General features: G+C 61.9%; 207 protein-coding genes, 7 tRNA genes and 5 pseudogenes (2 of these 219 cut by a window edge). 79 read left to right on the plus strand and 140 right to left on the minus strand.

What is annotated here, in order from left to right:
- The 6 genes from flgE to IEC33019_RS16560 form a co-directional block, all read right to left on the minus strand.
- Positions 1 to 473, minus strand: the 5' portion of a protein-coding gene (gene flgE, locus IEC33019_RS16535; RefSeq protein ID WP_070092465.1) for a flagellar hook protein FlgE. It extends 889 nt beyond the left edge of the window; the window shows 473 of its 1362 coding nt (coding positions 1-473); the start codon lies at positions 471 to 473; the stop codon falls past the left edge of the window.
- Positions 474 to 504: 31 nt separating this feature from the next.
- A complete protein-coding gene (gene flgD, locus IEC33019_RS16540; RefSeq protein ID WP_070092466.1) occupies positions 505 to 1209 on the minus strand; it encodes a flagellar hook assembly protein FlgD in 705 nt (234 codons plus the stop codon).
- Between the two features lie 15 nt (positions 1210 to 1224).
- Positions 1225 to 1668 (minus strand): flagellar basal body rod protein FlgC, encoded by a 444-nt coding sequence (gene flgC / locus IEC33019_RS16545; RefSeq protein ID WP_070092467.1) that lies wholly within the window; start codon positions 1666 to 1668, stop codon positions 1225 to 1227.
- A gap of 2 nt (positions 1669 to 1670) precedes the next feature.
- Positions 1671 to 2078 carry a flagellar basal body rod protein FlgB gene (flgB, locus tag IEC33019_RS16550; RefSeq protein ID WP_070092468.1) on the minus strand — a complete coding sequence of 136 codons (408 nt, stop codon included), beginning with the start codon at positions 2076 to 2078 and terminating at the stop codon, positions 1671 to 1673.
- Between the two features lie 213 nt (positions 2079 to 2291).
- Entirely contained in the window at positions 2292 to 3119 is an 828-nt protein-coding gene (gene cheR, locus IEC33019_RS16555) for a protein-glutamate O-methyltransferase CheR (protein WP_043210928.1), read from the minus strand.
- A gap of 51 nt (positions 3120 to 3170) precedes the next feature.
- Positions 3171 to 4100, minus strand: coding sequence for a chemotaxis protein CheV (locus IEC33019_RS16560; RefSeq protein ID WP_070092469.1), 930 nt, complete (start codon positions 4098 to 4100; stop codon positions 3171 to 3173).
- A 63-nt stretch (positions 4101 to 4163) separates the two neighbouring features.
- Here IEC33019_RS16560 and flgA point away from each other — a divergent pair, with 63 nt between their 5' ends.
- From flgA to IEC33019_RS16585, 5 genes are all read left to right on the plus strand, one after another.
- Positions 4164 to 4916, plus strand: coding sequence for a flagellar basal body P-ring formation chaperone FlgA (gene flgA, locus IEC33019_RS16565; protein ID WP_070092470.1), 753 nt, complete (start codon positions 4164 to 4166; stop codon positions 4914 to 4916).
- A 186-nt stretch (positions 4917 to 5102) separates the two neighbouring features.
- On the plus strand, positions 5103 to 5411 hold the full coding sequence (flgM, locus tag IEC33019_RS16570) for a flagellar biosynthesis anti-sigma factor FlgM (protein WP_070092471.1): 309 nt from the start codon (positions 5103 to 5105) through the stop codon (positions 5409 to 5411).
- A 46-nt stretch (positions 5412 to 5457) separates the two neighbouring features.
- A complete protein-coding gene (locus IEC33019_RS16575) occupies positions 5458 to 5925 on the plus strand; it encodes a flagella synthesis protein FlgN (RefSeq protein WP_070092472.1) in 468 nt (155 codons plus the stop codon).
- Positions 5926 to 6005: 80 nt separating this feature from the next.
- A complete protein-coding gene (locus tag IEC33019_RS16580; protein ID WP_070092473.1) occupies positions 6006 to 6749 on the plus strand; it encodes a flagellar brake protein in 744 nt (247 codons plus the stop codon).
- Positions 6750 to 6915: 166 nt separating this feature from the next.
- Entirely contained in the window at positions 6916 to 7473 is a 558-nt protein-coding gene (locus tag IEC33019_RS16585; protein WP_070092474.1) for a hypothetical protein, read from the plus strand.
- 61 nt (positions 7474 to 7534) lie between these two features.
- Here the strand turns inward: IEC33019_RS16585 and IEC33019_RS16590 are convergent, their stop codons facing one another.
- The 3 genes from IEC33019_RS16590 to bkdR all read right to left on the minus strand — a co-directional run bounded on the left by IEC33019_RS16590 (position 7535) and on the right by bkdR (position 11120).
- Positions 7535 to 8875 carry an MFS transporter gene (locus IEC33019_RS16590; protein WP_070092475.1) on the minus strand — a complete coding sequence of 447 codons (1341 nt, stop codon included), beginning with the start codon at positions 8873 to 8875 and terminating at the stop codon, positions 7535 to 7537.
- A gap of 130 nt (positions 8876 to 9005) precedes the next feature.
- Entirely contained in the window at positions 9006 to 10247 is a 1242-nt protein-coding gene (locus tag IEC33019_RS16595) for a glutamine synthetase family protein (protein ID WP_170831773.1), read from the minus strand.
- Positions 10248 to 10634: 387 nt separating this feature from the next.
- A complete protein-coding gene (gene bkdR / locus IEC33019_RS16600) occupies positions 10635 to 11120 on the minus strand; it encodes a Bkd operon transcriptional regulator BkdR (protein WP_043210945.1) in 486 nt (161 codons plus the stop codon).
- Positions 11121 to 11317: 197 nt separating this feature from the next.
- On the opposite strand from bkdR, the gene IEC33019_RS16605 reads away from it, so the two are divergent.
- Genes IEC33019_RS16605 through lpdA form a run of 4 tightly spaced genes read left to right on the plus strand, consistent with a single transcriptional unit; the run spans position 11318 to position 16264 of the window.
- The gene (locus IEC33019_RS16605; protein ID WP_070092477.1) at positions 11318 to 12550 is read left to right on the plus strand and encodes a 3-methyl-2-oxobutanoate dehydrogenase (2-methylpropanoyl-transferring) subunit alpha; all 1233 of its coding nucleotides are present in this window, start codon (positions 11318 to 11320) and stop codon (positions 12548 to 12550) included.
- A gap of 1 nt (position 12551) precedes the next feature.
- A complete protein-coding gene (locus IEC33019_RS16610; RefSeq protein WP_070092478.1) occupies positions 12552 to 13610 on the plus strand; it encodes an alpha-ketoacid dehydrogenase subunit beta in 1059 nt (352 codons plus the stop codon).
- On the plus strand, positions 13611 to 14882 hold the full coding sequence (locus IEC33019_RS16615) for a dihydrolipoamide acetyltransferase family protein (RefSeq protein WP_070092479.1): 1272 nt from the start codon (positions 13611 to 13613) through the stop codon (positions 14880 to 14882).
- Positions 14883 to 14884: 2 nt separating this feature from the next.
- Positions 14885 to 16264 (plus strand): dihydrolipoyl dehydrogenase, encoded by a 1380-nt coding sequence (gene lpdA, locus IEC33019_RS16620; protein ID WP_070092480.1) that lies wholly within the window; start codon positions 14885 to 14887, stop codon positions 16262 to 16264.
- Between the two features lie 137 nt (positions 16265 to 16401).
- Here lpdA and IEC33019_RS16625 read toward each other — a convergent pair whose 3' ends face one another.
- Positions 16402 to 17400, minus strand: a complete 999-nt coding sequence (locus IEC33019_RS16625; RefSeq protein ID WP_070092481.1) for a diguanylate cyclase domain-containing protein — start codon at positions 17398 to 17400, stop codon at positions 16402 to 16404.
- Positions 17401 to 17618: 218 nt separating this feature from the next.
- Here IEC33019_RS16625 and IEC33019_RS27395 point away from each other — a divergent pair, with 218 nt between their 5' ends.
- Positions 17619 to 18104, plus strand: a complete 486-nt coding sequence (locus IEC33019_RS27395; protein WP_157765896.1) for a hypothetical protein — start codon at positions 17619 to 17621, stop codon at positions 18102 to 18104.
- 198 nt (positions 18105 to 18302) lie between these two features.
- Here IEC33019_RS27395 and IEC33019_RS16635 read toward each other — a convergent pair whose 3' ends face one another.
- From IEC33019_RS16635 to phnN, 10 genes are all read right to left on the minus strand, one after another.
- On the minus strand, positions 18303 to 19607 hold the full coding sequence (locus IEC33019_RS16635; protein ID WP_070092482.1) for a cytochrome c: 1305 nt from the start codon (positions 19605 to 19607) through the stop codon (positions 18303 to 18305).
- Between the two features lie 10 nt (positions 19608 to 19617).
- Positions 19618 to 21405 carry a GMC family oxidoreductase gene (locus tag IEC33019_RS16640; protein ID WP_070092483.1) on the minus strand — a complete coding sequence of 596 codons (1788 nt, stop codon included), beginning with the start codon at positions 21403 to 21405 and terminating at the stop codon, positions 19618 to 19620.
- Positions 21406 to 21408: 3 nt separating this feature from the next.
- Positions 21409 to 22167 carry a gluconate 2-dehydrogenase subunit 3 family protein gene (locus IEC33019_RS16645; protein ID WP_070092484.1) on the minus strand — a complete coding sequence of 253 codons (759 nt, stop codon included), beginning with the start codon at positions 22165 to 22167 and terminating at the stop codon, positions 21409 to 21411.
- A 142-nt stretch (positions 22168 to 22309) separates the two neighbouring features.
- Positions 22310 to 23296 carry a 2-hydroxyacid dehydrogenase gene (locus IEC33019_RS16650; RefSeq protein WP_070092485.1) on the minus strand — a complete coding sequence of 329 codons (987 nt, stop codon included), beginning with the start codon at positions 23294 to 23296 and terminating at the stop codon, positions 22310 to 22312.
- Positions 23297 to 23305: 9 nt separating this feature from the next.
- A complete protein-coding gene (locus tag IEC33019_RS16655) occupies positions 23306 to 24583 on the minus strand; it encodes an MFS transporter (RefSeq protein ID WP_070092486.1) in 1278 nt (425 codons plus the stop codon).
- Positions 24584 to 24648: 65 nt separating this feature from the next.
- Positions 24649 to 25602 (minus strand): sugar kinase, encoded by a 954-nt coding sequence (locus IEC33019_RS16660; protein ID WP_070092487.1) that lies wholly within the window; start codon positions 25600 to 25602, stop codon positions 24649 to 24651.
- On the minus strand, positions 25595 to 26365 hold the full coding sequence (locus IEC33019_RS16665) for a sugar phosphate isomerase/epimerase family protein (protein WP_070092488.1): 771 nt from the start codon (positions 26363 to 26365) through the stop codon (positions 25595 to 25597). The genes IEC33019_RS16660 and IEC33019_RS16665 overlap by 8 nt, the downstream gene beginning before the upstream one ends.
- Before the next feature lie 82 nt (positions 26366 to 26447).
- Entirely contained in the window at positions 26448 to 27461 is a 1014-nt protein-coding gene (locus IEC33019_RS16670; RefSeq protein WP_070092511.1) for a LacI family DNA-binding transcriptional regulator, read from the minus strand.
- Positions 27462 to 27634: 173 nt separating this feature from the next.
- Positions 27635 to 27709, minus strand: a tRNA-Arg gene (locus tag IEC33019_RS16675).
- Between the two features lie 194 nt (positions 27710 to 27903).
- A complete protein-coding gene (gene phnN / locus IEC33019_RS16680; RefSeq protein ID WP_070092489.1) occupies positions 27904 to 28515 on the minus strand; it encodes a phosphonate metabolism protein/1,5-bisphosphokinase (PRPP-forming) PhnN in 612 nt (203 codons plus the stop codon).
- Positions 28516 to 28860: 345 nt separating this feature from the next.
- On the opposite strand from phnN, the gene IEC33019_RS16690 reads away from it, so the two are divergent.
- Positions 28861 to 29187, plus strand: a complete 327-nt coding sequence (locus IEC33019_RS16690) for an Arc family DNA-binding protein (protein ID WP_003254499.1) — start codon at positions 28861 to 28863, stop codon at positions 29185 to 29187.
- Between the two features lie 71 nt (positions 29188 to 29258).
- On the opposite strand, the gene mgtE is transcribed toward IEC33019_RS16690, so the two are convergent.
- The 8 genes from mgtE to alaS all read right to left on the minus strand — a co-directional run bounded on the left by mgtE (position 29259) and on the right by alaS (position 36050).
- Positions 29259 to 30701, minus strand: a complete 1443-nt coding sequence (mgtE, locus tag IEC33019_RS16695) for a magnesium transporter (RefSeq protein WP_070092490.1) — start codon at positions 30699 to 30701, stop codon at positions 29259 to 29261.
- Positions 30702 to 31100: 399 nt separating this feature from the next.
- Positions 31101 to 31177, minus strand: a tRNA-Arg gene (locus IEC33019_RS16700).
- Positions 31178 to 31250: 73 nt separating this feature from the next.
- Positions 31251 to 31327, minus strand: a tRNA-Arg gene (locus tag IEC33019_RS16705).
- Positions 31328 to 31399: 72 nt separating this feature from the next.
- Positions 31400 to 31476: transfer RNA gene (locus IEC33019_RS16710), tRNA-Arg, on the minus strand.
- A 107-nt stretch (positions 31477 to 31583) separates the two neighbouring features.
- Positions 31584 to 31674, minus strand: a tRNA-Ser gene (locus IEC33019_RS16715).
- A gap of 72 nt (positions 31675 to 31746) precedes the next feature.
- Positions 31747 to 31935, minus strand: coding sequence for a carbon storage regulator CsrA (csrA, locus tag IEC33019_RS16720; protein ID WP_043209419.1), 189 nt, complete (start codon positions 31933 to 31935; stop codon positions 31747 to 31749).
- Between the two features lie 168 nt (positions 31936 to 32103).
- A complete protein-coding gene (locus tag IEC33019_RS16725; protein WP_043209416.1) occupies positions 32104 to 33339 on the minus strand; it encodes an aspartate kinase in 1236 nt (411 codons plus the stop codon).
- Between the two features lie 86 nt (positions 33340 to 33425).
- Positions 33426 to 36050: an alanine--tRNA ligase gene (gene alaS / locus IEC33019_RS16730; protein ID WP_070092491.1), complete on the minus strand. Its 2625-nt coding sequence runs from the start codon at positions 36048 to 36050 to the stop codon at positions 33426 to 33428.
- 392 nt (positions 36051 to 36442) lie between these two features.
- On the opposite strand from alaS, the gene IEC33019_RS16735 reads away from it, so the two are divergent.
- Positions 36443 to 37279, plus strand: a complete 837-nt coding sequence (locus IEC33019_RS16735) for a hypothetical protein (protein WP_139139874.1) — start codon at positions 36443 to 36445, stop codon at positions 37277 to 37279.
- Positions 37280 to 37437: 158 nt separating this feature from the next.
- Here the strand turns inward: IEC33019_RS16735 and astE are convergent, their stop codons facing one another.
- The 13 genes from astE to acs form a co-directional block, all read right to left on the minus strand.
- Entirely contained in the window at positions 37438 to 38445 is a 1008-nt protein-coding gene (gene astE, locus IEC33019_RS16740) for a succinylglutamate desuccinylase (RefSeq protein ID WP_070092493.1), read from the minus strand.
- 11 nt (positions 38446 to 38456) lie between these two features.
- Positions 38457 to 38744: a topoisomerase II gene (locus IEC33019_RS16745; protein ID WP_099593763.1), complete on the minus strand. Its 288-nt coding sequence runs from the start codon at positions 38742 to 38744 to the stop codon at positions 38457 to 38459.
- A 13-nt stretch (positions 38745 to 38757) separates the two neighbouring features.
- Positions 38758 to 40107 carry an N-succinylarginine dihydrolase gene (gene astB, locus IEC33019_RS16750; RefSeq protein ID WP_070092495.1) on the minus strand — a complete coding sequence of 450 codons (1350 nt, stop codon included), beginning with the start codon at positions 40105 to 40107 and terminating at the stop codon, positions 38758 to 38760.
- 23 nt (positions 40108 to 40130) lie between these two features.
- Positions 40131 to 41594, minus strand: a complete 1464-nt coding sequence (gene astD / locus IEC33019_RS16755; RefSeq protein WP_070092496.1) for a succinylglutamate-semialdehyde dehydrogenase — start codon at positions 41592 to 41594, stop codon at positions 40131 to 40133.
- A complete protein-coding gene (astA, locus tag IEC33019_RS16760; protein ID WP_070092497.1) occupies positions 41595 to 42620 on the minus strand; it encodes an arginine N-succinyltransferase in 1026 nt (341 codons plus the stop codon).
- An 81-nt stretch (positions 42621 to 42701) separates the two neighbouring features.
- Positions 42702 to 43721, minus strand: coding sequence for an arginine/ornithine succinyltransferase subunit alpha (gene aruF, locus IEC33019_RS16765; protein WP_043209401.1), 1020 nt, complete (start codon positions 43719 to 43721; stop codon positions 42702 to 42704).
- Positions 43722 to 43868: 147 nt separating this feature from the next.
- Complete coding sequence (locus IEC33019_RS16770) at positions 43869 to 45089, minus strand: aspartate aminotransferase family protein (RefSeq protein ID WP_070092499.1); 1221 nt, start codon at positions 45087 to 45089, stop codon at positions 43869 to 43871.
- A gap of 341 nt (positions 45090 to 45430) precedes the next feature.
- Entirely contained in the window at positions 45431 to 46411 is a 981-nt protein-coding gene (argR, locus tag IEC33019_RS16775; protein ID WP_070092500.1) for a transcriptional regulator ArgR, read from the minus strand.
- Positions 46412 to 46510: 99 nt separating this feature from the next.
- Positions 46511 to 47275, minus strand: a complete 765-nt coding sequence (locus IEC33019_RS16780; RefSeq protein ID WP_070092501.1) for an ABC transporter ATP-binding protein — start codon at positions 47273 to 47275, stop codon at positions 46511 to 46513.
- A 22-nt stretch (positions 47276 to 47297) separates the two neighbouring features.
- Positions 47298 to 47996: an ABC transporter permease gene (locus IEC33019_RS16785; RefSeq protein WP_070092502.1), complete on the minus strand. Its 699-nt coding sequence runs from the start codon at positions 47994 to 47996 to the stop codon at positions 47298 to 47300.
- Positions 47993 to 48682, minus strand: a complete 690-nt coding sequence (locus tag IEC33019_RS16790) for an ABC transporter permease (RefSeq protein ID WP_070092503.1) — start codon at positions 48680 to 48682, stop codon at positions 47993 to 47995. The genes IEC33019_RS16785 and IEC33019_RS16790 overlap by 4 nt, the downstream gene beginning before the upstream one ends.
- Positions 48683 to 48772: 90 nt before the next feature.
- On the minus strand, positions 48773 to 49558 hold the full coding sequence (locus IEC33019_RS16795) for an ABC transporter substrate-binding protein (RefSeq protein WP_070092504.1): 786 nt from the start codon (positions 49556 to 49558) through the stop codon (positions 48773 to 48775).
- Between the two features lie 544 nt (positions 49559 to 50102).
- Positions 50103 to 52064 (minus strand): acetate--CoA ligase, encoded by a 1962-nt coding sequence (gene acs, locus IEC33019_RS16800; protein ID WP_099593765.1) that lies wholly within the window; start codon positions 52062 to 52064, stop codon positions 50103 to 50105.
- 415 nt (positions 52065 to 52479) lie between these two features.
- Between acs and IEC33019_RS16805 the strand changes: the two genes are divergently transcribed.
- On the plus strand, positions 52480 to 52737 hold the full coding sequence (locus tag IEC33019_RS16805) for a DUF2790 domain-containing protein (RefSeq protein ID WP_043209383.1): 258 nt from the start codon (positions 52480 to 52482) through the stop codon (positions 52735 to 52737).
- A gap of 96 nt (positions 52738 to 52833) precedes the next feature.
- On the opposite strand, the gene IEC33019_RS16810 is transcribed toward IEC33019_RS16805, so the two are convergent.
- The gene (locus tag IEC33019_RS16810) at positions 52834 to 54393 is read right to left on the minus strand and encodes a sigma-54-dependent transcriptional regulator (RefSeq protein WP_070093217.1); all 1560 of its coding nucleotides are present in this window, start codon (positions 54391 to 54393) and stop codon (positions 52834 to 52836) included.
- Between the two features lie 258 nt (positions 54394 to 54651).
- On the opposite strand from IEC33019_RS16810, the gene phhA reads away from it, so the two are divergent.
- From phhA to IEC33019_RS16835, 5 genes are all read left to right on the plus strand, one after another.
- Positions 54652 to 55440 (plus strand): phenylalanine 4-monooxygenase, encoded by a 789-nt coding sequence (gene phhA, locus IEC33019_RS16820; protein ID WP_070093218.1) that lies wholly within the window; start codon positions 54652 to 54654, stop codon positions 55438 to 55440.
- 39 nt (positions 55441 to 55479) lie between these two features.
- Positions 55480 to 55836: a 4a-hydroxytetrahydrobiopterin dehydratase gene (locus tag IEC33019_RS16825; protein WP_028691075.1), complete on the plus strand. Its 357-nt coding sequence runs from the start codon at positions 55480 to 55482 to the stop codon at positions 55834 to 55836.
- Positions 55833 to 57029 carry an amino acid aminotransferase gene (locus IEC33019_RS16830; RefSeq protein WP_170831789.1) on the plus strand — a complete coding sequence of 399 codons (1197 nt, stop codon included), beginning with the start codon at positions 55833 to 55835 and terminating at the stop codon, positions 57027 to 57029. The genes IEC33019_RS16825 and IEC33019_RS16830 overlap by 4 nt, the downstream gene beginning before the upstream one ends.
- Positions 57030 to 57274: 245 nt before the next feature.
- The gene (locus IEC33019_RS28005) at positions 57275 to 57403 is read left to right on the plus strand and encodes a hypothetical protein (protein ID WP_256543836.1); all 129 of its coding nucleotides are present in this window, start codon (positions 57275 to 57277) and stop codon (positions 57401 to 57403) included.
- A 101-nt stretch (positions 57404 to 57504) separates the two neighbouring features.
- Positions 57505 to 58695 (plus strand): MFS transporter, encoded by a 1191-nt coding sequence (locus IEC33019_RS16835; protein ID WP_070093220.1) that lies wholly within the window; start codon positions 57505 to 57507, stop codon positions 58693 to 58695.
- Between the two features lie 125 nt (positions 58696 to 58820).
- Here the strand turns inward: IEC33019_RS16835 and ydiJ are convergent, their stop codons facing one another.
- Positions 58821 to 61841, minus strand: a complete 3021-nt coding sequence (gene ydiJ / locus IEC33019_RS16840; RefSeq protein ID WP_070093221.1) for a D-2-hydroxyglutarate dehydrogenase YdiJ — start codon at positions 61839 to 61841, stop codon at positions 58821 to 58823.
- Positions 61842 to 61991: 150 nt separating this feature from the next.
- Here ydiJ and IEC33019_RS16845 point away from each other — a divergent pair, with 150 nt between their 5' ends.
- Positions 61992 to 62876, plus strand: a complete 885-nt coding sequence (locus tag IEC33019_RS16845; RefSeq protein WP_070093222.1) for a LysR substrate-binding domain-containing protein — start codon at positions 61992 to 61994, stop codon at positions 62874 to 62876.
- Positions 62877 to 62883: 7 nt separating this feature from the next.
- Here the strand turns inward: IEC33019_RS16845 and IEC33019_RS16850 are convergent, their stop codons facing one another.
- The 4 genes and pseudogenes from IEC33019_RS16850 to IEC33019_RS16860 form a co-directional block, all read right to left on the minus strand.
- A complete protein-coding gene (locus IEC33019_RS16850; RefSeq protein ID WP_070093223.1) occupies positions 62884 to 63477 on the minus strand; it encodes a tRNA-uridine aminocarboxypropyltransferase in 594 nt (197 codons plus the stop codon).
- Between the two features lie 75 nt (positions 63478 to 63552).
- The gene (locus IEC33019_RS16855) at positions 63553 to 64581 is read right to left on the minus strand and encodes a methyl-accepting chemotaxis protein (RefSeq protein WP_372340656.1); all 1029 of its coding nucleotides are present in this window, start codon (positions 64579 to 64581) and stop codon (positions 63553 to 63555) included.
- Positions 64582 to 64836: 255 nt separating this feature from the next.
- Positions 64837 to 65118 (minus strand): annotated as a pseudogene (locus IEC33019_RS28220) (PAS domain-containing protein); the annotation flags it as partial.
- A 137-nt stretch (positions 65119 to 65255) separates the two neighbouring features.
- Positions 65256 to 66149, minus strand: a complete 894-nt coding sequence (locus tag IEC33019_RS16860; protein ID WP_070093225.1) for a LysR family transcriptional regulator — start codon at positions 66147 to 66149, stop codon at positions 65256 to 65258.
- A gap of 225 nt (positions 66150 to 66374) precedes the next feature.
- Here IEC33019_RS16860 and speB point away from each other — a divergent pair, with 225 nt between their 5' ends.
- Together speB and IEC33019_RS16870 are read left to right on the plus strand one after the other, a co-directional pair.
- Positions 66375 to 67325: an agmatinase gene (speB, locus tag IEC33019_RS16865; protein ID WP_043209365.1), complete on the plus strand. Its 951-nt coding sequence runs from the start codon at positions 66375 to 66377 to the stop codon at positions 67323 to 67325.
- A 247-nt stretch (positions 67326 to 67572) separates the two neighbouring features.
- On the plus strand, positions 67573 to 68952 hold the full coding sequence (locus IEC33019_RS16870) for a sodium:solute symporter (RefSeq protein ID WP_070093226.1): 1380 nt from the start codon (positions 67573 to 67575) through the stop codon (positions 68950 to 68952).
- A gap of 87 nt (positions 68953 to 69039) precedes the next feature.
- Here the strand turns inward: IEC33019_RS16870 and IEC33019_RS28010 are convergent, their stop codons facing one another.
- Together IEC33019_RS28010 and ptrR are read right to left on the minus strand one after the other, a co-directional pair.
- Complete coding sequence (locus tag IEC33019_RS28010) at positions 69040 to 69168, minus strand: PA1414 family protein (RefSeq protein WP_256815133.1); 129 nt, start codon at positions 69166 to 69168, stop codon at positions 69040 to 69042.
- 124 nt (positions 69169 to 69292) lie between these two features.
- Positions 69293 to 70186 (minus strand): putrescine utilization regulator PtrR, encoded by an 894-nt coding sequence (gene ptrR / locus IEC33019_RS16875; protein WP_070093227.1) that lies wholly within the window; start codon positions 70184 to 70186, stop codon positions 69293 to 69295.
- 105 nt (positions 70187 to 70291) lie between these two features.
- On the opposite strand from ptrR, the gene IEC33019_RS16880 reads away from it, so the two are divergent.
- Positions 70292 to 71464: a YbfB/YjiJ family MFS transporter gene (locus IEC33019_RS16880; protein ID WP_070093228.1), complete on the plus strand. Its 1173-nt coding sequence runs from the start codon at positions 70292 to 70294 to the stop codon at positions 71462 to 71464.
- A 25-nt stretch (positions 71465 to 71489) separates the two neighbouring features.
- Here the strand turns inward: IEC33019_RS16880 and IEC33019_RS16885 are convergent, their stop codons facing one another.
- Positions 71490 to 72416, minus strand: coding sequence for a DMT family transporter (locus IEC33019_RS16885; protein WP_070093229.1), 927 nt, complete (start codon positions 72414 to 72416; stop codon positions 71490 to 71492).
- A gap of 106 nt (positions 72417 to 72522) precedes the next feature.
- Positions 72523 to 72915 carry a transcriptional regulator gene (locus IEC33019_RS16890; RefSeq protein WP_070093230.1) on the minus strand — a complete coding sequence of 131 codons (393 nt, stop codon included), beginning with the start codon at positions 72913 to 72915 and terminating at the stop codon, positions 72523 to 72525.
- A gap of 143 nt (positions 72916 to 73058) precedes the next feature.
- Here IEC33019_RS16890 and IEC33019_RS16895 point away from each other — a divergent pair, with 143 nt between their 5' ends.
- The 3 genes from IEC33019_RS16895 (at position 73059) to IEC33019_RS16905 (ending at position 74034) form a co-directional block, all read left to right on the plus strand.
- On the plus strand, positions 73059 to 73361 hold the full coding sequence (locus IEC33019_RS16895) for a type II toxin-antitoxin system RelE/ParE family toxin (RefSeq protein WP_081337477.1): 303 nt from the start codon (positions 73059 to 73061) through the stop codon (positions 73359 to 73361).
- Positions 73354 to 73647 carry an addiction module antidote protein gene (locus IEC33019_RS16900; protein WP_070093231.1) on the plus strand — a complete coding sequence of 98 codons (294 nt, stop codon included), beginning with the start codon at positions 73354 to 73356 and terminating at the stop codon, positions 73645 to 73647. The genes IEC33019_RS16895 and IEC33019_RS16900 overlap by 8 nt, the downstream gene beginning before the upstream one ends.
- Positions 73648 to 73761: 114 nt before the next feature.
- Positions 73762 to 74034 carry a hypothetical protein gene (locus IEC33019_RS16905; RefSeq protein WP_070093232.1) on the plus strand — a complete coding sequence of 91 codons (273 nt, stop codon included), beginning with the start codon at positions 73762 to 73764 and terminating at the stop codon, positions 74032 to 74034.
- A 130-nt stretch (positions 74035 to 74164) separates the two neighbouring features.
- Here the strand turns inward: IEC33019_RS16905 and IEC33019_RS16910 are convergent, their stop codons facing one another.
- The gene (locus IEC33019_RS16910) at positions 74165 to 75490 is read right to left on the minus strand and encodes a DEAD/DEAH box helicase (protein WP_070093233.1); all 1326 of its coding nucleotides are present in this window, start codon (positions 75488 to 75490) and stop codon (positions 74165 to 74167) included.
- A 144-nt stretch (positions 75491 to 75634) separates the two neighbouring features.
- Here IEC33019_RS16910 and IEC33019_RS16915 point away from each other — a divergent pair, with 144 nt between their 5' ends.
- On the plus strand, positions 75635 to 76927 hold the full coding sequence (locus IEC33019_RS16915) for a mechanosensitive ion channel family protein (protein ID WP_070093234.1): 1293 nt from the start codon (positions 75635 to 75637) through the stop codon (positions 76925 to 76927).
- Between the two features lie 43 nt (positions 76928 to 76970).
- On the opposite strand, the gene IEC33019_RS16920 is transcribed toward IEC33019_RS16915, so the two are convergent.
- The 3 genes from IEC33019_RS16920 to IEC33019_RS16930 form a co-directional block, all read right to left on the minus strand.
- Positions 76971 to 77852 (minus strand): carboxylate/amino acid/amine transporter, encoded by an 882-nt coding sequence (locus IEC33019_RS16920; RefSeq protein WP_070093235.1) that lies wholly within the window; start codon positions 77850 to 77852, stop codon positions 76971 to 76973.
- Between the two features lie 216 nt (positions 77853 to 78068).
- On the minus strand, positions 78069 to 78668 hold the full coding sequence (locus tag IEC33019_RS16925) for an FMN-dependent NADH-azoreductase (protein WP_070093236.1): 600 nt from the start codon (positions 78666 to 78668) through the stop codon (positions 78069 to 78071).
- 101 nt (positions 78669 to 78769) lie between these two features.
- Positions 78770 to 79096 (minus strand): 3-phosphoglycerate kinase, encoded by a 327-nt coding sequence (locus tag IEC33019_RS16930; RefSeq protein ID WP_070093237.1) that lies wholly within the window; start codon positions 79094 to 79096, stop codon positions 78770 to 78772.
- A gap of 48 nt (positions 79097 to 79144) precedes the next feature.
- Between IEC33019_RS16930 and IEC33019_RS16935 the strand changes: the two genes are divergently transcribed.
- From IEC33019_RS16935 to IEC33019_RS16950, 4 genes are all read left to right on the plus strand, one after another.
- Positions 79145 to 80068: a LysR family transcriptional regulator gene (locus IEC33019_RS16935; RefSeq protein ID WP_070093238.1), complete on the plus strand. Its 924-nt coding sequence runs from the start codon at positions 79145 to 79147 to the stop codon at positions 80066 to 80068.
- Between the two features lie 13 nt (positions 80069 to 80081).
- Positions 80082 to 80894: an alpha/beta fold hydrolase gene (locus IEC33019_RS16940; RefSeq protein WP_070093239.1), complete on the plus strand. Its 813-nt coding sequence runs from the start codon at positions 80082 to 80084 to the stop codon at positions 80892 to 80894.
- A complete protein-coding gene (locus tag IEC33019_RS16945; RefSeq protein WP_070093240.1) occupies positions 80888 to 81445 on the plus strand; it encodes a peptidylprolyl isomerase in 558 nt (185 codons plus the stop codon). Before IEC33019_RS16940 ends, IEC33019_RS16945 begins: the two co-directional genes overlap by 7 nt.
- A 62-nt stretch (positions 81446 to 81507) precedes the next feature.
- Positions 81508 to 83340 (plus strand): ABC transporter ATP-binding protein, encoded by a 1833-nt coding sequence (locus IEC33019_RS16950; RefSeq protein WP_070093241.1) that lies wholly within the window; start codon positions 81508 to 81510, stop codon positions 83338 to 83340.
- Positions 83341 to 83402: 62 nt separating this feature from the next.
- On the opposite strand, the gene IEC33019_RS16955 is transcribed toward IEC33019_RS16950, so the two are convergent.
- Positions 83403 to 84530: a GNAT family N-acetyltransferase gene (locus IEC33019_RS16955; protein WP_070093295.1), complete on the minus strand. Its 1128-nt coding sequence runs from the start codon at positions 84528 to 84530 to the stop codon at positions 83403 to 83405.
- A 252-nt stretch (positions 84531 to 84782) separates the two neighbouring features.
- Between IEC33019_RS16955 and IEC33019_RS16960 the strand changes: the two genes are divergently transcribed.
- Positions 84783 to 86027 carry a putative porin gene (locus IEC33019_RS16960; RefSeq protein ID WP_070093242.1) on the plus strand — a complete coding sequence of 415 codons (1245 nt, stop codon included), beginning with the start codon at positions 84783 to 84785 and terminating at the stop codon, positions 86025 to 86027.
- Between the two features lie 200 nt (positions 86028 to 86227).
- Here IEC33019_RS16960 and IEC33019_RS16965 read toward each other — a convergent pair whose 3' ends face one another.
- Positions 86228 to 87349, minus strand: a complete 1122-nt coding sequence (locus IEC33019_RS16965) for a beta-ketoacyl-ACP synthase III (RefSeq protein WP_070093243.1) — start codon at positions 87347 to 87349, stop codon at positions 86228 to 86230.
- A 218-nt stretch (positions 87350 to 87567) separates the two neighbouring features.
- A complete protein-coding gene (gene hrpA / locus IEC33019_RS16970; protein ID WP_070093296.1) occupies positions 87568 to 91473 on the minus strand; it encodes an ATP-dependent RNA helicase HrpA in 3906 nt (1301 codons plus the stop codon).
- A 508-nt stretch (positions 91474 to 91981) separates the two neighbouring features.
- Between hrpA and IEC33019_RS16975 the strand changes: the two genes are divergently transcribed.
- On the plus strand, positions 91982 to 93346 hold the full coding sequence (locus tag IEC33019_RS16975) for a glutamine synthetase family protein (RefSeq protein ID WP_070093244.1): 1365 nt from the start codon (positions 91982 to 91984) through the stop codon (positions 93344 to 93346).
- Positions 93347 to 93372: 26 nt separating this feature from the next.
- Positions 93373 to 94680, plus strand: a complete 1308-nt coding sequence (locus tag IEC33019_RS16980; RefSeq protein WP_070093245.1) for an NAD(P)/FAD-dependent oxidoreductase — start codon at positions 93373 to 93375, stop codon at positions 94678 to 94680.
- Positions 94681 to 94759: 79 nt separating this feature from the next.
- Here the strand turns inward: IEC33019_RS16980 and fadD1 are convergent, their stop codons facing one another.
- Positions 94760 to 96457, minus strand: coding sequence for a long-chain-fatty-acid--CoA ligase FadD1 (gene fadD1, locus IEC33019_RS16985; RefSeq protein ID WP_070093246.1), 1698 nt, complete (start codon positions 96455 to 96457; stop codon positions 94760 to 94762).
- 291 nt (positions 96458 to 96748) lie between these two features.
- Entirely contained in the window at positions 96749 to 98437 is a 1689-nt protein-coding gene (gene fadD2 / locus IEC33019_RS16990) for a long-chain-fatty-acid--CoA ligase FadD2 (RefSeq protein ID WP_099593770.1), read from the minus strand.
- Between the two features lie 213 nt (positions 98438 to 98650).
- Between fadD2 and IEC33019_RS16995 the strand changes: the two genes are divergently transcribed.
- Both IEC33019_RS16995 and IEC33019_RS17000 read left to right on the plus strand, forming a co-directional pair.
- Positions 98651 to 99595: an alpha/beta hydrolase gene (locus IEC33019_RS16995; RefSeq protein WP_070093248.1), complete on the plus strand. Its 945-nt coding sequence runs from the start codon at positions 98651 to 98653 to the stop codon at positions 99593 to 99595.
- A 36-nt stretch (positions 99596 to 99631) separates the two neighbouring features.
- Positions 99632 to 100102 carry a MaoC family dehydratase gene (locus IEC33019_RS17000; RefSeq protein WP_070093249.1) on the plus strand — a complete coding sequence of 157 codons (471 nt, stop codon included), beginning with the start codon at positions 99632 to 99634 and terminating at the stop codon, positions 100100 to 100102.
- Between the two features lie 91 nt (positions 100103 to 100193).
- On the opposite strand, the gene IEC33019_RS17005 is transcribed toward IEC33019_RS17000, so the two are convergent.
- From IEC33019_RS17005 to IEC33019_RS17035, 7 genes are all read right to left on the minus strand, one after another.
- Complete coding sequence (locus IEC33019_RS17005) at positions 100194 to 101435, minus strand: RNA polymerase sigma factor (RefSeq protein WP_070093250.1); 1242 nt, start codon at positions 101433 to 101435, stop codon at positions 100194 to 100196.
- Positions 101435 to 101926, minus strand: a complete 492-nt coding sequence (locus tag IEC33019_RS17010; protein WP_070093251.1) for an SRPBCC family protein — start codon at positions 101924 to 101926, stop codon at positions 101435 to 101437. Before IEC33019_RS17010 ends, IEC33019_RS17005 begins: the two co-directional genes overlap by 1 nt.
- 18 nt (positions 101927 to 101944) lie before the next feature.
- Positions 101945 to 102289: a YciI family protein gene (locus tag IEC33019_RS17015; RefSeq protein WP_043209307.1), complete on the minus strand. Its 345-nt coding sequence runs from the start codon at positions 102287 to 102289 to the stop codon at positions 101945 to 101947.
- A gap of 49 nt (positions 102290 to 102338) precedes the next feature.
- The gene (locus IEC33019_RS17020; protein WP_070093252.1) at positions 102339 to 102761 is read right to left on the minus strand and encodes a YybH family protein; all 423 of its coding nucleotides are present in this window, start codon (positions 102759 to 102761) and stop codon (positions 102339 to 102341) included.
- Between the two features lie 180 nt (positions 102762 to 102941).
- The gene (locus IEC33019_RS17025) at positions 102942 to 103586 is read right to left on the minus strand and encodes a LysE family translocator (RefSeq protein WP_070093253.1); all 645 of its coding nucleotides are present in this window, start codon (positions 103584 to 103586) and stop codon (positions 102942 to 102944) included.
- 98 nt (positions 103587 to 103684) lie between these two features.
- Positions 103685 to 104641 carry a threonine dehydratase gene (locus tag IEC33019_RS17030; protein WP_070093254.1) on the minus strand — a complete coding sequence of 319 codons (957 nt, stop codon included), beginning with the start codon at positions 104639 to 104641 and terminating at the stop codon, positions 103685 to 103687.
- A gap of 87 nt (positions 104642 to 104728) precedes the next feature.
- The gene (locus tag IEC33019_RS17035) at positions 104729 to 104989 is read right to left on the minus strand and encodes a DUF2790 domain-containing protein (protein WP_070093255.1); all 261 of its coding nucleotides are present in this window, start codon (positions 104987 to 104989) and stop codon (positions 104729 to 104731) included.
- Between the two features lie 237 nt (positions 104990 to 105226).
- Here IEC33019_RS17035 and IEC33019_RS17040 point away from each other — a divergent pair, with 237 nt between their 5' ends.
- A complete protein-coding gene (locus IEC33019_RS17040; protein WP_081337478.1) occupies positions 105227 to 105676 on the plus strand; it encodes a GNAT family N-acetyltransferase in 450 nt (149 codons plus the stop codon).
- On the opposite strand, the gene def is transcribed toward IEC33019_RS17040, so the two are convergent.
- Both def and IEC33019_RS17050 read right to left on the minus strand, forming a co-directional pair.
- Positions 105631 to 106167 (minus strand): peptide deformylase, encoded by a 537-nt coding sequence (gene def / locus IEC33019_RS17045; RefSeq protein ID WP_070093256.1) that lies wholly within the window; start codon positions 106165 to 106167, stop codon positions 105631 to 105633. The genes IEC33019_RS17040 and def overlap by 46 nt on opposite strands.
- Positions 106164 to 107117 (minus strand): YihY/virulence factor BrkB family protein, encoded by a 954-nt coding sequence (locus IEC33019_RS17050; RefSeq protein ID WP_070093257.1) that lies wholly within the window; start codon positions 107115 to 107117, stop codon positions 106164 to 106166. The genes def and IEC33019_RS17050 overlap by 4 nt, the downstream gene beginning before the upstream one ends.
- Positions 107118 to 107375: 258 nt before the next feature.
- Between IEC33019_RS17050 and IEC33019_RS17055 the strand changes: the two genes are divergently transcribed.
- Positions 107376 to 107756 carry a hypothetical protein gene (locus IEC33019_RS17055; RefSeq protein ID WP_070093258.1) on the plus strand — a complete coding sequence of 127 codons (381 nt, stop codon included), beginning with the start codon at positions 107376 to 107378 and terminating at the stop codon, positions 107754 to 107756.
- On the opposite strand, the gene IEC33019_RS17060 is transcribed toward IEC33019_RS17055, so the two are convergent.
- Complete coding sequence (locus tag IEC33019_RS17060; RefSeq protein ID WP_070093259.1) at positions 107757 to 108593, minus strand: CvfB family protein; 837 nt, start codon at positions 108591 to 108593, stop codon at positions 107757 to 107759.
- Positions 108594 to 108724: 131 nt separating this feature from the next.
- Here IEC33019_RS17060 and IEC33019_RS17065 point away from each other — a divergent pair, with 131 nt between their 5' ends.
- Positions 108725 to 109585 carry a DUF6279 family lipoprotein gene (locus IEC33019_RS17065; protein WP_070093260.1) on the plus strand — a complete coding sequence of 287 codons (861 nt, stop codon included), beginning with the start codon at positions 108725 to 108727 and terminating at the stop codon, positions 109583 to 109585.
- Positions 109586 to 109668: 83 nt separating this feature from the next.
- Here IEC33019_RS17065 and aceK read toward each other — a convergent pair whose 3' ends face one another.
- Complete coding sequence (aceK, locus tag IEC33019_RS17070; RefSeq protein WP_070093261.1) at positions 109669 to 111384, minus strand: bifunctional isocitrate dehydrogenase kinase/phosphatase; 1716 nt, start codon at positions 111382 to 111384, stop codon at positions 109669 to 109671.
- A 169-nt stretch (positions 111385 to 111553) separates the two neighbouring features.
- On the opposite strand from aceK, the gene IEC33019_RS17075 reads away from it, so the two are divergent.
- Positions 111554 to 112471: a DMT family transporter gene (locus IEC33019_RS17075; protein ID WP_070093262.1), complete on the plus strand. Its 918-nt coding sequence runs from the start codon at positions 111554 to 111556 to the stop codon at positions 112469 to 112471.
- 54 nt (positions 112472 to 112525) lie between these two features.
- Here the strand turns inward: IEC33019_RS17075 and IEC33019_RS17080 are convergent, their stop codons facing one another.
- The 3 genes from IEC33019_RS17080 to cysK all read right to left on the minus strand — a co-directional run bounded on the left by IEC33019_RS17080 (position 112526) and on the right by cysK (position 115974).
- Positions 112526 to 113407 (minus strand): DMT family transporter, encoded by an 882-nt coding sequence (locus tag IEC33019_RS17080; protein ID WP_070093263.1) that lies wholly within the window; start codon positions 113405 to 113407, stop codon positions 112526 to 112528.
- Positions 113408 to 113848: 441 nt separating this feature from the next.
- Positions 113849 to 114784, minus strand: coding sequence for an aspartyl/asparaginyl beta-hydroxylase domain-containing protein (locus IEC33019_RS17085; protein WP_070093264.1), 936 nt, complete (start codon positions 114782 to 114784; stop codon positions 113849 to 113851).
- 215 nt (positions 114785 to 114999) lie between these two features.
- Positions 115000 to 115974, minus strand: a complete 975-nt coding sequence (gene cysK / locus IEC33019_RS17090; RefSeq protein WP_070093265.1) for a cysteine synthase A — start codon at positions 115972 to 115974, stop codon at positions 115000 to 115002.
- A 133-nt stretch (positions 115975 to 116107) separates the two neighbouring features.
- On the opposite strand from cysK, the gene IEC33019_RS17095 reads away from it, so the two are divergent.
- From IEC33019_RS17095 to IEC33019_RS17105, 3 genes are all read left to right on the plus strand, one after another.
- A complete protein-coding gene (locus IEC33019_RS17095; protein ID WP_070093266.1) occupies positions 116108 to 117181 on the plus strand; it encodes a DUF748 domain-containing protein in 1074 nt (357 codons plus the stop codon).
- 160 nt (positions 117182 to 117341) lie between these two features.
- The gene (locus IEC33019_RS17100) at positions 117342 to 118187 is read left to right on the plus strand and encodes an AAA family ATPase (protein WP_070093267.1); all 846 of its coding nucleotides are present in this window, start codon (positions 117342 to 117344) and stop codon (positions 118185 to 118187) included.
- Positions 118188 to 118200: 13 nt separating this feature from the next.
- Positions 118201 to 119379 (plus strand): vWA domain-containing protein, encoded by a 1179-nt coding sequence (locus tag IEC33019_RS17105; protein ID WP_070093268.1) that lies wholly within the window; start codon positions 118201 to 118203, stop codon positions 119377 to 119379.
- Positions 119380 to 119436: 57 nt separating this feature from the next.
- Here IEC33019_RS17105 and IEC33019_RS17110 read toward each other — a convergent pair whose 3' ends face one another.
- The 4 genes and pseudogenes from IEC33019_RS17110 to IEC33019_RS27860 all read right to left on the minus strand — a co-directional run.
- Entirely contained in the window at positions 119437 to 120354 is a 918-nt protein-coding gene (locus tag IEC33019_RS17110; RefSeq protein WP_070093269.1) for a biotin-dependent carboxyltransferase family protein, read from the minus strand.
- Positions 120351 to 121046, minus strand: coding sequence for a 5-oxoprolinase subunit PxpB (gene pxpB, locus IEC33019_RS17115; protein WP_070093270.1), 696 nt, complete (start codon positions 121044 to 121046; stop codon positions 120351 to 120353). Before pxpB ends, IEC33019_RS17110 begins: the two co-directional genes overlap by 4 nt.
- Positions 121043 to 121822, minus strand: coding sequence for a 5-oxoprolinase subunit PxpA (locus IEC33019_RS17120; RefSeq protein WP_070093271.1), 780 nt, complete (start codon positions 121820 to 121822; stop codon positions 121043 to 121045). The genes pxpB and IEC33019_RS17120 overlap by 4 nt, the downstream gene beginning before the upstream one ends.
- 9 nt (positions 121823 to 121831) lie before the next feature.
- Positions 121832 to 121918 (minus strand): annotated as a pseudogene (locus tag IEC33019_RS27860) (hypothetical protein); the annotation flags it as partial.
- A 184-nt stretch (positions 121919 to 122102) separates the two neighbouring features.
- Between IEC33019_RS27860 and IEC33019_RS17125 the strand changes: the two are divergent.
- Positions 122103 to 123014 (plus strand): LysR family transcriptional regulator, encoded by a 912-nt coding sequence (locus tag IEC33019_RS17125; RefSeq protein ID WP_070093272.1) that lies wholly within the window; start codon positions 122103 to 122105, stop codon positions 123012 to 123014.
- A gap of 110 nt (positions 123015 to 123124) precedes the next feature.
- Here IEC33019_RS17125 and IEC33019_RS17130 read toward each other — a convergent pair whose 3' ends face one another.
- From IEC33019_RS17130 to IEC33019_RS17140, 3 genes are read right to left on the minus strand one after another with little or no spacing between them, the layout of a single operon-like run.
- A complete protein-coding gene (locus tag IEC33019_RS17130; RefSeq protein WP_070093273.1) occupies positions 123125 to 123646 on the minus strand; it encodes a DUF2937 family protein in 522 nt (173 codons plus the stop codon).
- Between the two features lie 12 nt (positions 123647 to 123658).
- Positions 123659 to 124432 carry a class II glutamine amidotransferase gene (locus IEC33019_RS17135; protein WP_070093274.1) on the minus strand — a complete coding sequence of 258 codons (774 nt, stop codon included), beginning with the start codon at positions 124430 to 124432 and terminating at the stop codon, positions 123659 to 123661.
- Positions 124433 to 124447: 15 nt separating this feature from the next.
- Positions 124448 to 124951, minus strand: coding sequence for an MFS transporter (locus tag IEC33019_RS17140; protein ID WP_070093275.1), 504 nt, complete (start codon positions 124949 to 124951; stop codon positions 124448 to 124450).
- A 109-nt stretch (positions 124952 to 125060) separates the two neighbouring features.
- On the opposite strand from IEC33019_RS17140, the gene IEC33019_RS17145 reads away from it, so the two are divergent.
- Positions 125061 to 127103 carry a S9 family peptidase gene (locus IEC33019_RS17145; RefSeq protein ID WP_070093276.1) on the plus strand — a complete coding sequence of 681 codons (2043 nt, stop codon included), beginning with the start codon at positions 125061 to 125063 and terminating at the stop codon, positions 127101 to 127103.
- 41 nt (positions 127104 to 127144) lie between these two features.
- On the opposite strand, the gene IEC33019_RS17150 is transcribed toward IEC33019_RS17145, so the two are convergent.
- A complete protein-coding gene (locus IEC33019_RS17150) occupies positions 127145 to 127429 on the minus strand; it encodes a hypothetical protein (protein ID WP_070093277.1) in 285 nt (94 codons plus the stop codon).
- Between the two features lie 133 nt (positions 127430 to 127562).
- Between IEC33019_RS17150 and IEC33019_RS17155 the strand changes: the two genes are divergently transcribed.
- The 3 genes from IEC33019_RS17155 to IEC33019_RS17165 all read left to right on the plus strand — a co-directional run bounded on the left by IEC33019_RS17155 (position 127563) and on the right by IEC33019_RS17165 (position 128886).
- Positions 127563 to 127934: a YajD family HNH nuclease gene (locus tag IEC33019_RS17155; RefSeq protein WP_070093278.1), complete on the plus strand. Its 372-nt coding sequence runs from the start codon at positions 127563 to 127565 to the stop codon at positions 127932 to 127934.
- A 70-nt stretch (positions 127935 to 128004) separates the two neighbouring features.
- Positions 128005 to 128475 (plus strand): RNA methyltransferase, encoded by a 471-nt coding sequence (locus IEC33019_RS17160; protein WP_070093279.1) that lies wholly within the window; start codon positions 128005 to 128007, stop codon positions 128473 to 128475.
- A gap of 129 nt (positions 128476 to 128604) precedes the next feature.
- On the plus strand, positions 128605 to 128886 hold the full coding sequence (locus IEC33019_RS17165) for a YgaP family membrane protein (protein ID WP_070093280.1): 282 nt from the start codon (positions 128605 to 128607) through the stop codon (positions 128884 to 128886).
- Between the two features lie 101 nt (positions 128887 to 128987).
- Here the strand turns inward: IEC33019_RS17165 and IEC33019_RS17170 are convergent, their stop codons facing one another.
- On the minus strand, positions 128988 to 130196 hold the full coding sequence (locus IEC33019_RS17170; protein ID WP_070093281.1) for a hypothetical protein: 1209 nt from the start codon (positions 130194 to 130196) through the stop codon (positions 128988 to 128990).
- Positions 130197 to 130244: 48 nt separating this feature from the next.
- Entirely contained in the window at positions 130245 to 130694 is a 450-nt protein-coding gene (locus tag IEC33019_RS17175) for a YcgN family cysteine cluster protein (protein ID WP_070093282.1), read from the minus strand.
- A gap of 144 nt (positions 130695 to 130838) precedes the next feature.
- On the opposite strand from IEC33019_RS17175, the gene IEC33019_RS17180 reads away from it, so the two are divergent.
- Positions 130839 to 131432 (plus strand): nitroreductase family protein, encoded by a 594-nt coding sequence (locus IEC33019_RS17180; RefSeq protein WP_070093283.1) that lies wholly within the window; start codon positions 130839 to 130841, stop codon positions 131430 to 131432.
- 82 nt (positions 131433 to 131514) lie between these two features.
- Here IEC33019_RS17180 and IEC33019_RS17185 read toward each other — a convergent pair whose 3' ends face one another.
- From IEC33019_RS17185 to IEC33019_RS17205, 5 genes are all read right to left on the minus strand, one after another.
- On the minus strand, positions 131515 to 132447 hold the full coding sequence (locus IEC33019_RS17185) for a D-2-hydroxyacid dehydrogenase (RefSeq protein ID WP_070093284.1): 933 nt from the start codon (positions 132445 to 132447) through the stop codon (positions 131515 to 131517).
- Between the two features lie 77 nt (positions 132448 to 132524).
- Positions 132525 to 132818, minus strand: coding sequence for a YcgL domain-containing protein (locus IEC33019_RS17190; protein WP_070093285.1), 294 nt, complete (start codon positions 132816 to 132818; stop codon positions 132525 to 132527).
- Complete coding sequence (gene rnd, locus IEC33019_RS17195) at positions 132818 to 133948, minus strand: ribonuclease D (RefSeq protein ID WP_070093286.1); 1131 nt, start codon at positions 133946 to 133948, stop codon at positions 132818 to 132820. The genes IEC33019_RS17190 and rnd overlap by 1 nt, the downstream gene beginning before the upstream one ends.
- A gap of 79 nt (positions 133949 to 134027) precedes the next feature.
- Positions 134028 to 135671 carry a phosphoethanolamine transferase gene (locus IEC33019_RS17200; protein ID WP_372340655.1) on the minus strand — a complete coding sequence of 548 codons (1644 nt, stop codon included), beginning with the start codon at positions 135669 to 135671 and terminating at the stop codon, positions 134028 to 134030.
- A 151-nt stretch (positions 135672 to 135822) separates the two neighbouring features.
- Positions 135823 to 136191, minus strand: a complete 369-nt coding sequence (locus IEC33019_RS17205) for a 5-carboxymethyl-2-hydroxymuconate Delta-isomerase (protein WP_070093287.1) — start codon at positions 136189 to 136191, stop codon at positions 135823 to 135825.
- Positions 136192 to 136309: 118 nt separating this feature from the next.
- Here IEC33019_RS17205 and IEC33019_RS17210 point away from each other — a divergent pair, with 118 nt between their 5' ends.
- The gene (locus IEC33019_RS17210) at positions 136310 to 136543 is read left to right on the plus strand and encodes a YdcH family protein (protein WP_070093288.1); all 234 of its coding nucleotides are present in this window, start codon (positions 136310 to 136312) and stop codon (positions 136541 to 136543) included.
- 112 nt (positions 136544 to 136655) lie between these two features.
- Here the strand turns inward: IEC33019_RS17210 and IEC33019_RS17215 are convergent, their stop codons facing one another.
- On the minus strand, positions 136656 to 137840 hold the full coding sequence (locus IEC33019_RS17215; protein WP_070093289.1) for a trans-sulfuration enzyme family protein: 1185 nt from the start codon (positions 137838 to 137840) through the stop codon (positions 136656 to 136658).
- Positions 137841 to 137996: 156 nt separating this feature from the next.
- On the opposite strand from IEC33019_RS17215, the gene IEC33019_RS17220 reads away from it, so the two are divergent.
- Positions 137997 to 138455 (plus strand): Lrp/AsnC family transcriptional regulator, encoded by a 459-nt coding sequence (locus IEC33019_RS17220; protein WP_070093290.1) that lies wholly within the window; start codon positions 137997 to 137999, stop codon positions 138453 to 138455.
- Positions 138456 to 138565: 110 nt separating this feature from the next.
- Here the strand turns inward: IEC33019_RS17220 and IEC33019_RS17225 are convergent, their stop codons facing one another.
- Positions 138566 to 140896, minus strand: a complete 2331-nt coding sequence (locus IEC33019_RS17225; protein ID WP_070093291.1) for an FdhF/YdeP family oxidoreductase — start codon at positions 140894 to 140896, stop codon at positions 138566 to 138568.
- Positions 140897 to 141172: 276 nt separating this feature from the next.
- Between IEC33019_RS17225 and moaA the strand changes: the two genes are divergently transcribed.
- Together moaA and IEC33019_RS17235 are read left to right on the plus strand one after the other, a co-directional pair.
- Positions 141173 to 142177, plus strand: a complete 1005-nt coding sequence (moaA, locus tag IEC33019_RS17230) for a GTP 3',8-cyclase MoaA (RefSeq protein ID WP_081337481.1) — start codon at positions 141173 to 141175, stop codon at positions 142175 to 142177.
- A 20-nt stretch (positions 142178 to 142197) separates the two neighbouring features.
- Complete coding sequence (locus tag IEC33019_RS17235) at positions 142198 to 143097, plus strand: bestrophin family protein (RefSeq protein WP_099593772.1); 900 nt, start codon at positions 142198 to 142200, stop codon at positions 143095 to 143097.
- A 246-nt stretch (positions 143098 to 143343) separates the two neighbouring features.
- Here IEC33019_RS17235 and moaB read toward each other — a convergent pair whose 3' ends face one another.
- The 5 genes from moaB to IEC33019_RS17260 form a co-directional block, all read right to left on the minus strand.
- Positions 143344 to 143883, minus strand: a complete 540-nt coding sequence (gene moaB / locus IEC33019_RS17240) for a molybdenum cofactor biosynthesis protein B (protein WP_070093299.1) — start codon at positions 143881 to 143883, stop codon at positions 143344 to 143346.
- Positions 143884 to 143997: 114 nt separating this feature from the next.
- Positions 143998 to 144273, minus strand: a complete 276-nt coding sequence (locus IEC33019_RS17245; RefSeq protein WP_081337479.1) for a PAAR domain-containing protein — start codon at positions 144271 to 144273, stop codon at positions 143998 to 144000.
- Complete coding sequence (locus IEC33019_RS17250; protein WP_301336631.1) at positions 144270 to 145937, minus strand: type VI lipase adapter Tla3 domain-containing protein; 1668 nt, start codon at positions 145935 to 145937, stop codon at positions 144270 to 144272. The genes IEC33019_RS17245 and IEC33019_RS17250 overlap by 4 nt, the downstream gene beginning before the upstream one ends.
- On the minus strand, positions 145924 to 147960 hold the full coding sequence (locus tag IEC33019_RS17255; RefSeq protein WP_070094615.1) for a T6SS effector phospholipase Tle3 domain-containing protein: 2037 nt from the start codon (positions 147958 to 147960) through the stop codon (positions 145924 to 145926). The genes IEC33019_RS17250 and IEC33019_RS17255 overlap by 14 nt, the downstream gene beginning before the upstream one ends.
- A complete protein-coding gene (locus IEC33019_RS17260; RefSeq protein ID WP_437436738.1) occupies positions 147957 to 150536 on the minus strand; it encodes a type VI secretion system Vgr family protein in 2580 nt (859 codons plus the stop codon). Before IEC33019_RS17260 ends, IEC33019_RS17255 begins: the two co-directional genes overlap by 4 nt.
- Before the next feature lie 289 nt (positions 150537 to 150825).
- Here IEC33019_RS17260 and IEC33019_RS17265 point away from each other — a divergent pair, with 289 nt between their 5' ends.
- A complete protein-coding gene (locus IEC33019_RS17265; RefSeq protein WP_070094617.1) occupies positions 150826 to 151716 on the plus strand; it encodes a LysR family transcriptional regulator in 891 nt (296 codons plus the stop codon).
- Positions 151717 to 151779: 63 nt separating this feature from the next.
- Here the strand turns inward: IEC33019_RS17265 and IEC33019_RS17270 are convergent, their stop codons facing one another.
- Positions 151780 to 152580 (minus strand): helix-turn-helix transcriptional regulator, encoded by an 801-nt coding sequence (locus tag IEC33019_RS17270; RefSeq protein WP_070094618.1) that lies wholly within the window; start codon positions 152578 to 152580, stop codon positions 151780 to 151782.
- Between the two features lie 195 nt (positions 152581 to 152775).
- Between IEC33019_RS17270 and IEC33019_RS17275 the strand changes: the two genes are divergently transcribed.
- Together IEC33019_RS17275 and IEC33019_RS17280 are read left to right on the plus strand one after the other, a co-directional pair.
- Positions 152776 to 154125, plus strand: a complete 1350-nt coding sequence (locus IEC33019_RS17275; protein ID WP_070094619.1) for an APC family permease — start codon at positions 152776 to 152778, stop codon at positions 154123 to 154125.
- A 15-nt stretch (positions 154126 to 154140) separates the two neighbouring features.
- Positions 154141 to 155238 (plus strand): DmpA family aminopeptidase, encoded by a 1098-nt coding sequence (locus IEC33019_RS17280; RefSeq protein WP_070094620.1) that lies wholly within the window; start codon positions 154141 to 154143, stop codon positions 155236 to 155238.
- 47 nt (positions 155239 to 155285) lie between these two features.
- Here the strand turns inward: IEC33019_RS17280 and IEC33019_RS17285 are convergent, their stop codons facing one another.
- Positions 155286 to 156101 (minus strand): LuxR C-terminal-related transcriptional regulator, encoded by an 816-nt coding sequence (locus IEC33019_RS17285; protein ID WP_070094621.1) that lies wholly within the window; start codon positions 156099 to 156101, stop codon positions 155286 to 155288.
- Between the two features lie 122 nt (positions 156102 to 156223).
- Between IEC33019_RS17285 and IEC33019_RS17290 the strand changes: the two genes are divergently transcribed.
- A complete protein-coding gene (locus tag IEC33019_RS17290; protein ID WP_070094622.1) occupies positions 156224 to 157039 on the plus strand; it encodes a carbon-nitrogen hydrolase family protein in 816 nt (271 codons plus the stop codon).
- Between the two features lie 159 nt (positions 157040 to 157198).
- On the opposite strand, the gene IEC33019_RS17295 is transcribed toward IEC33019_RS17290, so the two are convergent.
- The 3 genes from IEC33019_RS17295 to IEC33019_RS17305 all read right to left on the minus strand — a co-directional run bounded on the left by IEC33019_RS17295 (position 157199) and on the right by IEC33019_RS17305 (position 160812).
- Positions 157199 to 158533, minus strand: coding sequence for an MFS transporter (locus tag IEC33019_RS17295; protein WP_070094623.1), 1335 nt, complete (start codon positions 158531 to 158533; stop codon positions 157199 to 157201).
- Positions 158534 to 158589: 56 nt separating this feature from the next.
- Entirely contained in the window at positions 158590 to 159660 is a 1071-nt protein-coding gene (locus IEC33019_RS17300) for a C45 family autoproteolytic acyltransferase/hydolase (RefSeq protein ID WP_070094624.1), read from the minus strand.
- Positions 159661 to 159900: 240 nt separating this feature from the next.
- Complete coding sequence (locus tag IEC33019_RS17305; protein ID WP_070094625.1) at positions 159901 to 160812, minus strand: LysR family transcriptional regulator; 912 nt, start codon at positions 160810 to 160812, stop codon at positions 159901 to 159903.
- Between the two features lie 243 nt (positions 160813 to 161055).
- On the opposite strand from IEC33019_RS17305, the gene IEC33019_RS17310 reads away from it, so the two are divergent.
- Entirely contained in the window at positions 161056 to 162777 is a 1722-nt protein-coding gene (locus tag IEC33019_RS17310; protein ID WP_070094626.1) for an amidohydrolase, read from the plus strand.
- A gap of 119 nt (positions 162778 to 162896) precedes the next feature.
- Positions 162897 to 163622: a TorF family putative porin gene (locus tag IEC33019_RS17315; protein ID WP_070094627.1), complete on the plus strand. Its 726-nt coding sequence runs from the start codon at positions 162897 to 162899 to the stop codon at positions 163620 to 163622.
- Between the two features lie 33 nt (positions 163623 to 163655).
- Here IEC33019_RS17315 and IEC33019_RS17320 read toward each other — a convergent pair whose 3' ends face one another.
- From IEC33019_RS17320 to mcpA, 3 genes are all read right to left on the minus strand, one after another.
- Entirely contained in the window at positions 163656 to 164279 is a 624-nt protein-coding gene (locus IEC33019_RS17320; protein WP_070094628.1) for a helix-turn-helix transcriptional regulator, read from the minus strand.
- Between the two features lie 16 nt (positions 164280 to 164295).
- Positions 164296 to 164928 carry a hypothetical protein gene (locus tag IEC33019_RS17325; RefSeq protein ID WP_070094629.1) on the minus strand — a complete coding sequence of 211 codons (633 nt, stop codon included), beginning with the start codon at positions 164926 to 164928 and terminating at the stop codon, positions 164296 to 164298.
- A 226-nt stretch (positions 164929 to 165154) separates the two neighbouring features.
- Positions 165155 to 167041: a methyl-accepting chemotaxis protein McpA gene (gene mcpA, locus IEC33019_RS17330; protein ID WP_099593774.1), complete on the minus strand. Its 1887-nt coding sequence runs from the start codon at positions 167039 to 167041 to the stop codon at positions 165155 to 165157.
- Between the two features lie 269 nt (positions 167042 to 167310).
- Here mcpA and IEC33019_RS17335 point away from each other — a divergent pair, with 269 nt between their 5' ends.
- Positions 167311 to 167802, plus strand: a complete 492-nt coding sequence (locus IEC33019_RS17335) for a GNAT family N-acetyltransferase (protein WP_070094369.1) — start codon at positions 167311 to 167313, stop codon at positions 167800 to 167802.
- A gap of 149 nt (positions 167803 to 167951) precedes the next feature.
- On the opposite strand, the gene IEC33019_RS17340 is transcribed toward IEC33019_RS17335, so the two are convergent.
- The 3 genes from IEC33019_RS17340 to IEC33019_RS17350 form a co-directional block, all read right to left on the minus strand.
- On the minus strand, positions 167952 to 168143 hold the full coding sequence (locus IEC33019_RS17340; protein WP_043214725.1) for a YhfL family protein: 192 nt from the start codon (positions 168141 to 168143) through the stop codon (positions 167952 to 167954).
- 273 nt (positions 168144 to 168416) lie between these two features.
- The gene (locus tag IEC33019_RS17345) at positions 168417 to 169427 is read right to left on the minus strand and encodes an Ldh family oxidoreductase (RefSeq protein ID WP_070094370.1); all 1011 of its coding nucleotides are present in this window, start codon (positions 169425 to 169427) and stop codon (positions 168417 to 168419) included.
- Between the two features lie 91 nt (positions 169428 to 169518).
- Positions 169519 to 171144, minus strand: coding sequence for an APC family permease (locus tag IEC33019_RS17350; RefSeq protein WP_070094371.1), 1626 nt, complete (start codon positions 171142 to 171144; stop codon positions 169519 to 169521).
- Between the two features lie 475 nt (positions 171145 to 171619).
- Here IEC33019_RS17350 and IEC33019_RS17355 point away from each other — a divergent pair, with 475 nt between their 5' ends.
- The 6 genes from IEC33019_RS17355 (at position 171620) to IEC33019_RS17380 (ending at position 178324) form a co-directional block, all read left to right on the plus strand.
- Positions 171620 to 172333 carry an AraC family transcriptional regulator gene (locus IEC33019_RS17355; RefSeq protein ID WP_372340653.1) on the plus strand — a complete coding sequence of 238 codons (714 nt, stop codon included), beginning with the start codon at positions 171620 to 171622 and terminating at the stop codon, positions 172331 to 172333.
- 235 nt (positions 172334 to 172568) lie between these two features.
- Positions 172569 to 173501: a 4-hydroxyproline epimerase gene (locus IEC33019_RS17360; protein ID WP_070094373.1), complete on the plus strand. Its 933-nt coding sequence runs from the start codon at positions 172569 to 172571 to the stop codon at positions 173499 to 173501.
- 72 nt (positions 173502 to 173573) lie between these two features.
- Positions 173574 to 174521, plus strand: coding sequence for a dihydrodipicolinate synthase family protein (locus tag IEC33019_RS17365; protein ID WP_070094374.1), 948 nt, complete (start codon positions 173574 to 173576; stop codon positions 174519 to 174521).
- A gap of 104 nt (positions 174522 to 174625) precedes the next feature.
- Positions 174626 to 176203 (plus strand): aldehyde dehydrogenase (NADP(+)), encoded by a 1578-nt coding sequence (locus IEC33019_RS17370; RefSeq protein WP_070094375.1) that lies wholly within the window; start codon positions 174626 to 174628, stop codon positions 176201 to 176203.
- A 95-nt stretch (positions 176204 to 176298) separates the two neighbouring features.
- Positions 176299 to 176958 (plus strand): GntR family transcriptional regulator, encoded by a 660-nt coding sequence (locus IEC33019_RS17375; RefSeq protein WP_070094376.1) that lies wholly within the window; start codon positions 176299 to 176301, stop codon positions 176956 to 176958.
- 82 nt (positions 176959 to 177040) lie between these two features.
- On the plus strand, positions 177041 to 178324 hold the full coding sequence (locus IEC33019_RS17380; RefSeq protein ID WP_070094377.1) for an NAD(P)/FAD-dependent oxidoreductase: 1284 nt from the start codon (positions 177041 to 177043) through the stop codon (positions 178322 to 178324).
- 30 nt (positions 178325 to 178354) lie between these two features.
- On the opposite strand, the gene abaF is transcribed toward IEC33019_RS17380, so the two are convergent.
- The 5 genes and pseudogenes from abaF to IEC33019_RS17400 all read right to left on the minus strand — a co-directional run bounded on the left by abaF (position 178355) and on the right by IEC33019_RS17400 (position 185055).
- Entirely contained in the window at positions 178355 to 179716 is a 1362-nt protein-coding gene (abaF, locus tag IEC33019_RS17385) for a fosfomycin efflux MFS transporter AbaF (RefSeq protein ID WP_070094378.1), read from the minus strand.
- A gap of 285 nt (positions 179717 to 180001) precedes the next feature.
- Entirely contained in the window at positions 180002 to 180661 is a 660-nt protein-coding gene (locus IEC33019_RS17390) for a GntR family transcriptional regulator (RefSeq protein WP_070094388.1), read from the minus strand.
- Between the two features lie 169 nt (positions 180662 to 180830).
- Entirely contained in the window at positions 180831 to 181703 is an 873-nt protein-coding gene (locus IEC33019_RS28225; protein WP_434091180.1) for a methyl-accepting chemotaxis protein, read from the minus strand.
- Positions 181686 to 183329 (minus strand): annotated as a pseudogene (locus IEC33019_RS17395) (two-partner secretion domain-containing protein); the annotation flags it as partial. The gene IEC33019_RS28225 and the pseudogene IEC33019_RS17395, both read right to left, overlap by 18 nt.
- 22 nt (positions 183330 to 183351) lie before the next feature.
- A complete protein-coding gene (locus IEC33019_RS17400; protein ID WP_099593778.1) occupies positions 183352 to 185055 on the minus strand; it encodes a ShlB/FhaC/HecB family hemolysin secretion/activation protein in 1704 nt (567 codons plus the stop codon).
- A gap of 365 nt (positions 185056 to 185420) precedes the next feature.
- On the opposite strand from IEC33019_RS17400, the gene IEC33019_RS17405 reads away from it, so the two are divergent.
- On the plus strand, positions 185421 to 186914 hold the full coding sequence (locus IEC33019_RS17405; protein ID WP_099593781.1) for a tyrosine-type recombinase/integrase: 1494 nt from the start codon (positions 185421 to 185423) through the stop codon (positions 186912 to 186914).
- Positions 186915 to 187039: 125 nt separating this feature from the next.
- On the opposite strand, the gene IEC33019_RS17410 is transcribed toward IEC33019_RS17405, so the two are convergent.
- The 13 genes from IEC33019_RS17410 to dapA form a co-directional block, all read right to left on the minus strand.
- Positions 187040 to 187657 (minus strand): recombinase family protein, encoded by a 618-nt coding sequence (locus IEC33019_RS17410; protein ID WP_099593783.1) that lies wholly within the window; start codon positions 187655 to 187657, stop codon positions 187040 to 187042.
- Between the two features lie 197 nt (positions 187658 to 187854).
- On the minus strand, positions 187855 to 188988 hold the full coding sequence (locus tag IEC33019_RS17415) for an XRE family transcriptional regulator (protein ID WP_157765897.1): 1134 nt from the start codon (positions 188986 to 188988) through the stop codon (positions 187855 to 187857).
- Entirely contained in the window at positions 188951 to 189586 is a 636-nt protein-coding gene (locus IEC33019_RS27405) for a hypothetical protein (RefSeq protein ID WP_157765898.1), read from the minus strand. The genes IEC33019_RS17415 and IEC33019_RS27405 overlap by 38 nt, the downstream gene beginning before the upstream one ends.
- Before the next feature lie 180 nt (positions 189587 to 189766).
- Positions 189767 to 190969, minus strand: coding sequence for a YagK/YfjJ domain-containing protein (locus IEC33019_RS17425; protein ID WP_099593787.1), 1203 nt, complete (start codon positions 190967 to 190969; stop codon positions 189767 to 189769).
- Between the two features lie 696 nt (positions 190970 to 191665).
- The gene (locus IEC33019_RS27865; protein WP_099593789.1) at positions 191666 to 192250 is read right to left on the minus strand and encodes a DUF4326 domain-containing protein; all 585 of its coding nucleotides are present in this window, start codon (positions 192248 to 192250) and stop codon (positions 191666 to 191668) included.
- The gene (locus IEC33019_RS17435) at positions 192247 to 192690 is read right to left on the minus strand and encodes a DUF488 domain-containing protein (RefSeq protein WP_099593791.1); all 444 of its coding nucleotides are present in this window, start codon (positions 192688 to 192690) and stop codon (positions 192247 to 192249) included. The genes IEC33019_RS27865 and IEC33019_RS17435 overlap by 4 nt, the downstream gene beginning before the upstream one ends.
- Positions 192691 to 192702: 12 nt before the next feature.
- Positions 192703 to 192978, minus strand: coding sequence for a dual OB domain-containing protein (locus tag IEC33019_RS28230; protein ID WP_437436781.1), 276 nt, complete (start codon positions 192976 to 192978; stop codon positions 192703 to 192705).
- The gene (locus tag IEC33019_RS17440) at positions 192975 to 193370 is read right to left on the minus strand and encodes a dual OB domain-containing protein (RefSeq protein WP_099593793.1); all 396 of its coding nucleotides are present in this window, start codon (positions 193368 to 193370) and stop codon (positions 192975 to 192977) included. Before IEC33019_RS17440 ends, IEC33019_RS28230 begins: the two co-directional genes overlap by 4 nt.
- 238 nt (positions 193371 to 193608) lie before the next feature.
- Positions 193609 to 193698 (minus strand) — tRNA-Ser (locus IEC33019_RS17445).
- Positions 193699 to 193790: 92 nt separating this feature from the next.
- A complete protein-coding gene (purC, locus tag IEC33019_RS17450) occupies positions 193791 to 194501 on the minus strand; it encodes a phosphoribosylaminoimidazolesuccinocarboxamide synthase (protein WP_043213139.1) in 711 nt (236 codons plus the stop codon).
- A gap of 29 nt (positions 194502 to 194530) precedes the next feature.
- Complete coding sequence (locus tag IEC33019_RS17455; RefSeq protein ID WP_070094603.1) at positions 194531 to 195289, minus strand: MBL fold metallo-hydrolase; 759 nt, start codon at positions 195287 to 195289, stop codon at positions 194531 to 194533.
- Positions 195290 to 196405, minus strand: a complete 1116-nt coding sequence (gene bamC / locus IEC33019_RS17460) for an outer membrane protein assembly factor BamC (RefSeq protein ID WP_070094604.1) — start codon at positions 196403 to 196405, stop codon at positions 195290 to 195292.
- A gap of 17 nt (positions 196406 to 196422) precedes the next feature.
- Positions 196423 to 197310, minus strand: a complete 888-nt coding sequence (dapA, locus tag IEC33019_RS17465; protein WP_070094605.1) for a 4-hydroxy-tetrahydrodipicolinate synthase — start codon at positions 197308 to 197310, stop codon at positions 196423 to 196425.
- Positions 197311 to 197569: 259 nt separating this feature from the next.
- On the opposite strand from dapA, the gene IEC33019_RS17470 reads away from it, so the two are divergent.
- Both IEC33019_RS17470 and IEC33019_RS17475 read left to right on the plus strand, forming a co-directional pair.
- On the plus strand, positions 197570 to 198130 hold the full coding sequence (locus tag IEC33019_RS17470) for a glycine cleavage system protein R (RefSeq protein ID WP_043213129.1): 561 nt from the start codon (positions 197570 to 197572) through the stop codon (positions 198128 to 198130).
- Between the two features lie 10 nt (positions 198131 to 198140).
- Positions 198141 to 198614 carry a peroxiredoxin gene (locus tag IEC33019_RS17475; RefSeq protein ID WP_070094606.1) on the plus strand — a complete coding sequence of 158 codons (474 nt, stop codon included), beginning with the start codon at positions 198141 to 198143 and terminating at the stop codon, positions 198612 to 198614.
- A 96-nt stretch (positions 198615 to 198710) separates the two neighbouring features.
- Here IEC33019_RS17475 and IEC33019_RS17480 read toward each other — a convergent pair whose 3' ends face one another.
- A complete protein-coding gene (locus IEC33019_RS17480) occupies positions 198711 to 199781 on the minus strand; it encodes an AI-2E family transporter (RefSeq protein WP_070094607.1) in 1071 nt (356 codons plus the stop codon).
- A gap of 21 nt (positions 199782 to 199802) precedes the next feature.
- A complete protein-coding gene (locus IEC33019_RS17485; protein ID WP_043213126.1) occupies positions 199803 to 200042 on the minus strand; it encodes a sulfurtransferase TusA family protein in 240 nt (79 codons plus the stop codon).
- A 117-nt stretch (positions 200043 to 200159) separates the two neighbouring features.
- On the opposite strand from IEC33019_RS17485, the gene IEC33019_RS17490 reads away from it, so the two are divergent.
- Complete coding sequence (locus tag IEC33019_RS17490) at positions 200160 to 201596, plus strand: M48 family metalloprotease (protein WP_099593795.1); 1437 nt, start codon at positions 200160 to 200162, stop codon at positions 201594 to 201596.
- A gap of 37 nt (positions 201597 to 201633) precedes the next feature.
- Here the strand turns inward: IEC33019_RS17490 and nadA are convergent, their stop codons facing one another.
- Both nadA and IEC33019_RS17500 read right to left on the minus strand, forming a co-directional pair.
- The gene (gene nadA, locus IEC33019_RS17495) at positions 201634 to 202692 is read right to left on the minus strand and encodes a quinolinate synthase NadA (RefSeq protein WP_070094608.1); all 1059 of its coding nucleotides are present in this window, start codon (positions 202690 to 202692) and stop codon (positions 201634 to 201636) included.
- A gap of 226 nt (positions 202693 to 202918) precedes the next feature.
- The gene (locus IEC33019_RS17500) at positions 202919 to 204427 is read right to left on the minus strand and encodes a YdgA family protein (RefSeq protein WP_070094609.1); all 1509 of its coding nucleotides are present in this window, start codon (positions 204425 to 204427) and stop codon (positions 202919 to 202921) included.
- Positions 204428 to 204934: 507 nt separating this feature from the next.
- Here IEC33019_RS17500 and IEC33019_RS17505 point away from each other — a divergent pair.
- The 4 genes and pseudogenes from IEC33019_RS17505 (at position 204935) to IEC33019_RS17515 (ending at position 209634) form a co-directional block, all read left to right on the plus strand.
- On the plus strand, positions 204935 to 206287 hold the full coding sequence (locus tag IEC33019_RS17505) for an APC family permease (RefSeq protein ID WP_070094610.1): 1353 nt from the start codon (positions 204935 to 204937) through the stop codon (positions 206285 to 206287).
- Positions 206288 to 206571: 284 nt separating this feature from the next.
- Positions 206572 to 207621, plus strand: a pseudogene (locus tag IEC33019_RS28235) (PDC sensor domain-containing protein); the annotation flags it as partial.
- Between the two features lie 327 nt (positions 207622 to 207948).
- Positions 207949 to 208479: pseudogene (locus tag IEC33019_RS28240) on the plus strand (methyl-accepting chemotaxis protein); the annotation flags it as partial.
- Between the two features lie 207 nt (positions 208480 to 208686).
- Positions 208687 to 209634: a cation diffusion facilitator family transporter gene (locus tag IEC33019_RS17515; protein ID WP_070094612.1), complete on the plus strand. Its 948-nt coding sequence runs from the start codon at positions 208687 to 208689 to the stop codon at positions 209632 to 209634.
- A gap of 34 nt (positions 209635 to 209668) precedes the next feature.
- Here the strand turns inward: IEC33019_RS17515 and IEC33019_RS17520 are convergent, their stop codons facing one another.
- Positions 209669 to 210469 carry a polysaccharide pyruvyl transferase family protein gene (locus tag IEC33019_RS17520; RefSeq protein WP_070094613.1) on the minus strand — a complete coding sequence of 267 codons (801 nt, stop codon included), beginning with the start codon at positions 210467 to 210469 and terminating at the stop codon, positions 209669 to 209671.
- 269 nt (positions 210470 to 210738) lie between these two features.
- Here IEC33019_RS17520 and IEC33019_RS17525 point away from each other — a divergent pair, with 269 nt between their 5' ends.
- The 3 genes from IEC33019_RS17525 (at position 210739) to IEC33019_RS17535 (ending at position 215927) form a co-directional block, all read left to right on the plus strand.
- Positions 210739 to 212511, plus strand: coding sequence for a phosphoethanolamine transferase CptA (locus IEC33019_RS17525; protein ID WP_081337541.1), 1773 nt, complete (start codon positions 210739 to 210741; stop codon positions 212509 to 212511).
- A gap of 492 nt (positions 212512 to 213003) precedes the next feature.
- Positions 213004 to 214563 carry an amino acid permease gene (locus IEC33019_RS17530; RefSeq protein ID WP_081337509.1) on the plus strand — a complete coding sequence of 520 codons (1560 nt, stop codon included), beginning with the start codon at positions 213004 to 213006 and terminating at the stop codon, positions 214561 to 214563.
- A gap of 74 nt (positions 214564 to 214637) precedes the next feature.
- The gene (locus IEC33019_RS17535) at positions 214638 to 215927 is read left to right on the plus strand and encodes an NAD(P)/FAD-dependent oxidoreductase (protein WP_070094194.1); all 1290 of its coding nucleotides are present in this window, start codon (positions 214638 to 214640) and stop codon (positions 215925 to 215927) included.
- A gap of 24 nt (positions 215928 to 215951) precedes the next feature.
- Here the strand turns inward: IEC33019_RS17535 and IEC33019_RS17540 are convergent, their stop codons facing one another.
- Entirely contained in the window at positions 215952 to 216668 is a 717-nt protein-coding gene (locus tag IEC33019_RS17540) for a glycosyltransferase family 25 protein (RefSeq protein ID WP_081337510.1), read from the minus strand.
- 460 nt (positions 216669 to 217128) lie between these two features.
- Here IEC33019_RS17540 and IEC33019_RS17545 point away from each other — a divergent pair, with 460 nt between their 5' ends.
- Both IEC33019_RS17545 and IEC33019_RS17550 read left to right on the plus strand, forming a co-directional pair.
- A complete protein-coding gene (locus tag IEC33019_RS17545) occupies positions 217129 to 217773 on the plus strand; it encodes a hypothetical protein (protein WP_070094195.1) in 645 nt (214 codons plus the stop codon).
- A 15-nt stretch (positions 217774 to 217788) separates the two neighbouring features.
- On the plus strand, positions 217789 to 218640 hold the full coding sequence (locus IEC33019_RS17550) for a hypothetical protein (RefSeq protein ID WP_139139907.1): 852 nt from the start codon (positions 217789 to 217791) through the stop codon (positions 218638 to 218640).
- A gap of 619 nt (positions 218641 to 219259) precedes the next feature.
- Here the strand turns inward: IEC33019_RS17550 and IEC33019_RS27410 are convergent.
- The 4 genes from IEC33019_RS27410 to queE all read right to left on the minus strand — a co-directional run bounded on the left by IEC33019_RS27410 (position 219260) and on the right by queE (position 221902).
- Positions 219260 to 219886: a hypothetical protein gene (locus IEC33019_RS27410; RefSeq protein ID WP_139139908.1), complete on the minus strand. Its 627-nt coding sequence runs from the start codon at positions 219884 to 219886 to the stop codon at positions 219260 to 219262.
- 540 nt (positions 219887 to 220426) lie between these two features.
- Positions 220427 to 220502, minus strand: a tRNA-Lys gene (locus IEC33019_RS17555).
- A 61-nt stretch (positions 220503 to 220563) separates the two neighbouring features.
- Positions 220564 to 221238 carry a 7-cyano-7-deazaguanine synthase QueC gene (queC, locus tag IEC33019_RS17560; protein ID WP_070094197.1) on the minus strand — a complete coding sequence of 225 codons (675 nt, stop codon included), beginning with the start codon at positions 221236 to 221238 and terminating at the stop codon, positions 220564 to 220566.
- 16 nt (positions 221239 to 221254) lie between these two features.
- The gene (queE, locus tag IEC33019_RS17565) at positions 221255 to 221902 is read right to left on the minus strand and encodes a 7-carboxy-7-deazaguanine synthase QueE (RefSeq protein WP_070094220.1); all 648 of its coding nucleotides are present in this window, start codon (positions 221900 to 221902) and stop codon (positions 221255 to 221257) included.
- Between the two features lie 301 nt (positions 221903 to 222203).
- Between queE and IEC33019_RS17570 the strand changes: the two genes are divergently transcribed.
- The gene (locus IEC33019_RS17570) at positions 222204 to 222458 is read left to right on the plus strand and encodes a hypothetical protein (protein WP_157765899.1); all 255 of its coding nucleotides are present in this window, start codon (positions 222204 to 222206) and stop codon (positions 222456 to 222458) included.
- A gap of 32 nt (positions 222459 to 222490) precedes the next feature.
- Here IEC33019_RS17570 and IEC33019_RS17575 read toward each other — a convergent pair whose 3' ends face one another.
- The 5 genes from IEC33019_RS17575 to IEC33019_RS17595 all read right to left on the minus strand — a co-directional run.
- Complete coding sequence (locus IEC33019_RS17575) at positions 222491 to 223489, minus strand: hypothetical protein (protein ID WP_099593799.1); 999 nt, start codon at positions 223487 to 223489, stop codon at positions 222491 to 222493.
- Between the two features lie 60 nt (positions 223490 to 223549).
- Positions 223550 to 223828: a hypothetical protein gene (locus tag IEC33019_RS17580; RefSeq protein ID WP_099593801.1), complete on the minus strand. Its 279-nt coding sequence runs from the start codon at positions 223826 to 223828 to the stop codon at positions 223550 to 223552.
- A complete protein-coding gene (locus IEC33019_RS17585) occupies positions 223825 to 224133 on the minus strand; it encodes a hypothetical protein (protein ID WP_099593803.1) in 309 nt (102 codons plus the stop codon). Before IEC33019_RS17585 ends, IEC33019_RS17580 begins: the two co-directional genes overlap by 4 nt.
- Positions 224134 to 224357: 224 nt before the next feature.
- Entirely contained in the window at positions 224358 to 225173 is an 816-nt protein-coding gene (locus tag IEC33019_RS17590; RefSeq protein WP_099593805.1) for a hypothetical protein, read from the minus strand.
- A 32-nt stretch (positions 225174 to 225205) separates the two neighbouring features.
- Positions 225206 to 225409: the 3' portion of a hypothetical protein gene (locus IEC33019_RS17595; protein ID WP_099593807.1), read on the minus strand. 129 nt of this gene lie beyond the right edge of the window; the window shows 204 of its 333 coding nt (coding positions 130-333); the start codon falls outside the window, past its right edge; it ends in the stop codon at positions 225206 to 225208.

Raw genomic sequence — 225409 nt, forward strand, 5'->3', positions numbered from 1 at the left:
TCGATCAGGGACGTGGCCTTCGGCGCCAGCGCGGAAGTGTCGATCTTCAGGTCGCTCAGCACGCCCTTCTGGATCTTGCCGGTGGAGTCGGCGGCGTAGCCCTGCAGGCGCAGACCGTCCGAGGTGACCACGTAGTTGTCCTTGTTGGTCTGGAAGGCACCAGCACGGGTGTAGACCATCGAGCCGTTGTCGGACAGCACGAAGAAGCCCTGCCCCTGGATACCCATGTCCAGCACGTTGCCAGTATTGTTGATGTCACCCTGGCTGAACTGCTGGGAAACCGCCGCCAGACGCACACCATTGCCCACCTGGTTCTTGCCCACACCCAGACGGTTGGCGCCTGCATAGACGTCCGCGAACTCGGCGCGCGACGACTTGAAGCCAACGGTGTTGACGTTGGCGATGTTGTTACCGGTGACATCCAGCTGCTTGTTGGCAGCGTACAGACCACTAAGACCGATGTTGAAAGACATGAATTCGCTCCTTGTGCCGCTCTAGCCGGCCTTAGATACCAATGGTTTGCACACTGGACAGAGAAACTTTCCCGAGCCCTGCAAGGTTGAGCATCATCTCGCCATTGGGGTTGATGCTGACGCTGGTGACCTTGGCCGGCAGCAGGGTGTACATCTGCGTCGACTTGCCATCGACCATGGTGGTCGCCGAGAAGCTGTAGGTGCCCGGGTCGACCTTCTCACCCTTGTCGTTGGTGCCATCCCAGATGAAGTCGGCGTAACCGGCTTTCTGCTGACCCAACTCGATGGTCTTGATGGTGTTGCCGTCCTTATCCTTGATGGTGATCTTCGCCTCGCTGATACCCTGCGGGACGATGAACTGACCATTGAAGCTCTGAGTGGTATCGACCACCGCCTTGTCGTTCTGCACGATCACCGAGCGACCCACCAGCGACGAGGCCTGCAGAGCCTGGGACGAGCCCATGGCACCGGCAATCGAATTGACCGTGCTGTTGAGGGTGGTGATGCCTTCCAGGCTGCTGAACTGCGCCAACTGAGCGACGAACTCGCTGTTGTCCTGCGGGTCGAGCGGGTTCTGGTGCTGCATCTGGGTGACCAGCAACTGCAGGAACGCATCCTTGCCCAGGGCGTTCTTGTCAGTGTTCTCGGTCGTAGGCTTCTTGGTGGTGCCGGTGCTGACACCCGACGCCGACAGGACGTCGTTGAGGTTCACACCGCCGGTGCTGTTGACTGCCATGATCCTGACTCCTTATCACTGACCGAGGGTCAGCACCTTCTGCATCATGGTCTTGGCGGTGTTCATCAGCTCGGCGTTGGTCTGGAACGCGCGGCTGGCGGAGATCATGTCGGCCATCTCCTCCACCACATTGACATTGGGGTAGTAGACGTAGCCGTCCTTGTTCGCCGCCGGATGGTTAGGCTCATAGCGCGCCTCGAGGTTGCTCTGGTCCTCGACGATACCCATCACTTGCACGCCCTGCCCCGCCTCACCCTGGTCCTGGAACAGCGACTGTCCGGCGCCGCTCTGGGCTTGCTGGAACGTGGTGGCGAATACCGGATGACGCGCACGATAGGTCTGGTCGATGCTTGAGGAAACGGTCTCGGCGTTGGCGATGTTGGAGGCGACGGTATTGAGGCGAGTGTTCTGCGCGCTCATGCCGCTACCGGCAATATTGAAGACACTGGCAAGGGACATGGTCACTCTCCACGCAGGGCCGAAACCAGCCCTTTGAATTTGCTGTTGAGCAGGGTGAAGCTGGCCTGGAAGCCGATGGCGTTCTCTGCGTAGTTGGACTGCTCGATCTGGGCGTCCACGGTGTTCTGGTCGATCGACGGCTGCATCGGCGTACGATACTTGAGGGTATCGTCGCCCATGGCCAGGCCTTCGGCCTCGATGTGGCGGGTATTGGTGCGGTCCAGGGCAATGCGCCCCTTCTGTTGCTTGTCGGCTTCAGCGGCAAGCACCGCCGAGAAATCCATGTCACGCGCCTTGTAGTTGGGCGTGTCGGCGTTGGCGATGTTGTTGGCCAGCACCTCGGCGCGCTGGGCGCGGAAGCTCAATGCCTGCTCATGGATGCCGAGCGCCTTGTCGAAGCTGATGCTCATGTCTGGGAAACCTTCGAAGGTTGACCGGAAGAATCGTGAGCAAGCTAGAGCAAGGTTTGTGCCAAGCGAGAAAGCCCCAGCAAAACCGGGCATTAAGGCATTGCTTGCCGGCGGCAATGCCAGAAAAGCGGCAATGGTTTACCGCTTGGCGTCAGCAAAGCGGCAATGGGCACCGGCAAAAAAAACGGGGCCGCGAAGCGGCCCCTTTCTGATTTATTTAGCCTGGTAGATGATCCCCGGACTGCACTGGACCATCTGGTAGTGATCCGGCAACCCGTTGAGCGCCTCGGATGCGCCAAGGAACAGATACCCGCCCGGCTTGAGCGTGCTATGGATGCGCATGAGGATGTCCTTCTTGACCTGGGCCGAGAAATAGATCAGCACGTTACGGCAGAACACGATGTCGAACTTGCCCAGGGCGGCATAGCTGTCGAGCAGGTTGAAGGAGCGGAACTCGACCCGACTACGGATCGGCGCCTTCACCGCCCAGCGGCCCGGCCCCTTGGTATCGAAATAGCGCTGCAGGCGCTCCTGGGACAAGCCACGACCAATGGCCAGGCTGTCGTACTCGCCGGTCTTGCAGTTGGTCAGCATCGACCCGGACAGGTCGGTGGCAACGATCTGCGCCCCCATCTTCAACTGCCCCAGGTTGCTGCGCTCGAACTCGTCGATGGCCATGGAGATCGAGTACGGTTCCTGCCCCGAGGAGCACGCAGCCGACCAGATACGCAGGCGCTGGCCTGGGTTGTTCTTGATGAACTCCGGAATCACCTTGTTCTTGAGCACTTCGAACGGATAGGTGTCGCGGAACCACAGGGTTTCGTTGGTCGTCATCGCGTCGACCACCTGCTCGCGCAACCCGCTGCGCGGCTGGCTCTGGATACGCTGCACCAACTCACCGAGCGACTTGATGCCCTGCTGCTCCATCAGCTTGTTGAGACGGCTGGAGACCAGGTATTGCTTATTCTCGCCCAGCAGGATGCCACAGGCTTTCTCCAGGAAGACCCGGAACTGTTCAAAATCCAAATTACCCGTAGACAATGCTGCCGCCTCTTTCAAATCCCTGGTGCCAGGAGTTGCCCCCTGGCCGTTTCAATGCGTCGCCTTGATCCGGTCGACCACCCGCTGGGCCAGGTCGTCCGGCTTGAACTTGGCCAGGAAGTCGTCGGCGCCGACCTTCTTGACCATGGCCTGGTTGAAGACCCCGGACAACGAAGTATGCAGGAGGATGTGCAGGTTTTGCATGCGTGGATCGCTGCGGATCTCCGCGGTCAGGGTGTAGCCATCCATCTCCGGCATCTCGATGTCGGAGATCATCATCAGGAACTCCTCTTCCGGACGTTTGCCCTCATCCACCAGCTTGTTCAGGTAGTCCAGCGCCTGGCGACCATCGTTGAGCGCCACCACCTCCACACCCACCGACTGCAGGCAGCGACTGACCTGTTTGCGCGCCACCGACGAATCGTCGACGGTGAGCACGCGCAGCATCATTGCCTTGTCCTGGACCTCGGCATCGACCACGCCTTGGGACACTTCCTCCGAAGAGGGCGACACTTCGGCGAGGACCTTCTCCACGTCGATGACCTCCACCATCCGACCATCCACACGCGTGACGGCGGTCAGGTAGTGGTCACGACCGGTTCCCTTGGGTGGCGGATGGATCTCTTCCCAGTTCATGTTGACGATGCGCTCGACCGAGTGCACCAGAAAGCCCTGGGTCTTGGTGTTGTACTCAGTGATGATCACGAAGCTGTTGCGCGTTTCTTCCCGCAGCCCCGGCAAGCCAGTGGCCATCGACAGGTCGAGGATGGGGATGGTCGCACCGCGAATGTTGGCCACCCCACGCACCACCGGGTGGGACTTGGGCAACAAGGTCAACTCCGGGCACTGCAGTACTTCCCGAACCTTGAACACGTTGATGCCGTAGAGCTGCTCGCCATTGAGGCGGAACAGCAACAGCTCCAGGCGATTCTGCCCCACCAGTTGCGTGCGCTGGTTGACCGAATCCATGACTCCAGCCATGCCAGACTCCTCTAGTTTTCGCCCATGTACCGAGTCGGCACGGGCTTTGCTTTTTTGAGCGCCATGTACACGAAAACGACATTTTCCCGACGCCTGAAGCGCCTGATGACCGGCTTGATGATGGCGCTATGCCTGCTGGCACCCGGCATACGCGTGCTGGCCGATGCGGTTACCTTGCCTGAACAACTTATCGGCGTCACCCAGGGGTTTCTTGAATTCACCGTGGAGGATTATCTGGCCACCAGCCAGACCACCGGTCGCTACGAGATCCAGGTCAACCCGCTCGACCCGCGCCTGCGCATGCCACTGTGCAGCCAGCAGTTGGACGCCTCGCTGGAAAGCCCGGCGCAGCCATTGGGAAGGGTCACGGTGCGGGTACGCTGCGCCGGCAGTGCGCCTTGGACCGTGTTCGTTCCGGCCCAGGTAAAGCTGTTTCGCGAAGTGGTGGTCATGGCCCGCCCGCTCAGGCGCGAGAGCGTGATCGGCGAAGGCGATGTCAGCCTGCGCGAACGGGACGTGGGCACGCTCAACCAGGGCTTTCTCACCGACCTGGAACAGGCCGTGGGCATGAAGCTGGTGCGTCCGACCGTGCTCGACCAGGTCCTGACGCCCCAGCATCTGGAACAGGCCGAAGTGGTGCGCAAGGGCGATCATGTGGTGATCACAGCCCGCAGCGGCAGCCTGAGCGTGCGCATGCCGGGCGAAGCCTTGAGCAAAGGTGGGCTGTCCGAGCAGATTCGCGTGCGCAACCTGAACTCCAAGCGAGTGGTCAAGGCACGGGTGACCGGGCCTGGGCAGGTCGAAGTGGCCATGTAAGGTATGCGAGGGCTTCGGCCAGGCGGGACAGGATAAAAACTAGCGACAGGGAACGGGTTTTCCTAAACTGTGTCAGAAAACGGGTCATGCGCGCTTGCCGACAGGCGACGATACATTCGTGCCTAAAGTTTTTTTCGGGTTGGCCGAAAACAGGGCAAGCGTCCAAATTCCCAGAGGTTTCTGATCATGGTCATCGACTTCAGTCGTTTGAATAATTCTCCGTCCGTCACGGGCGGCGTTCGCGGCAACACCGCGACCGGTAACGCCCCGAAAGCCGGCGAAACCAGCGAAGCGCCGCAGCCTGCCAGCGGAGAAGCGGTACACCTCAGCCAAGAGGCCCAGCAGTTGCAGAAGATCAGCGACAAGCTGCGCGATCAGCCGGAAGTCAACAGCGCCCGCGTGGCCCAGTTGAAACAGGCGATCGCCGATGGCAGCTATCAGGTCGATGCCGGCCGGGTCGCCAGCAAACTGCTTGATTTCGAAGCCCAGCGCTAACCCTCCGGGGCGCTGACTTCAAGGACGCAAAAACCAAGAGCCAGCCATGCACGACACCACTTTGCTGCAACTGATCGAAGACGACATCGCGCCCACGCAGGAACTGCTCGAACTGCTTCAGAAAGAAGCCGTCGCCCTGCACGGCCGGGACATGCTGGTGCTGGAGAACATCCTGGCACGCAAGCAGTCCCTGATCGTCCTGCTCGAGCAGCAAGGTATGCGGCGCAACCAACTGCTTGTCGGCCTCGGCTTCTCTGCCGACCGAGCCGGCGTGCAGGCGCTGGCGGCGCAATCCTCCCTGGGCGAGGTCATGCTGCAACAGCTCGATGCACTCACCCAATTGATGGATGCCTGTCAGAAGGTCAACGAGACCAACGGCCGGATCATCCAGCTGCAGCAACACGCCACGGCCAACCAGATCAGAATCCTCATGGGTGGCGATTCTCCGTCGCTCTATGACAGCCGCGGCGCCACCTCGCCCATGGCCAAGGCCCGCGCCATCAGCCAAGTGTGATTATTTCTATCAAGGCACGGAACATACTGGCAAAATGCCGTTACTTGCGTGTGTCGTTTTTGCCTGGAGATTGATTACCCGTGTTCAATGCATCCGATGCTCCCCAGCCGCCCAAGGTGCTCACCACGCCCTTGGAGATCGCAGCCAACCTGCGCCAATTGCTGGATAGCCACGATCCGCTGATCATCACCTTCCCTGAGCGCAGCCAGCGATTCCAAAGCTACGTGGTGCATGTGGACCGTGACGCCAACACCGTGGCGCTGGACGAGATGATTCCGCGCGATGGCGAAAAGTTCATCGAGAATGGCGAACCCTTCCGCATCGAAGGCTTCCATGACGGCGTGCGCATCGCCTGGGAATGCAACACCGCGACCACCATCACCGAAATCGATGGCCATCGCTGCTACCGTGCTCCCCTGCCCACCGAGATGACCTACCACCAGCGCCGCAACGCCTTCCGCGCCGCCCTCAAGCTGTCGCAGCTGGTCGATATCGTGCTCGACGGTGAGCGGCTCAAGGGCAAGGGCGCCCTGCGTGGCAAGTTGCTGGACATCTCCGCCACCGGCTGCAAGCTGCGCTTTGAGGGCAACGTCGAAGAGCGCCTGCAATTGGGTGAGGTGTACGAGCGTTTTGCCGCCAGCAATCCGCTGGGCATGCCCCAAGCCATGGTGGAACTGCGTCACCTGCACTTCGAGGAGCGCCTGAACACCACATTCGCAGGTGTGCGCTTCCACAACCTCAACGGCCAGATGCAGCGCAAGATCGAGAGTTTCGTCTACCAGCTTCAACGTGAGGCCCGCCGCTTCGACAAGGACGATTACTGATCCTGCTCCGAGCGCAAGACGCCACCCACCGGGTGGCGTTTTCATTTGGCGACAGTGATAACCGCTACGAGGCAGAAGCATTTCCAGCTCCCGATGAGGTTCAACACAGAACCTAATACGTCCGGTAACGCACCCACACAAGGTGCGACAAGACACCGGAGGTTCCATGATCACTGCCAGCTTCACCGCCGAACTGCATTGCCAATATGGCCGGATAGGCGTCGCCCACACCCAATTAGAGGACCACTTCGTCACGAGCGCAGATATTGACGGTTGGTTATGCACCCAAGAAAGCAAGCACTTCAAGCCGATGAGGTTCTTATTCACCTTCCAGCGACAAACGCAAACCCGCACTTATTACCGGATCACCTGCGCGGACTCCTGGCAATATCGAGGGGCTGAGCTTCGACAGAACAACAACGGCTGGTTGGGGGTATACGGCACCCATGTGGTGGGACGCATGCTCGATGCACTCAACCCCATCAACCTACTGCCGTCTACCACCTGGAAAATCGACATGCTCGATGCGTGGAACGGTGATCCCAATAGCGCCGCCCACAAAGATTTCTATCTGCGCAACAGCGATGGCTTCAGAGTGGCGCGGTCCACCCTCAACCCCCATCGTGAAGCCGTGCTGAATGGAGGATCATTCCTCAATGCCAGTTCGAGGGAGGGCGATGTACTGGTGTGCCGCCTGAGCAATATCGAACTGCTGGACGTTTGAGCACGCGTTTGAAGCCTGGCCACTGACGATCCCGGCATGATCGTCAGCGACCGCGTAGCCCTTACGTTGCCTTGTCTGTTGCGGACGCCGGCTCCACGCCCTGCTCGACTGTCGATGCTTCTTCTTCGGTGTCTTCCGCCGCCACCGGCGCCTGCATCACCTCCTGCACGGTCTGCTCATCGACCCGCGGGTCCAGCGCTGCCGACAATGGCGAGCCTGCCGCCGGCATGGCCACGTGCCCCAGCGGTGCGTCCTGTACCTGATGCAGGCCAGTGACCGCCTTCGGCCGGATCCGCCATACCAGCACCAGGGCGAAGAACAGGAAGAAGGCATAGAGCATCTGCGGCCCCAGGAGCTTCATCAGCACCCCTGCCGCCAGCGGCCCGATACAAGCGCCCACGCCGTAGGTCACCAGCAACATGGCCGTCAGCGAGACACGTCGCTCGCTTTCGACATGGTCGTTGGAGAACGCCACTGCCAGGGGATACAGGCAGAACTGCAGCAACGAAATCAAAAAGCCGATGGCAAACAGCAGCTCTAGCGGCACGCTGGGCAGCAACGCCAGCGGCAAGGCAGCCAGTGCCAGCCCGATCGAGACGCTGCGGATCAATACTGCACGGTCGTAGCGGTCCGACAGCCAGCCCAACGGCCACTGCACCACCAACCCCGCGAAAATGCAGCTACCCATGAACAGACCGATCTGCTCGGTGGTGAGCCCCTGGTTGGCCGCATACAGCGGCGCAAGACCATAGAACGAACCGACGATCAGGCCCGAGCCCAGTACGGTGGACAACGACTGCGGCACCCGCTTGAGGAAGAACTTGGGCTCCATCGGTGCCGGTCGCAGCGGCGCTGGGTGGATACGCCGGGTCATCGCCACCGGCACCAGGCACAGGGCAAAGCACATGGCGACCAGCATCAGCAGTTCAGGGCCGAGTTCCGGGTGCACCACCAGGATCAATTGGCCGAGCACCAGGCCCAGGTAGGAGGCGATCATATAGCCGCTGAACACTGCCCCGCGGTGCTTCACATCGGCCTGCTCGTTGAGCCAGCTCTCGATGACCATGTACTGGCACATCATCCCCAGGCCCACGATCATCCGCAGCCCCACCCATACCGGAAGCCAGCTGGTCATGCCGTGACCGAGCACCGCCGCACAGACGATACCCGCGCACGTGGCATAGGCCCGGATGTGTCCGACCCTGCCGATCAGCCGGTGACCGACCTTGCCGCCCACGGCCAGGCCAAAATAGTTGGCGGCCATCAAGGCGCCGACCCATAGGCTGTCCACATGGTCGGCGGCCAGGCGCAAGGCCAGGTAAGTACTGAGCAGGCCCGAGCCGATCAGCATCATCAAGGCAGCGAAATACAGCGACTGAAACGGCTTCCAGATGTTTCGCATACGTCCCGTCGGGCTCCCTGGTTAGGTGGCGTTGGCTTGCAGGCAAGCATAAAAGCAAATTTGCCACAGCGCAGGCCCCTATCGGCGAAATAGATGAACAGGGGCGCGTCCAGTGTCGGTTGTGTCGCGATCAGGCCTGTGCGGCCAGCACCCGTCGCTCCCAGGGCGTGATTTCATCAAGAAAGTCTGTCAGCTCCAAGGTCTTGGTTGCGAAATAGCCATCGATGAATTCGTTCCCGAACATCTCCCGCGCCAAGGCGCTGCGCGAGAGGCGCTCCAACGCGCCATGCAGGGTACAAGGCAGCCTCAGGTGGTCTGGAACCTCGAATTCACCCTGGATCGCAGCGGTAGGCTGCAGACGCTGCTCAATGCCGTGCAGGCCAGCGGCCAGGCTCGCGGCGATGGCCAGGTAGGGGTTGGCGTCGGCGCCCGGCAAGCGGTTCTCGACCCGCCGCGCCACTGGCGAGCTGGCCGGGATACGCAAGCCGGCTGCGCGGTTGTCATGGGACCAGCAGGCATTGTTGGGCGAGGCGTACGGATGGCAAAGCCGCTGGTAGGAGTTGACGTTCGGCGCGAACAGCGCGGTGAAGTCCGCCATACAGGCCTGCAAACCGCCGATGAAGTGGTGGAAGGTCTCGGTCGGCTGCCCGGCCTCGTCGCTGAACACGTTGCGGCCACTGTCGATGTGCACCAGGCTCTGGTGGATATGCATCGAGCTGCCCGGCGTTCTGGCCAGCGGCTTGGCCATACACACCACGGTCAGGCCATGTTTGAGCGCCACTTCCTTGAGCAGGTGTTTGAACAGGAACGTCTGATCGGCCAGCAGCAGCGGGTCGCCGTGCAGCAAGTTGATCTCGAACTGGCTGACGCCCATCTCATGCATGAAGGTGTCACGAGGCAACCCGAGGGCAGCCATGCACTGATACACCTCATTGAAGAACGGCCGCAAGCCATTGTTGGAACTGACGCTGAATGCCGAGTGGCCAAGCTCGCGACGGCCATCCTTGCCCACCGGCGGCAAGAACGACTGATGTGGATCGGTGTTCGGCGCGAAGACGAAGAACTCCAGCTCCGTCGCCACCACTGGTGCAAGACCAAGCGCGGCGTAGCGCGCGATCACGGCCTTGAGCTGACCCCGGGTGGACAGCCCGGACGGCACGCCGTTGAGCTCGACCGCATCACAGATGGCCAGCGCCCTCGGCTCGTCGCTCCAGGGCAGGTGATGGATCTGGACAGGCTCGGCCACCAGGGCCAGATCGCCGTCATCGCTGCCATAGAAACGGGCCGGCGGATAGCCGCCCATGATGCATTGCAGCAATACACCCCGAGCCATCTGCAAGCGGCGCCCCTCCAGGAAGCCTTCGGCGGTCATCACCTTGCCGCGGGGTACACCATTGAGGTCCGGGGTGACACATTCGATCTCGTCGATACCGGTCAGACGTTCGCAGAGGGAACGCGGGGCTTCGGTCGTCATGACGCTGTCCTTCTTGTTGTTTTTGCGTGCCGAGAATGGCGAAAGACACAACATAGGCGTCCGCTGTTGAAAATATCAAGCGGGTTTGATGCCAGTGTGGAAATTTATTAACACCCTAAATGCGTCGCTGTATTCACCATCGTATTCGCGGGTGACCCCGCTCCCAGAATGGCGCGGCCTTCACCTGCAGCGCTGTGCCTGTAGGAGCGGGTTTACCCGCGAATGCGTCCATGGATTCGCCGCCACTCTGCGGGGTGAACCGCCCCGGTAAGCCCCACGCTGAAGCTATTCGCGCAAGGTCATGCCATTGGCCGGCAACGGCAGCGCGGTCTTGTAGCGCACTTGCTTGAGGGCAAAACTCGAACGGATATTGGCCACCCCCGGCAGGCGCGTCAGATAATCGAGAAAGCGCTCCAGCGCCTGGATGCTGGGCAACAGCACGCGCAGCAGGTAGTCCGGGTCACCCGTCATCAGGTAGCACTCCATCACCTCCGGCCGCTCGGCGATTTCCTCTTCGAAGCGGTGCAGCGCTTGCTCCACCTGCTTCTCCAGGCTCACGTGGATGAACACATTGACGTCCAGCCCCAGCACCTCGGGCGCGAGCAAGGTCACTTGCTGACGGATCACCCCCAGCTCCTCCATGGCCTTGACCCGGTTGAAACAGGGCGTGGGCGACAGGTTCACCGAACGGGCCAGCTCGGCGTTGGTGATGCGGGCATTTTCCTGGAGGCTGTTGAGAATGCCGATATCGGTGCGATCGAGTTTGCGCATGAGACAAATTCACCGGATTTTTGTGTTTATGCGGAATGTTTATCTTCCCCCTCAGGCAAAGGCAATCAACTTGAGAGAAAAATTCTTCAGCCGTCCCCCTATGATGTAGTTAGCGCTGACCTACCAGTCACAAGCCGGTACTCAGCGGCGACCGCTTCAAAGCTCACAAAAACAACATTCGAGCGAGCGTAAAAAGCATGAACGAGTACGCCCCCCTGCGTCTGCATGTGCCCGAGCCTACCGGCCGGCCAGGCTGCCAGACCGATTTTTCCTACCTGCGTCTGAACGATGCCGGTCTTGTCCGTAAACCCCCGATCGATGTAGAACCCGCCGATACTGCGGATCTGTCCTACAGCCTCATCCGAGTGCTGGACGAACAGGGCAATGCTGTCGGCCCGTGGGCCGAGGACATCGACCCGCAGATCCTGCGCCAAGGCATGCGCGCCATGCTCAAGACGCGGATCTTCGACAACCGCATGGTGGTTGCCCAGCGCCAGAAGAAGATGTCCTTCTACATGCAGAGCCTGGGCGAGGAAGCCATCGGCAGCGCCCAAGCGCTGGCCCTGCAATACACTGACATGTGCTTCCCGACCTACCGCCAGCAGAGCATCCTGATGGCCCGGGACGTATCCCTGGTCGAGATGATTTGTCAGTTGCTGTCCAACGAGCGCGATCCGCTCAAAGGTCGCCAACTGCCGATCATGTACTCGGTGCGCGAGGCCGGTTTCTTCACTATCAGTGGCAACCTGGCCACTCAGTTCGTCCAGGCCGTCGGCTGGGCCATGGCCTCGGCCATCAAGGGCGATACCAAGATCGCCTCGGCCTGGATCGGCGACGGCGCAACCGCCGAGTCCGACTTCCACACCGCCCTGACCTTCGCTCACGTCTACCGCGCCCCGGTGATCCTCAACGTGGTCAACAACCAATGGGCGATCTCGACCTTCCAGGCCATCGCCGGCGGTGAATCCACCACCTTCGCAGGCCGTGGCGTAGGGTGCGGCATCGCCTCCCTGCGGGTCGATGGCAACGACTTCATCGCGGTCTACGCCGCCTCGCGCTGGGCCGCCGAACGTGCCCGCCGCGGCATGGGCCCGACCTTGATCGAATGGGTCACCTACCGCGCAGGCCCGCACTCGACCTCGGACGATCCGTCCAAGTATCGCCCGGCCGATGACTGGAGCCACTTCCCGCTGGGCGATCCGATCACCCGTCTGAAGCAGCACCTGATCGCCACCGGTCACTGGTCCGAAGAAGAGCATCAGGCGGTCACCGCCGAGCTTGAAGCCGAGATCATAAAGGCCCAGAAAGACGCCGAGCAGTTCGGCACCCTGGGCAACGGCCACATTCCAAGCGCCGCCTCGATGTTCGAGGACGTGTACAAGGAAATGCCCGACCACCTGCGCCGCCAGCGCCAGGAACTGGGGGTCTGAGATGAACGATCACAACAACAGCATCCATCTGGAATCCGCCATGTCCACCACCACCATGACCATGATCCAGGCCCTGCGCTCGGCCATGGACATCATGCTCGAGCGCGACGACAACGTGGTGATCTACGGTCAGGACGTCGGTTACTTCGGCGGCGTGTTCCGTTGCACCGAAGGCCTGCAGAACAAGTACGGCAAGTCGCGTGTGTTCGACGCCCCGATCTCCGAAAGCGGTATCGTCGGTACTGCCGTGGGCATGGGTGCCTACGGCCTGCGCCCGGTGGTGGAGATCCAGTTCGCCGACTACTTCTACCCTGCCTCCGACCAGATTGTCTCGGAGATGGCCCGCCTGCGTTATCGCTCGGCCGGACAGTTCACCTCCCCGCTGACCCTACGCATGCCGTGCGGCGGAGGCATCTATGGTGGCCAGACCCACAGCCAGAGCCCGGAGGCGATGTTCACCCAGGTGTGCGGCCTACGCACCGTGATGCCATCCAACCCCTATGACGCCAAGGGCCTGCTGATCGCCTCGATCGAATGCGACGACCCGGTGATCTTCCTCGAGCCCAAGCGCCTGTATAACGGCCCGTTCGACGGCCACCACGACCGCCCGGTAACACCGTGGTCCAAGCACCCGCAGAGCGCGGTGCCCGATGGCTATTACCAGGTGCCGCTCGACAAGGCCGCCATTGCCCGCCCAGGCAACGACGTCACCGTACTGACCTACGGCACGACGGTGTATGTCTCCCAAGTGGCCGCCGAGGAGACTGGCGTCGATGCCGAAGTCATCGACCTGCGCAGCCTATGGCCGCTGGACCTGGAAGCCATCGTCGAGTCGGTGAAGAAGACCGGCCGCTGCGTAGTGGTCCACGAGGCGACCCGCACCTGCGGCTTCGGCGCCGAGCTGGTATCGCTGGTGCAGGAACACTGCTTCCATCACCTCGAAGCGCCGATCGAGCGCGTCACCGGCTGGGACACCCCCTACCCCCACGCGCAGGAGTGGGCCTACTTCCCAGGTCCTTCGCGGGTAGGTGCGGCATTGAAACGGGTCATGGAGGTCTGAATGGGCACGCACGTCATCAAGATGCCGGACATCGGCGAAGGCATCGCACAGGTCGAGTTGGTGGAGTGGTTCGTCAAGGTCGGCGATGTGATCGCCGAGGACCAGGTGGTGGCCGATGTCATGACCGACAAGGCCACCGTGGAAATCCCCTCGCCGGTCAGCGGCAAGGTAGTGGCCCTGGGCGGCCAGCCCGGTGAAGTGATGGCGGTCGGCAGCGAGCTGATCCGCATCGAGGTAGAAGGCAGCGGCAACCATGTGGATGAGCCCCACGCCAAGCCGGTCGAAGCCGTTGCCGCGCCAGCACCAGTCGCTGCTGAACCCCGCGTCGAACCGCAGCCGGTCGCCAGCGCCCCAACCAGCGCCAGCGTCGTCGCGCCGATCGTGCCACGTCAGGCCAGCGACAAGCCACTGGCCTCCCCGGCGGTGCGCAAACGGGCCCTGGACGCGGGTATCGAGCTGCGCTACGTGCATGGCAGCGGTCCCGCTGGACGCATCCTCCACGAAGACCTCGACGCCTTCATCAGCAAGCCCCACAGCACAGCCGGACAGGCCCCGAGCGGCTACGGCAAGCGCACCGACAGCGAGCAGATCCCGGTGATCGGCCTGCGTCGCAAGATCGCCCAACGTATGCAGGACGCCAAGCGTCGCGTCGCGCACTTCAGCTACGTCGAGGAAATCGACGTCACCGCCCTCGAAGCCCTGCGCCAGCAACTGAACCTCAAGCACGGCCAGGACCGCGGCAAGCTGACGCTGCTGCCGTTCATCGTGCGCGCCATGGTCGTGGCCCTGCGAGACTTCCCGCAGATCAACGCCACCTATGACGACGAAGCCCAGGTCATCACCCGCCACGGCGCGGTGCATGTGGGGATCGCCACCCAAGGCGACAACGGCCTGATGGTGCCGGTGCTGCGTCATGCCGAAGCCGGCAGCCTGTGGAGCAACGCCAGCGAGATCGCCCGCCTGGCCAATGCCGCGCGCACCAACAAGGCCAGCCGCGACGAGCTCTCTGGCTCGACCATCACCCTGACTAGCCTTGGCGCACTCGGCGGCATCGCCAGCACGCCGGTGGTCAATACTCCGGAAGTGGCCATCGTGGGCGTCAACCGCATGGTCGAACGGCCCGTGGTGATCGACGGCCAGATCGTCGTGCGCAAGATGATGAACCTGTCCAGCTCCTTCGACCACAGGGTGGTCGACGGCATGGATGCTGCCCTGTTCATCCAGGCCGTGCGCGGCCTGCTGGAACAACCCGCCTGCCTGTTCGTGGAGTAAGCATGCAACCGATCCTCAACACGACCCTGCTGATCATCGGTGGCGGCCCTGGCGGTTACATCGCCGCCATCCGCGCCGGCCAACTGGGCATTCCCACCATCCTGGTCGAAGGCCAGGCTCTGGGCGGTACCTGCCTGAACATCGGCTGCATCCCGTCCAAGGCGCTGATCCACGTGGCCGAGCAGTTCCACCAGGCCTGCCACCACGATGAACAATCGGCGCTGGGCATCAGCGTGTCCTCGCCGCGCCTGGACATCACCCGCAGCATCGCCTGGAAGGACGGCATCGTCGATCGCCTGACCTCCGGCGTTGCCGCGTTGCTCAAGAAGAACGGGGTCAAGGTGATCCATGGCTGGGCGAAGATCCTCGACGGCAAGAGCGTCGAGGTCGATGGCCAGAAGATCCAGTGCGAGCACCTGCTGCTGGCCACCGGCTCAACCAGCGTCGAACTGCCGATGCTGCCACTGGGCGGCGCGGTGATTTCCTCCACCGAGGCCCTGGCGCCCAAGGCCCTGCCACGTCACCTGGTGGTGGTCGGCGGTGGCTACATTGGCCTGGAGCTCGGCATTGCCTACCGCAAGCTGGGGGTGCAGGTCAGCGTGGTGGAAGCGCGCGAGCGCATCCTGCCGACCTATGACGCCGAACTGACCCAACCGGTAGCCGACTCGGTGAAGAAACTGGGCATCGCCCTGTACCTGGGCCACAGCGTCGAAGGCTATGAAAACGGCTGCCTGCTGGCCAATGACGGTCAAGGCGGGCAACTGCGCCTGGAGGCCGATCAGGTACTGGTGGCCGTCGGACGTCGCCCACGCACCCAGGGCTTCGGCCTGGAAAGCCTGGACCTGACGATGAACGGCGCGGCCATTGCCATCGACGAGCACTGCCAGACCAGCATGCACAATGTCTGGGCCATTGGCGATGTGGCGGGCGAACCGATGCTGGCCCACCGGGCCATGGCCCAAGGCGAGATGGTCGCGGAAATCATCGCAGGCAAAGCGCGGCGCTTCGAGCCAAGCGCGATCGCCGCGGTGTGCTTCACCGACCCAGAAGTGGTGGTGGTCGGCAAGACACCCGAGCAAGCCAGCCAGCAAGGCCTGGACTGCATCGTCGCGCAGTTCCCCTTCGCCGCCAATGGCCGGGCCATGACCCTGGAATCGAAAAGCGGCTTCGTGCGCGTGGTCGCCCGCCGTGACAACCACCTGATCCTCGGCTGGCAGGCCGTGGGCGCGGCCGTCTCGGAACTGTCCACCGCCTTTGCCCAGTCCCTGGAAATGGGCGCACGCCTGGAAGACATCGCCGGCACCATCCACGCCCACCCGACGCTGGGCGAGACGGTCCAGGAAGCGGCCCTGCGGGCCCTGGGCCACGCACTGCATATCTGACACTGAAGCGGCGACAGCCGATTTGGCCCGCTGCGCCCCAGGCGCCGCGGGCATTTTTTTGTCTTCAATCCCCGAATTTCGCCGATGTCTGTAAACCCGCACACAAGGTGCGCACGACACTCAAGAACAGGGGCCCATCACTCGAAGATGGTGTTCTTGCCCGCCGCCTTGGCCCGATACAGCGCCTGGTCGGCCCGCGCCATCAGATCATGCTGGTCTTCATCGTCCTCCCAGCGCACCACCCCAAAACTCATGGTCAGGCGACAATCGCCGATCGGCTCGACATCCTCCATGGCCTGACGGATCTGCGCCGCCAGCGCCAATGCTTGCTCCACCGAGGTCTGGGGCAGGACGGCGACGAACTCATCACCACCCCACCGCGCCAGCAGGTCCTGCGAACGCAGGCACGGGCGGATGCGCTCCACCGCCTCGACCAGGGCCGCATCGCCTCGGGCATGGCCGTAGCGGTCGTTGATCGGCTTGAAGTCGTCTATATCCATGACGATCAGCGCCAAGGGCTGACGGAAACGCCGGGCACGCTCGCATTCCTGATGCAGGGTCTTTTCCAGTCGATAGCGGTTGGCGGTACGGGTCAGGGCATCACGCTCGGCCAGTTCGAGATTTTCGTCCAGCTGGCGTTGCAGTTGCTGATTGACCCAGGACAGCTCACGGGTGCGCTCGGCCACCAAGGCCTCCAGGGACTGGTTCTTCTGCTGCAGCTCGATCACCAGGCGCTTGCCCGCGTCGATGTTGCGATGGGCACCGAGCATGCGCGCCACCGAGCCATCCCCGTTGCGGGCGATGATATGACCGCTGTCCTCGATCCACAGGTAGCTGCCATCCTGACAGCGGCAACGGTATTCGATCCGGTAACGCTCGTTGCGCTGGTTGATGTACGCCTCGAAGTGGGCCATCACCCGGGGGTAGTCCTCCGGATGGATCACGCTTTCCCAGGTCAGCACGGTGTTGGCCATCGAGTGGGTCTGGTAACCGAGCATGGCGTACCAGCCTGGGTTGCGGTAGACGTAACCGGAATTGGCGTCCCAATCCCAGATACCGTCGCTGATCAGATCGAACAAGGTGTGCAGTTGCTGCTCACTGAAACCGGCAGGCAACGGCCCGGACTGCTGACTCATGGACGCTCTCTCCTGGTGTCCAGCCACTACGCCTTTCTGGGCTGCTGATGGTCATGGTGGTTGCCGCGAAGCGGCAAACTTGTGCCCTTGAGTGGCAAGCTTAGCGCCAAACCCGATTGGATCCAGATAGCCCAAGCGGCCGCTTTCATGCCTTTCCAAGCCGCTGGCACAGGTCTTGCCCCTTCGATGACGTCATTGATTCTCAAGGAGCAGACCTGATGATCACCCTCAATGGCCTGGGCTGGCAGACCGCCGTGCAGCAGTACAACCGCGCAGGGGCCGAGCAGCCGTTGGCTGGCGTGTTGCCAATGCGCCTGCCGGTCGCCCCTGCCACCGCCACGCCACAGCAGAACAACCAGAGCGGCACGTCCGGGCAGAACACCGAGGACGCGCGCAAGGAAGCCTTCGCCAAACTCATGGTGATGCTGCAGAACCCAGACGTTGCCGCGCGCCAGCAGGCCAGCGTCAACGAGCAGGACACCAGCGGTGCCCTGGAGGCGTTCCGCGACTATATGGCCAAGTCACCGGAAGAAAAGATCAAGGAAAAGTACCTCGCCGAGCTGGGCCTGAGCGAGGAGGAATACAACGCCTTGCCGCCTGAGCAGAAGGAGAAGATCGACCAGCAGATCGCCCAGCGGATGCAGGAAGACGTAGCGCTCAAGACCCAGGCGAAAATGGCAGGACGCCAGGACGTGGAGCTGTAAGCGTGCAGGCATCTCCACACGCCTGGCGGCGCACCCTGTAGGAGCGGGTTTACCCGCGAAACAGACACCGCTCTGCTTGGCACCGGCTCTGCCGGTGTTCGCCGGTGACCCGCTCCCACAGGGTTGCGCAAGCCTTGAGAGCGGCGCAATCCCGGGGACCAAAGCCTGCGATGGGCCGCAACGCGGCCCCCTGTCACTTCACGGCTCTTTCACCCCCGTCGTATCACCGACCAGCGACTCGGCCTTCAGTGCAGGCTGTGGCTGGGCGCGCAAATCAGCCACCTGGCTCGCCGTCACCGACGCGGCCTGGTTACCCCAACTGCTGCGAATGAAATTGACCACATCGGCCACTGCCTGGTCCTTCATCCGCCAGGCAAAGCCCGGCATGGTGAAGGTCGATGGCGCCGTTGCCGTGGCCGGCAGGGTCGCGCCTTCGAGCACGATGTGGATCAGCGAGGTGGCATCAGCGCTCTGCAGCACCGGGTTGCCAGCCAACGCCGGGAACACCCGCGCGTACCCCTTGCCGTCGGTGCGGTGGCACGCGGCGCAGTTGTCCACATAGAGCGCCGCGCCTGCCTTGGCATCGTCTCCCTGCCACAGCGCCTCGGCGACCTGACGGTCCTCTTGGAACGGCCTGTCGTCCGGGTTCACCGGCGGTAGGGATTTGAGGTAACGGGCAATGGCGGTGAGGTCGGCGTCCGTCATGTACTGCATGCTGTGCTCGACCACATCGCTCATACCACCGAACACCGCGGTACGCTCGTTTCGCCCGGTTTTGAGGAAGGCGACGATCTGTGCCTCGCTCCAACTGCCCAGGCCGTCCTTGTGATCCCCGCGCAGGTTCTTGGCGATCCAACCTTCCAGCGGTGCACTGCCGGACAAGTAGGCGTCCCCACCGGCGGCATCCAGGGCCTTCTCTTGCATGGTCAGCGCCCGCGGCGTGTGACAGGCGCCGCAATGGCCCAAGCCTTCGACCAGATAGGCCCCTCGGGCCACTGCCGGATCACGCCCGGCAGCCTCGAACGGCTTGACCTCGGGCGCGAACAGCGTGCGCCAGAACGCCAGTGGCCAGCGCATGCTCAGCGGCCATGGGATGTCGCTCTCTTTGTTCACCTGCTCCACCGGCTCCACGCCGTGCATGAAGTAGGCATACAGCGCCTTCATGTCGTCATCGCTGACCCGAGCGTAGGACGGATAGGGCATGGCCGGGTACAGCGTGCTGCCGTTCAGGCCAATACCCTGGCGCACCGCACGCTCGAAATCCTCGAAGCTGTAGTCGCCGATGCCGCTCGGGTCCGGGGTGATGTTGGTCGAGTAGACCGTGCCGATGGGCGTCGGCATGGGCAGCCCACCGGCGAAGGGCTTACCACCCTTGGCGGTGTGGCAGGCCACACAGTCCCCGGCCCGGGCGAGGTATTCGCCCTGCTTGACCAAGGCCGGGTCGGCGGCGTGCAGCAAGGTACTGGCGCCCAGGCTCAGGGCGGCGATCAGAATGCGTTTCATGGTCGGCCTCCTATGCCTGCACCAGCGGGCCTGGGCTTTTGAGGTACTGCTCGCGGATGGCCCGCGCCGACCAGTACGTCAGCGCCGCCACCAGCCCAGTGGGGTTGTAGCCCAGCCCTTGGGGGAAGGCCGAGGCACCCGGCACGAACACGTTATGGACATCCCAGCTTTGCAGGTAGCGATTGATCGCGCTGGTCTTCGGGTCGGTGCCCATGATCGCCCCACCATTGAGGTGGGTGGTCTGATAGACCGTGGCATCGAAATGCTGACCGAACGCCTTCATCGATGCGGTGACCGCCTTGGGCCCCATGGCCTCGGCGATCTTGCGCATGCGTTCGACCATGAAGCGGTTCATCTTCACGTCGTTGTCCTTCCAGTCGAAGGTCATGCGCAACAGCGGCTGACCATAGGCGTCCTTGTACACAGGGTCCAGGTCCAGGTAGTTGTCGCGGTAGGACTGATGCGCACCGTGGGCATCCATCGACAGCATGTGGCTGTAGCTCTCGGCCACCGCAGCTTTCCAGGCGCTACCCCATTTGGGCGTGCCCGGCGGCACCTTGGTACCGGAGATGGGCTTGGTCCCGGCCTGGTTGACCCAGAACGGCGAGCCACCCACGAACCCTTCGGGGCCGTGGTCGAAGTTGTCGGCATTGAAGTCATCCACCGCCACGCCATTGCCGCCCGCGCCGATGAACGGGTTGGTGTGGTGGCTGTTCTTGTCGAAGAACGCCGTCACGGTGGAGAGGTTCTGGAAGGCGAAGTTGCGTCCCACCACCCCTTCGTTGCGGATCGGATCGTAAGGCTTGCCAATGCCCGAGAGCAGCATCAGGCGTACGTTGTTGAACTGGAACGCGCCAAGGATCACCAGGTCCGCGGGCTGTTCCACTTCGCGGCCCTGGGGATCGACGTAGGTCACGCCAGTGGCGAGGTTCTTCTCGGCGTTGAGGTTCACCCGCAGCACGTGGGCGTTGTTGCGCAGCTCGAAGTTCGGCACCTGACGCAGGGCCGGCAGGATGTTCACGTTGGGCGAGGCCTTGGAGTACATGTAGCAGGCGTAGCCACTGCAGAACCCACAGAAGTTGCACGGCCCCATCTGCGCCCCATAGGGGTTGGTGTAGGGCCCTGAGGTGTTGGCCGAGGGCAGGTTGTAAGGATGGTAGCCCACCTCGCGCGCGGCCTTCTCGAACAGTTGCGCCGAGACGGTGTTCTTCTGCGCCGGCAGTGGGAAGTCATCGGAGCGGTCTGCAGAGAACGGGTTGCCGCCTTTGTCACGGCCCACCACCTGGCCCTTGATCGACCAGGCGGTGCCGGAGGTACCGAAGACTTTTTCGGCGAAATCGAAGTACGGCTCGAGCTCTTCGTAGCTGACGCCGAAATCCTGGATGGTCATGCCTTCAGGGATGAAGGCCTTGCCATAGCGTTCCTCATAGTGGCTGCGCATGCGCAGCTCCATCGGGTCCACGCGAAAATGCACGCCAGACCAATGCAGCCCTGCCCCACCGGTGCCCGTGCCCGGCAAGAAAGCCCCGAACTGGCGGTACGGCACGGCAAGATCGTTCACGCTGTGGCGCAGGGTCACGGTCTCGCGGGAGATGTCCATGAACAGCTTTTTGCGCGAGTTGTAGGTCAGCTCGTCCATGGTCTGCGGATAGACACCATCCGGGTAGGTGTCACGGGTCGGGCCACGCTCCAACGCCACCACGTGCAGGCCTGCCTCGGTCAGTTCCTTGGCCATGATCGCGCCGGTCCAGCCGAACCCGACGATGACCGCATCGACTTTCTTCATCACCTGGGCCATCGCTCAACCTCGCTCGCCACTGATGGATACCGGCGGAAACGGATAGCGCTCATCGCGCTCCACCCAATCCATGAAATCGGCGCGCGCGCCTGGGAAGCCAATCAGCTTCCAGCCGGCCAGCCCTTGGTTGCCGCCGTGCAGGGGGTCGCTGAAAAAGCCTTCACGGGTATTGAGCCAGAGCATGGCGAAGAAGGTCACCGCCGGTACCGAAGCAAGCGCTGCCTTGCCGCTGTCCAGCGCTTCCAGTGCCTGCTGCTGTTGCCCAGGGTTCAGCTTCGCGAACGGATTGCCCCATTGCGCATTGCACCAGGCGTCGGCCTCCTGGATACCCAGGCGATAGATTTCCTGGGGGCTGAGCTTGAGCTGGTAGCCCAGCTCAGCCGGGGCATCCGGGCGGAACGGCCCCTGCATGTACCACAGCCCGCCGCTGCCATAGCGGGTATTGAGCTGACGGTCGATGAACTCCGGTACGCCCGCTTCGGCAGCGCCCGGGCCGAGCGCATCGGACGGAATCAGCACAGCCACAGCGGCGTTGACGAAGGCCCATTCCTCGGCGGTGAAGAAGGTCGGCTGGTAGGCACGCGCCCTGCCCTTTTCAGGGGCCACGGCAGGTGAGGGATCGGATGCTGGTTTGGCGGTCTCGGCGAGCACCACGCTGCCCATACCGCTGCTGGCGAGGGTCGCCACCGGGATGAGCGTCAGGGATTTTCGCAAGAACTCGCGCCGCGCCGGATGCGCGAAGGCAGGTTCGTCGTTGGACATGGTTCAGGCCTCTTCAATAGGTCAATCAGGTCGTGCAAGGCATACGCTCCGTTGAGTCGGGGCTGTTGTTATGTTGGGAGAAAGCATAGACATCGGTCGCTGTACCGCCCCTGGCGGGCAAGCCGCGAGGGGCACCACTGGGTTAACCTGCCCGGCGCTCCCAGGCCTGAGGGTTGACCAAGTTCGCCGGCCGCTCACCCGCCAATGCCGCGAGCAAGTTGTCCACCGCACAGCGCGCCATGGCCTCGCGGGTCTCCTCGGTGGCCGAGCCGATGTGTGGGGTCACCACCAGGTTGTCCAGTTGCAACAGCGGCGAATTCGCTGGCAACGGTTCCTGGACAAAGACATCCAGCCCCGCACCGCGAATGCGCCGCTCACGCAAAGCCTGCGCCACAGCAGGCTCGTCCAGCACGCGCCCACGGGAGATGTTCACCAGGATCGCCGAAGGCTTCATCAGCGCCAGTTCAGGTGCGCCGATGAGGTTCTCGGTCTGCGCGCTCAGGGGGACGCACAGGCAGACGAAATCCGACTCGGCCAGCAAGGCCTGAAGGCTGCGGTGACGTGCACCGTAGCGCGCCTCCACCTCGGGGCGCGGCTGACGGGTGTGATACAGTACCTGCATGCCAAAACCCGCATGGGCCCGGCGCGCCAGGGCTTCGCCGATGCGCCCCATGCCAACGATGCCGAGGGTCTTGCCCTGCACGTCGCAGCCAAACTGCGCAGGGCCTATCCCTGCGCGCCAGTGGCCGTCGCGAATCCAGCCGTCCAGCTCGACCACTCGCCGGGCGCAGGCCAGCAGCAGGGCGAAACCGGTGTCGGCGGTGGTCTCGGTGAGCACGTCGGGGGTGTTGGTCAGCAGGACTCCGCGCCGGTTCAGCTCGGCGATGTCATAGTTGTCCACACCCACCGATACGCTGGAGACCACCTCCAGTTCTGGCGCCAAGTCGAGCAGTTCGCCACCCAGGCGCAGGCTCGCGCCAAGCAGGCCGTGGGTGCCTGGCAGCGCCGCCCGCAGACGGGCCAGGCCATCAGCGGCCGGTGCTTCGATCAGGGTCAGCTCGGTGTGGGCCTGCAGACGCTGCATGAGGTCATCGGACAGGCGTTTGTAGAGGACGATGCGTTTCTTCATGGTGGGATCCTATTGACTCGGAGCCAGGCGCGAGCGCTGCACCTGTTGCGAAGGGTTGAGAACGGCGGTCAGGGCCACGGCCACCAGCAGCGCGCCGCACATGAACAGGTAGGAAGCACCGGGGCCGCCGGTGGCGCCGTTGAGATAGCCCACCAGCCAGGAGCCAGAGAAAGATCCCAAGGCCCCCATGCTGTTGATCAGCGCCATGGCACCGCCTGCGACGTTGCTCGGCAGCAACTCCGGGACGATGGCGAAGAACGGGCCATAGGGGGCGTACATGCAGGCGCCGGCAATCACCAGCAGCGCGTAGGACCACCAGAAGTGCTCGGTACCCAGGCTGTAGGAGCCATAGAAGGCCAGCGCGGCGATCAACAGCGGCGGCCAGACGAAGCGTTTGCGCTTTTGTATGCGGTCCGAGGCCCAGGAGACGCCCACCATGGCCAGCACTGCGCCCAAGTACGGCACCGCCGACAGCCAGCCGGCAGTGACAATGTCCAATGCCGCGGCCTGCTTGAGGATCGAGGGCAGCCACAGCACGAAGCCGTAGACCCCGATGCTCCAGCAGAAGTACTGCAACGAGAGGATGATCACCTTGGGCGAGCGGAACGCTTCGCGGTAGTTTTTCACCGGCTTGATGCCCTGCTGTTCGGCGGCCAGGGCCTCGCGCAAGGCGGCCTTGTCTTGCTCGGCCAGCCATTTGGCCTGTTCCGGGCGATCGTCGACCAGGCGCCACCAGATGAACGCCCAGAGCACGGCAGGCAATCCTTCGATAATGAACATCCAGCGCCAGTCGAAGTGCTTGACCAGATAACCGGAGACCACTGACATCCAGAGAATGGTCACCGGGTTGCCGAGGATCAGAAACGTATTGGCCCGCGAGCGCTCGGCCCGGGTGAACCAGTGGCAGAGGTAGATCAGCATGGCCGGCATCACCGCCGCTTCGACCACGCCCAACAAGAAGCGGATGCCGATCAGCAGGTAGACGTCCTGGACCATCCCTGTGAGCGTCGCCAGCCCACCCCAGAGGATCAGGCTGACGAAGATCAGCTTCTTCACACTGCGCTTTTCGGCATAGATGGCGCCGGGAACCTGGAAGAAGAAATAACCGAGAAAGAACAGCGCCCCCAACAGCGACGACAGGGCCGGGGTGATATGCAGGTCATCGGCCATGCCTGAGGCTGCGGCGAAACCATAGTTGGCGCGGTCCAGGTAGGCGAGGCTGTAGGTGATGAAGACGATTGGCATGATGTACCACCAACGCCGCGGAGCAATTCGGTCGATCTGCATGGTGTATCTCCTGAGCTTTTTGTTCTTGTTGCAACAGGTGCCGGCCAGGCCGGCTGGTTCGGTCGTCATGCGCTCGCGCGCGTCTCGAAGGTGTCCAGCTCAAAGCGTTGCGGCAGCCCTTCCATGTCACCGCGCGATTGCACCGCGCGGCTGCCGCACCAGTTGCCTCGCGCCACGGCATGACGCAGGTCGAGGCCTTCGAGCAGGGCGCTGATCACGCCGACGGCAAAGGCGTCACCCGCCCCCACCGTATCCACCACCTGGGCCACCGGCTGCGGCGCCACGATGCCCTCGGCGCCCTCGGCATCGCGGTAATACGCACCTTGCGCCCCAAGTTTGATCGCCACTCGCTGCACGCCGTGCTCCAGGTAGAAGCCTGCGATGGCCTCCGGTGACCGCCGGCCGGTGAGCACACGCCCCTCCTCCAACCCCGGCAGCACCCAGTCGGCCTTGACCGCCAGGGCGTTGATTTCCTGCACCATGGTCCGCACGTTCGGCCACAGCGACGGGCGTAGGTTCGGGTCGAAGGAAATACTCCGCCCACAGGCACGCATGGCATCTAGCAAGCGATGGGAAAGTTCGCGGCAAGACGCCGACAACGCTGGCGGAATCCCCGTGGCATGCAGGTGCCGCGCTTTGAGCAGGCTTGGCCGTAGCACAGCGGGTGACAGGCGACTGGCCGCAGAACCGCGACGGAAGTACTCGACCTGAGGATCCAGCCCATCGTCGCAGCGGGCCTTGAGCTGAAAACCTGTGGGGTGTTCAGGATCGATTTCGACGTCGTCACAGCTCAGGCCCTCGCGGCGCAGGCTGGCGAGCACGAAGGCACCGAGAGAATCAGCGCCTACCCGGCTCAGCCAGTTCACTTGCAACCCCAGGCGCGCCAAGCCGATGGCCACATTGCTGTCGGCCCCCGCGATGCGTTTGCCGAACCCCACGGCCTGGGCCAGCTCGCCGCATTGCTCGGCCACGAACATGGCCATGGTTTCACCGAAGCAGAGCACGTCCAGATCAGCCATGGCACACCTCCACCTCGAGCGCGGCCAGCTGTGCCACCTGTTCGCGGGTGAACGCCAGCAAATCGTCACTGACCAGGGGGTACTCGATGGCGCGCGGCACACCCGGGGCGAAACAGCGCATCAGCTCGCGCCAATGGGCCAGGTCGCTCGCCTGCGGAGGAACCGCCGCCAGTTGACCATCCTTACGGCGCTCGACGGCCTTGCAGTGCACGTAACGGACCCAAGGCCCGAAGGCCCGCGCTGCCTGCAGGGGTGACTCGTCCTGCCAGTGCCAGTTGCCGATGTCGAAGGTCATGCCCAGCGCCAGGCCCTGGTTGGCGGCGCGCTGGAAGAAGTCCAGCAACGGCTGCAGGCGCCCGCCTTGAACGGTCTGGTCGTTCTCCACGAACAGCGCTGTCCCCTGCACCAGCAGTGGGCGCAGTGCCTCGAGGTCGCAGTGGTCGTGATAGTGGCCAAGGGAAACCTTCAGCGCCACAGCGCCAACCTGACAGGCCAATTGCAGCCGCGCGGCCACCTCCGGCTCCAGGCTGCCATCCTCGCGCCACAGTTCCAGCGGCGTGGAGAACAGGCTCTCCAGCCCCAGCGCACCGCTGGCATTGGCGAGTTCAGCGGCATCGGGCCATGCCTCGAACAACTCCTCACGCCACTCCACGCGACGCGCGCCGGCCGCAGCCAGCAGAGGCAGGTAAGCGACCTGGCCTTGGCGCCTTACGGTATCGGCGCCAAAGCTCGACAGGCTGATGGAAACAGGGTTCGCGTACATTGTCGTTGTCCTTGTTCTTGTCGAATGAAACCGGTTTCATTTGCAGGTAAAAAACAGCGCGACACGCTGGCCACGCTGCTTTTCAATCAATCAGGCGACTGGAGCCTCGAACGATGAGTTCAGCCCGCAGGTCCAGGCGACGGGCGGGTAACTGGCTGCCTTGCATGCGTTCCAGCAGGCACTGGAATGCAGCAGCACCAATGCGCTCGGTGGGCTGGGCCAGGGCAGTGATACCGCTCCCGACCAAGGGGTACCAGTCCAGATCATCGAGGGCGACCAGGCCCAGCTTCTGGAACGGATGCTCGCCCCGCCCATGCAGATGCCGCATGACCTCGAGGGTCGCCACGCCGTTGCAACTGAACAGCGCCTGCGGGCCATGGCCAGTACCCGCCAGAAACCCTGCCAACTGTTCTGGCAGGCGGCAGCTCACTTCCAGAACCTGCCCGCGAAGACCAGGGCGCCGAGCGATGGACGCCTGGAACGCAGATACCCTCTCCTGACGCGAACTGGTGCCATCGAGCGGTTCGGTGACCGCCAGAATGTCGCGATACCCCTGCCCCTGCAGGTGCTCCAATGCTTGTTCGACGGCATCGGCGTTGTCCAGGCCCACCAGGTCGGTCTGCAGCTCCGCCAGTTGACGGTCCACCAGCACCATCGGCAGTTCGCGGCCCAGGCTGGCCAATTCGCCCGCGTGGTGGCCGAGGGTGTTCACGATCAGGCCATCGACGTTGTACGACTGAAGCGCCTGCAAATGCAGACACTCCTGTTCGTCATCGCAATCGGTATTGCACACCACCAGGCTATAGCCATGCTGGCGGCACGCCAGTTCGACGCCATGCATCACCGCCACGGAATAAGGGTTGCGGATATCGGCCAGGAGCATGCCGATCAAGCCCGTACGGCCCCGCTTGAGCGCGCTGGCCATGCGGTTGGGGCGATAACCGAGTCGCTCGATCACAGCCTCGATACGCTGGGCGGTGGCCTCGGCGAGCAATTGCCGGTCGCCGCCGATGTAGCGCGAGACCGTGGCTTTGGAAACGCCGGCAGCCTGGGCCACCTCGCTGATGGTGACCCGCCCCCGGGCAGGCGCATGCATCTTGTTCACCCTATGACCTTCTTGTCTGTACTTATGGGCAGGGTTATGAAAACGGTTTCAATAAAACAGGGATACGGAATTTCGTCAATCGAAAATCCCTAGCCCGATGGCTGGATGGAAGATGGGTTATCAGGTTGAAGAGCGAGAACGGTAATGAAAGCATTACCAGAAGATGGCGTCCCCGGCAGGAATCGAACCTGCATCAAGGCCTTAGGAGGGCCCCGTTCTATCCATTAAACTACGAGGACGGATAGGCCGGACTCCCGCGCTAGGGAGTTCCGCTTGTGACGCTTCGCGACAGCCAGGACGGCGCATGAAGCGGCGAGCATCTTAACCAGCACTCGACCGTTTGTCATGCCTGAATCGGCTTTTTGGCCGTAGCCCTTTTCGACAACGACAGCCTGGATAAGACCTGCGGATCGCCGCTCGCAGACCGATGCGCCTAGACAGCCGGGGCCATCCCCCCCTTCTCGATCACCCCCTCCTCGGTCAGCAGATGCAACAAAGCCTCAACGGTGTCAGCCAGGGACGTCGAGTTGTCCAGCACGTGCACGCCCTGGGTATCACCGATCTGCAGCAAGGCGTTGCGCGCCAGGCGCTGCTCGATCTGCTCTGCCGTCTCTCTTCCTCTGGCCAGCAAGCGCTGACGCAGCACCTGTGGCGCCACCTCCAGGCGAATCGCCAGCAGATGCGGGTAGCGCCGCCGCGCCTCCGGCAGATAGCCCCGAGATCCATTGACCAGGACATGACGCCCACTGGACAGCCATTCATTCACCTGCACCGGGATACCGTATTGCAGGCCGTTGGCCTGCCAATGCATGGCAAACGCCCCGCTCTCGCGCATCTGCTCGAACGCTTCGGGGCTGACGCCATGGGCAGCCTCCCCTCTGGATTCGGCCGAACGGGTGATGACGCGCCTGGCGACTTCAACGCCGTTTTCCAGTAATTGCGTACGCGCAGCATCAATCAGGGAATCTTTTCCCGATCCAGACGGTCCTATCAGAAATATCAGGCGACCGCCCAACCGGGACGCACCGCTTGCGTCATGTCGCATAGCCACTATGCTCAAATGAGGGAACCTGCGTATTTTAAGGATTTTCTATGGCCATTGCTGACTTTTGACAGATTTTGACGGCAACAATCTGACAGCCGTGCATCTCGAAAAAAGCAAAACTTTTCAAACCAGTACTCATTTCTGATAATTGGTACTGGCAAAAAGCCTTTATTCGGATCACTATTTGTCACAGAATTGACGCCAATGAAACGGCGGCCATAGGGCAAGATGAGCACCCAGAATGAGAACCCGGTTGAACATTTTGTCGCCGTCACGGTCGTAGCCACCACCGTGCGGCCAATTTGAGAACCGCTTCCCCTGAACCAGAAAAACCGGTCAATGTATATGCGCCCAATGAAACAGGCTATCTATTCAAGCCGCACCGCTGACAAGTTCGTCGTCCGCCTGCCAGACGGAATGCGTGAGCGCATTGCCGAGGTAGCGCGCAACCACCACCGCAGCATGAACTCCGAGATCATCGCCCGCCTGGAGCAAAGCCTCATCCAGGAAGGTGCGCTGGGCGACGAGCTGAGCATGCGCCTGGACAGCCCAGAGCTGAGCCTGCACGAGCGAGAGCTCCTGCAACGCTTCCGCCAACTCTCCCACCGCCAGCAGAACGCGCTGGTCGCCCTGATCGCTCACGATGTGGAAATGGCTGCAGACGCTTCCTGAATTTCTCCATCACCCATGAAAAAGCCAGCTCAACGCTGGCTTTTTTTTGCGCTTGGATTTGGCCCGAATGCTCAGAGCAGGAACAACGTGGCCAACCCCAGGAAGATGAAGAAGCCACCACTGTCGGTCACAGCGGTGATCATGACGCTCGACCCCATCGCAGGATCGCGCCCCAGCCGGGTCAGGGTCATCGGAATCAGCACCCCCATCAATGCAGCGAGCAGCAGGTTCAGCGTCATAGCGCCGGTCATCACCAACCCTAGTGACCAACTGCCATAGAGCCAGAAGGCTACAACACCTATCACCCCACCCCAGATCAGACCATTGAGCAGCGAAACCGCCAGCTCCTTGCGCATCAGGCGACTGGTATTACCCGGCGAGACTTGGTCCAACGCCATGGCACGCACGATCATGGTGATGGTCTGGTTACCCGAGTTACCACCGATACCCGCCACGATCGGCATCAAGGCCGCCAGTGCGACCAGCTTCTCGATAGAGCCTTCGAACAGGCCAATCACCCGCGAGGCCACGAACGCGGTGATCAAGTTGATGGCCAGCCACGCCCAGCGGTTGCGCAACGAACGCCAGACCGAGGCGAAGATGTCTTCCTCTTCGCGCAGACCCGCCATGTTGAGCACTTCGCTCTCACTCTCTTCACGGATCAGGTCGACCATTTCGTCGATGGTCAGACGACCGATCAGACGGTCGCTCTTGTCCACCACCGGCGCGGAAACCAAGTCATAACGCTCGAAAGCCTGAGCAGCGTCGTAGGCATCTTCCTCGGGATGGAAGGACACCGGGTCATTGGCCATGACCTCCGCGACTTTCTTCTCCGGGTCATTGACCAACAGGCGCTTGATCGGCAGCACGCCTTTGAGAATGCCATCGTAGTCGACCACGAACAGTTTGTCGGTATGACCCGGCAGCTCCTTGAGCCGGCGCAGGTAGCGCAACACGACTTCCAGGCTGACGTCTTCGCGGATGGTCACCATCTCGAAGTCCATCAGTGCACCGACCTGCTCCTCGTCGTAGCTCAAGGCCGAGCGGACGCGCTCGCGCTGTTGAGCATCGAGGCTTTCCATCAGTTCATGAACAACATCTCGCGGCAGCTCTGGCGCCAGGTCGGCCAGTTCGTCCGCGTCCATCTCCTTGGCCGCGGCGAGCAGCTCGTGATCGTCCATGTCGGCGATCAAGGTCTGGCGTACAGCATCGGAGACTTCAAGCAGGATGTCGCCGTCACGCTCAGAGCGCACCAACTGCCAGACCGTCAAACGGTCTTCGAGCGGGAGGGCTTCAAGAATGTAGGCGATGTCGGCAGGGTGCAGATCGTCAAGCTTGCGCTGCAGCTCGACCAGGTTTTGACGATGGACAAGGTTTTCCACCAGGTCGTGGTGATGACCTTCCTGACGGTGCGTCAGGTCCTCGACCACCCGCTGGCGCTGCAACAGTTCGATCACCTGGGCCAGGCGATCCTGCAGGCTTTCTTGGGCTTTCTTTACTTCTACTTCGGTCATAGGCGAACTCCACTCCCAGCAGCGGAGCACGCCGGGAGAATCAATCGGTCAGATCTAGCTTGGTAAATCGTGTTATCGAGTAACTACTGGGTAAGTCCATGGTGGTATTCCACTAGCCCCGGCGGGGCTGACGGGCGCAATCATACACTGCATCAGCTGTCAGATCGCTTAAAATTTTGGCCAGAACAATCGTTTGCGCGATAAAGCTACGACAACGCTCGAAACCAACAGTGCGACGGCAGTAAGAAAAGAAAAAGCACATACGACAGAATGTGTCAGAGCTGACGATGCTGCTCTTCAGAGGCGCTACCTTGAAGTGAGCTTAGTTCGAGATTCTTGACAATTCATCGATACGGAAAAACAAAAAGCCCGCTCAAATTGAGCGGGCTTTTTGATATGTGGCGGACTCAGGAGGATTCGAACCTCCGACCGCTCGGTTCGTAGCCGAGTACTCTATCCAGCTGAGCTATGAGTCCGTAGGGTGGTATTTTTTGACCAGATTACCACTGGTTGTCGAAGCTGTATTGACTAGCAAAACCGCCTCAAAAGTGGCGGACTCAGGAGGATTCGAACCTCCGACCGCTCGGTTCGTAGCCGAGTACTCTATCCAGCTGAGCTATGAGTCCGTAGGTGGTATTTTTTAGACCAGATTACCACTGGCAATGAACTGCTTTGACTTAACAAAACCGCCCATTAAATGGCGGACTCAGGAGGATTCGAACCTCCGACCGCTCGGTTCGTAGCCGAGTACTCTATCCAGCTGAGCTATGAGTCCGTATCTTGCCGCGCATTATAGTTCGCTGAATTGTTTTGCCAAGCACTTTTTCGTTTAATTTCAACTACTTAAGTGACTAGGCCAATTACAGCGCCCTACACGAAAAATGGCGGTGAAGGGGGGATTCGAACCCCCGATACCCTTATGAGGTATACTCCCTTAGCAGGGGAGCGCCTTCGGCCACTCGGCCACCTCACCGCAACACGGGGCGTATAATAACCAGACCCTTCCCCGTTTGCAAACCCTTTTTTGAAAAAAAATCGATAAAAATTAAAGGGTTGGTTCTTCGTCCTTCTCTTTCTTGATCCGCAGGTAGATTTCTTCGCGGTGAACGGCCACTTCCTTAGGGGCGCTCACGCCAATGCGCACCTGGTTGCCTTTGACACCCAGGACCGTCACGGTGATCTCACCGTCTCCAATGATCAGGCTCTCGGCGCACCGACGAGTCAGAATCAGCATAACTTTCTCCTCACGCAATTCAATCAGGGACAACAGTCTGTAATGGGCTGGGCCAAGATAGGGAACAGCTCCGGGCCCGGATGAGCCGCAGCGCAAAGCGGGACAGGCGCCTGCGCAACAGCCAGAAACGCGAAGGGCGCGGCAAGCCGCGCCCCTCCAGGCAGCGTCTTACTCGCCCTGTCGGGCAGGAGCGTCAAGTTCGAACGCGGTGTGCAGCGCGCGAACGGCCAGCTCCAGATACTTCTCTTCGATGACGACCGAGACCTTGATCTCGGACGTGGAGATCATCTGGATGTTGATGCTCTCCTTGGCCAAGGCTTCGAACATGCGGCTGGCGACACCCGCGTGGGAGCGCATGCCAACACCGACGATGGAGACCTTGGCGATGTTGGTGTCACCGATCACTTCACGCGCGCCGATTTCACGGGCGGTGTTCTCCAGCACGCTGTGCGCCTTCTCATACTCGTTGCGGTGCACGGTGAAGGTGAAGTCGGTGGTGTTATCGTGCGAGACGTTCTGCACGATCATGTCGACTTCGATGTTCGCCGCACTGATCGGACCGAGGATCTTGAAGGCAACGCCCGGGGTATCCGGCACGCCGCGAATGGTCAGCTTGGCTTCATCACGGTTGAAGGCGATACCGGAAATGATCGGCTGTTCCATGGATTCCTCTTCATCAATGGTAATGAGGGTACCCGGACCCTCCTTGAAGCTGTGCAGCACGCGCAGCGGAACGTTGTACTTGCCTGCGAACTCGACCGAACGGATCTGCAGCACCTTGGAGCCGAGGCTGGCCATTTCCAGCATCTCTTCGAAGGTGATCTTCTCCAGACGCTGTGCCTGCGGCACTACGCGCGGGTCGGTGGTGTAGACACCATCGACATCGGTGTAGATCTGGCACTCGTCGGCCTTGAGCGCTGCCGCCAGGGCCACGCCGGTGGTGTCGGACCCCCCACGACCGAGGGTAGTGATGTTGCCGTGCTCGTCGACACCCTGGAAACCTGCCACCACGACCACGCGACCGGCCTTGAGGTCGGCACGAATCTTCTGGTCGTCGATCTGCAGGATGCGCGCCTTGTTGTGCGCGCTATCGGTGAGGATTCGCACCTGGTTGCCGGTGTAGGACACTGCCGGCACGCCACGCTTGATCAGGGCCATGGTCAACAGGGCAATAGTCACCTGTTCGCCAGTCGATACGATCACATCCAGCTCACGCGGGACGGGGTGATCGGTAATCTGCTTGGCCAGGTCGATCAGGCGATTGGTTTCTCCGCTCATGGCCGACAGCACCACCACCAGGTCGGTGCCTTGGTCGCGGAATTTCTTGACCTTGTCGGCAACCTGCTCGATCCGCTCGATGGAACCGACAGAGGTGCCGCCAAATTTCTGTACGATCAACGCCATTTCAAAGCTGCCTCAGCCCACGATGGGCACCCAATAAACAATCCATCACGCCGAGGCCCACTACTAGACAGTGGGCCTCGGTCATCTCAAAGCCCCTGCTCGGCGAACGGCACGGCCAGGGCCAGGGCATCGTCCAGCGCGGCGACGTCGACGCCACCACCCTGAGCCATGTCCGGACGACCACCGCCCTTGCCACCGACTTTCGCAGCGGCCTGTTTCATCAGGTCACCAGCCTTGAGTTGGCTGGAGAGGTCCTTGGTCACGCCGGCCACCAGCACGACCTTGCCCTCATGCTCGCTGCCCAGCAGGATCACTGCGTGGCCGAGCTTGTTCTTCAGTTGATCGACGAGGGCCAGCAGGGCCTTGCCGTCCTGCCCATCCAGGCGAGCAGCAAGAACCTTGGCGCCCTTGACCTCAACGGCCGCATTGGAGAGATCGTCCCCGGCGGCGCTGGCGGCCTTGGCCTGCAGCTGTTCCAGCTGCTTTTCCAGCTGACGGTTGCGCTCGAGCACAGCCGACAGCTTGTCGATCAGGTTGTCACGATTGCCCTTGACCAGTTGTGCGGCTTCCTTGACCTGCTCTTCGGCAGTGTTCAGGTAGGCCAGCGCAGCGGCGCCGGTGATCGCTTCGATACGGCGTACGCCAGAGGCCACACCGCCTTCGCTGATGATCTTGAACAGGCTGATATCGCCGGTGCGCTTGGCATGGATACCACCGCACAGCTCTACCGAGAAATCCCCGCCCATGGTCAGTACACGCACGGTATCACCATACTTCTCGCCGAACAGGGCCATGGCGCCCTTGCGCTTGGCGGTTTCGATATCGGTGACTTCGGTTTCCACCGGCGTGTTCTTGCGCACTTCGCGGTTGACGATGTCTTCCAGTGCCTTGATCTGCTCGGGCTTCACCGCCTCGAAATGGCTGAAGTCGAAACGCAGACGCTGGCTGTCGACCAGCGAACCCTTCTGCTGGACATGCTCGCCCAGCACCTGACGCAGCGCTTCGTGCAGCAGGTGAGTGGCGGAGTGGTTCAACGAGGTGGCGTGCTGCACGTCGGCATCGACGCAGGCCTCGACCTCGGCACCGACGCTCAGCGCGCCACTGGCGACCACGCCGTGGTGCAGGAAAGCGCCACCGGTCTTGGTGGTGTCACGCACATCGAAGCGCACGCCGCCGGCCTGCAGGTAACCGGTGTCACCCACTTGGCCGCCGGACTCGGCGTAGAACGGGGTGCGATCGAGAATCACGACGCCCTGCTCGCCTTCGCCCAACTGTTCGACAGCCTGGCCGTCCTTGTACAGGGCAATGACCTTGCCCTGGCCTTCAGTGGCGCTGTAGCCGAGGAAGTCAGTGGCGACGTCGACCTTCACCAGGCTGTTGTAGTCCATGCCGAAGGCGCTGGCGGAGCGGGCACGCTCGCGCTGGGCTTCCATCTCGCGCTCGAAGCCGGCCTCGTCGATGGTCAGCTCGCGCTCGCGGGCGATGTCGGCAGTCAGGTCCATGGGGAAGCCGTAGGTGTCATACAGCTTGAACACCACGTCGCCCGGCACCACGTCGCCCTTGAGCTGGGCCAGGTCCTGCTCGAGGATGCGCAGGCCTTGCTCCAGGGTCTTGGCGAACTGCTCTTCCTCGGTCTTGAGGACGCGTTCGATGTGCGCCTGCTGCGCCTTGAGCTCAGGGAAGGCTTCGCCCATCTCAGCCACCAGCGCAGCGACGATCTGATAGAAGAAGCTGCCCTTGGCGCCGAGCTTGTTACCGTGGCGGCATGCGCGACGGATGATGCGGCGCAGCACATAGCCGCGGCCCTCGTTGGACGGCAGTACACCATCGGCGATCAGGAAGCCACAGGAACGGATATGGTCGGCGACGACTTTCAGCGACGGCTGATCGTCGTTGCTGCAACCGATGGCCTTGGCCGCGGCGGCCAACAGGCTGCGGAACAGGTCGATCTCGTAGTTCGAGTGCACGTGCTGCATGACCGCACTGATGCGCTCCAGTCCCATGCCGGTGTCCACCGACGGTGCCGGCAGCGGGTGCAGGACACCATCGGCAGTGCGGTTGAACTGCATGAAGACGTTGTTCCAGATCTCGATGTAGCGGTCGCCGTCTTCTTCAGGTGAGCCGGGTGGGCCGCCCCAGATGTCCGGGCCATGGTCGTAGAAGATCTCGGTGCAAGGGCCGCATGGGCCGGTGTCGCCCATGGTCCAGAAGTTGTCGGAGGCGTACGGCGCTCCTTTGTTGTCACCGATGCGCACCATGCGCTCGGCCGGCACGCCGACTTCCTTGGTCCAGATGTCGTAGGCTTCGTCGTCGCTGGCGTAGACGGTGACCCAGAGCTTTTCCTTCGGCAGGTTCAGCCATTTGTCGGAAGTCAGGAAGGTCCAGGCGAAGGTGATGGCGTCGCGCTTGAAGTAGTCACCGAAGCTGAAGTTGCCCAGCATTTCGAAGAACGTGTGGTGACGAGCGGTATAACCGACGTTTTCCAAGTCGTTGTGCTTGCCGCCGGCGCGTACGCACTTCTGGCTGCTCACGGCACGGGTGTAGGCGCGCTTCTCCGCCCCCAGGAAGCAGTCCTTGAACTGGTTCATGCCTGCGTTGGTGAACAGCAGGGTCGGGTCGTTGTTCGGGATCAGCGAACTGGAGGCGACTCGGGTATGTCCCTGCTCTTCGAAGAAGCGAAGGAAGGCTTCACGGATTTCGGCGCTTTTCATAGGTTCTTCCACGGAAACGGCGGCCCTAGGGGGCAAACACGTCGACGAAACGACGGCAAAGGGCCGCATTATATCGGTCCTGCAAGCAAGGTGCAGTGTGTTTATGCGATAGAAAGCGTCGTTTGGACGGCTTTTAAGGCGCTTGCAAACTAAAAAGGCATGGCCGGATGCTAAATGCAGCCTTTCGCCACTGGCAAGCCCATTACCGCCCAAGGGAAAGGAAAATGGAACAGGCGGTGAATTAAAAGGTTTTTATCCGGGATCCGGAGACGGGATCGCGCTGATCGAGCGCCGCCTAGCACAGTGATCGCCTCCACGGCCCTACATGTGTAACGACGTATCTGCCCGCCACCGGCCTAGTCTGCCCTCCCCATTCAAAGGAGGTCATGCTGATGACAACCCCAGCAGCAAACACGCGAATCATCGATGGCAACGGCAAGCTTCAGGAGGTCGCGATCGGCGAGATGGACGAGGCCATCGCCTATGACAATCCAACCTCGTCACAGCTCAATGCAGCACGCGTCTATTTCAACTACGAGCTGTTCGATCTCTACAAGGCAGCCAATGTCCACATCCAGCGCAGGTTGATCGAGGCGCTGGACGACGGGGCAGTCGTCGCCAGCGTTGACGAAATGCTGGTATGGCTCACCACCACCGACGTGACCCTGCACCAGGACAGCGCTCTCATCCTGCAAGCCGATGGCCAAGCCTTGACGATCCGACAGGCCTCGCCGGAGCAGCGCATTCATTTGCTGTTCATGGGCGCAGAAGCCCCGGCGCAGGTCACCGACGGCCTCACCCTCCCCCTGCGGGTGGACGGCAATGCGGGTGCGCAGGCGCAATTCGAGGTCACCGCGATCGATCACCTGTACCTGTACGGCACACCGCAGTTCCAGGAACGGGTATTCGAGCAGTTGGCGTTACTGCCAGGGTATCCGCAGCTCAACCAGTTACTGGAGGGGGCACGCAAGCAGTACACCACCGTGCCCGATATCGTGCTGATGCAGTGCCATGCCGGCCCTACCCAGCAAGGCCCTGGCTTCGACCTGCACAGGGCGATGCCGGAAAAGTACGCCCACTTGCTGCCCGCAGGTTACATTGCCGTGCTCTACGACCCCTACGACGCAACAGGCCTCGATGGGTTGACCACGCTCCTGCGAATGCTGCAAAACGCCTATGACTCGCTGGCGTCCGGCATGTTGCTCCCAGCTCCCGCGCTGACCGACTGACTGCCTCAGGACCGGTCACCGACACCGATACGATGAGAAGCCCTGCCCCAAGGCCACTATTGGCCTTGGGGCAGGGCTCGTTTCTGGACATGCGTTTTGGCCACGGCCAGCACGGACGCGCCAGGCGTGGAAGATAGCGGCCGGAGATAGACGAGCTGTCAGCCGAGTTCACCGGCTAGGGCAGGCACGATCAGGATGCCGGCACGCAACCCATTCCTGACCTTGGGGTTGGGGAAGATGATGCGCGCCCCCTCCTCCTCCACCACCCAGCGCATTTCGGCCAGGTCTTCAGCCAGCAGGTAGCCCTTGCTGAGCTCGGAGAAGTTCTCGATATCGGCAGGCAGGTGCAGATGGAAGCTGTCGCTGTGCTTGATGATCTCGCGGGCCACGCTGAACAGCTGCAGTCCATCGAGGGTCTCTTCGCCCTCAGGCTCGTTACCCTCGATGATCTGCAGCAGGCGCGCCTGCAGACGGTCGAGGTTGACCTGCTGGTTATGGCCGAACGGCCGCGCCTTGCCCAGCTCCAGGGTGAAAGCCTCGGCTTCCAGCTGCTCGTAGGTGAAAGCACTGAAGGTGATCGACGACTTGTTCTGCAGCAACACCGCTTCCATGCCCGCAGCGTTCAGTCGGGCCAGCTCACGACGGGAATGGCGACGCCCTTCCTTGTACGGATACAACGCGAACTGCTCGATCTTCGAGCCACGGATCGCCGTGTGCAGGTCGTAATGAAGGCGTGTACGCCCCGGCAGGCTGAAGAACACCCGGGCAAACTGCTCCAGCTCCGCCGCGCGCAACGCCTCAGCGCCACTGGACAGCTCATGCCGACCGTTGAACAGGCGGTTGATGTCCTGCTCGACGTAACGCTCACCCTTGCGGATCGCCTCAGGATTGCCGAACAGGAACAGAACACGTGCCCGCGGCTTGATCTCGCCACGAGCCACCCCATGGAGCAACTCGTCGAGCAGCTCGATGGGCGCGGTTTCATTGCCATGGATGCCGGCCGACAGCAGCAAGTCCAGGCCGTTGTCCTTGCCTTCGGGCGGACGCACCTCAAGGGCGCCCTCCCCCAGCCAGCGCAAGCGCACACCCTCGACCGTCACTTGTGTCTTCTCGGCCGGTTCGTGATCGGCCAGGGTCAGGTCAAGCAGTTTTCCGAGGGCGAGCATAAGGCGTTTCCTTAGTGATGGTGACCGCAGTCCGGGCCATGCACGTGGTCGTCGTCACCGACTTCAGCCGGCTCCATTTCCAGCTGCAAGCTGACCAGGTTGGTGGCCATCGGGCGCAGCAGCAGGTTGGCGTACTCGGCGTCGCCCTCCTCAACGTCGACGCCGATCAGCAGTTGGCCCCGGCCGTCCTGCTGAATCCAGACTTCCATACCTTGCCAGACCACGGCAAAGCGCGTGCAGGAGGTTTCCAGCTGGGTACCATCGTTGTCTTCTAGGATCAGCCGCAGGGCATCGGACATTGCAAGTTCTCTCTCAAGGTTGGCGTTGGAACGGATAGACCGAACCCAGCTTCAGGATCTGGGTCAGTTCATCCAGTGCCGTACGGCATTCGTCCAGCAGTTGCGGGTCGGCCAGGTCCGCTTCGCCCAAGCGATCGCGGTAGTGTTTGTCGACCCACTGGACCAAGGTTTCGTACAGCGGCGCGGTCATGATAACGCCTGGATTGACCGCCGCCAGTTCGTTGTCCTTCAAAGCGACCCGCAGACGCAGGCACGCAGGGCCTCCGCCGTTCTGCATGCTCTGCTTGAGGTCGAACACCTTGACCTCCTTCACCGGGCCGCCCTGACTGGTCAATTGCCCCAGGTAGGACCATACCCGCTCGTTGTTACGGCACTCTTCCGGCACCACCAGCAGCATGGAACCATCATCGCGGCTGAGCAGTTGGCTGTTGAACAGGTAGGAGCGCACCGCGTCCTCCACTGTCACTGCAGCCCGCGGCACACGGATCGCCTGAAAGTTGCCGCCCTTGCTGGCCAGTTTAGCCTGCAGCTGGCCAAGCACCGTATCGGTCTCGAGGAAGGCGTCCTCGTGATAGAACAGTACCTCGCCATTGCCGACCGAAATCACGTCGTTGTGGAACACACCCTGGTCGATCACCGCTGGGTTCTGTTGAGCGTAGACCACGCCCTCATCGGCGAGCCCGTGCAGCCGCGCCACGGCCTGGGACGCTTCCAGGGTCTGGCGCGCCGGGTACTTCTGCGGCGCAGGGTAACGGCTGTCGAAGGCACTGCGCCCGTAGACGAAGAACTCCACCCCCGGCTCGCCATAGGCACGACAGAAGCGCGTATGGTTGGCCGCGCCCTCGTCACCGAACTGGGCGACTGCCGGCAGGGCCTCGTGGTGGGCGAAGTGCTTTTCGTCCGCGAACATGGCGCCCAGCACGCGGCTGGTGGTGGGATGCTCGATGCTGCGGTGGTACTTGCAGTTCAGGTTGGCGGCAGTGAAATGCACGCGGCCATCGGCGGTGTCGGCGCTGGGGCTGACGGTGGCGGCGTTGGCCACCCACATGCTCGAGGCCGAGCAGCTGGCCACCAGCAGGGGCATGGCCTCCTGCGCGGCACGACGGATCACCTCGGCGTCGCTGCCGGTGAAGCCTAGGCGACGCAAGGCTGCAACATCAGGACGCTCCTGCGGGGCCAGCACGCCCTGCTTGAAGCCCATGTCGGCCAGCGCCTTCATCTTCGCCAGGCCTTGGCGGGCCGCCTCACGTGGGTTGGACTGCTGCTGGCTGTTGCTCTGCGAAGCCACGTTGCCGTAGGACAGGCCGCCGTAGTTGTGGGTAGGCCCCACCAGGCCATCAAAATTCACTTCGTAGGATTTCATCGGCTAGGCTCCGAGACCTGTTGTTATAGGGTGACGCCCGGCGTCAAGGTCGCCGGCAGAGTGAGGCTCGCGGTCTCCAGCGAAGCCACTGGGTAGGCACAATAATCGGCTGCATAGTAGGCACTGGCGCGGTGGTTGCCGCTGGCCCCGACGCCACCGAACGGCGCGCTGCTCGCGGCGCCGGTCAGCTGTTTGTTCCAGTTGACGATGCCGGCGCGGCTGCGCAGCCAGAAGTACTGATAGCGCGCCCGGGAGTCGGACAGCAGCCCTGCGGCCAGGCCGTACTGGGTATTGTTGGCCTCATCGATCGCGGCATCGAAATCGCTGTAGCGGATCACCTGCAGCAGCGGGCCGAAGAACTCTTCGTCCGGACGCTCGGTCACAGCGGTTACATCGATGATGCCGGGGGTCAGCAAGGCCGCGCCAGCCTGAGGCTGGGTCATTTCCAGCAGCGCCACGGCGCCTTTGCCCACCAATTCGGCCTGGGCGGCCAGCAGTGCATGGGCAGCCTGCAGCGAAATCACAGAGCCCATGAACGGCGCCGGTTGCTGATCGAAGGCGCCAACGCTGATGGCACGGCTGACCGCGACCAGGCGTTTGAGCAGCGCATCACCCCAGTCGCCTTGCGGCACCAGCAGGCGGCGCGCGCAAGTGCAGCGCTGGCCGGCGGAAATGAAGGCCGACTGGATGATGGTGTAGACCGCAGCGTCCAGGTCCTGGACCTCGTCCACCACCAACGGATTGTTGCCGCCCATCTCCAGGGCGAGAATCTTGTCCGGACGACCGGCGAACTGCTGGTGCAACAGATTGCCGGTACGGCTGGAGCCCGTGAAGAACAGGCCATCGATACCGGGGTTGGCGGCCAGCGCGACCCCCGTCTCACGGGCGCCTTGAACCAGGTTGAGCACACCTGCCGGCAGCCCTGCCTCGATCCAGCATTTGACGGTCAGCTCGGCGACCTTGGGCGTCAGCTCGCTGGGTTTGAACACCACGCAGTTGCCCGCCAGCAGGGCCGGGACGATATGGCCGTTGGGCAGATGGCCAGGGAAGTTGTAGGGGCCGAACACCGCTACGACACCATGGGGCTTGTGACGCAACACTGCGGTGGCATCGGCCAGCGGCCCGCTCTTCTCGCCAGTGCGCTCACGGTAGCTTTGCACCGAGATGGCGACTTTATTGACCATGCTGGTGACTTCGGTGGCCGACTCCCACAGGGGCTTGCCGGTTTCCTCGCCAATGCAGCGGGCCAGTGCATCACCCTGGGCTTTGAGCTTCTCGGCAAAGGCTTCCAGCACGCTGATGCGCGCATCCAGGCTCAACTGCGCCCAGGCCGGAAACGCCTCGCGCGCCGCCTTTACGGCAGCCTCCACCTGGGCCGCGTCGGCGCCCTGCCCTTCCCAGACCACCGCCTGGGTAACCGGGTTGAGCGATTGCAGGGCCTGGCCCTGCCCGGCCTGCCATTGGCCGGCGATGTAATGGGTCGTCATTTATTGGGCCTCCCGGCTGGCGGACAGCGTCACGGCGCGCACACTGTCGCCGGCTCCCAGGCGCAGGCGCTTGGCGGTCTGCGGATCGACCACCAGGGTGCCGGCCGCCAGGCGTGCCGGCGCCGCAGTGATGCGGCAATCCTCGCGCTTGCGGTTGTGAATCAGGTAAGGGGTCGCATCGTCGCCCGGCGTACCGACCGCCAGCACCAAGGTCTGGCTTTCGCGCACGGCACGGATCTTCGAGGTTTCGCACTCGATGGCAGGGCCTGCGTCGAAGATATCGACATACCCCTGGTAGCTGAAGCCCTCGCGCTTGAGCATGGCCAGCGCAGGCTCGGTATCCGGGTGCACGCGACCGATGATGTTGCGCGCCGCCTCGGACAGGAAGCAGGTATACAGCGGGAACTTGGGCATCAGTTCGGCGATGAAGGACTTGTTGCCCACGCCAGTGAGGTAGTCGGCCTGACTGAATTCCATCTTGAAGAAGTGCCGACCCAGGCTTTCCCAGAACGGCGAACGGCCATTCTCGTCGGACATGCCGCGCATCTCGGCGATGATCTTGTTGCCGAACAACTCAGGGAACTCGGCGATGAACAGCATGCGCGCCTTGGACAGCAGGCGACCATTGAGGCCGCTGCGGTAGTCGCCCCGCAGGAACAGCGAGCACAGCTCAGAGTTGCCGGTCAGGTCGTTGGCCAGGAACAGCGTCGGGATCTCGCGGTAGATCTTCAGCTCCTGGGAGGCGCTGACGGTCAGGCCGACCCGGTAGTTGTACCAGGGCTCACGCAGGCCGACGGCACCGGCTATGGCGCAGATGCCGACCACCAGGCCTTCGTCGTTCTCCAGTACGAACAGGTAGTCGGTATCAGCGCGCTCGGCCTCGCCACGGAAGCTCTTCTCGGCCCAGCCGACGCGGTGCCCGAGACGGCCTTCGTTGGCCGGCAATGTGGTCAGGCCGGTACCGGTGCTGCGTGCCAATTCGATCAGCGCGGGTAAGTCGCTGCTGCGTACGGGACGAACGATCATGCTATCTCCTTGTGCGGCGGCTCGTGCCTGCCGCGAATCTCTCTGAACCGGCGCCCCGACACGGGCGGCCCGGGTGCAGGCTTAGACGGCGACCAGACGGACGCTGCCGCCCTCACCGACCCCCAGGGCGTCGGCAGCTTCGTGGCTCAGGCTGACCGGCTTGCCCGGCACCCAATCCAGCTCCAGCAACACGGCGCGGTAATCCTGCAACTGGCCGTTGCAAACCAAGTAGGCGCGCCCGCCCTTGATCGGGCTGTCGTCGAGCTTGACCGGCACCACCCGGCTCTGGGCGATCGAGCGAATGCCCGAGGTGCGCGCGTGCAGCGTCGGGCCACCGTCGAAGATGTCGATGTAGTGCTCGGTCTCGAAGCCTTCACGCATGAGGATGTCGAAGGTGATCTGCGCCCGCGGATGGACCTGCCCCATGGCTTCCTGGGCCTCATCGGCCAGCAGCGGCACATAGATCGGGTAGTGGGGCATCAGCTCGGCGAGGAAGGTGCGGCTCTTCAGGCCGCACAGACGCTCGGCGTCGGCGTAGTTGAGGTCGAAGAAGTTGCGACCGATGGCGTCCCAGAACGGCGATTCGCCCTGCTCGTCGCTGTAGCCGACGATCTCGGTGACCACCGAATCGGCGAAGCGCTCCGGGTGCGAGGCCATGAACAGCAGGCGGCCGCGGGAATTGAGCTCGGCGAAGGCGCTGTTCACCAGTTCCGGCAGCACGTAGAAGCTGGTCAGCAAGCTGTTGCCTGTCAGGTCGTGGCACAACGACAGGACGTGGATCTTGTTGTGGATCTTCAGCTCGCGCGAGGCGTGCACGAAGGTCTCGTTACGAAAGCTGTAGAACGGCTCGGAGTAGCCCGCCGAAGCGACGATGGCCGAGCAGCCGACAAGCTTGCCGGTTTCGTTGTCTTCGAGGACAAAGAAGTAGCTCTCTTCGCCGTTGAAGCTCACTTCGGCGGCAAAAGATGTTTCCGAGGCGGCGATCTTGTCGCCCAGGCGACCGGCGTCGTCAGGCAGCGAGGTGACACCAATGGGGCTGTCGGCAGCCATACGCTGCACTTCGTTCAGATCCGCCATTTGCGCGGGGCGCATCACCAGCATGGTGTCACTCCTTTGGGAAAACAGGCCGACGCATCGGCACGGAAAAACAACGGGCGCGCTACTTGATCTAAAAGCGGGCGCCCGCGAAGAAATTCGGGTATCGCCAGCCCGACCGTAGTCAGGGCTGGCGAAGGTGACCGCGAGCGATCAGCCCTGGGTCAGCTTGACCACGGCACGTTCGAAGCGCGCCAGGCCCTCGTCGATGTCAGCATCTTCCACCACCAGGCTCGGCGCGAAGCGCACCACGTCCGGACCGGCCTGCAGGACCATCACGCCTTCTTTCTCGGCGGCATTGAGGATGTCCTTGGCCTTGCCCTTCCAGGCATCGCTGAGCACGCAACCGATCAGCAGACCGACGCCACGCACCTGGGTGAACAGGCCGGACTGCTGGCCGATCTTCTCCAGGCGAGCCTTGAAGCGCTCATGCTTGGCCTTGATGCCAGCCAGCGTCTCTGGGGTGTTGACCACGTCGAGCACGGCGCAGGCCACGGCGCAGGCCAGCGGGTTGCCACCATAGGTGGTGCCGTGGGTGCCGACAGCCAGGTGCTTGGCAAGCTCGGTGGTGGTCAGCATGGCGCCGATCGGGAAACCGCCACCCAGGCTCTTGGCGCTGGTGAGGATGTCCGGGGTCACGCCGTAGTGCTGGTAGGCATACAGCGAGCCGGTACGGCCCACGCCAGTCTGCACTTCGTCGAAGATCAGCAGTGCGTTGTGTTCGTCGCACAGCTTGCGCGCGCCTTCCAGGTAGGCCTTGTCGGCCGGGACCACACCACTTTCGCCCTGGATCGGCTCGATCACCACGGCGCAGGTCTTGTCGGAAATCTGGGCTTTGAGCGCTTCGAGGTCGTTGTACGGCACATGGCTGATACCGGTGATCTTCGGACCGAAGCCATCAGAGTACTTGGGCTGGCCACCGACGCTGACGGTGAACAGGGTGCGACCGTGGAAGCTGTTAACGGTCGCGATGATTTCGTGCTTCTCGGGGCCAAAGCGGTCATGGGCCACTCGACGGGCCAGCTTGAATGCGGCCTCGTTGGCCTCGGCGCCGGAGTTGCAGAAGAAGGCACGCTCGGCGAAGGTCGCGTCCACCAGCTTATGGGCCAGGCGCAGGGCTGGCTCGTTGGTGAAGACGTTGGACACATGCCACAGGGTGTTGGCCTGTTCGGTCAGGGCCTTGACCAGTGCCGGATGGCAGTGGCCCAGGGCATTCACGGCGATGCCGCCGGCGAAATCGATCAGTTCGCGACCCGATTGATCCCAGACTCGGGAGCCCTCGCCTCGCACAGGAATGAAGGCCGCCGGAGAATAGTTGGGAACCATGACCTGGTCGAAATCGGCACGTTGCACCGGGGCTTGCTCAACGGACATCTGAGTCTCCTGAAGAGGAACGCTGGCCTGGAAGTGGCGAGCGATGGGGGGGATTGTAAGGACTGATCGGCGCCTGTCCTTGCTGCCAGGCGACAACTTGTTACAGCGCAAAACCCTGTTTCAGGCAGGTTTTCGGCAATGCGACAAACACTGTCGCAATCGCGCAGTGTACGGGAGAGAAAGGAATGGGTGAACGGGTGTTCACATAAGAGCAGCGGGGAGTTGCGGGGACCTCTTCGCAGGCGAACCCGCGCCCATAGGGGCCAGGCCGAACGTCAACGCCAAGGGGTACTTGTGGGGGCCGGCCCACCCGCGAAAAAGCCGACCCAAATGACCAGGGCTCAGCCCTTTTCAGCAGGCGCCGAACTGAGCTCGAACGGGCTGGCACTGCGCCGCTGATTACGGTCTTCACGCGGCGTGGCGCCGAAGAAGTTGCGGTAGGCACTGGAGAAGTGCGGCCCGGAAGAGAACCCACACGACAGGCCGATCTGGATGATCGACTTGCTGGTCTGCATCAGCATCTGCCGCGCTTTGTTCAGACGCAGTTCCAGGTAGTACTGGCTAGGCACGCGATTGAGGTATTGCTTGAAGATCCGCTCGAGCTGCCGGCGGGACACGCACACATGCTGGGCGATTTCGTCGGTGGTGAGCGGCTCTTCGATGTTGGCTTCCATCAACAGCACCGCCTGGGTGAGCTTCGGATGGCTGGAGCCCAGACGATTCTGCAACGGAATACGCTGGCGCTCGCCCCCTTCACGGATGCGCTCGACCACCAGCTCCTCGGACACCGCACCGGCAAGCTCGGCACCGTGGTCACGCGCCAGCACCGCCAGCAGCAGGTCGGTCACCGCCATGCCGCCGCAGGCGGTCAGGCGATCACGGTCCCAGTCGAACAGATGACTGGTGGCGATGACCTTGGGAAAGCGCTCAGCGAAATCATCTTGCCAGCGCCAGTGCACCGCGGCGCGATAACCATCGAGCAGGCCCAGCGCCGCCAGCGGATACACCCCGGCCGACAGCGCACCAATCATGCAACCGCTACGCGCCAACTGCTTGAGTGCCGACGACAAGGCCGAACCCAGCGCCGCAGGGGGCTCATCCGCGAGGAGAAACAGTTTCTGACAGCCTTCCAGGCGCCCATTCCACGGCTCGCCCGGCAGACGCCAGGCTTCTTCGGGCGCAGCTTCGGCCTGGAGAAAGACGAGGTCATAGGCCACATCCGGATGCACCCGCTGGGCCACCTGCAGCACTTCTTCGGCCAGCGCCAGGGTCAGCGGCCGAGTGCTGGGCCAGATGAGAAATCCGATTCGCTGGGTGGTCATAGGGCGTGGTCCGAAACCTGGGGTCGTTCATGTCTGTGGCGCCGGGTCATGCTGCGCTTCGCTGCGCAGCATGCCCTATTCTGGTGCAAGGCGCAGCCTTTACTTCAGACTGCCGGAAAGGAACTGCTTGAGTCGCTCCGACTGCGGATTGACCAGCACTTCACGCGGGTTGCCGCGCTCTTCCACCAACCCTTTGTGCAAGAACACCAACTGGTTGGAAACCTCACGGGCGAAGCCCATTTCGTGGGTCACCACGACCATGGTGCGCCCCTCCTGGGCCAGCGACTGCATGACCTTGAGCACATCCCCCACCAGCTCAGGGTCCAGCGCCGAGGTCGGCTCGTCGAACAGCATCACCTCAGGCTCCATGGCCAGGGCCCGGGCGATCGCGACCCGCTGCTGCTCGCCACCGGACATGTGCCCAGGGAAAGCCTCCTTGCGATGGGCCACGCCCACCTTGTTCAGGTAGTGCTCGGCCTTTTCCAGCGCTTCCTTACGATTCACACCCAGCACGTGCACCGGCGCTTCGATCACGTTCTCCAGCGCCGTCATGTGCGACCAGAGATTGAAGTGCTGGAACACCATCGACAGGCGCGAACGCATGCGCTGCAACTGCTTGGGATCGGCAGCCTTGAGCGCGCCATCCTTGCCAGGGACCAGCTTGAGCTCTTCGTTGTTGAGCAGAATCTTCCCGGCGTGCGGCTGCTCGAGCAGGTTGATGCAGCGCAGAAAGGTCGACTTGCCCGAACCACTGGAGCCGATGATGCTGATCACGTCGCCCGCCTTGGCTTCGAGCGAAATGCCCTTGAGCACCTCGTGGCTGCCATAGCGCTTGTGCAGGTCTTGAACTTGAAGTTTGTACATGCTGTCGGTTCTCACAGAGCGATCAGTGCTTGCGTGGCGCCAGGTAGCTGAGCCAGCGGCGTTCGGCCATCTTGAACAGGCGCACCAGGATGAAGGTCAGGCACAGGTAGAACACGCCCGCCGTGATGTAAGCCTCGAAAGGCAGGTAGTACTGGGCATTGACGGTACGTGCCGCGCCAGTGATGTCGATCAGGGTGACGATCGAGGCAAGGCTGGTGGTCTGCAGCATCATGATCACCTCGTTGCTGTACTGCGGCAGCGCCCGGCGCAGGGCCGAGGGCAGCAGGATGCGGCGGTACATCTTCATGCGCGACATGCCCATGGCCTTGGCCGCTTCGATTTCACCGTGCGGGGTGGCCCGCAGGCTACCGGCGATGATCTCGGCAGTGTAGGCACTGGTATTGATCGCAAAGGCCAGGCACGCACAGAAGGTTGCGCTCGACAGCCATGGCCAGAGGAAACTCTCGCGCACGGCTTCGAACTGCGCCAGGCCGTAGTAGATCAAAAACAGCTGCACGAGCATCGGCGTGCCGCGGATCACATAGGTATACAGCCAGGCGATGAGGCTCACCAGCGGTTGCTTGGAGACCCGCATCAGGCCCAAGGGAATGGCCGTCAGCAAACCGAAGAACAGCGACAGCGCCAGCAGCTTCAGGGTGGTCAGCAGGCCGCCCAGGTAAAGGGGCATGGCTTCCCAGATGACGTTGTAGTCGAAGATCATAGTTCAGCCACCTTTACGCCCACCGAATAGCGTCGCTCGAGGTACTTCAGGGCCAGCAGCGAGATGCTGGTGAGCACCAGGTACAGGGCCGCCACCGCCAGGAAGAAGGTAAAAGGCTCGCGCGTGGCATCGGCTGCCTGCTTGGCCTTGAACATCATGTCCTGCAAGCCGACCACCGAGATCAGCGCCGTGGCCTTGGTCAGCACCAACCAGTTGTTGGTGAAACCAGGGATCGCCAGACGGATCATCTGCGGCACCATGATGCGGAAGAAGACCTGCACACCGCTCATGCCATAGGCCATGCCCGCCTCGGCCTGCCCCTTGGGAATACCCAGGAACGCGCCACGGAAGGTTTCAGAAAGGTACGCACCGAAAATGAAGCCCAAGGTGCCCACACCCGCCACGAACGGATTGAGGTCGATGTAGTCGTCATAGCCGACCAGCGGCGCGATGCGGTTGATCAGATCCTGACCGCCGTAGAAGATCAGCAGGATCAGCACCAGGTCAGGGATGCCACGGATCACCGTGGAATACATATCGCCCAGCCAGGCCAACCAGCGCACTGGCGACAAACGCAGCGCCACGCCGATCAGGCCAAGCACGATGGCCAGGGCCATCGACGACAGGGCGAGCTGCAGCGTCAGCCATGCCCCATCGAGGATGACTGCCCCGTAGCCTTTCAACATGATTGGGATTCCTCGGGACTTGGAATGAAAAATGGTGCAAACCTCAGAGCCTCTGCTGTTTGCACCATTGCACAGGTGAAACCCGACGTCTTACTGAGCTTCTGGCCCATAGATGTCGAAGTTGAAGTACTTGGCTTCGATGGCCTTGTACTTGCCGTTCTTGCGGATCGCGTCGATCGCGGCGTTGATACGCTCACGATTGGCGTTGTCGCCCTTGCGCACGGCGATGCCGACGCCGTCACCGAAGTACTTCACGTCGGTGAACGACGGCCCGACGAAGGCGAAACCTTTGCCAGCGTCGGTCTTGAGGAAGCCGTCTTCGAGCAGGGTGGCATCGGCCACGGTGCCATCCAGGCGGCCGGCGGCGACGTCGAGATAGATTTCGTTCTGGGTGCCATAAGGCACGACGGTGGCCCCTTTGGGCGCCAGGACTTCCTTGGCGAAGCGGTCATGGATCGAGCCGCGCTGCACGCCGATCTTCTTGCCGCTGAGCTCATGCAGGTCTTCGCTGACCTGAGTGCCGTCCTTCATGACCAGGCGAGCCGGGGTCAGGTAGTAGCGCTTGGTGAAGTCGACCGACTTCTTGCGGTCTTCAGTGATCGACATGGACGAGAGGATGGCGTCGATCTTACGCACCTTCAGTGCAGGGATCAGGCCGTCGAACTCCTGCTCGACCCAGGTGCACTTGGCTTTCATCTCTTCGCACAGGGCGTTGCCGATGTCGTAGTCGAAACCGGCGATGCTGCCGTCAGGTTGCTTGAAGGCGAAGGGTGGGTAGGCGGCCTCGATACCGATCTTCAACGGTTTCTCATCGGCCTGCGATGCCAGGGACAACACGGACAGCGCCAGGGCGCCAAGCAGTGCGAGCTTCTTCATCAGGTAACTCCATCGGTACAGGGCAATACAAGGCAGGTGTAACGACTGCCCGACATGCGAATGGGTACAACGCGAGCCGCGGGGGTATCGACCAAGGTCGCAGACCACGAGCGAGTGAGTGGCATTTTAACGACAGCCCGGTGACCGATATTTCTTCAAAGCGACAACTACTTACAGAAGCGCCTTGAACCGCGGCGGGCGATATTGACAGCTCCCGCACAATATGCAAGAGCAAAAGAAAAATAACCTATAAGCCAAGCAATAAGCGGGCCTATTATTGGCAAAGCCTTGTACGACGGCAAGTCCAGCGTGCCAGCTTGCAAAAAAAGCCCCCGCGCCGCACCACATTAGTATCTAACTGTTTCGACTCGCCCCGCTTTTGTGCGAAATCGGTGACAGGAAAGGTTACCGATGAATGTCGGGTAACATCCCTCCAGTAAAGCAAAAACCCCGCCGGTTGCCCGAGCGGGGTTTCATTATGTTGCCTGCTCTATAGGTGCGGCCTCGCGCCGCGAACAGGGCCGCCAAGCGGCCCCACCCGAGCTCAAGCCGACGCCAACGCCATCGCCTTGTGGGTGTCGATCAGATGCTGCACCACCCCAGGATCGGCCAGCGTCGAGATATCCCCCAACGCATCGTATTCACCCGTGGCGATCTTGCGCAGGATGCGTCGCATGATCTTGCCCGAGCGAGTCTTGGGCAGCCCCGGCGCCCACTGGATCACATCCGGCGAGGCGATCGGACCGATCTCCTTGCGCACCCAGTTCTTCAGCTCCAGGCGCAGCGCCTCGCTCGGCTGCTCGCCGGCATTGAGGGTCACGTACACATAGATGCCCTGCCCCTTGATGTCGTGCGGCACGCCCACCACCGCCGCCTCGGCGACCTTGGCGTGCGCCACCATGGCGCTTTCGATCTCGGCGGTGCCCATGCGGTGGCCGGAGACGTTGAGCACGTCATCGACCCGGCCGGTGATCCAGTAGTAGCCATCCTCGTCGCGGCGCGCGCCGTCGCCGGTGAAGTACATGCCACGGAAGGTCTTGAAGTAGGTGTCGACGAAACGGTCGTGGTCGCCGTACAGCGAACGCGACTGGCCCGGCCAGGAGTCGAGGATCACCAGGTTGCCCTCAGCCGCGCCTTCGATCAGGTTGCCCAGGTTGTCCACCAGCGCCGGCACCACGCCGAAGAACGGACGGGTCGCCGAGCCAGGCTTCAGGCCCGTGGCACCCGGCAGCGGGCTGATCAGGATGCCGCCGGTTTCGGTCTGCCACCAAGTGTCGACGATCGGGCAACGCTCCTTGCCCACGGTCTGGTAGTACCAGTTCCAGGCCTCGGGGTTGATCGGCTCGCCCACCGAGCCCAGCAGGCGCAGGCTCGAGCCATCGGCACCGGCCACTGCGGCCTGCCCTTCGGCCATCATGGCGCGGATGGCGGTCGGTGCGGTGTAGAGGATGTTGACCTGGTGCTTGTCGATGATCTTCGACACGCGGGTGATGTCCGGGTAGTTCGGCACGCCTTCGAACAGCAGCGTGGTCGCGCCGTTGGCCAGCGGCCCGTAGACGATGTAGCTGTGGCCAGTGACCCAGCCCACGTCGGCGGTGCACCAGTAGACCTCACCCGGGCGGTAGTCGAACACCCGCTCGTGGGTCAGCGCGGCGTACACCAGGTAGCCGCCAGTGGTGTGCAGCACACCCTTGGGCTTGCCGGTGGAGCCGGAGGTATAAAGGATGAACAGCGGCTCCTCGGCCCCCATCTCCTTCGGCGCGCAGTGGCTGGAGGCGACCTTCATCAGGTCTTCGTACCAGATGTCGCGGTGCTGGTGCCAGGCGATGTCGCCACCGGTGCGCTTGCACACGATGATCTTCTGCACGCTGCTGGTTTCAGGGTTGGTCAGGGCCAGGTCGACATTGGCCTTGAGCGGGGTACGGCGGCCACCGCGCACGCCTTCGTCGGCGGTGATGACGATCTTCGAGCGGCAGTCGATGATGCGCCCGGCCAGCGCCTCGGGCGAGAAGCCACCGAACACCACCGAGTGGATCGCACCGATGCGCGCACAGGCCAGCATGGCCACCACGGCTTCAGGGATCATCGGCATGTAGATGGTCACCACGTCGCCGCGATGCACGTCCTGGCCACGCAGGGCGTTGGCGAACTTGCAGACTTGCTCGTGCAGCTCGCGGTAAGTGATGTTGCGGCTGTCGGCCGGGTCGTCGCCTTCCCAGATGATGGCGACCTGATCGCCACGCTCGGCCAGATGGCGGTCGAGGCAGTTGTAGGAAACGTTCAGAGTGCCGTCAGCGAACCACTTGATGTCGACATGGTGATCGTCGAAGGAGGTCTGCTTGACCTTGGTGAAGGGCTTGATCCAGTCCAGGCGCTGGGCCTGCTCGCGCCAGAAGCCGTCCGGGTTGATCACCGACTGCTGGTACATGGCCTTGTAGGTGGCCTCGTCGGTCAGGGTAGTGGCCGCAACCTCGGGACGAACGGGATACAGGGGAGCCGCACTCATCTGTTTTACCTCGGTGTAATAGTTGTTTTTGTATGGAATCGTTTGTAACTGTACCAGAGCGCGAAAAGCCATTCGACGTTGGTAGTAGCGAAACGCTGGAATCCCTACAAAAACTTACACAACCGCTCTAACCCAGCACTCACAGGGCTGCGACGAAAAAAACCGATGACGCGACCCTGGGGATTGTTACAGATTCTGTCAAAAGGCAAAAAAACTTTATCAAAACGCCATCTGTTTCAATGCACTGCCCCACCATAAAATTCATCTCGCCAACAACGGCAAGGCGATTAACTCAAGTTGCAGCCCCCACGAAGGCAAGTTGATCCCCTCTAAATACGATAGTTAAAACTTGGCTGTACTCGCGGCGCCAAAAGCGCCGCGTGCCCCCTCACGACCTTAGACAGGTAAATTGAAAATGAAAGCGTTACTGGCATTGGTACTTGGCGGTCTTTGCAGCGCGGCGATGGCCGACGAAGTTGCAAAGGATGTCGAGCAGATTCCGGTTGAGCAGTACAGTTATTCGCAGCATCTGGACATCGCCCGCGTACTCTCCATGAGCGAAGTCCCGAACGTCTGCGAAGTGGTTCCAGCCCGCATGACCTATGAGGACTCCCAAGGTCAGAAGCATATTCTGGAGTACCGCGTGATGGGCAACGGCTGCTCCAACGGCTGATCCAGACCGTAACGCCTGCCGCGCCTCGAACATCCCGAGGCGCGCGGCGCCGAAAGTTTCATCCATGCACGTTCTGAGCACTTAACCTCTTTAACTTCATTCCGCCGATTTGTTGAGCGAATAATCGCGCAACTTGTTGGCTATTGTCGTATGGGAAACGCCTAGACGCTTACCCAACGCTCGACTACTGGAATATTCCGTCATCAAGGATTCCAGCACGGCCTTTTCAAATCGTCCGACAATTTGCGCAAGATCCCCTTCGAGCGAAAATTCGCCCAACGGCTGCCGCGCCCCATAGTCCGGCAGGCGAATATGCTCTCCTTTCACGACTCCGCCCTCGCACAACGATACCGCCTGGAACAGCACGTTCTCCAACTGGCGCACGTTGCCTGGCCAGTGATACTGGCTGAGTTTGTCCATCGCCGCTGGCGCCAGACGCGGCATGGGGCAACCGATCTGCCGGCTGGCCTGGTCGAGAAAATGCTGTACCAGCCCATCCAGGCCATCCATGCATTCGCGCAGCGGCGGGATGTGCAGCGACAGCACATTGAGCCGGTGATACAGGTCCTGGCGGAACTCGCCCCGGGCGCACAATTCGGAGAGATCGACCTGGGTGGCACAGATGACCCGCACATCGAGGTACACCTCTTCGTCACTGCCCACTCGGCGGAAGCAGCCATCCTGCAGGAACCGCAGCAGCTTGACCTGCAGGCGCGGGCTCATCTCCCCCACCCCATCGAGGAACAACGTGCCACCGGCAGTCAGCTCCAACAGCCCGAGCTTGCCTTCGGCTCGTGCTCCCTCGAAAGCACCGGGGCCATAACCGAACAGCTCGGTTTCAGCCATCGACTCCGGCAGGCCTGCGCAATTGAGCGCCATCAGCGGCGCCTGACCGCGCGGGCTGGCCAGGTGGCAGGCACGCGCCAACAGTTCTTTGCCGGTGCCGGTTTCACCTTCGATCAGCAACGGCGCATCCAGAGGCGCCATCCGCCGCGCCTCGCGCACCACAGCGGCCATCACTCGAGAGCTCTGGAAGATACTGTCGAAGCCGCGCAACTCCTGCTTGCGAACGTTGTAGATGCGTTCACCAATACGATCTGCCCGGTGCAAAGTCAGTACCGCGCCGGCCAGCGCCTCGCTGTCGTCGTGCTCTGATTGCAGCGGCGCGATGTCGGCGAGGAACACATCGCCCTTGACCTTGATGCGCAGGCCGTTGATCCGTGATTTGTTGGCCCGTACCAGCTCCGGCAGATCGAAGTCCTCGACATAACGCGCCAGCGGGAGCCCCGGCACCTCATCGACCCGTACGCCCAGCAGTTGGGCGGCGCTGCGGTTGGCCGCGACGATGCTGCCGCCCATGTCGATCGACAGCACCGGGAAGTCCAGCGCACCCAGCAAGGCGTTGAGTTCCATGTGCCGCCGCTCGCTGGGCATCAGGCCAACACGCTTGACCCCGAACACCCCGGCGATCGACTCGAACTTGGGCCGCAGCGCCTGGAACTGCAGATTGATCAGGTTCGGGCAATGCAGGTAGATGGCGTTGCCGTGATCGCCACCGACCTCCCCGCGCAACACGTTGATGCCGTATTCCACCAGCAGGTTGAGGATGTCCCGCAGGATGCCGATGCGGTTCTGGCAATGCACTTTGATACGCATGGAAAAGCCCCGAGGCGCGCCAGATATTTCAGCGTCGCATGGAAAAGTCGTAAAGATAAGCTGACAAAAACCAAGGGTAGGCCAGCTCGATGGCTGTGATTTTCCGGCATCCGGGTAGTTTTGTAAAATTATCGTTACAGAAAGGAGGCCTTCAATCGCTCCTCCAGCATCGGTCACCCCGTGCAAAGGCTCAGGTAAGGGGATATTCCTTAAGGCATGTCCTGCACATAACAAGAAAGCCCTCACCAGGAGAGCCACATGAAACAGACGCAATACGTGGCACGCGAGCCCGATGCGCATGGTTTTATCGACTACCCGCCACAGGAACACGCGGTGTGGAACACCCTGATCACCCGCCAGCTGAAAGTGATCGAAGGTCGCGCCTGCCAGGAATACCTCGACGGCATCGAGCAGCTCAAGCTGCCCCACGACCGCATCCCGCAGTTGGGCGAGATCAACAAGGTCCTGGGCGCCACCACCGGTTGGCAAGTTGCCCGCGTTCCGGCGTTGATCCCCTTCCAAACCTTCTTCGAACTGCTGGCCAGCAAGCGCTTCCCGGTGGCCACGTTCATCCGTACTCCGGAAGAGTTGGACTACCTGCAGGAGCCGGACATCTTCCATGAAATCTTCGGCCACTGCCCGCTGCTGACCAACCCCTGGTTCGCAGAGTTCACCCACACCTACGGCAAATTGGGCCTGGCGGCCACCAAGGAAGAACGCGTCTACCTGGCTCGCCTGTACTGGATGACCATCGAGTTCGGCCTGATGGAGACCCCGCAAGGTCGCAAGATCTACGGCGGCGGCATCCTCTCCTCGCCCAAGGAAACCGTCTACAGCCTGTCCGGTGAGCCGGAGCACCAGGCGTTCGATCCAATCGAGGCCATGCGCACGCCGTATCGCATCGATATCCTGCAGCCTCTGTACTTTGTACTGCCCAACCTCAAGCGTCTGTTCGACCTGGCCCACGAAGACATCATGGGCATGGTCCACCAGGCCATGAAGCTGGGCCTGCACGCACCCAAGTTTCCACCCAAGGCGGCTGCCTGAGCCGCCTTGTCGATAACAACTCAAATCGGAAAAACACCCATGAATGCCTTGAACCAAGCCCATTGCGAAGCCTGCCGCGCCGACGCACCGAAAGTCACCGACGAAGAACTGGCCGAGCTGATCCGTGAGATCCCGGACTGGAACATTGAAGTGCGTGACGGCCACATGGAGCTGGAGCGTGTCTTCCTGTTCAAGAACTTCAAGCACGCCCTGGCCTTCACCAACGCCATCGGTGAAATCGCCGAGGCCGAAGGCCACCACCCTGGCCTGCTGACCGAGTGGGGCAAGGTCACCGTCACGTGGTGGAGCCACTCGATCAAAGGCCTGCACCGCAACGACTTCATCATGTGCGCGCGCACCGACGAAGTCGCAAAGACCGCCGAAGGGCGCAAGTGATGCATTTCGCGGCCATTGGCCGGGTCCCCGGCGACCCGATCCTCGGGCTGATGGAGGCCTACGCCCGCGACACCAACCCAGCCAAGTTCGACCTGGGCGTGGGCGTGTTCAAAGACGCACAGGGCCTGACCCCGATCCCTGCGGCGGTCAAGCAGGCCGAGCAGCGCCTGGTGGAGCGGCAAGCCACCAAAAGCTATGTGGGCGGTCATGGCGATGCCGACTTCGGCCGCCTGGTCAGCGAGCTGGTCCTGGGCAGCGCCTCGCCGCTGCTCGCCAGCCAGCGTGCCGGTGCCACCCAGACCCCGGGCGGCACCGGTGCCCTGCGCCTGGCGGCGGAGTTCATCGCCCATTGCCTGCCGGGCCGTGGCATCTGGCTCAGCGACCCCACCTGGCCGATCCACGAGACTATCTTTGCCGGCGCCAAGCTGAAAGTGTCCCACTATCCCTACGTGGGCGCGGACAACCGCCTGGATGTCGCCGGCATGCTGGCGGCCCTGGAACAGGCCCCGGAAGGCGACGTGGTTCTGCTGCATGCGTGCTGCCACAACCCCACCGGTTTCGACCTGAGCCAGGACGACTGGCGCGCCGTGCTTAAGGTAGTGCGCAAGCGCAACCTGCTGCCGCTGATCGACTTTGCCTACCAAGGTTTCGGTGACGGCCTGGAAGAGGACGCCTGGGCAGTTCGCCTGTTCGCGGCCGAACTGCCGGAGCTGCTGATCACCAGCTCCTGCTCGAAGAACTTCGGCCTGTACCGCGATCGCACCGGCGCCTTGCTGGTCTGCAGCCATGACGCCGAAAAGCTGCTGGATGTGCGCAGTCAACTGGCGCTTTTGGCGCGCAACCTGTGGTCCACACCGCCAGACCATGGCGCGGCGGTGGTCGCGCAGATCCTCGGCGACCCGGACCTCAAGGCCCTCTGGGTCGAAGAGGTGAACGCCATGCGCCAACGCATCGCCGAACTACGCGAGGGTTTGGTCAAGGCCTTGGCGCCGCACGGCCTGGCCGAGCGCTTCGCCCACATCGCCGCGCAACGCGGGATGTTCTCCTACACAGGGCTGAACCCGGAGCAGGTCCGCCTGCTGCGTGAAAAGCACAGCGTGTACATGGTCGGCACAGGCCGGGCAAACGTCGCCGGGGCCGATGCCCTGCGACTGGAGCAACTGGCAGCGGCCATCGCCGACGTCTGCCGGTAAGTGCCTGTTCGAGGTAAGCCCGCTCTCACAGATACGACGCCACGCCCTAGGGCAGCAGCGCATTTGTGGGTCGGGTTTACCCGCGAAGAAGCCTCCCCGATTGTCCGATAGCCGCCCGCATAACCACGCCGCAGGGCGGAAAAAACTCAAACTGTCATTCGGACTCCTGTATCCTGCCCCAGCTTTTCGAAGCCACACACGCGCCTGGCGCAGTCTTTTCACTCACACTTGCGAGGAACGACGAGATGCATGAAATCCCGAATCTTCCCTTCCCAAGCCTGAACCCCGAAGAGCAAACCGTTGCTGCCCACACCGAACCGACGCCTGCCGTCGAACAGGATGGCGACGATCAATCCAGCGCCGACCAGGAATAAATCGCGCATCCCTCCGACTGTGTGAAAACGGCTGACTCGCGGGAACTTGCCCGTCATCGCGTTTTCACACCGTCCAGAACCCCTACCTGCAAAAGGCCTCCATGCCCGACTCACCGCGCCCTCTTGCGGTCACCCTGCAAGTCGTTTCCATCGTCCTTTTCACCTTCATCGGCTACCTGAACATCGGCATTCCCCTGGCCGTGCTGCCAGGCTATGTGCACAACGACCTGGGTTTCAGTGCCATCGTCGCAGGGCTGGTGATCAGCGTGCAGTACCTGGCCACCCTACTCAGTCGCCCTCGGGCCGGGCGCATCATCGACAATCTCGGCAGCAAGAAGGCCGTGATGTACGGCCTGTTCGGCTGCGGCCTTAGCGGCGTGTTTATGTTGGCCAGCAGCTTTTTCACCCACCAGCCCTGGCTGAGCCTGGCGTGCCTGCTCATTGGCCGCCTGGTGCTGGGCAGTGCGGAAAGCCTCGTCGGCGCAGGCGCCATCGGCTGGGGCATCGGCCGAGTCGGTGCTGAGCACACGGCCAAGGTGATTTCCTGGAACGGCATCGCCAGCTATGGCGCCCTGGCCGTCGGTGCGCCGCTCGGGGTGCTGATGGTGAAGAACCTGGGGCTGTGGAGCATGGGTGTGAGCATCATGCTGCTGGGAGGTATTGGCCTGCTGCTGGCCTGGCCCAAGCGTGCCGCGCCGATCGTCGCCGGCGTGCGGCTACCGTTCCTGCGGGTTCTGGGCAAGGTATTCCCGCATGGCTCGGGGCTTGCCCTGGGCTCGATCGGGTTTGGCACCATCGCCACCTTCATCACCCTCTATTACGCCAGTCGCGATTGGAACAACGCCGCGCTGTGCCTGAGCCTGTTCGGCGCCTGCTTCATCGGTGCCCGCTTGCTGTTTGGCAACCTGATCAATCGTATCGGCGGGTTTCGCGTGGCCATTGCCTGCCTGGCGGTGGAAGCCCTTGGCCTGTTGATGCTGTGGCAAGCGCCTAGCGCTGAGCTGGCCCTGGCAGGCGCGGCACTCAGTGGCTTCGGTTTTTCGCTGGTGTTCCCGGCGCTGGGCGTGGAGGCGGTCAACCAAGTGTCAGCCGCCAACCGCGGGGCTGCGGTGGGCGCCTATTCGCTGTTCATCGACTTGTCGCTGGGGATCACCGGGCCGCTGGTGGGCGCCGTGGCAGCGGGGTTCGGATTTGCCTCGATGTTCCTGTTCGCGGCGGCGGCAGCGGGGTGCGGGTTGACGCTGAGCCTGTATCTGTATCGCCAGGCACAGCGCTTGCGGCAAAACCTCTGAAAACCTGAAGCTCGCCACAGGCTTGTTCGCGGGTAAACCCGCTCCCACAGGTACAGCACCGCCATCAAAGGCAGCGACGATCCTGTGGGTTTACCCGCGAAGAGGCCTGCACCGAATGACCCACCTCAGCGCTGCGCGTACTGCAACACCACTTCCAGCGGATGGCGCATCTGACGCTCGGTCATCCGCTTGACCTGGCTGCGGCACGAATACCCCGTGGCCAATGGCTCCCCTTCTTTGTCCAGCTTGGTCGCCCAGGACTGCTCGAAGATGGTCCTTGAGGTCTGCTGGTTGCGCGCCTCGTGACCATAGGTGCCGGACATGCCGCAGCAACCGGTGGCTTCGGTGACCAGTTTCAGGCCCAGCCGCGCGAACACCTGCTCCCACTGTCGGGTACTGGCTGGCACGTTGGTCTTTTCAGTGCAGTGGGCCATCAGGCGGAAGCTGCCAGCATCGACGCCAGCCTGCTCCGGCAGCACGTCCATCAGCCATTCCTGGGGCAGCAGTACGTTCGGGCACCCGTCCAGCCCCTCGACCTTCTGGTACTCCTGGCGATACACCAGGGTCATGGCCGGGTCCAGGCCTACCAGCGGTACGCCGCATTCGGCCAAGGCCTTGAGCTGGGTGGCATTGCGGATCGCCGCCTTGGCGAAGGCGCCCAGGAAGCCCTGCACGTGCAGCGGCTTGCCATTGGCGCTGTAGGGCGCCAGGAACACCCGATGACCCAGACGGTGCGCCAACTCGATGAAGGCTGCCAACAATGGCGTCTCGAAGTAACGGGTGAAGGCATCCTGAACCAGCACAATGGAGCGCTCGCGTTGGGCCGGGGTCAGCTCACGCAGGGCCGGCACGCTGGCCACACCGACGCGGCAGCGGGTCAGGGTCGACTGGAAGTTGAAGCGGCTGATCAACGGGCTGTCGACCATCCCGACTTTGTCGGCCAGCAGCTTGCTCACCCATTTGGACCCCATCACGGCGTTGTACAGCCCAGGGGCGTGAGCCAGATACGGAATGGTGAACTCCAGCGAACCGATCAGGTAATCACGCAGCGGGCGCTGGTAGCGGCCGTGGTACAGCTCTAGGAAGCGCGAACGGAAGTCCGGCACATTGACCTTGATCGGGCACTGCCCCGCGCAGGACTTGCACGCCAGGCAGCCCGCCATGGCGTCATAGACCTCGTGGGAGAAGTCCTCCTGCCCTTGTTGGCGAGCGCGGGCATTGCGCAGGCGCGCCGGCAGGCCCTTGAGCCAGGACACCTTGCCACGAGCGGCGGCGAGCACATCGATATCCGACTCGCCCTGCAAGCGCAGCCACTCACGGATCAGCGAAGCACGGCCCTTGGGCGAATGCTGACGCTCGCGGGTGGCTTTCCACGATGGGCACATGGCGTCGTTGGGGTCGTAGTTGTAACAGGCGCCATTGCCGTTGCAATGCACGGCGCTGCCAAAGCTCTGCCACACACGCTCGTCGATGGTGCGGTCCAGGTCGCCGCGCAGGGTCACGCCATCGACCGGAGTCAGGCCTTCGGGGCTGTCTGGCGGCGTGCAGATCTTGCCCGGGTTGAGCTGGTTGTGCGGGTCGAAAGCGCCCTTGAGGCGTTGCAGCGCCGGGTACAACTCGCCGAAGTACTCCGGCACGTATTCAGAGCGCAGGCCCTTGCCGTGCTCGCCCCATAGCAGGCCGCCGTAACGCTGGGTCAAGGCGGCGACTGCATCGGAGATCGGTTTGACCAGCGCGGCCTGGGCCGGGTCTTTCATGTCCAGGGCCGGGCGCACGTGCAGCACGCCGGCATCGACGTGACCGAACATGCCATAGGCCAGGCCATGGCTGTCGAGCAGCGCACGGAAATCGGCGATGTAGTCAGCCAGTTGCTCCGGTGGTACCGCGGTGTCCTCGACGAACGGCTGTGGGCGAACCTCCCCTTCGACGTTGCCCAGCAGGCCCACCGAGCGCTTGCGCATGGTGTAGACCTTGGTCACGGCCTCGGCGCCCTCGGCCAGGGTGTGGCCCAGACGCTCGACGCTGGTATCGCTTTTAAGGTGGGCGATGAACGCCTCGACCCGAGCGTTGACCTCGGCCGGTTCGTCACCGCAGAACTCGACCAGGTTGATGCCAAGCGTCGGACGCTCGGGGTCGGCCGGGAAGTATTCGGCGACGCTGTGCCAGACGATGTCCTGCATCGCCAGCATCAAGACCTTGGAGTCGACGGTCTCGATCGACAATGGCTTGTGCGCCATCAGCGCGTTGGCATCGCGCAGGGCGTCCATGAAGCTGGTGTAGCGCACGTTGACCAGCACCGCGTACTTCGGAATCGGCAGTACGTTGAGCTTGGCCTCGACCACATAGCCCAGGGAGCCCTCGGCGCCACACAGTACGCTGTTGAGGTTGAAGCGGCCCTGCTCGTCGCGCAGGTGCGCCAGGTCGTAGCCGGTCAGGCAGCGGTTGAGCTTGGGGAAGGTACTTTCGATCAGCTCGCCCTGGGTTTGCTGGATATCCCGGGCCATGCGGTACACCTCACCGATGCGACCAGGCGCCGCACAGGCCTGCTCCAGCGCGGCATCGTCGATCGGCAGGCTGTGCAGGCGCTCCCCACCGAGCAGGACGCTGTGCAGCTCGAGCACGTGGTCGCGGGTCTTGCCGTAGGTGCAACTGCCCTGCCCGCTGGCGTCGGTGTTGATCATGCCGCCGACGGTGGCGCGGTTGGAGGTGGACAGCTCCGGGGCGAAGAACAGCCCGTGGGGCTTGAGCGCAGCGTTGAGCTGATCCTTGACCGTGCCGGCCTGAACCCGTACCCAACGCTCCTCGACGTTGATCTCAAGGATCTTGTTCATGTGCCGCGACAGGTCGACCACGATGCCATCAGTGAGCGACTGGCCATTGGTACCGGTACCGCCGCCGCGTGGCGTCAGCTTGATCTGGCGAAAGCGCGGCTCGGCCATCAGCGTGGCAACCCGCGCCACATCGTCGGCATCCATGGGGAACACGGCCGCCTGGGGCAGGCGCTGGTAGATGGAGTTGTCGGTGGCCAGCACGGTACGGGTGCCGTAGTCGGCGCTGATCTGGCCACGGAAGCCACTGTTGCGCAGGGCTTCGAGGAATTCTGGGTAGTGGGCGGCAGGCGCACGGGTCGACAGCTGGGCGATCATCGAAGGATGGCCTCTTGATAGGGCTAATTCACGGAAATCCTGTCACACCGGCATGAATGGAGCATGCGAGGATGACGAATACGCCAATGTTCCTGTAGTTTCCAGCCAAGGGCAAACGGATATTCCTGCCGCTATCGATGAGTTTTGCGAATGAATTACCGCCACCTGACACCGTCGATGTCGTTGCTGCTGGCCTTCGAGGCCGCCGCGCGGCATGAAAGCTACACCCGCGCCGCCGCAGAACTGTCTCTGACCCAGAGCGCCGTCAGCCGACAGGTGCAGGCGTTGGAGCAACAGCTTGGCCTGACGCTGTTTCGCCGCGAGGGGCGTCAGGTCCAGCTGACCGACGTGGGTCGACTGTACCAACGCGAGCTCAGCGAGGCCTTGGGACGTATCCGCAGCGCCACCTTGCAGGCCCTGGCCTATCAGTCGGGCGTCGGCACCTTGCGCTTGGCCACCTTGCCGACCTTCGGCTCCAAATGGCTGCTGCCGCGCCTGCATGCGTTCTACACCGCGCACCCGGGAATGCTGGTGCACATCCATTCACGGATCGAAGCGATCAACTTCGACACCAGCGAGATCGACGCGGCCATCGGTGTCGCCACCCATGACTTGCCAGGCCTGATCTGCCATCGACTGCATGCCGAGGAACTGGTGGTCATCTTGCCGCCACCGGCTGCAGCCGATGCCCGCGGCTGGGACCCTGCACGCATCAGCGAACAGGTGCTACTCAATGTCGCCAACAACCCCCATGCCTGGGGTGAGTGGTTTTCCCACCACGGCTTGGCGCACCGCAGCATGCGCCTTGGGCCCAGCTTCGAGCTGACGTCGCATTTGATCCAGGCGGTGAGGGCCGGGATCGGGATCGGCCTGGTGCCGAGGATTCTGGTGGAAGACGAACTGGCCAGCGGCGAGCTGTTCAGTCCCGGGGACGCCTTTGCCAGCCAACGCAGCTATTACCTGATCTACCCCCCACGCAACGAGGCACTGCCTTCATTGCGAGCGTTCCGGGGGTGGTTGCTGGAGCAGATCTGATCGCCGTCTAGCCGTGATTGCGCTCGAACGTCTCACGTCCCATGGCCTTGATCTGCCCTTCGATCAAGGCATCGAAGGGCCTGCACAGCGCATCGAAACGCCCTGCCCCCTCCAACGCATTCAAGGCTTCGACCACCGCCTCGATGGTCGACAGGGCACCCGGCTCCGGCGCCTTGCGCAAGCGGTAGCGTGAAGGCGGCACATGGCCCAGGGTCACCCGCGGCAACGCTTCGAGCAGCGGGTTGAGGTAGAGCAGTTTGCGCGCCTTGCGCCAGGTGCCATCGGGGACGATCAACAGCAACGGCGTGTCGTCTCCGGTCGGATAAGCCGACAGCACCTGGGCTTGTTCACCCGGGAACAACAGCACCGGCCGATACCCGGGCGTGGCGAGCAGCGCCTGCAGGTCATCGAACACCTCGCCCACCCGCAGCTCGGCGTTCACCAGGCCCAACGCGGTCAGACGCGCGGTATTCAGGGCATGGGACACTTCACTGGGGTGCTGCAGCAGAACCACGCGGGTCCGGCTGTGGAGGCTGGGAATCAGCGGGCAAAGGCAGTGATCGAGCGGACGCTGACAGCGTTCGCAGCGGGGTCTGGACATCGGCTTCTCCTTACCGGGCGCAGTGTGCCACAGCCACTCGGAAAAGCCCCACATCCATGTGGGAGAAGCGAATCGTCAGCGGTTGAAACGTTCTGCCAGGCTGTGCAGGTACTCGGCCATGCGTTCAAGGTCCTGGCTGATCTGCGCGCCCTGTTTGGCTTGTCCGGCACTCTCGTCGCACAAGTGGGCGATGCGCACGATCTGCTGGTTGATGTCCTCGGCGACATGGCTCTGCTGCTCCGAGGCCGTCGCCATTTGCTGGCTCATGCCCGTGATACGGCTGACCGCCTGGACAATACCGGACAGCGCTTGCTGGACCGCCTCGACGCTGTGCACGCTGTCACGGGAGATCTGCTCGCCGCGATTGGCGGTGGTGACCGCCCGCTCGGCGCCCGAACGCAGCGACGCGATGATGTGATGGATTTCGTCGGTGGAGGCCCGGGTGCGCTGGGCCAGGGAGCGCACTTCATCGGCCACGACCGCGAATCCTCGCCCCTGCTCGCCGGCCCGCGCAGCCTCGATCGCCGCATTGAGTGCCAGCAGGTTGGTCTGCTCGGCGATCGACGTGATCACGTCCACCACGCTGCCGATCGACTGGGTCTGCTCGGCCAGCGCATTGACCGCCTGGCCGATGTCGTTGACCGCATCGCTCATGCTGCCCATGGCCTTGAGGCTCTGTTGCGCCAGCTCGCTGCCTTGCTGGGCCAGATGGTCGGCATCACTGGCTGCGTGAGCGGTGCTCTGCACGTTGTGGGTGACCTGCTGGATGGTCGCGGCCATCTGCGCGATGGCGGTGGCCGACTGGTCGGTCTCGCTGCGCTGGCGATCGAGCATCTGCGCCTGGGCATCGGACAAACCGGCTGACTGCGCGGCCCGCGACTTGACCCCTACACCGGCATCCACCAGTCGGGTCAGGGCTGTATGCAAGCGCGCCTCCTCACTGATGATGGCCAGATCCAGTTGCCCTTGCAGGCCCGGATTGTCGCTGTAGGTCAAAGCCACCAGCGGGCTGGTGAAGGCCTTGGGATGCTCAGCCAGGGTCCGGCGGATGGCCTGGTTCTGGCGATGTTCGATCCAGTACCAGGCCCCCAGCATGCTGGCCATCAGCACGCCCAGCGCCGCGTACTGCGGTAACCAAAGATACGCAGCCGCCGACGCGAGGCCCGCGCCGATCAACGGCAGGCCATGTTGCAGCCCAGAGCCGATGCGTGCCGCCCAAGGCACTGCCGAACGTGCGCCGCGCAAACGCGCATAAAGCGCCTCGGCGCGGCGAATCTGATCACGGGTCGGGACCGAACGCACCGACTCGTAGCCGCTGATCCGGCCATTCTCGTAAATGGCCGTGACGTAGGCACTGACCCAATAGAAGTCACCGTTCTTGGCGCGGTTCTTGACCACCCCCATCCAAGGTTTGCCCTGCTTGATGGTTTCCCACATGTGGCCGAAGACCGAAGGTGGCATGTCGGGGTGGCGCACCAGGTTGTGCGGCTGGCCCACCAGCTCGTCGTAGGTGAAACCGCTGATGGCCACGAATGCGTCATTGCAATAGGTGATGCGGCTGTTCAGATCGGTGGTGGAGATCAGCCGCTGGTCGGACGGGAAGGTTCTTTCTTGCTCTGTGACGGGCAAATTCATGCGCATCTGGCAGTCCTTGCTTTGTGTAGATGATGGGAAATTTCATCAAAGCAAATAGATGTTTAGCAGAACGCCATCACTCCAGTCGCATGCCTAGCGGGAAATTTACACAGTCTGACGCAATGTTCTAAAAACGACGTTTTCTAACTGACATTCAGTTGCGACTTGAGCAAGTCGCGGAAGGTCTGGATCAACGGTTCGCGGCTGCGCCCACGGCGGATGATCAACGAAAACGGCGCCTGATAGCCAAAGGTGGCCGGCGACAGGACGCGCAGGTCGCCCTTGTCGACCCAGGCCTGGGCGTAATGCTCGGGCAGATAACCGATATAGGCCCCGGAGAGAATCAGGATCAACTGCGCCTCCATGCTCTCCACTGTCGCCGCGCTGTGCTTGAAGCCGTGACGCGCCAACTCCGCCTGGCTCCAGTAACCCCGCCCAACCATCCGTTGCTGGGTGATCACTTCTTCCGGTACCCGACGCTCGCCGAACAACGAGTGCCGGCTGCTGCAGTACAGCCAGTGCTGCTCCCGGTACAACGGCTGGTACACCAGGCCGCTCATGCGTGAGGAAAAGGCGCCGATGGCCAGGTCCAGGCGATTGTCCTGCACCCCCAACTGCAGTTCGTAGGGGCTGGAGACCGACAGATGCAGGTGCACCGCCGGATGTTCCTGACTGTACGCGCCGATGGCCTCGGCCAGCGGCAGGGCGCGGTCGCCCACGGTGGAGTCGATCACCCCCAGGTTGAGGGTACCGCGCAGCTCGCCCTTGAGCGCTGCGGCGTATTGCTCGAAACCATCGAGTTCGGCCAGCAGACGCAAGGTCTCCTGATGGAACAGCTCGCCTTTGCTGGTCAGGCTGAAACCGCCACGGCCTCGGTGGCATAGGACAATGCCCAAGGCGCTTTCCAACTGGCTCATGTAGGTGCTGATGGCCGACGTGGAAAGGTTCAGCTCACGCTGGGCATTGGCGAAGCCCTGGTGGCGCACCACGCTGATGAAGATACGCAGCAGTTTCAGGTCGGGCAGTGAAGAAGCCATGGAGCGACGGTTCCGCAGGGTGGAAATCACCAGAGTCTAACCCGCTGCGAAGGGTTAGTTTAGAAAATCCTGAAGTAAGTATTTGTCTGTAGCGATTCCTCCCGCCCACTACCTTGCGCAGACTGAGCCCCAATGTCCCTGCCCGCCGGCGCCTGCTTGCCTGCCTGGCACGCTGCGGCACAGGTTCGAACAAACAGAACAATCGACCGACTGATGAGGCCCACCGTGGAAAAGATTCTCCACCAACCACTGGGCGGCAACGAAATGCCGCGTTTCGGCGGCATCGCCACCATGCTCCGTCTCCCCCACCTGCAAAGCGCCGAAGGCCTGGACGCCGCGTTCATTGGCGTACCGCTGGACATCGGCACCTCGCTGCGTTCGGGCACTCGCTTCGGTCCGCGTCAGATCCGCGCCGAGTCGGTGATGATCCGCCCGTACAACATGGCGACCGGCGCCGCCCCGTTCGACTCGCTGTCGGTCGCCGACATCGGTGACGTGGCGATCAACACCTTCAACCTGCTCGACGCCGTGCGCATCATCGAAGAAGCCTACGACGAAATCCTCGAGCACAACATCATTCCCCTGACCCTCGGTGGCGACCACACCATCACCCTGCCGATCCTGCGCGCGCTGCACAAAAAGCACGGCAAGATCGGCCTGGTGCATATCGACGCCCACGCCGACGTCAACGATCATATGTTCGGTGAGAAGATCGCCCACGGCACCACCTTCCGCCGTGCGGTGGAAGAAGGTCTGCTCGACTGCGACCGCGTCGTCCAGATCGGCCTGCGCGCCCAGGGCTACACCGCCGATGATTTCAACTGGAGCCGCCGCCAGGGCTTCCGCGTCGTGCAGGCCGAAGAGTGCTGGCACAAGTCGCTGGAGCCACTGATGGCCGAAGTGCGCGAGAAGGTCGGTGGCGGCCCAGTCTACCTGTCGTTCGACATCGACGGCATCGACCCGGCCTGGGCCCCAGGCACCGGTACCCCGGAGATCGGTGGCCTGACCACCATCCAGGCGATGGAGATCATCCGTGGCTGCCACGGCCTGGACCTGATCGGCTGCGACCTGGTCGAGGTCTCGCCGCCCTACGACACCACCGGCAACACCTCGCTGCTCGGCGCGAACCTGCTGTTCGAGATGCTCTGCGTGCTGCCGGGCGTGGTACGCCGCTGAGCGAGTAGTCACACACCTGTGTAGGTGCAAGCTTGCCCTGCGATGACGATGGCATGACCGGCCATGCAGTCCACCGGACCGTGATCGCAGGACACGCCGCCCCCACACAGGATGTGAACGCAACACCTGCGGCAGGAGCCATTAGGAAGGGCCATTGAGGCCCGCCAACACAAGACAAGACCGCCGGGCGCCATGAACCGCTCGGACAGTCGATCTCGCCATAATAAAGATAATCGGGAGCCCCCCAATGGCCTTGGACATCATCGTTGTACTGATCTATGCCGCCGGCATGCTCGGCCTCGGCTGGTATGGAATGCGCCGCGCGAAAACCCATGAAGACTACCTGGTGGCAGGGCGCAACCTCGGCCCTACCCTGTACATGGGCACCATGGCCACCACCGTGCTGGGCGGCGCGTCCACCGTCGGCACCGTGCGCCTGGGCTACGTGCACGGCATCTCCGGCTTCTGGCTGTGCGCCGCCCTGGGCCTGGGGATCATCGCCCTCAACCTGTTCCTGGCAAAGCCGCTGCTGCGCCTGAAGATCTTCACCGTCACCCAGGTGCTGGAGCGCCGCTACAACCCGATGGCTCGCCAAGCCAGTGCAGCGATCATGCTCGCCTACGCCCTGATGATCGCGGTCACCTCGACCCTGGCCATGGGCACCGTGCTGCAGGTGCTGCTGGATGTACCGTTCTGGATGGCACTGCTGTTCGGCGGTGGCGTGGTGGTGGTGTACTCGACCATCGGCGGCATGTGGTCGCTGACCCTGACCGACATCGTCCAATTCGTCATCAAGACCGTGGGCCTGATGTTCATCCTGCTGCCGATCTGCCTGTACAAGGCCGGTGGCTGGAACACCCTGGTAGCCAAGCTGCCGGCGGCCAGCTTCAGCTGGACCACCATCGGCTGGGACACCATCATTACCTACTTCCTGATCTACTTCTTCGGCATCCTCATCGGCCAAGATATCTGGCAGCGGGTGTTCACCGCCCGTGACGAGAAGGTCTGCCAGCGCGCCGGTACCGTCGCCGGTGTCTACTGCGTGCTGTACGGCCTGGCGTGCGCCCTGATCGGCATGGCTGCCCACGTGTTGCTGCCTGACCTGGCCAACCCGAACAACGCCTTTGCCGAAATGATCAAAGGTCAATTGCCCGAGGGTATCCGTGGCCTGCTGATGGCCGCGGCCCTGGCGGCGATGATGTCCACCGCCAGCGCAGGCCTGTTGGCCGCCTCGACCACCCTGACCGAAGACCTGCTGCCCAAACTGCGTGGCGGCAAGCAGTCGAGCCTGGGCGTGAACCGCCTGTTCACCCTGATCACCGGTCTGGTGGTACTGGGCATCGCCCTGGCGGTGAACGATGTGATCAGCGCCCTGACCCTGGCCTACAACCTGCTGGTCGGCGGCATGCTGATCCCACTGATCGGTGCGATTTTCTGGAAGCGCGCCACCACCGCCGGCGCCATCACCAGCATGTCGCTGGGCTTCGTCACCGCACTGCTCTTCATGTTCAAGGATGGTCTGGACGCCAACTCGCCGATCTACTACAGCCTGGCGATCGGCCTGGTGAGCTTCGTGGTGGTCAGCCTGCTGTCGCGCCGCTCTGTGGCAACCGTCAACCTGGCGTGATGTAAAGTGAACACTTGGCGCCCCGACGGGCGCCAGGCAGGAAAAAAGAAAGGCCGCGGCATCGTGAGATGCGGCGGCCTTTTCGTTTCAGCGACGACGCGGTTGGCGCTTGCGCTGCTCTTCGTCGGTTGGGATCGGTACCGGCTGCAGCGGAGGTGGGAGCAAGCCCAGGGCGACGGCGAGGTCGTGGAGCCAGTTGTACATTCGCTTGTTCATAATGCCCCCTTCACGGGTCAGCCTCACGGCGATTCAGTCCTTCGATGTTCCATACAGATAATAGCCCGATGTCCTACATCGCGCATGCCTCTGCTCCTACAGATAGGGGCGAGTTTGACGCGGATCAAGCGGAAATGGCACTTGCCGACCGTCGGTCAATTGTTTCCCCTTGTTGCACATCGATCCACGCCTGCAGGTTGGCCCCCAGCATGCCCTGGCGCCACATCAGCCAGGTGACCGCATGATCGAACGGCGCCTGCAAACGGTGCGCCTGCACCTGGTCACGTCCAGGAAGGGTGTCGAGCATGGACTGGGCCATCAATGCCACCCCTGCGCCGGCGATCACACAGGCCAGCATGCTCTGGTACGACTCGATCTCCATCACTCGCCCCATGGGCGTGTGGTCGTGGGCATACCAGGCTTCCAGACGCATCCGGTAGGAGCACCCTTGACGGAAGGTGAACACCGCACGCCCGGCGACGTCCCGCGCGCTGCGCACCGGCGGATGCTCCGGGCGGGTGATCAGCACCAGCACCTCCTCGCACAACGGCACGCCATCGAGCCCGGCCAGGCTCAGCGGGCCGTCCACCAGCGCTGCATCGAGTCGATGGGCCAGCAATCCTTCCAGCAATTCGCCACTGGGTGCGGCCTGCACTTGCAGATTCACCGCAGGGTAGGCCTGGTGATAACGCGCCAGCAGTGGCGGCAGATGCGTCGCCGCGGTGCTGTACATGGTGCCGAGCACGAAGTCGCCGGCCGGTTGGCCACCTTGCACCGCAGCGATCGCCTCATCGCGCAAGGTCGACAGGCGATTGGCGTAGTCCAGCAGGACTTTACCTGCCGGGGACAGTTGCAGGCGCTGGCGCTCACGCACGAACAATTCCACCCCCAGTTGCTCCTCCAACTGACGCAATCGCGTCGACAGGTTCGATGGCACCCGGTGCAAACGCTCGGCGGCACGCGTGACCGACCCCTCCTCGGCCACAGCCTGGAAGATGCGCAGTTGGCTGAACTCCACAATGTTCTCCAAAACAGAATAACTTGATCATCATTATTCAATTTTATTGAAAGTCAATCCTCACTAACCTGCCCCCATCACTTTCGCCTGGCAGGAGAGGCCGCCATGTCACCCTTCGTACAACTGCTGGCCAGCGCCGTGGCCTTGATGATGGCCATGGGCATCGGCCGCTTTGCCCTCACCTCGCAGTTGCCGCGCCTGATTGCCGAAGGTCAGCTCGACCTGACCGCAGGCGGCCTAGTCGCGGCGGCCAATTACCTGGGCTACTTTCTTGGCGCTGTCGATGGCATGTTCGCCCGTCAGCCGAGCCAAGTTCGCCTGCGTCTGCATGCCGGTCTCTGCCTGTGCGTATTGCTGACTCTCGCCTCCTGGGCGGCCGATGGTTTCTGGAGCCATGCGCTGCTGCGCTTTGGCACCGGTGTGGCCAGTGCCTGGGTGCTTGTGATGATCACCAGCCTCAGCCAACAACTGGCCGCCGCACACGGCCGCGCTCGCCTCGGCGCCCTGGTGTTCGCCGGGCCTGGCATGGGTATCGCCGTGACCGGTTTGCTGGCACTGGGAGCACACCTGCTGGGCCTGGACTCCGCGGCCCTGTGGTTGGTCTATGCGGTAGCTGCGTTGGCCATGCTGTTGGCCGTATTGCCCTGGCTGCCGCAGCCAATGGCCACCAGCGTGCCGCCGAGTGCGACCGACAGCGCCGCCGCCCGCGCCACCGGGATCGGGCGGCTGGGCGTGATCTACGCCCTGTACGGCATCGGCTACATCCTGCCCGCCACCTTTCTGTCGCAGATGGCCAGCCATCAGTTTCAGGGGCATTGGGCGGCCGATCTGTTCTGGCCGGCGTTCGGCCTGGCGGCAGCGTTGGGCGTGATGCTGGTCGGTCTGCGCCGTCCCGGCCGGACATCCGCCTGGCTGAGCGCGACCTTGTGGCTGCAAGGCCTGGGTGTGCTGGCGTGCTTGCTGGGCGATGGGCTGGGTCTGGCCTTGGGCGTCGTGCTGTGTGGTGCGCCGTTCCTGGCCTGCATGCAGCTTGTGATGCAACGTTCGCGGGAGCTGGCGCCCCATGCCACCCAACGTAATGCCGGCCTGTTGACCGCCTGTTTCGCCGCAGGCCAGCTCAGCGGCCCCCTTCTGGCAGCCGTGAGCAATCACTACTGGGGCGGGTTGCAGCCTGCCTTGTTACTGGCCGCAGGCGGGCTGGGGCTGGCCGGCCTGTTGGCACTGACCGGCATTGGCGCTGTGCACGCCAGCCCGGCCAATGCCTGCCCCTCATCTTGAGGGCCCTTGAGGGCATGGGGTGCGCTCAGCCCACCAGCCTGCGCAATTGCTTGCGCACCCACCGTTCCGCGCTGACCAGGATGACCCCGCCCAACACCATCAACGCGCCCAATACGAAGTTCAGGCTCAATGGCTCGTCCAGCAACAGCACGCCAAAGGTCACGCCGAACAGCGGTGTGATGAACGAGAACACGGCCAGGTTGGACGCCAGGTACTTTCGCAGCAACCAAAACCAGGTCAGATAACTGACGAAGGACACCACGACGGCCTGGAACAGCACGCTACCCACAGCCAGCGGTGTGAATGAGACCTTGCCGATCTGGCCGCTGACCAGCGCAATCAGCAGCAACCCGACAAAGCCCACCAACAACTGGTAGAACAGCGTGAGATCGACCGGGGCTTCCGACAGCCGTGACCCACGCACCACCACGGTGGTCGCGCCCCAAGCCAAGCCCGCCAGCACGCCCAGCGCGTCTCCGAGCAACATGCGCCCATCGAGTTGGTTCAGCGACATCCCGCCAGCGAATGCCGTGGCGATCCCGGCGAAGGCCAACAGGATGCCCAACCACTGCAACAGCCGCAGGCGCTCGCTTGGCAATGTAAAGTGCAGCCCCAGGGCCGTGAACACTGGCGCGGTGTAGAGAAACACCGACATGTGCGCCGCCGACGTCAGTTTCAGCCCCTCGGCGATGAACAGGAACTCCAGGCCAAACAACCCACCGGCCAGCAAGCCCGCCCGCCAGGTGCTGCCTACCATGGACCACCCGCCCCGCCAGCAGACCAGAAGCCCCACCAGCACCGCGGCGATACCGGAACGCAGCGCAGCCTGCATCACCGGCGCGATCTCGCTGGCAGCCCATTTGATCAATACCTGCTGGCTACCCCAGATCAGGCACAGCCCCAACATGACCTGCAACGCAAAAGCATCGGGGTTCTTGCGAGCCGCGCTCATGGGCGGCCCCCGTGGTCTATCGATGGCATGGGCGAGGTCCGTTCTCTGGTAAATGAGTACCGATTATCGGGTTTGCCGGGGTGCCCATGCCAGTCTCAAAACGACCTCAAGCGATTTGCGCCTTGGTGGCGACCTGTTCGAAGGTCGCCTCGTCGAGCGCATCGTCCTGTTCGTCGAGCACCTGTCGAGGGTGCTCGAACCCCGGAATACTGCTGTCGATCAGGCTGAGCAGGCGCGAACCCCGCTCGGTGAGGACGAAGTTCTCGCCATTGCCGCCGTCCTCTTCCGGACGACTTTCAATGTAGCCGCGCTCGAAGAGGATCTTCTCGTACTCGCAGGCCCGCGTCTTCAGATGATCCAGGTCACCCACCGGCTGACCGGTGGCGGCCAAGGCAGCCGCATGCTGCTCGGCATAGGGGCGTGGTGTGAAGCTGTGACCCGCGCTGTTCTGCACTTCATGCAACAAGCGCTCGATCAGGTCCCAGTCGTAGGTGCTCATGAGGTGGCCTCCCGCTGTGAACGTGTGGGTACACAGCATGGGACCGGTGGGGGTTGGTGGGTGTTCCAAGCGAATCACCCGAGAAATAGACCGAAACCATTCATTGTTTTCATCACCTGTAGTTTATAAACTACATTCAGCCGATGAATAAAATTGAATCAAGCACCTTCAGACATTGGCTGAATAACCTCAAGGATGAAATTGGAAAAGCTCGCATCGTTGCGCGCATCAACCGGCTGATCGAAGGCTTACCCGGCGATATCTCGCCGATAGGACACGGCGTGAGCGAACTCCGTATCCATTACGGACCTGGTTATCGCGTGTACTTTCATCAAATGGGCGATACGTTACTGATTCTGCTGTGCGCAGGCGATAAGGGCAGCCAACGTCGCGATATCAAGACGGCCCATCAAATCTTACGGTCGTGGAGGATGCAAAATGACTGAAACGTTCCATGAATTCGATCCTGCGGACTACCTCACGACCCCCGAGGCCATTGCAGCCTTCATGACAGATGCCCTCGAAACTGGAGATGCCAGCTACGTCGCCAAAGCCGTCGGTGTCGTGGCTCGCGCCAAAGGCATGACTGAACTGGCGAGAGAAACAGGGCTATCTCGTGAGCAGCTGTACCGCTCCTTCAGCGAACACGGCAATCCCACCCTCAAGTCGTTCCTGACCGTCATGAAGGCGCTCGGCATCGACATGAGTGCACGCCCCCATCCGCCGCCTTGACTAGTGCCTCAGGCTTTCCCGAGCCAACTCGCGTATCTTCCGCCGAGCGATTTACCTGAACTTCCCGATATCCCGCCTTTCAACCGCATATACCCCTGCCGGGAGAGGAAACGGATGAAACGCTTACTGCCCATCATGTGCACGAGCACACTGCTCTGCGCCCTGCCCGCCTGGGCCTGCACGCCGGAAGAAGCGACTCAGAAACGCGAGGAACTGGCCGGGCTGGTCACCCAGTTGACGGAGCAGAATCCGCCGAAGGCCAAGGAGATCAACGAAGAGTTGCAAGGGATGGACCTGGGCACGGCCAGCAAGGACCTGCCGGACAAATGCCAACTGATCGACAAGCGAATCCAGGAACTTAAAGCCGCGGAGAAAAAGGCAGACTAACCGCTGTGGGGCGCGGCAAGCCCTGTCGCGGATAATCCCGCGGCCACAAGGATTGCTCCGATCCTGAGAGGATCACCTCAATCCTGTGGTGGCGGGTTCACCCGCGAGGCCCGCACAGGCCCCGATGAGCTTATTCTGCCTTCGGCGCGCGCTTCTTCAGCGGGGCCATGCCATCGGAGCTGGCCAGTGGCGCCTTGGTCTTGGGCTTGGAGGCCGGCTTGCGCTTGGCGGTTGCGCCTTTCTTCTCGCCCGTCTTCTTCTCGACCTTTTTCTTCTTGGTACCGGCGGCCTTGCCCGAAGCTTTGACCTTCTTCGGCCCGCTGTAGGTGCCCTTGACCTCCTTGATGACCCGGCGCTCGAACTGCTGCTTGAGGTAGCGCTCGATGCTCGACATCAGGTTCCAGTCGTTATGGCAGATCAGCGAGATCGCCAGACCTTCGGCACCCGCCCGGCCGGTACGGCCGATGCGGTGCACGTACTCATCGCCACTGCGCGGCATGTCGAAGTTGATCACCAGGTCCAGGCCGTCGATGTCCAGACCACGCGCGGCCACGTCGGTCGCCACCAGCACCTTGGAGCCGCCTTGCTTGAAGCGGTCGATCGCCAGTTTGCGGTCCTTCTGGTCCTTCTCGCCGTGCAACACGAATGCCTTCACGTCCTTGGCCACCAAGTGACCGTAAATACGATCGGCCAGGGCACGGGTGTTGGTGAAGATGATCGCCTTCTGGTAAGTCTCGTTGGCCAGCAGCCACTGGACGATCTGCTCTTTGTGCTGGTCGTGGTCGGCCGTGATGATCTGCTGGCGGGTGCCCTCGGACAGCTGCGAGACACTGTTGAGCATCAGATGCTCAGGGTCCTTGAGCACCTTGCCGATGATGTCGCGCAAGGCCGCGCCACCGGTAGTGGCGGAGAACAGCAGGGTCTGCTCACGGTTTTCGCATTCTTTGCACAGGCGCTCCATGTCCTCGGCAAAACCCATGTCGAGCATGCGGTCGGCCTCGTCCAGCACCAGCACCTGGACGTGGGAAAGGTCCAGGTTGCCGGCATTGAGGTGCTCCAGCAGACGGCCCGGGGTACCGATCAACACGTCCGGGACCTTGCGCAGCAGCGCGGCCTGCTCCTTGAAGTCCTCGCCACCGGTGACCAGGCCCGACTTGACGTAGGTGAACTGGGAGAAACGCTGTACTTCCTTGAGGGTCTGTTGGGCCAGCTCGCGGGTCGGCAGCAGGATCAACGCACGGATCTCGACGCGGCGCTCGCGCAGATCGACGAGGCGATTGAGCAATGGCAGCACGAAGGCGGCGGTCTTGCCGCTGCCGGTCTGCGCGGTCACCCGCAGGTCACGCCCTTGCAGGGCCAGGGGAATGGCCGCTGCCTGCACCGGGGTCGGCTCGACAAAGTTCAGCTCGGCCACAGCTTTGAGCAGGCGTTCGTGCAGGGCGAATTGGGAAAACACGGATGTACCTCGGGCAGTCGCTGGAAATTCAGTTGCATAGGGTAACGTTTTCCGTCGCTGACGCCGAATTTCTTTTGGCACCTTCATGCCGTTCCGCGCTCTAATGGGCCTCGTTTTCGCAACACAGACCCTGCTATTACCCCCATGGATATACAACGACTCTGGAACGACGCCCTGGACCTCTGGGGCACCCTCGATCAACACCCCATGCTGCACGCGGCCCTGGGCCTGACGGTGCTGCTGTTGATTTCCCTGATCATCGGCCGCCTGGCACGCTTTCTGATGCTGCATGCCAGCCGCCTGCTGGCTCGGCAGCAGCCGCTCAAGTGGCTCGACGACCTTCGCCACAACAAGGTTTTCCACCGCCTGGCCCAGACCACTCCATCGCTGGTGATCCAGTTCGGCCTCAAACTGGTGCCGGAGTTGAGCGACACCGCCCAGCACTTCCTCGGCAACGTCGCCCTGGCCTTCACCCTGCTGTTCATGACCATGGCCGTCTCCTGCCTGCTCGATGCCCTGCTGGACATCTACTCCCGCACCGAGCACGCCCGCACCCGCTCGATCAAGGGCTATGTGCAATTGGCCAAGATGATGCTGTGGATCTTCGCCTCCATCGTCATCGTCGCCACCCTCATCGACCGCTCGCCGCTATTGCTGCTCTCCGGCCTGGGCGCCATGTCGGCAGTGCTGCTGTTGGTATACAAGGACACCCTGCTGTCGTTCGTCGCCAGCGTGCAGCTGACGAGCAACGATATGCTGCACGTGGGTGACTGGATCGAGATGCCCCAAGTGGGCGCCGATGGTGACGTGGTGGACATCACGCTGCACACGGTCAAGGTGCAGAACTTCGACAAGACCATCGTCTCCATCCCCACCTGGCGCCTGATGAGCGAGTCATTCCGCAACTGGCGTGGCATGCAGCAATCGGGCGGTCGCCGCATCAAGCGCAGCCTGTTCATCGATGCCGCGGGTGTGCGTTTCCTTACCTCCGAAGAAGAACAGCGCCTGGGCCAGGTCCGTCTGCTGGGCGATTACCTGGCGCAAAAACGCCAAGAGCTGAGCGCCTGGAACGAGTCGCTAGGGCCGGTGGCCGCGCTGTCGGCCAATCGTCGCCAGTTGACCAACCTCGGCACCTTCCGCGCCTTCGCCCTGGCCTACCTGCAGAATCATCCCGACGTGCAGCAAGACATGACCTGCATGGTCCGCCAGATGCAGGCCACCGCCGAGGGCGTGCCCCTGGAGATCTACTGCTTTACCCGCACCACGGCCTGGGGCGAGTACGAGCGGATCCAGGGCGATATCTTCGACTACCTGCTGGCCGTATTGCCGGAGTTCGGGCTGAGCCTTTACCAGCAGCCAAGCGGCAACGATATGCGTGTAGGCCTTGCCGGCCGCGCTCAGCCAGCACAGCGGCTGAGTGAACTCACCGAGGCCTGAGGGTCATGAAATGGGGCCGCATTGCGGCCCCATTCATTCGCTGTCAGCCCGATGCCGCCTGCCCGGGGGTTGCCGGGCGCTGCATGCCCAGCCGGCTCATCCAGACGGACGCCAGGATCACCGCCCCTCCAATGAACAGCCGCCCAAGCGGCTCGTCCTGATTCCAGATCAGCAAGTTGAGCAGCAAGCCCACCGGCACATGCAGGTTATTCATCACCGCCAGCGTGCCGCCACTGACCAGGCACGCCCCCTTGTTCCACCAGTACAGCCCCAAGGCCGTCGGGAACAACCCTAGGAACAGCAACACCCACCACTGCACATCGGTGCTCGGCAGATGCTGGGCGTTGCCGAACAACACGAAGGCGGGCAGCACGACGATCAACGCCCCCAGATAGAAATAGCCAAAGCGCCGGTAGTGCGGCAGGTCGCTGGGATGCCGGGCGACCAGGTGACGATACAGTACCTGGCCTGCGGCATAGGTGAAGTTGGCCAATTGCAGCAGCAAGAAACCCACGAAGAACTCACCACTGATGCTGTCGAAGCGGATCACGGCGGCGCCGGCCACCGCCACCAGGGCGGCCAACAGAGCCCAGGCGTTGAACCGGCGATTCAGGGCATCTTCGATCAAGGTCACGTGCAATGGCGTGAGGATGGTGAACAGCAGCACTTCCGGCACCGTCAGCACACGGAAGCTCAGGTATAGGCAGACATAGGTGATGCCGTACTGCAGCGCCCCGATCAACAACATCGCACGCATGAAACGCGGTTCCACCTGGCGCCAGCGGGTCAGCGGCAGGAACACCAGCAGCGCCAGTACCACCCGCGCCAGCACCGCGAAGTAGCTGTCCACGTTGCCGGCCAGGTACACCCCGATCAGGTTGAAGGAGAACGCCTGGATCAGCGCGACGATTATCAGGTAGCCCATGGTTGCCTCTCATGAATCAAGGCGGCGACCTTAGCCGGTTGGCCTGCAGGAGTTCAACCATGCGGGCTGTAGGGGCAGCGCAAGCACTACAAGACAGTGACTTTCACACGTCCGGTGCCGCCTCGGATGACAAGGCAAAAAAACCCGGCCATCACAAGGCCGGGCGGATACACCCAAAGGAGCGACAGGTGTCAGGGGTTGGGAATGTGTTGCGTGTCAGGCCACCGCGGCCAGCTTGGCCTTGGCCTGGTTCAGGCCCTTCTCGTGGAAATCACCGCTCATGTTCAGGCCTTCAGCGTGAATGAAGTTCACGTCATGGATGCCGATGAAGGCCATGACCTGACGCAGGTACGGTTCCTGGTGGTCGGTGGTGGCGCCGGCATGGATGCCGCCACGGGCGGTGAGCACAATGGCGCGCTTGCCGGTCAGCAGGCCCTGCGGGCCGGTCGGGGTGTACTTGAAGGTGATGCCAGCGCGCAGTACATGGTCCAGCCAGGCCTTGAGGGTACTGGGGATGGTGAAGTTGTACATCGGCGCTGCCATGACCAGCACATCGGCGGCCAGCAGTTCGTCAGTCAGTTCGTTGGAGCGACCCAGGGCATCCAGTTCAGCTGGCGAGCGCTGCTCCTGCGGCTTCATCCAGCCACCGAGCAGATCGGCATCCAGATGCGGGACAGGTGAGACCGCCAGGTCGCGTACGCTGATCTCGTCGTGTGGATGAACGGTCTGCCATTGCTGGATGAAATCCCGGGTCAATTGACGAGAAACGGAATCCTGCTGGCGGGCGCTGCTTTCGATGATCAGTACGCGGGACATGGGAGCCTCCATCGGCAAACAAGGGGATGCGATTCGATGGAGGTGAGATTAAAACTTGACCTATCGATAAAAAAGCGTAAAAAATGGGTGCAATCTATCGATTAATCAGTTTGTTCAGCCTTGCAGCTCAATGCAATGCGCAGCTTGATGATCTCTCGGTTGAAGGTTGCCGTGACATCCCGGCTCTTGCCCGCCGGCACGTTCACCCGTCGAACCCGCGGCGCTTCGGGCCCGTTGCGAAAGGTCACCTTGCAGGCGGCCGGGACCTGCCCATAGTTGTTCAGGGTGATCGCGCCGATACTGCGCGCGGTGTCGTAGGTGGTGTAGTCGAGCTTGACCCCGTCCAGGTCCTTCTCCACATCGATGGGGTAATACGCCATCGCCCCAAGGGGCAGGCACATCAGCAATGCCGCACAACATTTCTTCATAGGGCGCTCTCCTTGACAGAGCGCAGCTTAGGACAACAGGAGCCGAAGATGAAAGCGCCACGCGTAACCCTGGACCAGTGGCGAACTCTGCAGGCAGTGGTCGATCATGGCGGATTCGCCCAGGCCGCCGAGGCCCTGCACCGCTCGCAATCGTCGGTGAGCTACACGGTCGCGCGCATGCAGGAGCAACTGGGCGTGCCCCTACTACGCATCGATGGCCGCAAGGCGGTACTGACCGAGGCCGGCAATGTGCTGCTGCGCCGCTCGCGTCATCTGGTCAAGCAAGCCAGCCAGCTCGAGGACCTCGCCCACCATATGGAGCAAGGCTGGGAAGCAGAGGTGCGCGTAGTGGTCGATGCCGCCTACCCCAGCGCCCGCTTGGTTCGCGCCCTGAGCGCCTTCATGCCGCAGAGTCGAGGTTGCCGCGTGCGCCTGCGCGAGGAGGTCCTGTCGGGCGTCGAGGAAGTGCTGCACGAGGGAATCGCGGACCTGGCCATCAGCAGCTACAGCATTGGCGGTTACCTGGGCGCCGAACTCAGCTCGGTGGAGTTCATCGCCGTCGCTCACCCCGACCACAGCCTGCATCGCCTGGGACGGGAAATCACCTTCCAGGACCTGGAAAGCCAGTTGCAGGTGGTGATCCGCGACTCCGGTCGCGCCCAGCCGCGGGATGTCGGCTGGCTCGGCGCCGAGCAACGCTGGACGGTCGGCAGCCTGGGCACCGCCGCCACCTTCGTCAGCAGCGGCCTGGGCTTTGCCTGGCTGCCGCGGCACATGATCGAGCGCGAGCTTAAAGACGGCGTGCTCAAGCCCTTGCTGCTGGACCAGGGTGGCAGCCGCCATCCACTGTTCTACCTTTATTCGAACAAGGACAAGACCTTGGGTCCGGCCACGCAGATCCTCATCGAGCTGCTGCGCAACTTCGACACAGCGCCATTGGACGTGCCCTTCGCAGCCCCCCCACAAGCCTGAGAGGACCGCGCCCATGGCCTATTTCGAACACGAAGGATGCACGCTGCATTACGAGGAATACGGCCAGGGCGAACCCCTGGTACTGCTGCACGGTCTGGGCTCCAGTTGCCAAGACTGGGAGATGCAGCTCCCCGAGCTGAGTCAGCGCTATCGGGTGATTCTCATGGACATACGTGGCCACGGTCGCTCCGACAAGCCTCGCGATGGTTACCAGATCGCCACTTTCAGTGCCGACCTGTTGGCACTGCTGGAGCATTTGCACACCGGCCCCGTGCACTTCGTCGGCCTGTCCATGGGGGGCATGGTGGGTTTTCAGTTCGCCGTCGACCACCCCACCTGGCTGCGCAGCCTGTGCATCGTCAACAGCGCGCCCGAGGTCAGGCGCAACTCCGTCGCTCACTGGGTCTGGTGGATCAAGCGCTGGAGCCTGGCCCGGATCCTGAGCGTCGAAACCGTCGGCAAAGGCCTGGCCGAGCGCCTGTTTCCCAAGCCAGAACAAACCGAACTGCGCCACAAGATGGCCCAGCGCTGGGCACGCAACGACAAGCGCGCCTACCTCAAGAGCTTCGATGCCATCGTCGACTGGGGCGTGCAGGAACGCATCGGGCAGATCCAGTGTCCCACCCTGGTGATCGCTGCCGACCATGATTACACCCCGATACAACTGAAGGAGCGCTATGTCGCCCTGATGCCCCAGGCAACACTGGCAGTCATCGAGGATTCCCGGCACGCTACGCCCCTGGACCAACCCGAGGTCTTCAACCAGACCCTGCTGCGCTTTCTCGCAGCCGCCTCCACCCCTCAAGGATCTTTGAGCCCATGCTGAAAAAACTTCTGCTCACCGCCTGCTCGGTCGCCTTCGCCACCAGCGTCATGGCCTCCGACAAGACCCCTCATGTCCTGCTGGACACCAGCTTCGGCCAGGTCGAAATCGAGCTCAATGCCGAGAAGGCGCCGATCAGCACGAAGAACTTCCTCGAGTACGTCGACAGCGGCTTCTACAACAACACCATCTTCCACCGCGTGATCCCGGGCTTCATGGCCCAGGGCGGCGGCTTCACCGACCGGATGGTGCAAAAGCCGACCCGTGACCCGATCCGCAACGAAGCCAGCAATGGCCTGGCCAACACCCGCGGCACCCTCGCCATGGCCCGCACCCCGGACCCGAACTCGGCCACCAGCCAGTTCTTCATCAACGTGGCCGACAACGATTTCCTCAATCCAGGCCGTGACCGTGGCTACGCCGTGTTCGGCAAAGTGACCAAAGGCATGGAAGTGGTCGATCAGATCGTCAATTCGCCGACCACCATCAAGCAAGGCATGCGCGACGTGCCGGCGGACCCTGTGTACATCAAGTCCGCCAAACGCATCGACTGACCGAAGGTCTCACAAGGACGTGAAGCCGCCTGAGGGTCGGATGGAACAGGAGTGTGCCCATCATGCTGTACCGCCGTTTCGAGCAACTGATCGACATCTTTCGCGAGGCGCCCAGCGAGGCGCCGCCCGGCAAGGTTTGGCCGTTCTACCTCTATTACCTGCGTCAGGTCTGGCCCAGCTTTCTCGCCCTGCTGGTCGTCGGGCTGGTAGCGGCCCTGATCGAAGTGGCCATGTTCAGTTACCTGAGCCGGATCATCGACCTGGCCCAGGCCACGCCAGGCAATGAGTTCTTCAGCCTGCACGGGGGCGAACTCATCTGGATGCTGGTGGTGGTCCTGGTCCTGCGCCCCGTGTTCTTCGGCCTGCACGACCTGCTGGTGCACCAGACCATCAGTCCAGGCATGACCAGCCTGATCCGTTGGCAGAACCACACCTACGTGCTCAAGCAGAGCCTGAATTTCTTCCAGAGCGACTTCGCCGGGCGGATTGCCCAGCGCATCATGCAGACCGGCAACTCCCTGCGCGACTCCGCCGTCCAGGCCGTCGATGCCCTGTGGCACGTGCTGATCTATGCGATCAGTTCACTGGTGCTGTTCGCCGAAGCCGATTGGCGCCTGATGCTGCCGTTGCTGACCTGGATCATCTGCTACATCGGCGCGCTCTACTACTTCGTCCCCCGGGTCAAGGAGCGTTCGGTGATCTCCTCCGATGCCCGCTCCAAGCTGATGGGGCGGATCGTCGACGGCTACACCAACATCGCTACCCTCAAATTGTTCGCCCACACCGACTACGAGCAACAGTACGCCCGTGAAGCGATCAGCGAACAGACCGAAAAAACCCAGCTGGCCGCACGGGTCGTCACCAGCATGGACGTCGTCATCACTGGCCTGAACGGGCTTCTGGTGGTGGGTACCACGGGCCTCGCCCTGTGGCTGTGGAGCCAGTCGTCGATCACTGTCGGCGCCATTGCCTTGGCCACAGGCCTGGTGATCCGCATCATCAACATGTCCGGCTGGATCATGTGGGTGGTCAACGGCATCTTCGAGAACATCGGCATGGTCCAGGATGGCCTGCAGACCATCGCCCAGCCGGTCAGTGTCACCGACAAGCCCAATGCACCGGCGCTCAAGGTCAGCCGTGGCGCGGTGCATTTCGATGACGTGAGCTTCCACTATGGCAAGGGCAGCAAGGTCATCGAAGGGCTGAGCCTGGACATCCGCCCCGGCGAGAAGATCGGCCTGATCGGCCCGTCCGGGGCCGGGAAATCCACCCTGGTCAATCTGCTGCTGCGCCTGTACGACGTACAGGGCGGGCGTATCACCATCGACGGCCAGGACATCGCAGAGGTCAACCAGGCCAGCCTGCGCGCGCAGATCGGCATGATCACCCAAGACACCTCGCTGCTGCACCGCTCGATCCGCGACAACCTGCTCTATGGCCGTCCGGACGCCAGCGAAGCTCAGGTTTGGGAGGCCGTGCGCCGGGCGCGGGCCGACGAGTTCATCCCCCAGCTCTCCGATGCCCAGGGGCGCACCGGCTTCGATGCCCATGTCGGCGAACGTGGGGTCAAGCTCTCGGGCGGTCAGCGGCAACGGATCGCCATTGCCCGGGTGCTGCTCAAGAACGCACCCATCCTGATCATGGACGAGGCCACCTCGGCACTGGACTCAGAGGTCGAGGCCGCGATCCAGGAGAGCCTGGAAACCCTCATGCAGGGCAAGACGGTGATCGCCATCGCCCACCGCCTGTCCACCATCGCCCGCATGGACCGCCTGGTGGTGCTGGACAAAGGGCATATCGTCGAGAGCGGCACCCATGCCGAATTGCTAGCCCAGCGGGGCTTGTATGCACGGCTCTGGCATCACCAGACCGGCGGGTTCGTTGGCGTGGATTGATCGGAAGGTCTGGGCCTGTTCGCGGGTAAACCCGCGAATGGGCCACGTCAGGCGCCACAGCTTCAATCCTTGCGGTAAGGCAACATCCCCCGCGCCTCTTCGGCATAGGCCTTCACCCCCGTACGCTCCTGCTCGAGAAAATCCTCCACCGCTCGGCGCAACCCTGGATGCAGCAGGTAATGCCAGGAACGGGTCAGCACCGGCTCGAACCCGCGGATCAGTTTGTGCTCCCCCTGGGCTCCGGCATCGAACCGCTGCATCCCTTCACGGATAGCGAAATCCATGCCCTGGTAGAAACAGGTCTCGAAATGCAGACGGTCGAACTCATCCAGGCACCCCCAGTAACGGCCGAAGAGGCTGTCGCCACCGACCAGGCTGAAGGCCATGGCCACATCACGCCCTTGCTGGCGCGCAATGACCACGCGCACGGCTCCAGGCATGCGCTCAGCCAACAGGCTGAAGAAGTCACGGGTCAGGTAGGGCGCGCGCCGACGCACCGCGTAGGTGTTGGCATAGCACAGGTAGACGAAGTCCCACTGCACTTGGCTTAGCTCATCGCCACGGTACCAGTGGAAATCGATTCCCTGCCCCGCCACTTGCTCACGCTCCTTGCGCATCTGCTTGCGCTTGCGGGAACTGAGGGTATCGAGAAAATCCTGGAAGTCCCGATAGCCGCGATTGTGCCAATGAAACTGGCAGCCCAGCCGCTCCAGCCAACCCGGCACATGGGCGATCTGCTCATCCAGCACACGGTCGGTGAAGTTGATATGAGCACCTGACAGCTCGCCCTTGACCAGGTACTCAGGGATCGCCTGAAGCAACAGCAGGCCATCAGCGCAGTCTGCCGCCAGCAAGCGCGGGCCGCTCACGGGGCTGAAAGGCACCGCACCGAGCAATTTGGGGTAATAGGGAATGCGTGCGCGCTCGCAGGCATCCGCCCAACCCTGGTCAAACACGTACTCCCCGAACGAATGCCATTTACGATACGCCGGCAAGACCGCGCGCACCTGTCCTTCACGCTCCAGCACCAAATGTTCGGCGGCCCAACCCGTGGCCGGTGCAACGCTGCCGCTGTCCTCCAGGGCGCTCAAAAAGGCATGGCGCAGGAAGGGCTGGCCGTCAGGCACCAGGGCATCCCAGGTTGCCGATGGCAGATCGTGCAAATGAGCAAGGCTGTACAAGCTGGTCACGATTTCGACTCGCTGCAAAGAGATGGCCAGTATCCCGGAAGTGAGGCCCAGCACTCAAATGAAGGGGCGTTTGGATCCCACTCACTTAACCGCAGTGCCACTAAATAGACATTATTCTGTCATTCCCCCTCGCAATACTTGCGCCTGTTTTTCGGAACCCCGCGACCTGTCTGTTCAGGCCTTTTCCGATGACATGCCAACTTGGGGGTGGGCGCCAAAGCCTCCCCACTTTTTTCCAACAGGGAGAACCTTATGCGTCTTGTTTCTACACTTACCGGAGTCAGCCTCAGCGGCATGATGCTGGCACTGAGTGCTCCGGCCAGTGCTGCAGTCGACGCCAAGCTGCTCGAAATGCTCCGCGCCAACGGCTCGATCAACCAGGCGCAGTACAACGAACTGCAGGCCGATCTGGCCAAGGAAACCAAGGAAAAGGCAGAGCAGAAAGCCCAGTCCGAGCGCCTGAGCTCCTTCGAACAAAAAGTGGCCTGGGCTGCCAAGACCCAAATCAAGGGGGACGTGCGCCTGCGCTACGAAGACGTCAACGTCGACGACCCCAACCGCAAGAGCCCCAACCAGGACCGCGAGCGCGTCCGTGCCCGTGTCGGCTTCTACAGCGAGATCAACCCGCAGGTCGACGCCGGCGTGCGCGTGGCCACCGGCAGCAGCCCCGATGCCCGCTCCACCAACCAGAGCCTGGACAATTACTTCGAGAAGAAATCGCTGTGGGTCGACCTGGCCTACCTCGACTGGCACCCCACCGCCGTGCCGAACCTACATCTGATCGGCGGTAAGATGATGCAGCCTTGGGTGAGCATGGGCGACATCATCTGGGACAGCGACATCAACCCCGAAGGCGTAGCCGTCACCTACAAGACCGACCTGGGCGCAGCCGAGCTGTTCGGCAGCGCCGGTCACTACAACCTCAAGGACAACGTCGACGGCGAAGGCGTGCAGTTCAAGCACGACGCACAGCTCTACCACGGCCAGTTGGGCGCCCGCTTCAATGCCGCCGACACCGTCAAGGTCACCGTGGGCACCAGCATCTACGGTTACGACAACGACAAGGACGCAGCCCCGCTGCAAGCCTTCGGCAATACCACCAACGAGTTCAACCTGGTGGAAGGCTTTGGCCAGGTCGACTTCAGCGGCTTTGCCATTCCCCTGTCCGCCTACGGCCAGTACGTGAAGAACACCGAAAGCACCGACGGCGAAGACAAGGCCTGGCTGGCCGGTCTGAAGACCAAGCTCGGTGCCTGGAGCCTGGATTACAACTACCGCGACGTGCAGCGTAACGCGGTGGTCAGCGCCTTCACCGACTCCGACTTCGGTGCAGGCTACACCGGTTCCCGTGGTCACAAGTTCAAGGTCGGTTACGAAATCGACAAGAACTTCTCGCTGGGCGCGGCCTACCTGATGGCCAAGACCGACTTGTCCCAGCTGCCGAACAGCGATGCCGACGTCGACACCCTGCAGGTCGATCTGGAAGCCAAGTTCTAAGCGCAAGCTCTCTTGCGTTGCTCAGGCGGGAGGTGCCGACCCCATCCGGCACTTCCCGCCTTTTTTTCGCCTGCCAGAAATGCGTCGCCCCCTCGCGGGACATGCCCGCTCCTCCGGGTACAGTGCCCCCCTAGAAGGGCAGCGCCGCGCTGGTGGGAGCGGGTTTACCCGCGAAGAGGCTTACACGGTTGCTGCGAGAATCAACGCTTGCGCAGGATCACACTACCGATCGAATAGCCTGCGCCAAACGAGCTCAGCACACCCAGCGCCCCCTTGGGCAGATCATCCTGGTACAGGTGGAACGCAATCACCGACCCTGCCGAACTGGTATTGGCGTAACGGTCCAGAATCACCGGTGCGTCCTCTTCGGCCACCTCACGGCCGACCAGCTTCTTGACGATCAGGTGGTTCATGCTCAGGTTCGCCTGGTGCAGCCAGAAGCGCTTGACGTCGGTGGGCTGCAAGCCGTTCTCGCCCAGGTGCTGGCCGATCAGCTCGGCGACCATCGGGCACACCTCGCGGAACACCTTCCGGCCTTCCTGGACGAACAGTTTGTCCGGCGCGCCGATACCCTCCTCCGCCGCGCGGTTGAGGAAGCCAAAGTTGTTGCGGATGTTGTTGGAGAACTGCGTCAGCAGCTTGGTACTGACAATGTCGAACTGGTGCGCGGAGGTGGCCTGGTCGGCACGCTCGATGAGCACCGCGGTGGCTGCATCACCGAAGATGAAGTGGCTGTCACGGTCGCGGAAGTTCAGGTGGCCGGTGCAGATCTCCGGGTTGACCATCAACACCGCACGCGCCTGACCCAGTTGCACGCTGTTGGCAGCGGTCTGGATGCCGAAGGTGGCCGAGGAGCAGGCCACGTTCATGTCGAAGGCAAAGCCCTGGATGCCCAGCGCCTGCTGCACTTCGATGGAGATGGCCGGGTATGGGCGCTGCAGGTTGGAGCAGGCGACGATCACGCCGTCGACATCGGCCGCTGTGCGACCTGCCCGTTCCAGGGCCTGGCGGGCAGCTGCCACGGCCATCTCGCAGAGGATCGATGGCTCGTCGTTGGTGCGCTCCGGCAGGCGCGGCTTCATGCGCTGCGGATCGAGGATGCCGGCCTTGTCCATGACGAAGCGGCTCTTGATACCGGAAGCCTTCTCGATGAAGGCCGCATCGGACAGCGGCGCCGCTTCGATCTCGCCGCGCTCGATGGCAGCTGCGTTGTCTTTATTGAACTGCTGGGCCCACGCATTGAAGGAAGCCACCAGTTCTTCGTTGGAAATGCTCTGGGCCGGGGTGTACAGGCCGGTGCCGCTGATCACGACGTTATGCACGGTCGTTCCTCTGGTCAAAGGCCACCACCACGCGGCGCTGGCCGAAAAAGGGCAACATAATGGCACTTTAGTGCCAATTTGTAGGCAAGGGTTGCTCGCTCGATCACAGGCAAACCCTCACCCACGCAGTACAACGCGGAACCCGTGGGAGCGGGCGTGTCCCGCAATGGGCCGCACAACGGCCCAAATTCCCACAAGTTTGCCACATCTGCCGGGGTTTAGGCTTCCACCAGCCCCCACTGTTTGCTCAATCGTTTGTCGGAAACCGGCACTTTGGTCCCCAACTGCTGGGCGAACAACGACACCCGGTATTCCTCCAGCCACCAGCGGTAAACGGTGAGTTGCTCGTCACGCTTGCCCTCTTGGGCATGCTTGTCGGCCCGGGCCTTGTATTGCGCCCACAGATTGGCCAGCTCGCCACTCCAGACACGGTCCTTCTGCACCTGGGCGCCAAGCTTCTCCAGACGAAGCTCGACCGCCTTGAGGTAACGCGGCAACTCCTTGAACCACACTGCCGGCGTTTCACGGACAAAGCCCGGATAGACCAGGTTGGCCAGCTGCTGCTTGATGTCGTTCAGTGCCACCGCCTGGCTCAGGTCGATCTTGCCCTTGAAGCGCTTTTGTAAGCCGTGCCACAGCTTGAGCACTTCCAGGGTCTGACGGGCCAGGCGTTCGGCATGCTCGGCCCAACTGCCACGCTTGCGCTCGGCAAGCCCTGCCAGGGCAGCGCCGTCCCGTGGCAGCGACGCCTCGCCTTCGAGAATGCAACTGTCCAGGCTGGCCAGCAGAATGTCTTCCACCAAAGCCTCGACACGCCCCAACTCGCGGTACAGCAAGCCCAATTCGGTCAGCCCCGGCAACTTGCCCCGCAGGAACTTGGCTGGCTCGGCCAGCTGTTGCAGCAACAGTCGCTGCAAGGCACGGCGATGCTGGAACTCGGCCTCGGCCTGGGTCGAGAAGCGCCCTTCACGCACAGCGCCGGCATCCTCCACCAGCGCCGGGTAGACCGTCAACGACAGGCCGGCGATCTTCTGCTGGGCCGTTTGCGCCACTTGAGAAAACGCCTTGGCCTGCACTGGCTGCTCGGCCTTGTCGTTGCGCGGCATGGCCAATGCCGCCTGGCTCGCGGCGGCGAACCGCGCCGTCAACTCGGCCAGGTCACGGCCTTCGCCGAGGAATTTGCCCTGGCCATCGACCACCTCGATGTTCATGCGCAGGTGACCCTCGACCAGACCGGCAGCCTCCGCCCACGCCTCATCGGACACCCGAGCGCCCGTCATGCGCAGCAACTCCTGGCCCAACGACTGGGGCAAGGCCCCCTCGCCGAAGGTCATGCGTGCCAGGGCGGCCTTCACGAAGTCCGGCACCGGGACGAAGTTCTTGCGCAGGGCCTTGGGCAGGTTGCGCACCAGGGCCACGCACTTGGCCTCCAGCAAACCTGGCACCAGCCACTCCAGGCGCTCGCCCGGCAGGTTCGGCAACAGCGGTGCCGGGACCCGCACAGTGACGCCATCTCGCGGGTGGCCCGGTTCGAAGTGATAGGTCAGCGGCAGGCGCAGCGCGCCGATTTGGAGGCTGTCCGGATATTGTGCGGCGGTGACTTCACTGGCTTCCCGGGCCAGCACATCCTCTTCGCGCATGATCAGCAGGTTCGCATCCTTCTGGCTGTTCATCCGGTACCAGCTGTCGAACGTTGCAGTCTGGTGGATTTCCGCTGGCAACCGCGCCTCATAGAAGGCATAGAGCGTTTCTTCGTCAGCCAGGATGTCGCGCCGACGCGCCTTGGCCTCCAGCTCGTCGAGCTGTTCGAGCAAGCGCTTGTTGGCCGTCAGGCACTTGGCCCGCGACTGGATCTCACCGCCGACCAGGCCTTCACGGATGAACAGCTCGCGGGAGGTGACCGGGTCGATCGGCCCGAAATGCACAGGTCGGCGGCCGACCAGGATCAGCCCGTACAGGGTGATCTGTTCGTAGGCCACCACCTGGCCACGCTTTTTCTCCCAATGCGGTTCGAAGTGGTTCTTCTTGACCAGGTGCGTGGCCAGCGGCTCGATCCAGTCCGGTTCGATCTTGGCCACCATGCGCGCGTAGAGCTTGGTGGTTTCCACAAGCTCTGCGGCCATCACCCATTGTGGGCGCTTGCGACCGATGCCCGAGGACGGGTGAATCCAGAAGCGCCGCTGACGTGCGCCCTGGTAGTCGCCCTCTTCGGTCTTGTGGCCGATCTGGCTGAGCAGGCCGCTGAGAATGGCCTTGTGCATGCGCGGGAAATCCGCCGGCTCCTTGTTGATCGCCAGTTGCAGGTCGCGACAGATCAGCGCCAGCTGGCGATGGGCATCACGCCACTCGCGCAGGCGCAGGTAGTTGAGGAAATGCTTGCGGCACCAGTTGCGCAGCGGGTTGGCGGTGAGCGCCTGGCGCTGCTCCTCGAACCCACGCCACAGGTTGACCAAGGCGGCGAAGTCGGAGTCGGGGTCCTTCCACAGGGCGTGGGCCTGGTCGGCAGCCTGCTGGCGCTCCGGTGGGCGTTCGCGCGGGTCCTGCACCGAGAGGGCGCTGGCGACGATGAGCACTTCCTGCAGGCTGCCTTGGCGAGCCCCCTCGAGCAACATGCGCCCCAGGCGCGGGTCGATCGGCAAGCGCGCCAGCTGGCGGCCCAGAGGCGTCAGCTGGTTTTCGCGGTTGACCGCCGAGAGCTCCTGCAACAGGTTGAAACCATCGCTGATGGCCTTGCCATCCGGCGGCTCGATGAACGGAAACGCATCGATCGCCCCCAGGCGCAGGTGCAGCATCTGCAGGATCACCGCGGCCAGGTTGGTCCGCAGGATCTCCGGATCGGTGAAGGCGGGACGTGCGTTGAAGTCTTCTTCGCTGTACAGACGCACGCAGATGCCCGGCTCGACCCGGCCGCATCGGCCCTTGCGCTGGTTGGCGCTGGCCTGGGACACCGCCTCGATCGGCAGGCGCTGGACCTTGGCGCGGTAGCTGTAGCGGCTGATACGCGCGGTGCCGCTGTCGATCACGTAGCGGATACCCGGCACGGTCAGGGAAGTTTCGGCAACGTTGGTGGCCAGCACCACCCGGCGCCCGGTATGGGGCTGGAAGATCTTCTGCTGCTCGGCCGGTGTCAGGCGCGCATACAACGGCAGGATCTCGGTGTGACGCAACTGAGCCTTGCGCAAAATCTCGGCGGCATCGCGGATCTCCCGCTCGCCCGGCAGGAACACCAGCACATCGCCTGGGCCCTTGCCTTCGCTGCGCTCGTGATGGGCCAGCTCGTCGAGGGTGGCGAGGATCGCCTGGTCGACGGTCAGATCGTCCTCGACCCGGTTGCCCTCCTCGTCTTGTTCGCTGGTCAGCGGGCGATACCAGGTTTCCACCGGGAAGGTACGACCGGACACCTCGATGATCGGGGCGCCATCGAAATGCTGGGAGAACCGCTCCAGGTCGATGGTCGCCGAGGTGATGATCAGTTTCAGGTCCGGGCGTCGGTGCAGCAGAGTCTTGAGGTAGCCGAGCAAAAAGTCGATGTTCAGGCTGCGCTCGTGGGCTTCGTCGACGATGATCGTGTCGTAGCGCTCAAGGAAGCGATCATGCTGGGTCTCGGCCAGCAGGATACCGTCGGTCATCAGCTTGACCAGGGTGCCCGCGTCGCTCTGGTCCTCGAAACGCACCTGGTAGCCCACCAGAGCGCCCAGCGGTGTGCCAATCTCCTCGGCCACCCGCGCCGCGACGCTGCGCGCGGCGATCCGTCGGGGCTGGGTATGGGCGATCAGGCCATGTTGGCCGCGGCCCATTTCAAGGCAGATCTTCGGCAACTGGGTGGTCTTGCCCGAGCCGGTCTCGCCAGCAATCACCAGGACCTGGTGCTCGGCCAGGGCTTTCTTGATCTCTTCACGCTTGGCGGCGATCGGCAGGCTGTCGTCGTAGCGGATGCTCGGCACGCTGTGCTGACGCGCGACAACCTGGGCACAGGATGCCTGGACCCGTTCCACCCATTGGGCAAGCTTGGCCTCGTCGGGGCGCTTGCGCAGCTCGTGAAGTTGCCGCCGCAGCCGATGGCGGTCGGCGATCATGGCGTGGTCGAGGTTCTTCAGCAGTTGATCGATGGCGTGGTCTGTCATGGGGCTTTTTTGATGATGCAGGTGAGCCTGCTTTTTCATGATCGGCATTCGGAAAGTCGGGCGATTGTCGCAGATTTGCCGGTTCTCTGCTGCCTATGCGGGCCTCTTCGCGGGTAATCCCGCACACAAGGGCTAATGCTGCGGGGTACCTGTGGAAGTGGGTTTACCCGAGAAGAGGCCTGCACCAATGTTTAGCCAGTCACGGAATGAAGGTTGCCATTCACTGCTTTAATCAACCTTACGCCCCATGTGAGTATCCACCGATGACCTGCCCACCGAGCAATGCGCGCCCCACCCTTCCCAAGGCCCGGGCCCGCGCCGGCGAAAACCCGCTGGTACACGTCATCCTCGCCTTCTGGGCCCTGTGGCACTGCCGCCACGCTCGCCCACCGGATACTTCGTTCGCGTCCCACTGATCCAGCCTCGGCCCCCCTGGCCGACATCAATCAGCCCGACTCGCCGTCCATCTGCGGCCGGTCCTGTGCGCCTGCGGGCGCGAGCGAACACCATGCACTTTGCCCACCCCGAGCAAGCCCGTCGTTTTTTGGCCGACAATCCCGATATCGAACTGTTCGAGCTGTTCATCCTCGATGCCAACGGCGTGCCTCGCGGCAAGCTGCTTCATCGCGATGAACTGTTGGCCGTCTATGAAAGCGGTCGCCCGCTGCCCAGCACCATCCTGGGCCTGACCTTGAATGGCGACGATGTGGAAAACTCAGGCCTGGTCTGGGATGTCGGTGACATCGACTGCCGCGCCTACCCCCTGGAAGACAGCCTGGTGCGCCTGCCCTGGCGGCGTGTGCCGACCGCAGCCGTGCAGGTCAGCATGCACCCCAGCCAAGGGCTGCCCGCCAGCGTCGCCGATCCGCGCCACGTGCTGATGCGCACCCTCGATGCGCTAAAGGCCGACGGCTACCACCCAGTGATGGCCTGCGAACTGGAGTTCTACCTGCTCGACCAGCAGCGCGATGCTCAGGGCCGTCCGCAACCGGCACTGGACAACGACGGTGGCCGCCCCCGCACCACCCAGGTCTATGGCCTGCGGGAGCTGGAGCAGATCGAGCCGTTTCTCGCCGACCTCTATGCCGCCTGCAAGGCCCAGGGCATTCCGGCGCGCACGGCCATCTCCGAATATGCGCCGGGCCAGGTGGAAATCACGCTGGAACACGGCGATGCGCTGCAGGCCATGGACCAGGCCGTGCGCTACAAGCGCCTGGTCAAGGGCATCGCCCATGCCCATGGCATGCAGGCCTGCTTCATGGCCAAACCCTTCGCCCACCTGGCTGGCACCGGCATGCACATGCACTTGAGCCTGGCGGATGCCGAAGGCCGCAACCTGTTCGCCAGCGATGACCCCGCCGGTACGCCGCTGCTGCGTCAGGCGGTGGGTGGCATGTTGCGCCACCTGCGCGAGTCGCTGTTGCTGTTCTGCCCCAACGCTAACTCTTACCGGCGCTTCCAGGCCAACAGCTATGCGCCGCTGGCGCCCACCTGGGGCGTGGACAACCGCACCGTGAGCCTGCGCGTGCCGGGCGGGCCTGCCAATAGCCGGCATGTGGAGCACCGCATCTGTGGTGCCGACGCCAACCCCTATCTCGCTGCAGCTGCGATTCTCGCCGCCACCCATCGGGGCGTGCGCGAACAGCTCGACCCCGGCGCACCGGTCGAAGGCAATGGCTATGCCCAGGCCAAGGAACATCTGCCCACCGAGTGGCTCACCGCCCTCGACGCCTTGGAACACTCGGCCTGGGCTCGGGAGGCACTCGGCGAGGCGTTCCTCGGCGTCTACCTGAAGGTCAAGCGCGCCGAGTACCGCCAGTTCATGGCCGAAGTCGGCGAACAGGACTGGCGCTGGTACCTGCACCAGGCCTGAGCCCCTATTCACAGTAAGGAACGAACATGAATGCAGCAGTGAACAATGGACCGGCCCAACGCGCGCCGTCCTACTACACCGCCACCCTCAACGACCCGACCCAATACCCGACCCTGACGGGGACCGAGCAGGTCGACGTCGCCATCATTGGCGGTGGCTTCACGGGCGTCGCCACTGCCGTGGAGCTGGCCGAGCGCGGCCTGAAAGTCGCCATCGTCGAAACCAACCGCATCGGTTGGGGCGCCAGCGGACGCAACGGCGGCCAGGTCACCGGCAGCCTGTCGGGCGATGAGGCCATGCGCACGCAGATGCGCAATCGCCTGGGTGAGCAGGTGGATGACTTCATCTGGCACTTGCGTTGGCGGGGTCACGAGATCATCGAGCGCCGGGTGCAGCGCTACGGCATCGACTGCGACCTCAAGCGCGGGCACCTGCACGCGGCAATGAAGCCGTCTCACATGAATGAGCTGCAAGCGAGCTACGATGAAGCCCAGCGCCGTGGCATGGGCGACCTGGTGCAACTGCTCGATCGCCATGCGGTCGGCGAACACCTGCAAAGCCCGCTGTACCTGGGCGCACTCAAGAACCGCCGCAACCTGCACCTGCACCCGCTCAACCTGTGCCTGGGCGAGGCCCGGGCGGCCCATGGCCTGGGCGCGCTGGTGTTCGAGAACTCCGAGGTGCTGGAGATTGTCCATGGGCCGCGTCCGGCGGTGGTCACCGCCCGCGGCCGGATCGAGGCGCGCCAGGTGCTGCTGGCCGGCGATGTCTATCACAAGCTGGAAAAGCGCCAGCTCAAAGGCAAGATCTTCCCGGCCATGGGCGGCATCGTCACCACCGCGCCACTGGGAGAGCTGGCCGACCAGATCAACCCCCAGGACCTGGCGGTGTACGACTGCCGTTTCGTCCTCGACTATTACCGCCTGACTGCCGACAAGCGCCTGCTGTTCGGTGGCGGCGCCAACTATTCGGGCAAGGATTCGCGAGACATCGAAGCCGAACTGCGCCCGTGCATCGAGCGCACCTTCCCGGCGCTCAAAGGCGTACCGATCGAGTTCAAGTGGAGTTGCGCCATGGGCATCGTGGTCAACCGCATTCCGCAGTTGGGCAAACTGTCGGACAACGTCTGGTACTGCCAGGGTTACTCCGGGCACGGCATCGCCACCAGCCACATCATGGGCGAAATCATGGCCGAGGCGCTGACCGGGACACTGGAAAAGTTCGACACTTTCGCGGCGTGCAAGCACATCAAGGTGCCGATGGGGGACTTGCTGGGCAATCCGCTGTTGGCGGCGGGAATGTGGTACTACCAGATGCTCGAGAAACTGCGCTGATCTTCTGGGGCCGCGTGGCGGCCCCAGCATCCGAAGCTGCAGACGCAAAGGGCCGCAAGGCAGCCCTGGCTCGATGACCTCAGGCGATCTTCTTCAGGCCCTGCTTCTTGAGCTCTTCGTCACGTAGTTCGCGGCGCAGGATCTTGCCGACGTTGGTGGTCGGCAGCGCATCGCGGAACTCGATATGGCGAGGGACTTTGTAGCCGGTGACGTTGGCGCGCATGTGCTCCATCACCTGCTCTTTGGTCAGGGTCATGCCCGGCTTGACCACGATGAACATCTTGATCACTTCGCCTGACTTTTCGTCCGGCACACCGATCGCCGCGCACTGCAGCACACCCGGCAAGCTGGCGAGCACGTCTTCGAGCTCGTTCGGATAGACGTTGAAGCCAGAAACCAGAATCATGTCCTTCTTGCGATCGACGATGCGCATGTAGCCATCGGGCTGGATGACCGCGATATCGCCCGTCTTCAGCCAACCGTCCTGGTCGAGGATTTCGGCGGTGGCCTCTTCGCGCTGCCAGTAGCCCTTCATCACTTGCGGGCCCTTGACACACAGCTCACCGACTTCGCCCAGGCCCAACTCGCGGCCGCTGTCATCGATCACCTTGCACAGGGTCGACGGCACCGGAATGCCGATGGTCCCGACCTGATTGGCCTCGGCGGGGTTGACCGCCGCGACCGGGCTGGTCTCGGTCATGCCGTAGCCTTCGCAGATCGCGCAGCCGGTAACGGTCTTCCAGCGCTCGGCCACGCTCAACTGCAAGGCCATGCCACCAGAGAGGGTGATTTTCAGGGCCGAAAAGTCCAAGGCACGGAAGGCGTCGTTGTTGCACAGGGCAACGAACAGGGTATTGAGGCCAACGAAGCCGCTGAACTTCCACTTGCCCAGCTCCTTGACCATGGCCGACAGGTCACGGGGGTTGCTGATCAACACGTTGTGGTTGCCGATCAGCATCATCGCCATGCAATGGAAGGTGAAGGCATAGATGTGGTACAGTGGCAACGGGGTGATGAGGATCTCACAGCCTTCCTGCAGGTTCGCACCCATCAGGGCGCGGCACTGCAGCATGTTGGCCACCAGGTTGCGGTGAGTCAGCATGGCGCCCTTGGCAACCCCGGTGGTACCGCCGGTATACTGCAGCACGGCGACGTCGTTTGGTTGCGGATTGGCCTCGGTCACCGCACCGCCCTTGCCCAGTGCCAGAGCATCATTGAAGCGTACAGCGCCAGGCAGGTTGTAGGCCGGCACCATCTTCTTCACGTACTTGATCACGCTGTTGATCAACAGGCGTTTGAGCGGTGGCAGCAGGTCGGCCACCTCGGTGACGATGACGTGCTTGACCTGGGTCTTGGGCACCACCTTTTCGGCCAAGTGCGCCATGTTGGCCAGGCACACCAGGGCCTTGGCGCCAGAGTCGTTGAACTGGTGTTCCATCTCGCGCGCGGTGTAGAGCGGGTTGGTGTTGACTACGATCAGCCCTGCGCGCATGGCACCGAACACGGCCACGGGGTATTGCAGGACATTGGGCAGTTGCACGGCAATCCGATCACCGGGCTTGAGGTCGGTATGCTGTTGAAGCCAAGCGGCAAAAGCGCCCGACAGGGTGTACAGCTCCCCATAGGTAAGGGTCTTGCCCAGGTTGCTAAAGGCCGGTTTGTCGGCAAAGCGTTGGCAGGATTGCTTGAGCACCGCCTGGATGTTGGGGAACTCGTCAGGATTGATTTCCGCCGTTATCCCGGCTGGGTACTTATCCTTCCAAAAATTTTCGATCATGGAAGCCCGCTCCTTCAGCAACAGCGAATTCGTCACGCATTACGCGTTTATTATTGATATGGGATGACGGCTCATTGCAAACCGGATCATCTGAAAACGCGCCGAGAGTAACAGCTTTGCCAGGGGTCGCCTAGAGCCCAAATTGGCCCACGCGGTCACAAAAATGACTCAAAGAAATGTACCGGTCATTTTTAGAGTATTTAACCAAAGTGTCGCAATTAAAGCCGAAAGCGGCAGGATAGAGCGGTTGCTAACCACCCTAACCTGCCGTTTGAAGAGCCTGCATGAAAACTAGGCGATATCCCGCAGCTCGCGACGCAAAATCTTGCCCACCGGGGTCATGGGCAACGACTCGCGCAACACAATGTGTTTAGGCACCTTGTAGCCCGTGAAGTTTGCCTTGCAGTACACCTTGAGCTCCTCAACGCTCAAACCCGCCTCCCTCGGCACCACGAATAGCTTCACCGCTTCGCCGGAGCGCTCGTCGGGCACGCCAATGGCCGCGCAGTTGGCAACCTTGGGGTGCCCCATGATCACGTCCTCGATCTCGTTGGGATACACGTTGAAACCCGAGACGATGATCATGTCCTTCTTGCGGTCGACGATACGGGTGAAGCCATCGGGGTCTATCACGGCGATATCGCCCGTCTTGAGCCAGCCGTCGGCATCCAGCGTCTGTGCGGTGGCCTCGGGTTGGCGCCAATAGCCTTTCATTACCTGCGGCCCTTTGATGCACAACTCGCCCCGTTCGCCCAAGGGCAATTCGTTGCCCTCGTCATCGATGACCTTGAACGCGATACCCGGCACCGGGATACCCACCGTCCCCAGGCGCGCCAGCGAGCCGTAGGGGTTGGTGCTGGCGACCGGGGAGGTCTCGGTCAGGCCGTAGCCTTCGACGATGCGACAGCCCGTCAGGCTCTCCCAGCGTTCTGCCGTGGCCTTCACCAAGGCCGTGCCTCCGGAATTGGTGACCTTGAGCGCGGAAAAATCCAGGGACTTGAAGCCGGGGTGGTCCATCAGGGCGACGAACAGGGTGTTCAAACCGAGCAAGCCGGTGAAGCGCCACTTACCCAGTTCCTTGATGAAGCCGGAGATATCGCGGGGATTGGTGATCAGTACGTTGTGGTTGCCGGTGACCATCATGCACATGCAGTTCGCGGTGAAGGCATAGATGTGGTACAGCGGCAACGGGGCGATCATCACCTCTTGGCCGTCCTTGATCAGCTTCTGCCCATCCGGGCCATGCTGGGAGAAACACGCCAGTACCTGCAGCATGTTGGCCACCAGGTTTCCATGGGTGAGCATCGCGCCCTTGGCCAGGCCGGTGGTGCCGCCGGTGTACTGCAGGACGGCGACATCATCGAGGCTCAGAGGCACCGGCTCGGGCAGCCCTGCCCGGCCATGGCGCAGTACCTGCTTGAACGATACGGCCTGCGGCAGCCGGTAGGCCGGCACCATCTTCTTCACCTTGTCGACCACGGTATTGACCAGCCAACCCTTGGCGGCCGGCAGCAGGTCGCCCATCTTCGCCTCGATCAGGTATTCGATGCCGGTGTCGCCCAGCACCTGCTGCACCCGCTGGCCGAACATGTTCAGGTAGACCAGTGCGCGGGCACCGGAATCCTTGAACTGATGGCGCATTTCGCGCTCGGTGTAGAGCGGGTTGGTGTTGACCACAATCAGTCCGGCGCGCATCGCGCCGAACACGGCGATGGGATATTGCAGGACGTTGGGCATCTGCACCGCGATGCGATCGCCCGGAACGAGGTCGGTATGCTGTTGCAACCACGTGGCGAAGGCAGCGCTGTAGCGCTCCAGGTCGCGGTAGCTGAGGGTCACGCCCAGGTTGCTGAAGGCCGGCCTATCGGCGAAGCGCTTGCAGGAGCGCTCGAACACGTCGACGACCGATTGATAAGCAGTGATTTCGAGGGAGGAAGGCACGCCCGCAGGGCGTTTGTCATTCCAGAAGTCGGCTTGCATCTTATTGTTGTTCCTCTGCCATGCGCTGTCCCTGACCTGCCTGCCCCAGGCTCGCGAGCGGGCAGGAAGGCGTCGAATCGACGTTAGCAGGTAAGCAAGAGACGGCATATACGCCAAGTGCCGCCATTAACATTGTGAATCTTATTTGTGCCCTTCCTGCAATCGGGTCCATTGGGCATACACTGTCTGCAACCCATGAGCCAAGGACTCGCCATGCCCCATGACGCCTTCTGGCTGCCTGCCAGCGAGCATTGCAGCCTGTATGTCCATCAGTGGCTGCCGACAACGCCGGTCAAGGCCGTGGTGCTGCTGGCCCACGGCATGGCCGAGCACGCCGGCCGCTACCAGCGCCTGGGGCATGCTCTGACCGACGCAGGTTTCGCCCTGCTCGCCCCGGACCTGCGAGGCCATGGCCGTACGGCCGAGCTTGGCAATCTTGGCCTGTTCGCTCGTCATCATGGCTGGCACACCGTGGTCAACGACCTGGGGCTGCTGGCCCAGCACATCGGCCAGCAGTTTCCCGGTACGCCGCTGTTCCTGTTCGGCCACAGCATGGGCAGCTACATCGCACAGGCCTATCTGCTGCACCACAGCGCCAGCCTCCAGGGCGCGGTGCTCAGCGGTTCCAACTTTCAACCGCCGCTGCTCTACCGCACCGCCGCGCTGATCGCACGCCTGGAAACATGGCGCCAGGGGTACCTGGGCAAGAGCGCATTGATCGAATGGCTGTCTTTCGGTTCATTCAATAAAGCCTTCAAGCCCAACCGCACGCGCTTCGACTGGCTCAGCCGCGATACCGACGAAGTCGACAAATACATCGCCGACCCCTTGTGCGGTTTTCGCTGCTGCAACCAGTTGTGGGTCGACCTGCTCCAGGGCCTGGCACAGATCAGCAGACCCAGGAACCTTGAGCAGATCGACCCGAACCTGCCCATTCTGGTGATCGGCGGTGAATGTGATCCGGTCAGTGCCGGCAAGCGTCTGAAGAGTCTGGCCGACGCCCTGCGCGCGACCGGCAATCGCCATGTGCAGTTGCGCCTGTACCCCGCGGCGCGGCACGAAGTGCTCAACGAAACCAACCGTGACGAGGTCACCGCCGATATCCTCGGCTGGCTGGAACAGGCGCTGGCCCTTGGCCGCCCTGCCCGCAGTGAATGATGTACACTTCCTCGTCCGCCCTTTAAGGAAGCCCCGATGTCCCAGGTCACCAACACGCCCTACGAAGCCCTCGAAGTCGGGCAGAAAGCCAGCTATGAAAAGTCCGTGGAAGAGCGCGACATCCAGCTGTTCGCCGCGATGTCCGGTGACCACAACCCGGTACACCTGGACGCCGAATTCGCCGCCAAGAGCATGTTCCGCGAGCGTATCGCCCATGGCATGTTCAGCGGCGCGCTGATCAGTGCCGCCGTTGCCTGCACCCTGCCAGGCCCCGGCACCATCTACCTGGGCCAGCAGATGAGCTTCCAGAAGCCAGTGAAGATCGGCGACACCCTGACCGTGCGCCTGGAGATTCTCGAGAAGCTGCCCAAGTTCAAGGTGCGCATCGCCACCAACGTCTACAACCAGAACGACGAGCTGGTGGTCGAAGGCGTGGCCGAGATCCTGGCTCCGCGCAAGCAGCAGACCGTCGATTTGGTCAGCCCGCCGAACTTCGTTGCCAGCTGATCGAGCCCGTCGACAGTACGTCTTCTCGGGTGAACCCGCTCCTACAGGGCCTGCACAGCCCTGAACGCGGGTTTACCTGCGCCAGCGCCGCCTAGCGATCCAACTCCCGCAAGCACCGCTCGATGTGCCGTCTCTCCGGCCCCTGTCGGGTAAGCGCCAGCGCCTGCTGCCAGGCTTCGCGGGCCTGCTCGTCCTGGCCCAGCTGACGGTGCAGCTCAGCCCGGGCAGCATGAGCCAAGTGATAATCGAGCAGCTCGCCACGCCGCAGAATCGCCTCGATCGCCGACAGCCCCGCCCTCGGCCCGTCACGCCTGGCCAATGCCGCTGCCCGGTTCAGCTCCACTACCGGTGACGGCCAGTGCCGTTGCAACACATCGTACAAGCCTACGATCTCCTGCCAGTCCGTCTGCTCGGCACTTGAGGCCTCGGCATGCACCGCAGCAATGGCGGCCTGTACGCTGTAGGCACCGAACTGCCGGCTGCGCAGTGCCTGCTGTACCAGTTGGCAGCCTTCGGCGATCTGCGAACGGTCCCACAAGCTGCGGTCCTGACGGTCCAGAACCACCAACTCCCCCGACGCATCGCTGCGCGCCCGCAAACGCGAGGCCTGCAGCAGCATCAACGCCAACAGCCCGAGCACCTCGGCATCCGGCAACAGTTGGGCGAGCAGGCGCCCCAGACGGATCGCCTCGTCACACAGCTCGCGCTGCACCACATCATTACCTGTGGACGCTGAATACCCTTCGTTGAACACCAGGTACACCACCCGCAGAACGCTTTCCAAGCGCTCTGGCAACTCAGCCAGCGCCGGGACCTGATAGGGAATGCGCGCATCGCGGATCTTGGCCTTGGCGCGCACAATGCGCTGGGCAATGGTCGCCGGGCTCTGCAGAAAGGCGCGGGCGATCTGCTCGGTGGTCAGGTCGCAGACTTCGCGCAGGGTCAGCGGTACCTGGGCATCGGCCGAGAGGGCTGGGTGGCAACAGGTGAAGATCAACCGCAGGCGGTCATCCACCAGGTCTTCCTCCTCCTCGGGGCCCTGGCCTTCGTCTTCCAACAACATGACCAGGTCCGCCTGGGAACGGTCGAAGCGGGCACGCCTGCGCAAGGCGTCGATGGCCTTGAAGCGGCCCGCAGACACCAGCCAAGCTCGCGGATTGTCCGGGATGCCATCGCGCTGCCAACGCTCGACGGCAATGAAGAAGGCATCGTGCAGCGCCTCTTCGGCAAGATCGAAGTCGCCCAACAGGCGAATCAGGGTCGCCAGGATACGTCGAGAGTCCCGCCGATAGACCGCCTCGACCTCCCGGCGCACCTGCTGGGCATCGAGCATCAGTCCGGCATCCGCTGGGTCACCACCTCTACCAGCCGGTCCAGGCTTTCGCCCCAGCCCTGGTAGAAGCCCATTTCCTCATGGGCCCGGCAGTCGGCGGCGTTCCAGTGCAAGGCACGCGCGGTGTATCGGGTCTTGCCCTGTTCTTCATCGAAGGTCATCACGGCCGTCATGAACGCTTTGTCCGAAGGCACCCAGCCTGGCCCGAATGCATCGGTGAACACCAATCGCCGCGGCGCGACGATCTCCAGGAACACCCCCTGATTGGGGTACTCGGTACCATCGGGGGCCCGCATCAGGGTACGGAACAGCCCCCCTACCCAGAGTTGCAATTCGCATTCAGGGGTGGTCATGCCATGGGGCCCCCACCACTGCGTCAACCACTGTGGCTCGGTCCAGGCGCGAAACACCTTGGCCGCGGGGGCGTCGATCAAGCGCGTGATGGACAACTCGTGTGGCGACTGTGGCGGGCCGGGTTGTGCAAGGCTCATGCTGGTCGTTCTCCGTTGTCAGGGTTGCAGCTCGCGTACAGGTCGCACTTCAACGCTACCGACCCGCGCCGCCGGGATGCCCTTGGCGATGTTCAATGCCTCGTTCAGGTCGCGCGCATCGACCAGGTAAAAGCCTGCCAATTGCTCCTTGGTCTCGGCAAATGGGCCGTCGGTCAGGCTCATGCGCCCACCCCGCACGCGTACCGTCGTGGCGGTCTGCACAGGCTTGAGCGCCTCGGCTGCGAGCATTCGGCCGGCCCCTTGCAGCGACTCGGCGTAAGCCATGCATTCGGCATCTTCGGGGCTGTCGGGCAGGCTGTGCAGCAGCCCCTCGTCACAATAGACCAGGCACAGGTATTTCATGGTCATCTCCAATGCTGCGCAAAGGTGCGGTTGCCGATGAGCGGCAGGTTCAAGGCTGGAGGTTGAACAGGGCTTTCTGGGTTTCCATGTCGAACGGTGCCGACCAGTGCTCGTGTATGACCTGCCATTGTCCATCCCTACGACGATAGCCCACTGTCGCGCGGATGAAGCCACATTGGCGCTCGTCATCGGAAGGACCGCAGCGGTTGAGCCAATGGGCCAATCCCAGGTCGCCGTCGGCATGCACGGTCAGTTGCGCCTGTTCGAAGACCATGGGCCCTGTGCAGAAACTCATGCACATCTCCCAGTGCGCCCGGTAGGCGGCCTTGCCTTTGAATTGCAACGCCTTGATGGCATCGAATGCCACGATGTCGTCGGCATAGGGCGCGCAGATCGCATCCAGGTCGCGATCACGCACGGCCTGCATCCAACGTTCGATCAACTGGCTGATTTCGGTTTGGGCGGTATTCATCGGGTTTCCTCCGATCGGTCATCAGTGGGCAGCGCGGTATGAATCCGGCGCCTTCATGACTGGTCGAACGGTGATCGGGGAAATCGACAGGGGGAGGAGAAAAAATCGAAGCCGCGAACACGCTCCCAGAATCCCACTGCTGCTTGGCAATTCAGCTGCCGGGGCGGGAGCGGTGATAAATCACAATGCCGGGCTTGCAAGGATGAACTCACGATATCCCGAAAGAACCACATACCCGGCAAAGTAGCAGAAGATCGCCGCCGACAGCAGGTACGACCACGTCAGCAATCGGTCCCCCAGCAAGCGCCCGCCATGGCTGGCGATACCGCACAGGCCGAGGCACCAGACCACCCCGGCGGCAAAGAAGCCACCCAGGAACAGTCCGGCCTCCAGCGGCCCACCGGCACCGGAGCGAGAAATCAGCACCCCGCCTACTGCGGCAAACCACAGGATCGCGCTGGGCGAAGACATAGCCAGGAACATCCCGCGCAAAAACTCGCGCCAGGCCGGCTCCACCACCGCCTGCCCACTGGCCTCCAGGTGCCCGCCGCGCCAGGCCGCCAACAACATCTTCAGCGCGAACCACACCAGCAGGGCCGAGCCCCCCAGCCACAAGGTCCAACGCACCGCTTCGAACTGCAGCAGCACGGTCATGCCCGCCAGCGCGGCGATGGCGTAGATCAGATCGCCCACGCACGTCCCCAACCCCAGCCACACGCCCTGCATGAAACCGCGTTGCATGGCCAGGGTGATCATGGCGATGTTGGCGACACCGATGTCCAGGCACAGGGACAGGCTGAGGAGGAATCCATTCGAAAAGGGCATGGGAGACTCGGTCATGCAGGTTCAAGGGAAGGCGATTGTGCCTGAGCGCGTCATGGCTTGTTCAGATCTTTCGCGCTGCCGACCTGCCCTGACTGCCCTCAAGCGCCGAGCAACACCCGCGCATAGCGCTCACGGTCGATGTTCGCCCCACTGAGTACCACCGCCACACGCTTGCCGGGCTGAAGCGCGCGCTCCTGCATCAAGGCCGCCAGGGCGGCCGCGCCGGCGCCTTCGGCGGTGTTGTGAGTGGCTTCATGGTAAAGACGCATGGCGTGGGCGACTTCGTCGTCGGTGACGCGCACGATGCGTGCAGCATGTTCGCGGATCAAGGTCAAAGCATCGGGGTGGGGGACTCGACAGGCCATGCCGTCGGCGAAGGTGTCGGCGGTCTCGGTGGTGACTATCCGCCCCTGCTCGAAGCTCTGGGCATAGGCATCGGCGGCGCTGGAGACCACGCCGACAATCTGTGTCTTCAAGCCCAGCAGGTTGCGCGCCTGGATCAGCCCGCAGATCCCAGACCCCATGCCGATCGGCACGTAGACGCAATCCAGGTCGGCCACCGCATCGAACAGTTCCAATGCATAGGTGGCCACACCGCGCACCAGCTCCGGGTGGAACGAAGGCACCATGGTGTAGCCCAACGACTCGGCAAGCCTGGCCGCTTCTTCTCGGGCCACGTCGAAATCGACACCATGTTCCACCAGCTCGGCCCCCAGGGCGCGCATGGCGGCGTTCTTTTCTCGCGAGTTGCCTTCCGGCACCACGATCACCAGCGGCACACCGGCCTGACGCGCCGCCAGCGCCATGCTCTGGCCATGGTTGCCCCGGGTGGCGGTGACCAGCCCGCGCACAGGCTTGCCGGTGGCCAACAGCGAACGGACATAGACCAGCCCACCACGCACCTTGAAGGCACCGGTCGGCGCGTGGTTCTCGTGCTTGACCCAAACCTTGCAGCCCAACCGCTCGGCCAACAAGGGCCAGGCATGCTGCGCGGTGGCAGGAACGTGCTGACGGACGAAGTCGGCGGCTTCACGCAGGGCGGGCAGGTCGAACATGGACGATCATCCTTAATCAAAGAAAGGTCGATCCGATCCTAAGCCCGACCTGATGCCCAGGTAAACCTTATCTGTCCATCGACAGTCTCAGCCCTGGCTGCAGCCCTCGCCCATGGCGCGATACTGGATGGTGTGCACCTGCCCCTGATGGTCTTCGTAGGTCATGGTGGCAGGCACCACTTCGCAGACGTTGGGGATGGTCGACAGGCTGATCACCCGCTTGATATCCAGGTTGGTGGAATAGTCGTACTGCTCGACCACAGGTTGGGTGGTGGCGGCGGTCTTGACCTCATCGGCGAAGGCGAACGAGGACATACCGACCAGTGCGAGAATCAGTAAAGCTTTCATGAGAGGTTGGCCTTAAAAGCAATCAACTCGATTGACTTCATATGCCGTGAATGGCGCGGAGAAGTTGTCATCAACTGCGAAGATGACACGAAGTACCGATCCCGCTTCGTACTGCCGGGGATGTCTGAAAGTCTACTCCCCGCCTGAAATAGTTGAACCCCGAACTCGGACAATCACTCTTGCGCACACGGTAACAATCTGCGAAAAAGCCCCTCCCGCACGCCTATGCCCACGACCATGAATCCGCTCCACTGCAGTCCCTTGGGCAGCCTTGAACGCAAGCTGCTCGATCACTTCTACCGCCAGCACGGCTCTCGCATGCGCGCCGCGGGGGATGGCCAATGGTGGGTGGCACGGGCGGGAGGCATCGTCGCGGGCATGAGCCTGAGCCCTGTAGCCGAAGGGCGATGGCTCACGGGCCTGTTCGTTGCGCCACAATGGCGTGGCCAGCAGGTCGCATCGCAGTTGATCGAGGCGGCCTTGCAAACCGCCTGTGGGCCGACGTGGTTGTTCTGTCACCCTGAACTGGAGGCTTTCTACCAGCGCCAGGCCTTCACCCCGACAGGCACGCTGCCCGACGCGCTGGCCTCACGACTGGCCCGTTACCAGCGCAGCAAGCGCCTGGTGGCGATGGTACGCGGTCAGTCGTCGGGCGCATCAAGCCCGGGGAACAGCACCTCGGTGTAGCCGAACTTGCTGAAGTCCTGAATGCGCGAGGGGTACAGCCGGCCGATCAGGTGGTCGCATTCATGCTGCACCACTCGGGCATGGAAGCCGTCGGCGAAGCGGTTGATCGGATTGCCCTGGGGGTCGATGCCCTCGTAGCGGATGTGCTTGAAGCGCGGCACGACGCCCCGCAGCCCCGGGACCGACAGGCAGCCCTCCCAGCCGTCCTCGACCTCCTCGGACAAGGGCGTGATCACCGGGTTGAGCAGGATGGTCTGTGGAACGGGTTCGGCGTCCGGGTAGCGCTCGCTGCGCTCGAAACCGAAAATCACCAGTTGCAGGTCGATGCCGATCTGCGGCGCTGCCAGGCCCACACCGCCCACGTGGCGCATGGTCTGGAACATGTCATCGATCAGCGCCTGCAACTGCTCGCTGCCGATCAGGTCCACCGGTACGGGCGGGGCGATGCGCAACAAACGCTCGTCGCCCATCTTGAGGATGTCACGGATCATCGGGGGTTCGGCTCACTCGGCTGGGGCTCGACAGGGTGTTCATGGCCGAGCACGGTCAATGTCTCCTTGGAGGTATGACCTGCGGCTTCCTTCTCGCCAGGGTTCTTGCCTTCGGCCGACATATGTTCGATCACCGCATTCATCTCGGCGCCGAGCAACAGCACGGCGGCGGAAATGTAGAAGTACAACAGCAAGACAATGATTGCCCCGATACTACCGTACATGGCGTTGTAATCGGCGAAGGTCTTCACATAGTAACCGAAGGCCAGCGAGGCGATGATCCACACCACCACCGCCAGCACCGAGCCTGGGGTGATGAAGCGAAACTCCTGCTTAACATCGGGCATGACGTAGTAGATCAGCGCCACCGCCACCATCATCAGAATGATGATCGCCGGCCAGCGCAGGATGGTCCAGACCGTGACGATCACCTCTTCCATGCCCACCTGGGCGGCGATCCACTCCATGACCTGCGGCCCCAGCACCATCAACGCCGCAGCGGCCAAGAGCATGCCGGCGATACCGATGGTGTAGATCACCGACAGTGGCAGGCGCTTCCAGACAGGTCGGCCCTCGGGGACGTCGTAGGCGGCGTTCATCGCGCTCATCATCAGGCGCACGCCGGCCGAGGCCGTCCACAGGGCGATGACGATACCCACCGAAAGCAGCCCCCCTTTGGACTGCTGCAACTGGTCGATCACCGGATTGACCTGCTCCAAGGCCTGGGGCGGCAGCACCAGCTCCGACTGCAGGCGCAGCCAGGAGAAGAAGTCCGGCAGGTGCAGGAAACCGATCAGGGCGATGAGGAACAATAGGAAGGGAAACAGCGAAAACAGCATCTGGTAGGCCAGCGCGGACGCATAGGTGGACATTTCGTCATCGAGAAATTCTCGGACGGTGCGCACCAGCACGCGGTGCAGAGGCAAACCGCGCAGGTTGGGGAAAAACATAGCGTCTCCTTTCGCTGCAGATCGTGTCGGATGACGGCCGGCCAATCGGGCAGGCCCTTTCAATGATGCAAGTCTAATAGACCACACCGGACCCGTTGCAGCTCAACGCCTGGCGAATAAAAGAAAACAGCTACAGCGTGCCGTCCGCCCTTACCGCCCTGCTCTTTCAGCCCTGCGAACCGATCCCCAGGCTTGTTTGCCCGCAGCCGGCCCCGCACAATACCAGGCCTTATCTCGCGTCAACCCGCAGGAACCTGCATGAAACTCGACAAACCCACCGCCATCGCCCGCCGCAACCAAGCGCTGGAGCGGCCGGTGCTCAACCGCGACAACACCCTGCTCGCGATCCTGGACCGCAAACGCAACCTGTGGTGGTTCGATGTGCCGACCGCGCTGTTGCGCAAAGGCCAGCCCGACTGGGTCAACCTGCTGCTGCACACTCCCGAGACCGATGAACTCCAGCATCTGAAGGTGCCGACCAACTTCCTGCGCGCGCATCAGGAGCAGATGGAAGTCCGTCACCCAGGCAAACGGCGCTCGACCATCAGCCTGGCCCTGAGCGCCGACCGCGACTCGCTGCTGCGCGATACCCGCCCAGGTGGCGAGCAACTGGACTTCACGCCCTTCCTGCAGGCCTGATCAGGCCCGTTCGATGCGATCGTCAAGGATGACGATGCGACCCTGCTTGTAGAGGGCGCCGATCGCTTTCTTGAAGTTGCCCTTGCTGACATTGAACAGTCGGCTGATCACTTCAGGGTCGCTCTTGTCGCACACCTCGAGCATCCCACCGGCCGCCTCCAGGCGCGCCATGATCTGCTCAGGCAGGCTGTCGACCAGGACCTTGCCCACCGGCTGCAGGCTCAGGGCGATCTTGCCGTCGTGGCGCACTTCCTTGATGTAGCCCTTCTCGTGCATGCCCGAACGCAGGAACTTGAACACCTCATTCTTGTGGATCAAGCCCCAATGGCGGTTGTTGATGATCGCCTTGAAGCCCATGGGCGTCTGCCCGGCCACGAGCAGCTCCACCGGTTGGCCGGCCTGGTAGTCGACCGGGGTGCGATCCAGGTAGCGGTCAAGGCGCGCGGTGGCGGTGATGCGACGGGTGCGCTTGTCCAGGTAGACGTGCACCACGCAATACTCGCCCACCTTCAGCGGACGCAACTCCTCCGAATAGGGCATCAGCAGATCCTTGGACAGCCCCCAGTCGAGGAAGATGCCCGCGCCGTTGATGTCCTTGACCTTGAGGCTGGCGAATTCACCGACCTGCACCTTGGGCTTTTCGGTGGTGGCGATCAGCTGGTCCTCGCTGTCGAGGTAGATGAACACGTTGAGCCAGTCGTCGATCTCGGCGTCGACGTCTTTGGGGATGTAGCGCTTGGGCAGCAGGATCTCGCCGTCCGCACCGCCATCCAGGTACAGGCCGAAGTCCGTGTATTTCACGATTTGCAAACTGTTGTAACGCCCAAGCAAAGCCATTTACGAAGATCCTCAAGACAAGGCGGCTATTCTACACCTGAACAGCCTTCGCCGCCTGGCCGTCCATACCCAGGAACCGACGGAGCGCCCCTTGCGTCTACTGCCTGGCAAGCTCCAGCAAGGATCCGCCCATGCCCGTCACCCTACGTCCCATGTTCATCTTCGTCCTGTGCCTGACCTTGACCGTGGCCGCCTGCAGCCGCATCGACCTGGCCTATCGCAACCTCGACGTGCTGGTACCCTGGTCCCTGAACGATTACCTGAACATGAACCGCCAGCAGAAAACCTGGCTCGACGAGCGTCTCAAGCAACACTTGGCCTGGCATTGCCGGACGCAACTACCCGGCTACCTGGAGTGGCTCGACCAGATTCGCCAAATGGTCATGACCGACCAGGTCACCGACCAGGCGCTGCGCCAGCGCACCGCTGAGGCCCGCCAGGCCGTCGGCCGGGTCGCCGAGGCGATCACCCCCTCCGCCACGCAATTGCTGCGCGATATGAGCGACGAGCAGGTGTCGCAAATGCGCCAAGCCTTTCGTGATGACATCCGCGAGCGCCAGGCCAACTATGTCGAAACGCCGCTACCCAAGCAGATCAACGATCGCGCCAAACGCATGGAAAAACGCCTCGAACCCTGGCTGGGCGAACTCAACGCGCCTCAACGTCTGCGCGTGTTGACCTGGTCCCAGGCCTTGGGAGACCAGAATCGCCAATGGATTGCCAACCGCGCCCACTGGCAGCACCAATTGGTGCTGGTGCTGACGCAACGTGACACCCCAAGCTTCGAGCCACGCATTGCACAGTTACTGCAACGCAAGGAGAGCTTGTGGAGCCCGGAGTACCGCATCGCCTTCCAGAACGCCGAACAGCAGGCCCGCAGCCTGCTGGTGGACCTGATGAAGCAAAGCACACCAGGACAGCGTCAGTTTCTCCAGGAGCGGCTAACCAAGGTGCGCAATGACTTCAGCGCGCTCAAGTGCATGAAGGGGTAGCCCCTTTGCGCTGTCGCCAGCCTCCCCATCAGGGCCTGGGCTGGCGACAGCCTGCGATGGGCCGCAAAGCCCCCCACAAAAGCTCACCGCACCTTGCGCCGATACGGAAACACATCGATGACCTTCCCCTCACGGATCGTCGCCTGCAGCCCCTTCCAGTAATCGGCGTCATACAGCTCGCCATGCAACCGGCTGAACAGCCGTCGCTGGCCGATATCGGCGAACAGAAACGGCGGGAACTCCTCGGGAAACACATCGTGCGGCCCGATCGAATACCACGGCTCACCGGACATCTCGTCTTCCGGGTATCGCGGCGGCGGGATATGCCTGAAGTTCACCTCGGTCAGAAAGCTGATCTCGTCGTAGTCATAGAAGACCACCCGACCATGGCGGGTGACGCCAAAGTTCTTGAGCAGCATGTCACCGGGAAAGATATTCGCCGCCGCCAGTTGCTTGATGGCCAGGCCATAGTCCTCCAGCGCTTCGAGCACCTGGGCTTCGCTGGCCTGTTCGAGGTAAAGATTGAGCGGGGTCATGCGCCGCTCGGTCCAACAGTGTCGGATCAGCACCGTGTCACCTTCAAGTTTCACGGTCGAGGGCGCCACCTCCAGCAGCTCGGCCAGGCACTGCGGCTCGAACTTGGCCTTGGGGAAGCGGAAATCGGCGAACTCCTGGGTATCGGCCATGCGCCCGACCCGGTCGACACTTTTGACCAGACGGTACTTGTCGATCACCGTCGCTCTGTCCACGGTCTTGGAAGGCGAGAAGCGGTCCTTGATGATCTTGAACACGGTATTGAAGCCGGTCAGGGTGAATACGCTCATCACCATGCCGCGTACCCCTGGCGCCATGACGAAGCGATCCTCGGTGCTGGCCAGGTGGTTGATCAGGGCGCGGTAGAACTCCGATTTGCCGTGCTTGTAGAAGCCAATCGAGGTGTACAGCTCGGCGATGTGCTTACCCGGCAGGATGCGCTTGAGAAAATTGACGAACTCCGCCGGCACCGGCACATCGACCATGAAATACGAGCGGGTGAAGGAGAAGATGATCGACACCTCGGCCTCGTCGGTGATCACCGCATCCGCCTCGATGCCATGGCCCTCACGGTGCAACAGCGGAATCACCAACGGCCACTGCTCGTCCGGTGTATACAGCCGGCCCACCAAGTAGGCGCCCTTGTTGCGGTACAGCACCGGCGAGAACAGCTCGGCGGCCAGCGAAGGATCCTTGCAGACCCAGTCCGGCAAGCATTCGCGCAGTTGCTGCTCCAGACGTGCCACATCCCCGTCCAGATCGCCGTAAGGCACGCTGAACGAGTAATCGGCAAAGATCGCCCGCAACAGGCTGCGGACGCTGCCCTCAGGCTGATAGGTGCGGGTCTGCGCTGCCCGCTCATGCCCGCGCATCGATGGCCGGGTGGTGTGGATGAACATGCAGCCATCGCTGATCAGGTCATGACTGAACAGGCTACAGAAAATCGAGTTGTACCACGTCTCGGACAGCTCATCGTCCAGGCGCGGGTCGATCAGGCGGATATAGGCGCTCTTCACCAGCGGCCATTGCTCCACATCCAGCAGCACCGCCTCGGCAAAGCCATCACGCAGCCAGCCATTGACCTCGACGACCTTTTCTTCATAGAGATTGATGCGTGCCGCCGCAGCCTGCTGGATCTGCTGCCACAGCGCCCGCTCGAAACGCTCGCGTGCGCCCAGGGTGATGCGCCGGAAGTGCTCGCGGTAATCGTCGAAGCCATCGAGGATCATCCGGGCGATCTGGGCCGCCGGCCAGGACTGGGACATGCAAGGGACTCCATGTGGGGTTCAACACGCAAGCTTAGTTGCACCTGCTTGTGTCGTGCCCTTTTCGCGGCAAACCTGTCCCTGAGCACATTCACACAGCAAGAAAGGACAAGAACCACGCTCATTCGATGGCGTACACTCGCGCCCTTGCCGATTGCTGGAGACCGCTGTGAGCCCCATCGCCCTTGCCCGCCTGCTGACCCTTGCCGCCGTCTGGGGAGCGAGCTTCCTGTTCATGCGCATCATTGCGCCGGAACTTGGCACGGTGCCGACAGCGTTCTTTCGCGTCTCGATCGCGTGCTTGGGGCTGATCGTCATTCTTGCCGCAGCGCGGGTACGCTGGGACTTCAACGGCAAGCTTGGCGCCTGCCTGGTACTGGGGATGATCAACTCCGGGATCCCGGCCACCTTCTACTCGGTAGCAGCGCAGGTGCTGCCGGCCGGCTACTCGGCCATCTTCAACGCCACCACACCGCTGATGGGCGTACTGATCGGCGTACTGTTCTTCCGCGAACCCATGACCCTGGCCAAGCTGTGCGGCATTTTCCTGGGGCTGTTGGGCGTCGGCATCCTCAGCGGTGCAGGTCCGGTGGCGCTGGATCTTGCTTTACTGCAAGGTGCCCTGGCCTGCCTGGCCGCGACAACCTGCTATGGCTTTGCCGGGTTCCTTGCACGGCGTTGGGTCAGCGAGCTGGACAGCCGGTTGTCGGCCTTGGGCAGCATGCTTGGCGCAACCTTGCTGCTGACCCCGGTGTTCGCCTGGAGCGCCCTCACCCAGCCACCGGCCAGCTGGGGGGGTTGGCCGGTGTGGCTGTCGCTGCTGGGCCTGGGCCTGCTGTGCACAGCGTTCGCCTACATCCTGTACTTCCGACTGCTGTCCGAGATCGGACCGGTCAAGGCCAGTACCGTGACCTTTCTGATTCCGGTGTTCGGCGTGCTGTGGGGTGCCTGGCTGCTGGATGAACCGCTGTCGATGGCGCACCTGTATGGCGGAATGCTGATCGGCGTGGCCTTGTGGCTGGTGCTACGCCCGGCTAAAAAACAGGACTCTGCCGCCGTCGCGAGCCAAGCCCGCCCGCACAGATGAATGACGTATAGCGCCATCTCCAGAAAAAGGGCCGCAAAGCGGCCCTTCGATGTATCAGGCTTCAGCCGTGCGCAACCCAGGCTTGCGGAACACGAACAACAACCCGACGACGATCAACCCCATCCCCAGCAGGCTCAGCGGCGCCAGCCGATTGCCGAAGATCAGGAAGTCCATCACGGCAGTCACTGCCGGCACCAGGTAGAACAGACTGGTGACATTGACCAGGTTGCCCCGGGCGATCAGACGGTACAGCAGCAAGGTCGCCAACAACGAGACCACCAGCCCCATCCATGCCAGCGCACCGATGAAGCTTGCATCCCACTGCACCTCAAGCGGCTGAAAAGGCGCGAACACCGCGCACAAGGCAAAACCGGCCAGGTACTGCAACGGCAAAGTGCCCATGGGGTTGTCGGTGATGCGCTTTTGCAAGATGGAGCCAAAGGTCATGCTGGCCAGCGCCAGCAGGGCGAACAACATGCCCATCAGAGAGATCCCGCCCAGGTTGAGGCCCTGGTAGACCACCATCACCAGGCCCCCAAGCCCCAGGCCCAGCCCGAACAGCCGGCTCCAGGAGCGCTGGCGCTCCATCAGCACCACGGTAAGGATCGGTTGAACCCCCATGACCGTAGCCATGATACCGGGGGTGACGTGGGTGTTCAGCGCCAACAGATAGAAGATCTGGTAGGCGCCCAGCAACACGCAGCCGGTGCCCAGGGCACGCAGGACCGCACCCCGGCTGCGCGGCCAGCGCAGCCCCAGCAGTGGGCTGACCAGCAGCAGGCCAGCCAGTGCCAAGGCCGAGCGCAGCAGTAGGAAGGCGAAGGGGCTGGCCTGAGCCAGACCAAGCTTGGAGACGATCGCCCCGCTGCTCCACAGCAGGACGAACAGGCTGGTCGTGGCCGCCGAGGCCACGGATGCTTTGGAAAAAACAGACATGTATTGCCACCTGTATAGGGCAAATGAGCCGAACGGCGGGCTGTCGCGCTAGCGAGGGAAGTAGCCGACCGTGTTCAGTAGGTTGCGAGTGCGATGGGGAGCGGCCAGAGGCCGATCAGCCCAGCACCACTGCGCAAGGAGGCGGAGCTACGCCGCCTACCACGCCACTGACAGGTGGTGGGTAATGACTGATCATGGCCGGCTGCTGGCTGCCACGCACAACCACGCCCGCGACAGGCGCGAGGACGACAGCTGTGAGGGAAGGGATGGCAGGCATGATCGGGTCTTCGGAGAAGAGAATGTTTCGGAATATAACGGCGAATCCAGAACCGGGCAATAGCTGTCTTTTGTATTGGCAGGTAAGGCCTCTTCGCGGCCCCACAGGCCCACCGCTACCCTTGAGAGCGGCGCTGTACCTGTGGGAGCGAAATGGCAGGTGAATCAGAACAGCCAGCGGTACAGCAGATACGCCACCACCACCGCCAGGACCGGCCGCAGAATGCGGTAGGCCTTGGGGTTGGCACGCTTGAACTGTTTCACGCGGGTGCTGATCTTGTTGCTGAAGCGCTTGCTCCAGGCATAGGCCTGGTTGATCCCACCCACGCGCTCGTCATCGGTGTTTTGCGGCGCGGTGGCGCGTCCGAGGAAGGCACTGACCTTGCGGTTGATACGGGTCATCAGTGGGTTGCTGAGCGGACGCTCGATGTCGCAGAACAGAATCACGCGTGTCACGTCGGTCTCGTTCTTCACCCAGTGCACGTAGGTCTCGTCGAACATCACGTCCTCACCGTCACGCCAGGCATAGGGCTGGCCATCGACGTAGATGCGGCAATTGTCCGAGTTCGGCGTGGACAGGCCCAGGTGATAACGCAGGGAACCGGCAAACGGGTCGCGGTGAGGGTTCAGGTGGCTGCCGCCGGGCAGCAAGGCGAACATGGCACCTTTGACGTTGGGAATGCGGCTGACCAGCTCGACGGTCTTGGGGCAGAGCATTTCGGCCGAAGGCAGCGGCTTGTCGTACCACTTCAGGTAGAAGCGCTTCCAGCCCTTCTTGAAGAACGAGCCAAAGCCTGCGTCGTTGTCCTTTTCCGCGGCGCGGATGTAGCCCTCATCGAACAGGCGCATGGCCTCTTCACGGATCTCTTGCCAGTTATCCTTGAGCACATCGAGCTCGGGGAAACGCTGGCGGTCCAGGTACGGCTTGGACGGTACACCGGAAAACAGATACATCAAGCTGTTATAGGGTGCGAACAGCGCCGAATGGTTGACGAACTGACGCAGTACAGGCAGGCGCGCCTTGCCGCGCAGGTGCACGAACAGCACGCTGCCAAAGAACACCAGCAGGACACCCGCCTTGGCGGCAAAGGAAAAGGTCATGCAACACTCCTTGGAGAAGAAACCAGGCCGTGACCTGCTCCATTTAAAATCATCCGGCCATCATAAACCCATCTGCCCCAGGTAAAAACATCCAGGGACGCAGTGCAGTTTTCAGGATTGTGCAACAAAGAGTGCGCCGTGGCATTGCGCCGGATCAGCGGTGTGGCAGAAAACCTGGGGCGCAGCGCAGCCCCAGGCATCACCCAGGCAGCGCTTTACTGCTGGTTTTCCTGCTCGGTGAACAGGTCGCTGAAGAGCATGCTCGACAGGTAACGCTCGCCCGAGTCCGGCAGAATCACCACCAGGGTCTTGCCCTGCATCTCCGGCTTCTCGGCCAGGCGCACCGCAGCGGCCATCGCCGCGCCACAGGAGATGCCACAGAGGATGCCCTCCTCCTGCATCAGGCGCAGGGCCATGGCCTTGGCCTCGTCGTCGGTGACGGTCTCGACCTGATCGACGATGGACAGGTCAAGGTTCTTCGGCACGAAACCGGCACCGATGCCCTGGATCTTGTGCGGGCTGGGCTTGAGCTCCTCGCCGGCCAGGGTCTGGCTGATCAAGGGCGAGGCCACTGGTTCTACGGCCACCGAAAGGATCGATTTGCCCTGAGTGTGCTTGATGTAACGCGAAACCCCGGTAATGGTGCCACCGGTGCCGACGCCCGCCACCAGCACGTCCACGGCGCCATCGGTGTCGTTCCAGATTTCGGGGCCGGTGGTCTTTTCGTGGATCGCCGGGTTGGCCGGGTTCTCGAACTGCCCAGGCAGGAAGTAGGTGGCCGGGTCGGAGGCGACGATTTCGTTGGCTTTCTCGATCGCGCCCTTCATGCCCTTGGCCGGGTCAGTGAGCACCAGATCGGCGCCCAACGCTTTGAGCACCTTGCGTCGCTCCAGGCTCATGGAGGCCGGCATGGTCAGCATCAGCTTGTAGCCGCGTGCGGCGGCGACGAAGGCAAGGCCAATACCGGTGTTGCCCGAAGTGGGCTCGACGATGGTCATGCCCGGCTTGAGCTTGCCGCTGCTCTCGGCGTCCCAGACCATGCTCGCGCCGATCCGGCACTTGACCGAATAGCCCGGGTTGCGCCCTTCGATCTTGGCCAGGATGGTCACACCACGTGGAGCGATGCGGTTGATCTGCACCAGCGGCGTGTTGCCGATGGAGTGGGCGTTGTCTGCGTAGATACGGCTCATGGCAGGAGTCCTTGAACTTTGTAGGAGCAGGGAAAGCTTCAAGGGTAAGCCTGCCCCGGGGGGCAGTAAAGCCCGTTCGAACTCCCCAGGGCTCACGGCGGTCAACCGCACAACCCGCCCCGGAGAGCCCTCGATGAAAGCTCGCTATCGTTGGCCGCTGATTGGCCTGGCCAGCCTGGTCGCGCTGTTGCTGGCCCTGCACCTGGCCCTGCCCTACCTGGTCCGCACCTACCTCAACGACCGCCTCGCGGACATGGGCGACTATCGCGGGCAGATCGCCGATGTGGACCTGGCCTGGTGGCGCGGGGCTTACCAGATCAACGACCTGAAGATCGTCAAGACCACCGGCAAGGTGCCAGTGCCGTTTCTCGATGCACCGTTGATCGATCTCTCGGTGAGCTGGCGCTCACTGTGGTACGACCATGCCGTGGTGGCTGAAGTCCTCTTCGTGCATCCCGAGCTCAATTTCGTCGACGGTGGCAACAAGCAGAACTCCCAGACGGGTCAGGGCACCGACTGGCGTCAACAGTTGGAAAAGCTACTGCCCATCACCCTCAATGAGGTGCGCATCGAAAACGGCATCCTGACCTTTCGCAACTTCAACTCGAAACCGCCGGTCGACCTCAAGGCCACCCAGCTGCAGGCCAACATCCGCAACCTGACCAACGTGCGCGACGAAAAAGGCCGCCGCGACGCTAACTTCGACGGCACGGCGCGCCTGCTGGGCGATGCCCGGGTGGAAAGCCGCGCCACCTTCGACCCCTTCAGCGATTTCGATGATTTCGAGTTTCGTCTACGTGCGACCGATATCCAATTGCGCCGACTCAATGACTTCGCCAGTGCCTATGGCAAGTTCGACTTCAATGCAGGCCATGGCGACCTGGTGATCGAGGCGCAGGCCGACAAGGGGCGCCTGCATGGCTATATCAAGCCGCTGTTGCGGGATGTGGATGTGTTCAATTGGCAGCAGGACGTGGAAGACAAGGACAAGGGGCTCTTCCGTTCGATCTGGGAAGCCCTGGTCGGCGCCAGCGAGACGGTACTCAAGAACCAGCCCAAGAACCAGTTCGCCACCCGTGTGGAGCTGCGCGGTAGCGTGCATCAGCGCAACATCAGCGCCTTCGAGGCGTTCCTGCAGATCCTGCGCAACGGCTTTATCCAGGCATTCAATGCACGTTACGAGCAACCACCGCCTGATTCCGACTGACCCAGAAGGTGACGCACCGTTCAGAGACTGAATGACCGGTCTACGTTTCCACCCAGCGGGCCTGGGTTTATAGTCGCGAACAAATGACAATCATGTGTTATCCCTTTCGCGGCTGTACCCGCGAAAAGGCCCTCGATGACACCCCGCAGAGGATCGGTTCATGAAGTTCGAAGGTACCCGCGACTACGTCGCCACAGACGACCTGAAGCTGGCGGTGAACGCAGCCATCACCCTGGAGCGCCCGCTGCTGGTCAAAGGTGAGCCGGGCACCGGCAAGACCATGCTCGCCGAACAGCTCGCCGCCTCCTTCGGCGCCCGCCTGATCACCTGGCACATCAAATCCACCACCAAAGCCCACCAGGGCCTCTACGAATACGACGCGGTCAGCCGCCTGCGCGACTCGCAGTTGGGCGTGGACAAGGTCCACGACGTGCGCAACTACCTGAAAAAGGGCAAGCTCTGGGAAGCCTTCGAGGCTGACGAGCGTGTGATCCTGCTGATCGACGAGATCGACAAGGCCGACATCGAGTTCCCCAACGACCTGCTGCAGGAACTCGACAAGATGGAGTTCTACGTCTACGAGATCGACGAGACCATCAAGGCCAAGCAGCGTCCGATCATCATCATCACCTCCAACAACGAGAAGGAACTGCCGGACGCCTTCCTGCGCCGCTGCTTCTTCCACTACATCGCCTTCCCCGACCGCGACACGCTGCAGCGCATCGTCGACGTGCACTTCCCCAACATCAAGCAGTCGCTGGTCAGTGAAGCGCTGGATGTGTTCTTCGATGTGCGCAAGGTGCCGGGCCTCAAGAAAAAGCCTTCCACCTCCGAACTGGTCGACTGGCTCAAGCTGCTGATGGCCGACAACATCGGCGAAGCCGTGCTGCGCGAACGCGATCCTACCAAGGCCATTCCGCCGCTGGCGGGTGCCCTGGTCAAGAACGAGCAGGACGTGCAATTGCTCGAGCGCCTGGCCTTCATGAGCCGGCGCGGCAACCGCTGACAGGAGCCGCCCCATGCTGCTCAACCTGTTCAATGAAATGCGCGCGGCCAAGGTGCCGGTGTCGGTGCGCGAACTGCTCGACCTGCTCAATGCCCTGCAGCAGCGGGTGGTGTTCGCCGACATGGACGAGTTCTACTACCTGGCCCGGGCTATCCTGGTAAAGGACGAGCGGCATTTCGACAAGTTCGATCGGGCCTTCAGCGCCTACTTCAAGGGCCTGGAGCACCTGGACCGTCACCTGGAGGCGCTGATCCCCGAAGATTGGTTGCGCAAGGAGTTCGAACGCTCGCTCAGCGACGAGGAACGTGCGCAGATCCAATCCCTGGGCGGGCTGGACAAGCTGATCGAGGAATTCAAGAAGCGCCTTGAAGAGCAGAAGGAACGCCACGCCGGCGGCAACAAATGGATCGGCACCGGCGGCACCAGCCCGTTCGGCTCCGGCGGCTACAACCCCGAAGGCATCCGCGTCGGCGAGGCCGGCAAGCGTCAGGGCAAGGCGGTCAAAGTCTGGGACCAACGCGAATACAAGAACCTCGACGACCAAGTCGAACTGGGCACGCGCAACATCAAGCTGGCCCTGCGTCGGCTGCGCAAGTTCGCCCGCGAAGGCGCTGCCGAGGAGCTGGACATCGACGGCACCATCGACCACACCGCACGGGATGCGGGGCTGCTGAACATCCAGATGCGCCCGGAGCGGCGCAACACGGTCAAGCTGTTGTTGCTGTTCGACATCGGCGGCTCCATGGACGCCCACATCAAGGTCTGCGAGGAACTGTTCTCGGCCTGTAAGACCGAGTTCAAGCACATGGAGTACTACTACTTCCACAACTTCGTCTACGAGTCGGTGTGGAAGAACAACCTGCGCCGTACCTCAGAGCGTTTCTCCACCTTCGACCTGCTGCACAAGTATGGCGATGACTACAAAGTGGTGTTCGTCGGCGATGCCGCCATGGCGCCCTACGAGATCACCCAGCCGGGCGGCAGCGTTGAGCACTGGAACGAAGAAGCCGGCTACGTGTGGATGCAGCGCTTCATGGAGAAGTTCAGGAAGATCATCTGGATCAATCCGTACCCCAAGCAGGCGTGGGACTACACCGCGTCCACGCACCTGGTGCGCGAGCTGATCGAAGACAAGATGTATCCGTTGACCTTGCAGGGGTTGGAAGACGGAATGCGGTACCTGTCCAAGTAGCGAGTGCCCGGGGGGCCGCTGTGCGGCCCTTTCGCGGCACAGCAGCCTTCAGAAACCTCAACGCCAACGCCGACCGTAAGCCTGCTGTTCCCGCCAGGCCTCATCCTGCACCACCGCCCTGAAGCGTACCACCGCCCCGGGCAGGCACTGCGCCAATTGCGTCAGCGCCAGTGGCGTCAACGCTCCAAGCCGCGGATACCCACCAATGGTCTGCCGGTCGTTGAGCAGCACGATCGGCTGCCCATCCGGCGGCACCTGCACTGCCCCCAGCGGGATGCCTTCGGAAATCATTGGCGCCCCCTGGTAAACCAACTGCGGCCCCAACAGGCGAATGCCCATGCGATCGCCGCGGCTGTCCAAGGTCCAGTCTCGGTTGAACGCCTCGAACAGGCTGGTGCCACTGAACGCGCCGATCTGCGCGCCCACCACCAAGTCCAGCGTTGGTGTGTGCGAATAGACCGGGCGCAGCGGATCCGGTACCTCGCGCAAGGCCGGCGAGCCCTCGGCGAACTGCAGCACCTGGCCTTTGCCGAGCGCCGAACCTTGGCCATCGACACCCCCCAACCCCTCGCGGGCCACCGTCGCACAACTGCCCAGCACCGCTTCTGCCTGAAAACCGCCAGGCGCAGCGAGGTAGGCCCGAGCACCGTGGCGCGGTTGACGCAGGCTCAAGCGCTGGCCCTTGGCGAGGCGGAAACTGCGCCACGGCTGCACGGGCTGGTCGTCCAGACGCGCGTCCAGATCGGCGCCTGTCAGGGCCAACGTACAGTCCTGGTCGGCCACTACGCTCAAACCGCCCAAGGTCACTTCGACCACCGGCGCATCCAGTGCATTGCCCAGTAACCAGTTGGCCCAATACATCGCCACCCAATCCAACACCCCGCCCTGGGTCACCCCCAGGTGGCGCACGCCGAAGCGCCCGGCATCCTGCAACTGGCACAGCGCGGTGCTGGCCTCGATCGTCAATCGATTCATGCCTGGGCCTCCAACGGGCTGTCGTCGCCGCCCAATGCCATGAATTGCTCGTGAGACACCGCCACGAAGCGCACCCGATCACCCGGCTGCAGCAGGCTGTAGCCCTCACGTGCGTGGTCGAACAAGCGCACCGGGGTGCGCCCAATCAGGTTCCAGCCGCCCGGCGAAACGGCCGGGTAGGCAGCGGTCTGGCGCTCGGCGATGCCTACGCTGCCCGCCGCCACGCGCTTGCGCGGGGTACTCAGGCGCGGGCTGGCCAGGCGTTCGTCCACCAGCCCCATGAAGCCGAACCCCGGCGCGAAGCCGAGGGCGAACACCGGATACTCCCGCTCGCTGTGCAGGCGGATCACCTCGGCTTCGCTCAAGCCGCTGCGGGCCGCCAGCACCGGCAGTTCTGGCCCGACGCTGGCGTGGTACCACACCGGAATCTCGTGCCGACGCCCAGCATTGCCCGCATCCGGCTGCAACCCCGCCAGTGCTTGACCGATCAGCGCCCGCGCCTGCCCTGGCGCCTGTTCGAACTGCACCATCAACGTGGTGTAGGACGGGACCAGGTCCACCAGACCCGAGCCGAAAGCCGTGCGCAAGCGCTGGCTGGCGGCCAGAATCCACGGCATGTTGGCCTCGTCGATGACGTCGAACAGGCGCACCATCAGGCTGTCGATGGCCACCACCTCGATACGTGGATTCATCGCTGCACCAAGGCATCGAGCGCCTGGCGGATCTGCCGCACGGCTGCCACGGAGCTGTCGTTGTCGCCGTGTACACAGAGGGTGCTGGCATCCAGACGCACGGCACTGCCGTCATCGGCGACCAACGCCTCGCCACGGGCCAGGCGCAGGGCCTGCTCGATCACCAAGGTCGGGTCGTGATGCACCGCGCCGGGCAAGCGCCGGGACACCAGGTGACCGCTGGCGGTATAGGCCCTGTCGGCGAAGGCCTCGAACCACAGCGGTACCCCGATCGCCTCGCCCAGGGCGCGCGCAGCGCTGTCGTCGGCGGTGGCCATGAGCATCACCGGCAAGCCCGGGTCATAGGCCGCCACGGCCTCGAGCACCGCGCGCAGTTTGAGCGGGTCGGCCATCATGTCGTTGTACAGCGCGCCGTGGGGCTTGACGTAGGCCACGCGGCTGCCCAGCACTTTGCAGATCCCATCCAGAGCGCCGATCTGGTAGTGCAGCAGGTCGCGGATCTCATCGCTGCTGCAGGCCATGGAGCGGCGCCCGAAACCGACCAGGTCCGGATAGGCCGGATGGGCGCCGATGGTCACCCCGTGCTTCAGTGCCAGGGCCACGGTGCGGCGCATGGTGCACGGGTCCCCTGCGTGGTAGCCACAGGCGATATTGGCGCAATCGATGTAAGGCATCACCTCGGCGTCCAGGCCCATGCGCCAATTGCCGAAACTCTCGCCTATGTCGCAATTGAGTAGCAGGCGTTTCATCGGTCGAGCTCTCTTGTCGTTGTTCATGTGTCCACCTTACCGTGCCTGGAGTTCTTTGCCGCGTGTTTCAGGCAGGCTCAGGGCCGCAAGGATCACCACGCCATAGGACACTGCGGCAAAGGCAAAGGGGCCGCTGGACGGCGGGGGGGATACCTGCGGCATGCCGGTTGGGTTCATGATTGCCTCGGCTTGTTGGTATTGTTCTACGGGCGACGTCTTGCGTCGCGGCCTGGGCATCATTGTCCAGAGGCTGCGCGCCAGGCGTCCAACGATAAAAACCGTCGGTCTGGAACAAGAAAAACTGATCATGAACCTTCGCTTCCTCGAAACCTTCGTCTGGGTCGCCAGGCTCAAGAGCTTTCGTCTCACCGCAGAGAAGCTCTTCACCACCCAGGCCTCGGTGTCCAGCCGCATCGCCGCTCTGGAGGCAGACCTGGGCGTGAAGCTGTTGCTGCGCGATTCGCGCGGGGTCAGCCTGACACCGGAGGGCAGCAAGGTGCTTGAATATGCCGAGCGCATGCTCGATACCGCCAAGGCCATGAAACAGTCGCTGGACAGCGACCGGACCAAGGTCGGGCGGATCCGCATCGGGGTGATGGACACGGTGATCCACACCTGGATGAGCGCCTTGGTGGCCGAACTCACCGAACGCTACCCGCAGGTGGAGATCGAGCTGGTGGCCGACACCGCACTGAACCTGCGCGAGCAGCTGCAAAAGGGCTTTCTCGATGTGATCCTTCAGACCGATCTGCTGCGCCAGGAGTCGATCCGCAGCCTGGACCTGGCACGCTACCCCATGGGCTGGATCGTCGCCGCAGGCTCGGCCCAGCAGCGTGACTACGCCTCGCTCGCCGAGCTTGCCCACGAGCGCATCGTCACCTTCTCGAAAAATTCGCGCCCCCATCAGGAAGTCCTGAGCCTGCTGCAGGCCGCCGGCGCCGAGACACCTCGTCTGAACTGCCTGAATTCGGTGGCAGCCATCACCCGCCTGCTGCGCGATGGCTTTGGCATCGGCGCCCTGCCCCCGGCGCTGGTCGATGCCGAACTTGCCCGGGGCGAGCTGGTGCTGCTCGGTGGGTTGCAGCCGCCGCCGAGCCTCGAACTGGTGGTGGCCTGGCAGACCGGTGTGGCGTTGGTGGAAGAAGTGGTGAGCCTGTGCCGGCAGGTGCTGGAACGCTATGCGCAGGATGCAGGGGAGCAGCGGATCGTGCTGGTCTGAGCCGACTGCAGTGATTTCTTCGCGGGTAAACTCCACAAGGACCGCGTAAGTCTTAAGAGCGACGCGAGCCCGGTGGGAGCCTGCGGGCCGCAAAGCGGCCCTAATGGATCCTAGCGCCAGCTCTCTCTGACCGCCTTGCGCCGCCCGCCAAGCACCACCCAACCCAGCCCGACCAGCAGGCTCTCGACCACCAGCGCCAGCACGAACCCAGCGCCCAGGCCCCAGCCAATGGCCTCGGGCACCAGCAGGATCTGGTAGCTGTAGCCGTTGAGGGTTTCTTCCCGCAGTTGCGGATCGGCCTGCACCAGCACATGCCAGGTTCGGCTCAGCCATGGGCCTTGCAGCGCTTGCCACTCATTCTCCAGCAACTGGTTGCGGATCAGCAGGCTTTCGATGCTGTTGGCATCGCTGTTGAATACCGGATCATCGCTGGTGCGGTAATGGCGGATGAGGGCTTGCAAGTCACCTTTGAAGAAGCGCTGGGCGGTCTCCTCGAAACCCGAGAGCGCCTCGCGCGACTCGAACAGGTGCGCCTCGACCCGCTGGCTGTAGTCCTTGATCAGCCCCGGAACCTGGAGACCGACCAGCAAGCCGACGGTGAACAACAGCAACCGCAGGTAACCTCTGAACATGCAATGGCTTCCCTAGCTCTGCCCGTGAGCAATGCACTCGCCATGCCGCCACAGGGCCCATTGACCCGGCTCGTAGCGGTGCCAGGTCTCGTTTTCGGTCAGGGCCTCGGTGGCGATCACCGTGACCACATCGTTGGGGGTGGTTTCAGCCTGGAAGTCGACGTTCAGGTCGAAGTCCTTAAGCCGCGCCGGCCCGAACGGCGCACGCCGAGTGATGTGCACAAGCTTGGTCGAACAGAAGCAGAACAACCAGTCACCGTCGCTCAGCAGGCAGTTGAACACCCCCAGGCCGCGGTAGCCGGCACAGGCTTCGACCAGCACTGGCAGCAGCTGTTCGATTTCGACCGGTTCCGGGAAGGCCTCACGCACGCGGTTGAGCAAATCGCAAAAAGCCGCCTCGCTGTCGGTGTCGCCCACGGGGCGGTAGAACGTGGTCCGGCCACGGAAATCGCCCAACTGACCGTTGTGTGCAAAGCACCAGTTGCGCCCCCACAGCTCACGTACGAACGGGTGGGTGTTGGACAGGCACACCTTGCCGACGTTGGCCTGGCGAATGTGGCCGATGACCACTTCGCTCTTGATGGGATAGCGCTGCACCAGGTTGGCCACTTCCGACTCGCTGCTCGCGGCCGGGTCCTGGAACACCCGCAGGCCACGCCCTTCGTAGAAACCGATGCCCCAACCGTCGCGGTGCGGGCCGGTACGCCCACCGCGTTGCATCAGGCCGGTGAAACTGAAGACGATGTCGGTGGGGACGTTGGCACTCATGCCTAGCAGTTCGCACATGCTCGATGCCTCTGCCTACAAACGTGGCTCGACCCGGCCACGGCCAGTGCCAGCAGGCGCTGCCGGCAGCGGGTCGTCGCGGTAGCGGTCGCGACGGTCGGCGGCGACCGGCGCATCGACCATCACCTGCTCATCCTCGGCGGCCTGGCGCTTGGCGGCGGCATCGGCGTTGGCCCGACGCTCGCGGGCGCGTTTTTCCAGCGGCCAGCGCACCACCACGAACAAACCGTACAGGACGAAGGCGATCAAACCATACATGGCCAGGTCCGAGACGGCGCGCCAGGCGTTGTTGCCGACCTTGAAGGCCACGTCCAGGGCCGTGATGGCGATGGCCGGCGCGAAGCTTTCCTTGACCGGATCAACGATGGTGGGCGTCAGCAGCAGCACCGCCAGGATCACCCGCAGCGGTTCGCGCAGCCAGCGCCACATCCAGCCAGTGAGCTTGAAACCCACCCACAGGCAGCCCAGGGCGGCAAGGGCGTACAGGCCCCAGGCGAGCGTATAGTCGTTCTCGGTCATGGTGTTCGTGCAAGCCAGGTAAAGAGACGCCTATGATAAACACTTTTGGACCGTGACGCCCTCTTCACGGGCAATCCCGTACGGGCCGCCCCTTGCCATGAGACTGCCAATGCCCAACACGCCCCAGCCGCCCATTGCCCACGCCGACAACGCACCCGATCCGTACGCCTGGCTGCAGCAGCGCGACACCCCCCAGGTGTTGGACTACCTGAACGCGGAAAATGCCTACCAGCAGGCCTGCCTGGCCGACCAGGTTCCGCTGCGCGAGCAGTTGTTCGAGGAAATCAAAGGCCGCATCCTGGAAACCGACCTGTCGCTGCCCTCCCCCTGGGGCCCGTATCTGTATTACACCCGCACCACCGCAGGCGACGAATACCCGCGCCATTACCGTTGCCCGCGCCCGGCGGACGACAGCAATACCGTCGATGAAAGCCACGAAGAACTGCTGCTCGACCCCAACGTGCTGGCCGCTGGCGGCTTCCTGGCCCTGGGCACCTTCAACGTCAGCCCCGATCACCGTCTGCTGGCCTACAGCCTCGATACCAGCGGCGATGAAATCTACACCCTGTACGTCAAGGACTTGACCAGCGGCGCGGTCACCCCCCTGCCCTTCGAGGACTGCGACGGCAGCATGACCTGGGCCAACGACAGCCGTACGCTGTTCTTCGCCGAGCTGGACGACACCCACCGCCCTTGGCGCCTGCGCCGCCACACCCTCGGCGAAGCTACCGCCCAGAGTGTGTTCGAGGAAGCCGACGGGCGGTTCTTCCTGCATTGCTACCGCACCAGCTCCGAGCGCCAGCTGGTGCTGCTGCTCAACAGCAAGACCACCAGCGAAGCCTGGGTGCTGGACGCCGCAACTCCGCAAGCGGCGTTCACCTCCCTGGCGCCAAGGGTCGAGGACCACGAGTACTACCCCGACCACGGCCAACTCGACGGCCAGTGGCGCTGGTTCATCCGCAGCAACCAGGACGGTATCAACTTCGCCCTGTTCCAGGCGCCGGCCGAGCAGGTGCCGACCCGCGAGCAATGGCAAGTGCTGGTCCCGCACCGTGACGATGTGATGCTCGAAGGCCTGAGCCTGAACGCCAGCGCCTTGACCTTGAGCCTGCGCGAAGGCGGCCTGCCGATCATCGAAGTACGTCCACGCGATCTACCGCCCTACCGCGTCGAACTGCCAGATGCCGCCTACAGCCTGTACGTCCAGGACAGTCTCGAATTCATCAGCTCGCGCGTGCGCCTACGCTACGAAGCACTCAACCGACCGGCCCAAGTACGCCAGCTGGACCTGGCCAGCGGCGCCCAGGCCGTGCTCAAGCAGACCCCAGTGCTGGGAGAGTTCGACGCTGACGACTACGTCAGCCAGCGCCTGTGGGCGGTGGCCAAGGACGGCACCCGGGTGCCGATCAGCCTGGTGCGCCGCCGGGAGGATCTGGACAAGTGCGTGCCGCTCTATCTCTATGGCTATGGTGCGTACGGCGAAAGCCTCGACCCTTGGTTCTCCCACGCCCGCCTGAGCCTGCTGCAACGGGGCGTGGCCTTCGCCATCGCCCATGTGCGCGGCGGCGGTGAGCTGGGTGAGGCCTGGTACCGGGCCGGCAAGCAGGAGCACAAGCAGAACAGCTTCGATGACTTCATCGCCTGTGCCGAACACCTCATCGCAGAGGGCGTGACCGACCGCGAACACCTGGCCATCAGTGGCGGCAGCGCTGGCGGCTTGCTGATGGGCGCGGTGCTCAACCAGCGTCCAGAGCTGTTCCGTTGCGCCATCGCCGAGGTGCCGTTCGTCGACGTGCTCAACACCATGCTCGACCCGGATCTGCCGCTGACCGTCACCGAGTACGACGAATGGGGCAACCCGCAGGAGCCGGAGGTGTACCAGCGGATCAAGGCCTACGCCCCCTACGAAAACCTCAAGCCCCAGGCCTACCCGGCCATGCTGGTGGTCGCCGGCTACAACGACAGCCGCGTGCAGTACTGGGAGGCGGCCAAGTGGGTGGCCCGCCTGCGCACCTGCAAGACCGACGACAACCTGCTGCTGCTCAAGACCGAGATGGGTGCAGGGCACGGCGGCATGAGCGGCCGTTACCAGGGGCTGCGCGATGTGGCGCTGGAGTATGCGTTCGTGTTCAACGAGCTGGGGGTGGTGTAACCACGAAGCCCCCTGGATCCACTCGGGGGCGCGCAGCGGCCCTAGTCTTCTTGCGCCTTGGCCGGCGCCTTGGGCGTATCTGGCTGCAGCCCCGGCAAGGGTTGGTCCTTGCGCGGGCCGGGCAGCGGCATCGGCGGCAGCAGCGGCGCGCCTGGCTGGCTGTCGCCGGCTTTGGGTGGCGTGCTCGGGGTGATCTGGGGATAAGGGGTCGGCGTCGGCGTCCCCGGCGCGCCAGGCACCGACGTGGTGATCCGCGGTTGCTGGCCCGCAGCCTCAGCCAAGGGCGCGACAGCAAGGATCAGTGCGGCGAGGATCGCAGGGAACATCAGCAACCTCCTGTCTAAAACCTACCTACAGGCTATGCCCAATCCAGCGTTTTCGCCTGTCCGAGGACAACACAGGCGCGCTAGACTCAACGGTATAACCGTCATCCGCTTGATTACAAGAAAGGTAATACCCATGAGCTCGGCCTCCACCTCCGCCGCCACTGCCCGCCTCGACCGCATCCTCGCCGACGCCAAGCGCGACAAGGAAATGGGCTACCGCGACAAGGCCCTGAAGATGTACCCGCATGTCTGTGGCCGCTGCGCCCGTGAGTTCTCCGGCAAGCGCCTGAGCGAGCTCACCGTCCATCACCGCGACCACAACCACGACAACAACCCCCAGGATGGCTCCAACTGGGAGCTGTTGTGCCTGTACTGCCACGACAACGAACACTCACGCTACACCGACCAGCAATACTTCAGCGAAGGCTCCACCAGCACCCCGAGCGTTGCCAAGGCGACCCACAATCCGTTCGCCGGCCTTGCGAGCCTGCTCAAGAAAGACTGATCGTCGAATCGCCCCCGTTGCCGCCGGTGAGCCCGTATAATCGCGCTTTTTTTGCGAAGGGCCCCGGCACGTGGCAAACAAACGGTACAGCTGCATCGGCCTGTTCAATCCCAAGTCAGCGGAGAACGTAGGTTCGGTGATGCGCGCAGCGGGTTGCTACGGCGTCAATTCGGTGTTCTACACCGGCAAGCGCTATGAGCGCGCCCGCGACTTCGTCACCGACACCAAGCGCGTGCACTACGATATCCCACTGATCGGCATCGACGACCTGCAACGCATCATCCCCCTGGGCTGCACGCCAGTGGCCGTGGAACTGGTCGAAGGCGCCCGCCCCCTGCCCGACTACACCCATCCCGACCGCGCCCTCTATATCTTCGGCCCCGAAGACGGCAGCCTCAGTGACGAGGTGCGGGCGTGGTGCGAAGAGACCATCTACATCCCCACCCAGGGCTGCATGAACCTGGCAGCCACGGTGAATGTGGTGCTGTATGACCGCCTGGCCAAGGGGCTCAATACCCGCTCCGGGCCCAAGTTCAAATGAACGCCGCCCTTGCAGGGGCAGTGTCTGCTCGCAGTTAATCCCTTGCCAACAGGTTCCGCCTGGCAATCGGACTGAACGGCCAGCAGCCGTAGCGGGTCAGTTGCATACACCCCACACGGAGACCAAGCCATGCGTGATACCCCTTTGCTTGTGCATACCCGCAATGTCCACGGCTGGGAGCGCGCCAGCTCCCTGGCGGGCGGCGCGCTGATGATCGGCAAGGGCCTGCGCCACGGTGGCGCGCTCGGGCTGCTGCAGATCGCGGTGGGCGGCATGGCCCTGGCCCGCGGGATCAGCGGGCACTGTTCGACCAAGGCGTGGTGGCAACGTCACAGGGCGGAATATCTGCGCCTGCGCGACGATATCGAACGCAGCGCGGAGCAGTTGAGGGCGCTCAAGGCCAAAGGCTGAGCTGCCAGGGCCGACGCATTCGCGGGTGAACCCGCGCCCACAGGTTTTCCGCTGCTCTGGCTGTCGTCGCTGGACCTGTAGCGGGTTTACCCGCGAAAAAGTCAGCGTAGGACCTTGCTGTCCAGCACGTCGGAGCGCCGCCCCAGCACGCTCTCGCTGAGCTGGATGAACTCTGCGGTGTTGACGCTGGACAGGCGCATCAACGCGCGGGTGACATCATCCAGCGAGCGTTTGTTCTGGGTGTGCAGGCGGATCTCACGGTCCAGGGCCTGGAGCAGCAGTACACCTCGGGCGACCTGGGCAGTGTCGGCCTTTTCCCCCTGCAGACGCGTGACCTTGGCTGCCTGCTTGTGCAGACGCGCCTGCCAGGCCTCATAACGGTCGTCGCTGATACCCCCTGCCCGGCGCAGCAGCTCGGTCGAGTAGTAGTCCGCCAGGCTTTCGCCGAGCCAGTCGCTGCCCTCGCGGTCGTTGATCTGGGCGAACACCTGAACCAACTCCCGCAGCAAAGGGCTGGCGCCACTCTCACCAATCAAGGGCCGGTTGCTGTGCAGATAGATGGAGTTGCGCCCGCCCAGCGCCCCCCGCCACATCTCATCCCGCGCGCCTACCAACAGCAGCTTGGGCGGATTGCGCGGGAACACGGCCTGCACCTGCGGCCAGACGAAGGTCAATAACGTCAGTGTGTCCATCCGGCGCAAGCCCTGGCCTTGCGGCGCGGCCACGGTGACCTCCGTCTCGCCCAGCCGCGCCCGGCGACTGCCGAGGTTGCCGGCGAGCATCCAACCGGTGGGGCGGTCGAACAGGCGCGAGACATCGTCGATGCGAAACTTCTGCTTGCCGATACGCGGCCAGGCGGTCTCTATGCTCTTCCAGCCGGCTGGCAATTCGAACGCCAGGCGGGCCACCAACTCGGTACCGTCCTGCTGGTCCAGGCGCGCGGGCGGCACCAGCTGATCTCCGCGAAACACCGCCCAATGCGGCGTGATGCGGCTTTCATAGGCGCCGCCCCGGGGTTTCTGGTCGAGCTGCACGCGATAACTGAGCTGGGTCTTGCCCGACGCCGGGCGCCAGATCCCCCGTTCGCCCTGCACCTGCCACTGGCCGTCGGCATGAAAATCGCTGTAGGCGCCGTGCCTGCCCAAGTCGAAGTCCAGGCTGCGCACCACACTGCCATCGGCCAGGGTCAGGTGCACCTCGGCCTGCCCGCTCGCGGGCAGCAGACGCACCTGGTAATCCAGGTCGACCTTCTTGGCCCAGGCCGGCGTGCAGGCCACAAGGCCCAGAACCCACAACAGATGGCAACGCATGCAGAAACTCCTTGTTCCCTGAAGCGAAAGATAAAAAGCGCGGCGTGATCAACCGGCGCGGAAGATGAGGTGGTCTTCCCAGTCGTCCTCATCGACGTCATGCTCACTGAGCATGCGCCCGGACTGGGAAATACGCTGCTCATGCACCTGTTTGCGATCCCCGCAGACCAGGTGATGCCAGTCGGGCAAGTCCTTGCCTTCGCTGACCAGGCGATAGCCGCAGGTCGTGGGCAGCCACTTGAACTGGTCGGCTTTGCCCGGTGTGAGCTGAATGCAGTCGGGCACCTGGGCGAAGCGGTTCGGGTAGTCGCTGCATTGGCAGGTGGTCAGGTCCAGCAGTTTGCAGGCGATGCGTGTGTAGTAGACGCTGTTGTCGTCCTCATCCTCAAGCTTCTGCAAGCAGCACAGCCCGCAGCCGTCGCACAGCGACTCCCACTCTTGCGGATCGAGTTGCTCAAGGGTCTTGCGCCGCCAGAAAGGCGCGGTATCGGCGATCATCACACATGTTCCTGCATTGAACTTGAATCCGCGGCGCGCGGCGGCGCCAGTCTAGAGCCTGTCCCGGGGCAAAGCCAGACCGCTTGTCAGTGCCGATCAGACGCAGTAGCGTGCGCGCTTTCCCGTCCATCTGCAGGAGCACGCATGAGCGCCAACCCACGCATCGCCGACTACGCCATCAACGAGCAGTTCATCAACCGCTGGTCGCCAAGGGCGTTCACTGCAGAGCCGATCAGCGAACAGACGCTGTTGAGCTTCCTGGAGGCCGCGCGCTGGGCGCCTTCGGCCTACAACTCACAGCCCTGGCGCTTCCTGTATGCCCGCCGGGACACGCCACACTGGGCGCGCTACCTGGAAATCCTCAACGAGTTCAACCGCAGCTGGGCGCAACAGGCCTCGGCGCTGGTGCTGGTGATGTCCAAGACCACCTTCGCCGCCCCCGGTGCCAGCGAGGAAAAGCCGGCCCTGTGGCACACCTTCGACACCGGTTCCGCCTGGGGCCACCTGGCGCTGCAAGCCAGCATCAGCGGCTGGCACACCCATGGTATGGCCGGTTTCGACCAGGAACTGGCCCGCGAAGCGCTGAAAATTCCCGAGGGCTATGCCCTGCACGCAATGATTGCGATCGGCAAGCTCGGCGACAAGGCCAGCCTGGCCGAAGCCCTACAGGCACGTGAAGAGCCAAGCCCACGTCGGCCGCTGAGCGAGCTGGCGGCCGAGGGTGACTTCAGCCTCTGATCACCACCCGACGGAAAACGGCATCTGTAGGAGCAGCTTTTCGCGGCGTAAGGCCGCTCCTACAGGTCGTGCGTCGGTCGGTTCAATACCCGCGCGCGAAGTCCACTTCCCCGCGCAATCCCTGCCCTGCCTCATACGCCTTCATGTTCTCGACGAACAACCGCACCATCGCCATAGGCGAGGTGGGCGCCGAGCTGTGCCCGGTCAACAGCAACCCCCAGGCCGTCCAGAACGGATGCCGCTGGGGCAACGGTTCCTGTCGGCAGACATCGATCACCGCACCGGCCAGATGGCCTTGCTTCAAGGCCTCGACCAGATCGGCGTCGACCACCGCCACACCGCGCCCGGCATTGATGAACAGCGCGCTGGGCTTGAAGCACTTGAACAACGCAGCGTCGTACAGATCATGGGTCTGAGGGGTATCCGGCAGCAGGTTGAGCACGTAGTCGGCCTGCGCCACCATGCGCGGCAACGCCTCGAGCCCCGCCACTTCGACGAACGGCGCCTGCTCGCGCGCGCTGCTGGCAACGCCATACAAGGTCACGCCGAACGGCACGAGAAACTCGGCCACCCGCTGGCCGATATCGCCCGTACCGACCACCAGCACCCGACGCCCTTCCAAGGAGCGCCCTGGGCGATCGTCCCAACGGCGCTCGACCTGGCTGACCAGGCGCGCCAGCACGTCGCGTTCGTGAATCAGCATGTAGGTGAGCATGTATTCGGCCATTACCTGGCCGAAGATACCGACCGCACGGGCCAGGCGATAATCGCGCGACAGCCCCTTGGCCAGCAGCGGCGTGATACCGGCCCAGGTGGATTGTATCCAGCGAGGCGCGTGGCCTTGACGCAACAGACTGGCCAACAGGTCGGGCTGGCCCAGCCATACCGGGCAGTCAGGCGCCAGACGCGATAGTTCGGCGGAGTCGCCGCTGGTCACGATATCCAGCTCTGGCGCCGCCTCGCCCAGCAGGCGGGCATAGTTGGCATGATCCTGTTCAGCGATCAGAACGCGCATGTAGAAAACAACCTTGGCAAAGACAAAGGCGGCCCGGTAGACGGGCCGCTTGGCGAACGATGGGGACCGGGCCGGGATCAGGCCGGGTCGTTGCGGCGCAGCAGCTCTTCAGGCAGGTGCTCGATGTAGTCATCCTCGGGCGGCGGCATCTGCAAGTGGTAACCCTGATTGTCGAGGTTCTCCAGGACCTTGGCGATGTCCTCACGGGCCAGCTTGCGCTCGGGGGTCAACACCAGGTCGAAGGCATGCACCGGGGTGCCGAAGAAGGGCATCAGGCCCTCGGGCACACGCTCCAGGCCCTCGGCCTTGAGCACGTAGAGGTACATTTCGTTCTTGCGGGGGCTCTTGTAGATCGAGCAAATACGTTTCATCAGGATTCTCCGGCACCTGCCAGGCTGTCCAGCAGGGCCTGGCCCATGCGCTCGCGACGCCAGCCGCGCAGCGAATCGGGCAGTTGATAGGGGCCATTGGGGAAGCCGCTCTTGAGCAAGGCTTCGAGGGTTTTCTTGCGTAGCATCAGTTCCGGGGCGATACCCAGACGCTCACCTTCGGCCTGGCCGACCGCGCGCAGGCGTTTGAGGATGCCGGAGGCCTCGATCGGCAGCGGCTCGGGCAGGGCTTGGGGCCATTGGTCGGCCGGCAGGCTTGCGGCGCGCTTGATCAGGCCCAGCAGGAACTCACCGTCCTGGCGGATGGTGCGCGGGTGCATGTCGTCGATCCGGGCCAGGGCCGACAAGTTGTCCGGCTGGCTCTTGGCCATCGGCCACAGCGAGTGCTCGCGCAGCACGCGGTTGCGCGGCACGTCGCGGCTGCGGGCCTCACGCTCGCGCCAGGCGCACAGCTCGCGCAGCACCGCCAGTTGCTGCGGCGCCAGCTTCCAGGCGAGCTTCACGTCGCGGTAGAGCGCCTGCGGCTCGACTTCGCGGCGCAGTTGGGCAACCAGCTCGGCGCCGTCTTCCAACACCCAGGCGTACTTGTCGTCCGACAGGCGCGGGCGCAAGGCACTGAACAGCTCGGCCAGGTGCACGGCATCCTCGGCGGCATAGCTGACCTGGGTTTCAGACAGTGGCCGCTGCAGCCAGTCCGAACGGGTTTCTCCCTTGGGCAGCTCAATGCCCAGCACTTCTTGCACCAGGCGCGAATAGCCCATGGAGAAGCCGATATTCAAGTAGCCGGCGGCCAACTGGGTGTCGAACAGCGGTTGCGGCAGCTTGCCAGTCAGGCGCAGGAGCACTTCCAAATCTTCGCTGCAGGCATGCAGCACCTTGACCACGCCGCTGTCTTCGAGCAGATCGGCCAACGGCTGCCAATCGCGAATCAACAAGGGGTCGATCAGAAAAGCCCGGTTGCCTTCTCCGACCTGGATCAGGCCGGCCTTGGGATAGAACGTGTCGACCCGCATGAACTCGGTATCGAGGGCCACGAAGGGCAGCTCGCGCCAGCCCCGGCAGTGTTCGGCCAGGGTCTGGTCATCTCGGATCCAGTGTATTTCGATGCCCACAAGGCTCTCCCACAAATAATGGCGCGCAGTATATACGGCGCGGGCATTAGGGGTGAAACCTGCGCCATCCTTGGTTTGATCAACGGTCGGCTGTCATCCAGGGCCGGCAGCTGGCGAACAGATCCATCGATTGCTGATAGACCTCGGTGCGCACCTGCAACAGGCCAAGCATCGAATGGAACAGGTTGTCCTGGCTCAGCGGCGCGTCGCGCAGGCGGCCCAGGCAGTCGGTGTCGAGGGAGAAATCCTGCCGATAGCTGTCGGAGAACCACACCAGCAGCGGCACATGGCGCTGCTGCTCGGGCGCCAGCATGTAGGGTGTGCCGTGCAGGTACAGGTTGTATTCGCCCAGCGACTCGCCATGGTCGGACAGATAGATCATCGCGGTGTCGACCTTGTCCTGGCGGCTGCGCAAAAGATCGATCAGCGAGCCCAGCACCTGATCCGTGTAGGCCAGGGTGTTGTCATAGCTGTTGACGATGGCCTGCTGGTCGCACTGGTTCAGGGCGTTGCTCTCGCACACCGGGGTAAAGCGCTTGGCGCTGGTCGGGTAGCGCTTGTAGTAATCCGGACCATGGCTGCCCATCTGGTGCAGCACCAGCACGGTGTCCTGGCTCAGGTTGTCGATCAGCTCACCCAGACCCTGTAGAAGGATCTCGTCATGGCACTCGCCATCGGCGCACAGCGTGGGATCCTTGAGATTGCTGACATCGACGAACTGCACCCGGTCGCAGGTGCCCTTGCACCCGGACTGGTTGTCGCGCCACTGCACGCTCAGGCCTGCGCGCTGCAGGATGTCCAACAGCCCTTCGCGGTTCTTGGCCACCCGAGCGTCGTAGTCCTTGCGTGGCATGCCAGAGAACATGCACGGCACCGACACGGCGGTTTCGGTGCCGCACGAATGCACATCACTGAAGGCCAGCAGACCCTGTTCTTGGCTCAGGCGTGGCGTGGTATCGCGTCCATAACCCAGCACACCGAAGTTCTCGGCTCGGGCGCTCTCCCCCACCACCAGCACGGTCAGCGACTTGCGTTCGTGGTGCTGCCAGGCGGCAGTGTCGCGCTTGGCGTCTTCACCGTAGGACTGGAACGGCCGCGCGGCACTGCCCAGGCGTTCGCTGACATAGCCGAAGGAAGCGCCGACGATATTGCTCGGGGTGAGCATCAGGCGGATCTCGTGGTGGTTGCGAAACAGCGACGACAAGCCCTGGTAGTTGACCAGCGCCACCGAGCCCAGGGCCGCCACGCAGGCACCACTGACCACCAGCTTGCCCAACAGCTCGCGATGCCAGGGCCGGTAGGCGATCTTTGTTTTCCACAGCAGCACCGACGGCAGGACGCCGAGCAAGCCGATGTAAAGTGCGAATTTGATCGAGAGCAGGTCGCGCACTTCGGCGACATTGGTCTCGGCCATATTGCGGAACATGCCCGTGTCGATCAGTACGCCGTACTGGTTCATGAAATAGGCAACGCCCGCGCCACTCATGAACAACACGATCAACAGCGGTTTGAGCACGTACTTGAACGCCACCAGCGTCAACAGCAGGTTGAACGCGAACAGCATCAGCACAGCGAAGGCCAGCAGCAGCCACACCCCGACCATGCCGGGGGGCACGACGGATTCCAAGTGTGCCCAGAGCGCGGTATTGAACCCGATCAACAGGTAAAGACTGGCTAGCAACGTGACCCATTCGGCCCGCAGTGTTTTGATGTTCAAGGTGATGTTCGCAGTCAAAAATTAAGATCGGCCCACGCACCTGGCGGGGCACCGGGGAAGTTGGCCGAACTCTAGAAAGCGCACCATCAATATTTTGTGAAAAAGACGCCAACAAAGGGTTGGTTGATATCTTTTTAATATTAAATGAATTTCATTTTTACTTGGCGGCCAGGTGGAGCTTGGCGTAAGGCTCACGCTCGATATCCTGGACCTCCACGCACAGCTGGATATCCAGCCCTTCTCGGGTGGCAATCACATCGCGCAGCACCTCCAGCAGGCTCGCGGACAACTGCTTCTTCACCTCTGCCGACCGCCCGCTGAGAATCGCCAGACGTACATGGGCAAACGCCCGCTCGACCGGTGCGGTGCCCACCCGGTACTGGGCGAAGGCCTGGGCACGGCTCTTGATATCCAGCTCGTCGGCAAACTGACCGCTGCCCACCAGGGTGTGGTTCAGGCGCATCAGCAGCAGATCGACGTTCAGGTCGGCCAGGTTGTCGCTGTATTCCAGGTTCAGATGAGGCATGGCGCGGGTTCCAGGTCATGGCAGGTGGGCCACAGCCTACTCCAGTCCCGCAACCGGGCAAAGGCGACTATCCTCAAGGTTCAGGACTTTTTGCCAACCCCTGACCCGAGGTGAAGAAATGCCAGTCCCGCATGATCTGCTCGCTGACCTGCACATTTCCGCTGACGATTTCCAGGCGCTGATCGACAAGGACCAGACGCTCCATCAACTGCACAAGGAGTACAACGCCAAGGACAAGGAAGTGGTGGCCGCCGAAGGCAACGGTACCGCAGACGAAGCGGTCAACCGCCTGCGCAAGGAGCGGCTGCTGATCAAGGACAAGATCGAACGGATCGTTCATCCCGCCAGATGACCTCCCCTTTAAAATCATTCGCGGGTAAACCCGCCCCCACAGGTTCAGCGCAAGCCAGTGGGGGCGGGTTCACCCGCGAAAGTGCCCAGGCAGTTGACCCAAGCGGTTACCGTCAGACCCCGGCCGATGCCTTGAGCCCGGTATCCAGATCCTCGATCAAGTCGCGGTAATCCTCGATACCCACCGACAGGCGCAACAGGTTTTCGCTGATGCCCATCTGCCCCTTCTGCTCGGGGCTCAGGGAGTTGTGCGACATGGTCCAGGAGTGGTTGATCATGCTCTCCACCCCACCCAGCGAATCGGCCAGGACAAAGATCGACAGTGCCTCCACCAGGCGGTTGACTGCGGCCCGGTCGCCCTTGATCTTCATCGCCACCACCGCGCCGCCGCCACGCATCTGGCGCTTGCACAGCTCATGCTGCGGATGGCTTTCGAGCTCCGGGTAGTACACCTGCTCGACCTGCGGATGCCCTTCCAGGAACTGGGCCACGCGCAGGGCATTGGCACACTGGCGCTCCATGCGCACGTCGAGGGTCTTGAGCCCGCGCAAGGCCAGGTAGCAGTCGAACGGCCCCTGGATCGCCCCCACGGCCATACTGATCCGGCGCAGGCGCTTGAGCAGCTCGTCGTTGGCCGCCACCACCACGCCGCCGATCAGGTCGGAGTGGCCGCCGATGTACTTGCTCGCCGAATGCATCACCAGATCGACACCCAAAGTGATCGGCCGCTGGTTCCAGGGCGAGCAGAAGGTGTTGTCGATGCAGGTGAGGATGCCGCGTTCACGGGCCAGCGCGCATACCGCCTGGATGTCCACCAGGTGCAGCAACGGGTTGGTCGGCGATTCGATCCAGATCAGCTGGGTCTCGGGGCGGATGGCAGCGGCCACGGCCTCCAGGTCGTTCAGGTCGACGTAGGTGGTGGTCAGGCCCGAGGTGCGACTACGGTAGTCCTCCAACAGGCGGAAGGTGCCGCCGTACACGCCGTTCATCACCACCACATGGGCGTCCTTGGACAGCAGCTCCAGCACGGTGGCCGTGGCGCCGACACCCGAAGCGGTGGCGACCGCGCCCACACCCTCTTCCAGAGCTGCGACGCAGGTTTCGTAGGCATGGCGAGTCGGGTTGCTGACCCGGCTGTAGGCGTATTCGGGATGATCATCCAGGCCGCGCTTGATGAACGAGCTGGAGGTGACGATGGCCGGGAAGATGGCGTTGTCGGCGACACTGGTCTGCTCGCCGGCGTGGATGGTACGGGTGGCGAAATTGCGCGGCTTGTTGTCGGACATGGTCGGGTCCATTGACGATGATGAGGGAGGAAGGCGCCACTATGGCATATCCGCTGCCCATCGCCGAGCGAGGGATGAATCTATCGTTGGAGCTGCCTGGCTATTCTCGTGGTTCTCCAAGCGCGCTAATCTCGAGAAACTTTTTCTCAACGTGCGCCCAAGACCGCTATGGACAGTTTCGACCAACACATCCTCACCCTGCTCCAGCGCGATGCGTCCATCTCCCTGAAGGACCTGGCCGAAGCGGTCAACCTCTCGACCACGCCCTGCTGGAAGCGGGTCAAGCGCCTGGAGGACGAGGGTTTCATCCGTGGCCGCGTCGCCTTGCTCGACCCCGAGAAGCTGGGCCTGGGGCTGACCGTGTTCGTCCAGCTCAAGACCCAGCGTCATGACAGCGCCTGGCTCGAGCAATTCGCCAAGGTGGTGACGGGGTTCGAGGAAGTGATGGAGGTGTATCGCATGTCCGGCGACTGGGACTACATGTTGCGGGTGGTGGTGGGCGATATCGCCGCGTATGACCGCTTCTACAAGAAGCTGATCACCAGCACCGACGGCTTGTCGAACATCACCTCGAGCTTTGCCATGGAACAGATGAAATACACCACGGCGTATCCCGTGCACCGATGAATGCCAGGGCCGCTGCGCGCCCCAATCGCGGGACGCCGCGGGCACTGGGGCTGGCGGGGTCCCTGTGAGAGCGGGTTTACCCGCGAATGGGCCGCCCAGCCCCTACGCACTCATCCCTGCGCGCAGCTCACCTCGATCCGATTCCCCGGCTTCGCTTTCTCGAACTTGATCGCCACGAACTTCGACGTCGGGGTGTAGGTCCCCTCGCCATAGCTGTCCAGCGGCACCAGCGGATTGGTCTCCGGGTAGTAGGCTGCCGCCTGGCCTTCAGGCAGGTCGTAAGCCACCAGGCGGAAGCCCGATACTCGTCGTTCGCGGCCATCTTCCCAGAGCGACACGATGTCCACGTGCTCGCCAGGCTCGAAGCCCAGGCGGCGGATGTCGGCCTCGTTGACGAACACCACCTCACGCAGGCCGAACACGCCCCGGTAGCGGTCGTCCAGGCCGTACAGGGTGGTGTTGTACTGATCGTGCGAACGCAGGGTCTGTAGGATCAGGTCCGGCTTGTCGCCACGCGCCAGGACCTGGGCGTTGACCAGTTGTTCCGGCAATTCGCTGGGTGTGAACTGGGCCTTGCCGGCGGCGGTGTTCCACTCGCGCCTGGCCGCCGCGTTGCCCAAGTGGAAGCCTCCCGGTTGTGCCAGACGCGCGTTGAAGTCGGCAAAACCTGGAATCACATCGGCGATCAGGTCGCGGATGCGTGCATAGTCGCCAACGGCCCACGCCCAATCGATCGGGTGTTTGCCCAGGGTCGCCTGGGCCATGCCGGCAATGATTGCCGGCTCCGAGCGCAGGTGTGGCGAGCGGGGTTTGAGCTGGCCGTGGGAGATATGCACCATGCTGAAGGTGTCCTCGACCGTGACGCCTTGCGGGCCTTCGGCCTGCAGGTCGATCTCGGTACGGCCCAGGCACGGCAGGATCAGCGCATCGCGGCCGGTCACCAGGTGCGAACGGTTGAGCTTGGTGGAGATCTGCACGGTCAGCGCACAGTTGCGCATCGCCGCGTGGGTGCGCGGGGTATCGGGTGTGGCCTGGGCAAAGTTGCCGCCCAGACCGATGAACACCTTGGCGCGCTGTTCTTCCATGGCCTTGATCGCCAGCACGGCGTTATGGCCATGGGCGCGGGGAACCTTGAACTGGAAGCGTTTTTCCAGGGCATCGAGCAGGCGCGCCGGGGGCTTCTCGTCGATGCCCATGGTGCGGTCGCCCTGCACGTTGCTGTGGCCACGCACCGGTGACAAGCCCGCGCCTGGCTTGCCGACGTTGCCGCGCAGCAACTGCAGGTTGACGATCTCCTGCACGGTCGGCACCGAATGGCGATGTTGGGTCACGCCCATCGCCCAGCACATGATCACCCGCTCGGCCTTGCGGTACATGCGCGCGGCCAGTTCGATCTCGGCCAGGTTCAGGCCGGACTGTTGGACGATGTGCTCCCAGGACGTCCCATCCACCGCCGCCAGGTAGGCGTCCACACCATCGGTGTGCTCGGCGATGAAGGCATGGTCGAAGACAGCCGGTTCGCCCTTGGCCTGGGCCTCGCGCTCCCACAGCAGCAGGAACTTGGCAATGCCACGCATGACCGCCATGTCACCGCCCAAGGCCGGGCGGAAATACGCGGTGTTGGTCGGCTCGGAGCCGTTGCTGAGCATCTCGAACGGGTGCTGAGGGTGTTGGAAACGCTCAAGGCCCCGCTCCTTGAGCGGGTTGAAGCACACCACCTGGGCGCCACGCTTGACCGCCTCGCGCAGCGGTTCGAGCATGCGCGGGTGGTTGGTGCCAGGGTTCTGGCCGATGACGAAGATCGCGTCAGCTTCTTCCAGGTCGTGGAAGACCACGGTGCCCTTGCCCACGCCCAAGGTGCTGGACATGCCCACGCCGCTGGCCTCGTGGCACATGTTCGAGCAGTCGGGGAAGTTGTTGGTGCCGAAGGCGCGCACGAACAGCTGGTACAGGAACGCCGCCTCATTGCTCGCCCGGCCGGAGGTATAGAACTCGGCCTGGTCCGGCGATTCCAGGGCATTGAGGTGCCGCGCAATCAGCGCGAAGGCCTCATCCCAGGTGGTTTCCACGTAATGGTCAGTGGCCGCGTCATAGCGGATGGGGTGGGTCAAACGGCCTTGGTACTCGAGCCAGTAGTCGCTTTGCTCGGCCAAGGCGCTGACGCTGTACTGGGCGAAGAACGCCGGGTCCACCGAACGCCCGGTGGCCTCCCAGTTGACGGCCTTGGCGCCGTTCTCGCAGAACTTGACCATGTCGCTTTCCGGCGACTCGCCCCAGGCGCAACCAGGGCAGTCGAAGCCGCCATTCTGGTTGGTCTTGAGCATCATGCGCAGGTTCTTGAAGGCGTTCTCGCTGCCCAGCCAGGCCTTGGTCACACTCTTGAGCGCACCCCAGCCGGCGGCGGGGCCATTGTAATCCCTGATGTGGTTGTCTTCGCTCATGGGGTCCTCGGGCGCTTGAAAAATGCACCGGCAATGGATGTCCGGCTTTTTTTCAGCCTATGAAGAGTGGCCCCAGCGCGTCCAATCGATATGCCTGACAGTGTGATAAACAGTTTCGATCAAGACTCGCAGGCCTTGTATTTCGAGGCCTGTAGCCATGATAGAGGAGACTGATCGTTTGGTCGGGGAAAGCAATTTGACGGGGGTGCGCACAGGTTATAGCTTGGAATGAGTCTGCGGCGCCGCGCCGCTTCACCCAACCTGCAGAGCACGATCGTGGAAGAAAACACCCGGGCACTGATCGACGGATTCAATCGGCGTATCGACTACCTACGGATGTCGGTGACCGACCGCTGCGACTTCCGTTGCGTCTACTGCATGGCCGAGGACATGCAGTTCCTGCCACGCCAGCAGATTCTCAGCCTCGAGGAGTTGTACCAGGTGGCCGAGCGTTTCGTCGCCCTGGGGACCCGCAAGATCCGCCTGACCGGTGGCGAGCCCCTGGTACGCCAAGGCATCGTCGGGCTGTGCGCACGCATCGCCGCCCTGCCAGGCCTGCGCGAACTGTGCCTGACCAGCAACGGCTCACAACTGGGCCGCCTGGCCCAGCCGCTGTTCGACGCTGGCGTATCGCGCCTGAACATCAGCCTGGACAGCCTCGATGCCGAACGTTTCCGCAGCTTGACCCGCACGGGCGATCTGAATCAGGTGATCGCCGGCATCGACGCCGCGCGCAGCGCCGGTTTCCGCCGCACCAAGCTCAACTGCGTAGTGCTCAAGGGCCGCAATGACCATGAAATCGTCGACCTGGTGCGCTTTGCCGTCGATCGCGAACTGGACATCTCCTTCATCGAGGAAATGCCCCTGGGTGTGATCAGCGAACATGAACGCGGCGAATCCTACTGCTCCAGCGACGACGTGCGTGCACGCATCGCCGAGCATTTCACCCTGGTCGAATCGGCCGAATCGTCCCAAGGTCCGGCCCGCTACTGGCGTTTGGCCGAAGCACCACAAACCCGGGTCGGTTTCATCTCGCCCCACAGCCACAACTTCTGCGCCACCTGCAACCGCGTACGCCTCACCGTCGAGGGCCGCCTGCTGCTCTGCCTGGGCAACGAGCACTCGATGGACCTCAAGCAGACCCTGCGCGCCCACCCAGGCGACGCCGAGCGCCTGGAGCAGGCCATTCGCGACGCCATGCAGCTCAAGCCCTACCGCCACCACTTCGAGGTCGGCGGCGAGGTGCAGATCCTGCGTTTCATGAACATGACCGGCGGCTGACCGGCCGCCTCTGGAACACCATGATCGTCCATCCCCGCCCCGATGTGCTGCGCGTGCTCTTCACCCTCAAAGGGTCGATCGTCAAGCGCATCGCCCTGCGCTGCCTGATGGTGACCGTGCTGGCCGCACTGATCGTGTTGGTCGAGCATCACTTCCCGGCGTTCTTCTACCCGGTCAGTGCCACGCCCTTCACGCTGCTGGGCCTGTCGCTGTCGATCTTCATGAGTTTTCGCAACAACGTCTGTTACGACCGTTGGTGGGAGGGCCGAAAGGCCTGGGGGCAGTTGCTCATCGAGATCCGCTCGTTCATCCGCCAAAGCCAGGCGATCGATGACGAACACCTGCGCGCCCGGCTGCTTCGCGGGCTGTGTGGCTTTGCCCATGCCCTGAACGCGCGCCTGCGCAACGAAGACGAACTGCGGGCCGCCGGCCCCTGGCTGGACGAAGCACCACGCGCAGGCTCCTACAACCCTTGCGATGCCATCCTGCGAGAGATCGGCGAAGCGTGCTCGCGCCTGGCGCACGACAAGCAGATCAGTGAATGGCGCTATACCTTGCTGGAACAGCGCCTGGTGGGGATGTCGCAGGTGCAGGCGAACTGCGAACGGATCAAGACCACGCCGATGCCCTTCCCCTACACCTTGCTGCTGCACCGCACCAGCTACATCTTCTGCCTGTTGTTGCCCTTCGCCCTGGCCGAACCCTTGGGCTGGCTGGCCCCGGCGTTCACCACCATCATCAGCTACACCTTCTTCGGCCTGGACGCCATCGGCAACGAGCTGGAAGACCCCTTCGGGCGCGACGAAAACGACCTGCCGACCGATGCCTTGGTACGCACCGTCGAGCGCGACGTGCTCTCGGCACTGGGCCACGAGCCGCTACCACCGGCGTTGGTGCCAGTCGATCATGTGCTGAGCTGAACCACTGTCGTGAACCACGCCACACACCCTGTGGGAGCGGGTTCACCCGCGAATACGTCAGTGGATTCACCACCGCATTCGCGGGTAAACCCGCTCCCACAAGTGTCAATTGCACATACCCGATACAGCGCATGAAACGCTATCGCTGGTGCTGATGCCGGCCGAGCTGAACACTGTCGTGAACCACACCCGGCACCCTGTAGGAGCGGGTTCACCCGACTCCACAGGCGCCAGCCAGCCGCTTGTCTACCCCCGACTTTCGCAGGCCCCCACCGCCTTGAGGTGTGGGACGAAATTGCACGGCCGGTGCCGCGCGTCCAGTTGCTCCACCAGAATGCCTTCCCAGGCCGTGCGGCAGGCTCCGGTCGAGCCTGGCAAGCAGCAGACCAAGGTGCCGTTGGCCAATCCGGCCAGGGCCCGGCTCTGTACGGTCGAGGTGCCGATATCGAGGATCGACAACGCCCGGAACAATTCACCGAAGCCATCGATGCGCTTGTCCAGCAAACACTCCACCGCCTCCGGCGTGCTGTCGCGCCCGGTGAATCCCGTGCCGCCGGTGATCATCACTACCTGCACCTGATCATCGGCGATCCATTGGGCGACCTGGGCGCGGATCTTGTAGAGATCGTCCTTGAGCAGCGCTCGCGCCACCAGGCGATGCCCGACCTCCACCGCCCGGGTGGCAAGCAGCTCGCCCGAGGTGTCGTTATCAAAGGTGCGGGTATCGCTGACGGTCAGCACGGCGACATTGAGCGGTACGAACACCGCATCCGGTTTCACACTCACCTTGGGTTCCTCTGCGTAGGGCATTGTCCCACCACGCTAGAGCCTAGCCCCGGGCGGCGTCCAATCGATATGGCAAACCGCATTATCGAGGGTGTCTATCAGACCCCAACGCCATCAAGGTGAATGCGTCAACAGTGTCAGCGCGTGGCTCGCCATGCCCTGACAACCACAGGCCAATCGGTGCCCTTGCAATACGACGGGGATGCCGTTCAAGCGTCGGTTCGGGTGCCCTTCGATAAAAGCGAACTCCCCCTTGTGCAAGGGGCACCTGGCCTTGTCACCGACCACGGCCGGCGTCTGACCGTTGAGCGTATGGGAGCCGGCCAGTTGGCAGGCCACTACACGACCACCGCTGCTGATAGGGTCGCCCAGGCAAACAGGCGCGCTCATCCGGGAGAACCGTAGCTGAACGGGTCCTGGCCACGCGTCTTGCGGTTCTTCGCTTTGCGCGCTTCATCCGGTGGGCGGACCATCTGCACCGTCAGGCTGCCATCAGCGCCGGCATACACCACCGCACTCGTGCCACCCTCCAGGTAACTGGCGATGGTCGCCAGGTTGATCTGCACCAGCGCACCGCTGACACCGGTATTTCCCAGGCGTCGGCCGATGTCATAGCCCTCTTCCACGTTGCCGATGTCCAGGCCGTGGCCGTCGGTGTTGAGTGCATGCAGGGCGTTGGTGAGGGCGATTTCCGCTTCGAGGTTATGGGTGGTGTCGTAGAACACCCGCACGGGCTCATGGCCCTTGGGCAAGGTTTCCAGCGCTTGCAACCAACCGGCTTGCAATGCCCTGGCCTGCAACGCGGGCTTCAGGCGCTTGCCGTTTTCATCCTGCATCAGGACTTTGATCGGGCGGTGCAGATAGCCCAGTACTGGCGAGGCGTCGAACTCTTTGACCTGGTGTTGGGCCCAGCGGATGGGCAACCACGGGGACGGCTCGAAATGACCGGGGCCTCGGTTGCTGATGGTTTGCCAGAGTTCGGGGAGTTTGGATTGCCAATAAGCGGTGGACATGGTGCCTGGGCCATAGGGCCGCTCGATCCCCTCCGCACGCTTGGCCTCTTCATATACCTTTCTGAACTGAGGCGAGTACTTCCAGTAAAAGGCCCAGAGCTTGCCCAAGTCCGTGTTTTTGTTTTGGTTGTTCTCGGCTTCATCGACAGCGGAAAAACGAATGTACCGATCCACGCGATCTGACCGGGCAAGCAGTAATCCCGCCGCGTTCTCGTATACGGTCGGCACGACGTGGCCATTTTGCAATCCTAGCGTGCCTGCCACGCGTAAACTGTTGCGTTTAATGTCACCATCCTCACTTACTATCAACGCCTGTGGCACCTTCACGTTGGCATCAAAGAACGTAAACAGCCGCTCAATCATGTGTTGTGCATGGGTGGTGTCCTCAGCCTCTTGCCACAAAAAAAGTGTTACCCCCAAGGTGGCGGCATTTCGTCCACCCAAAATATTAGCCGCAGCGCCTGTATCAGATGGCTGCTTAGGGGGACCTATACTGAAAACGGGGATAGGCCAATAAGCGACTGATTCCCCTGCCGAGTGCTTAAATGCCAAGCGAGACTTTATATTCCGAGAGCTCCGTCTCGATGTTAAGGACGCTTCATACGACTTGGGATCGCGTGAGTATATCGACGCGAAATTATTATTCTTATCCTTGATAAACTTCCAAATTCTAGTCTGAGCATCTCGGTGAATCGCCACCCCTGCACCCCGTATTTCCAATGAAAACGTGTGTGCGGGCGCTGACTCCTGCTCCGCGAGCGCAGCCAAAAGCTCGCGCCTATAGGCAGCTTGCTTGGCCTTTTCGCTCGCCAAGGCATTGAGCCACCAATGGATGCTAAAAACCAATGCTACGATACCGATAGCGGTTGAAACGCCCAAAGCCAGCAGCGGCTTAATATCACGCTGTACCATGTTGAATTCCTGTACCTTTGGGTAAGCGGTCATCAAGAAACCGAACCAAAGCATAAACAGCACGCCGGCCAACCAAAAATAAGGTCCGAGAGAGGGACGCGCACTATCGTTTACCTTATCTCCCTTCACCACGCGTTCCTTCTTTATCGAGTCCAGTCATTAAGGACGGAGGCGTAAGAGACACCAAGTCAGTGGAAGGAAATTCACCTTCCACATAATAGAAATGACACGCTTCTACCAAGGCCTTTGTTTCACCACTGAGTTTTTTCCAACCAGGCAATTTGACAACCTCATCAAATCGCTCACTGTCTAGCTTCCAATCCGCAATCGCCACCAACACCTCCCGCAGCTGCGGATCATTCAGGCAATGTGCCTGCCCCACCGCAATATCCATGGCCGTCACCCAACGGTGGTTCTCCGGGCTGCGCAACACTGCCGAGTGGTAGCTGTTCGTCTCCAGCACATCGCGCGCAACCGCCATGCGCGCCCGAATTTCATTGGGCGTTTCCTCGCGCAGGATGTCGAAATGATCAGGAGTCCCCAGCGTCACATTGCCGTATTGGCGCACTTGTTTCAGGGCTTCAGTCTGGTCACCTGGTTCCTTGCCCTCGTTCCAGGCGGCTCGGGCTTTCTCCAAGTCGATCCGTACCGCCGAGGTGGAGATTTTTCGCCACTGAAAGCGCGCCACCGGGTTACCCAGGGCATTGCTGACGCTCACATCGTCGGGCCTATCGAGCCCCGACTTGGCAGATGACCCAGGTTGCGCCTCGCCCCCAAACATCTGCGGGGCATGGGGCGGAATCAGCGGCTCGGCATTGATCCAACGCTCTTCATCTTCGGCAATGCCCCCTTGGGAAGCGAGCCCCACGATCAGGTTGTTCCCGGGGTAACGGTGTTCTCCCTTGGCACGCAGCTTTTCCGGTTTGGCCGCTTCACCCACCCGTACCGGCTTCCCGTTACGGTGGCGCCTGGTCCATAACCGCTGGTAGAAGCGCAAGGGCTGGAGCGCCAGCATCGCCGGCGTTCCATCCGGCAAGGTATCTGGCACGCCGTAGGTGCCGATGCCCTTGACGTCATCCAGGGCAACGGTGGTGTCCTCCGGGCAAAAATACAGGTACACCTTGCCGCGATTGTCGCGCTCGGGGAACACCGTGAGATTGCCCACTTTGTCCTGGCGCGTGCCTTCGGTCGGCGACCAGAGGGGGCCGGTGCGCCCACGGTAGGTCCACAGGGCCCTGAGCTCAGGCAAGGGCGGCTGGGTGTGGGGCGTCTCGGTCACCGCCGCGACGATGCGCATCAGCGTGGCGAGGGTGTCGTGCCCTGTGGGTGTGACGCTGGGCAGCACGCTGTAGGGTGTATCCACCATGATCAGCGTGTCCGCGCAGCGCTGGCCCTTGTCGATCAACAACGCCTGGGCCAACAAGGTGATCAGGGTGCCCTGGCTATGCCCGATGATGCTGATGGTTTCGTCCGGCGATACCCGGCGGATCTCGCTGACGAGCATGGCCAGCCGGGTGGCGGCCAGCACGAAATAACGCCGATGAGGGCCCTTGCCCATGAACAGGGTATTGGGCAAGGCCAGTTGCGCCCCATGGCGCTTGAAGGCACCGAAGCCCTTGCCGTACATCTCCAGCAGATTGTTGGTGGCGTTGGCGAAGAAACCACCGCCCTTGGCGAAATGCCGGTCCAACCGGTTGTCGAAAACGTCCAGGTACTGATCGCGCAACTTGACCGGGTCATGGTTCTGGTCCCGTTTGATCTCCCCTGGCTCAGCGCGGTATCCCCAGTAGAAAGGAATCATCAGGCTGCGCGTCTTGGGGTCAGACGTGTCGCGCCGGTAGAGGTAGGTGTCAGGATCATCGAGCGCGTTCAGATCGTCACTGCCTCGCGCTTCAGGGGCAAGCTGCTTGGCCTTCTCATAATCCGCTCCGTATCGTCCCGCCTTCAGGTCCGGCCGGTCCAGCCGCTCGTTGACCCCTTGGCACAACCCCTCCTCCACCGCCTCATACGACGCCCCCGGGTCATTCACCCCATGCAGAAAGATCACCACCCCCGGCAGGTCGGCAGGCACCTCAAGGGTGCGGACGCCATCGAAGCCAGGGATAAGCCGGCTCACGCATTGCGCCACGGTGTAGTACTCGGAATCGCTCATTGGCCATCTCCTTTCGCGCCGTTTTCGCGCCTCGCCGCTATCTGGGCCTGGTGCATCTGGTCACGCTCGACACGTTCGGTATGACCACGACCATCGGTGCGGCCTTGCACGGCGCTGCCATCTTCGAGGGCGATCTGGTAGGCATGGTCGACCGCCAGGCGCACACTGTTCTCGATATGCCCTGGGTAGCGGAACATCAAACGTTGGGCCGCGGGATCGCGGCTGAAGCCCGGTGCCTGGATGCTGTCGGTGTCCGGACCGGTCCAGTCGTGCTCGCTGGCCTTTACCGTGACCTTGCCCGAGGTGCCGATTTCGATGCCGGCGCCGATCCTGATGTAGCTGCCGTCGTCGGCCACCAGGCGAATAGTTGGTGCGGTCATGACGGCTTCGCCTTCGGAGGCCGAGAAACGCAGGTGTTTTTGCGCATTGAGAATGATGTCGTCTTCCTGGGCCTGGACCTGGACCTTGCCCCGGTTGGCGATCGCGCTGATACCGCCCTCCTGGACGAAGGCGCTCACGCCCTTGCCGGCCTGCAGGCGCAAGGCAGCACCACTGGTGAGCTGCAGGTGATCCTGGGCAGTGATGTCATGATTTGCTCCGGCGTAATGCACCTGCGAGCCAGGTGTCGCACTGGCGATTCCTGCCTGAGCCGCCATTGCCAGCAGTGGAGCCCCCGAGCTTTCGCTGTCTGGGGCCGGCCACTGCTGCAGCGCCTGACGCAGGGCATCCTCGCCTTGACTGTCCACCGCTTCACCGCCGCGCGCGGCGGCAGTCTGGCCCAGTGCCTTGAACAGTTCGCCGCACTCGGCCAGCAACTGCAGCAACTCATCCCGGTCCAGTTGCGCCTGTGCGGCGTCATGACGTGCGCAGGTGGTCAACAGCAATCCTTGTGCGGCGCGCAGGGCAATCGCGGCATCGGTGCGCAGCTCGGCACCCTGGCCGCGAGGCTGCGCACGGCCATCGCTGCGTGGACCGGTGAGCTTGCCTAGGTTCAGCGCTGTCGCGTGATGAGTGGTACCCAGGCGAGCGCGCAATGCGCCAGTCGTGTCATCGAACAACAATTCATTGAAGCCGCGCCCCTTGTGTTCCTGGCTCTGGATGCCCGACAACGCGCGGTTGCCCGGCAGGCCCGATGCCTTGCTGAAGCGTGGCGGGGTCTGTTCAGCGTTGTACAGCACCGCCGTGACCACGGGTCTGTCGATGTCCCCACCGAGAAAGCTCACCAGCACTTCCTGGCCGATGCGCGGCACGAATTGATGGCCGAAACCACCGCCGGCGCTGGGCATCGCCACACGGACCCAGGTGGTGCCTTCGGGCAGGCTGTTCGCCCGCTGCCAAGGGAATCGGACCTGAATGCGCGCCAGTTCGTCAGTGAACACCTCCTCGCCCTGCGGCCCGACCACGATGGCGCTGAGCGGTCCAGTGAGAGTGGGGCGCGGCACGGTGATGGGGTGTCGATACGGGATCTTCCTGCGGATGCAGACGAAGTCGTTGCTGTAGTCGGCGGGCGTGTCCGAGAGGTAGTTATTGCGCCCCCGGTGAGTGACCGACACCACGAGGAATTCACGGTCCGCCGGCGGATCACGGTCGTGATCGAAATGCTGGGTCAGTTCGAAGGCATAGCCAGGGCGCATCGCCCGGCAATGGCTGGTGCCACTGAAAGTCTTCGCCCACGCCTCGATGACTTCGAGACGGTGGCGGGCGAGCCGGTCGCCATCCTCGGGGTGGCCATGACTGTACGCCCCGAAAAACTCATAGACCTCGTAACCCGGCGCCTCGCCCTGCTCGTTCAAGGTGTCCATCTGAACGGGCAGCCGAGTGCGAGGCTGCTTGTAGTCGAACGTCTGCAAGGCCAGCCTGCCTGACTGCAGTTCGCGGTGGCTGCGCCATTGAGTAATGGCGTCGGTGGGTTCGGTCAGGCTCGCGCCGTGGTAACGGATCTGCGCTTGCTCGGGCAAGCTTTCCAGAGAAGGGGAATGGTCGGTGATAACCAGAACGTGGCTGTTTTCCGTGTGCTCGAAATAGAAGAACAGCCCGTCCTGCTCCATCAGACGCAATACGAAGTCCAGGTCGGTTTCACGGTATTGGGTGATGTAGCTGTAGGACTTTAGCGGTCGTAGCAGACGAAACTCGAACGTGGCCAAGGTACCGTAATGGGCGAAAACCGTGCGCAGGACCGCTTCGATAGTGTGCTCCTGAAAGATGCGTGAATCGACACGCCGCGTCAGCATCCACAACCAGGGGCTCAAGGTCGCTCGATAATGGGCCAGGCCACCATCGCTGCCCTGTAGGCCGAACTGGGTGATATGACCGTGGATGTAACGAGCTCCGCCGTCCGTTAGCTCGATGGCCAACTTCGCGGGCTGGCCGATCAAGGCCTTCAGTTCGAGGCACGCGTCCTCACACAGCACGGACAACTCGAAGCTGAACAGCGTGGACAGACCTTCGCTGCCGCAGAACTGCTCCAGCAACAGGGTATGTTCATCGCAACAGGCAGTGGTCAGCGTGAACAAACGGCGCTGCTGGGAAGCAAATGCCTGTACAAAATCCATTTGCACTTCACTCTCGTCAGTCATGAAAGAGACTAATAAAACGCCCCAATTGTTATCACGACAAACCCAGAGTGTAACTAACTTAAATTGCTTTTCAAAATATTATAAATTCAAAGAAACATCCTACAAAAACATAAAATAATCAACAAGAAAAACACTACCACTCCACACTAAGCATACAAAAACTTACATATAGAGCCTGTCTTTACACAAGTAATAAACACCCCCAAAAACCCGCCCCTACCACCTGAAGATGGCAAACCGCCCAAGACTTGGTTAAGGTCAACTCATTCCGCTTTCACCAGGCCGCGTCATGGACATCAAACAGCTCAAATTCCTCATTGCCCTCGACCAGACCCGCCACTTCGGCCAGGCCGCTGCGTTGTGCCACATCACCCAGCCGACCTTGTCCATGCGCCTGCGCAACCTGGAGGACGAGTTGGACCTGGTGCTGGTCAAGCGTGGCCAGCGCTTCGAGGGCTTCACCGAGGCCGGCGAACGCATTCTGGCCTGGGCTCGCACCCTGCTCGCCGCCCACGACGGCCTGCAGGCCGAGGCCGCCAGTTGCCGGGGCCAAGTGGTCGGTAGCCTGCGCCTGGGCACCGTGCCGCTGGCCAGTTTCAACCCGATGCACTTGCTGCTGCCCTTGCGCGAGAAGTACCCGGAGCTGCATTTTCAAGTCAGTTCGCTGAGCTCCGAGCAGATCATCGATGGCCTGAGCCGCAACCAACTGGACCTGGGGATCTGCTACCTGGATCAGGTCAATGCCAGCTTCTTCGAGGTGATCGAACTGGGCACCACCACCATGGGCCTGCTGCACGACACCCGGCACTTCGCCTTCGACGAACCGCAGCTGCGCTGGGAAGCGCTGGCCAACCTGCCCTTGGGCCTGCTGAGCAAGGGCATGCACTATCGCCAGTCGCTGGATCTGAGCCTGCGCAGCCGGGGCCTGGAACCGGCTGCGGTGCTGGAGAGCGATTCCACGTTCCAACTGATCCAGGCCATCAACACCGGCCTGTGCTGCGCGGTGATGCCGCTTGACTGCGGGCTGGAAGAGCTGTCCGAGCACTTGCGCATCCTGCCCATCGCCGACGCCAGCATCCACAGCCCGGTGGGCCTGTTGTTGCGCCGCAGCGAGCCGCGCTCGGCGATTGCCGAGCAGTGCTTTGCCGAGGCCAAAACGCTATTTGCTGAACAGCCCTGAGGGCGCCTTTGGGATCGCCCGTCCCGCACTGCGATCGCGTTGCCTGCCACGTCCCCGGAGATCTCAAGGATGCTCCGGGTCGTGCCCCAACGACTGCAAGAACAGTGAGAACAACTCCGGCTGCGAGGAGATATCCAGCTTGGCATACAGGTGCCGACGGTGAACCTTGACGGTTTCCGGGGAGATCGCCAGGCGTTCGGCCATGGCCTTGGACGAATAGCCACGCAGGACCAACCGGGCGATCTCAAGCTCACGCTCCGACAACACCCCCGCCCCGAAATGGCTGAGCGCATCACGCACCTGGGCCGCCACCGGCTCGCCCGCCGGCATCAGGCGTTGACTGCGCAACTGCCAGTGCTGCTGCATCAGCGCCAGCACCCAGGGGCAGAACATCGCCAATTGCCCACACTGCTCCGAACTGAACGGCCGGCGCATGCCCAAGGACAACGACAACGCCCCCTGCCCCGGCAACTGGAGGATGAACTGCACCTCGTCCTCCAGCACGTTGGCATGGAAGTAGTTGAGGTAGTACTCACTTTGGTGGAACTGGTCCGGCGCCACCTCGTCGAGCCGGTACAAGCCGCTGGACACGCCATCCTGGCAGGCCTGGAAGAACGGATCGAGCTGATACAGGCCACTGAGGTACAGGGGCATCGCCGCCGGCCCGTCCTGGGGCGTGGCGTCGTACTCCTCAAGCACCACCGGGGCAGCGTTGCTGGGGTAGAAGACGGCCAGGGCGTTGTCGAACGGCAGCCAGCGGTGCAGGAGCAGGATCAACTGCTTCCATAGACGTGGCTGGCCGATCTGTTCGATGGTGCGGCCAAGGTTGGCGTGAATGCCGACTTCATGAAACAGGCTGTGCATCCGCAGGCTCCCCTGAATAGGTGATGGGATTTCCCGTCTTTCCCGTCCGCGCGTCAAGTGGGCGTACCCCAATAGGGTAATTGGCTGCACGCCCCGTCACGCCTAGATTGCAGCCCATGCCACGCCCCGCGTCGAGGGCGCGCTCCCCTTCTTCGTCACTGCCTCAACCACCAATAACAATTCGAGGAGAACGACATGCACGACAGTGCACTCAAGCCCAGCCTGGGCATGCTCGATGTGGTCGCCATCACGGTCTCGGCGGTCACACCGGCCAGTTCCGTGTTCGTCATCGCACCCTTTGCCATCGCCCAGGCCGGCAGTGGTGCCTTCCTGGCCTTCGTCCTGGCCGCCCTGCTGGCGTTGATGTTCGCCTGGTGCTATGCCGAACTTGGCCGCGCGCATACCTCGGCGGGCGGCGAGTATGTCTATGCCAAGCGGGTGTTCGGTGGCTTGGCCGGCTACGCCACCTTCCTTACCGTGATGGTGATGCTGCTGTTCATCCCGCCGGTCCTCGCCACTGGCGCGGCCACCTACCTCAACAGTGCCCTGGGCACCCAATTCGACACCCAGACCGTCGCCCTGGCCATCGTCGCCGCCAGCTACGGCTTGGGTATTCTCAATATCCGCGTCAATGCCTGGGTCACCGGCGTCTTCCTGTTGTGCGAAGTCGCCGCCCTGTTGGTGATCGTGGTGCTCGGTTTCGGCAACATCAGCCAGCCGCTCAGCGTGCTGACCCAACCCCAGCACATCGATCACGGCCTGCTCACCGCCGCGCCCTGGACCCTGGTGATCGCCGCGATGGGCACCGCACTGTTCTCCTACAACGGTTTCGGCGGCGCGGTGGTGCTGGCCGAGGACATGAAGGACGGGGGGCGCAGCAACCACCGCGCCGTGCTCTGGTCGCTGGCGCTGGTGGTGGCGATCGAGCTGATACCGATCGGCGCCCTGCTGCTCGGCGCGCCATCGCTGCAAGACATGCTTGCCAGCCCCGACCCGATCGGCTACTTGCTCACCGCCCATGGCAACGAAACGCTGTCGCGGCTGGTCAGTGCCGGTATCTTCCTCTCGGTGTTCAACGCCATCATCGCCATCGTCATCCAGTCTGGCCGGGTGATCTTCAGCAGTGGCCGCGACCAGCTGTGGACACCTTCGTTGAATCGTCTGTTCACCCGCATCCACTCTCGCTGGGAGTCGCCTTGGCTGGCCACGCTGTTCCTCGGCGTGCCCTCGGCGGCGCTGACCTTCAGCTCCAACCTTGAGGAACTGACGTCCTTCACCGTCTTGCTGCTGGTGATGGTCTACCTGGCCGTGGCGCTGTGCGCCCTGTTCAGCCGCGTGCTGCGGGCCGATCGCGACCACCCGTATCGCATGCCCCTGTGGCCGATGCCGGCACTGCTGGCCGCAATGGGCGCCGGTTACCTACTGCTCAATGGCCTGCTCGACGCCTCGGTCCGAGACACCCTGATCATTCTCGGCATACTGGCGGTCTCGGTGATCCTCTACAGCACCTACGGCAAGCTCAGCCCCACTTTCCAGAAACTCTGAACAACAGGAGTCCCTATGCGCGCGCGTAAACTTGGCATCACCCTGGGCCTGGGTACCCCCGGCCAATTCAACGCCATCACCGATGTGCCCGGTGTTCGTGTCGGCCACAGCACCCTCATTGCGGATCACGACGGCAAGCAGGTGCGCACCGGCGTCACCGTGATCCAGCCGCGCCCTGGCGCAGCCCGCTTGGCGCCGTGCTTTGCCGGGGTCCATGTGCTCAATGGCAACGGTGACGCCACCGGGCTTGAGTGGATCCGCGAAGCCGGCCTGCTCACTACGCCGCTGGCCATCACCAACACCCACAGCGTCGGAGTGGTGCGTGACGCCCTGATCGCCGCCGAACGCGACGCCCTGGCCGACCCTGCCGTGTACTGGTGCATGCCGGTGGTGATGGAAACCTACGACGGCCTGCTCAACGATATCTGGGGCCAGCACGTCGGCGCCGAGCAGGTGAACGAAGCCCTGGCCCGCGCCGAATCCGGCCCGGTCGCCGAGGGGGCGGTGGGCGGCGGCACGGGCATGATCTGCCATGAGTTCAAGGGCGGCATCGGTACCGCATCGCGCAAGCTGTCGTCCGAGCAAGGCGGCTGGACCGTCGGAGCGCTAGTCCAGGCCAACCATGGCCAGCGCCGCGAGTTGCGTATCGACGGCTATCCGGTGGGCCGGGTACTCGATGGCATCCCTTCGCCCTTCGACGACCGCGGTGAACCGGGCATGGGCTCGATCGTGGTGATCATCGCCACCGACGCCCCGCTGCTCCCGCACCAGTGCCAGCGCCTGGCCCAGCGTGCCTCCATCGGTATCGCCCGCACCGGCGGTGGCACCGAGGATGCCAGTGGCGATCTGTTCGTAGCGTTCTCCTGCGCCGAGCAGCAATTGCCCGTGGCCGAGTACGGCCGTAAAGGCACGCCGTTCAGCTTGCCGGTGCAGATGCTCAACAACGACCACATCACGCCGTTGTTCATGGCGGCGGCCGAAGCGGTGGAAGAAGCGATCGTCAATGCCCTGCTGGCGGGCGTCGACATGCACACCGCCGATGGCGTGCTGGTGCCGGGACTGGGCGGCGAGCGGTTGCTCAGCGCCCTGCGGCAGGTGGGTTGGCAGGGGTAGAAACCGGGGGCCGCTGTGCGGCCCCGAATCCCGCTACTCGTAAAAAGCTAGGAAGCGGAGCGCAGACTGCTCAGCGCCTCGCCTGCCAGGAACAACAACGAGAACAGCTCGCTCTGGGAGTTCACATCCAGCTTGCGGTACACATTGCGCCGGTGAACCTTAACTGTCTCTGCAGAGAGTTCGAGCTTGGCCGCAGCCTCCTTGTTGGAGTGGCCGGAAAGAATCAAGCGCACCACATCCAGCTCCCGCGCAGTGAGCACCGATTCCAGTTGCTGGCGCGCTTCTTCACGGCCATGGGCGTAGTCCAGCGCCGGTTTGGTGGTTGGCGCCCGCTCCGGCAGGCTCTCGAAACGCAGGCGCTGGCGCATCAGGCCGATCAGCCAGGGCCGGATGAGCTCCAACAAGGCGAGCTGCTCACTGTTAAAACGCCGACAGCCGCCCAGCGACAGGCACAGCGTGCGCCCCTCGCCCACCGCCACGTTGAACTGGACCTCGTCGGCGACCACGTTATGGGTGAAGTACAGGCGGTAGTAATCGGTCTGCTGGAAGTGCTCCGGGGCGATGTCGGCCAGGCGCACCAACCCAGTCACGGGGCGCTCCCGACTGTTGAGGTAGAACGGGTCCAGCAGGTACAGGCCATTGGCGTATTCGCTCACCAACGGGTCGACACCCTCGCGGTCGTAAGGGCTCTGGTCGAAGATCAGCGGCCTATCGTGGCTGAACAGCAAGGCGACCCAAGAGTCCACTTCGACGAAATCCCCCACCAGCGTGACCAGCGTGCGCCAGAAGCTGGGGCGATCAAGGTGCTCGATGCATTGGCCTATGCCCTGATGCCATGAAAGATCCTGCAGACTCAGGCCCATGCCTACCCCCGGGTTAACCACTCAGCGTGATTGTTTTGACAGTCGTTGTTTTCATACTTGCATCACCCTTTGCAAAAGTCACCCGACCCCAAGCCGGTCGCACACAACGAGATGGACTGCCCATGAAAATCGAAGTGGTACAAACAACAACACGCGATGGCGACACGCACTACAACCTGAAATGCATCTTGAAGGACATCGCCCAGTGTGCGCCGGACACCGACGTCGTGCTGTTTCCCGAGTCGCACCTGACTGGGTTTCTCAGCCAGGAAGACGTCGGCATGCTCTCGGAATCTGTCGAGGGCGAAGCCGTGCAGGCGGTGGTCGAAGCGGCGCGTCAGCGCAATGTGGCGGTGGTGCTGGGGCTTTATGAGAATGCCAATGGCACCTTCTACAACACCACCCTGTTCATCGCCCCTGAAGGCATTCTGCTCACCTACCGCAAAACCCATCTGTGGGTGCCGGAGCATGGCATCGTGGTACCAGGAAATCGCTTCTCGACCGTGGAGTGGCGCGGGGTGCGCATTGGCCTGCTGATTTGCTACGACAGCGAATTCCCTGAGACCGCCCGGGCACTGACGGCGCTCGACGCGCAGGTGATGCTCATCACCGATGGCCTGGCCGAGCCCGAGGACAACGTGCATCGCGTGTCGGTGATGGCCCGGGCGATGGAAAACCAGGTGTTTGCCGTGGTGGCCAACCGGGTCGGCCACGGGCCGGATGATTGTGTGTTCGTTGGCAACAGCCTGGGAGTGGACCCCTTTGGCAGGACGCTGTTCGAGGCAGGCCGAGGCGAGTCCCGCCATGCCGTGACCCTGGACCTGTCGCTGATCGGCAAGGCTCGCGCCTTCCACGACTACCGCGCCAACCAGCGCATCGCCTTGCCGGGTGAGCGCATCGAGCATCCCAATGGCCTGCGTGAACTGGTCATCGGCTAAGCCCCTGGCGGCGCCTGCGCTACACCGCGCCGCCTGCTTCGCGGGTAAACCCGCTCCCACAGGTTCTGCAGCGCCCTCGAGAACAACGCTGTACCTGTGGGAGCGGGTTTACCCGCGAAAGGGCCAGGTCTGGCGATACACAACGATCGCCATACGCTGTCAATGGCGGGCCAGCACCGCCTCCCCGGCAACGCCAGCCGGCGCTTCGTCGATCTGCGCCATGCTCAGGCGCGAGGTCTCGCGCAGCATCAGCGAACAGACCGCCACCAACGCCAGCGCCCCTGCCCCATACAACGCCACGCCCAACGGGTTGTGGTCGGTGAGGATAAGGATCGCCGTGGCGATGCTCGAAGCTGTCCCACCGCCCAATGCCGCACCGATCTGATAGCTCGCCGAGATCCCGGAGTAGCGCATGCTGCGCGGGAACTGCTCGCCCAGGAACGCCGGGATCGGCCCTTGGGTAGCGCCCATCAACAGGCCCGTGAGGCTGTAGGCGAACAGGGCGATGCCAAAGCTCTTCATGCCGACCAGCTCGAAGAAGGCAAACAACCCGAGCGCCATGACCACCGCACCGAACACCATCACCGTGCGCCGACCCAGGCGATCGGACAGGTAGCCGAACAGCGGCGCGGAGAACACGATGGCGATAGACAAGGTCAGGTCGAACATCAACGCTTGGGTGCTGCCGAAGCCCACCTGGGTGGCATAGGTCAGGAAGAAGGTGCTGCCGATGTAGGCGATGGTGCAATAGCCGAAGGCGATCCCGGTGCACAACAGCAGCTGACGTGGACGCTGACGCAACGCCTCGGCCAGTGGCGCACGGACCGGCTTGACTGCCGGAGCAGCGACCGGTGCCGGTGCCTTCAGGCGCGCATACAGGCCGATCAACACCAGTGTGCCTCCGAGCCAGAATGGGATGCGCCAGGCAAAGTCCACCAGGTTGTCGTTGAAGGCGGCACTGACGATGGCGAACACCGCTGCGCCGAGGATGCCGCCGACGCCGATGCCCATGCTGGTGAAGCTACCCCACAACCCTCGCCTGCCCGGCGGCGCCGACTCGATGCCGAACAGCGCGGCACCGCCCCATTCCCCCCCGGCGGCAAAGCCCTGGATCAGGCGCAACAACACCAGCAGGATAGGCGCAGCGATGCCGATGCTGGCATGGCTTGGCAAGCAACCGATGAGGAAGGTGCTCAGGCCCATGAGCAGCAAGGTCGCGACCAACACCTTCTGGCGACCGATGCGGTCACCGTAGTGGCCAAACACCAAACCGCCCAACGGACGGGCGAAGAAGCCGGCGCCAAAGGCGCTGAAAGCCACCAAGGTCGCGGTCAGGTGGTCCATCTGGGGGAAGAACACCTGGGGAAACACCAGCGCAGCCGCGGTGCCATAAATGATGAAGTCATAGAACTCCAGCGCAGTGCCCATGCCGGAGACGCAGAAGGTCCGCAGCGCAGACCGGGACGACGCAGGGTTGGAATGTTCCGCATGCATTGTTGTTGTTCTCGTTGTCAGCGGGTGCCGCCCTGCTCAGGCGGCACCGGGTGGGCTCAGAAACGTTCGAAGCCAGCCTTGGCCAGTTGCAGCGGCGTGCCCGCTACGTATTCCAGCGCGCAGCGCTCGGTATCGATCCCCACGCTCAGCAGGGTTTCCCACCGCTCGGTGTCGGGCATGGCCATGTCCGGGTGGAAGCAGATCGGTGCGCTGTCGCCTTGCGCGCCACACATGGCTTCGGCACGGGCGCGCAGATCGGCGCTGCCCATCTGGCCGATCACCTGCTCCAGGTGCCCCAGGCGGCACTGAGTGTCGGCGCGGTCGGCGACCTGTTCGCCCAAGCTCAGTTGCGGGTCGAGGAAGTGGTTGGTGTGCAGCAACCAGCCGTCTTCACGCGGCAGCACCAGCGCCGTGCGCTCAGGGCTCAGTTCGATGCTGACGGCGCGCGGGCTGCTGTCCTCGCGCGAGAACACGGTGAGCACGGTGGAGGCGCTGACCCGCGCCGAACGGGCCAGTTCGATGGCTTCCTCGACACTGCTGGCGTCTTCGAGCAGGCGGCGGGCAATCGCATGCACCGGCACCCCCCCGCTGTCGTTGTCGCTGGTGTGATGGAGGATGTTGAAATGCAGGCCCAGACCTGCGCTGTTCACCCCCAGCTTGGCGAGCATGCCGAACTCGCAGAACAGTTTGACGTTCATGCCACGCTCGGTGTGCAGCGCCAGCATCAGGCCGTGGGGGCAGAGGCTGTCGTGCCAGTCCCAAGTCTGCAGGGTCTGCGGCGCACGCGGGCCACGCGGTGCATGCACAGTGGTTGAACATTCGCTGTGACGGGTACGCGCCGCCAGCACCTCGGTGCGGGCGTTAAGGCTTGCCAGCTGCCACAACGGCAGGTCGGCGCCGCTGGCCATACCGATCACCTCGGCTGCCAGGTTCGGGCTCCAGGCTTCCAGGGCGGCCAGGCTGTTTTCGCCGATGCGCTGCGCCTCGCGCAGGGACACGCCCACTCGCGGGAAGAAGTCCAGGTAAAGCTGGGTGGTATGGCGGATCTGCTCGGCGAAGCGCTCGCCGATCTGACGACCACGCTCGGCGGGCGTGCGGATATCGGTGACTAGGGTATGGATCTTCACTGCGGGGGAACTCCTGGTACAGCTGGCTCGAGGCATCGTTGCTGTTCTGGAAAGAGTGAGGCCGCCTCGCCCCCCTGTTGCATGTACCTGCCGTGAGAGTGACGGGACCATGGACCGGGCACGAAGTGGCCGCTGTGTTCAAGCAACCACCGCTAGCCTAGCGAGCCATCCCCGGTCGATCATCGCCACAACCCGCACAACTTTTGTGCCTGAGCGGAACAATTGAGCCCCGCTGCCTGGTTACAGCCCCTGGCTGCGCAGTTGTTCATGCAACAAGGCGATGAAGGCCTGCACCTTGCGCGTGTTGCGCCGATGGGGCAGGTACAGCACGTGCACCCAGGGCCCGAAGGCACTCAACGCCCGCCAGTAGTCCGGCAGCACTTCCACGAGTTGCCCCTTGGCCAAATAGGGCGCGGCGCACCAGGTGGGCACGAACTGCAGGCCATGACCATCGAGCAAGCAGGCAAGCAGGAAGTCGAAGTTGTCGCTCACCAGCCGAGGCGTGGGCTGGCGCACGCGCAAGGTCTGGCCCTCGTGCTCGACCCACCAGAAGCTGCGATTGAGCAGAGGATGGCGCAGTAGCAGCCAGTCGTGCTGGGCGTAGTTCTCCAAGGTGATGGCCCCACCCCGCTGGGCCAGGTAGTCGGGGCTGGCGCAGAGGATCACGCGGTTCTCGATCAGCGGCTGGGCGATCAGTTCTGGCTGGTCGGTGGGGCCATCGCGCAGCGACAGGTCGTAACCACCGTCGATCAGGTCTTCGTTGGCGTCGTTGAGGTTCACCTCCAGACGCACCTGCGGGTGTTCGCGCATGAAGCGAAAGCACACCTGGTTGAGAAACGCCGGACCGAACGACGGCGGCGCGGTGATGCGCAAGGTGCCACGCAGCTCGTGCTGCAACTGCTCCACCTCCTCGGTCACCAGCTGCAGGTGCATCAAGGCCTGGCGCGCGCCGTCCAGGTACAGGCTGCCAGCCTCGGTGAGCGCCATGCGCCGGGTGGTGCGCTCGAACAGGCGCACCCCAAGCTCGGCCTCCAGGTGAGCGACAGCCTTGGTGATGGCCGAGGGCGTCTTGCCCAACTGCTCGGCCGCACGGCTGAAACTGCCGTGCTCGGCGGCGGCGACGAAGATGGTCAGGGCCGTCATTTTGTCCATGGTTTCTTCCTGTTCGGCACAAGCGAGGCAATGGCGGGAGCGCGTGAGTATCCGCGCCTTTTCATCAAGCCCGCAAATGGCGCGGATTTGAATAGGCGCCGAGCAGCCTGTGGCTTGCACCACGGCAATCATAGGCCAGGGATTGTTTCCTGATCGCGAAAAAAGTTGTGCCTGTCGTCGCATTTAACCGGCCTTGCGCGTTGGCTAGGCTGCGGCTCCATCACAACAAGAACGAGGCATCGAATGAAGCACCTCCTGAAGATGGCGATCAGCGCGGGCCTGGCCTGCACCTCCCTGCACAGCTTCGCGGCAGTGGACGTGATCTTTCACAACGCCAAGGTCTACACCGCCGAACCAGGCCAGCCGCTCCAGCAGGCGGTGGCAGTCGAGGGCGAGAGGATCGTCGCCGTGGGCTCGGACCAGGCCGTGCTGGCCCTGAAGGCCGACGGCACCCGGGTCATCGACCTGGGCGGCAAGGTGCTGATGCCAGGCATGCTCGACTCCCACTCCCATGCCATCAAAGGCGGCCTGCAACTGGAGCTGGCCAACCTGATGGGCGAGCAGATCCCCCTCGATGAACTGGAACAGCGCCTGCGCGAGTGGCGCAAAGATGGCAAGGCCGTGCGTGGCGAGTTCCTGGCCGTCGGTGGCGTGCCGGGGACCTACTGGGACGACATCCCGGCCCTGGAGCAGCGTTTCAACCATGGCGAATGGGCCGACCAGCCGATCCTGCTGGCCGCCAACGACATGCACACCGGATGGGCCAACCAGGCCCTGCTCAAGCGCGCCAAGATCGACGCCAAGACCATCGCGGCGTTGCCCGCCGAAGCGCGCAGCACCATTGGCCAACACCAGGACGGCACGCCCAACGGGTTTCTGGCCGACGCCAGCTACTACCCGGTGACCGACCTGCTGCCGCCGCTGTCCCACGACACCTTGATGACCGCCGGGCGCATGGCCCTGGACTACTCCAAGCAGCTGGGCATCACCGGCTGGATGGACCCGCTGGCCAACGAACTGCCCGGCGCGGATGTGAAGAACGACTCGCTGGGCGTGCTGCCGGTCTACAAGGACCTCTCCGAACGCGGTGAACTGACGGCGCACATCGCCGCCCTGCTGATGGCCGACTCCAAGGCCCGCCCAGCCGACCTGGATGAACTGGACAAAGTGCGCCAACAGTTCCTCGGCGTACGCAATCTCACCCTGCCCGGCATCAAGGTCTTCGCCGACGGCGTCGCCGAAATGCCGGCGCAGAGCGCGGCGATGCTCGAGCCCTACAAAAACTCCGGCCAACGCGGCGAACTGCTGCTGGACCCGAAGCACTTCGGTGAGCTGGTCGATGCCGCCGATGCCCGTGGCTGGCTGGTGCATGTGCATGCCATAGGCGATCGCGCTGTGCGCGAGGCACTCAACGGCGTGGAACAGGCCCGACGCGCGCGACACAGCGGTGTCCCGCACTCGATCACCCATTTGCAGATGGTCAGCGCCCAAGACTACCCGCGCTTCAAACAACTCGATGTGATTGCCTCGATGCAGTTGTACTGGGCCAGTGCCGACGAGACCAACCTCGACCTGGTCAAGCCCTATGTCGATGAGCATGCCTTCGCCCACAGCTACCCGGCCCACTCGCTGTACAAGGCCGGCGCGACCATCGCTGGCGCAAGCGACTGGCCGATCACCACCCCGGAGCCGTGGAAGGCGATCTACCAGGCCGTCAGCCGTAAAGGTCCCAAGGGCGTGCTCAATGCCGACGAAGCCATCGACCGAGAAACCATGTTCCAGGCCTACACCCTCAATGCCGCCCGCGCCATGCGTCTGGAGCAGCAAGTCGGCTCGCTGAAGGTGGGCAAGCAGGCCGACATGATCGTCCTCGACCGCGACGTGCTCCACGTCGATCCCGAGGCGCTGCGTGACACCCAGGTGCTGCAGACCTGGTTCGCCGGCAAGCAGATCTACCAGCGCTGATCGCATCCCGGAGGGAAACCCGCGTCCACAAACTCGACACGCATCCCTGTGGGAGCGGGTTCACCCACGAAGCGCCCCCCGTTACACCGTGCACAACAACAATAAATGGAAAGCATCGAATGACCGTACGCAACCTCATCGCAGGCGGCCTGCTCGCCTGCGCCCCGCTGGCCCATGCCATCGACCTCAACGACGATTTCAGCCTTGAGGCCACGGCTGGCGTTTTCAGCGACTACCGCACCCGCGGCATCTCCCAGACCCAGAACGATCCGGCCCTGCAGGGCTCGCTGACCCTGGCCCACGCCAGCGGCCTGTATGCAGGCGTATGGAGCTCGAACGTCGACTTCGGTTTCGGCAGCAGTACGCGCCAGGAGCTGGACTACTACGCCGGCTACTTCTGGCAGATCAACGACGACGTCACCCTCGACACCTCGTACATCAAGTACGTTTACCCGCGCCAGGGCAACTTCAACTACGGCGAGTACCATGCCGAACTGCGCGCCTGGGGCGTGCTGCTGGGCGGCAACTATTCGGACAACTTCAACGGCGACCAGTCGATGCTCTACAGCTACGTGGGCTACACCACGCTGCTGCCGTACGACACCGACCTGCTGGTGCGCTACGGGCGCAACGACTACAAGGACCCGAGCTGGTTCGCCAATGACGGCGCCAGCCGCGACGACTACCACGAATGGGAGGTGAAGCTGACCCGCACGATGCTGTCGCTCGATTGGTCCGTCAGCTACATCGACACCGACCTCTCCGAGAGCGAATGCGCCAGTTACCTCGGCTTCAAGGATGTCTGCTCGGCCACGGTGGTGGCCTCGGTCAGCAAGACGTTCTGACCCACAGCGCGAGGGGCCGCATAGCGGCCCTGATCACTGGCTCGGGTCCTCGCGCTTGAGCGAGAACCGGCACACCGTGCCCCCACGCAACATGCACTCCTCATGCACCGCCTCAGCACCGCCCAGGGCCCCAATCAGCGCCAGGTCCAGCTCGCAGACAACCGGATGGGCCTTGGCCAGGTGATGGAACACGCAGTTGTGGGCAACGATCTGCGGCTCGCCGGAGGAACGGAAGAACACCTGGGCCTCGTAACCTGCGTTGTTCATGTACTCCACAATGCGCGCTTCATCCACCACCTGCGTCTCCAGGTCCTCGGCCATCTTGCGGCCTAGGTTGCGCATCAGCGCCGAAAGGGCCTGGGGCCCGATGAGGCCGGCGACTTCGGCGATCAACAGGTTGGCCAGCAAGGGATACTGCCGGGGGAACAGCTCCCGTGCATGATCGGTCAGCTGATGCAGTTGCTCCGGGCGCCGCCCGGTGGGCCGGGTGGCGCCGCGTCTGACCAGGCCGTCGCGCTCCAGTGCCGCCAGGTGCTGACGCACCGCGGTACGGGTGATCGCCAGGGCCTGCGCCAATTCATCGATGCTCATGCCGTCAGGCTGGTAGAGCAAGGCATTGAGCAGGTCCTGCTGGGTACGGCCCAGTCCTTCCAGCATGCGAGTGGCTCCTCGTTCAGAACTTGTCCGGGAACTGCTTGACCAACGCCCCGGCCAAGGTATCGGCCAGTGTCAGCATGTGCTGACGCATCATCTGCCAGGTCTGTGCTTCCCCAGCGTAGTCCTGCGCGGCGAGCTGGTCGATCTGAGACAGGTGGTGCCCCCCATGGGCCGTCAGCATCGACAGCAACGTCTGCTCCGGCAAATACGGGTTGGCCTTGGCCAGGAAGGCCGACAACGCCTTGGCGTTGCTCGACAGCTCGTTCACCGCCGCTTGCTTAGCGGATTTGTCCTTGGCGACGGTGGCATCGCTGTAATGCTTGACGGCCCCCCAGTGTCCGGCCAGCAGCTTGAGCAACTGGTCAGCGGCAGGCTGGCCGTACAGCGGAGCAATGCTATTGGCGATGCTGGTGGCATTGCTGACCACCTGCTTGGCGGCGGTTTCAGCTTGCGCCTTGTTGCCGGTCTGGTTGGCGAGCGCATAATTCCTGACCCAGAACACATGCTCGCCCCAAAGATCGCGCAGGGCCAAGCGCGTGGTCAGGGCGGCGGAATCGGCAACTGGTGCAGCGGATGTGGCAGGGGTTTGGCTCCAGGCTGGCGGAACGCACAGGGCGAGCAGCAGCAAGGCAGCGATCTTGAGATTCATGGCAGCACCCTCAGGAAAAGGATCGGACTGACAAGAATAATTTAAGCATCAAAATATGTTTTTATTCGGCCGAAGCCTGGATTCCGATCAACGGTGCGGGTACGCCACAGAGGTTCGTGCAGTTCCCACGACGTGTTCAGCACCCAAGAATCCCCCACAGGTACAACGCCGAGCCTGAGCACGGCGCGGTACCGGTGGGAGCGGGTTCACCCGCGAAGGGCGCGCCTCAGATCCGGAAGCTGCCCACCAGTTGCTTCAACCGCCCCGCCTGCTGGCTCAGGGCGTCGCAATGGCGCAGGGTCTCGTTGAGGTTCTCCACCCCTTGCTGGTTGAGGCTGTTGATCTGGGTGATGTCCAGGTTCAGGCTCTCGACCACGGCGCTCTGCTCCTCGGTGGCGGTGGCCACCGACTGGTTCATGCCGTCAATTTCGCCGATGCGTTGGGTCACGCTGGCCAGGCGGGCGCCGGCCTGGTTGGCCACCTGCACGGTCTGCTCGCTGGACACCTGACTTTCGTTCATGGTGTGCACCGCCTCGCGCGAACCTACCTGCAGGCTGGTGATCATGCGGTGGATCTCCTCGGCCGACTCCTGGGTGCGGTGAGCCAGGTTGCGCACCTCGTCGGCCACCACGGCAAAGCCACGCCCGGCCTCGCCGGCGCGGGCGGCCTCGATGGCAGCGTTGAGCGCCAGCAGGTTGGTCTGCTGGGAAATGCCCTTGATCACGTCGAGAATCTTGCCGATCTCGTCGGTGCTGGCGTTGAGCGTTTCGATCTGCTCGCACGACTCGCTGATCTTCTGCGAAAGCGCGGTCATGGCGTTGATCGCATCGTCCACCACCTGACGGCCATCGTTGGCCTGGTCGCTGGCGCCGCTGGCGTGCTGCGAAGCGTCGGCGGCATTGCGGGCGATTTCCTGGGTGGCCGCGCCCAGCTGGTTGATCGCCGCGGCGACGCTGTTGGTGCGCATGCTCTGCTCCTCGGAGCCGATGATCGAGGCGTTGGAGGCGTTGACCACCTTCTCCGACAGGTCATGCACCAGGCGGGTGGCCGAGGACACCTCGCTGATCGAGGCGTGGATGCGCTCGACGAAACGGTTGAACGAGGTGGCCAGCTCACCGAACTCGTCCTTGTGCTGCACTGCCAGGCGGCGGGTCAGGTCGCCTTCGCCTTCGGCGATGTCCCGCATGGCGCGGCCCATGGTGGTCAGCGGACGCATCAGCACCGGAATGAGCAGGCCCAGCAGGCCCGCGATGGCAGCCACGGCGATGAGCATGGCGATGATCGCCGAGGTGCGGAACTGGCTGAGCGGGGCGTAGGCCTTGTCCTTGTCGATGGACAGACCGATGTACCACTGCGCCGACGGCAGGCCTTCGACCGGGGCGAAGGAGATGATCCGATCCTGGCCATTGAGGGTGACGTCCTGCATGCCCGGTTCGACCTTCAGGCCGGCATTGGGGTAGATGTCCTTGAGGTTCTTCATCAGCTGGTCCTTGTCGGGGCTGACGATGACCTGGCCGCTGCGATCGGCGAGGAAGGCGTGGCCGATGCCGCCGAAGTCCACCGAGTTGATGATCTTCACCAAGGTGTCCAAGGTGAGATCGCCCCCGACCACACCGACCAAGGTGCCATCAGCCCGGCTCTTGACCGGCGAGGCAATGGTGACCATCAGGCCACCGACAGCGCCCTGGTAGGGGGCGGTGACCACCGTATGACCCGCACTGGTCGCCGCGTTGTACCAAGGTCGCTGGCGAGGGTCGTAGCCGTCGGGCATCTGCGTGTCCGGGCGCTGGGTGAAGACGCCGGTAGCATGGCCCAGGTAGGTGAAGAGGAAGTTGCTGGTGTAGGACGGTTGCTCAATCAACCCCACCAGATTCTCGCCAGCGCCCTGCTGGGCGATGTCCTGGGCCAGGTTTTCCAGTATCAGGATGCGTCCGGTCATCCAGTTCTGCACACTGCTGGCGGTCAGGGCACCAGCCTGTTGTACGGAGGATTCGATGTTCTGGCGAATGATGTTGCGCTGCAGGTAGTCGTTGTAGAGGGTAAACAAGGCAAACGCCAATACCACGATGCCACAGGCACTGAGCAGAATCTTGTGACGGAATTTCAGGTTCATGTTCAGAGACCTTGGGTAACTTTTCTTTTTTTAATGTTGCACGCTCGCCCCCGCAATCGCGGGGTCCTGCCTTTATCTATCGGCTGCCTGCGCTCGGTTCTTGAATATCCCTTGGCGTATTTGCGACCTGCGGCATGCGGCACCTTTTACTTGCCCCATGACCTCACAGGCAGCTTATGACCCACTGTATGGCCCGTTTCACGCCGATCTGTCACTAACGTCCGGCACGGGCCTGCACTAGCATCGGCCACTCCACCGGAGTGCAGCGCATGAACGAATTTCCTGGCGACATCGATTTCTCGGGCCTGACACCTCGCAGGCTGGAACTGGACGACCATGCAATGATCTGTGAACACCGTGAGCGGATGTTCCTGGAGGCCGGCGGGGACCCCACGCAACTGTGCGTGATGACCGAACACTTTCGGCCCTGGTTGCTCCCGCGCCTGACGGACGGGCGCTACTACGGGTTCGCCCTGATGGACGGGGCGATCAATGCAGCGGCGATTGGCCTGATGAGCATCGATTGGCCGCCCCATCCTGCTCATCCGAGTCAGGATCAACGCGGCTACGTACTGAATGTGTTCGTCGAGCCTGCTTACCGGCGACGGGGGTTGGCGTCGGCCTTGATGCAATTGGCCGAGGCCGAATTCGTCACGCGCGGGATCGGCTTCGGGGTGCTGCACGCCACGGAAGTTGGCCGGCCGGTATATGAAGCGCAGGGCTGGCAGGCCACTGCCGAGATGGCCAAGTCACTGGCTTAGATAAGTTGCGCCCTTAGTTTCGATGGCCTGATCGCAACTAATATCATAACGCCACTACTTGTTGCACACTGGCAATAAAAAACCCCCTACTCCATTAAGAGAGGGGGTTCTGATTACACCCAATCGAGGTGTAATCCGTACATCCAAAATTACTGCTGTTGTGGCAGCTTGTCGATCGGGCCGCAACCGCCGATAACTTTGGAGATGGAAACCGATGGGTGGAACAGGTAGTCGTACGAGCAGTTCTTTGGCTGGTTGTAGACTTGGCCGGTGCAGCCGGAGAGCAGGGCCACGCCCGAGATGACAGCAACAGCGGCGGTGGCTTTGATCAGCTTTTTCATTACTAAATCCTTTAATTTATAATTCACCATCGTACTGATGGCGGCGCGATATTAACCACATCGTCAAAAAAAATAAACGCCGTTTTCATTGTTTCAAAACAAGAAGCGGCAAGTTTCTCGGCGCAGCCCACGCGCACTTATCCAGTTGGATTGTTTTTAACTGAACATCCACGCAAACAGCAACGCACGTCACGTTCGACTAAAACAATTATTCGAACGTTACTTGCGCATCCAATAAGAGGTTAATGGTTCGCGTGAGCCGAGCGTCCCTCTTCACAGTAAACGGCGAATGTCCTCGACGACTTGTCGATTCACCCAGACACCTTCAACCACTGAACGCTTGCGGGCACTGAAACGTCGCTGGGAAGGCAAACGTGCGCCCTGATCGGTGATGGCGGCGAACAAGTGCTCCGCTCGTTGCAACCCGGCCTCGAGGTCTTCGCCGAGAAACGCCTTGGGGTCGAACGCCAGCAGCAGCTCGCCATGGCACGGCGTAGCACCGGCGCCGTCATCGAAGGCCATGGATTCGAGGCTGGTCATATCGCCGATCAATGCACCTGCCAACAGCTCGATCATCGCCGCCAAGGCCGACCCCTTGTGCCCACCGAAGGTCTGCATGGCGCCGGCCAATGCAGCACTGGCATCGTTGGTCGGCTGGCCATCACGGTCCAGTGCCCAACCATCGGGAATCGGCTTGCCTTCACGCGCGTGCAGTTCGATATCACCCCGGGCGATCGCACTGGTGGCAAAGTCGAACACGAACGGCTCGCCATGCGGACGCGGCCAAGCGAATGCCAACGGGTTGGTGCCGAACACGCCCCGCTTGCCCCCTGCCGGCGCCACCCAGCTGTGGCTGGGTGTCATCGCCATGCCGACCAGCCCGTGGGCGGCGATGGCCTCCACCTCCGGCCACAACGCCGAGAAGTGGAAGCAGTTGCGAATCACCAGGGCCGCGATGCCCTGCTTGCGGGCCTTTTCCACCAGCACAGGAAGGCCGGTCTGGAAGGCCAGCAGCGAGTACCCCTTGTGGGCGTCGACCTTGACGATCGACGGCCCACTGTCATGAACCGTCGGCAGCACCGCCGGGTCGACCTTGCCGGATCGCAGCGAACGCACACACACCAGCACCCGGTACAGGCCATGGGAATGGCACTCGTCGCGCTGGCCCTGGGTGATCACATCGGCGATGGCCTGGGCATGGGCATCGGACATACCGTTGGCCAGCAGTGCGCTGACGGCCAGCGCATGGACCTCTTCGAGCGTCATGTGGACACTGTCATTCATTTGCTGTTACTCCCTGAATGCGACCGCGGCAGCCCAAGGCTGCCGCGGTGCGTGCGTGAAAATGCCAGGCGTGGCGGAGTCGACCTGCGACTCAGCGAGCGTGGGCGGTGGTGAATCCTTTAGTGGCTGGCTGGACGTTCGGTTGTTCTTCCTCTTCATCGGCATCCAGGCGCAGCAGGTGTGCCGGCACGCCAGTGCGTGCGCCCCAGTAATAGATGCCGAGGGAGCACAGGCCAACGACGACGTTGTCCAGCGGATGGGCCAGCACGCCGATTCCGCCGAAACTGCCGAGCTTGGAGAACACGATGATCATCGCGTAGAAGCCCACCAGCCACAGCGACGAACGCACTTGCTGCTTGAGCGACAGGTGCTCGGTGGGCACGAAGCGGCCGGCCAGCAGATAGACGACGAACATCAGGATCTGCAGGCTGAGCAGCCAGGACACCGTGCTCCAGCCCGACCAGTAGACGATCAACGAGGCGATGATGAACGACACCGGACCCAGCACCCCCATGGCCTTGACGCGGAACGGGCGCTCCAGGTCCGGCGCGCTGCGGCGCAGGGCGGCGACCGAGACCGGGGCGACCGCATAGCTCAGCACCAGCGCGGCCGACACCACGTTGATCAGCGCTTCCCAGGAGGGGAACGGCAGGGTCCAGAAGATCGACAGGCCGAAGGTCAGCCACAGCGCGGGGCGCGGGATGCCGGATTTCTCGTCGATGCGGGTGAACACCTTGAAGAAGGTGCCGGTGCGCGCCCAACCGTAGATGACCCGTGGTGTGGCGTTCATGTAGATGTTGCCGCAGCCGCTCGGCGAGATCACCGCATCGGCGACCACCAGGTACGCCAGCCAGCCTACGCCCAAGGCGACGGCGATGTCGCGGTAAGGCAGTGAGAATTCCTTGTTGATCAGGCCCCAGCCATTGGCCAGCATCTCGGTCGGCACACTGCCCAGGAATGCCACTTGCAGCAGCACATAGATGGCCGTGGACAACAGCACCGAGAGAATCAGCGCAATCGGAATGGTACGTTGCGGGTTACGCACTTCACTGGCCACCGAGATGATCGGCGTCAGCCCCAGGTACGCGAAGATGATGCCACCGCCGGAGACGGCCATTTCGATGCCGGACATGCCAAACGGGGCAAAGCCCTGGACCTCGAGGTTTTCCGGACGGAAGAAGCTGTAGAGCACGACGATGACCAGCAGCGGCACGATGAACTTGAACGTGCTGATCAGGTTGTTGGCCTTGGCAAAGGTCTTGACGCTGCGGTAGTTGACCACGAAGAACAGGCACAGCAGGGCGAACTGCACCAGCCAGCCGGCCAGGGTCGCGTCATTGGTCCCCGGATGAGTCAGTTGCGGAAACCAGGCCGCAGCGTACTGACGCGAGGCGACCACTTCGATCGCCACCAGGCTCGAGAACGCGATGATGGTGATGAAGCCCATCAGGTAGCCCAGCAAGGGCCCGTGGGAAAAGACCGGGTAGCGCACCACGCCACCGGCGCGCGGCAAGGCGGCGCCCAGTTCGCAGTAGACGATGCCCAGCAGCAGCACGGCGAAGCCGCCGATCAACCAGGAAATGATGCCCGCCGGGCCTGCGATGGCCGACACATGGCTGGCGGCGAACAGCCAACCGGAGCCGAAAATGGCTCCCAGGCCGATGAACGTCAAGTCCATCAGCGACAGTTGTTTCTTGAATTTACCTTGGCCTGACATAGCTAAGCCCTTTTTTGTGGATTATTGAAATAGGCAGAAACTGTGTTGGAGATCAGTGTGCTTAGGCGGTGGAGTTGCAGCCTCTCGGTTCGAGAATGCGCGTTCAGCGGATGTCCGGTGAGCGGCGCTCTGTTTTCAGCGATGGGTTACCAAACCCCGTCCCAGACAGGCGGGTGGTCTATAGCCGCCAGTGGATCGAAGGGTTCGACGAGGTGTCTGGCACGCTCTGTCTTTTTTAGGTTGAACTGGTCGCGGCAACAATTGCTTGATGGTTTTCATCAGCGTTGATGACGATATCTGCACAATTTGCATTCATGACTTGACGCAGGAGCCACGCCCCGAGGCATCCTGAACGGCAATCTCAGCCCCTGTCGAAAGCGCCCCACGACGCCTTCGCCCCTTCAGGACCAGCACCATGCCCGAGCAGCACTTTTCCACCTTCAGCGAAGGCCTCACCGCCCATCGGCCGAAAAACATGAAGGAACTGATGGCCTGCATCTCGCTGATGCAGCCCATGCTCGACGCCATCCCCAATGCGGTGATCTTCGTGAAGGACGCCCAGGCCCGGTACCTGATGGCCAACCGCACCTTGGTCGAGCGCTGCGGCCTCAAGTCCCTCGCCCCCCTGCTCGGGCGCACCAGCGCACAAGTCTTTCCCGCGCAGCTCGGGCCGGGCTATACCGAGCAGGACCGTCGCGTCCTGGAGGGCGGCCTGGTGCTGCAGGACCAACTGGAGGTGCACCTGTATGGCAGCCAGGAACCGGGCTGGTGCCTGACCCACAAGCGGCCGATTCTCAACCGCCGCGGCGAGGTGATGGGGCTGATCGGCATTTCCGTCGACCTGCAGTCGGCCGCCCAGGCCCACCCGGCCTATCAGCGGCTGTCGGCGGTGGATACCTACATCCGTGAGCACTATCACCGGCCCATCACCCTCGATGACCTGACCGACGTCGCCGGCCTCTCGGTGGCGCAGCTGGAGCGGTACTGCAAGCGCATCTTCCACCTGACGCCCCGCCAGATGATCCACAAGGCGCGCCTCGAACAGGCGCACCTGCTGCTGCGCGCGGACCTTCCGATCACCGAGATCGCCCTGCGCTGCGGCTACACCGATCACAGCGCGTTCTCGCGCCAGTTCAAGACCATGACTGGCTTCACGCCACGCCAGTACCGCCAGGCGACACGCAGCTGATCACCTCAAGAACCCCATGACGCCTGGAGTTGGCACGTCTCTGTGGGAGCGGATTCACCCGCGCATACTGGGCTGAACTCACCACCGCCTTCGCGGGTAAACCCGCTCCCGCCGGTTCGATCATCGCGAAGGAAATGCACGAGAGGCTTGATTGTATAAAATCTACATTGTATAAAATCTTCAATCCGCCCATCCCAGCCCACCGGCTGATGCGTTCAGAGGATCCATAATTTCAATGAAAAGCATCCACGTCATCGACTCCCACACCGGTGGTGAACCCACCCGCCTGGTCATGAGCGGCTTCCCTGCCGTCGCTGGCCAGAGCATGAGCCAGAAGCGCGACGCGCTGCGCAACGAGCATGATCAATGGCGCCGCGCAACCTTGCTCGAACCGCGTGGCAACGACGTGCTGGTCGGCGCCTTGTACTGCGAGCCTGTTTCCGCCGATGCCACCTGCGGCGTCATCTTCTTCAACAACACCGGTTACCTGGGCATGTGCGGCCACGGCACCATTGGCCTGGTCGCCTCGCTGCATCACTTGGGGATGATCGAGCCAGGCGAGCACAAGATCGACACTCCGGTCGGCCCGGTAAACGCCACCCTGCATGCCGACGGCGCCGTCACCGTGCGCAACGTGCCGGCCTACCGTTATCGCCACGACGTCCCGGTACAAGTGCCTGGCTACGGCGAAGTACGCGGCGACATTGCCTGGGGCGGCAACTGGTTCTTCTTGGTGTCCGACCACGGCCAGGTGCTGGAACTGGCCAACGTCGAAGCGCTGACTGCCTACACCTGGTCGATTCTCCAGGCGCTGGAAGCCAACGGCATCTTCGGTGAGGACGGCGGCGTGATCGATCACGTCGAACTGTTCGCCTCCGACCCGCAGGCCGACAGCCGCAACTTCGTGATGTGCCCAGGCAAGGCCTATGACCGCTCCCCCTGCGGCACCGGCACCAGCGCCAAGCTCGCGTGCCTGGCCGCCGACGGCAAGCTCGCCCCCGGCCAGACCTGGGTCCAGGCCAGCATCACCGGCAGCCGCTTCGAAGGCCGTTATGAACAGGAAGGCGAACGCATCCGTCCTTCCATCACCGGCCGCGCCCATGTCACCGCCGACAGTCAATTGCTGATCGACGAGCAGGACCCCTTCGCCTGGGGCATCTGCCAGTAACCACCACACGCGTCGCCCGCGGCGCGTACACCCTTCACGACCGACCTGAATGAATGCTTCAAGGAGCCCACAATGACTGACAATATCTTCACTGGCTGCATTCCTGCCCTGATGACCCCCTGCACCCCAGACCGCAAGCCAGACTTCGACGCGCTGGTGAAAAAGGGCCGCGAGCTGATCGATATCGGCATGAGCGCCGTGGTGTACTGCGGCTCGATGGGGGATTGGCCGCTGCTGACCGAAGCCGAGCGCCAGGAAGGCGTGGCCCGCCTGGTCGCCGCCGGCATCCCGACCATCGTCGGCACCGGCGCGGTCAACTCCCGTGAAGCCGTCTCCCATGCCGCCCACGCCGCCAAGGTCGGTGCCCACGGCCTGATGGTCATTCCGCGTGTACTGTCCCGCGGCTCGTCCATCCCGGCCCAGAAGGAACACTTCAAGGCCATCCTCAATGCCGCCCCGAACCTGCCGGCGGTGATCTACAACAGCCCTCACTACGGCTTCGCCACCCGCGCCGACCTGTTCTTCGAACTGCGCCGCGAACACCCGAACCTGATCGGCTTCAAGGAGTTCGGTGGCGCGGCTGCCATGAGCTACGCCGCCGAGTTCATCACCTCCAAGGATGAAGAAGTCACCTTGATGGCGGGCGTGGACACCCAGGTCTTCCACGGCTTCGTCAAGTGCAACGCCACCGGCGCCATCACCGGCATCGGCAACGCCCTGCCACGCGAAGTGTTGCTGCTGATCAAGCTGTGCAAGGAAGCCGCGGTCGGTGACGCCAAGGCCCGTCGCCTGGCCCTGGAGCTCGAAGGCGCACTGGCGATCCTGTCGTCCTTCGATGAAGGCGTGGACCTGGTGCTGTACTACAAGCACCTGATGGTCCTGAACGGCGACAAGGAATACACCCTGCACTTCAACGAGACCGACGTCCTGAGCGACAGCCAGCGCCGCTACGCGGAAAACCAGTACGCCCAGTTCCGCCGCTGGTACGCCAGCTGGTCGGTCGAAAACAACCTGGTCTGATCCCGCCCCGCGTCACCTCCCTGAGGCGGTGCGCCCCTTGGCGCACCGCCCTCCTCTTCCCGCCTGGTGCGGGAATCTGACTTTCCCGACCTCAGGAGAACCCCATGAGTCTTTCAGGTAACCTGCTGATCGGCCAACGCGCCGTCGCCGGCACCCAAGCCGCGGTCCATGCTATCGATCCCGCCACCAACCAGCCGCTCGAACCGGCCTACCATGGCGGCAGCCGTGAGCATGTCGAGCTCGCCTGCAGCCTGGCCTGGGATGCCTTCGACCGTTATCGCGATACCTCGCTTGAAGCACGTGCCGCGTTCCTCGAGCGCATCGCCCAGAACATCGAAGTCCTCGGCGACACGCTGGTCCAGCGCGCCGTGGCCGAAAGCGGGCTGCCGCAAGCCCGCATTCAGGGTGAAATCGGTCGCACCTGCTTCCAGTTGCGCACTTTTGCCCGTACCGTCCGTGCCGGCGAATGGCTGGATGTGCGCGTGGACGAAGCGCTGCCCGAGCGCCAGCCACTGCCGCGTCCGGACTTGCGCCAGCGTCATGTCGCCCTGGGCCCGGTGGCGGTGTTCGGCGCCAGCAACTTCCCCCTGGCCTTCTCGGTGGCCGGTGGTGATACCGCCTCGGCCTTCGCCGCCGGTTGCCCGGTGATCGTCAAGGCCCACAGCGCCCACCCGGGCACCAGCGAACTGGTTGGCCGCGCCATCCAGCAGGCCGTTCAGGATTGCAAGCTGCCCGAGGGGGTGTTCTCGCTGCTGTACGGCTCGGGCACCGAAATCGGCATTGGCCTAGTCAACGACCCGCGCATCAAGGCCGTCGGCTTCACCGGCTCGCGCAGTGGTGGCGTTGCCCTGACCCACGCCGCCCAGGCACGCCGTGAGCCCATCCCGGTATATGCCGAAATGAGCTCGATCAACCCAGTGTTCCTGTTCGAGTCGGCGCTGGCCAACCGTGGTACCGCGCTCGCCGAAGGCTTCGTCGCCTCCCTCAACCAGGGCGCCGGCCAATTCTGCACCAACCCTGGCCTGGTGATCTCCGTCAAAGGCCCAGCCCTGGACAACTTCATCGCCACCGCCAGCGCCGCCATCGCCAAGAGCCCGACCCAGACCATGCTCACGCCTGGTATCTACAAGGCCTATAGCAATGGTGTCCAAGCCCTGGCAGCCAACGCCAGCGCACGCCTGCAAGCCAAAGGCGTCGAGAGCGAAGGCCACAACCAATGCCAATCGCACCTGTTCGTGACCACTGCCCACGACTTCATGCGTGACGACGCTCTGCAGGCCGAGGTATTCGGCTCGTCTTCGCTGATCGTCGAATGCGACGACCTGGCCCAGGCCAGGCAAGTGGCCGAACAGCTCGAAGGCCAGCTCACCGCCACCGTGCACATGGACGATGCCGATACCGACGCCGTCGCCACGCTGCTGCCAACGCTGGAGCGCAAGGCCGGACGCATCCTGATCAATGGCTGGCCGACCGGCGTGGAAGTGTGCGACGCGATGGTCCACGGCGGCCCGTTCCCGGCCACCTCCGATGCCCGCAGCACCTCGGTGGGCACTGCGGCGATCCTGCGGTTCCTGCGCCCGGTGTGCTACCAGAACTTCCCGGACAGCCTCCTGCCAACGGCCATCAAGCAGGGCAACCCGCTGAACCTCAGCCGTCTGGTCAATGGCCAGCGGGTAAGCTGACCGGCAATGGCGCATCCACCTACAGCACGTCGGTGGATGCGCTTTTGCCCTTTGCATACAATATGCAAATTCCAATCGGGTTCTCGAACAGTACTATGGCTAGCTTCAAGACACGTGCCCAGCACGTAGCGGACGATCTTCGCAAACGTATCCTCAGCGGTGAGTTCAAAGGCGCCACCCAGTTGCGTCAGGACGCGCTCGCGCGGGACTACGACGTCAGCCGGATCCCCGTGCGCGAGGCGCTGCTGGCCCTCGAGGCCGAAGGGCTGGTGCAGTTCCACCCGCACCGGGGCGCATTCACCACCGAGCTCTCCACCGCCACCATTCGCGAGCTGTTCGACCTGCGCGTACTGCTCGAATGCAGGGCCCTGGAGCAAGCCATCCCGAAACTGACGCCAAGCGAACTCGACCGAGCAGAGCGCCTGCTGGACCAATACGATGCCGCACTGGATTCCGGCAGCGACATCGACAACTGGAGTGAGCTGAACTTCGCCTTCCACACTGCCTTGTATTCGCCGGCCCAGCTGCCGGAAACCCTGGCGATGATCACGCACCTCAATACCAAGTGCGATCGCTACATCCGCATGCAACTGCTCTACACGCGGGAAATCCAGAAAGCCGAAAAAGAGCACCGCGAACTGCTGGAACATGCCCGCAACAAAGACATCGAGGCGGCCTGCCGTCTGCTGGATCGCCACATCCGCGAAGCCTGCGAGGGCATCGTCGCGGTCCTGGAAAACAGTCTGAACCACTGACCCCTTGCCCTGAGCGTCTGCGCCAGGGCGCGGTCTGAACACAATAATTGTATAAAATCTACGATCATCGAGGTTTGAGCAGATGCTTTCAGACGAACTTCACCGTAACGGTCACGATGTCTATGACATCGCCGTGGTCGGCGCCGGCATCGTAGGCGCGGCCTGCGCCCTGGCCCTCTCGCGCCAGGGCCATCGGGTGCTGGTGCTCGACCGGGATGAGCCAGGCCAAGGCGCATCGTTCGGCAACGCCGGCCACCTGGCCACCGAACAGGTCTTCCCCATCGCCGACGTGTCCATTCTCAAACGCCTGCCGGCCATGCTGATGGACCCGATGGGCCCCCTGCGCCTGGATTGGCGTTACCTGCCCAGGGCCCTGCCCTGGTTCACACGCTTGCTGCTGAACCTGCGTCAACGCCCCTACCGCAACAGCGTCGCAGCCCTGCGCGCCCTCAACGAAGCGAGCCTGGATGCCTGGCGGCGTCTGCTGGCCTCCACCGGCAATACGCAGTTGCTCAAGGAAGATGGCTCCCTGCTGGTGTTCGAGCGTCCCGAGTCGCGCACTGCCATCGATGCGCTCAAGCAGAAGATGCAGGCCCAGGGCGTGCCCGTCGATTTCTGGGACGCCAATGCCGTACGACATGCGGCGCCGCAATTGTCCGAATCGATCCAGGGCGCACTGTTCTTCCCCGCGACCGGTCATTTCATCGACCCCCACGTGGTGGTGAACGCCTTGGTAAAAGCGGCCCAGGACGGCGGCGTTCATTTCGCCCGTCAACGCGTCGACGGGGGACGCGTGCATCAGGACGGCGTCGTGCTACGAACCGACCATGGCGAGGTCAATGCGCGAAAGGTGCTGATCGCCTGCGGTGCCCACTCCGCCAAGCTCACCCAGCAACTGACCGGCAAGCGCGTACCGCTGGACACCGAACGCGGCTATCACCTGATGCTGCCCAACGAGCACGACCGCCTGCCCTTGGCTGTCACCTCGCTGGAGCGTCGTTTCATCATGACGCCCATGCAAGGCGGCCTGCGCCTGGCCGGCACCGTGGAGTTCGCAGGGCTCGATCGGGCGCCGAACATGCAGCGGGCCTGGCAGTTGCATCGACTGACCCAGGGGCTGTTCAAGAAAGCACTGAACATCGATGCGGCGAGCACCTGGATGGGCTTTCGTCCTTCCCTGCCCGACTCGCTGCCGGTGATCGACCAAGCCTGCGGCGGCAAAGTCTTGCTCGCCTTCGGTCACCAGCACCTGGGGCTCACCCAGGCGGCGACCACTGCCGAACTGGTCGCCTCCATGACCGGATCGGTGCCCACTGGGGCTGGGCATTTGCCTGCGCTTGCGCCTTACCGTTTGGATCGGTTCTGAAGTCGGGGGCTGCTTTGCAGCCCCAGCGTCTCAGCGTTTGGCCAACTCCTCATCCACCGCCCGCAGCGACTTGCCTCGGGTCTCACGGGTCGCCGCCACCGCGACGATCGAGATCAACGCAGCCCCCACCAGGTACCAGGCAATCGGCGTCGAGCTGTTGTATTCCTTGAGCAAGGTGACCGCGATCAGCGGCGCCAACGACCCCGCCAGGATCGGCGCCACCTGATAGCACAGCGACAAAGCCGTGTAGCGAACATGGGTCGGGAACAACTCCGCCATCAGCGCCGAGTAAGGCGCGTAGGTCATGGACTCGATGGCCAGGCCCAGGGTGATCGCGGCCATGATCAGCCACTCATTGCCGGTGTCCATCATCGGGAAGCCAACGAAGCCCCAGAATCCGGTCAGCACCGCCCCGATCAGGTACACCGGCTTGCGCCCGATGATGTCCGAGAGGTACCCCATCGCCGGAATCATGAAGAAGTGCAGCAGGTGCGCACCGAACATCAACAGCAGGATCTGCGAGGTGTCCTTGTGCACCACGAGCTTGAGGTAGGTGATGGAGAAGGTCACCACGGTGTAATAAAGGATGTTCTCGGCAAAGCGCGCACCGATGCCGATCAACACTGCGCGCCAGTGCTTGGTCAGTACCTCGACAACTCCGAGCTGGGCCTGCGCGACATGTTGCTGGCGGGCCTGGGCCTCCTTGAAGATCGGCGCATCATCCACCCGCTTGCGGATCCAGTAGCCGATCAGCACCACCACGGCGGAGAACCAGAACGCCACACGCCACCCCCACTCGAGGAACTGCGCCTCCGAGAGGCTCGAGGACAGGATCAGCAGGATGACCGTGGCAATCAGGTTACCGGCCGGAACGCCTGCCTGGGGCCAACTGGCCCAGTAGCCCCGACGGTTGTCCGGGCTGTGCTCGGACACCAGCAACACCGCCCCACCCCATTCGCCACCGAAAGCAAAGCCCTGGATCAGCCGCAGCAGCACCAGCAGCACCGGTGCGGCATAGCCAATCTTTTCGAAGGTGGGCAAGCAGCCCATCAGGAAGGTCGTGATGCCCACCACCACCAGGCTGATCTGCAGCAAGTGTTTGCGCCCCAGCTTGTCGCCGTAGTGGCCGAACACCAAGCCACCGATGGGCCGCGCCAGAAAGCCCACGGCATACAGGGCGAAGGCCGCGATGATGCCATCCATCGCGCTGCCGGTCTGACGGAAGAACAACTGGCCAAAGACCAGGGCCGAGGCCGTGCCATAAAGGAAGAATTCGTACCACTCCGCCACAGCGCCGGCCATGGCGGCGGCCACTACGCGTTTGATACCGGCGGGCGCATGGTCCGCCGTACGGTCAAGCGTTTTGGATGCCACAGAGGTCGTAGAGGTCATCGATGTTCCGCTCCGTTGATCGTTCGTGCTCGGCGTCCGGCCCCAGCTGCCTGGGGATGGAGCACCCATTTTTGTTATATCGTATTTCGTATACGATTTTATCCGAGCAAGAATGAGGCCAGCGTTTCGCCCTGCTCCAGGCAAAGCGGCGCAGGTCGCGCGTTTAAAGGGCTATGAGGTAAAACGGAAGATGCCCCATAGGGCCGGACTGGCCCGGGGGACTGTTACGGGAGGAAGCAACGCGGAAAGCGATGCCACAGAAAGGATCACCTGCCAGTGGGTTGCTCAGCGATGAGGCAAGTGCTCGTAGAGGCTCTGGCAGACGCCGTTGATGTGCGCTTCGATCAACTGCGCGGCCAGATCAGCATCGCGATTCCGGCAGGCGGCGACGATGTCCCGGTGTTCGTGATCGGCGCGCTCCTTCCCGGCAGACAGACTCATCTGCATCCGCAGGTAACGTTCGACCTTGTCGTGGATCGAGCGGATCAAGCCCACCAGAAACGGTCTCTGCGCGGGCTCGTAAAGACACGCATGCAGCGCCCAGTTGAGTTCGGCCCAGCGGCCGATGTCATCCTCACCAATGAACTCGGCGCAGATCCCTTCCGCTTTCTGGAACGTCTCTTCGGTCATGTTCGGTACCGCCAGGCGGATGGCCTTGACCTCCAGCAGCACACGCACCTCGAACATCTGCGCCAGCTCAGGCTCGGAAATCTTGGTCACCAAGGCGCCCCGGTTGCGGTGAAAATCCACCAGCCCTTCCGCCTCCAGCCGCTTGAGCGCTTCGCGCACTGGGATCTTGCTGACGTTGAACGCTTGGGCGATGTCGTCCTGACGCACCGGCTCGCCCTCGGCCAGATGCCCGGAAATGATCGCTTCGCGCAGGTGCTCGGCGATGATTTCGGAGGTCGAGGGCGTGACACCCAGATTGGGAGCTTTGCGGGGCAGGATCGGCACGGCGGCATCCAGAAGCAATACGGTGTGGATATCTTATACGATACGCGGCACGACCGGCGCCAACCCCGTGCTGCCCGCGCGTCCATTCAATGCAAAGCCCCTGAGGTACGCGCTTCAGGGGCTTGATTCAACGACGACGCAGCGCCGAGTCACCCACAGGTCAAAGCTTGAATTTGCCCACCAGCAACTGCAACTCGCCGCCCAATTGCGCCAGTTTGACGCTGGAAGCGGCAGTTTCCTCGCTGGCCGCTGCCGTCTGCTCGGACACTTCCCGCACATTGAGCACGCTGCGGTTGATTTCCTCGGCCACGGCGCTCTGTTGCTCCGAGGCCGTGGCGATCTGCAGGTTCATCGATTCGATGGTCGCCACCGAACGGCTGATGTTCAGCAGCGAGGTGCCGGCCCGGCGGGTCAACTCGACACTGTTGCTGGTCAACGCGCGGCTGCGCTCAAGGATGTCACCGACCTGCTGCGTGCCACGGTGCAAGCCACTGATCAACTCTTCGATCTCTTCGGTGGAGCTCTGGGTGCGCTGTGCCAGGCTGCGCACCTCATCGGCCACCACCGCGAAGCCGCGACCGGCCTCCCCCGCCCGCGCCGCTTCGATGGCGGCGTTCAAGGCCAGCAGGTTGGTCTGCTGGGCGACCGACTTGATCACATCCAGCACCGTGCCGATCTTGTCGCTTTCTCGCTTGAGCCCGGCCATCGCCTCTGTCGAATGCCCCACCTCGACGTCCAGATGGGTGATCTGCTCGATGGCCTGATTCACCACCGTATCGCTTTCCCGCGCTTCATGGCCTGCGTTGACCGCCGCATTGGAAGCCTCCTCGGCACTGCGCGCGACATCCTGCACGGTCGAGGCCATCTGGTTCATGGCGGTGGCGACCTGGTCCGTCTCGACCTTCTGGCTGCTCACCCCCGCGCTGGTCTGCTCGGTGACCGCCGACAGTTCTTCAGCGGCACTGGCGATCTGCACCACGCCGTCGCGCAGCCCGCCGATCAGGTCGCGCAGGTTCACTGTCATGCGCTGCATACTGGCCTGCAACTCGCCCAGTTCATCACGTCGGGACACCGAAACGTCCTGGCTCAAATCACCATTGGCCACCCGCTCGGCGCTTTGCAGCGCGTCTTTCAACGGCAGCACGATCAACCGTGTAACGGCTTGCCTCAACTCGGTCGCCAGCGCTTCGTTGGCACCAGCGGCAATGGCGCCACTGGCGAAGTCCTTGCCCGCGGCCTCGGCCACCAGCCCGCCTACCAGCGCGTGCGCCGCAATCTTCGGCGCACTGCCATTTTCCAGGTGCAGATTACCCACGGCATTGAACGCAGCGGCGGCTAGCGTGTTGTACAGCGAGTCCTTTAACGCGCTACCGAAACTTCCTCCCTGTCCCAATGCTTGGCTCAACGCCGTGCTGGTGATGTTTTGCAGCGCCTGATTCACCTGCAGGCTGCGGCTGGCCACCACACTGGCGCTGTTGCGCAGATTCTGCGCCGTCAGCGTTACATCGCCCTGGGTGTTACGACTGTTGTCTGCATTGACCCCGGCCTCGACGATACCGCTGTTAATGAGCTGCGCGCCGCTGAGCTGGACATGCCGCCCGGCTGCCACGCTCTGGTTGTTGCTCAATTGGCCGCGAGCGTTCAGCTCAGCGGTACCGGCCGCATACGCAGGGCCATCGAGGGTGACCTGCTGAGCCTTGGCGCGCAGATCGCCTGCGGCGCTGACCTGAGCCATGCGCAATTGCCCATTGGCGTCCAGCTGGATATCGCCACCGCTGGCGATCAGCTTGCCATCGAGTTTTACACCCACCCCAGCTTCTGTACCCACCAGCTTGATCGACCCGGCGTACATGCCGCCGAGCGCTGAAGAGTCGATGGCCAGCTCTGGTTTGGCGGTGCCGTTGTCAGTGCGAGCAGTGGCGGCCAGTGTGCGGGCGTCGACATCGTTGCGCCCGGTGACGATGGTCAGGTCGCGAGCCTGGATCCGGGCGTTGATCTTCGCGCTGCGGGTGATGATCTCGAAGCTATCGACGTTGCTGGCATTGAGCCCCGCCCCTTCGATGATGACCTGGCCTTGGTCGACCTGGTGACGGGTCAACTGGCCATTCTCGATCACCGGTCGCCCCGTGCTCAGCGTGGCCCGCGGCGTGTTGATGAAGCCGCAACCGTCACAGGTGATGCCGTGGGGGTTGGCGACGATGACGTGTGCCCGTTGCCCTGCCACTTCGGTGTAGCCGCGCAACTGGCTGGGGTTGGTACCGTTGACTTCGTTGAGGATGGTAGTGGCGGCGCTGCCCTTCAGATTGGGGTTGCCGAGGACGATGCCACCCAACTGAGTCGCCTGGGTCCGCCCGGTGGCATTGTTGAGGATGACGCCCTGCTTACCGACGTTGTAATCACTGAAGCGGTTGTGCGATAGCCCACTGCCGTTGGGCGCGGCGATGTTGACGATCGGTACGCCGTTGCCCGCCCGATCAAGGCTCGTCCCCGGCGCACTGACCACGATACCTTCACCCGCCTGGGCCCATAACGGCTGCCAGAAGATGGCATTGGCCAATAAGAAGGCCAAGCCACGCTTGGGCAATCCGCAAAAGCGCTCACGGGGTTGAATGGCGGCCGAGCGTTGGCGGGCCAGGAAGGCGAATAGGCGAACGTCCATGTGTGCTCTCGTGAATCAGGTGTCAGATGAAAAGGTCCAGGCGCAAATACACCGGGTGTTCCTTGTCGGGCAGCGCATCGGGCTGCTCCAGGCTGCGGGCGAAGGTCACGCTGGCCGCGAGGTGCTCGCCCCGGGCGAACAATTCCAGCGAGTGGCTGCTGGCACGCCCATGGAAGTCGCCGTTGTAGCGGTCATTGCGGATCACACCCAAGTCGTAACCCAGACCCATGCCGTACTCGGCGACGATCGGCCGCAAAGAGGGCCAGGTGACCGGTCGACTCCAGCGCAGATCGTTGCGCCAGTAACCACCGCTGTCGCCGGACAGCGACTGGTCCTTGAACCCCCGAATCGAAGCCAGGCCACCGAGGCTGATGCGTTGCGGGCTGAACAGCACATCCTCGCTGCGCTGGCCATTGGCCAGGCTACTGAAGCTCAGGCGCTCGCCAAGCAGCTCGAAGCCTTGGATGAAGCTGAGGGTCGCGCTGTATTTGCGATAACGCGCAACCGGCTCGCCGGGCCGCGGATGACCATTGTCCTGGGCATCGAAAGCACCGATGCCCTGCTGAATACCGAGATCGAGGTTCACGAAAGCCCTACCCAGGCGCCGGCCATGGTTGATGCCGAACTGCGCATCGCTGAGGCGATTGCTGCTAGCGTCCAGACGGGTATCTTCGATGTAGTTGTTGGTACGCAGGTGGGCGATCCCGACGTTCAAAGCGGTCTTGCTGACTGCGTCACGGTGTACCACGCGCTCAGCGCGCAGTTGGTGGTTTTGGTTGTCACCGGTTTGCTTGAAGGCAAAGCTGTTAGCCCGTGCTGTTGAGCGGTATTCGCTTTCGCTGTAGCTGTAGCTGAAGTTCCACCACCCCCACGGCAGGTTGTAGTACAGCACGCGGTTGTTCGACCCTTGCGTGTGGTCGCTGACCACATCATGGCCCCCACGCAGCACCAGTTGGTCGGCCAGGCCAAGCGGACTGTCCCATTCAAACCCCATATTGGCTTGCTGCTCGCCCGTGCTGCGTTGGCCTTCGTTGTTGCGCGACAGCGAGGCACGCCAAGGCTTTTGCGGAGTATTGCGCACCAGCGCCCGGCTACCGCCGACCGCTTCGCCTGGGGTCAGTTCCATCTTCGCCTGGTTCGACGGCAAGCGATTGAGCTGATCGATCATCTGCTCGATCTCACGCAGATTGAGCAACTGGCCCGTCGAACCAGGGAAGGCCATGGCCAGCTCACGTTCGGACAGGCCACTGCTGTCGTCGGGGCGAAAACCTTCCAGACGCCCTTCCACGACTATCACTTGCAAATGGCCGGACGACAGGTCCTGCTGGGGCAAGTAGGCGCGGCTGGTCACCAAGCCGCGCGCCAAGTACAGGTCGGTGATGGCTTTGAGCAAAGCGTTGAGGTCGGACACGTCCAGGCATTGGCCGATGAAAGGCTTGAGCAGTGCCTGACGGTTACTGGCCGACAGGCTGTCAGCGCCTTTGAGTTCGATGGTGCTGATGTCGAAGCAGCGCACGTCTTCCGGCCGCTCGGAGGATGCGGGCTGGGCAGCCTTACCAGGCAAAGAACGCAGCTCCTCGAGTCGACGCTGTTGCTCTTCGAGCAGGCGGTTCTGCCGCTCGCGGATCAGGTCCTGGTCACCTGGCGAAGCCCAGGCCGAACCGACAAGATTGCTGAACACAACACACAAGGCAAACCCTTGCGCAGTAACCTGACCGCTCCTCATTGACGCTTCCCTGAGTCATGAAAATCGGGGCGTGATGCTATTTTTAAATCTTGCCCAGGGGCATCAGACGATTCCCTAATCCGAGCGGCGGTAATTACCTGCGTTGAAGGAATAGGTATTGAGGGAAACTAGTGGCATACCGCCGACTGAAAGAGGGGGGCTGAATCTGAAGGTTACCCAGAACTGGGCACCGAAATGCAAAAAGCCCCTGAAACTCTCGTTTCAGGGGCTTTTCATGTATGGCGGAGAGATAGGGACACTCAGCCAGATGAAAGAAAACCCGGCAAACCCAAGTAAAAATTGACACACAGACAAAAAGTAGTACAAATGAGTAGTACAAATCAGATCTGAATCTCGGCGGTATCGTGGCGGACTTCATCTTCAGAAAACGGGACGAATCGACTTGGTATGTGCGCTTGGCCGTACCTGTAGACGTTCAAAAGATCATTGGAAAAAAGGTGTTCGTTCAGTCACTGAAGACTGCGTCCCGCCCTGAGGCTATCCATGCCAGTCATGCACATTTGGCGCTATGGCGGAACCAAATCCGAGGCGCACGAAAGGCGAAGGAAGCTCCTGATGGATGGCAGGAATCTATCGTTGCTGCCACGACCGAAGTCGAGACATTGATCCAAAGCCGAAAGCGCGCGGCAATTGGCGAAGTGGTGCCTGCTATGTCAGTCACAGATTCAGATGTTCAGGCGTTCAGACAGGCTAATCCAGACATCGTGACCCTGATTGAAAAGTGGGAGGATACCCAACCGGGAAACGACATCGCGGGCGATTTGCGTTTGCAAGATACCCTGCAAGCTGGGTTCAAAGCCATGCTTGAACGTTCGTTCCGTGCGAAGCACAGCTTGACCGTGGAGCAACAACAGGAATTGGTATCCCTGATCGAGTCTCCGACCAGCTACCAAAAAAAATCTCCGCTGACCACAGCAAGACTGCTGTCATTTCGGGCTTACAGACTTGACAAGAAAATCGCCGAGAAAACAGTGGATCAACAAGAATCCAAGTTGCGAAAACTTTCGGAGTATCTAACGACTAATCAAGCCCCTCTGGATACTGATACGGTGGCGGATTGGTTAAAATCACTTGAATTATCAAGTAAAACCCTGACCCAATATCTGTTGGCAGGCAGCGTATTTTGGAAATGGGCAAATCGTTATGATGAACGCTGGCGAGCCGATTACAAAGGTCGAGTAAACCCATTCGAAAACCATGATTTGCCCAAAGTACGAGCTAAAGACAGGGCTGCCAGCAAACGGAAAGACTACAGCCTTGAAGATCTAGAAGTATTGTACGATGCGGCCCAAAAGCGGGGGCTGCACGTTTTGGCGGACTTGATTCTCTTGGGTTTTTACACGGGCGCTCGTATAGAAGAACTATGCCAGTTGACTACTAATAATGTTGTAACCCAAGAAAAAATTCTATGCTTTGACTTCCCTGATAGCAAAACCTACGCAGGCATTCGATATGTCCCAGTACATCCTGCACTCAAACCAATTGTAAAACGACTACAAAGAGACTCAGTTGATGACTACTTGATACACTCGACGAGTCGTAACAAGTATAAAAACCGGTCAGATCCTCTTTCAAAGGCATTCGGTCGCCTCAAGACAGCCCATGGATTTGGCAAGCAGCACGTTTTCCATAGCTTCCGGGGAACTGTAGTCACACAACTGCAGAGAGCCAATGTGCCTGGACCACTGATCGCACAGATCGTCGGGCATGAAACGGGCACCGTGACATATGATGTGTACAGCCAAGGGGCAAGCCCACTGCAAAAGCTCAAAGCAATTTCCAAATTGCCACGACTGAAACCACCGGCCAAGACCGACACTACGCCCCCAGTCACCTGATGAGCCGAACAGCCAAGCCCTTGTTACCCGCTCCCTAACAAGAGAATCAGGTACATGTACCTACTAGTCGCTACCGGTGATATATGGAACCACCTGAATTTCCCCCCTAGCCCAGGTGGGGGGGGTTAAGCCCCACGCTTGATCCGGTAGACCGTGGCAACTCCGACGTCTGCAAGTTTGGCAATGTCATTCGCAGACATATTTGGGTGCTTTTCAATTAGCATCTGGACCTTTGTCCATTTTTCCACATTTCTTCCCTTACCCTTTGGCGTCCAGCTTGGGTCCGCAAGGCGTTTGTTTTCCAAGCCTTGTCTAATCCGTTCAACCCGCTTTTCCTGATCAAGGCGAGCCATCGTTGCCATGAGGTCCAACAGCATGCTGTTGATCACGTCCATGATCTGACCTGTCATCCCCTTGTCTTCAATCTGCATGTGACTTGTAGGTAAATCTGCGATCACCAATCGTAAGCCCTTTGCTTTGATCTTGGCCTTCAGTGTTTCCCAATCCGACTGGGACAAGCGGCTTAAACGGTCAACGCTTTCACACACGATGCACTCACCAGTCTGCGCTTCATCCAGCATCCGCATTAGTTCAGGCCGATCTAACGTTGTGCCACTGATGTTTTCCGAATACACGCCAGCGACAAGAAGACCTTTCTCGGCTACGAATGCTTCCAGGCTAGCTTTGGCCCTTAATGCGTCTTGGTCTTTGGTGCTGGCCCGGAGGTACAGGTGTGATTTCAATTTTATTATCCTTTATACTTAAATTTGATAGACCTATGATAATTCGATCATATGGCTATTTTCAATAGGTTTCTGATAGACCAAAGCGAAGGGCCGCCGGACTACTAAAGAAGTAGACTTCTCTGATAGTTCTTAAATGGTGCTGGTTACGTATTCCTTACAACCCTAAAACAAAAGCCCCGCGATGCGGGGCTTTTTTACTTGACCAATTTGAGCCCTGAGCGAGGTGTCAAATTGGTAGGCTTCTGTATGTCCAAGCCAGTCGGTAGAACCTCTGCCAGAAATTCTGGTGTGATACCGAGTTGTTCCGCTAGGGCTTCATGTGTGATGCCGTGATGTTCGTATAACACCTTCAGAGCTGTTTTGATCATTTCAGGTTGTTCACGGACACAAAACGGGTCTTCCTTCTCAGTTATTCCTTCACCCTGATTCTTCAAGTAAATCACGGCACCCCGGTACTGATAGTCATCTATGAGACCCAGCGCTTTCGCACGGTAGATTATCGCTGCCTTGCTTACCTGGAAGTCCATTTTCATTTTGCTAATACCAACCCAGTCCAGTCTACTTCCTCGTCGAGGAAAAGCTTTCAAGAATGTTGATCTTGGTATCAGAAATGCTGATGCAAAACGGTTGGCTTCGGACTCTGTTTTGCGATCACCGGTGACTTGTCCTTCATGTAGTACTAAATGACCAAGTTCGTGAGCGATGTCGAATCGTAACCGAAACGGGCTCTGCTTTGCTTCATTCCTTACAATGACAGGTCTACGAGAGGTGATTGAAAGCGCATCAACCTCTGTTGAAGTGTCTTGAAAAAGCGTCACAACCGCACCGGCACGCTCTACAACTCTAACCATATGAGAGATTGGTCCAAAACCCAATCCCCAGTATGAACGTAACCGCTCAGCCGCTTGTTCAATTTCTTCAGTCGTTTCAGCTCCTGATTCGTCTGGGAAGTCCACAGCTGGCAAACGTACCTTGGTATCGATGAACTCTACAAGCTGATCAAATACGGTACCTCGTGCTAAAACCTTCTGCTTCATGCTGGCCTTTGTTGTTGCCAGCTTACGGAAGTGAGCTTGTTCTTCAGATAGAGAAACTCCGACGGGCTTAAAGAAAAACGTCGGGGCTACATGAAGCGACCGCGCCAGGTCTTTGATAGTCGGGTCGTCAAGCTTTAGCTTTCCTTTCCCATTCTCTAGCTGTGACACATATTGGCGCGTCGTACCTATATCTTCAGCGATGTCGTTTAGGGTTTTTCCCCAGTAATGGCGGGCCAGGCGTAGCTGACTACCCTTAAACACCCCGTCCATTTCTATCAACGGCTTCATCATCTTTACCTTCGGCCGTATCTTCGTCTATCGGAGATAGTTCAATTGGTTCAAGTTCCGCTGCGGCAGGAATTTCATCATCCACAGCGACGAGGGTCCTAACGCGTTCTGCGTTGTAACGCCATTCCGCCACTAAAGTGCCATCATGCTCAGCATGAGCTTCATACCCGACGAAATAGATTTGGTGATCATCTTCCTCCGTCAATGCACGCTCGATAATAAACCGCCACAAGTATTCGGAATGGGCATCTTCTTCGAACAACTGCAATTGCCTTGCTTCGGAGCTCGTAGGATTCAGCACGCGCATTTTCTTGGGATTTTCGTGATCGTCAAGGAAAAAACGCACAGTTTCGCTGCCAATGCCCAGCAGCAGGTCATTTCCGGAATGCTTGATCGTCAACCATGGGTGCTCATTCGAGCGTGCAAGCTGGACTAGCGCGTTTTTAATTCTGGCCCAAGACAGCGTGCCACGGCTGTAGGAACAGTCGAGATCAGTGCTGGCGGTGCGAAGGGCGTCATCTAGGACATCGAGTATTCGCTTGGCGATGATGCTAAGACGGCTAGACGTCAAGCTCGAAGAGATTTCGGATGGTTTGTTCATGGGTCCGCCTGACTGTTCCCTTCATGTGATTTGTAAACCATAATTGTGCCAAACCAAAAATTTGTCAAGCAAGCGCGCTCCCAACCACGAGATTTCGCTATCTGTTCGAATTTGGTGCTATTTACGCCTAATCTTGGCGTTTTCACCACCGCATCCGATCAGAGCTTCTGGCTCGCGAACTCAATGTCGCGGATAAACCTCCACAGACCAGATCCCTTGGCCAGGCCCACTGCAAAGTGCATCAAGCTCCTCTATTGGATTTATCTCATCCATTTCAATCGACTTAATGAATTCGTCAAACTCTTGAGCTTCAGACTCTAGCTCACTGCAAAGCGCATTAAGTTCCTCTATTGGATTTATCTCATCCATTTCAATCGACTTAATGAATTCGTCAAACTCTTGAGCTTCAGACTCTAGCTCGCTGCAAAGCGCATTAAGTTCCTCTATTGGATTTATCTCATCCATTTCAATCGACTTAATGAGTTCGTCAAACTCTTGAGCTTCAGACTCTAGCCCACTGCAAAGTGCATCAAGCTCCTCTATTGGATCTATCTCATCCATTTCAATCAACTTAATGAGTTCGTCAAACTCTTGAGCTTCAGACTCTAGCCCACTGCAAAGTGCATCAAGTTCTTCTAAGCCATCGACGCTATTTTTAACAATATCAAGCTCAACCCCAGCCGTCGCCAATGAACGATGATTAGCTTGAAAAAAGCAAGCACGACACCGACTAGAATCACCACGCAAATTTCGACAACTACAACTTACAACCATATCAGCCTTAGGCTTTAGACGCGACGCCGTAAATCGCTTGTAAGACTCACCTGTACCGTAGTTTTTCGATTCGACCTTGGCAAGATAGGATAAATGCTTAAAGCAATCTCCCAGCCTATCAACATCAAACCAATCGAACCTATGGACTTTAGGGACGATGTGAGTCGTACCACCTGTCAATTTAATCCATGCTTGGTCAATGAACTGCCACAAGCCTGTATGGCCGGCACCGTTGATTTCGCCGAGATCACGTTTTTTACTATTAAACCCAAAAAACACATGACAATGTGGCTTGCCTTTCTTAGGACCGATTTCCCTGGCTGCACCATGAATAACTTTCCCTACTCGACAAACACTCAACGATCCTAGTCTGATCTTGACAGCCTCAATATATGCACTTAATAGCTGACCTTCTTTTTTATGACCTAATCTAGGACCATCAGGAAACCGGAGATCTACACGAATCACAGTAATTCTAGAGTGGTGGGTCATCAGCGAAAACAGCTGATCATGGATTCTAGCAAGGATTTCAACGTAACTTTTCTTATTGCGCTTTACGGACGCACGGATCGGCAAGCCTCTAAACAAGCCAGCCGAGGTTATTGTCATTCTAATTTTTGTACCTATATAAAATTTCTGATTACTGGAAAGCCATCACGCCCAATCACAGCCAATACTGCACCATCATAATTAGCACAACCTGTTTTCTTTCAATAGCACCGGGAAAGCGTATCACTCACTGAATTTCAGGAAGACAACGAAACAACACCCAGGCCAGCATTACGATGCCATAGACTGGATATTTGATATAACCATATAGCAAGGCACATACCCGTCGCGAACCAACCAGGTATTGGGCTTAACTGAAAAAATTGATACGGAAAACGGTACGAGAGGAAGGGACTTGAACTAAAGACTAGCAAAAAATCTAATGGGACTAAACATTAAATCATTTTTTTTGCACATCGGACCAGTTCGTCACCCCTTAGGCATCAACCGTCGAACACAGCCAAAAAGCCACCAAGGCGCGATTTAAGCGGCGATCAGGCTAAGGGTATAGGGGTACATAGGCGCATAGCAGATCGCTTCTCAAAACGCGAATCAGGCACGCTGGTGCAGCCTATCAACGTCACCCCCAGACTTTCAATCGCGAGATCTGCGCGCAAGAGCGACGATTCTGAACCAAGAATAGGTCCATGGGCACGATACCAGAAACCATGCTCAGCTAATGGGGTATAGACCAATCGAGAAGCCTAAGTGAATCACGTTACAACTCAACTCATCACTGAACCTAAATATCCGATTCTATTTCCCATCATCCAACGAATTGAGATAGGCAGCGATAATATCACCATGACATGCTGCGGGCTTACAATGGCATGCCAACCGATGCCCCTTGATCGCCGTGACATGTTTTTCAAAATCTGCAGAGACCTTTAAGAGTCCGTTATCAAAATCATACTTAAATTTTCGAATAACCTCATCCCTATCACCATCAGCGCCAATTTGGTACGGATTACCCCAAATTGTTCCTCTACCAATGTAGGTATCATACGCATCACCACGATCCCTATTGACCACTCTAGTCAACTCGAGTTCGATAGCCCGGTACGGAATACCCATATCCCAAATAGCTTGTTTAACAAGAAAGTAGTCATCCCTATCTTCAAACAGGACGGCATGAGTACAATCACGAATTGCATCTTGCCAAGTTTCGAACCCCTGAAACTCGATAGACTTTTCTGTGCAAAACCTTCCAATGAACCCATTGGGATCTTCTGCACAATGAACCACAAATTTTTTAGACTGTAGAATTCGACCAAACTTCCTTTCAAACTTAACAAATGAAAGAAACTCAGCCGGATACATAACAAACACTTTATTAGTCATGTCAAATGCTGTACCTGAAGATCAATATCTGGCCACTGATCTTTTAAGTATTCAATAACTAACCGTCGATGACAATGATGAGGAAGGTGCTCACTACATAGCAGGCAAGCCCCATCCAATGCAGATGGAGACAGTGCTTTTTCAATGCGTCGCTTTGACATCAGCTCCATAAACCTATCAGCATATTCATCCCAGCCAATCTCTTTCTGCTGATAGGGTTTTAGTATATTTTTGGTGGGAGCCAAGTCAGGTTCATAAACATACTCAATACCGCAAAGCTCGTTCAAAAAGTACTTCAGATCATCTTTCTTCGCAAACCCCGACAACTGCGAGACGTTATTCAATCTAACATCTATCAGTTTTTTACTACCAGATAGTTTTAACAGCGAGAAAAAACGCTCAGCTTTCTTTTCTGTGAATCCAATTGTTAAAACCTTCATTGAACACTCCAGTCAGAAAACTGCCGCTATGAGTTTGTATGCATAACCATCAGTATGAAGCAGACCAAGGCTAATGGTTAGATATTTGACGGTATCCTTATACTCACCATCTTCAAAATTAGCATATTTCTTATGCCACTGCACATCCTTGATCCACAGACGATACGAGACGCCATTGTATACAAACTCACCACGAAATTTCTTCTTCCCAGAATCCGAGTCAGTTTCAACAGTCGTCGTGAGATTTTCGACACTGATCAGATAGAGGGATGGGGTCGGATGAGTCAGTCGCCCCCATGTACTCGATCATTAAGCCCATGCTTAGTAGGCTCACACCCTTTCAACCATAACCCATCGGGGGCGTCAACAATACGATCCAACACATCCACAGCGTATTTCTTTTCGAGCCTCCACCGCGTGGACCCAACAAAGTGGTTCTCTGCCTGGAAGCAAGAATTATCCTTTCCGTCAAACTCTATACGAATCAGGTCAAGTTTGACTGCATAGAAGCCGTCTGGATACTTGCGCTGCTCCAGGGTGATCGCCGATTTCGGCCCAGTGCTCACTGGCCGCACCCAAGATCCAACGCCTTGACCGGGAATGATTTCCTTACCCGCAACGCAAAAACCACCAGGCTTTTGCGAACACGCAAGACACAGCAACAATTTGGTATAGGGCATGAGTCCGTCCTTGGTGGTGGCTATTCAATCTCAGTCTACATGATCTTAGAATGCCATCACACCACCCAACCAAATCCCCGTGGTGCCCGCCGCAACGACGGAGCACGTTGCGCCAAATATCAGCAATGGCGGGCCGCCAAGAACACCTACCCAGCGTGGACCAAGTAGTACAACAGAGTAGTACAACGCAGAAACGAAAAAGCCCCGCAGACGTTAATCTGCGGGGCTTCATCTTGTATGGCGGAGAGATAGGGATTTGAACCCTAGGTACCCGCGAAGGTACAACGGATTTCGAATCCGTCCCGTTCGACCACTCCGGCATCTCTCCAGTGGCGCGCATCATACCAGCGATTTCGCGAAAGGCAAACCCTTCTTTGAAAAAAATCCGCGTGGTATCAGGCGCTTGCGTGAACGTGTCGCTTAGAGCGGCACGCCCAGACGCTTGGCCACTTCCTCGTAAGCTTCGATCACATCACCGAGGCCCTGGCGGAAGCGGTCCTTGTCCATCTTCTTGCGGGTTTCCTTGTCCCACAGACGGCAGCCGTCCGGGCTGAACTCGTCACCCAGGACGATCTGGCCGTGGAAGACACCGAACTCCAGCTTGAAGTCCACCAGCAGCAGGCCAGCGTCATCGAACAGCTTGCTCAGCACTTCATTGACCTTCAGCGACAGCTGCTTCATGGTCGCCAGTTGCTCGGCGGTACCCCAGCCGAAGGCAACAACGTGGGATTCGTTGATGAAGGGGTCGCCCTTCTCGTCGTTCTTCAGGAACAGTTCGAAGGTCGACGGCTCCAGCTTGATACCTTCTTCGACGCCCAGGCGCTTGACGAGGCTGCCGGCAGCATAGTTACGCACCACGCATTCGACCGGGATCATGTCCAGCTTCTTGACCAGGCACTCGTTGTCGCCGAGCAGCTTGTCGAACTGGGTAGGAATGCCGGCTTCTTCCAGCTTTTGCATGATGAAGGCGTTGAACTTGTTGTTCACCATGCCTTTGCGATCGAGCTGTTCGATACGCTTGCCGTCGAACGCCGAAGTGTCGTTACGGAACAGCAGGATCAAGCGGTCGGCGTCGTCGGTCTTGTAAACCGATTTGGCCTTGCCGCGGTAGAGTTCTTCGCGTTTTTCCATGATGGGCTCCGCTTGCTAGAGTGGATGGGCTAGGCGATTTCGCGCCAGTCGAGCCCATGATCCTGATTCGCCACCTGGAGCCAGTCCGGGTCGCACCCCAAGGTGTCGACGAAACACTGGCGGGCCAGTTGTGGCCGGTTGTTCTTGCTGCTGAGGTGGGCCAGCACCAGGTGTTGCAAGTGTTTCCAGCCCAGCTCGGCCACCAGGCTCGCGGCCTGGTGGTTGTTCAAATGTCCCTGGCTGCCGCCAACCCTGAGTTTCAGGAAGTGCGGGTAATGCCCGCGCGCCAACATGTCGCGACAGTGGTTGGCTTCGATCAGCAGGGCATCCAGGCCTTGGTAGCGTTCCAGCAGGTGCATGTCGTAGGAGCCGAGGTCGGTGAGCATGCCGAAACGTCGGCGCCCATCGCTGAGCACATACTGCAGCGGCTCGAGCGCATCATGTTCGACCCGCGCTGCGGTCACTTCCAAAGCGCCGATACGCAGGCTGTCACCACACCGGAGCAGACCGCTGGCCTCCACCGGTTTGCGCATGCCACGCAAGGTCCCCTGGCTGAGATAGACCGGTACATTGTAGCGCCGTGCCAGCAACCCCACCCCATGCACATGGTCGGCATGTTCGTGGGTCACCAGCACGGCGCTCAGCTGTGCCGCGGACACCCCGAGCAGCGCCAGGCGCCGCTCGGTTTCTCGCAGGGAAAAGCCGCAATCGACCAGGATGAGCGTGTCACCACTGGCGATCAGCGTGCCGTTTCCCTGGCTTCCGCTTCCAAGTACCGCGAAACGCACTTAGCCCAGGTGGTCCTGAATCATGCTCAGCACGCGGCGGGCCACATCGGCCGGTGCCACGGTGTTGATGTTTTTCTCGACGGTGACCTGCACGCTTTCGCCAACCTTGCTCAGACGGACCTGATAACGCTCGGCGCGCGCTTCACGCTCTTCCTTGCTCGGCTCGCTGCCGAACAGGCGACCGAAGAAGCCAGGCTGGTCCTGCTTGTCGTCGGGCTTCTCGGACAGGTTGATGTAGTACAGGCCGAGGCTACGGTTGATGTCCTCGACACGCCATTCGCCCTGCTCCAGGGCGCGGCCCACGCTGGACCAGGCGCGATCCAGGTCGGCGCCCAAGTAAAGCACCGGGTTGCCGCTGCCATCTTCGGCCAGGCTGACGCGGCTTGGCGCGTCGAAATCACGGGCGGCGAGCAGCGAGACCGAACCGCCCTTCTCGGCGCTGCGGTTCATGCTGGCCAGCATTTCGTCGACCAACAGCGCATCGGCACCGGTGTTGGTGGAGCTGGACGGGAAATCTGGCTCGGTGGTGCTGCCGGCCGGACGCTCGACGCTGACGATGTACACCTCGGAGGTGTTGCGCTGCACGCCTGGCTCCATGCGTACACGGACACGCACTTCGCTGTCCGGGCTGCTGGAGGCGCTGGCAAGACGCTGGCCCAGGGACGCGGAGAGTTCGTCGAAACGCTGCCAGGTGGTGTTGAACTCACCAGTCTGCGGACGCTCCTCGGCGATGCGGAAGCCATTGTCCTCGAAGAACTGGCGCGCCACCGGCCAGACTTCCGCCGGCGAACGCTGGGCCAGCACCCAGCGGCTGCTGCCGCTGCGCTGGAGGGTGAAATCGCTGGCCTCAGCCGTGGCGGTCAGCGGCTGTGGACGGGGCACCTCGAACTCGCCAGTGGCACGATCGTCGGCGACGTTACGCGGGATAGGCAGCAGCGGATCCAGGCGCTTGGGGTTGCTGGCGTCCGGCGGCAACTGCATCGGCGCGGTCGGGTGCGCCTGTAGGTAATCGCTGCCGCGGTCGCGGAAATAGCCATCCTCGCCCCACAGCCAGCCGCAACCGCTGGTGCTGGAAATGATCAGGGCAAGGGTGGAAAGACCAGCCAGTCGCTTCATGCGGGGTACTTCCTCGATTAAACCAGTACGCCGGACTGGCGCAGGGCCGCACGGACTTTTTCGTGGCAGCCTTCGCTCAGCCAGGTGAGCGGCAGACGGATGCCTTTTTGCATCAGGCCCATTTCCACCAGCGCCCACTTCACAGGAATCGGGTTGGCTTCGCAGAACAGGTCCTTGTGCAGCGGCATGAGTTTTTCGTTGATTGCGCGGGCCTTCTCGGCATTGCCCTCAAGGGCGGCCTCGCACAGATCGGCCATTTCGCGCGGGGCGACGTTGGCAGTGACGGAGATGTTGCCCTTGCCGCCCATCAGGATCAGCTCGACGGCGGTCGGGTCGTCGCCGGACAGGACGATGAAGTCTTTGTCGACGCCATCGAGGATGGCCTTGGCGCGCACCAGGTCGCCGGTGGCTTCCTTGATGCCGATGATGTTCTTGACCTTCGACAGGCGGATCACGGTCTCGGCCTGCATGTCGCAGGAGGTGCGGCCGGGTACGTTGTAGAGGATCTGCGGGATGTCGACGGCTTCGGCAATGTGCTTGAAGTGCTGATACAGGCCTTCTTGGGTCGGCTTGTTGTAGTACGGCACGACGAGCAGGCAGGCGTCGGCGCCTGCGTTCTTCGCGTTCTGGGTCAGGTGGACGGCTTCGGCAGTGGAGTTGGCACCGGTACCGGCGATGACCGGGACGCGGTGGCTGCTGCGCTTGACGCGCTCGACCACGTGCTTGATGACCAGGATATGCTCTTCGACATCCAGCGTGGCGGACTCACCGGTGGTGCCGACAGCGACGATCGCGTGAGTGCCTTTTTCCAGGTGGAAGTCTACAAGTTTGTCGAGGCTGTCCCAGTCAAGACGCCCTTGTGCATCCATGGGAGTGACCAATGCCACCATACTGCCCGCAATCATGTAACTGCTCCTGCCGGAAAAAGAGAGCGGTAATGGTACTGGCGCCATCGGCCTTGCACAAGCGAAGCAGGCGGGCGGAGCATTCCCCTTCGCGCTGCTTTTCGCTACCCTTCTCCCTTTGATCGGCGCAGCGTGGCCCGCCGGGCCGTCGACAATGCTCCGCGCCAGCGTCCACGACCTCGAATCCGAGCCCGGGGCCCTGCCGACAGGAGGCTTATGCCTGTCCTGTGCCGACCGCTCATCGCTTTAGGAATGCTGCATGTCCACCCCCACTGTCCGCGAACAATTCCTTGTCATCAGTGCCTTGGGTCCCAACCCCATGGAGCTGGCCAACGTTCTCAGCCGCGCTGCCTTCGACAATCGCTGCGCGGTGATCACTTCGCGCCTGACCCGCCATGGCGAGACCAGTGCCCTGGTCTTGCAGGTCGGTGGCAGCTGGGATGCCCTGGCGCGCCTGGAGGCGGTACTGCCGGGCCTGGGCAAGAAACACGGCCTGACCCTCGATGTGGTGCGCAGCGCCGACCAGGAAGTGCGCCCCCAGGCCCTGCCCTACGTGGCCTATGTCAGCGCCGCCTATCGCCCGGATATCGTCAGCGAGCTGTGCCAGTTCTTCCTCGACCACCGCGTCGAACTCGAGAGCATGACCTGCGACACCTACCTGGCCCCACAGACCGGCAGCAGCATGCTCAACGCCCAGTTCACCGTGATCCTGCCGGCCGGCACCCAGATCAGCTGGTTGCGTGACCAGTTCCTGGACTTCGCCGATGCCCTGAACCTGGATGCGCTGATCGAACCCTGGCGCCCACAGAACCCCATGTAAGGAAGCCCCCATGGCCGTAGCACTCGACCAATCCGTCGCCAACTTCCAGGCCCAGGCCACCAGCGGCCAGTCCGTGAGCCTCGCCAGCCTCAAGGGCCAGCAGGTGGTGCTGTACTTCTACCCCAAGGACAGCACCCCGGGCTGCACCACCGAAGGCCAAGGTTTCCGCGACCAGCACGAGGCCTTCCGCGCCGCCAACACGGTTGTGTTCGGCGTCTCTCGCGATGGCATCAAGTCCCACGAGAACTTCAAGGCCAAGCAAGGCTTTCCATTCGAGCTGATCAGCGACAAGGACGAGGCGCTCTGCCAGCTGTTCGACGTGATCAAGCTCAAGAAGCTGTACGGCAAGGAATACATGGGCGTGGACCGCAGCACCTTCCTGATCGACAAGGACGGTGTGCTGCGTCAGGAGTGGCGCGGCGTGAAGGTGCCCGGGCATGTGGATGCCGTCCTGGCAGCTGCCCAGGCGCTGAACAAAGCCTGATATCACGCGGCAAACCCGCCCCCCACAGGGGCGACGTCGCCCTCATGGGCCACAGAGCACCTGTAGGAGCGGGTATGCCCGCGAAGAAGCAAGCGCTTAAAGCATGGGCGCCACTGAAGGCTCTTGCCTTGGCCACGCATCGAGCACGGCCTTGAACAGGGTCGCCAGCGGGATCGCGAAGAAGATTCCCCAGAAGCCCCACAACCCGCCAAACAGCAGCACCGCGCAAATGATCGCCACCGGGTGCAGACTGACCGCCTCGGAGAACAGCAGCGGCACCAGCACGTTGCCATCGAGCGCCTGGATGATCGCGTACACCGCCATCAGGTAGATGAACTGGTCGCCCCAGCCCCACTGGAACAACGCGATCAAGGTCACCGGCACGGTCACCACCACCGCCCCCACATAGGGCACCACCACCGACAGCCCCACCAGCAAGGCCAACAGAGCCGCATAGTTGAGCCCCAGGCTGATGAAGGCGATGTACGTGGCGATGCCGCAGATCAGAATCTCGATACCCTTGCCGCGGATGTAGTTGGCAATCTGTCGATTCATCTCATCGCCCACACGATTGAGCAGAGAGCGCTGGCGCGGCAGGTAGCCACCGACCCAACGGGCGATCAGCTCGCGATCCTTGAGGAAGAAGAACACCAGGATCGGCACCAACACCAGGTAGATCATGGCGTTGACCAGCAGCGGCAGGCTCGACAAGGAGAACGTCAGCGCCCACTGGCCGAACTTGCCGATCTCGCCACGCACCGACTCGATAGCGCGCAGTACCTGCTCATCGGAGACCAGGTGCGGATAACGCTCCGGCAGCAACAGCAGCAGCGACTGCCATTTGCCCAGCATGCCCGGCAGCTCGTTGAACAGCGTGATCAACTGGTGCCATAGCAGCGGTACCAGCACCAGCAGGAACACCGCCAGCGCCCCCATGAACAGCGCGAACACCAGCCACACCGCCAGCCGTGAGGGAACACGCAGACGCTCCAGGGCATTGACCAGGCCCTGCATGAGAAAGGCCAGGACCATGCCCGCCAGCACCGGCGCAAGCATGCCACCCAGGGTCAGCACCGCAGTGAAAGCCAGGAACAGCAAGACCGCCAGCACCACCGCCTCCTCGTCGGAGAAGTAGCGCTGCATCCAGTCGCGAAGCACTTTGAACATTGACGATCCTTGGAATAAGACTCAGGCCTTGCGCAACCAGTAGGTGTAGACGCCGGCCTCGGCGGTTTCACGAAGCAGCGTATGACCGGCGAGCTGGGCAAAAGTGCGGAAGTCGCGCTGGGAACCGGCGTCGGTGGCGATCACCTTGAGTACCGCGCCGCTGGCCAGCCGATTGAGCTCCATCTTTGCCTTGAGCAAGGGCAAGGGGCAATTGAGCCCACTGGCATCGAGTTCGGCATCGCAGGTGGGGGTGTCGATCATCCGGGTATCTCCTGGCGGGGCATCAGCATTGCAGACAAGTTCGCTAGGATAACGCCACTGGTCGCCAACGTGTGAGCCAGCTACAGTAACGTTCTTTGATCGATGCGAGCTTCATGCATGAATCTACTGCGCCCCACCCTGTTGACGCTGGCCTGCCTGATGGCCCTTCCCGGTCATGCCGACGACCTGCCGTCACTGGGCGACGCCAGTTCCGCGATCGTCTCGCCGCAGCAAGAGCACCAACTGGGCCGGGCCTGGCTGAGCCTGCTGCGCGGCCAGGTCAACCAGTTGAACGATCCGCAACTCCAAGACTACGTCGAGACCAGCGTCTACAAGCTGGCCGAAACCAGCCAACTGCAGGACCGGCGCCTGGAGTTCATCCTCATCGACAGCCGTGAGCTCAACGCCTTCGCCGCCCCCGGCGGGATCGTCGGGGTCAACGGCGGCCTGTTCCTCAACGCCCAGACCGAAGGCGAGTACGCCTCGGTCCTGGCCCACGAACTGGCGCACTTGTCCCAGCGCCACTTCGCCCGGGGCGTCGAGGCTCAACAGCGCATGCAACTGCCCATGATGGCCGCGCTGCTGGCTGGTATCGTGCTGGCGGCCGGTGGCGGCGGCGATGCCGGCATCGGCGTGATCGCCGGCACCCAGGCCGCAGCGATCCAGGAACAGCGCCGCTTCTCCCGACAGAACGAACAGGAAGCCGACCGCATCGGTATCCTCAACCTGGAAAAAGCCGGTTACGACCCACGCAACATGCCCAGCATGTTCGAACGCCTGGCCCGCCAGTATCGCTATGACGCCAAGCCACCGGAGTTCCTGCTGACCCACCCGGTTACCGAATCGCGTATCGCCGACACCCGCAACCGCGCCGAACAAGCGCCCAAGGGCGGCGTCGAGGACAGCGCGCGCTACCAACTGATCCGCGCCCGCGTGGCGCTGATCTACGAAGGCACGCCAGGCCTGGCGGCCAAGCGCTTCCGTGCCCAGCTAGACGAAGACCCCACCCTCGATGCCGCACGCTATGGCCTGGCCATCGCCCAGATCAAGGGCGGCCAGCTCAACGAAGCGCGGGCCAACCTGCAGCCGCTGCTGGCCAAGGCGCCCAACGACATCACCTACAATTTGGCGCAGATCGACCTGGACATCACCAACAACCGCCTGGCCGACGCCCAGCAGCGGGCCGAGCGCCTGCGCGCGCTGTACCCGAGCAGCTACCCGTTGCAACAGATACGAGCCGACCTTCTGATCAAGCAGAATCGCCCCGCCGAGGCGGAAAAGGTATTGGATGATCTGATCAAACGCCGACCGGACGATCCGGACGTGTGGTACGACGTCGCCGAGGTGCGCGGACTGTCAGGCAACACCATTGGCCTGCACCGGGCACGCGCCGAGTACTTCACCTTGGTCGGCGACTTCGACCAGGCCATCCAGCAACTGGATTACGCCAAGCGCCGCGCAGGCAGCAACTTCCCGCTGGCCTCGCAGATCGATCAGCGCCAGCGCGAGATCATGGAGCAGCAGCGGATGGTCAAGGAGATGATGGGACGCTAAGGCCCAAGGGGCGCTTTGCGCCCCTTGGCAATGCAGGTCAGGCGTTACCAGAAAGCTTCAAGCGCGCCGCCTGGGTGAAATCGAGCATGCGATTGAGCGGTTTGATCGCCTTGGGCACCAGAGCAGGATCCACGAAGATCTCGTTGCTGCCCTTACGCAGGCAGTCAAGGGTGCGCTCCAGGGTGTTCATGGCCATCCACGGGCAATGGGCACAGCTACGGCAGGCCGCACCGTTACCTGCGGTCGGCGCTTCGACGAACTCTTTGTCCGGGCACAGCTGCTGCATCTTGTAGAAGATGCCACGGTCGGTGGCGACGATGAATGTCTTGTTCGGCAGCGTCTGGGCTGCCTTGATCAGCTGACTGGTGGAGCCCACCGCATCGGCCAGTTCGATCACCGCCTCCGGCGACTCTGGATGGACCAGGATCGCCGCATCCGGATACAACGCCTTCATGTCGGCCAACTGACGCGACTTGAACTCTTCATGAACGATGCAGGCGCCATCCCACAGCAGCATGTCGGCGCCTGTCTGCTTCTGGATGTAGCGCCCCAGGTGCTGGTCCGGGCCCCAGATGATGGTCTCGCCGTTGTCCATCAGGCTCTCGACGATCTCCAGCGCGCAGCTGGAGGTCACAACCCAGTCTGCCCGCGCCTTCACCGCCGCCGAGGTATTGGCATAGACCACAACGGTGCGTTCAGGATGCTGGTCGCAGAAGGCCGAGAACTCCTCGACCGGGCAACCTAGGTCGAGGGAGCAGGTCGCTTCCAGCGTCGGCATCAGCACACGCTTTTCGGGGGTGAGAATCTTGGCGGTCTCGCCCATGAAACGCACGCCTGCCACCACCACGGTACTGGCGGGATGGTTCTTGCCGAAGCGAGCCATTTCCAGGGAGTCGGACACACAGCCACCCGTCTCCTCGGCCAGCGCCTGGATCACCGGGTCGCAATAGTAATGGGCCACCAGCACGGCGTTCTGGGCCTTGAGCTCGGCAGCGATGGCCGCACGGTATTCGGCCTCCTGCTCGGGCGTCAGCGGGTTGGGCTGCTTGGCATCAAGATGGGCTTGAACCAACAGGCGTTCGGAAATCTGGGTCATGATCGCTGAACCTGCGGGCGCATGTGCGCGTCAGTCGAGTGTATCACCCGGCCCTGGCAGATCGGCTAAAGGGTGCCGGATGGCCGGGCGACCATCGCGACCCATCTGCGGGCACGGACTATTATCGGAGGCCGAAGGCTACAGACAATCGCGGCAATTCAAAAGCCTTTTTTACGCCCCAGGCCAAGGCCGACGGGGCGTCGGCAATGGCCCGGGAGAAAGCACCTCACCCTTGCGAAGACAGTGCCGCCAGATGGGCTCCCACCAGCGCACCGAACTCCTCGAGCGTCATCTTCCTGCCGTTGAAGTCGACGATGCCATCGGCATAACTCAAGCTGGAGACCACGTCGTCACCCTGCACGGTGCCCATGCCGCTCTGCAACGCCATCATGCCGACCATTTCGCCCGCCTGACGGGACTGCATCGCGATGGCCTGGGCATCGGTCTGGCCGTCAAGCAAAGCCTGCAAGGTCGCCAGATCCCCGAGCATCGGCTTGGAGACGGACAGCTTGCTTTGCAGACGGCTGACCATCTGCTCGCCCACTTGGGTCGGCGTCAGATCGAACGAGGGCGGATTGGCCAAGTCCACCGCCAGGCTGAAACGACTCTCACCATTGGCCGTCTTGAATGACAACTCCTCCAGCGCAAGCTGGGGCTTGGCTGCAAGCATCTTCTGCAAGTCCGCCTGAACCTTCACCCGCTCTTCAGGCGTCATGTCGAACGATGGCAGCGCTTCACCCTGGGCTGCGGCCTGCTGCGCTTGTGGCATATGGGTTTGGTACCAGGCGATCAACCCTTGCATCGCTGGGATGTCGATGGACTTCATGCTCCAGACCATCCGCCCGCTGCCCACCGCACGACCGGCGTAGGTGATGTCGGCGACCTTGTATTCCAGGCGACCGGACAGCTTGTCTTCACCCTCGGCGTCATAACGGTTGTTCTGCTCCAGCCCCTTGAGCAGCAGCACATCCTGCTTGTCACCCAAGGTCACCTGGGTTTCAGCCAAGGTCATGTCGAGATTGCCGACATAGATCATGTCATGCCCTGTGCCCTTCAGGTCACCGGCGACCTTGAAGCCGTTGAGCAGCACGTTGACCGGCGGCTGCTCGCCATCCACCAGGTTCAACGCCAGGCGCTCGGCCTTGCCGTCGACCCTCACTGACTTGCCCTCACGGTCACCGCGCAACAACACGCGCATGCCGGAAAATTCCAGGCTGCTGCCGTCATCTTCGCTGAACTTGACCGGCGCCAGACGGATGTCGCTGGAGACGCTGCCGTCGTAGCCCAAGCTGACCTGGCCGGAGATCGGGGATTGCTCGCCTGCGGCGGCATACCAGGACGCCGTGGCGTCGTCTTTGTCCAGTTGGCTGTTGCTGGTGGCCAGGACCGGCGCCAAATTCAGCGCCTTGATCCGCGACCAGGGGAACGGCCCATGCTCGATCCGGTCGGTCACACCCAGATCGAAGCTCAGCGGCTCGCCCTCACCGAGCCAGAGGTCCTTGGCCTTGATCCGGTAGTGCGCGGTACTGGTGAAGAAGTGCTGATCCAGCGAGACCAGCTCGAGGGTCATGCTGCCGCCGGTACCGGCGATCGCTTTCTTCAGCTGCTCGTTGCCCTTGGCAACGGAACGCTCCAGCTCTGCGGGCAATTGCTTGCCGGTGTACCACGCGCCGCCCGTGGTGACGACGGCGATGGCGACGGCCAGACCGCAGAAAATGCCTACTGATTTCTTCATGAATAAGACCGATTACTGTCCATAGGAGGCTGATACGCGGCACGCAGGGCCACGCGGGAGGCCAAGATTATCACCGCCTGAGAAAGGACGCCCGAGCGCACGATCTTTGCACCGCTGCAATGTAAACTTTTACGAACACAATAATCGACATAGCGACGATAACATTCCAAAAAACGACCACTCATCTGAATAATCCATCGATAAACCTTCATCAAAGTTACATATTGTCACGTTTCACTTGACACCATCCCGCCCTTCGTTTTTTATTTTTCCCACCCGCCCAGCGCCTCACAAACGAAGAAGAACAGCGCCGCCATCATGACCTCAGTCCGCCCCAGCCCCCACGCGCCGCCTTCGACGTTTTAAGCCCTGCCAGCCAGACACAGGCGCCCCTCGCGCCCATATCCGCTCCGACAAAAAAGGTGAACAACATGGAGCCCACCCGCTCGCCTCTGCCGTGCCTGTCGCACACCATGCCCGCGTCCCAGCCCAAGGAGCGCCGCCCGCATGCAGCCTGACCACAGCACTCACGGCAATGCCCAACTGAGAAAGTCCCTGCGTCTTTGGCATGTGGTTGTCATCGGCCTGGCTTACCTGACACCGATGACCGTGTTCGATACCTTCGGCATCGTCTCTGGGATCACTGCTGGCCATGTACCCAGCGCCTACATCCTGGCGCTGGCCGGCATCCTGTTCACCGCATTGAGCTATGGCACGCTGGTGCGTCGTTTCCCACAATCGGGTTCGGCCTACACCTACACCCAACGCGCCATCAACAAGCATGTGGGCTTTCTGGTGGGCTGGGCATCGCTGCTGGACTACCTGCTGCTGCCGATGATCAATGCTCTTCTGGCCAAGCTGTACCTCTCCGCGATGTTCCCGGAAGTCCCGGAGTGGATATGGGTCGTGGGCTTCGTCGCCCTGATCAGCCTGATCAACATGCGCAGCATCAACCTGGTGGCGAGCTTCAACACCCTGTTCGTCGGCGTGCAGATCGTGATCATGACGGTGTTCGCCTACCTCTGCGTGCGCGGCCTTAGCCAAGGTGAAGGGATGGGTACCGCCTGGACCCTGCGCCCGTTCGCCGACGATCAGACCCACCTCAACGCCCTGGTCGCGGGCGCGACCATCCTGTGCTTCTCGTTCCTGGGCTTCGATGCAGTCTCCACCCTGTCGGAGGAGACCCGTCACCCGGAGAAGGTCATCCCTCGCGCTATCTTCCTGGTGGCACTGATCGGCGGCCTGATGTTCATCCTCATGTCGTTCTTCATCCAGGCGTTCTTCCCGACCATGGAACGCTTCCACGACCAGGAAGCGGCCCTGCCGGAAATCGCCCTGTACGTCGGCGGCATGCTGTTCCAGTCGATCTTCATCGTCTGCACCGTGATCAACACCATCGCCTCGGGCCTGGCATCGCAGACCAGCGTCTCGCGCCTGCTGTACGTGATGGGCCGCGACAAGGTCATTCCCCAGGGCCTGTTCGCCCGCCTGCACCCACGCTACAAGACTCCGGTGCTGAATATCGCCGTGGTCGGCCTGATCTCCCTGTCGGCGATCTTCTTCGACCTGGTGACCGCCACCTCGATCATCAACTTCGGTGCACTGGTGGCCTTCAGCTTCGTCAACCTCTCGGTGATCAGCCACTGCTATCTGCGCGAAGGCCTCAACAAGGGGCTGGCGAACAAGTTGAAGTACCTGGTACTGCCGACCATCGGTTTCTGCATCATCGCCATGCTCTGGCTGAACCTGAACGTGGACTCACTGCTGTTCGGCGGGGTCTGGGCTGCATGCGGCCTGCTATACCTTGCCTGGTTGACCAAGGCGTTCAGGGTCGCGCCGCCGACCTACATTGCCGAATGAGACTGCCTGTCGACGACGCCCGCGCTTGATCGCGGGCGTTGTCCTTGATGAGAAGGAAAGCTCCCATGTTCCTGCGCCGCCTCTCCATCCAGTGGAAGATCACCCTCCTTGCCGGCCTGTGCCTGTTGACCATCGTCGTGTTGCTGGTCGCCACCTCGCTGTTCCAGGCCAAACGCAGTGCGGTGCAGGTCTTCCAGGCCAACACCGAACTGCTCGACCAGAGCGCGCGCCTGCGCCTGCAAGCCCACGCCGAAAGCCAGGCCTTGCGCGTACAGCGCTATTTCATGGACGCCTACCAGTACGGCAACGGCTTCGCCCGCCTGGTACAGGCGCTCAGGGCGCGTGGCGGTGACGACCTACGCGCCGATCTGGTCAAACAGGCCCGTCAGGCGCTGGCCGGCAACCCGGACCTGATCGGTCTGTACCTGGTGTTCCAGCCCAACGCCCTGGACCAACAGGACGCCCGCTTCGTAGGCCAGGACGCCAGCGGCAGCAACGACATCGGTCGCTACTCTTTCTATTGGTCCCAGCCGAGCCCCGGCACTCTCGAATCCGAGGTCATGCCCGAATCCATGCTGGCCGACACCAGCACTGCAGCCAACGGCTCCCCCTACAACCGCTGGCTGACCTGCCCCTTGGAGAACGCCAAAGCCTGCGTGCTCGACCCTTACTTCGACGAGGTCAGCGGTCGCCAGGTCCTGATGACCAGCATTGCCCTGCCCTTGCTGGAAAACGGCAAGGTGATCGGCGTGGTCGGCCTGGACATCGGCTTGGACAACCTGCAGCAATTGAGCCTGGCCGGGCGCCAGGAGCTGTTCGACGGCCAAGGCCAGGTCAGCATCGTCAGCCCCGCCGGCCTGTTGGCCGGACACAGCCAGGACAGCGCCCAGCTGAGCAAGACACTGGAGCAGGCCTTTGGAGATCAAGCCGGCGAACTCGCCGGACCGATGCGTGCCGGCCAGGCCGTCGAGCGCCTCGATCATGGCTTGATGCGCATCTCACGCCCCTTTGCGCCGATTCCGCAGGCCGAGTCCTGGCAGGTGCTGCTGGAGTTGCCGGAGGCGGTTCTGCAGGCGCCAGCGGTCGCCCTCAACCAGCGCCTGGACGCACACAACCAGACCGCCAACCTCACCAGTTTGCTGGTTGGCTTGGTCGCCGCCGTGCTGGGCCTGCTGCTGGTGTGGCTGACAGCCCGCGGCGTGACCCGGCCGATCCTTGCCGTGGCCGAGCGCCTGCGCGACATTGCCAGCGGCGAAGGCGACCTGACCCGACGCCTGGACTACACCCGCGAAGATGAACTAGGCCAACTGAGCGGCTGGTTCAACCGCTTTCTCGACAAACTCCAGCCGGTGATCGCCCAAGTCAAAGGCTCGCTGCAGGATGCCCGCGGCACCGCCGACCAGTCCGCCGCCATCGCCAGCCAGACCAGCGGTGGCATGCAGCAGCAACAACGGGAAATCGAACAGGTGGCTACCGCAGCCAACGAAATGAGCGCCACCGCGCAGGACGTCGCGCGCAATGCCTCCCAGGCGGCCCAGGCCGCTCGTGGCGCCGACCAAGCCACCCATGAAGGGCTGGAGCTGGTGGCCGTCACCCGCCAGGCTATCGACCAGTTGGTGACCGACATGGACACCGCCATGAACCAAGCCAGGGCGCTGGCCGGGCGTAGCGAACAGATTGGCTCTGTGCTCGAGGTGATTCGCTCGATCGCCGAACAGACCAACCTGCTGGCACTCAACGCCGCCATCGAGGCCGCGCGCGCGGGCGAAGCCGGGCGCGGCTTCGCGGTGGTCGCCGACGAAGTGCGCAGCCTTGCCCAGCGCACCCAGGTCTCGGTGCAGGAGATCCGCCAAGTGATCGAGGGGCTGCAACAAGGCACCCACGACGTGGTGGGCGCAATGCACGAGGGCCAGCGCCAAGCCCAAGACAGCGCCACGCGCATGGAACAAGCGTTGCCCGCCCTGCAGCGGATCGGCGAGGCGGTGGCGGTGATCAGCGACATGAACCTGCAGATCGCCTCGGCCGCTGAAGAACAGAGCGCCGTGGCCGAAGAGGTCAACCGCAACGTGGCCGGCATCCGCGACGTGACCGAATCGCTGTCCGATCAGGCCGACGAATCGGCGCGCATCAGCCAGGCACTTAACCGCCTGGCCAATCAGCAACAGGCCTTGATGGAGCAGTTCAAGGTCTAAAGCCCCACCCCGGGGACGACACTAGGGTCTGTATGAAAAGTCTTGAGACGAAGGTCAGGCAAGGCGAAAGCAGCCGAGGAAGCGGAGCTTACGGGTTGTAAATGAGCATTCCGAGGCTGCTTTCAACATAGCATCACCGAGTATCAAGGCTTTTCGTACAGAACCTAAAGGATGGCTGCCCTTGGGCAGCCTTGATGGAGCCCCACGATGGGAAAAGCGTTTTTCGACCTGACCAGCGAACAAGGCGTGCTGCGCCTGTCCATCGCGGTCACTCTGTTCATCGCCTTGATCGGTATCGCCTTCGGCCTGGCGTCAGGCTCGTTCTCGATTGTCTTCGATGGTGTCTACTCACTGGTCGATGCCAGCATGAGCGGACTGTCCCTGGTCGTGGTCAAGCTGATCACCTCCCACGCCCGCGCAGAGCGCATGTCGCGCAAGCTGCGCGAACGCTTCACCATGGGGTTCTGGCATCTCGAACCCATGGTTCTGGCGCTCAACGGCATCCTGCTGACCGGCGTTGCGCTCTACGCCCTGATTAACGCCGCCAGTAGCCTGCTCGAGGGCGGGCGGGACCTGGAGTTCGGCGTGGCGCTGGTGTACGCCGTGGTCACCGTCAGCGCGTGCCTGGCCATCGCCATCGCCGAGGCCCGTGCCAATCGCAAGATCGGTTCGGACTTCGTGCGCATGGACGTCAAAGGCTGGGTGATGTCGGCCAGTATCACGGCAGCTCTGCTGGTCGCCTTCTGCGTCGGCTATTTGGTGCAAGGCACCCAGTGGGCCTGGATCTCGCCCTACATCGACCCGGCGGTGCTGGCGCTGGTCTGCCTGGTCATCATTCCGTTACCAATGTCAGTGGTACGCCAGGCACTCTCGGAGATGTTTCTGGTGACCCCGAGCGACCTGAAGCAGCATGTGGATGATGTCGCCCAGACGTTCGTCGCCCAACACGGCCTGCAATCGTATCGGGCCTATGTGGCCAAGGTCGGGCGCTCGCGAGAAATCGAACTCTACTTCATCGTCCCCGCAACCATGGCCGCCAGAACCATCGCCGAGTGGGACGCCTTGCGCGACGAGATTGGCAACGCCATCGGCGGCGAAGGCCCGGACCGCTGGCTCACGGTGGTGTTCACAGGCGATCCGGAGTGGGCTGAATAGCATCAGCCCTTCGTCGCCGTGACAGGCAGGCCCTTCAGAGCGACGGAAACGCCTTGACGAGGCCTTCCTGCAGGCTTTCAAGGCCCGGGCGGGAATAGCCCTCCGTGCTGCGCTCGATGGACCAGGCCTTGTCCAGGTGAATTTGCTCCGGGGTGACCGGCACGGGATCGACGATTCCGAAACTGGAGTAGTAGTCCTGGAACTTGAACTCCCACTGCGGGTAACGCTTCATGCATAGCCACTGGTTCGGGACGCCATAGGAGTCCGCGACGATCAGGCCGTGCAGACTGGTCGACAAGACGAACTCGCACGAAGCGATCTGTTCGAGCACTTGCTTGACGGGAGAGAACACATCGATCACCCGCGAGCCTGGAATCAGCGACAGCAGGCTGGCGATTTCAGGCGAATTGCGGTGATTGATGTGCGGGATGATCCCAACACGGATGGTCTTCAAGGCCGGCTTCTTGACTAAAGAGGAGGCCAACAGGCCCGGATCACCCAGTACAGGCTGCCCATTCAGGCGCTTGATCTGCTCCAGGCACTTGCGACCACGGACCGCGTGATAGTGATGGTGACCGGAAAACACATCACCCGGGGTGCTGGAACCGGTGCCCCAGACGTGCAGTTTGCGGCGAAACCCCCAGCTCTTGGCCTTTTTTTCCCGGGCCAGAATACTGCCGATGGCGATCATTTCGGCGTCTTTGACCGGGCTGTGCACCACCTTGCGCCCCGAGACGAACTCCACGGTCAAGGCGGAAAGATAATCACCAAAGTTCTGTTTGCCGGCATCGTCGCGCCCACTGCCGCGACTCCAGAAAAGCTTGATCGGTTTCATGCCCGAGTAAATCCTCTCGCTCGCGGTACTTCGCTCGAGCCAATAGGACAGCGAAAACAGCGTGTTTAATTGGCGTGAAATATATAGGAATTTACTTATTGACGGGAGCGACTTCGACCAGTCAATAACCGGCAAAAAAATACGCCTACTCAATACACTTTGTTCCTCCATGGGTATTCGTTGACGTTATTTTCACGCCCGTTCCGCTAGCGTCGCAGCCTTTCTGGCAGCCGGCCCCTTGGCTGCCGTCGAGGTTCAACGAGGCACACGTGGCAAGCACTACATCCCCAACGATTCGCAAAGGCATGGACTGGGCCGGACTGGGCTGGCTCCTGCTGTTCTTCTGGTACTTCTCAGGTGTCACCCAGGCGCTGCTCATGTTCAGCGGCACGACCGGTTTTTCCGGTTTCCGTGATGCGTTGTTCCTCAGCACCTTGTGGCTTGCCCCAGTCCTGCTGCTACCCCGCCACACCCGCCTCATCAGCGCTCTGGTCGGCCTGGTGCTGTGGGCTGCTTCACTAGTGGGCCTGAGCTACTTCGGGATCTACCGCCAGGAGTTTTCCCAGAGCGTCATCTTCGTGATGTTCGAGTCCAATACCGCCGAGGCAGGCGAGTACTTCAGCCAGTACTTCAGCCTCTGGCTGTGCCTGGGCCTAGTGCTGTACACCCTGGTCGCGGTGGCCCTGTTCAAGCGTGTCCGTCCGGTCACCCTCTCGCTGCGCACCCGGATCCCCTTGGTCATCCTCCTGCTGGCGGCTAACCTGGTCTTCCCCTTCTACAAGCAACTGGTGACCCAGCAACGCACGTTCACCGAGGCCGTGGAAAAGGTTCAGCAGCGCATGGAGCCGGCCGTGCCCTGGCAACTGGTGGTCGGCTACCAGCAATACCGCCAGCAACTGGACAACATGCAGAAGCTGCTGGAGCAGAACGCAGCCCTGCCGCCGCTGAAAGACCTCAAGGACAGCAGCGGCGAAGCGCCGCGCACGCTGGTGCTGGTATTGGGCGAGTCCACCACGCGTGAACACATGCACCTGTACGGCTATGGCCGGGACACCACGCCAGAACTCGACGCCCTGGCCGCAAACGACAAGAACCTCAGCGTGTTCCGCAACGTGGTGTCACCACGCCCATACACCATCGAGGTGATGCAGCAGATCCTGACCTTCGGCGACCAGAAGAACCCGGACCGCTTCCTCACCGACCCGTCGCTGATCAACCTGATGAAACAGGCCGGTTACAAGACCTTCTGGATCACCAACCAGCAGACGATGACCAAGCGCAACACCATGCTGACCACCTTCTCCCAGCAGACGGATGTGCCCGTCTACCTGAACAATCAGCGCAACCAGAACGCCAGTCAGTACGATGAAGTGGTGCTCGCGCCCTTCGAAAAGGCATTGCAGGACCCTGCCCAGAAGAAGCTCATCATCGTTCACCTGCTCGGCACGCACATGGACTACCGCTATCGCTACCCGGATGCCTACGAGCACTTCAAGGACAGCCAAGGCGTGCCTGGCGCCCTGACGCCGGACCAGGTGCAGACCTACAACTACTATGACAATGCAGTGCGCTACAACGACTATGTAGTCGCGAGCCTGATCAAACAGTATTCGGCCACCACCCCCAACGGCTTCTTGCTGTACCTGTCCGACCATGGCGAGGACGTCTACAGCTCCGGCAATCATGATCGCCTGGGACGCAACGAGGGCGCACCGACCCGGCCGATGTACACCATCCCGTTCCTGCTCTGGACCTCGCCAAGCTGGCAGGCCGCACACCCACGCGACTTGCAGGCGATGACCGACCGGGCCTACAGCAGCTCACACCTGATCCACACGCTGTCCGACCTGGCAGGCCTGAGCTACGACCGTTACGAACCCGCCAAGAGCCTGGTAAACCCACAGTTTGTCGTGGCCCCCCGCTGGATCGGCGACCCCTACAGCAAGAATGGGCTGCGTGAGTTCGACGCCCTACCTGCGGACAAGGCCGACAAGGCACAGCAGACCGTGACCAGCGCCAAGGTGCAGCCGGACAAGACCTAACCCCTCCTCCCTTCCTCAAAAATAAAGCCGATGCCTGGATCGTCCAGGCATCGGCTTTTTTCTTTTGGGGCTGCCCGCAGCGCCCTGTGTTTATGAGTTTTTTTCCGTCTTTCTGTAAAGCACGGCAGGTAAGCCATACAAAATGACGATAAAAACAATCTTTTTGACGCTTATTAAGCGCCGAGATAGAGCGCCTAAAGGCAATTAGCCGAAAAAAGTAGGCAAGCACCGCCCTACATAATGACAGGTCAAAAAATAACCATTAATTCCAAATAGGAATGATGTCTTGCCTAAAGGTCGTTTGTTCGAACCTCATTTGCAGACCGATACTGATCTCGATCAATAAAAACCTGCGATTGCACAGGAGACCCCGCACGGTGAACGACCGGCTCAACGCGAATTGGGCCTTGCTGCCTGGCTACCTCGAATCACAGGCGATGCCAGGAAAAAAAAACAACAAATCCAAAATGAACGCAGGTCAAAAGGTTGCCCATGACCCATTCCAATAAAAACGCGAGTTCGGCTACCACCAGCAATACCTCCAACCACCTGAAGAGAACCCTCAATAGCCGCCACCTGAACATGATTGCCATTGGCGGCTCCATCGGCACCGGACTCTTCGTTTCCTCAGGCGCCACTATTGCGCAATCCGGTCCCGGCGGCGCACTGCTCTCCTTCGCGATCATCGGCTTGATGGTCTACTTCCTGATGACCAGCCTGGGCGAGCTGGCCGCCTGCATGCCGGTCAGCGGCTCGTTCTCGACCTATGCCTCACGCTACGTTGACGAAAGCTTCGGCTTCGCCCTGGGCTGGAACTACTGGTACTCCTGGGCCGTGACCATTGCGGTCGATCTGGTGGCCGTACAGATCATCATGTCCTATTGGTTCCCCGACACGCCCGGGGTGATCTGGAGCGCCCTGTTCCTGGGCCTACTCTTCGCCCTGAACGTCGCCTCCGTGCGTTTTTTTGGCGAAACGGAATTCTGGTTCGCCCTGATCAAGGTCGTCACCATCATCGCCTTCATCATCACCGGCATCCTGATGCTCCTGGGCATCCTCGACGGCGGCCAGGAAGGCGGTGCACACCTGTGGCAAATCGGCGACGGTCCGATCGCCGGCGGCCTGCCCGCACTGATCGGCGTGGCCATGATCGTCGGCTTCTCGTTCCAGGGGACTGAGTTCGTCGGCATCGCGGCCGGGGAAACCGAAAACCCCGGGCGCAACATTCCCAAGGCCGTCCGCCAGATCTTCTGGCGCATCCTGCTGTTCTATGTCTGCACCATCGTGGTGATCGGCCTGCTGATTCCCTATACCGACCCGCGCCTACTCAAGGACGGGCTGTCCGACATCACCATCAGCCCCTTCACGTTGATTTTCGAAAAGGCCGACATGCTGGCCGCAGCCGCCCTCATGAACGCCGTCATCCTGACGTCCGTGCTGTCGGCCGGCAACTCGGGGATGTACGCCTCGTCGCGCATGCTCTACAGCCTGGCTGTCGAGCGCAAGGCACCGGCGCTGTTCGCCAAGCTCACCCGCTCGGGCACACCGGTCTGGGCGCTACTCGCCACTACCGTGGTCGCAGGGCTGTGCCTGCTGAGCTTCCTGTTCAGCCCCGGCAAGCTCTACCTGTGGCTGCTGAATACGTCCGGGATGCTGGGGTTCATCGCCTGGCTGGGCATTGCCATCAGCCACTACCGCTTCCGTCGCGGCTACAAGCTGCAGGGCAACAGCCTGGACAAGCTGCCGTACGTTTCGAAGTTCTTCCCGTTCGGGCCATTCTTTGCCTTCGCCCTGTGCATGATCGTCATGCTGGGTCAGAACTACCAGGCCTTCATCGGCGACCGCATTGACTGGATAGGCGCGGCAGCCACCTACATCGGCCTGGTGCTGTTCGTAGTGATGTGGTACGGCCACAAGCTGATCACCAAATCGCGCATCGTCCGCTACCGTGAAATGGACTTCAGCGTGATCGAGACCAGACGCATGCAAGACGAACGAAAGGCCCAGAGCAACCTCGATGGCGTTGCACTTGGCCAACAGGCCTCAGCCTGAACCGCCCAGGCGCCGAGCACCTGCCCGGCGCCCTCCAGCCCTGAGCGAACGCCCACTCCCGCGTAGGAACACCGATGAGCACCGATTTCAGCAAATCCTTCTACGAAGCTTCCGTCAAACGGGCTTCGTACCCCACCCACTCAGGCCGCACCGATACCCGAGTGTGCATTCTCGGCGGCGGCCTTGCCGGTCTTTCGACCGCCTTGGGACTTGCCGAACGCGGCGTCAATGACGTGGTGGTGCTGGAGTCGCAGCAGGTAGGGCATGGCGCCTCAGGACGTAACGGGGGCTTTGTATTCGGTGGCTACAGTTTGGGCAATGCGGACCTGCTGTCCGCCTTGGGCGCCACCGAAGCACGCCGGCTGTATCAGCTGACCGTCAACGCGGTCGACCTGATCCGCACCCGCGCCCGCCAATATGCTATCGACTGCGACCTCGTCGACAAAGGCGTGATCCTCGCCAACTGGTTCAACGACCCGGCCCGCCTGGAAAAACCGCGCCAATTGATGAAGCAGGCCTACGGAGTGGAGTGGGAATGCATTTCTGCTGGCAAGCTCAAGGAAATGCTCAACACCGACCGCTATTACGGCGGACTGCTTGAACGCAACGCGTTCCACTTCCACCCCCTGAAGTATGTGTGCGGTGTGGCACGCACCATCACCGACCTCGGCGCGCGCCTGTTCGAACACTCCCCCGTGCTCGGCATTGAAAAGCGCTCAGGCAAATACGTGGTGCGGACCCAAGGCGGTGAAGTGCACGCTGAAGAAGTGGTGTTCTCAGGCGGCGGCTACGCACGAGGCGTCTATCGCCCCATTGAACGCGCGGTACTGCCGATTGCCACCTACGTCGTTGCTACCAAGCCCCTGGGCGAGCGACTGAAAGACGCCATTGCCTGCGAATCGGCTGTCTATGACACCCGCTTCGCGTTCGACTACTACCGCCCCCTGCAAGACACCCGAATCCTATGGGGTGGACGCATTTCCATTCTCGATCGCGGACCCGAGGCCATCGCCAAGCTGCTCAAGGCGGACCTGGTCACGGTCTACCCTCAACTTGAGGATGTAGAGATTGAATACTCCTGGGGCGGCCTGATGAGCTATGGCCGCCACCAAATGGCCCAGATCGGCCAGGATGACAATGGCATCTGGCACGCGGTCGGCTTCGGCGGTCACGGCATGGCACCGACTACGGTCGCCGGCGAAGTGCTCGCCGACGCCATTGCACGCAGGCTGCCCGTACCAGAAGGTTTCGGGCAATTCGGCCTGACCCGCACTTTCGGGCTTGCCGGCCTGATGGCCGCCCAGGCGACCTATACCACCTACCAGGCCATCGACGCCTTCGATGCCCGGCGCCTGAACACATGAAACCGAGCGCGTTTCGCGAGCCGACTAACGCGTTCTTCTAAGCAACGTTGCCTTGAGCTTGCGCAGATTGTTCACCACCGGACGCAGAAGCCGGCTTCTGTCCAAGAACGACAGCTCATGCAGGTCAGTGCGCGAGGGGCGTTGATAGCCGAGGTTCCAGGTGAAATAGAACGCCCGCAGGTCTTTGTTGGTATGGATCAGCGTATTGAGGGCGGCATCATAGTGCATCGGCCCGCCATCGGGGTGACCTGGGGGCCGCTGCAGGATCTGGGACAAAAAGTCTCTCAGCCGCTCGATGCACTTGCCGTTCACTGCATAGAAGTGGGAGAGATGGATGGGGCGATCGACTGCCTGCCAGCCCGGTACATTGGCGTCGCCCTCGAAGGGATGCCCGAAATAGACGATGTCCCACTCCATCCCCTGCAGAGACTCGATTGCCTGCTTGCCGTACTGGGCAATACGCCTGGAGAACTGGATATCGTCCTCCAGGATCAGGATGTTGTTCAACTTTGAGTGGATGGCATCTTCCAGTATCCCCAAGTGACTCAGGAAGCACCCTCTCGCCCCGGCACTGGGAAAACCCGCACTCTCACCGGGTGTAACTGCGTCGAAAAAGCCTATTTTTTCAAAATCGATGTTGAAACCGTGACGGGAAAACTCTTGCACGGTTTCCATACGGCGATCATTTCGGGAAGGGATATTGATGATTCGTGCGCGATCAAAGTAGTCGATCACATTCATCCAGCAGGCCCTCGGCGCAGGGGGTCAGAGCGATTGGAGGTGAGTATAGGAGACTTCGATCGAACCACCACCGGGCGCCAAGCGAGCGCCTGAGGGTGGAAAGCAGGCTTTTCGACTGCCTTGGGGGCTTCGCAGGAATGGTGACGACAGCGTTGAGCCGGCTGCCTCAGGGGCGCTCCAGCGCGGCGCGATCGGTCAAGAGACTGCTCGAGCCGCTACCTGATTAACCACCGAGGCGTACGACCGGCCGCAAACAAGCCAATAAATTGCACCAAAGGCGCAACGAGCTAAGCTCATGATGGAATGTATCGAGACAGTTGAATCCCGACTTAGCTCATCGAGGATAGTTAGGCAGCGTTCAATAATGGAAGATGACTCGAATACGCCCTCATCATACTTGAACAGCACCATTCCAGCACGATTGACTCTATTGAGCCTTATGTCCATGAGGCATACTAAAATGCACCAAACACGCCACATCAAAAAGGGCATCCATTGGTTATCGCTTATCGGCGCCATTGTAGGAGCCCAGTGTATTGCCGGCATGGCATTTGCGGGCAGTGGCAATGCAACCGAAGCACGTGGAGAACCCTCCAATAGCACCAATGCCAATGTAGAGGGTGCCTATCAAAGTGCTACACAGGCATTGCAAGGCATCATTGAAAACATGGATCAGGAAGACGCTGAACGGACTCAGAATGAGTTAAGAGATGCCGCCGAGAGGGATCGGCAGGCAATGATCCAAAAGGCCGATGAAGATAGAAAAAATCGTGAGAGCCTACGCAAAGCAAGTGAAGATAAATCGTTGAATCCTTGGGCAAATAAAAAGCCGGCTCAATCCACTCCCCAAAAACTGCAACAGGCGTCGCACTCAAAGGCCAACCCACAACCCTTGGACCCTGACGTCAATTATGACGGCCAGCCATGCAAATACTTCACCAAACACAATGATGACTCGCACCTCTACTATCATCAGGAAGGTGCAATGGTTAGTTATGGAAACCGGGTCTATCAGTGTACAGGCAGCCGCTGGCGGTTCAAGGTGTTCGCCGACAAGTTCTGGGCTGACCCGAAGGCCATCTCTGCTGAAAAGACGGAAAACTGAACCATGGTGACTGGCATGTCTATCAACAAAGCCGCCGTCTTACTCTATATGCTTACCCTGGTAGGCTGCAGCTCAAGCGGAAAATTCTTGGGCGACATTGAAAATATAAAAACATCGAATGATGTGAAAACAGCCTCTTCATGGTTGATTCCCAAGTACGAAGCGCATTGTGGGAAAAGCCAACGCCCCATTACCAATTACGATCAATGGTATGAATGCAAGGATACCACTGCCCTCATTGCCGAATCGTTAATCCTCGCCGGCCGCTACACCGAGTCGGCTTTTTACGTGACGGATGCTGCGAAATTCTGGAGCGCTGACAAAGACAGCTCAACACGAGTCGACAACGCCTGCGACTCCAACGTTTTGACTTCGAGTTATGGCATTTATGGGGCCTATGTAAGATTTAACTATAATCAATCGGCCACACTCATCAACGAAAAAACAGCGGGCGCACTGCAGCAAAGTCAGTTAATTCTAGCCTATCTGTGCGCACTTCCAGAAACGTCCGACTACAGAAGCATCATTTTAGAGCGAACCACTGGAGCAGGGAACACTGTCATACCTGAGCAATTCGCACGATTCCTGTCGAAATCCAATATGCTTGAAGACCTTGAGCGACATTTCGGCGCCTCCGCCAGGGCAGAAGCAGAGCGCTACTTTAATGAAATTGACTCCGTTCTTAAGCCCCGAGAAAACAAGGCTTATTTAAAAAGTATCGGTAGCGAACACAATCCAAACGCAGACGTAATGGTCCTATATACCAATGCGCTCACGTACGCAAAAGATAATAACTTCTCGGCGCCTTACATTAAGTATTTAGAGCTCAGGGTGCAGGAAGCCGCCCGTTATGCTGGAGCCAACTGAAAATCTCCAACACCGTGTCCAGCCGAGCGCCGCGGGTTCACCTTAGCAGCAGCAAAATGCCGCCCTTAGCCCTCTGGTCCAGGAACGAAAAAGCCCGCTAAAAAGACGGGCTTTTTCGTATTGATACACACCGAAGCGATCCTGATTATCACTCCATACGGCGGCATGACTAGATGACTGTGAAAGCGCTCTCTAGTACTCACCAACCGCTGTGAAGATGGTGGATTGTGTAGGATTCGAACCTACGACCGACGCTTGTCATTTCCTTTATGGTCTGGTGTTCCCTCTAGCCTTTGGCTTCATCTACCTCAAACTTCCTTCCAAGGCCGAATATGTACAACTGCGAATTTCGCTTACCCCGATGCCCAGTCCTACCCCCCCCTCTACTCCAGCCCCTTGGTATTTTGACGACCACCATTGCCGGCGGATTCAGCGTGACCCGTGTTTTTCACCATTGGGAGTCGCAACTATGGAATAATTGCTACCCACATTTATATCAAGAACCTATGAACGGCGTGCGCAGGTCAAATTATTCAACTCTAGTATATCGATGGATTTCTCCAGACTGCAGGTATTCACACTGACCTGCCGCGCTGTTCTGCTCCCCAGACACTTCACCCTATAGGCTGTTTTTATTATGCACCCTGTCTCTATTGGTGGTGACCCAGCCATTGCTGGCAATTGTAATTCGAGTACCACTATTCAGGGTTAACGAGAAGTCGCCTTTATTAGGGGCACCAAAGGACTTAGCCTTGAACAATAGCTCTCTATCATTCTCTGAGACCACGTAATATCGAGCCGGCCCACTTTTAGACTTTAAAACCGAAAGCTCTCGCCCCACTGAGTCAGACAACGAGGGTATCACACAGTTGTAAATCGCAACGACCTCTACGGCTGAAGTATTTGCGCCATTCAAGAATTTAAGTGGAACACCATTTTTGAATTCTTCGTTGAAAACTTGGCCCTGCAGGGTCCGATAGACACCTTGGCCATTGAACATGCCGTCTCGCATTTCTCCACGATACTCTAGATGCTCGCCTCCCCAAGAGACAACCAGAGAACCGTTGCCTGACACCTTGCCATCGATACAATCGCCGCTCCATTCAGCAGAATCTGGGGGAGCACCTGCACCGAGTGTGAGAATGACGGTGCAACCTGATGAGGTTTGAAACATCCTTTCTGCTTGGGCAAAGGAGGGTGCAAGCGCCATCAGACTTAGAACGAAGCAGAACGGCTTTCTGTTCATGTCATATCTCGCAGGTTAATTCCTCAAGAAGTATAGCTTGGGTGTATGGAGCCGATAGACCAGTCGCTCGACAGCATCAGCAACAGGTCTGATTTTTCGGCCACCATAAGAATTGATCGCGATATGGCTTCATTGAGGCAACGAGTGGCAGTCACAGTTGAAGTGAGTCACCGCTTTCACACTGTCGCGCCACCCTACCTGCACCTGGTCGCCAGGTTTCAGGGGAGTTGAAAAATCCAGGCATGCGAGCTAAGCATTTTCTGCTGAAACAAGATCAGGTCTGCACGAGGATGTACTCGGCCGCAGAAGCCGCCAAGCTGGCTTGGAATTTCTCAGGTAACTCGTCATGCATCAAATCAGGAGAACAGTCAGGAGTTTTCCTGACTGGCAAGAACGAAAAAGCCCGCATACCTAGTTGGTCGCGGGCTTTTTCATATTTACATCACATCGAAGCGAGCCTAAGGTTCGCTCCAGACGGCTGCAAAACTAGACATGGCTGTAGAGGCCTTCCTTCTCTAGAATCACGTACCGCTGTGAATATGGTGGGTCGTGTAGGATTCGAACCTACGACCAATTGGTTAAAAGCCAACTGCTCTACCAACTGAGCTAACGACCCGTTGGATGGCGCGTATAATACTGATTTCTAACGAGAAATCAACACCCCATCGGTACTTTTTTCAAAAATAACGGGTTGGGTCCGCCACACCGGCTGCCGTGAAGCCATCGGCGCGCAAGCGGCAACTGTCGCATTTGCCACAGGCGCGACCCTCGTCGTCCGCCTGGTAGCAGGAAACGGTCAAGCTGTAGTCCACGCCACGGGCGATACCGGTCTGGACGATCTGCGCCTTGCTGAGGTTCTGCAAAGGCGCCTGGATACGGAAGCCCTGCCCCTCCACCCCCGCCTTGGTGGCCAGATTGGCCATGCGTTCGAAGGCCTCTACGAACTCGGGACGGCAGTCCGGGTACCCCGAGTAATCCACGGCATTGACACCAATGAAGATGTCACGGGCGCCCAGCACCTCAGCCCACCCCAGGGCCAGGGACAGGAACACGGTATTGCGCGCCGGCACGTAGGTGACCGGGATACCTTCGCCAGGCGCCTCCGGCACATCGATACTGGTGTCGGTCAAGGCCGAGCCACCAATGCCGTCGAGGTTCAGGCCGATCACTTTGTGCTCGACCACGCCCAGATCACGGGCAACACGCGCTGCCGCGTTGAGCTCGGCACGGTGACGCTGACCATAATCAAAGCTCATGGTGTAGCAGCTATAACCCTCGGCCTTGGCCATGGCGACCACAGTGGCCGAATCCAGACCACCGGAGAGCAGGATTACCGCACGTTTATCAGTCATGTTCATACTCCTCGTGTCAGCGTCCCGGTTCGTCGTTCCACAGCAGTTTGTGCAACTGCAATTGGAAGCGTACGGGCAGGTTGTCGGCGACGATCCAGTCAGCCAGGTCTGTGGCGCTTACCTGATGGTGGCTGGGTGAAAACAGCACTTCACCCGTGCGCTGCGCCAGGTTGTACTGGATCAGTTTGGAGACCGCCCAGTCGTAGTCCTCCCGAGAGCAGATGACGAACTTGACCTGATCGTTACCGGTCAGCAGCTCGATGTTCTCGTAGCGGTTACGATGCGACTCCTCCGAACCCGGCGTCTTTAGATCGACCACGCGGCTGACCCGAGGATCGACCTGGGCGATGTCCAGAGCACCACTGGTCTCCAGGGACACTTCGTAGCCGGCGTCGCACAGACGCTGGAGCAATGGCAACACGTTGGGTTGGGCCAAGGGCTCGCCACCGGTCACACAGACATAGCGCGGCCGGAACCCCGCCACTTGTTCGAGAATATCGTCGAGGGTACGAACGGTGCCGCCGCTGAACGCATAGGCACTGTCGCAGTACTGACAGCGCAGGGGGCAGCCTGTGAGGCGCACGAATACGGTGGGCAACCCAGCCGTTCGCGTTTCACCCTGCAAGGAGTAAAAGACTTCGGTGATACGTAATGTGTCTTGCATGATCGCCACGGGCGTGACAGCTAAACAGGCTGTCCGCCTCCGTCAGGCACTGTCGCGGACTCGACATAGCGTTATCCGCACCAGCGTGTTTACGAAAAAAGGGCCAAGATTCTAACGAAGAACCGGGCAATTAGTCCAGAAGCCTTGATTTTATTGGGCTTGAGCCGTTTGTCAGTTCGTCGCGGCACGTCTGGTGCACGGGGCTTGTGCCCCGCTAGAACGGTACATGCAGGTCGAGGAGGTGTTGGCGGAATCTGCAACCACATATCAAACTGCTACCACAACCATAGGGAGATTCGCCATGGAACAGTGGTTAGTGTTGTTGATAGGAGGTGTCGGCTTCCTTCTGGCTCGCTGGCAGTACACGCGCAATGGCGAGATTGCAGTACGTCAGCAAGCCGTGTGCGGGGTCTACTATGCCGAGCAGTTGGCGGGCCGTAACCTAGAGGACTGGGAAGTTAGCGCCATTGCAGGCGGGCACTTCTCAACACGCGGACAATACCTCGACGCCAAGGAAGCAGGCCGCTTTATCGAGCGGCCATTTGTTCAGCCTTAATGGCAAGGCCCGCGTAGGCGGGCCACCCATATTCAGCCGATGCTGGCTGCAAAGGCATTCAGGCCACCGCCGTGCACAACGCGGCGGCTCCGATCTAGCGAGCTGTTGCCCACGGCAGCCTCCTGGAATCTGTGGGGTACGCGGGCCAGGCGCTCGCCTACCTCCCCCTTCAACTGCTCCAGGGCATCGGGGCTCACTGCTACCAGCACGCTGTGGGGCAGGACTACGCGGCCACCTTGAACATCAGCCTCACGGTAGAGGACGGCGCCACGGGGGCTCACCTTCACCAGCGACGTACCGGCACGGAATGACAGGTCAGCAGCCGATAGGCCAGCTCCAGGCAAGGTGGCTGGAATGATCTCGCTACCTGCCAGCGCCACCAGCAACTCAAGGTCGGTTAGCACCAGCTCAGCGGGATCAACGCCAGCGGCCAGCAGCACCATCAGGCCACGCCCAGCCGCCATGACAGGCAGGTCGGCAGCACCAGCGGTGTTCAGTTTCTCACGGGCAACTAGGTCCAGCGCGGTTGAGGCCATGGTCTTGTTACCAGCGGCAGCGGCATCCTGCACCACGTCATCGCCCAGGACTTCGCGGACACTGAGCACGGCCAGCAGGTCGGCCAGCCAGGTCTGGATAGCCTCGGCCTGGCAGGCAGCGTGAGCATCACTGGAGCGCAGATACTGTTCCTGCTGGCCACGGTATTGCACCATGGCGGAATCGTGGTCCAGGGCGGCGGGCAGGTCAGCCAGTGGCATACCCGAGCGGGCGGCTTGAGCGAGCACAGCACCCAACTCACGGGCTACGTCATCAGCGCCAGTACGCTTGCCTTCGGCTCGGGCCGGATCAATGAAGCGCTCAGCCATACGGCTGAGTCCGGCTTTCACGTCGGCATAGTTGCTGGGGACAGCGGGCGCGGTCAGCTCCGGCACCTCCAGGCGGTCCAGTGTAATGGCCGTACGCAATGCGCCCAGCAGAGCCTGGGTGCGCGGGGATACGGTTGCGTTGATTACTGGCTTGTTGGTCTTGGTCATTTGTGGTCTCCGGTACGTGTTCGTCTACGTGGTTTGAATCGAGGTCGCTAATGCAGCAGGTCAGGTGTTAATGCCGAGCGAGGAGCCTGGGCGCTGGCGGCGAGTGTTAGCAGCGTTGCCCCCGGCCACCACCTCCAGGGTGTACTGCTCTACCGCTGCGCCGGTTGGGACCGATTGCGCAGCTTCGCGGGCTTGCCTAAGTTGGAAGGCCTGGGCCTGGAGGTCGGCTAGGTCCGCGTCAGTCAAGCCACGTTGCCGCCGGGCCTGGGCCGGTGCCCTGGCAGCTTCTGCCTCGGGTGTTTCCTGTAGCTGTGGGATGCCAAATAGCTGGTGGATCATGCGGCCACCGCTGGCGAGCGCTTCCATCTGCCGCGCTGGTTGATGTCGTTGCCCTCAAGCTGGAGCTGGGCTCGTGTGCAAAGCAGCCAGGCGATTGCCTGGGCCTTCTCCCCGAACGGGAACTCCTTTTGATGCAGCACGCCGTTACGCTGGACGTGGGCAACCCAGCACAAGCGGCGGGTAAGCGACAGGCCGCGTACTTTCTCTTGCGTCATCATGCCGAGGGCGACGGCCAGCGCCTTGTGGTTGAGGGTCATGCTGGCGGTAGGGTCGTCCTTGACGATGCGGTCGTATCTGGTAGCCATAGTGGTTCTCCTTTGGAATGGCGCCCACAGCCGCGCCTGAGCGTCTTTGGCTCATCGGCTGGGCGGTGGGGTAGGTTCTTGGTGGGTGCGCTGGAGCGCGCTGTGCGGGCCTGTGGCGGGCCTTGGTGGGTGGTCAGTTATGAGGCAGTGGCGGGAGTACGGCGGGTACAAAGGAGTACATGTACCCCCCTTAAAACTCGGTTTTGTGTAGAATTAAAAGACTACTAGCAGCCCTTGTTTTGGCGCTTGAGGTACACCTTCACAGTGTTCAACTTCTGGCCCGTGGCTTGTGCAATGGCTGACGGGCCTTGCCCTTCCGAACGCATGCGACGGGCTACGGTATGCCAATGCTCGCCAGCTTCGACAATCTCCAACCGCTTATTGGTTGCGGCCTGCTCGGCCACAAGGCTAGCCGTGGCCTTGGCGACTTCACGGCGTACCTGTTCCGTCAGCTTCTCGGCGTTGATGTAATGCGCCGCTACATTCTTGAGGCAACCGGACAGAGTTCCACGGTGCATGGCTGATACCTCCAATGCCGATTCGTCGATGGTGCGCAGTACCGTGTGCCCGGCCAGGCTTTGCAGCGCCTTAGCATTCTGGCTATCGTTGCGCAGGCTGCGCACCTTGTTGACGTACTCGACGCCCTTGCCTCGGTTGCGCAGATAGCGAGTACCGCTGGGTGCCCTGCCCTGGGCGATATCATCCAAGCCTTCGAGAATGCATAGGTCGGTATCCTTCTGGCTGAGCCAGTGAGCCTTGCGACCATGCTGCCGCGCCAACTCCCGAGCCTCCTCCTTGTGCCGCTGGTGCATCTTGAATCGTTCTTGCTGGAAGGTGTTCTGCGGGGCGGTATACGAGCCGGTTGCCAGGTACAGCGCCTTGACTTGCTCGACAGCGCTTGACAGCGCCTGGCCATCCAAGCCGGGGTTCGCCTGGCGCACGAGGCGCACGGCGTACAGGTAGTCGAAGGGCTGCACGTCTGGCTGTACCTCAGCGCCAGCCTGGCCGCGTTGTTTCAACTCTTCTAGGTTTGTGGTCATGGTTCCTCCAGTCGAAGGCGCCAGGCCGTCGGTCAAGTAGTGGGATCGGTAATGCCGTACTCTGCGAGCAAGGCGGCACGGTCGGCGGGTTCATTTTGTGTTGGGGGTGCAGGGGTTGCAGGCGACGTGCGCTTCTCGGCGAACTGCGCCCGCAGTTTCTCTAGCTCGGCGGCGCTGTCGTCAGCACGGGCAGCCTTTGCCGCTTCGATAAGCTTGAGCAGGGATACGGACGCACT

The organism is Pseudomonas putida (assembly GCF_002741075.1).
Classification (GTDB): Bacteria; Pseudomonadota; Gammaproteobacteria; order Pseudomonadales; family Pseudomonadaceae; genus Aquipseudomonas; species Aquipseudomonas putida_T.

What these genes read in the sequence shown, in the direction of transcription:
- flgD (WP_070092466.1), bottom strand. Translation starts at nt 1,209, where the DNA reads ATGGCAGTCAACAGCACCGGCGGTGTGAACCTCAACGACGTCCTGTCG.
- flgC (WP_070092467.1), bottom strand. Translation starts at nt 1,668, where the DNA reads ATGTCCCTTGCCAGTGTCTTCAATATTGCCGGTAGCGGCATGAGCGCG.
- flgB (WP_070092468.1), bottom strand. Translation starts at nt 2,078, where the DNA reads ATGAGCATCAGCTTCGACAAGGCGCTCGGCATCCATGAGCAGGCATTG.
- IEC33019_RS16560 (WP_070092469.1), bottom strand. Translation starts at nt 4,100, where the DNA reads ATGGCTGGAGTCATGGATTCGGTCAACCAGCGCACGCAACTGGTGGGG.
- flgA (WP_070092470.1), top strand. Translation starts at nt 4,164, where the DNA reads ATGTACACGAAAACGACATTTTCCCGACGCCTGAAGCGCCTGATGACC.
- flgM (WP_070092471.1), top strand. Translation starts at nt 5,103, where the DNA reads ATGGTCATCGACTTCAGTCGTTTGAATAATTCTCCGTCCGTCACGGGC.
- IEC33019_RS16575 (WP_070092472.1), top strand. Translation starts at nt 5,458, where the DNA reads ATGCACGACACCACTTTGCTGCAACTGATCGAAGACGACATCGCGCCC.
- IEC33019_RS16585 (WP_070092474.1), top strand. Translation starts at nt 6,916, where the DNA reads ATGATCACTGCCAGCTTCACCGCCGAACTGCATTGCCAATATGGCCGG.
- IEC33019_RS16590 (WP_070092475.1), bottom strand. Translation starts at nt 8,875, where the DNA reads ATGCGAAACATCTGGAAGCCGTTTCAGTCGCTGTATTTCGCTGCCTTG.
- IEC33019_RS16595 (WP_170831773.1), bottom strand. Translation starts at nt 10,247, where the DNA reads ATGACCGCCGAAGGCTTCCTGGAGGGGCGCCGCTTGCAGATGGCTCGG.
- bkdR (WP_043210945.1), bottom strand. Translation starts at nt 11,120, where the DNA reads ATGCGCAAACTCGATCGCACCGATATCGGCATTCTCAACAGCCTCCAG.
- IEC33019_RS16605 (WP_070092477.1), top strand. Translation starts at nt 11,318, where the DNA reads ATGAACGAGTACGCCCCCCTGCGTCTGCATGTGCCCGAGCCTACCGGC.
- IEC33019_RS16610 (WP_070092478.1), top strand. Translation starts at nt 12,552, where the DNA reads ATGAACGATCACAACAACAGCATCCATCTGGAATCCGCCATGTCCACC.
- IEC33019_RS16615 (WP_070092479.1), top strand. Translation starts at nt 13,611, where the DNA reads ATGGGCACGCACGTCATCAAGATGCCGGACATCGGCGAAGGCATCGCA.
- lpdA (WP_070092480.1), top strand. Translation starts at nt 14,885, where the DNA reads ATGCAACCGATCCTCAACACGACCCTGCTGATCATCGGTGGCGGCCCT.
- IEC33019_RS16625 (WP_070092481.1), bottom strand. Translation starts at nt 17,400, where the DNA reads ATGAGTCAGCAGTCCGGGCCGTTGCCTGCCGGTTTCAGTGAGCAGCAA.
- IEC33019_RS27395 (WP_157765896.1), top strand. Translation starts at nt 17,619, where the DNA reads ATGATCACCCTCAATGGCCTGGGCTGGCAGACCGCCGTGCAGCAGTAC.
- IEC33019_RS16635 (WP_070092482.1), bottom strand. Translation starts at nt 19,607, where the DNA reads ATGAAACGCATTCTGATCGCCGCCCTGAGCCTGGGCGCCAGTACCTTG.
- IEC33019_RS16640 (WP_070092483.1), bottom strand. Translation starts at nt 21,405, where the DNA reads ATGGCCCAGGTGATGAAGAAAGTCGATGCGGTCATCGTCGGGTTCGGC.
- IEC33019_RS16645 (WP_070092484.1), bottom strand. Translation starts at nt 22,167, where the DNA reads ATGTCCAACGACGAACCTGCCTTCGCGCATCCGGCGCGGCGCGAGTTC.
- IEC33019_RS16650 (WP_070092485.1), bottom strand. Translation starts at nt 23,296, where the DNA reads ATGAAGAAACGCATCGTCCTCTACAAACGCCTGTCCGATGACCTCATG.
- IEC33019_RS16655 (WP_070092486.1), bottom strand. Translation starts at nt 24,583, where the DNA reads ATGCAGATCGACCGAATTGCTCCGCGGCGTTGGTGGTACATCATGCCA.
- IEC33019_RS16660 (WP_070092487.1), bottom strand. Translation starts at nt 25,602, where the DNA reads ATGGCTGATCTGGACGTGCTCTGCTTCGGTGAAACCATGGCCATGTTC.
- IEC33019_RS16665 (WP_070092488.1), bottom strand. Translation starts at nt 26,365, where the DNA reads ATGTACGCGAACCCTGTTTCCATCAGCCTGTCGAGCTTTGGCGCCGAT.
- IEC33019_RS16670 (WP_070092511.1), bottom strand. Translation starts at nt 27,461, where the DNA reads ATGCATGCGCCTGCCCGGGGGCGGGTCACCATCAGCGAGGTGGCCCAG.
- phnN (WP_070092489.1), bottom strand. Translation starts at nt 28,515, where the DNA reads ATGCGACATGACGCAAGCGGTGCGTCCCGGTTGGGCGGTCGCCTGATA.
- IEC33019_RS16690 (WP_003254499.1), top strand. Translation starts at nt 28,861, where the DNA reads ATGCGCCCAATGAAACAGGCTATCTATTCAAGCCGCACCGCTGACAAG.
- mgtE (WP_070092490.1), bottom strand. Translation starts at nt 30,701, where the DNA reads ATGACCGAAGTAGAAGTAAAGAAAGCCCAAGAAAGCCTGCAGGATCGC.
- csrA (WP_043209419.1), bottom strand. Translation starts at nt 31,935, where the DNA reads ATGCTGATTCTGACTCGTCGGTGCGCCGAGAGCCTGATCATTGGAGAC.
- IEC33019_RS16725 (WP_043209416.1), bottom strand. Translation starts at nt 33,339, where the DNA reads ATGGCGTTGATCGTACAGAAATTTGGCGGCACCTCTGTCGGTTCCATC.
- alaS (WP_070092491.1), bottom strand. Translation starts at nt 36,050, where the DNA reads ATGAAAAGCGCCGAAATCCGTGAAGCCTTCCTTCGCTTCTTCGAAGAG.
- IEC33019_RS16735 (WP_139139874.1), top strand. Translation starts at nt 36,443, where the DNA reads ATGACAACCCCAGCAGCAAACACGCGAATCATCGATGGCAACGGCAAG.
- astE (WP_070092493.1), bottom strand. Translation starts at nt 38,445, where the DNA reads ATGCTCGCCCTCGGAAAACTGCTTGACCTGACCCTGGCCGATCACGAA.
- IEC33019_RS16745 (WP_099593763.1), bottom strand. Translation starts at nt 38,744, where the DNA reads ATGTCCGATGCCCTGCGGCTGATCCTAGAAGACAACGATGGTACCCAG.
- astB (WP_070092495.1), bottom strand. Translation starts at nt 40,107, where the DNA reads ATGAAATCCTACGAAGTGAATTTTGATGGCCTGGTGGGGCCTACCCAC.
- astD (WP_070092496.1), bottom strand. Translation starts at nt 41,594, where the DNA reads ATGACGACCCATTACATCGCCGGCCAATGGCAGGCCGGGCAGGGCCAG.
- astA (WP_070092497.1), bottom strand. Translation starts at nt 42,620, where the DNA reads ATGATCGTTCGTCCCGTACGCAGCAGCGACTTACCCGCGCTGATCGAA.
- aruF (WP_043209401.1), bottom strand. Translation starts at nt 43,721, where the DNA reads ATGCTGGTGATGCGCCCCGCGCAAATGGCGGATCTGAACGAAGTGCAG.
- IEC33019_RS16770 (WP_070092499.1), bottom strand. Translation starts at nt 45,089, where the DNA reads ATGTCCGTTGAGCAAGCCCCGGTGCAACGTGCCGATTTCGACCAGGTC.
- argR (WP_070092500.1), bottom strand. Translation starts at nt 46,411, where the DNA reads ATGACCACCCAGCGAATCGGATTTCTCATCTGGCCCAGCACTCGGCCG.
- IEC33019_RS16780 (WP_070092501.1), bottom strand. Translation starts at nt 47,275, where the DNA reads ATGTACAAACTTCAAGTTCAAGACCTGCACAAGCGCTATGGCAGCCAC.
- IEC33019_RS16785 (WP_070092502.1), bottom strand. Translation starts at nt 47,996, where the DNA reads ATGATCTTCGACTACAACGTCATCTGGGAAGCCATGCCCCTTTACCTG.
- IEC33019_RS16790 (WP_070092503.1), bottom strand. Translation starts at nt 48,682, where the DNA reads ATGTTGAAAGGCTACGGGGCAGTCATCCTCGATGGGGCATGGCTGACG.
- IEC33019_RS16795 (WP_070092504.1), bottom strand. Translation starts at nt 49,558, where the DNA reads ATGAAGAAGCTCGCACTGCTTGGCGCCCTGGCGCTGTCCGTGTTGTCC.
- acs (WP_099593765.1), bottom strand. Translation starts at nt 52,064, where the DNA reads ATGAGTGCGGCTCCCCTGTATCCCGTTCGTCCCGAGGTTGCGGCCACT.
- IEC33019_RS16805 (WP_043209383.1), top strand. Translation starts at nt 52,480, where the DNA reads ATGAAAGCGTTACTGGCATTGGTACTTGGCGGTCTTTGCAGCGCGGCG.
- IEC33019_RS16810 (WP_070093217.1), bottom strand. Translation starts at nt 54,393, where the DNA reads ATGCGTATCAAAGTGCATTGCCAGAACCGCATCGGCATCCTGCGGGAC.
- phhA (WP_070093218.1), top strand. Translation starts at nt 54,652, where the DNA reads ATGAAACAGACGCAATACGTGGCACGCGAGCCCGATGCGCATGGTTTT.
- IEC33019_RS16825 (WP_028691075.1), top strand. Translation starts at nt 55,480, where the DNA reads ATGAATGCCTTGAACCAAGCCCATTGCGAAGCCTGCCGCGCCGACGCA.
- IEC33019_RS28005 (WP_256543836.1), top strand. Translation starts at nt 57,275, where the DNA reads ATGCATGAAATCCCGAATCTTCCCTTCCCAAGCCTGAACCCCGAAGAG.
- IEC33019_RS16835 (WP_070093220.1), top strand. Translation starts at nt 57,505, where the DNA reads ATGCCCGACTCACCGCGCCCTCTTGCGGTCACCCTGCAAGTCGTTTCC.
- ydiJ (WP_070093221.1), bottom strand. Translation starts at nt 61,841, where the DNA reads ATGATCGCCCAGCTGTCGACCCGTGCGCCTGCCGCCCACTACCCAGAA.
- IEC33019_RS16845 (WP_070093222.1), top strand. Translation starts at nt 61,992, where the DNA reads ATGAATTACCGCCACCTGACACCGTCGATGTCGTTGCTGCTGGCCTTC.
- IEC33019_RS16850 (WP_070093223.1), bottom strand. Translation starts at nt 63,477, where the DNA reads ATGTCCAGACCCCGCTGCGAACGCTGTCAGCGTCCGCTCGATCACTGC.
- IEC33019_RS16855 (WP_372340656.1), bottom strand. Translation starts at nt 64,581, where the DNA reads ATGGCCAGCATGCTGGGGGCCTGGTACTGGATCGAACATCGCCAGAAC.
- IEC33019_RS16860 (WP_070093225.1), bottom strand. Translation starts at nt 66,149, where the DNA reads ATGGCTTCTTCACTGCCCGACCTGAAACTGCTGCGTATCTTCATCAGC.
- IEC33019_RS16870 (WP_070093226.1), top strand. Translation starts at nt 67,573, where the DNA reads ATGGCCTTGGACATCATCGTTGTACTGATCTATGCCGCCGGCATGCTC.
- IEC33019_RS28010 (WP_256815133.1), bottom strand. Translation starts at nt 69,168, where the DNA reads ATGAACAAGCGAATGTACAACTGGCTCCACGACCTCGCCGTCGCCCTG.
- IEC33019_RS16880 (WP_070093228.1), top strand. Translation starts at nt 70,292, where the DNA reads ATGTCACCCTTCGTACAACTGCTGGCCAGCGCCGTGGCCTTGATGATG.
- IEC33019_RS16885 (WP_070093229.1), bottom strand. Translation starts at nt 72,416, where the DNA reads ATGAGCGCGGCTCGCAAGAACCCCGATGCTTTTGCGTTGCAGGTCATG.
- IEC33019_RS16890 (WP_070093230.1), bottom strand. Translation starts at nt 72,915, where the DNA reads ATGAGCACCTACGACTGGGACCTGATCGAGCGCTTGTTGCATGAAGTG.
- IEC33019_RS16895 (WP_081337477.1), top strand. Translation starts at nt 73,059, where the DNA reads ATGAATAAAATTGAATCAAGCACCTTCAGACATTGGCTGAATAACCTC.
- IEC33019_RS16900 (WP_070093231.1), top strand. Translation starts at nt 73,354, where the DNA reads ATGACTGAAACGTTCCATGAATTCGATCCTGCGGACTACCTCACGACC.
- IEC33019_RS16905 (WP_070093232.1), top strand. Translation starts at nt 73,762, where the DNA reads ATGAAACGCTTACTGCCCATCATGTGCACGAGCACACTGCTCTGCGCC.
- IEC33019_RS16915 (WP_070093234.1), top strand. Translation starts at nt 75,635, where the DNA reads ATGGATATACAACGACTCTGGAACGACGCCCTGGACCTCTGGGGCACC.
- IEC33019_RS16920 (WP_070093235.1), bottom strand. Translation starts at nt 77,852, where the DNA reads ATGGGCTACCTGATAATCGTCGCGCTGATCCAGGCGTTCTCCTTCAAC.
- IEC33019_RS16925 (WP_070093236.1), bottom strand. Translation starts at nt 78,668, where the DNA reads ATGTCCCGCGTACTGATCATCGAAAGCAGCGCCCGCCAGCAGGATTCC.
- IEC33019_RS16930 (WP_070093237.1), bottom strand. Translation starts at nt 79,096, where the DNA reads ATGAAGAAATGTTGTGCGGCATTGCTGATGTGCCTGCCCCTTGGGGCG.
- IEC33019_RS16935 (WP_070093238.1), top strand. Translation starts at nt 79,145, where the DNA reads ATGAAAGCGCCACGCGTAACCCTGGACCAGTGGCGAACTCTGCAGGCA.
- IEC33019_RS16940 (WP_070093239.1), top strand. Translation starts at nt 80,082, where the DNA reads ATGGCCTATTTCGAACACGAAGGATGCACGCTGCATTACGAGGAATAC.
- IEC33019_RS16945 (WP_070093240.1), top strand. Translation starts at nt 80,888, where the DNA reads ATGCTGAAAAAACTTCTGCTCACCGCCTGCTCGGTCGCCTTCGCCACC.
- IEC33019_RS16950 (WP_070093241.1), top strand. Translation starts at nt 81,508, where the DNA reads ATGCTGTACCGCCGTTTCGAGCAACTGATCGACATCTTTCGCGAGGCG.
- IEC33019_RS16960 (WP_070093242.1), top strand. Translation starts at nt 84,783, where the DNA reads ATGCGTCTTGTTTCTACACTTACCGGAGTCAGCCTCAGCGGCATGATG.
- hrpA (WP_070093296.1), bottom strand. Translation starts at nt 91,473, where the DNA reads ATGACAGACCACGCCATCGATCAACTGCTGAAGAACCTCGACCACGCC.
- IEC33019_RS16975 (WP_070093244.1), top strand. Translation starts at nt 91,982, where the DNA reads ATGCACTTTGCCCACCCCGAGCAAGCCCGTCGTTTTTTGGCCGACAAT.
- IEC33019_RS16980 (WP_070093245.1), top strand. Translation starts at nt 93,373, where the DNA reads ATGAATGCAGCAGTGAACAATGGACCGGCCCAACGCGCGCCGTCCTAC.
- fadD1 (WP_070093246.1), bottom strand. Translation starts at nt 96,457, where the DNA reads ATGATCGAAAATTTTTGGAAGGATAAGTACCCAGCCGGGATAACGGCG.
- fadD2 (WP_099593770.1), bottom strand. Translation starts at nt 98,437, where the DNA reads ATGCAAGCCGACTTCTGGAATGACAAACGCCCTGCGGGCGTGCCTTCC.
- IEC33019_RS16995 (WP_070093248.1), top strand. Translation starts at nt 98,651, where the DNA reads ATGCCCCATGACGCCTTCTGGCTGCCTGCCAGCGAGCATTGCAGCCTG.
- IEC33019_RS17000 (WP_070093249.1), top strand. Translation starts at nt 99,632, where the DNA reads ATGTCCCAGGTCACCAACACGCCCTACGAAGCCCTCGAAGTCGGGCAG.
- IEC33019_RS17005 (WP_070093250.1), bottom strand. Translation starts at nt 101,435, where the DNA reads ATGCTCGATGCCCAGCAGGTGCGCCGGGAGGTCGAGGCGGTCTATCGG.
- IEC33019_RS17010 (WP_070093251.1), bottom strand. Translation starts at nt 101,926, where the DNA reads ATGAGCCTTGCACAACCCGGCCCGCCACAGTCGCCACACGAGTTGTCC.
- IEC33019_RS17015 (WP_043209307.1), bottom strand. Translation starts at nt 102,289, where the DNA reads ATGAAATACCTGTGCCTGGTCTATTGTGACGAGGGGCTGCTGCACAGC.
- IEC33019_RS17020 (WP_070093252.1), bottom strand. Translation starts at nt 102,761, where the DNA reads ATGAATACCGCCCAAACCGAAATCAGCCAGTTGATCGAACGTTGGATG.
- IEC33019_RS17025 (WP_070093253.1), bottom strand. Translation starts at nt 103,586, where the DNA reads ATGCCCTTTTCGAATGGATTCCTCCTCAGCCTGTCCCTGTGCCTGGAC.
- IEC33019_RS17030 (WP_070093254.1), bottom strand. Translation starts at nt 104,641, where the DNA reads ATGTTCGACCTGCCCGCCCTGCGTGAAGCCGCCGACTTCGTCCGTCAG.
- IEC33019_RS17035 (WP_070093255.1), bottom strand. Translation starts at nt 104,989, where the DNA reads ATGAAAGCTTTACTGATTCTCGCACTGGTCGGTATGTCCTCGTTCGCC.
- IEC33019_RS17040 (WP_081337478.1), top strand. Translation starts at nt 105,227, where the DNA reads ATGAATCCGCTCCACTGCAGTCCCTTGGGCAGCCTTGAACGCAAGCTG.
- def (WP_070093256.1), bottom strand. Translation starts at nt 106,167, where the DNA reads ATGATCCGTGACATCCTCAAGATGGGCGACGAGCGTTTGTTGCGCATC.
- IEC33019_RS17050 (WP_070093257.1), bottom strand. Translation starts at nt 107,117, where the DNA reads ATGTTTTTCCCCAACCTGCGCGGTTTGCCTCTGCACCGCGTGCTGGTG.
- IEC33019_RS17055 (WP_070093258.1), top strand. Translation starts at nt 107,376, where the DNA reads ATGAAACTCGACAAACCCACCGCCATCGCCCGCCGCAACCAAGCGCTG.
- IEC33019_RS17060 (WP_070093259.1), bottom strand. Translation starts at nt 108,593, where the DNA reads ATGGCTTTGCTTGGGCGTTACAACAGTTTGCAAATCGTGAAATACACG.
- IEC33019_RS17065 (WP_070093260.1), top strand. Translation starts at nt 108,725, where the DNA reads ATGCCCGTCACCCTACGTCCCATGTTCATCTTCGTCCTGTGCCTGACC.
- aceK (WP_070093261.1), bottom strand. Translation starts at nt 111,384, where the DNA reads ATGTCCCAGTCCTGGCCGGCGGCCCAGATCGCCCGGATGATCCTCGAT.
- IEC33019_RS17080 (WP_070093263.1), bottom strand. Translation starts at nt 113,407, where the DNA reads ATGTCTGTTTTTTCCAAAGCATCCGTGGCCTCGGCGGCCACGACCAGC.
- IEC33019_RS17085 (WP_070093264.1), bottom strand. Translation starts at nt 114,784, where the DNA reads ATGACCTTTTCCTTTGCCGCCAAGGCGGGTGTCCTGCTGGTGTTCTTT.
- cysK (WP_070093265.1), bottom strand. Translation starts at nt 115,974, where the DNA reads ATGAGCCGTATCTACGCAGACAACGCCCACTCCATCGGCAACACGCCG.
- IEC33019_RS17095 (WP_070093266.1), top strand. Translation starts at nt 116,108, where the DNA reads ATGAAAGCTCGCTATCGTTGGCCGCTGATTGGCCTGGCCAGCCTGGTC.
- IEC33019_RS17100 (WP_070093267.1), top strand. Translation starts at nt 117,342, where the DNA reads ATGAAGTTCGAAGGTACCCGCGACTACGTCGCCACAGACGACCTGAAG.
- IEC33019_RS17105 (WP_070093268.1), top strand. Translation starts at nt 118,201, where the DNA reads ATGCTGCTCAACCTGTTCAATGAAATGCGCGCGGCCAAGGTGCCGGTG.
- IEC33019_RS17110 (WP_070093269.1), bottom strand. Translation starts at nt 120,354, where the DNA reads ATGAATCGATTGACGATCGAGGCCAGCACCGCGCTGTGCCAGTTGCAG.
- pxpB (WP_070093270.1), bottom strand. Translation starts at nt 121,046, where the DNA reads ATGAATCCACGTATCGAGGTGGTGGCCATCGACAGCCTGATGGTGCGC.
- IEC33019_RS17120 (WP_070093271.1), bottom strand. Translation starts at nt 121,822, where the DNA reads ATGAACAACGACAAGAGAGCTCGACCGATGAAACGCCTGCTACTCAAT.
- IEC33019_RS17125 (WP_070093272.1), top strand. Translation starts at nt 122,103, where the DNA reads ATGAACCTTCGCTTCCTCGAAACCTTCGTCTGGGTCGCCAGGCTCAAG.
- IEC33019_RS17130 (WP_070093273.1), bottom strand. Translation starts at nt 123,646, where the DNA reads ATGTTCAGAGGTTACCTGCGGTTGCTGTTGTTCACCGTCGGCTTGCTG.
- IEC33019_RS17135 (WP_070093274.1), bottom strand. Translation starts at nt 124,432, where the DNA reads ATGTGCGAACTGCTAGGCATGAGTGCCAACGTCCCCACCGACATCGTC.
- IEC33019_RS17140 (WP_070093275.1), bottom strand. Translation starts at nt 124,951, where the DNA reads ATGACCGAGAACGACTATACGCTCGCCTGGGGCCTGTACGCCCTTGCC.
- IEC33019_RS17145 (WP_070093276.1), top strand. Translation starts at nt 125,061, where the DNA reads ATGCCCAACACGCCCCAGCCGCCCATTGCCCACGCCGACAACGCACCC.
- IEC33019_RS17150 (WP_070093277.1), bottom strand. Translation starts at nt 127,429, where the DNA reads ATGTTCCCTGCGATCCTCGCCGCACTGATCCTTGCTGTCGCGCCCTTG.
- IEC33019_RS17155 (WP_070093278.1), top strand. Translation starts at nt 127,563, where the DNA reads ATGAGCTCGGCCTCCACCTCCGCCGCCACTGCCCGCCTCGACCGCATC.
- IEC33019_RS17165 (WP_070093280.1), top strand. Translation starts at nt 128,605, where the DNA reads ATGCGTGATACCCCTTTGCTTGTGCATACCCGCAATGTCCACGGCTGG.
- IEC33019_RS17170 (WP_070093281.1), bottom strand. Translation starts at nt 130,196, where the DNA reads ATGCGTTGCCATCTGTTGTGGGTTCTGGGCCTTGTGGCCTGCACGCCG.
- IEC33019_RS17175 (WP_070093282.1), bottom strand. Translation starts at nt 130,694, where the DNA reads ATGATCGCCGATACCGCGCCTTTCTGGCGGCGCAAGACCCTTGAGCAA.
- IEC33019_RS17180 (WP_070093283.1), top strand. Translation starts at nt 130,839, where the DNA reads ATGAGCGCCAACCCACGCATCGCCGACTACGCCATCAACGAGCAGTTC.
- IEC33019_RS17185 (WP_070093284.1), bottom strand. Translation starts at nt 132,447, where the DNA reads ATGCGCGTTCTGATCGCTGAACAGGATCATGCCAACTATGCCCGCCTG.
- IEC33019_RS17190 (WP_070093285.1), bottom strand. Translation starts at nt 132,818, where the DNA reads ATGAAACGTATTTGCTCGATCTACAAGAGCCCCCGCAAGAACGAAATG.
- IEC33019_RS17205 (WP_070093287.1), bottom strand. Translation starts at nt 136,191, where the DNA reads ATGCCTCATCTGAACCTGGAATACAGCGACAACCTGGCCGACCTGAAC.
- IEC33019_RS17210 (WP_070093288.1), top strand. Translation starts at nt 136,310, where the DNA reads ATGCCAGTCCCGCATGATCTGCTCGCTGACCTGCACATTTCCGCTGAC.
- IEC33019_RS17215 (WP_070093289.1), bottom strand. Translation starts at nt 137,840, where the DNA reads ATGGACCCGACCATGTCCGACAACAAGCCGCGCAATTTCGCCACCCGT.
- IEC33019_RS17220 (WP_070093290.1), top strand. Translation starts at nt 137,997, where the DNA reads ATGGACAGTTTCGACCAACACATCCTCACCCTGCTCCAGCGCGATGCG.
- IEC33019_RS17225 (WP_070093291.1), bottom strand. Translation starts at nt 140,896, where the DNA reads ATGAGCGAAGACAACCACATCAGGGATTACAATGGCCCCGCCGCCGGC.
- IEC33019_RS17235 (WP_099593772.1), top strand. Translation starts at nt 142,198, where the DNA reads ATGATCGTCCATCCCCGCCCCGATGTGCTGCGCGTGCTCTTCACCCTC.
- IEC33019_RS17245 (WP_081337479.1), bottom strand. Translation starts at nt 144,273, where the DNA reads ATGAGCGCGCCTGTTTGCCTGGGCGACCCTATCAGCAGCGGTGGTCGT.
- IEC33019_RS17255 (WP_070094615.1), bottom strand. Translation starts at nt 147,960, where the DNA reads ATGAGCGATTCCGAGTACTACACCGTGGCGCAATGCGTGAGCCGGCTT.
- IEC33019_RS17260 (WP_437436738.1), bottom strand. Translation starts at nt 150,536, where the DNA reads ATGACTGACGAGAGTGAAGTGCAAATGGATTTTGTACAGGCATTTGCT.
- IEC33019_RS17265 (WP_070094617.1), top strand. Translation starts at nt 150,826, where the DNA reads ATGGACATCAAACAGCTCAAATTCCTCATTGCCCTCGACCAGACCCGC.
- IEC33019_RS17270 (WP_070094618.1), bottom strand. Translation starts at nt 152,580, where the DNA reads ATGCACAGCCTGTTTCATGAAGTCGGCATTCACGCCAACCTTGGCCGC.
- IEC33019_RS17275 (WP_070094619.1), top strand. Translation starts at nt 152,776, where the DNA reads ATGCACGACAGTGCACTCAAGCCCAGCCTGGGCATGCTCGATGTGGTC.
- IEC33019_RS17280 (WP_070094620.1), top strand. Translation starts at nt 154,141, where the DNA reads ATGCGCGCGCGTAAACTTGGCATCACCCTGGGCCTGGGTACCCCCGGC.
- IEC33019_RS17285 (WP_070094621.1), bottom strand. Translation starts at nt 156,101, where the DNA reads ATGGGCCTGAGTCTGCAGGATCTTTCATGGCATCAGGGCATAGGCCAA.
- IEC33019_RS17290 (WP_070094622.1), top strand. Translation starts at nt 156,224, where the DNA reads ATGAAAATCGAAGTGGTACAAACAACAACACGCGATGGCGACACGCAC.
- IEC33019_RS17295 (WP_070094623.1), bottom strand. Translation starts at nt 158,533, where the DNA reads ATGCATGCGGAACATTCCAACCCTGCGTCGTCCCGGTCTGCGCTGCGG.
- IEC33019_RS17305 (WP_070094625.1), bottom strand. Translation starts at nt 160,812, where the DNA reads ATGGACAAAATGACGGCCCTGACCATCTTCGTCGCCGCCGCCGAGCAC.
- IEC33019_RS17310 (WP_070094626.1), top strand. Translation starts at nt 161,056, where the DNA reads ATGAAGCACCTCCTGAAGATGGCGATCAGCGCGGGCCTGGCCTGCACC.
- IEC33019_RS17315 (WP_070094627.1), top strand. Translation starts at nt 162,897, where the DNA reads ATGACCGTACGCAACCTCATCGCAGGCGGCCTGCTCGCCTGCGCCCCG.
- IEC33019_RS17320 (WP_070094628.1), bottom strand. Translation starts at nt 164,279, where the DNA reads ATGCTGGAAGGACTGGGCCGTACCCAGCAGGACCTGCTCAATGCCTTG.
- IEC33019_RS17325 (WP_070094629.1), bottom strand. Translation starts at nt 164,928, where the DNA reads ATGAATCTCAAGATCGCTGCCTTGCTGCTGCTCGCCCTGTGCGTTCCG.
- mcpA (WP_099593774.1), bottom strand. Translation starts at nt 167,041, where the DNA reads ATGAACCTGAAATTCCGTCACAAGATTCTGCTCAGTGCCTGTGGCATC.
- IEC33019_RS17335 (WP_070094369.1), top strand. Translation starts at nt 167,311, where the DNA reads ATGAACGAATTTCCTGGCGACATCGATTTCTCGGGCCTGACACCTCGC.
- IEC33019_RS17340 (WP_043214725.1), bottom strand. Translation starts at nt 168,143, where the DNA reads ATGAAAAAGCTGATCAAAGCCACCGCCGCTGTTGCTGTCATCTCGGGC.
- IEC33019_RS17345 (WP_070094370.1), bottom strand. Translation starts at nt 169,427, where the DNA reads ATGAATGACAGTGTCCACATGACGCTCGAAGAGGTCCATGCGCTGGCC.
- IEC33019_RS17350 (WP_070094371.1), bottom strand. Translation starts at nt 171,144, where the DNA reads ATGTCAGGCCAAGGTAAATTCAAGAAACAACTGTCGCTGATGGACTTG.
- IEC33019_RS17355 (WP_372340653.1), top strand. Translation starts at nt 171,620, where the DNA reads ATGAAGGAACTGATGGCCTGCATCTCGCTGATGCAGCCCATGCTCGAC.
- IEC33019_RS17360 (WP_070094373.1), top strand. Translation starts at nt 172,569, where the DNA reads ATGAAAAGCATCCACGTCATCGACTCCCACACCGGTGGTGAACCCACC.
- IEC33019_RS17365 (WP_070094374.1), top strand. Translation starts at nt 173,574, where the DNA reads ATGACTGACAATATCTTCACTGGCTGCATTCCTGCCCTGATGACCCCC.
- IEC33019_RS17370 (WP_070094375.1), top strand. Translation starts at nt 174,626, where the DNA reads ATGAGTCTTTCAGGTAACCTGCTGATCGGCCAACGCGCCGTCGCCGGC.
- IEC33019_RS17375 (WP_070094376.1), top strand. Translation starts at nt 176,299, where the DNA reads ATGGCTAGCTTCAAGACACGTGCCCAGCACGTAGCGGACGATCTTCGC.
- IEC33019_RS17380 (WP_070094377.1), top strand. Translation starts at nt 177,041, where the DNA reads ATGCTTTCAGACGAACTTCACCGTAACGGTCACGATGTCTATGACATC.
- abaF (WP_070094378.1), bottom strand. Translation starts at nt 179,716, where the DNA reads ATGACCTCTACGACCTCTGTGGCATCCAAAACGCTTGACCGTACGGCG.
- IEC33019_RS28225 (WP_434091180.1), bottom strand. Translation starts at nt 181,703, where the DNA reads ATGCAGCGCATGACAGTGAACCTGCGCGACCTGATCGGCGGGCTGCGC.
- IEC33019_RS17400 (WP_099593778.1), bottom strand. Translation starts at nt 185,055, where the DNA reads ATGAGGAGCGGTCAGGTTACTGCGCAAGGGTTTGCCTTGTGTGTTGTG.
- IEC33019_RS17415 (WP_157765897.1), bottom strand. Translation starts at nt 188,988, where the DNA reads ATGATGAAGCCGTTGATAGAAATGGACGGGGTGTTTAAGGGTAGTCAG.
- IEC33019_RS27405 (WP_157765898.1), bottom strand. Translation starts at nt 189,586, where the DNA reads ATGAACAAACCATCCGAAATCTCTTCGAGCTTGACGTCTAGCCGTCTT.
- IEC33019_RS17425 (WP_099593787.1), bottom strand. Translation starts at nt 190,969, where the DNA reads ATGACAATAACCTCGGCTGGCTTGTTTAGAGGCTTGCCGATCCGTGCG.
- IEC33019_RS27865 (WP_099593789.1), bottom strand. Translation starts at nt 192,250, where the DNA reads ATGACTAATAAAGTGTTTGTTATGTATCCGGCTGAGTTTCTTTCATTT.
- IEC33019_RS17435 (WP_099593791.1), bottom strand. Translation starts at nt 192,690, where the DNA reads ATGAAGGTTTTAACAATTGGATTCACAGAAAAGAAAGCTGAGCGTTTT.
- IEC33019_RS17440 (WP_099593793.1), bottom strand. Translation starts at nt 193,370, where the DNA reads ATGCCCTATACCAAATTGTTGCTGTGTCTTGCGTGTTCGCAAAAGCCT.
- purC (WP_043213139.1), bottom strand. Translation starts at nt 194,501, where the DNA reads ATGGAAAAACGCGAAGAACTCTACCGCGGCAAGGCCAAATCGGTTTAC.
- bamC (WP_070094604.1), bottom strand. Translation starts at nt 196,405, where the DNA reads ATGAAGCGACTGGCTGGTCTTTCCACCCTTGCCCTGATCATTTCCAGC.
- dapA (WP_070094605.1), bottom strand. Translation starts at nt 197,310, where the DNA reads ATGATTGCGGGCAGTATGGTGGCATTGGTCACTCCCATGGATGCACAA.
- IEC33019_RS17470 (WP_043213129.1), top strand. Translation starts at nt 197,570, where the DNA reads ATGTCCACCCCCACTGTCCGCGAACAATTCCTTGTCATCAGTGCCTTG.
- IEC33019_RS17475 (WP_070094606.1), top strand. Translation starts at nt 198,141, where the DNA reads ATGGCCGTAGCACTCGACCAATCCGTCGCCAACTTCCAGGCCCAGGCC.
- IEC33019_RS17480 (WP_070094607.1), bottom strand. Translation starts at nt 199,781, where the DNA reads ATGTTCAAAGTGCTTCGCGACTGGATGCAGCGCTACTTCTCCGACGAG.
- IEC33019_RS17485 (WP_043213126.1), bottom strand. Translation starts at nt 200,042, where the DNA reads ATGATCGACACCCCCACCTGCGATGCCGAACTCGATGCCAGTGGGCTC.
- IEC33019_RS17490 (WP_099593795.1), top strand. Translation starts at nt 200,160, where the DNA reads ATGAATCTACTGCGCCCCACCCTGTTGACGCTGGCCTGCCTGATGGCC.
- nadA (WP_070094608.1), bottom strand. Translation starts at nt 202,692, where the DNA reads ATGACCCAGATTTCCGAACGCCTGTTGGTTCAAGCCCATCTTGATGCC.
- IEC33019_RS17500 (WP_070094609.1), bottom strand. Translation starts at nt 204,427, where the DNA reads ATGAAGAAATCAGTAGGCATTTTCTGCGGTCTGGCCGTCGCCATCGCC.
- IEC33019_RS17505 (WP_070094610.1), top strand. Translation starts at nt 204,935, where the DNA reads ATGCAGCCTGACCACAGCACTCACGGCAATGCCCAACTGAGAAAGTCC.
- IEC33019_RS17515 (WP_070094612.1), top strand. Translation starts at nt 208,687, where the DNA reads ATGGGAAAAGCGTTTTTCGACCTGACCAGCGAACAAGGCGTGCTGCGC.
- IEC33019_RS17520 (WP_070094613.1), bottom strand. Translation starts at nt 210,469, where the DNA reads ATGAAACCGATCAAGCTTTTCTGGAGTCGCGGCAGTGGGCGCGACGAT.
- IEC33019_RS17530 (WP_081337509.1), top strand. Translation starts at nt 213,004, where the DNA reads ATGACCCATTCCAATAAAAACGCGAGTTCGGCTACCACCAGCAATACC.
- IEC33019_RS17535 (WP_070094194.1), top strand. Translation starts at nt 214,638, where the DNA reads ATGAGCACCGATTTCAGCAAATCCTTCTACGAAGCTTCCGTCAAACGG.
- IEC33019_RS17540 (WP_081337510.1), bottom strand. Translation starts at nt 216,668, where the DNA reads ATGAATGTGATCGACTACTTTGATCGCGCACGAATCATCAATATCCCT.
- IEC33019_RS17545 (WP_070094195.1), top strand. Translation starts at nt 217,129, where the DNA reads ATGCACCAAACACGCCACATCAAAAAGGGCATCCATTGGTTATCGCTT.
- IEC33019_RS17550 (WP_139139907.1), top strand. Translation starts at nt 217,789, where the DNA reads ATGTCTATCAACAAAGCCGCCGTCTTACTCTATATGCTTACCCTGGTA.
- IEC33019_RS27410 (WP_139139908.1), bottom strand. Translation starts at nt 219,886, where the DNA reads ATGAACAGAAAGCCGTTCTGCTTCGTTCTAAGTCTGATGGCGCTTGCA.
- queC (WP_070094197.1), bottom strand. Translation starts at nt 221,238, where the DNA reads ATGACTGATAAACGTGCGGTAATCCTGCTCTCCGGTGGTCTGGATTCG.
- queE (WP_070094220.1), bottom strand. Translation starts at nt 221,902, where the DNA reads ATGCAAGACACATTACGTATCACCGAAGTCTTTTACTCCTTGCAGGGT.
- IEC33019_RS17570 (WP_157765899.1), top strand. Translation starts at nt 222,204, where the DNA reads ATGGAACAGTGGTTAGTGTTGTTGATAGGAGGTGTCGGCTTCCTTCTG.
- IEC33019_RS17575 (WP_099593799.1), bottom strand. Translation starts at nt 223,489, where the DNA reads ATGACCAAGACCAACAAGCCAGTAATCAACGCAACCGTATCCCCGCGC.
- IEC33019_RS17580 (WP_099593801.1), bottom strand. Translation starts at nt 223,828, where the DNA reads ATGATCCACCAGCTATTTGGCATCCCACAGCTACAGGAAACACCCGAG.
- IEC33019_RS17585 (WP_099593803.1), bottom strand. Translation starts at nt 224,133, where the DNA reads ATGGCTACCAGATACGACCGCATCGTCAAGGACGACCCTACCGCCAGC.
- IEC33019_RS17590 (WP_099593805.1), bottom strand. Translation starts at nt 225,173, where the DNA reads ATGACCACAAACCTAGAAGAGTTGAAACAACGCGGCCAGGCTGGCGCT.